233 protein-coding genes, 1 tRNA gene and 1 pseudogene (2 of these 235 only partly in view) are annotated in these 223,287 nt (G+C 70.1%); 137 read left to right on the top strand and 98 right to left on the bottom strand.

The window, feature by feature from the left end; translation table 11 throughout:
• Positions 1-217 carry the 5' portion of an Rv3235 family protein gene (locus HNR14_RS02795; protein ID WP_179699768.1) on the bottom strand. Its footprint begins 422 nt before the window's first position, so the window shows 217 of its 639 coding nt (coding positions 1-217); its start codon is at positions 215-217; its stop codon lies beyond the left edge, outside the window.
• A 275-nt stretch (positions 218-492) separates the two neighbouring features.
• Here HNR14_RS02795 and HNR14_RS02790 point away from each other — a divergent pair, with 275 nt between their 5' ends.
• A complete protein-coding gene (locus HNR14_RS02790; protein ID WP_039923344.1) occupies positions 493-1,986 on the top strand; it encodes a sensor histidine kinase in 1,494 nt (497 codons plus the stop codon).
• A gap of 149 nt (positions 1,987-2,135) precedes the next feature.
• On the opposite strand, the gene HNR14_RS02785 is transcribed toward HNR14_RS02790, so the two are convergent.
• Entirely contained in the window at positions 2,136-2,384 is a 249-nt protein-coding gene (locus HNR14_RS02785) for a WhiB family transcriptional regulator (RefSeq protein WP_018190103.1), read from the bottom strand.
• Between the two features lie 225 nt (positions 2,385-2,609).
• On the opposite strand from HNR14_RS02785, the gene HNR14_RS02780 reads away from it, so the two are divergent.
• From HNR14_RS02780 to HNR14_RS02750, 7 genes are all read left to right on the top strand, one after another.
• Positions 2,610-3,017 carry a hypothetical protein gene (locus HNR14_RS02780; protein WP_343064398.1) on the top strand — a complete coding sequence of 136 codons (408 nt, stop codon included), beginning with the start codon at positions 2,610-2,612 and terminating at the stop codon, positions 3,015-3,017.
• Between the two features lie 36 nt (positions 3,018-3,053).
• Entirely contained in the window at positions 3,054-3,827 is a 774-nt protein-coding gene (locus tag HNR14_RS02775) for a DUF1684 domain-containing protein (protein WP_179699766.1), read from the top strand.
• A 55-nt stretch (positions 3,828-3,882) separates the two neighbouring features.
• On the top strand, positions 3,883-5,385 hold the full coding sequence (locus HNR14_RS02770) for an ABC transporter substrate-binding protein (protein WP_246311511.1): 1,503 nt from the start codon (positions 3,883-3,885) through the stop codon (positions 5,383-5,385).
• A gap of 75 nt (positions 5,386-5,460) precedes the next feature.
• Positions 5,461-6,423, top strand: coding sequence for an ABC transporter permease (locus tag HNR14_RS02765; RefSeq protein ID WP_179699764.1), 963 nt, complete (start codon positions 5,461-5,463; stop codon positions 6,421-6,423).
• Positions 6,420-7,298 carry an ABC transporter permease gene (locus tag HNR14_RS02760; protein ID WP_179699763.1) on the top strand — a complete coding sequence of 293 codons (879 nt, stop codon included), beginning with the start codon at positions 6,420-6,422 and terminating at the stop codon, positions 7,296-7,298. The genes HNR14_RS02765 and HNR14_RS02760 overlap by 4 nt, the downstream gene beginning before the upstream one ends.
• Entirely contained in the window at positions 7,295-8,083 is a 789-nt protein-coding gene (locus HNR14_RS02755) for an ATP-binding cassette domain-containing protein (RefSeq protein ID WP_179699761.1), read from the top strand. Before HNR14_RS02760 ends, HNR14_RS02755 begins: the two co-directional genes overlap by 4 nt.
• The gene (locus HNR14_RS02750; RefSeq protein WP_179699759.1) at positions 8,080-8,844 is read left to right on the top strand and encodes an ATP-binding cassette domain-containing protein; all 765 of its coding nucleotides are present in this window, start codon (positions 8,080-8,082) and stop codon (positions 8,842-8,844) included. Before HNR14_RS02755 ends, HNR14_RS02750 begins: the two co-directional genes overlap by 4 nt.
• Before the next feature lie 30 nt (positions 8,845-8,874).
• Here HNR14_RS02750 and bcp read toward each other — a convergent pair whose 3' ends face one another.
• From bcp to aroA, 3 genes are read right to left on the bottom strand one after another with little or no spacing between them, the layout of a single operon-like run.
• On the bottom strand, positions 8,875-9,348 hold the full coding sequence (bcp, locus tag HNR14_RS02745; protein WP_021759695.1) for a thioredoxin-dependent thiol peroxidase: 474 nt from the start codon (positions 9,346-9,348) through the stop codon (positions 8,875-8,877).
• 42 nt (positions 9,349-9,390) lie between these two features.
• Positions 9,391-10,449 carry a ribosome small subunit-dependent GTPase A gene (gene rsgA / locus HNR14_RS02740; RefSeq protein ID WP_179699757.1) on the bottom strand — a complete coding sequence of 353 codons (1,059 nt, stop codon included), beginning with the start codon at positions 10,447-10,449 and terminating at the stop codon, positions 9,391-9,393.
• A complete protein-coding gene (gene aroA / locus HNR14_RS02735) occupies positions 10,446-11,813 on the bottom strand; it encodes a 3-phosphoshikimate 1-carboxyvinyltransferase (protein ID WP_179699756.1) in 1,368 nt (455 codons plus the stop codon). Before aroA ends, rsgA begins: the two co-directional genes overlap by 4 nt.
• Before the next feature lie 180 nt (positions 11,814-11,993).
• Here aroA and HNR14_RS02730 point away from each other — a divergent pair, with 180 nt between their 5' ends.
• Both HNR14_RS02730 and HNR14_RS02725 read left to right on the top strand, forming a co-directional pair.
• Positions 11,994-12,602 (top strand): sigma-70 family RNA polymerase sigma factor, encoded by a 609-nt coding sequence (locus HNR14_RS02730; RefSeq protein WP_021759688.1) that lies wholly within the window; start codon positions 11,994-11,996, stop codon positions 12,600-12,602.
• On the top strand, positions 12,599-12,844 hold the full coding sequence (locus tag HNR14_RS02725; protein WP_021759686.1) for a zf-HC2 domain-containing protein: 246 nt from the start codon (positions 12,599-12,601) through the stop codon (positions 12,842-12,844). The genes HNR14_RS02730 and HNR14_RS02725 overlap by 4 nt, the downstream gene beginning before the upstream one ends.
• A 12-nt stretch (positions 12,845-12,856) precedes the next feature.
• Here the strand turns inward: HNR14_RS02725 and HNR14_RS02720 are convergent, their stop codons facing one another.
• Entirely contained in the window at positions 12,857-13,789 is a 933-nt protein-coding gene (locus tag HNR14_RS02720; RefSeq protein ID WP_179699754.1) for an aldo/keto reductase, read from the bottom strand.
• A gap of 78 nt (positions 13,790-13,867) precedes the next feature.
• On the opposite strand from HNR14_RS02720, the gene HNR14_RS02715 reads away from it, so the two are divergent.
• Positions 13,868-14,455, top strand: a complete 588-nt coding sequence (locus HNR14_RS02715; protein WP_179699752.1) for a TetR/AcrR family transcriptional regulator — start codon at positions 13,868-13,870, stop codon at positions 14,453-14,455.
• A gap of 25 nt (positions 14,456-14,480) precedes the next feature.
• On the opposite strand, the gene HNR14_RS02710 is transcribed toward HNR14_RS02715, so the two are convergent.
• Positions 14,481-15,257: a VOC family protein gene (locus tag HNR14_RS02710; RefSeq protein WP_021759680.1), complete on the bottom strand. Its 777-nt coding sequence runs from the start codon at positions 15,255-15,257 to the stop codon at positions 14,481-14,483.
• Between the two features lie 108 nt (positions 15,258-15,365).
• On the bottom strand, positions 15,366-19,199 hold the full coding sequence (locus HNR14_RS02705) for a multifunctional oxoglutarate decarboxylase/oxoglutarate dehydrogenase thiamine pyrophosphate-binding subunit/dihydrolipoyllysine-residue succinyltransferase subunit (protein ID WP_179699751.1): 3,834 nt from the start codon (positions 19,197-19,199) through the stop codon (positions 15,366-15,368).
• A 135-nt stretch (positions 19,200-19,334) separates the two neighbouring features.
• On the opposite strand from HNR14_RS02705, the gene guaB1 reads away from it, so the two are divergent.
• The 3 genes from guaB1 (at position 19,335) to HNR14_RS02690 (ending at position 22,231) form a co-directional block, all read left to right on the top strand.
• Positions 19,335-20,774, top strand: coding sequence for a GMP reductase (gene guaB1 / locus HNR14_RS02700; RefSeq protein WP_179699748.1), 1,440 nt, complete (start codon positions 19,335-19,337; stop codon positions 20,772-20,774).
• Positions 20,775-20,908: 134 nt separating this feature from the next.
• Entirely contained in the window at positions 20,909-21,571 is a 663-nt protein-coding gene (locus HNR14_RS21110; RefSeq protein ID WP_179699745.1) for a DUF3105 domain-containing protein, read from the top strand.
• 3 nt (positions 21,572-21,574) lie between these two features.
• Positions 21,575-22,231 carry a DUF305 domain-containing protein gene (locus tag HNR14_RS02690; protein ID WP_179699742.1) on the top strand — a complete coding sequence of 219 codons (657 nt, stop codon included), beginning with the start codon at positions 21,575-21,577 and terminating at the stop codon, positions 22,229-22,231.
• On the opposite strand, the gene HNR14_RS02685 is transcribed toward HNR14_RS02690, so the two are convergent.
• Positions 22,228-22,647, bottom strand: a complete 420-nt coding sequence (locus HNR14_RS02685; RefSeq protein ID WP_179699739.1) for a hypothetical protein — start codon at positions 22,645-22,647, stop codon at positions 22,228-22,230. The two genes, HNR14_RS02690 and HNR14_RS02685, sit on opposite strands and share 4 nt — an antisense overlap.
• Before the next feature lie 206 nt (positions 22,648-22,853).
• Here HNR14_RS02685 and HNR14_RS02680 point away from each other — a divergent pair, with 206 nt between their 5' ends.
• Complete coding sequence (locus HNR14_RS02680; RefSeq protein ID WP_021759667.1) at positions 22,854-24,194, top strand: hemolysin family protein; 1,341 nt, start codon at positions 22,854-22,856, stop codon at positions 24,192-24,194.
• Positions 24,187-25,224 (top strand): hemolysin family protein, encoded by a 1,038-nt coding sequence (locus tag HNR14_RS02675; RefSeq protein ID WP_179699733.1) that lies wholly within the window; start codon positions 24,187-24,189, stop codon positions 25,222-25,224. Before HNR14_RS02680 ends, HNR14_RS02675 begins: the two co-directional genes overlap by 8 nt.
• A gap of 38 nt (positions 25,225-25,262) precedes the next feature.
• Here the strand turns inward: HNR14_RS02675 and HNR14_RS02670 are convergent, their stop codons facing one another.
• Entirely contained in the window at positions 25,263-26,348 is a 1,086-nt protein-coding gene (locus HNR14_RS02670; protein ID WP_179699730.1) for an NADH:flavin oxidoreductase/NADH oxidase, read from the bottom strand.
• Positions 26,349-26,356: 8 nt separating this feature from the next.
• The gene (locus tag HNR14_RS02665; protein WP_021759660.1) at positions 26,357-26,974 is read right to left on the bottom strand and encodes an HAD family hydrolase; all 618 of its coding nucleotides are present in this window, start codon (positions 26,972-26,974) and stop codon (positions 26,357-26,359) included.
• A gap of 69 nt (positions 26,975-27,043) precedes the next feature.
• Here HNR14_RS02665 and HNR14_RS02660 point away from each other — a divergent pair, with 69 nt between their 5' ends.
• From HNR14_RS02660 to HNR14_RS02645, 4 genes are all read left to right on the top strand, one after another.
• Positions 27,044-27,937 carry an ADP-dependent NAD(P)H-hydrate dehydratase gene (locus tag HNR14_RS02660; RefSeq protein WP_179699727.1) on the top strand — a complete coding sequence of 298 codons (894 nt, stop codon included), beginning with the start codon at positions 27,044-27,046 and terminating at the stop codon, positions 27,935-27,937.
• Positions 27,938-27,959: 22 nt separating this feature from the next.
• Positions 27,960-29,303, top strand: coding sequence for a glycosyltransferase 87 family protein (locus HNR14_RS02655; protein WP_179699724.1), 1,344 nt, complete (start codon positions 27,960-27,962; stop codon positions 29,301-29,303).
• Complete coding sequence (locus HNR14_RS02650) at positions 29,300-29,602, top strand: thiamine-binding protein (RefSeq protein ID WP_179699721.1); 303 nt, start codon at positions 29,300-29,302, stop codon at positions 29,600-29,602. Before HNR14_RS02655 ends, HNR14_RS02650 begins: the two co-directional genes overlap by 4 nt.
• Before the next feature lie 100 nt (positions 29,603-29,702).
• Entirely contained in the window at positions 29,703-30,980 is a 1,278-nt protein-coding gene (locus HNR14_RS02645; RefSeq protein WP_179699718.1) for an MFS transporter, read from the top strand.
• 15 nt (positions 30,981-30,995) lie between these two features.
• On the opposite strand, the gene HNR14_RS02640 is transcribed toward HNR14_RS02645, so the two are convergent.
• From HNR14_RS02640 to metX, 4 genes are read right to left on the bottom strand one after another with little or no spacing between them, the layout of a single operon-like run.
• Positions 30,996-31,649, bottom strand: coding sequence for a response regulator (locus HNR14_RS02640; RefSeq protein ID WP_025155480.1), 654 nt, complete (start codon positions 31,647-31,649; stop codon positions 30,996-30,998).
• A 31-nt stretch (positions 31,650-31,680) separates the two neighbouring features.
• Complete coding sequence (locus HNR14_RS02635; protein ID WP_179699715.1) at positions 31,681-32,889, bottom strand: hypothetical protein; 1,209 nt, start codon at positions 32,887-32,889, stop codon at positions 31,681-31,683.
• Positions 32,886-34,052 (bottom strand): sensor histidine kinase, encoded by a 1,167-nt coding sequence (locus tag HNR14_RS02630; RefSeq protein ID WP_021764936.1) that lies wholly within the window; start codon positions 34,050-34,052, stop codon positions 32,886-32,888. Before HNR14_RS02630 ends, HNR14_RS02635 begins: the two co-directional genes overlap by 4 nt.
• A gap of 15 nt (positions 34,053-34,067) precedes the next feature.
• Positions 34,068-35,273, bottom strand: a complete 1,206-nt coding sequence (gene metX, locus HNR14_RS02625; protein WP_179699713.1) for a homoserine O-acetyltransferase MetX — start codon at positions 35,271-35,273, stop codon at positions 34,068-34,070.
• A 127-nt stretch (positions 35,274-35,400) separates the two neighbouring features.
• On the opposite strand from metX, the gene HNR14_RS02620 reads away from it, so the two are divergent.
• Positions 35,401-35,901, top strand: a complete 501-nt coding sequence (locus tag HNR14_RS02620) for an NfeD family protein (protein WP_021764934.1) — start codon at positions 35,401-35,403, stop codon at positions 35,899-35,901.
• 3 nt (positions 35,902-35,904) lie between these two features.
• Positions 35,905-37,440, top strand: a complete 1,536-nt coding sequence (locus HNR14_RS02615; RefSeq protein WP_179699710.1) for a flotillin family protein — start codon at positions 35,905-35,907, stop codon at positions 37,438-37,440.
• Between the two features lie 28 nt (positions 37,441-37,468).
• Here HNR14_RS02615 and HNR14_RS02610 read toward each other — a convergent pair whose 3' ends face one another.
• Entirely contained in the window at positions 37,469-38,185 is a 717-nt protein-coding gene (locus HNR14_RS02610; protein ID WP_179699707.1) for an ion channel, read from the bottom strand.
• Between the two features lie 4 nt (positions 38,186-38,189).
• Entirely contained in the window at positions 38,190-38,963 is a 774-nt protein-coding gene (locus HNR14_RS02605; RefSeq protein WP_179699705.1) for an SDR family oxidoreductase, read from the bottom strand.
• 124 nt (positions 38,964-39,087) lie between these two features.
• Between HNR14_RS02605 and HNR14_RS02600 the strand changes: the two genes are divergently transcribed.
• The gene (locus HNR14_RS02600; protein ID WP_021764362.1) at positions 39,088-40,410 is read left to right on the top strand and encodes a bifunctional o-acetylhomoserine/o-acetylserine sulfhydrylase; all 1,323 of its coding nucleotides are present in this window, start codon (positions 39,088-39,090) and stop codon (positions 40,408-40,410) included.
• A 72-nt stretch (positions 40,411-40,482) separates the two neighbouring features.
• Here HNR14_RS02600 and HNR14_RS02595 read toward each other — a convergent pair whose 3' ends face one another.
• Entirely contained in the window at positions 40,483-41,943 is a 1,461-nt protein-coding gene (locus HNR14_RS02595; protein ID WP_179699702.1) for an MFS transporter, read from the bottom strand.
• A gap of 41 nt (positions 41,944-41,984) precedes the next feature.
• On the opposite strand from HNR14_RS02595, the gene HNR14_RS02590 reads away from it, so the two are divergent.
• The 5 genes from HNR14_RS02590 (at position 41,985) to HNR14_RS02570 (ending at position 44,657) form a co-directional block, all read left to right on the top strand.
• Positions 41,985-42,503: a phosphoribosyltransferase gene (locus HNR14_RS02590; RefSeq protein WP_039921572.1), complete on the top strand. Its 519-nt coding sequence runs from the start codon at positions 41,985-41,987 to the stop codon at positions 42,501-42,503.
• Between the two features lie 8 nt (positions 42,504-42,511).
• Positions 42,512-43,204 carry a uracil-DNA glycosylase gene (locus HNR14_RS02585; protein WP_179699700.1) on the top strand — a complete coding sequence of 231 codons (693 nt, stop codon included), beginning with the start codon at positions 42,512-42,514 and terminating at the stop codon, positions 43,202-43,204.
• 35 nt (positions 43,205-43,239) lie between these two features.
• The gene (locus HNR14_RS02580; protein ID WP_179699698.1) at positions 43,240-43,818 is read left to right on the top strand and encodes a GNAT family N-acetyltransferase; all 579 of its coding nucleotides are present in this window, start codon (positions 43,240-43,242) and stop codon (positions 43,816-43,818) included.
• A 61-nt stretch (positions 43,819-43,879) separates the two neighbouring features.
• Positions 43,880-44,428, top strand: a complete 549-nt coding sequence (locus tag HNR14_RS02575) for a DUF2781 domain-containing protein (protein WP_290473580.1) — start codon at positions 43,880-43,882, stop codon at positions 44,426-44,428.
• Between the two features lies 1 nt (position 44,429).
• A complete protein-coding gene (locus HNR14_RS02570; protein ID WP_021760827.1) occupies positions 44,430-44,657 on the top strand; it encodes a hypothetical protein in 228 nt (75 codons plus the stop codon).
• A 4-nt stretch (positions 44,658-44,661) separates the two neighbouring features.
• Here HNR14_RS02570 and HNR14_RS02565 read toward each other — a convergent pair whose 3' ends face one another.
• Positions 44,662-44,997 (bottom strand): DMT family transporter, encoded by a 336-nt coding sequence (locus HNR14_RS02565; RefSeq protein WP_081703912.1) that lies wholly within the window; start codon positions 44,995-44,997, stop codon positions 44,662-44,664.
• Between the two features lie 33 nt (positions 44,998-45,030).
• Here HNR14_RS02565 and HNR14_RS02560 point away from each other — a divergent pair, with 33 nt between their 5' ends.
• A complete protein-coding gene (locus HNR14_RS02560; RefSeq protein ID WP_179699696.1) occupies positions 45,031-45,474 on the top strand; it encodes a VOC family protein in 444 nt (147 codons plus the stop codon).
• Between the two features lie 162 nt (positions 45,475-45,636).
• Here HNR14_RS02560 and HNR14_RS02555 read toward each other — a convergent pair whose 3' ends face one another.
• The 3 genes from HNR14_RS02555 to HNR14_RS02545 are packed head-to-tail and all read right to left on the bottom strand — an operon-like array spanning position 45,637 to position 47,671.
• Positions 45,637-46,413 (bottom strand): hypothetical protein, encoded by a 777-nt coding sequence (locus tag HNR14_RS02555; protein ID WP_179699694.1) that lies wholly within the window; start codon positions 46,411-46,413, stop codon positions 45,637-45,639.
• Positions 46,410-47,312 (bottom strand): ABC transporter ATP-binding protein, encoded by a 903-nt coding sequence (locus tag HNR14_RS02550; RefSeq protein ID WP_179699691.1) that lies wholly within the window; start codon positions 47,310-47,312, stop codon positions 46,410-46,412. Before HNR14_RS02550 ends, HNR14_RS02555 begins: the two co-directional genes overlap by 4 nt.
• Positions 47,309-47,671, bottom strand: a complete 363-nt coding sequence (locus HNR14_RS02545) for a GntR family transcriptional regulator (protein WP_179699688.1) — start codon at positions 47,669-47,671, stop codon at positions 47,309-47,311. Before HNR14_RS02545 ends, HNR14_RS02550 begins: the two co-directional genes overlap by 4 nt.
• A gap of 81 nt (positions 47,672-47,752) precedes the next feature.
• On the opposite strand from HNR14_RS02545, the gene HNR14_RS02540 reads away from it, so the two are divergent.
• Both HNR14_RS02540 and HNR14_RS02535 read left to right on the top strand, forming a co-directional pair.
• Positions 47,753-49,180, top strand: a complete 1,428-nt coding sequence (locus HNR14_RS02540; RefSeq protein ID WP_179699686.1) for an amidase — start codon at positions 47,753-47,755, stop codon at positions 49,178-49,180.
• A 56-nt stretch (positions 49,181-49,236) separates the two neighbouring features.
• Complete coding sequence (locus tag HNR14_RS02535) at positions 49,237-49,779, top strand: hypothetical protein (RefSeq protein ID WP_179699684.1); 543 nt, start codon at positions 49,237-49,239, stop codon at positions 49,777-49,779.
• A 14-nt stretch (positions 49,780-49,793) separates the two neighbouring features.
• Here HNR14_RS02535 and HNR14_RS02530 read toward each other — a convergent pair whose 3' ends face one another.
• Together HNR14_RS02530 and HNR14_RS02525 are read right to left on the bottom strand one after the other, a co-directional pair.
• Complete coding sequence (locus tag HNR14_RS02530; protein WP_179699682.1) at positions 49,794-50,126, bottom strand: MmcQ/YjbR family DNA-binding protein; 333 nt, start codon at positions 50,124-50,126, stop codon at positions 49,794-49,796.
• A gap of 4 nt (positions 50,127-50,130) precedes the next feature.
• On the bottom strand, positions 50,131-50,517 hold the full coding sequence (locus HNR14_RS02525; protein ID WP_021765186.1) for a DUF1844 domain-containing protein: 387 nt from the start codon (positions 50,515-50,517) through the stop codon (positions 50,131-50,133).
• A gap of 267 nt (positions 50,518-50,784) precedes the next feature.
• Here HNR14_RS02525 and infC point away from each other — a divergent pair, with 267 nt between their 5' ends.
• Genes infC through rplT form a run of 3 tightly spaced genes read left to right on the top strand, consistent with a single transcriptional unit; the run spans position 50,785 to position 52,054 of the window.
• Positions 50,785-51,441 (top strand): translation initiation factor IF-3, encoded by a 657-nt coding sequence (gene infC, locus HNR14_RS02520; protein ID WP_081704095.1) that lies wholly within the window; start codon positions 50,785-50,787, stop codon positions 51,439-51,441.
• On the top strand, positions 51,441-51,635 hold the full coding sequence (gene rpmI / locus HNR14_RS02515; RefSeq protein WP_021765188.1) for a 50S ribosomal protein L35: 195 nt from the start codon (positions 51,441-51,443) through the stop codon (positions 51,633-51,635). The genes infC and rpmI overlap by 1 nt, the downstream gene beginning before the upstream one ends.
• A 32-nt stretch (positions 51,636-51,667) precedes the next feature.
• The gene (rplT, locus tag HNR14_RS02510) at positions 51,668-52,054 is read left to right on the top strand and encodes a 50S ribosomal protein L20 (protein WP_021765189.1); all 387 of its coding nucleotides are present in this window, start codon (positions 51,668-51,670) and stop codon (positions 52,052-52,054) included.
• A 170-nt stretch (positions 52,055-52,224) separates the two neighbouring features.
• On the opposite strand, the gene HNR14_RS02505 is transcribed toward rplT, so the two are convergent.
• Complete coding sequence (locus HNR14_RS02505; RefSeq protein WP_179699679.1) at positions 52,225-52,584, bottom strand: hypothetical protein; 360 nt, start codon at positions 52,582-52,584, stop codon at positions 52,225-52,227.
• A 102-nt stretch (positions 52,585-52,686) separates the two neighbouring features.
• Between HNR14_RS02505 and HNR14_RS02500 the strand changes: the two genes are divergently transcribed.
• From HNR14_RS02500 to HNR14_RS02445, 13 genes are all read left to right on the top strand, one after another.
• Entirely contained in the window at positions 52,687-53,487 is an 801-nt protein-coding gene (locus HNR14_RS02500) for a TrmH family RNA methyltransferase (RefSeq protein ID WP_179699676.1), read from the top strand.
• Between the two features lie 51 nt (positions 53,488-53,538).
• Positions 53,539-53,901: a metalloregulator ArsR/SmtB family transcription factor gene (locus tag HNR14_RS02495; RefSeq protein ID WP_179699674.1), complete on the top strand. Its 363-nt coding sequence runs from the start codon at positions 53,539-53,541 to the stop codon at positions 53,899-53,901.
• On the top strand, positions 53,898-54,941 hold the full coding sequence (locus HNR14_RS02490; RefSeq protein WP_179699673.1) for an SRPBCC domain-containing protein: 1,044 nt from the start codon (positions 53,898-53,900) through the stop codon (positions 54,939-54,941). Before HNR14_RS02495 ends, HNR14_RS02490 begins: the two co-directional genes overlap by 4 nt.
• Positions 54,942-54,952: 11 nt before the next feature.
• On the top strand, positions 54,953-55,993 hold the full coding sequence (pheS, locus tag HNR14_RS02485) for a phenylalanine--tRNA ligase subunit alpha (protein WP_179699671.1): 1,041 nt from the start codon (positions 54,953-54,955) through the stop codon (positions 55,991-55,993).
• Entirely contained in the window at positions 55,993-58,536 is a 2,544-nt protein-coding gene (pheT, locus tag HNR14_RS02480; protein WP_179699668.1) for a phenylalanine--tRNA ligase subunit beta, read from the top strand. Before pheS ends, pheT begins: the two co-directional genes overlap by 1 nt.
• A gap of 225 nt (positions 58,537-58,761) precedes the next feature.
• Complete coding sequence (gene argC, locus HNR14_RS02475) at positions 58,762-59,805, top strand: N-acetyl-gamma-glutamyl-phosphate reductase (protein ID WP_179699666.1); 1,044 nt, start codon at positions 58,762-58,764, stop codon at positions 59,803-59,805.
• A complete protein-coding gene (gene argJ / locus HNR14_RS02470) occupies positions 59,802-60,956 on the top strand; it encodes a bifunctional glutamate N-acetyltransferase/amino-acid acetyltransferase ArgJ (protein ID WP_179699665.1) in 1,155 nt (384 codons plus the stop codon). The genes argC and argJ overlap by 4 nt, the downstream gene beginning before the upstream one ends.
• A 1-nt stretch (position 60,957) precedes the next feature.
• The gene (gene argB / locus HNR14_RS02465; protein ID WP_246311509.1) at positions 60,958-61,914 is read left to right on the top strand and encodes an acetylglutamate kinase; all 957 of its coding nucleotides are present in this window, start codon (positions 60,958-60,960) and stop codon (positions 61,912-61,914) included.
• Between the two features lie 47 nt (positions 61,915-61,961).
• Positions 61,962-63,107, top strand: a complete 1,146-nt coding sequence (locus HNR14_RS02460; protein WP_246311649.1) for an acetylornithine transaminase — start codon at positions 61,962-61,964, stop codon at positions 63,105-63,107.
• Between the two features lie 22 nt (positions 63,108-63,129).
• Positions 63,130-64,068 (top strand): ornithine carbamoyltransferase, encoded by a 939-nt coding sequence (gene argF / locus HNR14_RS02455; protein WP_179699663.1) that lies wholly within the window; start codon positions 63,130-63,132, stop codon positions 64,066-64,068.
• Entirely contained in the window at positions 64,065-65,534 is a 1,470-nt protein-coding gene (argH, locus tag HNR14_RS02450; RefSeq protein WP_246311508.1) for an argininosuccinate lyase, read from the top strand. Before argF ends, argH begins: the two co-directional genes overlap by 4 nt.
• Complete coding sequence (locus tag HNR14_RS21105; RefSeq protein WP_021765105.1) at positions 65,534-65,659, top strand: hypothetical protein; 126 nt, start codon at positions 65,534-65,536, stop codon at positions 65,657-65,659. The genes argH and HNR14_RS21105 overlap by 1 nt, the downstream gene beginning before the upstream one ends.
• Before the next feature lie 17 nt (positions 65,660-65,676).
• Entirely contained in the window at positions 65,677-66,306 is a 630-nt protein-coding gene (locus tag HNR14_RS02445; protein WP_179699662.1) for a DNA-3-methyladenine glycosylase, read from the top strand.
• A 16-nt stretch (positions 66,307-66,322) separates the two neighbouring features.
• Here HNR14_RS02445 and HNR14_RS02440 read toward each other — a convergent pair whose 3' ends face one another.
• Positions 66,323-66,928 carry a hypothetical protein gene (locus tag HNR14_RS02440; protein ID WP_179699661.1) on the bottom strand — a complete coding sequence of 202 codons (606 nt, stop codon included), beginning with the start codon at positions 66,926-66,928 and terminating at the stop codon, positions 66,323-66,325.
• Positions 66,925-67,566, bottom strand: a complete 642-nt coding sequence (locus HNR14_RS02435) for a DNA-binding protein (RefSeq protein ID WP_179699658.1) — start codon at positions 67,564-67,566, stop codon at positions 66,925-66,927. Before HNR14_RS02435 ends, HNR14_RS02440 begins: the two co-directional genes overlap by 4 nt.
• A gap of 138 nt (positions 67,567-67,704) precedes the next feature.
• Here HNR14_RS02435 and tyrS point away from each other — a divergent pair, with 138 nt between their 5' ends.
• The 8 genes from tyrS (at position 67,705) to xerD (ending at position 76,070) form a co-directional block, all read left to right on the top strand.
• Positions 67,705-69,006, top strand: coding sequence for a tyrosine--tRNA ligase (tyrS, locus tag HNR14_RS02430; RefSeq protein ID WP_179699657.1), 1,302 nt, complete (start codon positions 67,705-67,707; stop codon positions 69,004-69,006).
• 21 nt (positions 69,007-69,027) lie between these two features.
• On the top strand, positions 69,028-69,186 hold the full coding sequence (locus HNR14_RS02425) for a hypothetical protein (RefSeq protein WP_021758125.1): 159 nt from the start codon (positions 69,028-69,030) through the stop codon (positions 69,184-69,186).
• Positions 69,179-69,970 (top strand): TlyA family RNA methyltransferase, encoded by a 792-nt coding sequence (locus tag HNR14_RS02420; RefSeq protein ID WP_179699655.1) that lies wholly within the window; start codon positions 69,179-69,181, stop codon positions 69,968-69,970. The genes HNR14_RS02425 and HNR14_RS02420 overlap by 8 nt, the downstream gene beginning before the upstream one ends.
• A gap of 163 nt (positions 69,971-70,133) precedes the next feature.
• The gene (locus HNR14_RS02415) at positions 70,134-71,051 is read left to right on the top strand and encodes an NAD kinase (protein ID WP_179699653.1); all 918 of its coding nucleotides are present in this window, start codon (positions 70,134-70,136) and stop codon (positions 71,049-71,051) included.
• 1 nt (position 71,052) lies between these two features.
• Positions 71,053-72,777 (top strand): DNA repair protein RecN, encoded by a 1,725-nt coding sequence (gene recN / locus HNR14_RS02410; RefSeq protein ID WP_179702509.1) that lies wholly within the window; start codon positions 71,053-71,055, stop codon positions 72,775-72,777.
• A gap of 31 nt (positions 72,778-72,808) precedes the next feature.
• The gene (pyrG, locus tag HNR14_RS02405; protein ID WP_218874959.1) at positions 72,809-74,536 is read left to right on the top strand and encodes a CTP synthase; all 1,728 of its coding nucleotides are present in this window, start codon (positions 72,809-72,811) and stop codon (positions 74,534-74,536) included.
• On the top strand, positions 74,536-75,168 hold the full coding sequence (locus tag HNR14_RS02400) for an NUDIX domain-containing protein (protein WP_179699652.1): 633 nt from the start codon (positions 74,536-74,538) through the stop codon (positions 75,166-75,168). The genes pyrG and HNR14_RS02400 overlap by 1 nt, the downstream gene beginning before the upstream one ends.
• Positions 75,165-76,070, top strand: coding sequence for a site-specific tyrosine recombinase XerD (gene xerD, locus HNR14_RS02395; protein WP_179699650.1), 906 nt, complete (start codon positions 75,165-75,167; stop codon positions 76,068-76,070). Before HNR14_RS02400 ends, xerD begins: the two co-directional genes overlap by 4 nt.
• Position 76,071: 1 nt before the next feature.
• On the opposite strand, the gene HNR14_RS02390 is transcribed toward xerD, so the two are convergent.
• Genes HNR14_RS02390 through HNR14_RS02380 form a run of 3 tightly spaced genes read right to left on the bottom strand, consistent with a single transcriptional unit; the run spans position 76,072 to position 79,192 of the window.
• Positions 76,072-76,911, bottom strand: coding sequence for an ABC transporter permease subunit (locus HNR14_RS02390; RefSeq protein ID WP_179699649.1), 840 nt, complete (start codon positions 76,909-76,911; stop codon positions 76,072-76,074).
• 2 nt (positions 76,912-76,913) lie between these two features.
• Positions 76,914-77,876 carry a carbohydrate ABC transporter permease gene (locus HNR14_RS02385; protein WP_179699647.1) on the bottom strand — a complete coding sequence of 321 codons (963 nt, stop codon included), beginning with the start codon at positions 77,874-77,876 and terminating at the stop codon, positions 76,914-76,916.
• A gap of 2 nt (positions 77,877-77,878) precedes the next feature.
• A complete protein-coding gene (locus tag HNR14_RS02380; RefSeq protein ID WP_179699645.1) occupies positions 77,879-79,192 on the bottom strand; it encodes an extracellular solute-binding protein in 1,314 nt (437 codons plus the stop codon).
• Between the two features lie 161 nt (positions 79,193-79,353).
• On the opposite strand from HNR14_RS02380, the gene HNR14_RS02375 reads away from it, so the two are divergent.
• From HNR14_RS02375 to HNR14_RS02325, 11 genes are all read left to right on the top strand, one after another.
• Positions 79,354-80,118 carry a FadR/GntR family transcriptional regulator gene (locus HNR14_RS02375; RefSeq protein WP_179699642.1) on the top strand — a complete coding sequence of 255 codons (765 nt, stop codon included), beginning with the start codon at positions 79,354-79,356 and terminating at the stop codon, positions 80,116-80,118.
• Positions 80,119-80,236: 118 nt separating this feature from the next.
• Entirely contained in the window at positions 80,237-81,136 is a 900-nt protein-coding gene (locus HNR14_RS02370) for a ParA family protein (protein ID WP_179699641.1), read from the top strand.
• A complete protein-coding gene (locus tag HNR14_RS02365; protein WP_425485018.1) occupies positions 81,120-82,004 on the top strand; it encodes a segregation and condensation protein A in 885 nt (294 codons plus the stop codon). Before HNR14_RS02370 ends, HNR14_RS02365 begins: the two co-directional genes overlap by 17 nt.
• Entirely contained in the window at positions 81,994-82,623 is a 630-nt protein-coding gene (scpB, locus tag HNR14_RS02360; RefSeq protein ID WP_021764460.1) for an SMC-Scp complex subunit ScpB, read from the top strand. The genes HNR14_RS02365 and scpB overlap by 11 nt, the downstream gene beginning before the upstream one ends.
• A complete protein-coding gene (locus HNR14_RS02355) occupies positions 82,613-83,395 on the top strand; it encodes a pseudouridine synthase (RefSeq protein WP_179699640.1) in 783 nt (260 codons plus the stop codon). Before scpB ends, HNR14_RS02355 begins: the two co-directional genes overlap by 11 nt.
• A 119-nt stretch (positions 83,396-83,514) precedes the next feature.
• A complete protein-coding gene (locus HNR14_RS02350; RefSeq protein WP_179699639.1) occupies positions 83,515-84,603 on the top strand; it encodes a prephenate dehydrogenase in 1,089 nt (362 codons plus the stop codon).
• The gene (cmk, locus tag HNR14_RS02345) at positions 84,600-85,298 is read left to right on the top strand and encodes a (d)CMP kinase (protein ID WP_179699638.1); all 699 of its coding nucleotides are present in this window, start codon (positions 84,600-84,602) and stop codon (positions 85,296-85,298) included. The genes HNR14_RS02350 and cmk overlap by 4 nt, the downstream gene beginning before the upstream one ends.
• On the top strand, positions 85,291-86,796 hold the full coding sequence (der, locus tag HNR14_RS02340) for a ribosome biogenesis GTPase Der (RefSeq protein ID WP_021763004.1): 1,506 nt from the start codon (positions 85,291-85,293) through the stop codon (positions 86,794-86,796). Before cmk ends, der begins: the two co-directional genes overlap by 8 nt.
• 264 nt (positions 86,797-87,060) lie before the next feature.
• Entirely contained in the window at positions 87,061-89,403 is a 2,343-nt protein-coding gene (locus HNR14_RS02335) for a glycosyltransferase family 2 protein (protein WP_179699637.1), read from the top strand.
• Positions 89,403-91,013 carry a chitinase gene (locus tag HNR14_RS02330; protein WP_179699636.1) on the top strand — a complete coding sequence of 537 codons (1,611 nt, stop codon included), beginning with the start codon at positions 89,403-89,405 and terminating at the stop codon, positions 91,011-91,013. The genes HNR14_RS02335 and HNR14_RS02330 overlap by 1 nt, the downstream gene beginning before the upstream one ends.
• A 248-nt stretch (positions 91,014-91,261) precedes the next feature.
• A tRNA-Pro gene (locus HNR14_RS02325) sits at positions 91,262-91,335 on the top strand.
• A gap of 59 nt (positions 91,336-91,394) precedes the next feature.
• Here HNR14_RS02325 and HNR14_RS02320 read toward each other — a convergent pair.
• From HNR14_RS02320 to HNR14_RS02305, 4 genes are all read right to left on the bottom strand, one after another.
• Positions 91,395-92,660, bottom strand: coding sequence for a tyrosine-type recombinase/integrase (locus tag HNR14_RS02320; protein WP_179699635.1), 1,266 nt, complete (start codon positions 92,658-92,660; stop codon positions 91,395-91,397).
• Positions 92,653-92,991, bottom strand: coding sequence for a helix-turn-helix domain-containing protein (locus HNR14_RS02315; RefSeq protein WP_179699634.1), 339 nt, complete (start codon positions 92,989-92,991; stop codon positions 92,653-92,655). Before HNR14_RS02315 ends, HNR14_RS02320 begins: the two co-directional genes overlap by 8 nt.
• A complete protein-coding gene (locus HNR14_RS02310) occupies positions 92,991-93,392 on the bottom strand; it encodes a hypothetical protein (protein WP_179699633.1) in 402 nt (133 codons plus the stop codon). The genes HNR14_RS02315 and HNR14_RS02310 overlap by 1 nt, the downstream gene beginning before the upstream one ends.
• Positions 93,393-93,462: 70 nt before the next feature.
• Positions 93,463-94,047, bottom strand: a complete 585-nt coding sequence (locus HNR14_RS02305) for a hypothetical protein (RefSeq protein WP_179699632.1) — start codon at positions 94,045-94,047, stop codon at positions 93,463-93,465.
• A 126-nt stretch (positions 94,048-94,173) separates the two neighbouring features.
• Between HNR14_RS02305 and HNR14_RS02300 the strand changes: the two genes are divergently transcribed.
• From HNR14_RS02300 to HNR14_RS02275, 6 genes are all read left to right on the top strand, one after another.
• On the top strand, positions 94,174-94,425 hold the full coding sequence (locus HNR14_RS02300; protein WP_179699631.1) for a helix-turn-helix domain-containing protein: 252 nt from the start codon (positions 94,174-94,176) through the stop codon (positions 94,423-94,425).
• The gene (locus HNR14_RS02295) at positions 94,422-94,637 is read left to right on the top strand and encodes a hypothetical protein (protein WP_179699630.1); all 216 of its coding nucleotides are present in this window, start codon (positions 94,422-94,424) and stop codon (positions 94,635-94,637) included. The genes HNR14_RS02300 and HNR14_RS02295 overlap by 4 nt, the downstream gene beginning before the upstream one ends.
• A gap of 96 nt (positions 94,638-94,733) precedes the next feature.
• Entirely contained in the window at positions 94,734-95,159 is a 426-nt protein-coding gene (locus HNR14_RS02290) for a hypothetical protein (protein WP_179699629.1), read from the top strand.
• Positions 95,156-95,605 (top strand): hypothetical protein, encoded by a 450-nt coding sequence (locus HNR14_RS02285; protein ID WP_179699628.1) that lies wholly within the window; start codon positions 95,156-95,158, stop codon positions 95,603-95,605. Before HNR14_RS02290 ends, HNR14_RS02285 begins: the two co-directional genes overlap by 4 nt.
• Entirely contained in the window at positions 95,598-96,566 is a 969-nt protein-coding gene (locus HNR14_RS02280; protein WP_179699627.1) for an AAA family ATPase, read from the top strand. The genes HNR14_RS02285 and HNR14_RS02280 overlap by 8 nt, the downstream gene beginning before the upstream one ends.
• Positions 96,567-97,331: 765 nt before the next feature.
• Entirely contained in the window at positions 97,332-97,760 is a 429-nt protein-coding gene (locus HNR14_RS02275; RefSeq protein ID WP_179699626.1) for a hypothetical protein, read from the top strand.
• 4 nt (positions 97,761-97,764) lie between these two features.
• Here HNR14_RS02275 and HNR14_RS02270 read toward each other — a convergent pair whose 3' ends face one another.
• Positions 97,765-98,292, bottom strand: coding sequence for a hypothetical protein (locus tag HNR14_RS02270; RefSeq protein ID WP_179699625.1), 528 nt, complete (start codon positions 98,290-98,292; stop codon positions 97,765-97,767).
• A gap of 23 nt (positions 98,293-98,315) precedes the next feature.
• Here HNR14_RS02270 and HNR14_RS02265 point away from each other — a divergent pair, with 23 nt between their 5' ends.
• The 8 genes from HNR14_RS02265 (at position 98,316) to HNR14_RS02230 (ending at position 104,734) form a co-directional block, all read left to right on the top strand.
• Positions 98,316-98,717, top strand: coding sequence for a helix-turn-helix domain-containing protein (locus tag HNR14_RS02265; protein WP_179699624.1), 402 nt, complete (start codon positions 98,316-98,318; stop codon positions 98,715-98,717).
• Between the two features lie 10 nt (positions 98,718-98,727).
• A complete protein-coding gene (locus HNR14_RS02260) occupies positions 98,728-99,354 on the top strand; it encodes a hypothetical protein (protein ID WP_179699623.1) in 627 nt (208 codons plus the stop codon).
• Between the two features lie 78 nt (positions 99,355-99,432).
• A complete protein-coding gene (locus HNR14_RS02255) occupies positions 99,433-99,891 on the top strand; it encodes a hypothetical protein (RefSeq protein WP_179699622.1) in 459 nt (152 codons plus the stop codon).
• Positions 99,892-100,087: 196 nt separating this feature from the next.
• The gene (locus HNR14_RS02250) at positions 100,088-100,429 is read left to right on the top strand and encodes a hypothetical protein (RefSeq protein ID WP_179699621.1); all 342 of its coding nucleotides are present in this window, start codon (positions 100,088-100,090) and stop codon (positions 100,427-100,429) included.
• 67 nt (positions 100,430-100,496) lie between these two features.
• Positions 100,497-100,943, top strand: coding sequence for a DUF7426 family protein (locus HNR14_RS02245; protein ID WP_179699620.1), 447 nt, complete (start codon positions 100,497-100,499; stop codon positions 100,941-100,943).
• 241 nt (positions 100,944-101,184) lie between these two features.
• The gene (locus tag HNR14_RS02240) at positions 101,185-103,578 is read left to right on the top strand and encodes a hypothetical protein (RefSeq protein ID WP_179699619.1); all 2,394 of its coding nucleotides are present in this window, start codon (positions 101,185-101,187) and stop codon (positions 103,576-103,578) included.
• A gap of 3 nt (positions 103,579-103,581) precedes the next feature.
• Positions 103,582-104,403: a tail fiber domain-containing protein gene (locus HNR14_RS02235; RefSeq protein ID WP_179699618.1), complete on the top strand. Its 822-nt coding sequence runs from the start codon at positions 103,582-103,584 to the stop codon at positions 104,401-104,403.
• 142 nt (positions 104,404-104,545) lie between these two features.
• Complete coding sequence (locus tag HNR14_RS02230) at positions 104,546-104,734, top strand: hypothetical protein (protein WP_179699617.1); 189 nt, start codon at positions 104,546-104,548, stop codon at positions 104,732-104,734.
• 516 nt (positions 104,735-105,250) lie between these two features.
• Here the strand turns inward: HNR14_RS02230 and HNR14_RS02225 are convergent.
• The gene (locus tag HNR14_RS02225; RefSeq protein WP_179699616.1) at positions 105,251-105,847 is read right to left on the bottom strand and encodes a hypothetical protein; all 597 of its coding nucleotides are present in this window, start codon (positions 105,845-105,847) and stop codon (positions 105,251-105,253) included.
• An 81-nt stretch (positions 105,848-105,928) separates the two neighbouring features.
• Between HNR14_RS02225 and HNR14_RS02220 the strand changes: the two genes are divergently transcribed.
• Positions 105,929-106,414: a hypothetical protein gene (locus HNR14_RS02220; RefSeq protein ID WP_179699615.1), complete on the top strand. Its 486-nt coding sequence runs from the start codon at positions 105,929-105,931 to the stop codon at positions 106,412-106,414.
• Positions 106,415-107,110: 696 nt separating this feature from the next.
• Positions 107,111-107,755 (top strand): hypothetical protein, encoded by a 645-nt coding sequence (locus HNR14_RS02215; RefSeq protein WP_179699614.1) that lies wholly within the window; start codon positions 107,111-107,113, stop codon positions 107,753-107,755.
• A 470-nt stretch (positions 107,756-108,225) separates the two neighbouring features.
• On the opposite strand, the gene HNR14_RS02210 is transcribed toward HNR14_RS02215, so the two are convergent.
• The gene (locus tag HNR14_RS02210; protein WP_179699613.1) at positions 108,226-108,753 is read right to left on the bottom strand and encodes a hypothetical protein; all 528 of its coding nucleotides are present in this window, start codon (positions 108,751-108,753) and stop codon (positions 108,226-108,228) included.
• Positions 108,754-109,006: 253 nt separating this feature from the next.
• Here HNR14_RS02210 and HNR14_RS20630 point away from each other — a divergent pair, with 253 nt between their 5' ends.
• Together HNR14_RS20630 and HNR14_RS02205 are read left to right on the top strand one after the other, a co-directional pair.
• Entirely contained in the window at positions 109,007-109,783 is a 777-nt protein-coding gene (locus HNR14_RS20630; protein WP_218874958.1) for a hypothetical protein, read from the top strand.
• A gap of 3 nt (positions 109,784-109,786) precedes the next feature.
• Entirely contained in the window at positions 109,787-110,632 is an 846-nt protein-coding gene (locus HNR14_RS02205) for a DUF3037 domain-containing protein (protein WP_179699612.1), read from the top strand.
• A 174-nt stretch (positions 110,633-110,806) separates the two neighbouring features.
• Here the strand turns inward: HNR14_RS02205 and HNR14_RS02200 are convergent, their stop codons facing one another.
• From HNR14_RS02200 to HNR14_RS02190, 4 genes are all read right to left on the bottom strand, one after another.
• Positions 110,807-111,973, bottom strand: coding sequence for an RNA polymerase sigma factor (locus tag HNR14_RS02200; RefSeq protein ID WP_343064396.1), 1,167 nt, complete (start codon positions 111,971-111,973; stop codon positions 110,807-110,809).
• Positions 111,970-112,350: a YciI family protein gene (locus HNR14_RS20625; protein WP_218874957.1), complete on the bottom strand. Its 381-nt coding sequence runs from the start codon at positions 112,348-112,350 to the stop codon at positions 111,970-111,972. Before HNR14_RS20625 ends, HNR14_RS02200 begins: the two co-directional genes overlap by 4 nt.
• 116 nt (positions 112,351-112,466) lie before the next feature.
• The gene (locus HNR14_RS02195) at positions 112,467-112,922 is read right to left on the bottom strand and encodes a hypothetical protein (protein WP_179699610.1); all 456 of its coding nucleotides are present in this window, start codon (positions 112,920-112,922) and stop codon (positions 112,467-112,469) included.
• 55 nt (positions 112,923-112,977) lie between these two features.
• On the bottom strand, positions 112,978-113,580 hold the full coding sequence (locus HNR14_RS02190) for a TetR/AcrR family transcriptional regulator (protein WP_179699609.1): 603 nt from the start codon (positions 113,578-113,580) through the stop codon (positions 112,978-112,980).
• Between the two features lie 94 nt (positions 113,581-113,674).
• Between HNR14_RS02190 and HNR14_RS02185 the strand changes: the two genes are divergently transcribed.
• Both HNR14_RS02185 and HNR14_RS02180 read left to right on the top strand, forming a co-directional pair.
• Positions 113,675-115,363, top strand: a complete 1,689-nt coding sequence (locus tag HNR14_RS02185) for an amidohydrolase family protein (protein ID WP_179699608.1) — start codon at positions 113,675-113,677, stop codon at positions 115,361-115,363.
• 87 nt (positions 115,364-115,450) lie between these two features.
• A complete protein-coding gene (locus tag HNR14_RS02180) occupies positions 115,451-116,839 on the top strand; it encodes an APC family permease (protein WP_179699607.1) in 1,389 nt (462 codons plus the stop codon).
• A gap of 30 nt (positions 116,840-116,869) precedes the next feature.
• Here HNR14_RS02180 and HNR14_RS02175 read toward each other — a convergent pair whose 3' ends face one another.
• The 8 genes from HNR14_RS02175 to HNR14_RS02145 form a co-directional block, all read right to left on the bottom strand.
• Positions 116,870-117,634: a PspA/IM30 family protein gene (locus tag HNR14_RS02175; RefSeq protein WP_179699606.1), complete on the bottom strand. Its 765-nt coding sequence runs from the start codon at positions 117,632-117,634 to the stop codon at positions 116,870-116,872.
• Positions 117,631-118,242, bottom strand: coding sequence for a hypothetical protein (locus HNR14_RS02170; RefSeq protein ID WP_179699605.1), 612 nt, complete (start codon positions 118,240-118,242; stop codon positions 117,631-117,633). The genes HNR14_RS02175 and HNR14_RS02170 overlap by 4 nt, the downstream gene beginning before the upstream one ends.
• Before the next feature lie 196 nt (positions 118,243-118,438).
• On the bottom strand, positions 118,439-118,771 hold the full coding sequence (locus tag HNR14_RS02165; protein WP_179699604.1) for an NIPSNAP family protein: 333 nt from the start codon (positions 118,769-118,771) through the stop codon (positions 118,439-118,441).
• A complete protein-coding gene (locus HNR14_RS02160; protein WP_179699603.1) occupies positions 118,768-119,112 on the bottom strand; it encodes a hypothetical protein in 345 nt (114 codons plus the stop codon). The genes HNR14_RS02165 and HNR14_RS02160 overlap by 4 nt, the downstream gene beginning before the upstream one ends.
• A 98-nt stretch (positions 119,113-119,210) precedes the next feature.
• Positions 119,211-119,333 carry a hypothetical protein gene (locus tag HNR14_RS21100; protein WP_281371265.1) on the bottom strand — a complete coding sequence of 41 codons (123 nt, stop codon included), beginning with the start codon at positions 119,331-119,333 and terminating at the stop codon, positions 119,211-119,213.
• Between the two features lie 71 nt (positions 119,334-119,404).
• Complete coding sequence (locus HNR14_RS02155; protein WP_343064395.1) at positions 119,405-119,944, bottom strand: gluconokinase; 540 nt, start codon at positions 119,942-119,944, stop codon at positions 119,405-119,407.
• Positions 119,941-120,252 carry a putative quinol monooxygenase gene (locus HNR14_RS02150; protein ID WP_179699602.1) on the bottom strand — a complete coding sequence of 104 codons (312 nt, stop codon included), beginning with the start codon at positions 120,250-120,252 and terminating at the stop codon, positions 119,941-119,943. The genes HNR14_RS02155 and HNR14_RS02150 overlap by 4 nt, the downstream gene beginning before the upstream one ends.
• A 24-nt stretch (positions 120,253-120,276) precedes the next feature.
• Complete coding sequence (locus tag HNR14_RS02145; protein WP_179699601.1) at positions 120,277-121,314, bottom strand: substrate-binding domain-containing protein; 1,038 nt, start codon at positions 121,312-121,314, stop codon at positions 120,277-120,279.
• A gap of 180 nt (positions 121,315-121,494) precedes the next feature.
• Between HNR14_RS02145 and HNR14_RS02140 the strand changes: the two genes are divergently transcribed.
• The 7 genes from HNR14_RS02140 to HNR14_RS02110 all read left to right on the top strand — a co-directional run bounded on the left by HNR14_RS02140 (position 121,495) and on the right by HNR14_RS02110 (position 129,363).
• Complete coding sequence (locus HNR14_RS02140; protein ID WP_179699600.1) at positions 121,495-122,838, top strand: Gfo/Idh/MocA family oxidoreductase; 1,344 nt, start codon at positions 121,495-121,497, stop codon at positions 122,836-122,838.
• Positions 122,839-122,948: 110 nt separating this feature from the next.
• Positions 122,949-124,010: a sugar ABC transporter substrate-binding protein gene (locus HNR14_RS02135; RefSeq protein WP_179699599.1), complete on the top strand. Its 1,062-nt coding sequence runs from the start codon at positions 122,949-122,951 to the stop codon at positions 124,008-124,010.
• Between the two features lie 32 nt (positions 124,011-124,042).
• A complete protein-coding gene (locus HNR14_RS02130; RefSeq protein WP_179699598.1) occupies positions 124,043-125,545 on the top strand; it encodes a sugar ABC transporter ATP-binding protein in 1,503 nt (500 codons plus the stop codon).
• Positions 125,542-126,615 (top strand): ABC transporter permease, encoded by a 1,074-nt coding sequence (locus HNR14_RS02125; protein ID WP_021759191.1) that lies wholly within the window; start codon positions 125,542-125,544, stop codon positions 126,613-126,615. Before HNR14_RS02130 ends, HNR14_RS02125 begins: the two co-directional genes overlap by 4 nt.
• The gene (locus HNR14_RS02120; RefSeq protein WP_179699597.1) at positions 126,612-127,568 is read left to right on the top strand and encodes an NAD-dependent epimerase/dehydratase family protein; all 957 of its coding nucleotides are present in this window, start codon (positions 126,612-126,614) and stop codon (positions 127,566-127,568) included. Before HNR14_RS02125 ends, HNR14_RS02120 begins: the two co-directional genes overlap by 4 nt.
• Positions 127,565-128,461 carry an NAD(P)-dependent oxidoreductase gene (locus tag HNR14_RS02115; RefSeq protein WP_179699596.1) on the top strand — a complete coding sequence of 299 codons (897 nt, stop codon included), beginning with the start codon at positions 127,565-127,567 and terminating at the stop codon, positions 128,459-128,461. Before HNR14_RS02120 ends, HNR14_RS02115 begins: the two co-directional genes overlap by 4 nt.
• Before the next feature lie 2 nt (positions 128,462-128,463).
• On the top strand, positions 128,464-129,363 hold the full coding sequence (locus tag HNR14_RS02110; RefSeq protein ID WP_179699595.1) for an amidohydrolase family protein: 900 nt from the start codon (positions 128,464-128,466) through the stop codon (positions 129,361-129,363).
• Here HNR14_RS02110 and HNR14_RS02105 read toward each other — a convergent pair.
• Positions 129,351-129,866, bottom strand: a complete 516-nt coding sequence (locus HNR14_RS02105) for a MarR family winged helix-turn-helix transcriptional regulator (RefSeq protein ID WP_179699594.1) — start codon at positions 129,864-129,866, stop codon at positions 129,351-129,353. The two genes, HNR14_RS02110 and HNR14_RS02105, sit on opposite strands and share 13 nt — an antisense overlap.
• 104 nt (positions 129,867-129,970) lie before the next feature.
• Between HNR14_RS02105 and HNR14_RS02100 the strand changes: the two genes are divergently transcribed.
• Positions 129,971-131,614: an MFS transporter gene (locus HNR14_RS02100; protein WP_179699593.1), complete on the top strand. Its 1,644-nt coding sequence runs from the start codon at positions 129,971-129,973 to the stop codon at positions 131,612-131,614.
• A 107-nt stretch (positions 131,615-131,721) separates the two neighbouring features.
• Here HNR14_RS02100 and HNR14_RS21270 read toward each other — a convergent pair whose 3' ends face one another.
• The 4 genes from HNR14_RS21270 to HNR14_RS02080 form a co-directional block, all read right to left on the bottom strand.
• Positions 131,722-134,028, bottom strand: a complete 2,307-nt coding sequence (locus tag HNR14_RS21270; RefSeq protein WP_179699592.1) for a glycerophosphodiester phosphodiesterase family protein — start codon at positions 134,026-134,028, stop codon at positions 131,722-131,724.
• Positions 134,029-134,124: 96 nt separating this feature from the next.
• Complete coding sequence (locus HNR14_RS02090) at positions 134,125-135,003, bottom strand: LysM peptidoglycan-binding domain-containing protein (protein ID WP_179699591.1); 879 nt, start codon at positions 135,001-135,003, stop codon at positions 134,125-134,127.
• Positions 135,004-135,062: 59 nt separating this feature from the next.
• Positions 135,063-135,968, bottom strand: a complete 906-nt coding sequence (locus HNR14_RS02085; protein WP_179699590.1) for a serine hydrolase — start codon at positions 135,966-135,968, stop codon at positions 135,063-135,065.
• The gene (locus tag HNR14_RS02080) at positions 135,961-136,881 is read right to left on the bottom strand and encodes a LysR family transcriptional regulator (RefSeq protein ID WP_179699589.1); all 921 of its coding nucleotides are present in this window, start codon (positions 136,879-136,881) and stop codon (positions 135,961-135,963) included. Before HNR14_RS02080 ends, HNR14_RS02085 begins: the two co-directional genes overlap by 8 nt.
• A gap of 87 nt (positions 136,882-136,968) precedes the next feature.
• Between HNR14_RS02080 and bla the strand changes: the two genes are divergently transcribed.
• Positions 136,969-137,907, top strand: a complete 939-nt coding sequence (gene bla, locus HNR14_RS02075) for a class A beta-lactamase (RefSeq protein ID WP_179699588.1) — start codon at positions 136,969-136,971, stop codon at positions 137,905-137,907.
• A gap of 25 nt (positions 137,908-137,932) precedes the next feature.
• Here bla and msrA read toward each other — a convergent pair whose 3' ends face one another.
• The 3 genes from msrA to HNR14_RS02060 form a co-directional block, all read right to left on the bottom strand.
• Positions 137,933-138,445, bottom strand: coding sequence for a peptide-methionine (S)-S-oxide reductase MsrA (msrA, locus tag HNR14_RS02070; RefSeq protein ID WP_021758316.1), 513 nt, complete (start codon positions 138,443-138,445; stop codon positions 137,933-137,935).
• Positions 138,445-138,900 carry a peptide-methionine (R)-S-oxide reductase MsrB gene (msrB, locus tag HNR14_RS02065; RefSeq protein WP_179699587.1) on the bottom strand — a complete coding sequence of 152 codons (456 nt, stop codon included), beginning with the start codon at positions 138,898-138,900 and terminating at the stop codon, positions 138,445-138,447. The genes msrA and msrB overlap by 1 nt, the downstream gene beginning before the upstream one ends.
• Positions 138,901-139,061: 161 nt before the next feature.
• Positions 139,062-139,415: a hypothetical protein gene (locus HNR14_RS02060; protein WP_179699586.1), complete on the bottom strand. Its 354-nt coding sequence runs from the start codon at positions 139,413-139,415 to the stop codon at positions 139,062-139,064.
• Positions 139,416-139,520: 105 nt separating this feature from the next.
• Here HNR14_RS02060 and HNR14_RS02055 point away from each other — a divergent pair, with 105 nt between their 5' ends.
• The 3 genes from HNR14_RS02055 (at position 139,521) to HNR14_RS02045 (ending at position 142,439) form a co-directional block, all read left to right on the top strand.
• Positions 139,521-140,081: a PadR family transcriptional regulator gene (locus tag HNR14_RS02055; protein ID WP_179699585.1), complete on the top strand. Its 561-nt coding sequence runs from the start codon at positions 139,521-139,523 to the stop codon at positions 140,079-140,081.
• Positions 140,082-140,085: 4 nt separating this feature from the next.
• Entirely contained in the window at positions 140,086-141,807 is a 1,722-nt protein-coding gene (locus tag HNR14_RS02050; RefSeq protein ID WP_179699584.1) for an AarF/UbiB family protein, read from the top strand.
• Between the two features lie 107 nt (positions 141,808-141,914).
• Entirely contained in the window at positions 141,915-142,439 is a 525-nt protein-coding gene (locus tag HNR14_RS02045) for a hypothetical protein (protein WP_179699583.1), read from the top strand.
• 1 nt (position 142,440) lies between these two features.
• Here HNR14_RS02045 and HNR14_RS02040 read toward each other — a convergent pair whose 3' ends face one another.
• On the bottom strand, positions 142,441-143,109 hold the full coding sequence (locus HNR14_RS02040) for an alpha/beta fold hydrolase (protein WP_179699582.1): 669 nt from the start codon (positions 143,107-143,109) through the stop codon (positions 142,441-142,443).
• A 68-nt stretch (positions 143,110-143,177) separates the two neighbouring features.
• Between HNR14_RS02040 and HNR14_RS02035 the strand changes: the two genes are divergently transcribed.
• Both HNR14_RS02035 and HNR14_RS02030 read left to right on the top strand, forming a co-directional pair.
• Positions 143,178-143,669: a hypothetical protein gene (locus HNR14_RS02035; protein WP_218874956.1), complete on the top strand. Its 492-nt coding sequence runs from the start codon at positions 143,178-143,180 to the stop codon at positions 143,667-143,669.
• Positions 143,618-144,532, top strand: a complete 915-nt coding sequence (locus HNR14_RS02030) for a phosphotransferase family protein (RefSeq protein WP_179699581.1) — start codon at positions 143,618-143,620, stop codon at positions 144,530-144,532. Before HNR14_RS02035 ends, HNR14_RS02030 begins: the two co-directional genes overlap by 52 nt.
• A 30-nt stretch (positions 144,533-144,562) precedes the next feature.
• On the opposite strand, the gene HNR14_RS02025 is transcribed toward HNR14_RS02030, so the two are convergent.
• Positions 144,563-145,732, bottom strand: coding sequence for a hypothetical protein (locus HNR14_RS02025; RefSeq protein ID WP_179699580.1), 1,170 nt, complete (start codon positions 145,730-145,732; stop codon positions 144,563-144,565).
• Between the two features lie 240 nt (positions 145,733-145,972).
• Here HNR14_RS02025 and HNR14_RS02020 point away from each other — a divergent pair, with 240 nt between their 5' ends.
• Entirely contained in the window at positions 145,973-146,266 is a 294-nt protein-coding gene (locus HNR14_RS02020) for a hypothetical protein (protein ID WP_179699579.1), read from the top strand.
• Here HNR14_RS02020 and HNR14_RS02015 read toward each other — a convergent pair.
• The 5 genes from HNR14_RS02015 to HNR14_RS01995 all read right to left on the bottom strand — a co-directional run bounded on the left by HNR14_RS02015 (position 146,247) and on the right by HNR14_RS01995 (position 152,804).
• Positions 146,247-148,037 (bottom strand): 2-isopropylmalate synthase, encoded by a 1,791-nt coding sequence (locus tag HNR14_RS02015; RefSeq protein WP_179699578.1) that lies wholly within the window; start codon positions 148,035-148,037, stop codon positions 146,247-146,249. The two genes, HNR14_RS02020 and HNR14_RS02015, sit on opposite strands and share 20 nt — an antisense overlap.
• A 180-nt stretch (positions 148,038-148,217) precedes the next feature.
• Positions 148,218-148,583 carry a DoxX family protein gene (locus HNR14_RS02010; protein ID WP_179699577.1) on the bottom strand — a complete coding sequence of 122 codons (366 nt, stop codon included), beginning with the start codon at positions 148,581-148,583 and terminating at the stop codon, positions 148,218-148,220.
• 90 nt (positions 148,584-148,673) lie between these two features.
• Positions 148,674-150,437, bottom strand: a complete 1,764-nt coding sequence (locus tag HNR14_RS02005; protein WP_179699576.1) for a DUF4434 domain-containing protein — start codon at positions 150,435-150,437, stop codon at positions 148,674-148,676.
• Between the two features lie 128 nt (positions 150,438-150,565).
• Positions 150,566-152,077 (bottom strand): DUF4127 family protein, encoded by a 1,512-nt coding sequence (locus tag HNR14_RS02000; RefSeq protein ID WP_179699575.1) that lies wholly within the window; start codon positions 152,075-152,077, stop codon positions 150,566-150,568.
• Between the two features lie 13 nt (positions 152,078-152,090).
• Entirely contained in the window at positions 152,091-152,804 is a 714-nt protein-coding gene (locus HNR14_RS01995; RefSeq protein WP_179699574.1) for a GntR family transcriptional regulator, read from the bottom strand.
• A 186-nt stretch (positions 152,805-152,990) separates the two neighbouring features.
• Between HNR14_RS01995 and HNR14_RS01990 the strand changes: the two genes are divergently transcribed.
• Genes HNR14_RS01990 through HNR14_RS01970 form a run of 5 tightly spaced genes read left to right on the top strand, consistent with a single transcriptional unit; the run spans position 152,991 to position 157,718 of the window.
• A complete protein-coding gene (locus tag HNR14_RS01990; protein ID WP_179699573.1) occupies positions 152,991-154,277 on the top strand; it encodes an ABC transporter substrate-binding protein in 1,287 nt (428 codons plus the stop codon).
• The gene (locus tag HNR14_RS01985) at positions 154,277-155,200 is read left to right on the top strand and encodes a carbohydrate ABC transporter permease (protein ID WP_179699572.1); all 924 of its coding nucleotides are present in this window, start codon (positions 154,277-154,279) and stop codon (positions 155,198-155,200) included. The genes HNR14_RS01990 and HNR14_RS01985 overlap by 1 nt, the downstream gene beginning before the upstream one ends.
• Positions 155,181-156,083, top strand: coding sequence for a carbohydrate ABC transporter permease (locus HNR14_RS01980; protein ID WP_179699571.1), 903 nt, complete (start codon positions 155,181-155,183; stop codon positions 156,081-156,083). Before HNR14_RS01985 ends, HNR14_RS01980 begins: the two co-directional genes overlap by 20 nt.
• Positions 156,064-156,792, top strand: a complete 729-nt coding sequence (locus HNR14_RS01975) for a putative N-acetylmannosamine-6-phosphate 2-epimerase (protein ID WP_218874955.1) — start codon at positions 156,064-156,066, stop codon at positions 156,790-156,792. The genes HNR14_RS01980 and HNR14_RS01975 overlap by 20 nt, the downstream gene beginning before the upstream one ends.
• Positions 156,789-157,718 (top strand): ROK family protein, encoded by a 930-nt coding sequence (locus HNR14_RS01970; RefSeq protein ID WP_179699570.1) that lies wholly within the window; start codon positions 156,789-156,791, stop codon positions 157,716-157,718. Before HNR14_RS01975 ends, HNR14_RS01970 begins: the two co-directional genes overlap by 4 nt.
• Positions 157,719-157,879: 161 nt before the next feature.
• Here HNR14_RS01970 and HNR14_RS01965 read toward each other — a convergent pair whose 3' ends face one another.
• Both HNR14_RS01965 and HNR14_RS01960 read right to left on the bottom strand, forming a co-directional pair.
• Positions 157,880-158,593 (bottom strand): GAF and ANTAR domain-containing protein, encoded by a 714-nt coding sequence (locus tag HNR14_RS01965; RefSeq protein ID WP_179699569.1) that lies wholly within the window; start codon positions 158,591-158,593, stop codon positions 157,880-157,882.
• Positions 158,590-159,312, bottom strand: coding sequence for a GAF and ANTAR domain-containing protein (locus tag HNR14_RS01960; protein WP_343064394.1), 723 nt, complete (start codon positions 159,310-159,312; stop codon positions 158,590-158,592). Before HNR14_RS01960 ends, HNR14_RS01965 begins: the two co-directional genes overlap by 4 nt.
• Positions 159,313-159,388: 76 nt before the next feature.
• On the opposite strand from HNR14_RS01960, the gene HNR14_RS01955 reads away from it, so the two are divergent.
• From HNR14_RS01955 to HNR14_RS01905, 11 genes are all read left to right on the top strand, one after another.
• Positions 159,389-160,144, top strand: a complete 756-nt coding sequence (locus HNR14_RS01955) for a class I SAM-dependent methyltransferase (RefSeq protein ID WP_179699568.1) — start codon at positions 159,389-159,391, stop codon at positions 160,142-160,144.
• Between the two features lie 20 nt (positions 160,145-160,164).
• Complete coding sequence (locus HNR14_RS01950) at positions 160,165-160,749, top strand: YdeI/OmpD-associated family protein (protein WP_425485017.1); 585 nt, start codon at positions 160,165-160,167, stop codon at positions 160,747-160,749.
• Between the two features lie 175 nt (positions 160,750-160,924).
• Positions 160,925-161,866 carry an AraC-like ligand-binding domain-containing protein gene (locus tag HNR14_RS01945; RefSeq protein WP_179702502.1) on the top strand — a complete coding sequence of 314 codons (942 nt, stop codon included), beginning with the start codon at positions 160,925-160,927 and terminating at the stop codon, positions 161,864-161,866.
• 171 nt (positions 161,867-162,037) lie between these two features.
• Positions 162,038-163,198 carry a zinc-dependent alcohol dehydrogenase gene (locus HNR14_RS01940; protein ID WP_179699566.1) on the top strand — a complete coding sequence of 387 codons (1,161 nt, stop codon included), beginning with the start codon at positions 162,038-162,040 and terminating at the stop codon, positions 163,196-163,198.
• Positions 163,195-163,935 (top strand): SDR family oxidoreductase, encoded by a 741-nt coding sequence (locus HNR14_RS01935; RefSeq protein WP_179699565.1) that lies wholly within the window; start codon positions 163,195-163,197, stop codon positions 163,933-163,935. Before HNR14_RS01940 ends, HNR14_RS01935 begins: the two co-directional genes overlap by 4 nt.
• A gap of 32 nt (positions 163,936-163,967) precedes the next feature.
• Positions 163,968-164,786 (top strand): MoaF C-terminal domain-containing protein, encoded by an 819-nt coding sequence (locus HNR14_RS01930; RefSeq protein WP_179699564.1) that lies wholly within the window; start codon positions 163,968-163,970, stop codon positions 164,784-164,786.
• 33 nt (positions 164,787-164,819) lie between these two features.
• Positions 164,820-165,209 (top strand): nuclear transport factor 2 family protein, encoded by a 390-nt coding sequence (locus tag HNR14_RS01925; RefSeq protein ID WP_179699563.1) that lies wholly within the window; start codon positions 164,820-164,822, stop codon positions 165,207-165,209.
• 165 nt (positions 165,210-165,374) lie between these two features.
• Positions 165,375-166,562 carry an ABC transporter substrate-binding protein gene (locus HNR14_RS01920; RefSeq protein ID WP_021764765.1) on the top strand — a complete coding sequence of 396 codons (1,188 nt, stop codon included), beginning with the start codon at positions 165,375-165,377 and terminating at the stop codon, positions 166,560-166,562.
• A gap of 81 nt (positions 166,563-166,643) precedes the next feature.
• Positions 166,644-167,504, top strand: coding sequence for a branched-chain amino acid ABC transporter permease (locus tag HNR14_RS01915; RefSeq protein ID WP_179699562.1), 861 nt, complete (start codon positions 166,644-166,646; stop codon positions 167,502-167,504).
• On the top strand, positions 167,491-169,245 hold the full coding sequence (locus HNR14_RS01910; protein ID WP_179699561.1) for a branched-chain amino acid ABC transporter ATP-binding protein/permease: 1,755 nt from the start codon (positions 167,491-167,493) through the stop codon (positions 169,243-169,245). Before HNR14_RS01915 ends, HNR14_RS01910 begins: the two co-directional genes overlap by 14 nt.
• Positions 169,242-169,934 (top strand): ATP-binding cassette domain-containing protein, encoded by a 693-nt coding sequence (locus HNR14_RS01905; protein WP_179699560.1) that lies wholly within the window; start codon positions 169,242-169,244, stop codon positions 169,932-169,934. Before HNR14_RS01910 ends, HNR14_RS01905 begins: the two co-directional genes overlap by 4 nt.
• A 53-nt stretch (positions 169,935-169,987) precedes the next feature.
• On the opposite strand, the gene HNR14_RS01900 is transcribed toward HNR14_RS01905, so the two are convergent.
• The 5 genes from HNR14_RS01900 to HNR14_RS01880 form a co-directional block, all read right to left on the bottom strand.
• Entirely contained in the window at positions 169,988-170,791 is an 804-nt protein-coding gene (locus tag HNR14_RS01900; protein ID WP_179699559.1) for an SDR family oxidoreductase, read from the bottom strand.
• 51 nt (positions 170,792-170,842) lie between these two features.
• Positions 170,843-171,610: an SDR family NAD(P)-dependent oxidoreductase gene (locus HNR14_RS01895; protein ID WP_179699558.1), complete on the bottom strand. Its 768-nt coding sequence runs from the start codon at positions 171,608-171,610 to the stop codon at positions 170,843-170,845.
• 25 nt (positions 171,611-171,635) lie between these two features.
• Positions 171,636-173,165, bottom strand: a complete 1,530-nt coding sequence (locus tag HNR14_RS01890; RefSeq protein WP_179699557.1) for a GMC family oxidoreductase — start codon at positions 173,163-173,165, stop codon at positions 171,636-171,638.
• 135 nt (positions 173,166-173,300) lie between these two features.
• Complete coding sequence (locus HNR14_RS01885; protein ID WP_179699556.1) at positions 173,301-174,398, bottom strand: SDR family NAD(P)-dependent oxidoreductase; 1,098 nt, start codon at positions 174,396-174,398, stop codon at positions 173,301-173,303.
• Entirely contained in the window at positions 174,395-176,089 is a 1,695-nt protein-coding gene (locus HNR14_RS01880) for an FAD-dependent oxidoreductase (RefSeq protein ID WP_179699555.1), read from the bottom strand. The genes HNR14_RS01885 and HNR14_RS01880 overlap by 4 nt, the downstream gene beginning before the upstream one ends.
• A gap of 45 nt (positions 176,090-176,134) precedes the next feature.
• Between HNR14_RS01880 and HNR14_RS01875 the strand changes: the two genes are divergently transcribed.
• Entirely contained in the window at positions 176,135-176,686 is a 552-nt protein-coding gene (locus HNR14_RS01875) for a TetR family transcriptional regulator (protein WP_179699554.1), read from the top strand.
• A 68-nt stretch (positions 176,687-176,754) separates the two neighbouring features.
• Positions 176,755-177,078 carry a hypothetical protein gene (locus HNR14_RS01870; protein ID WP_179699553.1) on the top strand — a complete coding sequence of 108 codons (324 nt, stop codon included), beginning with the start codon at positions 176,755-176,757 and terminating at the stop codon, positions 177,076-177,078.
• 18 nt (positions 177,079-177,096) lie between these two features.
• Here the strand turns inward: HNR14_RS01870 and HNR14_RS01865 are convergent, their stop codons facing one another.
• Positions 177,097-177,540, bottom strand: coding sequence for a MarR family winged helix-turn-helix transcriptional regulator (locus HNR14_RS01865; RefSeq protein ID WP_179699552.1), 444 nt, complete (start codon positions 177,538-177,540; stop codon positions 177,097-177,099).
• A 72-nt stretch (positions 177,541-177,612) separates the two neighbouring features.
• Here HNR14_RS01865 and HNR14_RS01860 point away from each other — a divergent pair, with 72 nt between their 5' ends.
• From HNR14_RS01860 to nhaA, 3 genes are all read left to right on the top strand, one after another.
• Entirely contained in the window at positions 177,613-178,686 is a 1,074-nt protein-coding gene (locus tag HNR14_RS01860) for a hypothetical protein (protein ID WP_021765207.1), read from the top strand.
• A 132-nt stretch (positions 178,687-178,818) separates the two neighbouring features.
• The gene (locus tag HNR14_RS01855; protein ID WP_179699551.1) at positions 178,819-180,162 is read left to right on the top strand and encodes an MFS transporter; all 1,344 of its coding nucleotides are present in this window, start codon (positions 178,819-178,821) and stop codon (positions 180,160-180,162) included.
• Positions 180,163-180,188: 26 nt separating this feature from the next.
• Positions 180,189-182,063, top strand: a complete 1,875-nt coding sequence (nhaA, locus tag HNR14_RS01850; RefSeq protein ID WP_179699550.1) for a Na+/H+ antiporter NhaA — start codon at positions 180,189-180,191, stop codon at positions 182,061-182,063.
• Between the two features lie 7 nt (positions 182,064-182,070).
• Here the strand turns inward: nhaA and HNR14_RS01845 are convergent, their stop codons facing one another.
• The 7 genes and pseudogenes from HNR14_RS01845 to HNR14_RS01815 all read right to left on the bottom strand — a co-directional run bounded on the left by HNR14_RS01845 (position 182,071) and on the right by HNR14_RS01815 (position 189,660).
• Entirely contained in the window at positions 182,071-182,982 is a 912-nt protein-coding gene (locus tag HNR14_RS01845) for a VOC family protein (protein WP_179699549.1), read from the bottom strand.
• A 70-nt stretch (positions 182,983-183,052) separates the two neighbouring features.
• Entirely contained in the window at positions 183,053-185,710 is a 2,658-nt protein-coding gene (locus tag HNR14_RS01840) for a DUF4062 domain-containing protein (RefSeq protein WP_179699548.1), read from the bottom strand.
• Between the two features lie 135 nt (positions 185,711-185,845).
• Positions 185,846-186,502: pseudogene (locus HNR14_RS01835) on the bottom strand (NADPH-dependent F420 reductase); the annotation flags it as partial.
• A gap of 69 nt (positions 186,503-186,571) precedes the next feature.
• The gene (locus HNR14_RS21265) at positions 186,572-187,762 is read right to left on the bottom strand and encodes an OmpA family protein (protein WP_343064392.1); all 1,191 of its coding nucleotides are present in this window, start codon (positions 187,760-187,762) and stop codon (positions 186,572-186,574) included.
• 15 nt (positions 187,763-187,777) lie between these two features.
• Entirely contained in the window at positions 187,778-188,677 is a 900-nt protein-coding gene (locus tag HNR14_RS01825; protein WP_246311507.1) for a hypothetical protein, read from the bottom strand.
• A 16-nt stretch (positions 188,678-188,693) separates the two neighbouring features.
• Positions 188,694-189,047 carry a hypothetical protein gene (locus HNR14_RS01820; protein ID WP_021758112.1) on the bottom strand — a complete coding sequence of 118 codons (354 nt, stop codon included), beginning with the start codon at positions 189,045-189,047 and terminating at the stop codon, positions 188,694-188,696.
• Entirely contained in the window at positions 189,034-189,660 is a 627-nt protein-coding gene (locus HNR14_RS01815) for a hypothetical protein (RefSeq protein ID WP_179699546.1), read from the bottom strand. Before HNR14_RS01815 ends, HNR14_RS01820 begins: the two co-directional genes overlap by 14 nt.
• Before the next feature lie 142 nt (positions 189,661-189,802).
• Between HNR14_RS01815 and HNR14_RS01810 the strand changes: the two genes are divergently transcribed.
• Both HNR14_RS01810 and HNR14_RS01805 read left to right on the top strand, forming a co-directional pair.
• Positions 189,803-190,468 carry a FadR/GntR family transcriptional regulator gene (locus HNR14_RS01810; RefSeq protein WP_179699545.1) on the top strand — a complete coding sequence of 222 codons (666 nt, stop codon included), beginning with the start codon at positions 189,803-189,805 and terminating at the stop codon, positions 190,466-190,468.
• Complete coding sequence (locus HNR14_RS01805) at positions 190,465-191,280, top strand: ATP-binding cassette domain-containing protein (RefSeq protein ID WP_179699544.1); 816 nt, start codon at positions 190,465-190,467, stop codon at positions 191,278-191,280. Before HNR14_RS01810 ends, HNR14_RS01805 begins: the two co-directional genes overlap by 4 nt.
• Positions 191,281-191,282: 2 nt before the next feature.
• Here HNR14_RS01805 and HNR14_RS01800 read toward each other — a convergent pair whose 3' ends face one another.
• A complete protein-coding gene (locus HNR14_RS01800) occupies positions 191,283-192,227 on the bottom strand; it encodes an NAD(P)/FAD-dependent oxidoreductase (protein ID WP_179699543.1) in 945 nt (314 codons plus the stop codon).
• Positions 192,228-192,292: 65 nt separating this feature from the next.
• On the opposite strand from HNR14_RS01800, the gene HNR14_RS01795 reads away from it, so the two are divergent.
• Positions 192,293-192,886, top strand: a complete 594-nt coding sequence (locus tag HNR14_RS01795) for a helix-turn-helix domain-containing protein (protein WP_179699542.1) — start codon at positions 192,293-192,295, stop codon at positions 192,884-192,886.
• 11 nt (positions 192,887-192,897) lie between these two features.
• On the top strand, positions 192,898-193,698 hold the full coding sequence (locus tag HNR14_RS01790; protein ID WP_179699541.1) for an alpha/beta fold hydrolase: 801 nt from the start codon (positions 192,898-192,900) through the stop codon (positions 193,696-193,698).
• Here the strand turns inward: HNR14_RS01790 and HNR14_RS01785 are convergent.
• Positions 193,682-195,073 (bottom strand): DUF2252 domain-containing protein, encoded by a 1,392-nt coding sequence (locus tag HNR14_RS01785; RefSeq protein WP_179699540.1) that lies wholly within the window; start codon positions 195,071-195,073, stop codon positions 193,682-193,684. The genes HNR14_RS01790 and HNR14_RS01785 overlap by 17 nt on opposite strands.
• Positions 195,074-195,173: 100 nt before the next feature.
• Between HNR14_RS01785 and HNR14_RS01780 the strand changes: the two genes are divergently transcribed.
• Complete coding sequence (locus HNR14_RS01780) at positions 195,174-195,518, top strand: hypothetical protein (protein WP_179699539.1); 345 nt, start codon at positions 195,174-195,176, stop codon at positions 195,516-195,518.
• On the opposite strand, the gene HNR14_RS01775 is transcribed toward HNR14_RS01780, so the two are convergent.
• A complete protein-coding gene (locus HNR14_RS01775; RefSeq protein ID WP_179699538.1) occupies positions 195,467-195,904 on the bottom strand; it encodes a Fic family protein in 438 nt (145 codons plus the stop codon). The two genes, HNR14_RS01780 and HNR14_RS01775, sit on opposite strands and share 52 nt — an antisense overlap.
• Positions 195,901-196,128, bottom strand: a complete 228-nt coding sequence (locus tag HNR14_RS01770) for a hypothetical protein (protein ID WP_179699537.1) — start codon at positions 196,126-196,128, stop codon at positions 195,901-195,903. The genes HNR14_RS01775 and HNR14_RS01770 overlap by 4 nt, the downstream gene beginning before the upstream one ends.
• Before the next feature lie 125 nt (positions 196,129-196,253).
• Between HNR14_RS01770 and HNR14_RS01765 the strand changes: the two genes are divergently transcribed.
• On the top strand, positions 196,254-197,345 hold the full coding sequence (locus tag HNR14_RS01765) for an ATP-binding protein (RefSeq protein ID WP_179699536.1): 1,092 nt from the start codon (positions 196,254-196,256) through the stop codon (positions 197,343-197,345).
• Positions 197,342-197,899, top strand: a complete 558-nt coding sequence (locus HNR14_RS01760) for a hypothetical protein (RefSeq protein WP_179699535.1) — start codon at positions 197,342-197,344, stop codon at positions 197,897-197,899. The genes HNR14_RS01765 and HNR14_RS01760 overlap by 4 nt, the downstream gene beginning before the upstream one ends.
• Before the next feature lie 24 nt (positions 197,900-197,923).
• Here the strand turns inward: HNR14_RS01760 and HNR14_RS01755 are convergent, their stop codons facing one another.
• The 5 genes from HNR14_RS01755 to HNR14_RS01735 form a co-directional block, all read right to left on the bottom strand.
• Entirely contained in the window at positions 197,924-198,595 is a 672-nt protein-coding gene (locus HNR14_RS01755) for a GAP family protein (RefSeq protein WP_179699534.1), read from the bottom strand.
• Positions 198,596-198,597: 2 nt separating this feature from the next.
• Positions 198,598-199,806 carry an AI-2E family transporter gene (locus HNR14_RS01750; RefSeq protein WP_179699533.1) on the bottom strand — a complete coding sequence of 403 codons (1,209 nt, stop codon included), beginning with the start codon at positions 199,804-199,806 and terminating at the stop codon, positions 198,598-198,600.
• Positions 199,793-201,502, bottom strand: a complete 1,710-nt coding sequence (locus HNR14_RS01745) for a SulP family inorganic anion transporter (RefSeq protein WP_343064391.1) — start codon at positions 201,500-201,502, stop codon at positions 199,793-199,795. Before HNR14_RS01745 ends, HNR14_RS01750 begins: the two co-directional genes overlap by 14 nt.
• Positions 201,503-201,541: 39 nt before the next feature.
• Positions 201,542-202,012 (bottom strand): SHOCT domain-containing protein, encoded by a 471-nt coding sequence (locus HNR14_RS01740; protein ID WP_179699532.1) that lies wholly within the window; start codon positions 202,010-202,012, stop codon positions 201,542-201,544.
• Between the two features lie 75 nt (positions 202,013-202,087).
• Positions 202,088-202,546 carry a DUF6194 family protein gene (locus HNR14_RS01735; RefSeq protein ID WP_246311506.1) on the bottom strand — a complete coding sequence of 153 codons (459 nt, stop codon included), beginning with the start codon at positions 202,544-202,546 and terminating at the stop codon, positions 202,088-202,090.
• A gap of 37 nt (positions 202,547-202,583) precedes the next feature.
• Here HNR14_RS01735 and HNR14_RS21260 point away from each other — a divergent pair, with 37 nt between their 5' ends.
• The gene (locus HNR14_RS21260; protein ID WP_179699531.1) at positions 202,584-203,282 is read left to right on the top strand and encodes a MerR family transcriptional regulator; all 699 of its coding nucleotides are present in this window, start codon (positions 202,584-202,586) and stop codon (positions 203,280-203,282) included.
• Between the two features lie 71 nt (positions 203,283-203,353).
• The gene (locus tag HNR14_RS01725) at positions 203,354-204,955 is read left to right on the top strand and encodes a SulP family inorganic anion transporter (RefSeq protein ID WP_343064390.1); all 1,602 of its coding nucleotides are present in this window, start codon (positions 203,354-203,356) and stop codon (positions 204,953-204,955) included.
• Here HNR14_RS01725 and HNR14_RS01720 read toward each other — a convergent pair.
• On the bottom strand, positions 204,952-205,860 hold the full coding sequence (locus HNR14_RS01720; RefSeq protein ID WP_179699530.1) for a hypothetical protein: 909 nt from the start codon (positions 205,858-205,860) through the stop codon (positions 204,952-204,954). The two genes, HNR14_RS01725 and HNR14_RS01720, sit on opposite strands and share 4 nt — an antisense overlap.
• Before the next feature lie 10 nt (positions 205,861-205,870).
• Positions 205,871-206,710 carry a helix-turn-helix transcriptional regulator gene (locus tag HNR14_RS01715; RefSeq protein ID WP_179699529.1) on the bottom strand — a complete coding sequence of 280 codons (840 nt, stop codon included), beginning with the start codon at positions 206,708-206,710 and terminating at the stop codon, positions 205,871-205,873.
• A 101-nt stretch (positions 206,711-206,811) separates the two neighbouring features.
• Here HNR14_RS01715 and HNR14_RS01710 point away from each other — a divergent pair, with 101 nt between their 5' ends.
• A complete protein-coding gene (locus HNR14_RS01710; RefSeq protein ID WP_179699528.1) occupies positions 206,812-207,591 on the top strand; it encodes an SDR family oxidoreductase in 780 nt (259 codons plus the stop codon).
• Positions 207,592-207,751: 160 nt separating this feature from the next.
• On the opposite strand, the gene HNR14_RS01705 is transcribed toward HNR14_RS01710, so the two are convergent.
• Genes HNR14_RS01705 through HNR14_RS01695 form a run of 3 tightly spaced genes read right to left on the bottom strand, consistent with a single transcriptional unit; the run spans position 207,752 to position 210,626 of the window.
• Positions 207,752-208,840, bottom strand: a complete 1,089-nt coding sequence (locus HNR14_RS01705; RefSeq protein WP_179699527.1) for a DNA glycosylase AlkZ-like family protein — start codon at positions 208,838-208,840, stop codon at positions 207,752-207,754.
• Positions 208,837-209,916, bottom strand: coding sequence for an FAD-dependent oxidoreductase (locus HNR14_RS01700; RefSeq protein WP_218874953.1), 1,080 nt, complete (start codon positions 209,914-209,916; stop codon positions 208,837-208,839). The genes HNR14_RS01705 and HNR14_RS01700 overlap by 4 nt, the downstream gene beginning before the upstream one ends.
• Positions 209,913-210,626 (bottom strand): alpha/beta fold hydrolase, encoded by a 714-nt coding sequence (locus HNR14_RS01695; RefSeq protein ID WP_179699526.1) that lies wholly within the window; start codon positions 210,624-210,626, stop codon positions 209,913-209,915. Before HNR14_RS01695 ends, HNR14_RS01700 begins: the two co-directional genes overlap by 4 nt.
• Positions 210,627-210,731: 105 nt before the next feature.
• On the opposite strand from HNR14_RS01695, the gene HNR14_RS01690 reads away from it, so the two are divergent.
• The gene (locus HNR14_RS01690) at positions 210,732-211,619 is read left to right on the top strand and encodes an aldo/keto reductase (protein WP_179699525.1); all 888 of its coding nucleotides are present in this window, start codon (positions 210,732-210,734) and stop codon (positions 211,617-211,619) included.
• 143 nt (positions 211,620-211,762) lie between these two features.
• Here HNR14_RS01690 and HNR14_RS01685 read toward each other — a convergent pair whose 3' ends face one another.
• Positions 211,763-212,563 (bottom strand): SDR family NAD(P)-dependent oxidoreductase, encoded by an 801-nt coding sequence (locus tag HNR14_RS01685; protein ID WP_179699524.1) that lies wholly within the window; start codon positions 212,561-212,563, stop codon positions 211,763-211,765.
• 75 nt (positions 212,564-212,638) lie between these two features.
• Here HNR14_RS01685 and HNR14_RS01680 point away from each other — a divergent pair, with 75 nt between their 5' ends.
• Positions 212,639-213,238, top strand: a complete 600-nt coding sequence (locus HNR14_RS01680) for a TetR family transcriptional regulator (RefSeq protein WP_218874952.1) — start codon at positions 212,639-212,641, stop codon at positions 213,236-213,238.
• 99 nt (positions 213,239-213,337) lie between these two features.
• On the opposite strand, the gene HNR14_RS01675 is transcribed toward HNR14_RS01680, so the two are convergent.
• Positions 213,338-213,739, bottom strand: a complete 402-nt coding sequence (locus HNR14_RS01675) for a DoxX family protein (RefSeq protein WP_179699522.1) — start codon at positions 213,737-213,739, stop codon at positions 213,338-213,340.
• Between the two features lie 192 nt (positions 213,740-213,931).
• Between HNR14_RS01675 and HNR14_RS01670 the strand changes: the two genes are divergently transcribed.
• Entirely contained in the window at positions 213,932-216,475 is a 2,544-nt protein-coding gene (locus tag HNR14_RS01670) for an AAA family ATPase (protein WP_179699521.1), read from the top strand.
• Positions 216,476-216,570: 95 nt separating this feature from the next.
• Here the strand turns inward: HNR14_RS01670 and HNR14_RS01665 are convergent, their stop codons facing one another.
• A complete protein-coding gene (locus tag HNR14_RS01665; RefSeq protein WP_218874951.1) occupies positions 216,571-217,485 on the bottom strand; it encodes a substrate-binding domain-containing protein in 915 nt (304 codons plus the stop codon).
• 70 nt (positions 217,486-217,555) lie between these two features.
• Here HNR14_RS01665 and HNR14_RS01660 point away from each other — a divergent pair, with 70 nt between their 5' ends.
• Positions 217,556-218,572: a zinc-binding dehydrogenase gene (locus HNR14_RS01660; RefSeq protein WP_179699520.1), complete on the top strand. Its 1,017-nt coding sequence runs from the start codon at positions 217,556-217,558 to the stop codon at positions 218,570-218,572.
• Positions 218,573-218,635: 63 nt separating this feature from the next.
• Here HNR14_RS01660 and HNR14_RS01655 read toward each other — a convergent pair whose 3' ends face one another.
• A complete protein-coding gene (locus HNR14_RS01655) occupies positions 218,636-219,724 on the bottom strand; it encodes a type I restriction endonuclease (protein WP_179699519.1) in 1,089 nt (362 codons plus the stop codon).
• A gap of 192 nt (positions 219,725-219,916) precedes the next feature.
• Between HNR14_RS01655 and HNR14_RS01650 the strand changes: the two genes are divergently transcribed.
• Positions 219,917-222,439, top strand: a complete 2,523-nt coding sequence (locus tag HNR14_RS01650) for a penicillin-binding protein (RefSeq protein ID WP_343064389.1) — start codon at positions 219,917-219,919, stop codon at positions 222,437-222,439.
• A gap of 25 nt (positions 222,440-222,464) precedes the next feature.
• On the opposite strand, the gene thrC is transcribed toward HNR14_RS01650, so the two are convergent.
• On the bottom strand, positions 222,465-223,287 hold the 3' portion of the coding sequence (thrC, locus tag HNR14_RS01645) for a threonine synthase (RefSeq protein WP_179699518.1). Its footprint extends 602 nt past the window's final position; the window shows 823 of its 1,425 coding nt (coding positions 603-1,425); its start codon lies off the right edge, out of view — the gene reads right to left on this strand; the stop codon is at positions 222,465-222,467.

Here is a 223,287-nt window from a genome sequence, read left to right as displayed (position 1 = left end):
CGGGCGTTCGCGTCGTGGCGGCGTCGGTGTCCGCGCCGTTCGTCCGCGCGCGAGGACTGTGATTGACGGGATGCGCCGCGAACGACCGGCGCGCCGCTTCCGGGAGGGCATCGTGCAGATCGCCCCTCCTGCCCTGCCACGCGGGGGTGGTCGTGTCCGTCGCGGTCGTCCGTCCGCGTGGGGCGAGTCGTTCGATCGTCGTCGCTCTCGTCGACATGGGTCTCCTTGTGCTGTGCTGGGTGTGGTGCGGCGTCTGCCATCGTCGGCGGGGCGGGGCCTGGCGGAGACCTGCCGTGCCCGGAGCGTGGCGCCGTACCGTCGCCGATGCGCGCTGGAATGCTCGTGCTCACGATTCCCCCTGATCTCTGACACGGCCCCCCGGCCGCGGTTCGCACGACCTCACTCAAGCAGTGGCGGGCGGGGGAGTCCAGGGTGCCAACGCGCGTGTGGATAACCGGCGTCCGGCTTCGGAGGTCCGCCTAAACTAGGGGGGTGTCGACGCTCAGTGATCTCATCCATGCCCAAGGCCGTTCGTCCGAGGCCGATGTGGAATGGCTCCACGGGCTCGTCGGCGACTGGCAGCTGCTCGCGGATCTGGCTTTCGCGGACATCGTCCTCTGGGTGCCGACGACCGACGACGACTTCGTCGCGGTCGCCCACGCGCGGCCCTCGAGCGCCGCGACGCTCTTCTACCGCGACTTCGTCGGGCAGCGCATCAAGCCCGAGTGGAAGCAGCAGGTGACCGATGCCTTCCGCACGAAGGAGATCATCGACACCTCCGCGCCCGACTGGTACGAGGAGACCCCCACGCGCGTGCGCGCCGTCCCCGTCATCCGCCGGCTCACGGTCCACTCGCCCAACACGGCCGACGAGCCGATCGCCGTCGTCACCCGGCACACGAACCTCAGCGAGGCACGCACTCCCAGCCGTCAGGAGCTGACGTTCAACGAGTGCGCCAACGACCTGTTCAGCATGATCGCCACCGGGGACTTCCCGGACCTCGGGGCTCCCGCAGCACCACGGCGTGGAGCGCCGCGCGCGGCGGACGGCCTCATCCGGCTCGACGTCGACGGTACGACGACGTTCGCGAGCCCCAACGCGCTGAGCGCCTTCAACCGCATGGGCTTCACGGGCGAGCTGGAGGGCCAGTCGCTGGCCACGGTCACCACCGGCCTCGTCGCGGGTACCCTCACCGTCGACGAATCGCTGCCGCTCGTCGTCACCGGCCGCGCGCCGTGGCGAACCGACATCGAGGCCCGCGGCGTCACCGTTTCGCTCCGCGCCATTCCGATCCGCAACCGTGGGGAGCGCGTCGGCGCCATCGTGCTCTGCCGCGACGTCTCCGAGCAGCGCCATCAGGAGCGCGAGCTGATCACCAAGGACGCGACCATCCGCGAGATCCACCACCGGGTGAAGAACAACCTGCAGACCGTCGCGTCTCTGCTGCGCATCCAGGCCCGCCGGACCCACTCGGAAGAGGCCCGTGAGGCCCTCAGCCAGGCGATGCGTCGTGTCGCGGCGATCGCCGTCGTCCACGACACGCTCTCGACCGGACTCGCTCAGATCGTGGACTTCGACGACGTGTTCGACCGAGTCCTGCTGCTCGTGGCGGAGGTCGCCGCCAGCCACACGACGACGGTCCACCCGAAGAAGACGGGTTCGTTCGGCACCCTTCCGAGCGAGTACGCGACGCCGCTCGCGCTCGCGCTGACCGAGCTGGTCACGAATGCCGTCGAGCACGGGCTCGCCGGCCGCGAGGGGCAGGTCGAGATCATCGCGAACCGTTCGGCGGAGTCGCTGACGGTCAAGGTGGTCGACAACGGCTCGGGGCTGCCGGAGGGCAAGGTCGGGTCGGGGCTAGGGACGCAGATCGTCCGCACGCTCATCCAGGGCGAGCTGGGCGGCGCGATCGACTGGCACACCCTGATGGGTCAGGGGACCGAGGTCACCATCGAGGTCCCGCTGCGCTACCTCACCACGATCTGACCCGGGGGGTCGCCTCTGACGAGAAAAGCCGAGGGGCGCTCCGCGGAGTCGTTGCTGTTCGGGGTGCTAGGTGTCCGTCCAGCTGGATGCGGAGCGCCGCCTCGGCAGTGCCGTGGTGCGAGGTGGTGACGTTTCGGTGGAGCGTGCCGCTAGGAGGCGCGGCGGGCCCGGGCGGCACGGCGCTTGAGTGCGCGGCGCTCGTCCTCGGAGAGACCACCCCAGACGCCCGAGTCCTGGCCGGTCTCGAGTGCGTACTGCAGGCAGATCTCGGTGACGGTGCAGCGCGCGCAGACCGCCTTCGCCTTGTCGATCTGGTCGACGGCGGGACCCGTGTTTCCGACGGGGAAGAAAAGCTCGGGGTCCGCGGTCAGGCAGGCGGCTTTGTCGCGCCAATCCATGAAGATATGCTCCTTGTTTGCTGAATGTTTCCTGGCCTCAGTGGCCTAAGATGCAGATAAACAGTCGGGTTACAGGGTTCTTCAGATCCGTTGGGAAAAAGACCTGCCCACCACCCTGTGAGCACTAACTCGACCTCCAATATGCTCCCATAGCGCTTAACTCGAATCAATAGTTTTGTATGGGATAACGCTGAGAACACAAGACGGAAATGGTGGGGTGGTATAGTGCCCGGTTCGACCACGCGTCCGCCAGCGCTCCTGGCGCTCGCGGTGATCCTGTTCCTGGAGGCCGCCCTGGTCACCGGACTCGCCGTCTGGCTCCTGATCGATCTGCTCACGCTGACGCCGGAGTACCTGACGACGGCGATCGCGATCTTCGTCCTGACGGCGCTGGCAGCGATCTGGGTCATCGTGACGGCGGTGGGCATCCTGCGCAAGCGGGCGTGGGCGCGGGCCTCGACGGTGACCATCCAGATCCTGCAGATCGCCGTCGCCGTCGGCTGCTTCCAGGGTCTCGTCGCGCGCCCCGACCTCGGCTGGGCACTGCTCATCCCCGCGATCGTCGCGGGCGTTCTCGCGCTGACGCCATCGGTCGTCCGCGCCACGGTGCGCAACACGGAGCAACACGAATGAGCATTCGGCGGGAACAAGACGCAGACTGAGTGCGTTATGCCCGACATCGTGACTGATCTCTCCGCCCCGCAGCAGACCCCCGCACCCTCCACCGCCTCGCCGGCCTCCGTCGACGCCGCCCGCGCCGGCTACGACGCCTGGCGCCAGGCGCGGCTCTCCTCGGTCGTCGGCCCGACCGGTAACCTCGCGCTCGTCGAGACGCGTTGGCTGGCCGCTGGCGACACCACCACCGCGGAGGAGGCGCTCGCCGGGCAGCCAGAGACCGTCACGGCGACCGAGCTCAGCCGCCGCAGTCTGGAGACGGGTGAGCCGGAGCGCGGCATCCGCCTGTGGGACGCGGCATCGCCCGCGATCCGCGCCTTCGAGACCATCGCGGCCTTCCCGTTCGACCCGTCGTGGGTCGTGGAGGCGGAGTTCCACCCGGTCGCGGCCGATCGCACCGTGCCGTTCGAGCACCTGCGCGACAACGGCCTGACCCGCGAGCTCGTCGTCCCGGGCGACATCACCTTCAGCCGCGACGGCGTGGACTACACCTTGAGCGCGTTCGATGACGACGGCACCCTCCTGCTGGTGTTCGCCGACGCGACCAACGGTGCCGAGGGGGAGAGCGGGACGTACGCGTCCGGCCGGTTCCTCTTCGTGCAGCGCGACGGAGACCGCGTCGTCTTGGACTTCAACCGCGCATTCGTGCCTCCCTGCGGCTTCTCGGACCAGTACAACTGTCCGCTGCCGCCGCGGAACAACCGCTTCTCCGTGCCCGTCCCCGCGGGTGAGAAGCGCGTCGTGCTCCGCTCGGGCGGCGCGCACTGAGCGCATCCGGCACCATCCACCCCCATCACCCTCCCCACAGCACAGGAGAACTCCGTTGAGAAAGACCCCCCTGCTCGCGACGCTCGCGATCGGCCTCGCCACGGCGCTGGCCCTCGCCGGGTGCTCGGGCGCCTCGTCCTCCTCGTCGGCGTCCGGTACGGACGCGACGATCGCCGTCGGCTCGCAGAACGAGCCGGTGCACCTCGACAACACGGCCGGCAGCGGCAGCGGTGTGACCGAGGCGTTCAACGGCAACGTCTACGAGGGGCTGTTCAAGCTCACCGACGACGGCAAGGTCGAGCCCCTCCTCGCCACCAAGTACACGACCAGTGAAGACGGCCTCACCTACACCTTCACCCTCCGTGAGGGCGTGAAGTTCCACGGCGGCTCCGAGTTCACCAGCGCGGACGTCAAGCGCAGCATCGAGCGCGTGACCGCCGACGACTCCCAGTCGGCGCGCAAGTCACAGCTCGCGGTGATCTCGGGCATCGAGACCCCGGACGCGCACACGGTCGTCATCACCCTGAAGAGCCGGTCGATCTCGCTGCCGTACAACCTCAGCTACGTCTGGATCTACGGTCCGGGCGTCAAGGACTACAAGACGGCGGAGGACGGCACCGGACCGTACACGCTCGGCACGTGGAAGCGCGGCAGCTCGCTCAGCATCGAGCGCTGGAGCGGCTACTGGGGTGCGAAGGCGAAGAACAAGGAGGTCGTCTTCGACTACTTCACCGACGCGTCCGCGCTCTCGAACGCGCTCCTGACCAACCAGGTCGACATCGTCACCAACATCCAGAGCCCGGACTCCCTGGCGCAGATCAAGGACAACAAGGACTTTCGCGTCAACGACGGCAAGTCGACGGTCAAGGAGCTCCTGGCGTTCAACGACCGCGTCGCGCCGTTCGACAAGGCCGAGGTCCGCAAGGCGGTCTACTCCGCGATCGACACCAAGAAGCTGCTGAACTCCATCTGGGGCGACTACGGCACGCTCATCGGCTCGATGGTCCCGCCGAGCGACCCCTGGTACGAGGACCTCACCAAGGTGAACCCGTACGACGTCTCGCTCGCCAAGAAGGAGCTGGCCGAGGCCGGCTACCCGGACGGCTTCACCTTCACGCTCGACACCCCGAGCTACGACCCGCACCCCGCGGTCGCCGAGTTCGTGAAGAGCGAGCTCGCCAAGGTCGGCATCACGGTGAACATCAACACCATCTCCGCCGACGAGTGGTACTCGAAGGTGTTCAAGGAGAAGAACTTCGAGGCGACCCTCCAGGAGCACGTCAACGACCGCGACGTGGTCTGGTACGGCAACCCGGACTTCTACTGGGGCTACAACAACCCGCAGGTCACCCAGTGGGTGAGCGAGGCCGAGCAGTCGTCCACGACCGCGGAGCAGACGGCGAAGCTGAAGCTGGTCAACGAGCAGATCGCGAAGGATGCGGCGAGCGTGTGGCTCTACCTCACGCCGCAGATCGTCGTCGCGTCGAGCGACCTCGCCGGCTACACCGTCAACGGGCTGAACTCGACGTTCTACACGTACGACATCGTCAAGAAGTAGCGCCCCGCGCGAGTTATCCACCGATCGCCCGGGGAGTCCGTGACGGACTCCCCGGGCATCTACGCTGAAAAGACCATGGCTCCTTATCTGTTGCGTCGCACCGCGTTCCTCGTGGTGTCGCTGCTGCTCGCCATGGTCGTGCTGTTCTTCCTGCTGCGCGTGCTGCCGGGCGACCCGGCCAATGCGCTGCTCTCCGTCAACGCCACCCCGCAGCAGATCGCGGCGGCGCAGGAGCAGGTGGGCAGCAACCGGCCGCTGATCGAGCAGTTCTTCTCCTGGTTCGGCAGCCTCCTCACCCTCGATCTGGGCGAGTCGTTCATCACGTCGCTCCCCGTCGGGCCCGAGATCGTCTCCCGCCTCGCCGTGACGGTCCCGCTCACTCTGATCTCCTTCGTGGTCGCGCTCGTGCTGGCGCTCCCGATCGGCTTCGTCGCCGCGTGGAAGGCCGACCGGTGGTACGGGATCGCGCTGTCCGCGTTCTCGCAGCTCGGCATCGCCGTGCCGGTCTTCTGGGTCGGCATCCTGCTGGTCAGCGTCTTCTCGATCAACCTGCGCTGGTTCCCGTCCGGCGGGTTCCCGCGCGACGACTGGGCCGATCCGGCAGCCGCGCTGCAATCGCTCGCCCTGCCGATCATCACCATCGCCATCGTGATGAGCGCCTCCATCGCGCGCTACGTGCGGAGCGCGACGCTCGACGTCATCGGGAGCGACTATCTACGCAATGCCCGCGCGCTCGGCTCGGGCTTCGGCACGGCCATGTGGCGGCACGGCCTGCGCAACGGCGCCGTGCCCGTCATCTCCATCCTCGGCATCGAGCTGGCGACGACTTTCCTCGGCGCCGTGGTCGTCGAGAGCGTCTTCACCCTCCCCGGGCTCGGGAGCATGCTGCTGCGGGCGATCGAGCAGCACGACTTCCAGACCATCCAGGGCATCCTCTTCGTCTCGACCTTCGCCGTGCTGATCATCGGCTTCGCCGCCGACGTCGTGCAGCGTCTCGTCGACCCGCGGCTGCGGCAGAGCATCTCGGGGAACCGATGAGCGCGGTCGTCGATCAGGCCGCGGCGCAGGGCGCCGCTCCGCAGCCGGGCGTGCGTCGCCGCGGCCGCCGTTCCGTGACGCTCGGGATCGGGCTGACGCTCGTCGGCCTGGTCGTGGTCGTCGCGCTCGTGTCGTTCTTCTGGCTCCCGTACGCCCCCAGCGACACGGCCGGCAGCCGCCTCGAACCACCGGGCCCGGCGCACTGGCTCGGCACCGACAAGCTCGGCCGCGACCTCCTGTCGCAGCTGATGGTGGGCGCGCGGATCGCTCTGGCGGTCGGCCTCGGCGCCGTGCTCATCGGGGCCGTCGTCGGCATCACGATCGGCCTGCTCGCCGCGTTCGCGTCGACCTGGCTCGACGACACGATCTCGGCGATCCTCGACATCCTCATCGCCTTCCCGACCCTCCTCCTGGCGATGCTCATCGTCGCGGCCCAGGGCGCTTCGCTCGGCACGGCGATCCTCGCGATCGGTCTGGCGATGTCGGCCGTCATCGCGCGGTTGACCCGGGTGCTGTCGAAACGCGTGCTCTCCCAGCAGTACGTCACGGCCGCTCGCACGTCGGGGACCACGTGGCCAGGCGTCGTCGCGCGCCACATCCTGCCCAACATCTGGCCGACCCTGCTGGTCAATCTGGCGCTGCAGTTCGGCATCGCCGTGCTCGCCGAGGCAAGCCTGTCGTACCTCGGACTCGGCGCACCGCCGCCGAACGCATCCTGGGGTCGCCTCCTGCAGGAGGCGCAGGGGACCGTGGCGGTCGCCCCGGTCGGAGCCATCGCGCCCGGCATCGTCCTCGTGATCCTCGTGATCGGCGTGAACCTCGTGGCCGACGGACTGCGCGACGTCGCCGACCCGACCAGGAGGCGATCGCGATGATCCTCGACGTGCGCAACCTCTCCGTCTCGGCGCGCGACGGCTCTCCGCTCGTCCGCGACGTCTCGTTCTCGATCGGCGCGGGGGAGCGGGTGAGCCTGATCGGCGAGTCCGGCTCGGGCAAGTCCCTGACCTCCTTCGCCGTCGCGGGACTGCTCCCCGACGGGCTGACCGCGACCGGCAGCGTCGAGCTCGACGGCGTGCAGGTCGTCGGGGCGAGGGAGCGCGACCTGGTCCCGCTGCGCGGCCGGACCGTGTCGTTCGTGTTCCAGGAGCCGTTGACCGCGCTCGACCCGCTCATGCGGCTCGGCCAGCAGGTCGCTGAACCGCTGAAGCGCCATCTCGGGCTGCGCGGGGCCGCGCTGCGCACCGCCGTCCGGGAAGCGCTCGACGAGGTCCGCCTGCCGGATCCGGAGCGGATCGCGCGGGCGTACCCGCACGAGATCTCGGGCGGCCAGCGCCAGCGTGTCGCCATCGCCGCCGCGCTCGCCTGCCGCCCGCAGCTGCTGATCGCCGACGAGCCGACGACCGCCCTGGACGTGACCGTGCAGGCCGAGGTGCTTTCCCTGCTCGACACGCTCATCGCCGACCGGGGGATGTCGCTGCTGTTCGTCAGCCACGACCTCGCCGTGGTGTCGCGCATGACCGACCGCGCGCTCGTGCTCCGCGGCGGACGCGTGGTGGAGGAGGGCGCCCTCCTGCGCCTCCTCGACGCTCCCACGGACCCGTACACCGTCGAACTCGTGCGCAGCGCCCGTGAGCTCGACGCAGCACTGGAGGTGTCGTGACCGCCATCCTGGAGCTCCGTGACGCCGGTTTCCGCTACCGGCGCGCGACCGGCGCCGCCCTCGAGGGCGTCTCGCTGACCGTCGAGGCCGGCCGCAGCGTCGGGCTGGTCGGCGAGTCCGGCGCGGGCAAGACCACCATCCTCTCGCTGCTGCTGGGTCTCTCCGGGCCCACGACCGGCGAGGTGCTGTTCGACGGCGCCCCGCTCGACCGGCGCGACCGATCGCTGATGCGCGAGTTCCGGCGCAGCGTGCAGACGGTCTTCCAGGACCCGTACTCGTCCCTCGACCCGCGCCAGAGCGTCGGGCGGATCGTGGGCGAGCCGCTCGCCTCCCTGCGGCTCGCTTCCGGAGCCGAGGCCCGCGACCGCGTCGCGGCCGCTCTCGAGGCCGTCGCGCTCCCCGCGGATGCCGCCGGCCGCTACCCGCACGAGTTCTCCGGCGGCCAGCGTCAGCGCATCGCGATCGCCCGCGCCATCGTCTCCCGGCCGCGGGTGCTGCTCGCGGACGAGCCCGTGAGCGCGCTCGACGTGACGACGCGCATCCAGATCGTGGAGCTGCTGGGCCGACTGGCGGCGGACGAGGGGATGACCGTCGTGATGGTCTCGCACGACCTCAGCGTCGTCGCGTCCCTGTGCGCCGAGACGGTCGTGCTGCAGGGCGGCCGGATCGTGGAGCAGGGGCCGACCCGGGACGTGCTGCGCTCCCCGGCCGACCCCTACACGCAGCGGCTGCTCGCGTCGGTGCCGCGCCTCCCGGCCTAGCCGGGCGCGGGAGCGGGCACCGGGCCCGGGTCAGTCGAGGCCGAGCTTCTTGCGGAGCGAGGCGACGTGGCCCGTGGCCTTGACGTTGTAGAGCGGCAGTCGCACGGAGCCGTCCGGGTCGACCACGAAGGTCGAGCGGATGACGCCCTGCACCACCTTGCCGTAGAGCTTCTTCTCGCCGTAGGCGCCGTATGCGTTGTGCACCGCGAGGTCCTCGTCGGACAGCAGCGGGAAGTTGAGCCCCTCCTGCTCCTGGAACTTCTTGTTCTGCGCCGGGGCGTCCTTCGAGATGCCGATCACCCGATAGCCGCTGGACTTCAGCGAGTTGAGGTTGTCGCGGAAGTCGCAGGCCTCCTTGGTGCAGCCCGGCGTCATCGCGGCCGGGTAGAAGTACACGATCACGTTCTCCCCGGCGTAGTCGCCGAGCGACACGGGCGAGCCGTCCTGGTCGGTGAGGGTGAACGCGGGGGCAGTATCGCCGGCTTCGAGTCGCACGTCAGTCATGCCTCCATTCTGACGTACGCGCCGCGGGCGCTGTGAGGAGGATCAGCGGGCGAAGGTCGTGAGCAGGCGCTGCAGCGAGTCGAGCCGCGCCTTTCCGGCCTCGCCCAGGGCGCCGGACTCGACGGCCTCCATGATGGCGCAGTCCGGAGCGTCGGGCAGGTGCGTGCATCCGCGCGGGCAGTCCTCCGCGAGCAGCGCGAGATCGGTGAACGACTTCAGGATGCTGTCGGTGTTCACGTGTCCGAGGCCGAACGAGCGCACCCCGGGGGTGTCGATCACCCAGCCGTGCCCCTCGCCGTTCTCGACACGGAGGGACACCGTCGACGACGACGTGTGCCGCCCGCGTCCCGTCACGACGTTGACGTGCCCGGTGGCCCGGCGGGCTCCGGGGACGATCTCGTTGACGAGCGTGGACTTGCCGACGCCCGAGTGCCCGACGACGACGGTGTCGTGACCGACGAGGGCGGCCTTGATCTCATCCACCGGGATGCGGTCCTCACGGCTGGTGAAGACCGGCAGGTCGAGCCCGGCGAAGTTCTCGAGGAAGGGCCCGGGGTCGGCCAGGTCGATCTTCGTGACGCAGAGCATCGGCGCGATCCCGGCATCGTAGGCGGCGACCAGGTAGCGGTCGACCAGTCGGGTGCGGGGCTCCGGGTTCGCGGCGGCGACGACGATCAGCATCTGGTCCGCGTTCGCGACGACGATGCGCTCGACCTCGTCGGTGTCGTCCGCGCTGCGGCGCAGCAGGGTGGTGCGCTCCTCGATGCGGACGATCCGCGCCAGCGTCCCCTCCTCGCCGGTGGTGTCGCCGACGACGGCGACGCGATCGCCGGTCACGATCGGCTGCCGGCGCAGCTCGCTCGCGCGTGCGGCGGTCAGCTGGTGCTCGTCGCCGGAGTCCTCGTCGAGCAGGACCGTGTAACGGCCGCGGTCGACGCCGAGCACCCGCGCGATGCGGGCGTCGGCATGCTCCGGGCGGGTCTTGGTGCGCGGCCGGTTGCCCTTCGGGTTCGGCCGCGACCGGATGTTCGACTCGTCGTAGACGTCGTACTCGTCGTCCTCGTCGTCATCCGCCCACCAGGCGCCCGTGTTCTCGGTCACTGCGGCGTCGTGCCTTCCGCGAGCATCCTGGTCCACAGCTGGGTGAACTGCGGCAGCGTCTTCGCCGTCGTCGCGACGTTCTCGATCTCGACGCCCGGGACGACGAGGCCGACGATCGCGCCGGCGGTTGCCATCCGGTGGTCCTCGTAGCTGCGCCACACCCCGCCGTGCAGCGGACGCGGCTCGATGCGGAGGCCGTCCTCGAGCTCGGTGACCGCGCCACCGAGGCCGTTGATCTCGGCGGCCAGCGCGGCGAGCCGGTCCGTCTCGTGGTGACGGATGTGGCCGATGCCGGTGATCTCGCTCGGACCGTCGGCCAGCGCCGCGATCGCGACGAGTGCCGGCGCGAGCTCGCCGCCGGTGGTGAGGTCGAGGTCGACGGCGCGGACCCGTTCGGGCCCGGTGACCGTCAGACGGTCGCCCTCCCGGGTCACGGTCGCACCGAACAGAGGGAGCAGGTCAGCCAGATCGGCGCCCACCTGCGTGGTCTCGTCGGGCCAGCCGGTGATCGTGACCGAGCCGCCGGTCACGACCGCCGCCGCCAGGAACGGCGCGGCGTTCGACAAGTCGGGCTCGATGTCGACGTCGAGCGCCGCGATGGCGCCCGGACGCACGATCCAGCGGCCGACCTCGGGGGACTCCACCTCGACGCCGCGCGCGGCCAGCGCGGCGATCGTCATCTCGATGTGCGGGAGGCTCGGGAGGCGCTCGCCGGAGTGGGTCAGATCGAGCCCCTCGTCGAAGCGGCTGGCCGAGAGGAGCAGGGCGCTGACGAACTGGCTGGAGCTGGAGGCGTCCACGCTGATCGCGCCGCCGGTGACCGATCCGGTTCCGTGCACGGTGAAGGGGAGGGAGCCGCGACCGTCGTCGTTCACGTCGACTCCGAGGGCGCGCAGGGCCGCGACGATGGCGCCCATCGGGCGTCCGCGGGCCGAGTCGTCCGCGTCGAACGACGTCGGGCCGAGGGCGAGCCCAGCGACCGGCGGCACGAACCGCATGACGGTGCCGGCCTGGCCGCATTCGATGGTCGTGCTGCCCAGCAGCTCCTCGGCGGGGGTCACGAGGAGGTCGGCGCCGAACTCGCTGTCGCCGCCCCTCTCCTCGATGCGCACCCCGAGGGACCGCAGCGCTTCGATCATGTTGGCGCTATCGCGCGAGTGCAGCGGTGCACGGAGCAGCGACGGTCCATCGGCGAGGGCGGCGAGGACGAGCTCGCGGGCGGTCAGCGACTTCGATCCCGGCAGGGACACGGACGCCGAGACCGGGCCGGAGGCGACGGGAGCGGGCCAGAGCGTGTTCGGCTCCTCCGTGCGGGCGTCGCCGTACGGATCGAAGTCAGGAGCGGAATATTTCGAGATCAGCATTGTTGTCAAGGGTATCCGTGTTCCCGTCTGAAGGAAGGACATCCCGTGGCATCCAGGACCGCCGTTCTCGACGCTCCACGCGTGGCGACGACCCGTCGCGCAGCCCTCGGGACCCGCTCCGGCGGCGCGATGCGCATCCGTCGGGACGCTTCGGCGGCGGCACAACTAGACTTGCCCCTGATGAGCACCGAAACCGAGGACAGCGGTCGCCTCTTCGAGGAGCAGGCCCTGCCGTTCATGGACCAGCTGTACGCAGCGGCCCTCCGCATGACCAGGAACCCGGCAGACGCACAGGACCTGGTCCAGGAGACGTACGTCAAGGCGTACGCCGCGTTCGCGCAGTTCCAGCAGGGCACGAACCTCAAGGCGTGGCTGTACCGCATCCTCACCAACACGTTCATCAACACGTACCGCAAGAAGCAGCGCGAGCCGTATCAGGGGACGATCGACGAACTCGAGGACTGGCAGCTCGGAGGGGCGGAGTCCATCTCCGCGTCGTCCAGCCGATCCGCCGAGGCCGAGGCGATCGACCACCTGCCCGACAGTGCCGTCAAGGACGCGCTGCAGGCCATCCCGGAGGACTTCCGGCTGGCCGTCTACCTCGCCGATGTGGAGGGATTCTCCTACCAGGAGATCGCCGACATCATGAAGACCCCTATCGGCACGGTGATGAGCCGGCTGCACCGCGGTCGCAAGATGCTGCGGGAACTCCTCACCGACTACGCGCACGAGCGCGGGCTCTCTGCTGTCCAGCCCGCCGCCGTGCAGACCACCAGGAGCACGAAATGACGGACTGCGGCTGTGACAAGGCCAAGAAGGACCTCGAAGAATACCTGCGCAACGAGCTCTGCCGCGAGGATGCGGCGGACATTCGTGAGCACCTCGCGAACTGCGACGGGTGCACGAACGAGGCGCACCTCAACGTGGTGCTGACCGAGGTGGTGCAGCGGGCGTGCAAGGAGACGGCTCCCGAGACGCTGCGCACCGAGGTGCTGCTGCGCATCCGGTCGTTCCAGGCGACCGCCCACTGACCGCTTCGTCGGTCAGTCGGTCCACTGCGGGGCGGGCTCGCCCGCTGCGGCGAATCGCGCCTCCCACATCCCGTCCAGCTCGGCCGTCGTCGACGCGTCCAGCGTGATCCGGCCGACGGCGACGTTCTCGGCCAAGTGCTCGACGCTCGATGTCCCGGGGATCACGAGCGCGTTCGGCGCGTGACCGAGGAGCCACGCCAGTCCGACCTGTGCCGGCGTCGCCCCGATCCGCTCGGCCGCGGCGATGACCTCGGGCTGCTCCGTCGCCTTCGGGATGCCGGGGAAGCCGGAGCCGAGCGGGAAGAACGGCGCCCAGGCGATGCCCTCGGCGACGCAGAGTTCGAGCAGGGGCTCGAAGCGGCGCGCGACGACGCCGTACGCGTTCTGCACGCACACGATGCCCGCCGGCAGCGCGCGGCGCAGCGTGTCGATGTCGACGGCGCTCAGACCGATGGCGCCGATGACGCCGGAATCCCGCAGTGCGACGAGCTCCGCAATCTGATCGTCGAGGTCGACGAGCTGGTCGCCCTCCGCCTCGATGCCGGGGCCGACGTCGAGACGGCGGAGGTTGACCACGTCGAGGCGGTCGCGCCCGAGTGAGCGGAGGTTGTCCTCCACCGCGTGCCGCAGCTCCTCCGGCTTCTGGCCCGGCCGCAGCGGGATGGGGCCGCCGGGGTTCTTGAGGGCGCCCACCTTGGTGACGACGAGCACGTCGTCCTCGGGCCGGATGGCGCGCCGGATGAGGTCGTTGGCCACGCTGTCGCCGTAGAAGTCGGCCGTGTCGATGTGATCGATACCGAGCTCGACGGCTCGGCGGAGCAGGCGCTCGCCGGACGCCGCATCGGTGGCGAACCGCTCCAGCGCCATCGCGCCATAACCGATACGCGCGACCGAGTGCCCGGCGAAATCGTAGGTGCCGCCGGGGCGGAGGGAGGTGTCGCTCATGGAGTGGCTCTTCTCTATACTCGTCAGAGAGCGGAGGGACCTCCGCTTACTCATCCACTATACGGAGGAGCCTCCGTTTTGTCATCCCCAGAGACCGCGACGGCCCGTTCGCGCGCACCACGCGCCGATGCCGCGCGCAACCGCGCGCTTCTCGTCGACGCCGCACGTGCCGCGTTCGCGGCGGGTGGCGAGCAGGTGTCCCTCGAGGCCATCGCCCGGGATGCCGGCGTCGGGATCGGCACGCTCTACCGAAACTTCCCGACCCGTGAGGACCTCGTCGCGGCTGTCTACGCCAGTGAGCTCGACGCAGTCATCGCGGTGGCGGACGACCTGCATGACGCACGGCCGGCCGACGTGGCCCTCCGGACGTGGCTGGACCGCTACGCCGCCTTCGTGATGACGAAGCGCGGGATGGCGGAGTCACTGCGTGCCGGGGCGCTCGCCGACGCGGCGAACACGGCGCACACCCGCGAGCGCGTGAACGGCGCCATCGGAGCCTTCCTCCAGGCCGGGGCGGAGACCGGCGTCCTGCGCGGCGACCTCGCGACCGACGACGTCACGACCGCCCTCGTCGGGCTCTTCCTGGCGACACGCGACGTCGCCGACGAGGCGCAGATCGCGCGTCTGCTCGACCTGCTCGTCGACGGCCTCCGCACGCGTCCCTGACGATCGAGTGAGGGCGCGGCTCGCCTCAGCTGCCGGTCCCCACCTGGTGCAGGAAGAAGAGACTGCCGAGGGGATCCGTCGCCTGCGCGAACCTCCCGAACTCGCTGTCCCACGGGTCGCGCACGATCGTTCCGCCGAGCTCGACGACGCGCTGCGATGCGGCCTCGGCGTCCGCGACCCCGAAGTACACCACCCAGTGCGACGGGACGCCGGGAGGGAGCATGCCGTCGGCGTCGTAGATGCCGCCGCTCGGCGCGTCCGGGTCGCCGAACGTGGCGTACCGGAAGTCCGCGGTGTCGCCGAGGACCTGCGTCTGCCAGCCGAACACCTTCGTGTAGAAGTCAATCTGCGCCGGGTAGGCACGCGCGTAGAGCTCGTGCCACGCGATCCCGCCGACCTCGGCGACCAGTTCGAAGCCGCGGTGCTCCCGCGGCTCCCACAGCCCGACGACGGCACCCCCGGGGTCGGCGACGATGGCGAGGCGCCCCTGATCGCCGACGTCCATCGCCGGCGCGAGTGACTGCGCGCCGTTGTCGCCGGCGGCCTTCTCCGCCTCGTCCGCGTCCTCCACGAGCAGATGGGTGAGCCACGCGTCCGCCTGCGCTCCCGGCATCGCGGGGCCGAGCCCTGCCACCGTGCGGCCGTCCTTGCGGAACGTGGTGTAACCGCCGTACTCGGCACCCGCCTCGTCGGCGGTCCAGCCGAACAGGGCCGTATAGAAGTCGCGGGCGCGCGGGGCATCGGACGAGGCGAGATCGACCCAGCAGGGCTCGCCGAGGCGGTGGTTCGTCAGGACGGTCATGCCCTCAACGTACGCCGGGTCCGGCGGCTCGCGGAAGGGCCGAGAGAGAGCGAGAAGGGCTGCCGGACCAAGGTCCGGCAGCCCTTCGGCGCAGCGCGTGCGGCGCGGCTAGAGCGTGAGCGCCCGCTGGATCAGGACCGACTGCTCCTGTGCGTGACGCTTCGCCGAACCGGCGGCCGGGGAGGCCGACGGCGGGCGGGAGACGACGCCGAGCGGGCGCGGGCCCAGCTTGGAGGTCTCCAGGATCATGTACGGCCAGGCGCCCTGGTTCTCCGGCTCGTCCTGCACCCACACCAGCTCGGCGTTGGGGTACGAGTCGACGACGGCCTTGAGCTCGGCGCCGGGGAGCGGGTAGTACTGCTCCACGCGGACCAGCGCGATCTCGGGGTTCGGGTTCTTGTCCAGCTCGTTGAGCAGGTCGTAGTAGAGCTTGCCGGCCAGGAGCAGGACGCGCTTGACGGCGGTCTTGTCCGTGATGCGCGCATCGTCGATGACCGGCTCGAACTTGCCCGACGTGAAGTCGGCCACGTCGCTGGTCGCGCCGCGCAGTCGCAGCATCGCCTTCGGCGTGAAGACGACGAGCGGGCGGCGCGGGCGGGCGTACGCCTGACGGCGCAGCAGGTGGAAGTACGACGCCGGCGTCGACGGACGCGCCACGGTCATGTTGTTCTCGGCGCACATCTGCAGGTAGCGCTCGATGCGGGCGCTCGAGTGGTCCGGTCCCTGGCCCTCGTAGCCGTGGGGGAGGAGCAGGACGAGCGACGAGCGCTGGCCCCACTTCTGCTCGGCCGAGGAGATGAACTCGTCGATGACGATCTGGGCGCCGTTGGCGAAGTCGCCGAACTGGGCCTCCCAGAGCACGAGGGCGTCGGGGCGCTCGACCGAGTAGCCATACTCGAAGCCCATCGCGGCGTACTCGCTCAGGAGCGAATCGTAGATCCAGAGACGTGCCTGGTTGTCGCTGAGGTTCGCGAGCGGCAACCACTCCTGACCGTTCACCCGGTCGTGGAGCACGGCGTGACGCTGCACGAACGTGCCACGGCGGGCGTCTTGACCGGCGAGACGCACCGGGGTGCCCTCGATGAGGACCGAGCCGAGGGCGAGCAGCTCGCCGAAGCCCCAGTCCACGCCGCCGTTGCGGCTCATGTCGCTGCGCTTGTTGAGCAGCTGCTGCAGCTTGGGGTGCACGCTGAAGCCCGCGGGCGGGTTGTTGAACGCATCGCCGATGAGCTGGATGACCTGCTCCGAGACGGCTGTGGTCTCCGGCTCTCCCACGTTGTCGTCGGCCTGCTGCGCGGCGGGCTGCTCGAGCCCGGCCGCGACGCCGTCGGCGGTCACGATCGGGGTCGAGTTGGTCTGGGCCGCGTGCGTCTCCATGAACGCGCGCTCCAGGCGCTCCTGGAAGTCGCGGTGCGCCTGCTCGTACTCCTCCTCGGTGATGTCGCCGCGGCCGACGAGAGCCTCGGTGTACAGGCGGCGCACGGAGCGCTTCGCCTCGATGAGGTTGTACATGAGCGGCTGCGTCATCGACGGGTCGTCGCCCTCGTTGTGACCGCGGCGGCGGTAGCAGATGAGGTCGATGACGACGTCGCGCTTGAACTCCTGGCGGTACTCGAACGCCACCTGTGCGACGCGCACGACGGCCTCCGGGTCGTCGCCGTTCACGTGGAAGATCGGCGCCTGGATGGTCTTCGCGACGTCGGTCGAGTAGACCGACGTGCGGCCCTCGCCGGGAGGCGTCGTGAAGCCGACCTGGTTGTTGATGTTGACGTGGATCGTGCCGCCGGTGCGGTACGCCCGCAGCTGCGACATCTGCATCTGCTCGACGACGATGCCCTGGCCGGCCATCGCGGCGTCGCCGTGGATGAGGATCGGGAGGGTGAGGAACGTGCCGGCGGGGCGGCGGTCCTGCTTGGCGCGGACGATGCCCTCGAGCACGCCGTCGACGGCCTCCAGGTGGGACGGGTTGGCCGCGAGGTAGACGGGGATCTCCTCGCCTCCGGCGCCCTTGAAGGTGCCCTCGGTGCCGAGGTGGTACTTGACGTCGCCCGAGCCCTGGACCGTGCGCGGGTCCTGCGTGCCCTCGAACTCGCGGAAGATCTGGCCGTAGGTCTTGCCCGCGATGTTGGTGAGGACGTTGAGGCGGCCGCGGTGGGCCATGCCGATCGCGGCCTCGTCGAGCTCGGCCTCGGCCGCGCCCTGGAGGATGGTGTCGAGCAGGGCGATGGTGGACTCGCCGCCCTCGAGGCTGAACCGCTTCTGGCCGACGTACTTGGTCTGCAGGAAGGTCTCGAACGCTTCCGCCTCGTTGAGCTTGCCGAGGATGCGCAGCTGCTCGTCGTGGGTCGGCTTCTCGTAGGCGCGCTCCAGCTTGTCCTGGAACCACTTGCGCTGGGCCGGGTCCTGGATGTGCATGTACTCGATGCCGACCGTGCGGCAGTACGAGTCGCGCAGCACACCGAGGATGTCGCGCAGCTTCATGGTGCGCTTGTCGCCGAACTGGCCGGTCACGAACTCGCGGTCGAGGTCCCAGAAGGTGAGGCCGTGGGTCTCGATCTCGAGGTCGGGGTGCGAGCGCTGCTTGTACTCGAGCGGGTCGATGTCGGCCATCAGGTGGCCGCGCACGCGGAACGAGTTGATGAGCTCCTGGACGCGGGCCGTCTTGTCGACGGCACTGGCCAGGTCGACGCTGATGTCCGGGTTCCAGCGGATGGGGGCGTACGGGATGCGCAGCTCGGCGAAGATGTCCTCGTAGAAGGTGCGCTTGCCGATCAGGAGCTCGTGCACGATCTTGAGGAACTCGCCGGAGCCGGCGCCCTGGATGACGCGGTGGTCGTAGGTGCTGGTGAGCGTGATCGTCTTGCCGATCGCGAGGCCGGCGAGGGTCTTCTCGCTCGAGCCCTGGAACTCCGCCGGGTACTCGAGGGCGCCGGCGCCGATGATCGCGCCCTGCCCCTTCATCAGGCGGGGGACCGAGTGCACGGTGCCGATGCCGCCCGGGTTGGTGAGCGAGATCGTGGTGCCCGCGAAGTCGCCGGCGGTCAGCTTGTTGGCGCGAGCCTTCTGCACGAGCTCCTCGTAGGCGGCGAGGTAGTCGCCGAAGCGCATCGTGTCGGCGCGCTTGATGCTCGGGACGAGGAGGGCACGGGTGCCGTCCGGCTTCGGGATGTCGATCGCGATGCCGAGGTTGATGTGGGCGGGGGCGACGACCGACGGCTTGCCGTCGACCTCGTCGTAGAAGACGTTCTGGCTCGGGAACTCCTTGAGCGCCTTGATCAGCGCCCAGCCGATGAGGTGGGTGAAGGAGACCTTGCCGCCGCGGGCGCGCTTGAGGTGGTTGTTGATGACGATGCGGTTGTCGATCATCAGCTTCGCCGGGATGGTGCGCACGCTGGTCGCGGTGGGGACCGTGAGCGAGGCGTCCATGTTGGTCGCGAGCGACTTGGCCATGCCGCGCAGCGGGGTGACCTTGTCCTCCGCCTCCTCGCCGTCGCCGACGACGGAGTTGGGGGAGGTGACGGGCGCGTCGGCCGGGACCGGCGCGGGCTTCGGCGCCACCGAGGTGGTGCGCGCGACGGGCTGACTGCCGATCACGGGGATCGGGGTGGTGACGGGGTGGGCGTCCGACGGGGTGCTCGGCGGCTCCGTGGGGGCGGGGACCGTCGGCTCGGCCGGCGACGGGGCCGTCGGCTCGCTGGGCGTCGGGACGACCGGCTCGGCCGGGGTGGGTGCGGGGGTCTCGTCGGGCGAGGGGAGGGAGGCGTCCGCGTCGCCGTCCTTGACCGTGGGGCGGTAGCTCTCGAGGGTCGGCCACCAGGACTTGTCGACCGAGTTCCTGTCCTTGACGAACTGCTCGTACAGCTCGTCCACGAGCCATTCGTTGGCCCCGAACTCGCCCGACGATCCGTCGTCGGTTCCCACTCCGGTCAATTGGCTCGACACAGCCGCTCGCCCACTCTCTCCATTGATTTCGTCCGATCGGGCGGCTTGTGGCCGCCCGCTTCCATCCGAACATCAAGCCTAATCCCATCGGCGCATCCGTGCAGGCGCCCAGTCGGGGGCGATACCGTTATTCCCATGCAGTTCTATGGAACGACGCCGCGCCACGATCTCACCTACTCGGACGTCTTCCTCGTCCCGTCCCGCTCGGACGTGACGAGTCGACTGGACGTCTCCCTCGCTCCGGGGGACGGCACGGGGGCGACGATCCCCATCGTGTCCGCGAACATGAACTCGGTGACGGGCAAGCGCCTCGCCGCGACCCTCGCCCGGCGCGGCGGCCTGGGCGTCCTCCCGCAGGACATGCACCTCCAGGACCTCGACGAGGCGATCCGCTGGGTCAAGGCTCAGCCCGTCGCCTTCGACACCCCGTACCCCGCCACCCCGGAGGAGACCGTCGCCGACGTGCTCCGCCGCATCCCGGCCGTCGAAGGCCACGGAATCGTCGTGCACGACCAGTCGGGCGCGTTCCTCGGCTGCCTCGCCGCGGTGCAGCTCGGCTCCGCCCTGCCCGACGCCCGCATCGGCGACCTCCTCCACGGCACACTGACCTCCCTCGATGCCGAGGACCTCACCGACGGCCGCGCCGCGTTCGAGGTGATGGATGCGGCCGGGCTCGAGTTCGCGCCGGTGCTCGACCACGGTCGACTCGTCGGCACGCTGAGCAAGAAGAGCGCGCTGCGCTCCACGATCTACACCCCGGCGGTCGACGCCTCCGGCCGCCTCCGCGTCGCCGCGGCGGTCGGCATCAACGGCGATGTCGCGGGCAAGGCCACGGCGCTCGCCGCGGCAGGCGTCGACGTGCTCGTGATCGACACGGCCCACGGCGACCAGGACGGCATGCGCCGCGCCATCCGCACCGTGAAGGAGTTGGGTCTCGGTCTGCCGATCGTCGCCGGCAACGTCGTCACCGAGCAGGCCGTGCGCGACCTCGTCGCCGCCGGCGCGGACATCCTGAAGGTCGGCGTCGGTCCCGGCGCGATGTGCACCACCCGCATGATGACCGCGGTCGGCCGTCCGCAGTTCTCGGCGGTGCTCGAGACCAGCGAGACGGCCCGCGAGCTCGGCGCCCACGTGTGGGCCGACGGCGGGGTGCGCTACCCGCGCGACGTCGCCCTCGCTCTCGCGGCCGGCGGCGCCTCCGTGATGATCGGCTCCTGGTTCGCCGGAACGATCGAGGCGCCGGGCACGCTCGACCGTGACGAGCGCGGCGCCCTCTACAAGGAGAGCTGGGGCATGGCGAGCACGAAGGCGGTCAACGGCCGGTTCGAGCGCCTCGACGCCTACGACCTCGCGCGCAAGACGCTCTTCGCCGAGGGCATCTCCAGTTCGCGCATCTACCTCGACCCGCTGCGCCCGTCGGTCGAGGACCTGCTCGACATGATCACCACGGGCGTCCGCAGCTCCTTCACGTACGCCGGGGCGCGCAGCGTCGCCGAGTTCCATGAGCGCGCGCTCGTCGGCATCCAGTCGGCCGCGGGCTACGAGGAGGGCAAGGCGCTGCCGGTCAGCTGGTAGCGCGGAGGCCCTTCGGGGCTGAGAAGGATCTGTGAGCGCCGGCCCGGCGGAAATGCGAGACTCTCGCGAACGGGTTGTCCCCGACGACCCCACCCCCGTCGGAGCGCACGCTCCACGTCGAAATGAGGCCCGTCGTGACCCCATCCCCGTCCGCCCCGAATCGCAAGCAGCGTCAGGCCGAGGCCCGAGCGGCGAAGCTCGAGCAGTTCAAGAAGGAGCAGGCGCGCCGCACGCGCAACCGCTGGATCGGGATCGGGTCGGCCATCGCCGGCGTGGTCGCGGTGGTGGCGCTGGTGGCGACGATCATCGTGACCGCTCCGAAGGCCGCGACGTACGAGGCCGGCGGGAAGAACGTCGCCATCGAGGGCGTGAAGACGTTCGACAACACGGCCGGGCATGTGACGGGCGCCGTGGACTACAAGCAGACGCCACCCGCCGGCGGCGAGCACAACCCCATGTGGCTCAATTGCGGCGTGTATGACCAGCCGGTGCCGAACGAGAACGCCGTCCACTCTCTGGAGCACGGGGCGATCTGGGTCACGTACTCGCCGGATCTCCCCGCGAGCCAGCTCGACATGCTGAAGACGAAGATCCCGCGAACGTACGCGGTCCTGTCGCCGTACGACGACCTCCCGGCCCCGATCGTGCTGAGCGGCTGGAACGTGCAGCTGCAGGTGCAGAGGGCCGACGACCCCCGCATCGCGAAGTTCTTCGAGGCGTACTGGCAGAGCTCGTCGGTGCCCGAGCCGGGTGCCTCGTGCACGGGCGCGTTCGACGCCCCCGGCAAGGTCTCCTAGCCGATGGGTCGCGCGCCGGGACGGGCGTGGCCGCTCGTGCTCGCGGGCCTGGTGATCGTCGCGGTCACCGGGGTGCTCGCCTTCTCGGCGGGCCGGCTGAGCGTGGGCGCACCGCAGACGCCGGGGACGACGAGCGCCGAGGCCGGCTTCGCCCGCGACATGCAGGAGCACCATCAGCAGGGCGTCGAGCTCGCGATGATCGTGCGCGACCGCACCGACGACGCGGAGACGCGCCTCCTCGCCTACGACATCGCCACGACGCAGAGCCAGCAGGCCGGTCAGCTGTACGGCTGGCTGACCGGCTGGGGGCTGCCGCAGGCGGCCGCCGAGCCCTCCATGACGTGGATGACGCGCCCGGCCACCGTCGGCGGCACAGCAGGTGCCCACGACCACGGCGGCGGTGCCCATGCGCCGGGGGAGCCGATGCCGGGGCTGGCGACGCCCGCGCAGATCGCGCAGCTGCGCGCCGCCTCGGGCGTGGAGGCCGAACGTGTGTTCCTCACGCTGATGATCGCCCACCACCGCGGCGCGGTCGAGATGGCCGATGCGGTCCTCGCGCGCAGCGAGGACCGCACCGTGCGCACGTTCGCCTCCGGGGTGGTCTCGAGTCAGAACGCCGAGATCGCGCTGATGGAGACGATGCTCGCAGCCAGGGCCTAGGAGCCGTCGCCCTGGGTCGTGCCGCCGGTGGCGCCGCCGCCCTGCTGGGTCGAGCCGCCGCCGGTGCCGCCGCCGAATTGGCGCGGATCGAAGTTCTGGTTCGTGCCGAAGCCTCCCCGCTGCGGGCCGTCGGTCGCGTGCCCGGTGAAGAAGCCGGCGAAGAACACGATCGCGAGCACGGCGACGGCGCCGACGATGATCGCGGTGTTCTGCGCCCAGACCGGCCAGCGGTGCAGGATGCTGCCGTTCGCGGCGGGCTTCGCGGCGACAGGCTGCTGCCACGTCTGGTGCGGCGCCGGCTGCGGGGGCGCGTAGTGCGGAGCGGGCTGCTGCGGCGGGACGGACGGCTGCGGAGGGACGGACTGCTGCGGCCATCCCGGGTTCGGGACGGCGGCGTTCGGGTCGGCGGTGCTCATGACGGTTCCTCTCGGGTGGGTGCTGAGGTCACTGTCGGAGGCGGCCCTGCGCGGCGACTATGGCGGTTCGATGGAGACGCTGGGAATCCACCCCGGATCCACTGCGATGCCTCGCAGACCGCGCCGCTATACTGGCCGGGAAATGGACGACCCTCCTTCTTGTAGCCCATTCCAGCTCCCGAGTCCGCCGTGCCGGCGCGAGCGGGGTGACCACCGTGCTCTCTGAGTGGCTCCTCCTCGGCGTCGGATTGCTGTTGACGATCGGCACCGGCCTCTTCGTCGCGAGCGAGTTCGCGCTCGTGAACCTCGACCGCGGCGACCTCGAGGCCCGGCGCGCCCGTGGCGAGTCCCGCCTGTCGATGACCATCGCGGCGCTGAAGATCACCTCGACCCATCTCTCCAGCGCGCAGCTCGGCATCACGCTCACCACGCTGCTCACCGGTTACACGATGGAGCCCGCGATCAGCTCGCTCCTGCGCGGTCCGCTGCTCGCGATCGGCCTGCCGGATGCGGCGGTGACGCCGATCGCGACGATCGTGGCCATCCTGGTCGCGACCCTCCTGTCGATGATCCTCGGCGAACTGGTCCCGAAGAACTTCGCGCTCGCCCTGCCGATCGCGACGGCGAAGCTCGTCATCCCGTTCCAGACCGTGTTCACCACGGTGTTCCGGCCGTTCATCGCGCTGCTGAACGGCACCGCCAACGGGTTCCTGCGCCTGCTCGGCATCGAGCCGAAGGAGGAGCTCTCGGGCGCCCGCACCGCCGAGGAGCTCTCGTCGCTCGTCCGGCGCTCCGCGAGTGCGGGAGTGCTGGAGGCCGATACGGCCACGCTGCTGAGCCGCACTCTCGCCTTCTCCACCCGCAACGCCTCCGATGTGATGACCCCGCGCCCCCGCATCGAGACCGTCCGCCGCACCGATCCGGCGCAGGCCGTGATCGGGCTGGCCCGGAGCTCCGGCTTCTCCCGCTTCCCCGTCGTCGACGAGGACGTGGACGACGTCGTCGGGTTCGTGCACGTCAAGCAAGCGGTCGCCGTGCCGCGCGAGCGCCGCGCCAAGGTGCCCGTCTCGGCCCTGCAGACCGACGCGCTGCGCGTGCCCGAGACGATGAACCTGGAGACGCTGCTCGGCGAGCTGCGCGGCCGCGGCTACCAGATGGCCGTCGTCGTCGACGAGTACGGCGGGACCTCCGGCATCGCGACCCTCGAGGACCTCGTCGAGGAGATCGTCGGCGAGGTCGCCGACGAGCACGACCGCACCCGCGCCGGAGTCGTGCGCGGCCGCGACTCCATCACCTTCCCCGGCATCCTGCGCCCCGACGAGCTCGAGGAGCGCGCCGGGGTCACCGTGCCCGAGGAGGGACCGTACGAGACCGTCGCCGGCTTCGTCATGAACGAGCTCGGCCGCCTGCCGAAGGTGGGCGACGAGGTCCCGATCGAGGGCGGCACGCTGCGCGTCGAGCGCCTGGAGGGGCGGCGCGTCGACCGCATCCGGTACACGCCCGACCCGGTGACGGACCCGACCGCGGAGGGGGTGCGCCATGAGTGACTGGATCGGGATCGTCTGGCTGGTCGTCCTGCTGCTGGTTAACGCCTTCTTCGTCGGCGCCGAGTTCGCCGTCATCTCCGCGCGTCGCTCGCAGATCGAGCCCCTCGCCGAGCGCGGTAAGCGCAGCGCCAAGACCGCGCTCTACGCGATGGAGCACGCCACGCTGATGCTGGCGACCACGCAGCTCGGCATCACCGTCTGCTCGCTGCTCATCCTTAACGTCTCCGAGCCGGCCATCCACCACCTGCTGGAGGTCCCCCTCCACGCGACGGGATGGTCGGAGGAGGTCATCGGCACAGTCGCGTTCATCGTGACTCTGGTGCTCGTGTCGTTCCTGCACGTGGTCTTCGGCGAGATGGTGCCGAAGAACATCTCCTTCTCGATGCCCGACCGGGCCGCCCTGCTGCTCGCGCCGCCCCTGGTGGCGATCGGCCGGGCCGTCCGCCCGATCATCGTCGCGCTCAACGCGACGGCGAACAGCGTCCTGCGCCTGTTCCGGGTGGAGCCGAAGGACGAGGCGGCCAGCACGTTCACGCTCGACGAGGTCGCGACCATCGTGAACCAGTCGACGCGCGAGGGCGTGCTGATGGACCGCACCGGCGCGCTCACCGCGGCGTTCGAGTTCACGGAGAAGAAGGTGCGCGACGTCATGGTGCTCCCGGGCACCCTCGTCTCGCTGCCGCCGGCGCCCACCCCCGCCGATGTCGAGCGCGCGGTCGCGAAGCACGGCTTCTCCCGCTACGTCGTGCCCGACTCGGAGGGCGAGCCCACCGGCTACCTGCACCTCAAGGACGTGCTCGACCTCGAGGAGACCGGCTTCGAGCTCCCCGTCCCCGCCAAGCGCGTGCGCCGGCTGGTGACGGTGTTCGTCGACAGCGACCTGGAGGACGCCCTCGCGACGATGCGTCGCTCGGGCAGCCACCTGGCGCGCGTCGTGGACGCCGAAGGCGAGACTGCCGGCGTGCTGTTCCTCGAGGACATCATCGAGGAGCTCGTCGGCGAAGTGCAGGACGCGACCCGGCGCTCCTGAGCGCCGGGCCGCGTCGCGGTGTCAGCGGTTCGGGAGCCTCAGCGCCACTGCGCGCGCAGGTACTGCGGCGGCCAGTAGTCGATGGTCGCGCCGAGCTCGTGAGCGGCCCGGAGCGGGAAGTGCGGGTCGCGCAGGATCTCGCGCGCCAGCATCACCGCGTCGGCGGCGCCGCTCTCGACGATGTCCGCCGCCTGCTGCGGGGTCGTGATGAGGCCGACCGCGCTGACCGGGACCTCGGCCGACGACCGCACGTGCTCGGCGAACGGGACCTGGTAGCCGGGCCCGATCGGGATGCGGATGCCGGCCGCGATGCCGCCGCTCGAGACGTCGAAGAAGTCGGCCCCGGCCTCCTGCGCCCAGCCGGCGACGGTCGCGGTCTGCTGCTCGTCCCAGCCTCCCGGAGCCCAGTCGCTGCCGGAGAAGCGGACGAAGAGGGGCACGTCCTCGCCGACCTCCTCGCGCACCGCGGTCACGATGCGCAGCAGCAGGCGGGCGCGGTTCTCGAGGGACCCGCCGTACTCGTCCCCGCGGTGGTTGGCGAGCGGGGAGAGGAACTGGTGCAGCAGGTAGCCGTGGGCGGCGTGCAGCTCCAGGATGCGGAAGCCGACGTCGACCGCGCGGCGCGCGCCCGCGCGGAAGTCCTCGACCACCGTGTCGATCCCGGCCAGGTCGAGAGCGACCGGGACGGCCATGTCGCCGAACGCCTCCGCCGAGGGTGCGACGGTGGTCCAGCCTCCCTCGTCCAGCGGCACCGAGCCGCCGGTGCGGTCCTCGAAGCCCCAGGCCGCCCAGCTCGACGCCTTGCGGCCGGCGTGGGCGAGCTGGATGCCGGGCACGGCGCCCTGGCCGGCGATGAAGTCGGCGATCGGGCGCCAGGCCTCCGCCTGCTCGTCCGTCCAGATGCCGGTGTCCTCCGGCGAGATGCGCCCCTCGGGGCTGACCGAGGTGGCCTCGGTGAAGACGATGCCGCTGCCGCCGGCGGCGATCGAGCCGAGGTGCACGAGGTGCCACGGCTGCGGGACACCCGAGCGGTCGAGCACGGAGTACTGGCACATCGGAGAGGTCCAGAGGCGGTTGCGGGCCGTCACTCCCCGCACGGTGTATGGATCGAAGAGAGTAGTCATCGACAGGTCTAAGCCGCCAGGCCCTCGAGATATGCCCGCAGGTCCGCGGAGGTCGTGAACACGTGCCCCGCGATGCCGACCGCTTCGGCGCCGCGGACGTTCTCCTCCTTGTTGTCGATGAAGACCGTCTGCTCGGGCGTGACGCCGAGCGCCTCCAGCACGTGCTCGAAGATCGCGGCGTCGGGCTTGATGGTCCCGAGCTCGCCGCTCACGAACACCTGCTCGAACAGATCTCCGAGCGTGCCGTGACGGAAGTACGAGCCGAAATCGCGACCCGCGTTCGACAGCAGGGCCAGTCGGGTGCCGCCCTCCTGCAGGTCGATGAGCACGTCGAGGGTGCCGGGGTCGATGGTGAGCCAGCTGCGGAAGTCGGCCAGCCACAGCCGGTGGATGGTCGCGTCGTCCCACTTCTCGCCGAGCTCGCGCTCGATCCCGCGCCAGTACTGCTGGATGCCGAGCGTGCCCTGATCGAGGTCGTGGCGGTGCCGCCAATAGGCGGGCCAGAACACATCGCGATCGCCGCCCGCCAGCTCCACCAGCGCGGTGCGATCCGCCTCGGTGGGGGTGACGGAGATGACCTCGCCGTAGTCGAAGACGACCACTCTGCCGGGGATGCTGATGCCCATGCCCCCAACTTATCGCGGGCGGACGGGCCCATTGCGGCCGGAGAACCTATCGTGGGGGGAGGAGGTGCGATGAACGACGCGCAGAAGGACCGGGTCCGCGAATGGGGAGAGGCCGACGCCGCCGAGTGGATCGCGGTGCCCGGCGAGGCCAGTGACAAGTACTCCCGCGGAGTGCTCGGCGTCGTGACCGGGTCGGACCGCTACCCGGGCGCCGCCGTGCTCGGGGTGGAGGCAGCGGCTCGCACCGGCGTCGGGATGATCCGGTATCTCGGCGCGCCGCGACCCGCCGAAGAGGTCCTGCGCCGTCGTCCCGAGGCCGTCTCGGCCGGCGGGCGCGTGCAGGGGTGGCTGATCGGTTCCGGGATGGACGCGAGCGCACGCCCCTCTGACGACCTGCTCCGCCTCAAGGCGGCCCTCGCCGACGGCACGCCGCTGGTGGTGGATGCGGGAGCGCTCGATCTCGTCCGCTCGGCCGTCGCGCCGGTCGTGGTGACCCCGCACTACCGCGAGCTGGCCGGCATGCTGGCCGCGCAGGCGGATGACGACTCCGACGCGGTGACCGCGGCCGAGATCGCGGCGGATCCGGCGGCCTGGGCCGCCCGCGCCGCCCGCAGCCTCGGCGTCACCGTGCTCCTGAAGGGGCACACCACGAACATCGCCGTCCCGTCCGGCGGCCGTTTCACCGTCACCGCCGGTCCCGCGTGGCTCGCGACCGCGGGCAGCGGAGACGTGCTCGGCGGCATCCTGGGCGCACTGGTCGCCACGCACGCCGACGAGATCGCAGCGCGCGGCCACGAGGCGCTCGCCGCGCTCGCCGCGACGGCGGCCTGGGTGCACGGACGTGCGGGGGAGCGCGCCTCCGACGGCGCACCGATCGTCGCTCTCGACATCGCGGAGGCGGTGCCGCACGTGGTCCGCGATCTTCTCAGAGAGCGCGGTCGTGCTCCCAGGGGAGCGGTCTGAGGCGTCCCCTAGGATGAGGCGCATGGGGATGGACGCAGCGCCGATATCGGCGTCGGCCGCTCCGGCGTCGGCCCCGGGGGCGCTGCGCCGGGCGCTCGCGCATCCCCTCGCGCTCTGGATTGGCTTCCTGCTCGTGCACCTGATCATCGGCGGCCTCGCCCTGGAGGGCGGCAAGGGTCTCGGCGACGTGTACTTCGTCTACAAGCCGTGGGCGCAGCTCGCCGCGCAGGGCACGCAGATCGTCGGGGTCGACTCCGACTGGGTGTACCCCTTCGGGGCGCTGGTGCCCGTGATGCTCCCGCTGCTCTTCGGCGTCGACAACTACGTGGGCGGCTGGCTCACCATGGTGCTGCTGCTGGATGCGGCGGCGTTCGCGACGCTCATCGTCGGCCGGGATCCGCGCCGCATCGTCGCCGCCTGGTGGTGGCTCGGGTTCCTGCTGCTGCTCGGACCGATCGCCGTCGGCCGGCTCGACTCCGTCGCGGCAGCGCTCGCGATCGTGGGGCTGCTGTGGCTCGCCGTCCACGAGCGGGCGGCCGTCGTGGTTCTCACGGTCGCCACCTGGATCAAGGTGTGGCCGGCCGCCGTGCTCGTCGCCGCCGTCGTCGCGCTCCGGACCCGCTGGCACATCGTGGTGGTCGCGGTCGTCACGTCGGCCGTCATCGTGGCGGTTCCGCTCATCTTCGGCGCCGGGATGCACCTCCTCAGCTTCATCACCATGCAGACCGGCCGCGGCATCCAGATCGAGGCGCCCGTGAGCACGTTCTGGATGTGGCAGGCCGCCTTCCACGTCCCCGGCGCGGCCGTCTACTACGACTCCCAGCTGATCACCTTCCAGGTGAGCGGCGCGGGCACCGAGCTGGCGGGGTCGCTGATGAACCCGCTGCTCGCCATCACGTGCGTGGTCGTCGCACTCCTCGGCATCCGGGCGCTGCACCGCCGGACCCCGTACACGCGCATCCTGCCGGAGCTCTCCCTCGCGATCGTGACGGCCCTCATCGCGTTCAACAAGGTCGGATCGCCGCAGTACATCACCTGGCTCGCCGCGCCGGTCGTCATCGGGCTCGTCTACCAGGGGAGGGGCTTCCGCACCCCGGCGCTCCTCGTCCTCGCCACCGCGGGACTCACCCAGGTGCTGTACCCGTTCCTGTACGACTACCTGCTGATCCCCGACCCGGGGATGGTCGCCGTGCTCACCGTCCGCAACGTCATGTACTTCGTCATCCTCGGCTGGGCGATCGGCGCGCTGTGGCGTCATCGGCACGCCGACGATGCCGTCTACGACACCGTGCCCACCCGGGTCTGGCCGTTCCGCGCACCTGTCGCCGCGGCGGCGGGCGCCCCGCTCCGAGAGGAAACACCATGATCGTCGCCTTCTCCGTCGCCCCGAGCGGCGGCCCCGACGGCTCCGACTCCGTGCACGACGCGGTCGCCGCCGCCGTCCGCATCGTCCGCGAGTCGGGCCTCCCGAACCGCACCTCCTCGATGTTCACCGAGATCGAGGGCGAGTGGGACGAGGTCTTCGACGTCGTCCGCCGCGCCACCGAGTCCGTCGGTGCGTTCGGTACCCGGGTCTCGCTGGTCCTCAAGGCCGACATCCGCCCCGGTCACACCGGCGAGCTCGACGGCAAGCTGGAGCGCCTGGAGGCCGCGCTCGACGCCTGAGCGCCGCCGAATTCACGTGATCGTGCGGATTTCACGTGATCGTTACGTGACGAGTGCTCTCCGGGCATCCGATCGAAACGATTCGATATAGGCTGTCCGAGTGAATCCCGGAATCGACGGGCCGACGCAGTTGTCGTCGGCCCGTACTCGTCTTGCGCTGCTGGCCCTCGCCCTCGGAGGGTTCGGCATCGGCTCCACCGAGTTCGTCGCGATGGGGCTGCTGCCCAACATCGCGCACGACCTCCTGCCGCAGGTCTACGCGGCGTCGTCGACGGACGCGATCGCGCAGGCGGGATGGATCATCTCCGCCTACGCGCTCGGCGTGGTCGTCGGCGCCCCCACGATCGCCGCGGTCGCCGCGCGACTGCCGCGTAAGAAGCTGCTGCTGTGGCTGCTCGTCGCCTTCACCGTCGGCACGATCGCATCGGCGCTCGCGCCCACCTTCGGGCTGGTGCTGGTCGCCCGGTTCATCTCCGCACTGCCGCACGGCGCGTACTTCGGCATCGCGTCCCTGGTCGCGGCCTCGCTCATGGGCCCGGGCAAGCGCGGACAGGGCGTGGCCTTCGTGCTCTCGGGGCTCACCATCGCGAACGTCATCGGCGTGCCGTTCATCACCTGGGTGGGGCAGACGACCGACTGGCGCATCGCCTACCTGGTCGTCGCGGCGATCTTCGCGCTCACCTTCGCCGCCGTCGCCTTCCTCGTTCCGTGGCAGGCCGGGGACCCGAAGGCGACCCTCCGCAACGAGCTCCGCGCGTTCGGCCGGCTGCAGGTCTGGCTGGCGCTGCTCATCGGCGCCATCGGCTTCGGCGGGTTCTTCGCGGTCTACACGTACATCTCGCCGATGGCGACCACGGTCACCGGCCTGCCGGAGTCGGCCGTGCCGCTCGTGCTCGTCCTGATCGGCATCGGCATGACCGTCGGCAACATCCTGGGCGGGCGCATGGCCGACCGCAGCGTGGAGCGCAGCATGATGCTGTTCTTCGTCGTGCTGCTGGTGGGTCTTGCTGTGCTGTTCTTCACGGCGGCGACGCTGGCCGGGCTGCTGATCTCGGTGTTCGTGATCGCGGGAGCGGCCTCGGCCCTCTCGCCCACCATCCAGACCCGGCTGATGGATGTGGCGCACGACAGCCAGTCCATCGCCGCGGCCCTCAACCACTCGGCGCTCAACATCGCGAACGCGATGGGCGCCTTTCTCGGCGGCCTCACGATCGCGGCCGGGTTCGGCTACGTCTCGCCGGTCGCCGTCGGCGCCGTGCTCGCCGTGGCGGGCATCGCGCTGGCGCTGGTGTCGTTCGGAATCGACCGCTCGCGCATCCACCGCGGTGTGGACACGGGGGTCGTGCACGCCCAGCGCCCGACGGTGCCGATCGACTGACGGACGCGCGCGGCGTCAGTCGTTCTGCAGCAGGATGCCGTCCTGGATGGCGCGCTTGCGCAGGGCGACCTTGGTGCCCACGTCGTAGCCGGCGACCCGGTACTTCTCGCGGATGCGCTTGAGGTAGCTCTTGGCGGTCTCGTCGGAGATGCCGAGCTGGAAGGCAACGGCCTTCACCGGCTCCCCGGCGCCGTAGAGCGCCATCACGCGGCGCTCCTGCGCGCTCAGCTTCGGAGCCCCGCCGACCTCGCCGGCGTTGAGCGCCAGGTCGAGCTCGGCCGAGATGAACGACTCGCCCTTGCTCGCCGCGCGGATGGCCTCCACGATCATCTCGGCGTCCTCGCTCTTCACCAGGTAGCCGAGCGCGCCGGCCGCCAGGGCCTCGCGTACGACGGCCGGCTCCGAGTAGGTGCTCATCAGCACCGTGCGGACGCCGGTCGTCTTCAGCGTCGAGAGCTTCAGCGACACGGGGATGTTGTCCTTGAGGTCGAGGTCGAGCAGCACCACATCGACGGGGAACTCCGGGTGCGTGAGCAGCTCGGGCCAGCTGGCCACGGCCGCGACCATGTTGATGTCGTCCGCGGCATTGCGGATCCACTCGGTCAGCGCACCGAGCAGCATCTTGTGATCGTCGACGATGGCGATACGGATGGGGGGAGCCTCGCTCACGAGCAGCCTCTCTTCGGTTCTGGTGCGGCCGTCAGGTCGGGTCGGCCGTGGTGTCGCTCACAGTGGTGATGTCGATGCGGAGCGTCGAGCCCGAGAACGACTCGACGAATCGACCCACTTTACGGATAGCTTGCCATGCCGCGGGGTCTACCCCGTTTCGCGGCACACCGGTACTCGCGATCGTGATGGCCATCGCGGTTCCGGCTGTCGGAGAGCCCGGAAGCGGGGCGACGGGGCGGGAGATGTCGAGCGAGAGGCTCCGCGGCTGGCCGGCACCGGTACGGACCGGATCGCTGATCAGCAGCCAGACCGCGGTCAGCAATCCGTCGCGCTGGTCGCGCTTCAGGCCGGCGGCCAGCCCCTCGGGATCGGTCAACGCGACGGTGGGCCCGAGCAGGGCGGACTCGGTCACTGCGTGGTACAGCCAGGTCTCCTTGCGACCTTGGATGAGGTGGAGGCGCAGCTCGGTCGCGATGCTCGCCGCGGCGTCCGCGGTCGCCTCGTCGAGCGGGAGCGGGGTGCGACCGGTCGCGACGCCGTCGAGCAGGCGCTCGGCGGCGAGGTCGAGGCGGGCGAGCTCCTCCGACGCCATCATGCCGACCGCGTAACCCGGTGACGACACCGTGCTCTGCACCTGGACGAGGTCCAGCTCCAGCTGCACGAGGGTGCGGAGCGACCGGATGATCTGCATGCTGATCAGGGGCGGCGCGATCGCGATCGCGATGGTCACGACGCCCGGGCCGAGCATGCGGATGTCGCCTCCCGAGCGCAGCACGAGCACGACCGCGAGCACCACGCCCAGGACCGCCGTGACGATCACGATGTCGCGGGGAGGCCGCACCGGGACGCAGAGCAGGAGGGCGGGGCCCACCGCGGCGGCGGCGGTCAGCGGCAGCCAGTCGGGCGACGACGTCCCCACGACGTCGAGCGCGACCGCGGCGGCCCAGATGATGAGCGCGGCGGCGAAGAGCCAGCCGGGCAGCTCCTCGGGCAGACGGAACCGGAGCACGAGCGCCGCCACGAGGGTGACGGCGATCAGGGCCCACGCGGCGATGCCGAGGGGGAGCGCGGGATACACGCCGACGTTGAGCACGAAGAGGACGAGCAGGAACGCGATCAGTGCGAGCGCCGCCACGTTGAAGCCGAGATCGAGGCGGGCGCGTCCGAGGGCGTCGCGCTCCTCGTCGGCCGGGCGGGCGAGCGCGGGGCGACGGATGGTCGCTTCGTCCGCACGTCTCATTTCGGCACCTCCAGCACCACGGTCGTCCCGCTGCCGGGGGAGGAGAAGAGGCGTGCGTTCCCGCCGACGTCGCGCAGCCGGGCGACGATCGACTCGGTGTAGCCGAGCCGGCCCTCCTCGATGCTGCCGACGTCGAAGCCCTTGCCCGCATCGGTGACCATCGCGCGCACCGTGGTCTCGTCGTCGGTGATGGTGACGTGGGCCTCGTTCACGCCGGAGTGGCGGCGGACGTTCTCGAGGCACTCGCCGAGCGCGAGGAGGAACGAGTCGAGCACGTCGCTCGGCAGCAGCACCTGGCCGGACCCGTGCCAGTTGACCTCGAGGCCCATGCGGCGGAAGCGCTGCTTGACCGATTCGAGGGTGTTGCCGAGGGTCGACTCCTCGACGGGCTTGAGCCGGTAGTCGCCGGAGCGGGTGGGGTCGGGCGTGAAGCCGAGGCGCAGCTGCCGCAGCAGCGCGGCGTCCTCGGCGGCCTGCTCGCGGAGCGCCCCGACCCCGACCCCGACACCGGAGTGGGCGAGGAGGGTGAGCGTCGCGAGCACGGTGTCGTGCAGCAGGCGCGCGCCCTGGCGGCGACGCGCCTCCGTCTCGCTCGCCTGACGCTCCACCCGGTAGGCGCGGCTCATCGTCGAGATGCGCTTCAGCGTGCGCGGCACGGTGCGCGCCAGCCACACCCCGGTCGCGGTCAGTGCGACCCATCCCGCGACGATGAGCAGCACCGGCTCGGCGAGTCGCGAGTGTGTCGCGATGAGCGTCGTGAACGTGGCGGCCAGAGTGACCACCGCGGCCGCGATCAGCACGAGCAGCCGGGCGCGGGAGGTGACCGAGAGCACCGACAGGCAGGCGATTCCCACCGCGCCGACGACACCGACCACGCTCAGCGCGGACGGGCCGAGCGGCTCCATCGGCAGGAGGTTGACGAGCACGATCGCGGAGCCCGCGACCACGATCACGCACATCCACAGCGTGGAGCGCAGCAGCGTCCCCAGCTGGAACTGGGCATAGGCGAGGCACGCGAGCAACACGAGGGAAGCGAGGTAGAGCGGCAGCGGGAGCGTTCCCGGGATGCTCAGGCAGACGAGGGCGGTCGCGCTCGCGGTGAGCCCGACGGTGCGGGCGGTCGCTGCGAGGAGCCGATCACGCTCCTTCTGGATGCGCGACATCCTCCTCCGTTCCGCTCAGGCCGCGAACAGGCGCCGCAGGTGCTCGCTGACGGCGTCGTCTTCGATGAGGAACCCGTCGTGGCCGAAGTCCGAGCGGATCACCACAGGAACTCTACCGTCGATCGTGTCGGGCAGGTGGGAGGCGATGACCTCCTGTCCCTCGACCGGGAACAGGCGGTCGCTGTCGATCCCGAGCACGAGGGTGCGGGCGGTCACGCGGGAGAGCGCTGCGGCGACGCCCCCGCGGTCACGGCCGACGTCGTGCGAGTTCATCGCCTGGACGAGCGTGATGTAGCTGTTGGCGTCGAAGCGGCGCGTGAACTTGTTGCCGTGGAAGTCGAGGTACGACTCGACGGCGAACCGCCCGCCGCCGCCGAGCGGGCTGATCCCGCTCTGCCACGTGCGCTCGAACCGGGCGTTGAGCTCCGACGGGCTGCGGTAGTTGAGCAGCGCCATCCGCCGCGCGAGCGCGAGGCCCTGGTGCGGCCCGTCGCCGTCGCCGGCGTCGTAGTAGACGCCGCCGCGGTGGAGGGGGTCGGTGCGGACGGCCTCGATCTGCACCGAGTTGAGCGCGATCTGGTCGGCCGTGGAGAAGGGAGGCGCGGCGAGCACCGCGAGGCGCTCGACCCGCTCGGGGAACGACACCGCCCACTCGAGCGCCTGCATCCCGCCCATCGAACCGCCGACGACGGCCGCCCAGCGGTCGATGCCCAGCACGTCGGTGAAGGCCGCCTGCGCGTTCACCTGATCGCGGATGGTCGTGAACGGGAAGCGCGGTCCCCATTCGGCGCCGTCGGGCGCGATGGAGGCGGGACCGGTCGTCCCCTGGCAGCCGCCGAGCATGTTGGGCACGACGACGAACCAGCGGTCGGTGTCGATCGCCTTGCCGGGGCCGATGATCCCGGACCACCAGCCGGCGGTCGGCTGTCCCGGACCGGAGGGGCCGACCGCGTGCGCGTCGCCGGTGAGCGCGTGGAGGACGAGCACGGCGTTGTCACCCGCGGGGGAGAGCTCGCCCCAGGTCTCGTAGGCGATGCGGACGTAGGGGAGGGACTCGCCGCTCTCGAACGAGAACGGCCCGATGCCCGCGAACCGGCGGCCGGCGGGCGGGTCGGTCTCCTTCCACGCGCCGCTCGCCGGGGGCTTGCCGAGCAGCGAGCGTGCCTGGGCCTCCGTGATGAAACTCGACGGCGCCGTATCGGCGGATGTCTGCCACTCCATGGCCCCATTCTCCCGGAGCGGGACGAGCGTCGGCGCTCTGTTACGTCGCCACCGGTGCAGTAGGCTTCCTGGGACTTGGCTTTCAAAGTGATGAGAGCTTCAACACGTGTTGCGGGGTGGGCGGATCGTGATCGTCTTCTTGATCATCGGCGGGGTGGGGCTGGCGCTCCTCCTGATCTCGATGCTCTTCGGTGAGCTCCTGGACCTGCTGGACGGGGCACTCTCCGGCACCGGCCTGGGCGCCGGTCTCACGATCTTCGGCGCGTCCGGGCTGCTCGTGCTCGCCAACGACTGGCCCGTCGGCTTCGCGTACGTGATCGCCGCCGCGGCCGGGCTCGTGACGCTCGTCGGGGTGCAGCTGCTCGTACGGCGCTTCCAGAGCAGCGAGGACGGCGCTCCGTCGAACCCCGCGGACCTCACCGGCGTCGCCCGCACGCGCGTCAGCCCGAACGGCGGCGAGGTCAGCCTCGACGGGCCGCACGAGCTGGAGTCGCGGCTCGCCTATTCCGACGACGAGATCCCCGCCGGGACCGTCATCCGCGTGGTCGAGACGCATGGCTCACGTGTGAAGGTCGTCCGCCTCGCATCCGCTTCCATCCCCGCATCCACCGACCCTGAGAAGGACTGAGACATGACCACTCCCTCCTCCATCGCCGGCATCATCGCGGTCGTCGGCATCATCGTCGCCGTCCTCGCGGTGTTCCTCTTCATCGCCAGCCGCATCCGGCGCGTGGCGCCCAACGAGGCGCTCGTCATCGTCGGCCGCGGCGCCGGCCGGCCGTCGGCTGCGGCAACCGCCTCGGGGGAGCACGAGGGCGGGCAGCGCGTCGTCATCGGCGGCCGCGTCTTCATCTGGCCGATCCTGCAGCAGGGATTCGCGATCTCGCTGGAGCAGCGACAGATCGGCATCGTGGTGGAGGGCGTCGACAGCAACTTCATCAAGCTCGCGATCCAGGCGAGCGTGAACTTCAAGGTCTCGGGCACCCCCGAGGGTGTTCGCCGCGCTGCCCAGCGCTTCCTGTCGCAGCAGAACTCGCTCACCGAGATCATCCAGCAGTCGCTGGAGGGCTCCCTCCGCTCGATCATCGGCAACATGCCGGTGAAGGACATCATCTCCAACCGCAACGCCCTTTCGGAGGCCGTGGTCGAGGCCACGAAGGTCGACCTGGCCGAACAGGGCCTCCAGGTCGACCTCCTGAACATCTCGGACATCTCCACCCCCGGGACGAACTACTTGGCGGACCTCGGTCGCGCGGAGGCCGCGCTGGCCAAGCAGAACGCCGAGATCCGTGAGGTCGAGACGGCCAGGGCGAGCGAGTTCGCGCGCATCGACGCGGCAGAGCAGATCGCCGAGCGCCAGAAGGCGCTGAGCCTCAAGCAGGCCAGCATCAAGGCCGAGACCGACCGCGCCAACGCCGAGGCCGAGGCCGCGGGTCAGCTCGCGCAGGCCGAGCAGGAGAAGCTCGTCGCCACCCAGGAGCGCGACGCGCTGGCCGAGAAGGCCAAGGTGGAGCAGGAGCGCCTGGACATCGAGGTGCGCAAGCCGGCCGAGGCCGACGCCTACGCGACCGTCCAGCGTGCCCAGGCCGAGCGCGACGCCACCAACGCCGCCACCGAGGCCGACGCCTACAAGCGCCGCACGATCGCCGAGGCCAACAAGGTCGCCGCCGTGCAGGACGCGCAGGCCGCCGCCGAGTCCGTGCGCCTGGCGGGAGACGCGGAACGCGACCGGCAGATCGCGCTCGCCGCCGGTGTCCGCGCCGACGGCGAGGCGCGTGCCGCCGCGATCGAGGCCGAGGGTCTCGCCGAGGCCCGGGCCACGGATGCGAAGGCGGAGGCGCTGCGCAAGTTCGGCGAGGCCGGCCTCGCGTCGGAGATCATCGACCGCCTGCCCGAGATCACCCGCGCCGTCGCGGAGCCGCTCGCCAACATCGACAACCTCACCGTGATCAGCACCGACGGCGCATCCGCCGTCACGAAGACGGTCGGTCAGGTCGTCAGCGAGGTGCCCAAGGTCGTGAAAGACCTGACCGGGCTCGACCTGGGCTCGATCCTCGGCTCTCTCGCGGGCGGTGCGCTCGGTGCCAACGCGCTGAGCGCCGCAGCACCGGGAACCGCGACGCGGGTCGACCGCGGCGTCACCAAAGCGGCGACCGCGGGCGAGTAGCGGTTCTACCGAGCGAAGGGCGTCGGGGTCACTCGTCGCCCTTCGGCGTCTCGCGGGCGTCGTCCTCCCGGGGAAGGTCGAGGCGACGCCCCTCGTCGGACGGCGGTTGGTGCCGGAGGTGCTGCGTGTGCTCGTTGAGGTACGACACGATCGTCGCGCTCGCCGTGCCCACGATCGCGATGCCGCCGACCATCAGGACGACGGCCAGGATGCGGCCGGGCACCGTGACCGGGTAGTAGTCGCCGTACCCCACCGTCGCCATCGTCACGCACGCCCACCACACGGCGTCGCCGAACGAGTGGATGTTGGAGCCGGGAGCGTAGCGCTCGATCTGGTACTCGGTGAGAGCGATGACGTAGATGAACATCACGACGAACGTCGCCGCGATGATGAGGATGCGTCGCCGCAGGTGCGCCGCCGAGTTGCCGCGCAGCACCGGGATCCGCTGGAGCGAGCCGAGCAGCCGGAACGGCCGCGCGATCGGGAACAGCACGGAGAGCAGGTCGACGACGTTGGCACGGACGAACCGCCACTTGTGGGCGGCCAGCGTGATCCGCACGACGTAGTCGACGAGGAAGAACGCCCAGACCACGATCAGCACCGTCACGACGATCGCGTGCACGGCGCTCGGCGGATCGGTCGCCAGGATGTTCACGGAGTAGGCGACGATGAAGACCACGCTCGCGCCGATCCCGGGCCACGCGGTGACCCGCTCCCAGCGCTCGCGCTTCGCGTCGTCGCCCACGGTCTCAGTCCTTGACCCGGAGCTGACCCTTATGGAAGCGGTAGGGCGCCGCCTGCGCGACCGGCTTGACGACGATCAGGTCGAGGTCGACGTGCCGGGGGAGTTCCAGCGCGTGCACGATCGTCTCGGCGATGTCCTCCGCCGTCAGCGGCTCGGGCACGTCTTCGTAGACGGCGTCGCGCTTCTCCTGGTCGCCGCCGAAGCGGACCAGGGAGAACTCCTCGGTCGCGACCATGCCGGGGGCGACCTCCACCACCCGGATGGGCTCGCCGTTCAGCTCCAGGCGCAGCACCTCGGTCAGCGCGTGCTGGGCGAACTTCGCGGCGTTGTACCCGCCGCCGCCCACGTAGGCCTGGTGGCCGGCGATGGAGGTGAGGTTCAGGATGTCGGCGTGCCCGGTCTGCGCCGCGCCCTCCCGGAGCAGAGGGAGCAGGGCGCTGATGACGCGCTTGGTGCCGAGGACGTTGATCTCGAACATCCACACCCAGTCGTCGACGCTCGACTCCTCGACGGAGGCGAGCCCGTGGGCGCCGCCGGCGTTGTTGACGAGGGCGTGGACGCCTCCCGTTGCCGCCAGGTGGTCGCGCAGCGCGTCGACGTCCTCCTGGCGGGTGAGGTCCGCGACGAAGACCTCGGCGCCGGTCTCGTCCGCGAGATCGCGCAGCCGGTCCTCGCGGCGGGCGACCCCGACCACGTCCCAGCCGCGCTCGCGGAAGAGGCGCACCGTCGCCGCCCCGATGCCCGAACTCGCTCCCGTCACGACAACACGTCTGCTCATGGACCCTATTCTCACGGGTTACGGCGTGTTTCGGGTGCGTTGCCCGTGCGTGAGGCGCGCCTCTACCCTGGTCTGGAGGCGGTGGCAGGGCCGCTCGTCGATTTCCACCCGAAGGAGCTACGCCATGACCGACGCCGCCGACTGGCAGTTCGAGACCAAGCAGATCCACACCGGTGCTGCGCCCGACCCCGTGACGAATGCGCGCGCCACGCCGATCTACCAGACCACCTCCTACGTCTTCAACAACGCGGAGCACGCCAAGAACCTCTTCGCCCTGGCGGAGTTCGGCAACATCTACACCCGCATCCAGAACCCGACCCAGGCCGTCGTCGAGGAGCGCGTCGCTGCGCTCGAAGGGGGCACCGGTGCTCTCCTCGTCGCCTCCGGCCAGGCGGCCGAGACCTTCGCCGTGCTCAACATCGCGCAGGCGGGCGACCACATCGTCTCGTCGAGCTCGATCTACGGCGGCACGTACAACCTCTTCAAGTACACCCTCGCGAAGCTCGGCATCGAGACCACGTTCGTCGAGAACCAGGACGACGCCGACGAGTGGCGCCGCGCCGTCCGCCCGAACACCAAGCTCTTCTTCGCCGAGACCATCGGCAACCCGAAGATCAACATCCTCGACATCGCGCTCGTCGCCGACGTCGCGCACGAGGCCGGCGTGCCGCTGATCGTCGACAACACGATCGCGACCCCGTACCTCATCCGCCCGTTCGAGCACGGCGCCGACATCGTCGTCCACTCGGCCACCAAGTTCCTCGGCGGCCACGGCACCGTCATCGGCGGCATCGTCGTCGACGGCGGCAGCTTCGAGTGGTCGAAGAACGTCGACAAGTTCCCGGGCCTCACCGAGCCGGACCCGTCGTACCACGGCGCCAGCTACACCGCCGCGGTGGGCGACGGCCTCGCCTACATCATCAAGGCGCGCGTGCAGCTGCTCCGCGATCTCGGCTCGGCGATCGCCCCGGCCAGCGCCTGGCAGCTCATCCAGGGCATCGAGACCCTCTCGCTGCGCGTCGAGCGCCACGTGCAGAACGCGCAGGAGATCGCGGAATTCCTCGAGAACCACCCCGACGTCGCCACGGTCAACTACTCCGGCCTGCCGACCAGCCCGTGGTACGCCGCCGCCAACAAGTACGCCCCGAAGGGCGTCGGCGCGGTGCTCTCGTTCGAGCTCAAGGGCGGCGTGGACGCGGGCCGTGCGCTCGTCGACAACCTGGCGCTGTTCAGCCACCTGGCCAACATCGGCGACGTGCGCAGCCTCGTCATCCACCCGGCGTCGACCACGCACTCCCAGCTGACCCCGGAGCAGCAGCTCACCGCGGGCGTCACCCCGGGCCTGGTGCGCCTCTCGGTCGGCCTCGAGAACATCGACGACCTGAAGGCGGACCTGTCGGCCGGCCTCGCCGCCGCCCGCTCGGTCGCCGAGGCCGCGCGCGCGTAGCCTCCCGCACCATCGCGCGACGAGCCGTCGCGGGATCCGGAACCTCCGGAACCCGCGGCGGCTCGTCCGCGTTCAGGCGGTGGGCTCCTCCGCGTCGGCGAACGCCAGCTTGGGCACGAAGAACAGGAGGACGGCGGCGACCAGGGCGCCGAGTCCGCAGATGGTCCAGACGAGCATGTAGCCGAAGAGGCTCGCGGCCGTCGCCGTGACCGTGGCCGCGCCGGCGAGGAGCACGACGCCGAACACGGCGGAGGCGAACGAGCCTCCGATGGTCTTGGTGGTGTTCGTCATGGCCGTGGCGACGCCGGTCTGGCCCCGTGGAGCCGCCGCGGCTGCTGCTGCGGGCAGCGCTCCGACCAGCGCGCCGGAGCCGATGCCCGCGATCGCCATGTTGGTGAACACCTGCCAGGTCTCCAGGTGGAACGGGAGGAAGAGCAGATAGCCGATCGCCACCAGGAACGAGGCCGCGATGAGCGTCACGCGCGGGGTCAGCCAGGACGACACCAGGGGGAAGAGCACGGCGCCGACGATCATCGAGATCAGATAGGCGCCGATCAGGAGGCTGCGCTGCCCCGCCGAGAGCCCGAGTCCGTAGCCGTTCACCGGGTCGGTGCCGGCGTAGGTGCTGAGCGGCGCCTGGGCCCCCAGGAGGCTGATTCCGACGAGGCCCGCCGTGAGCTGGATGGGCCACATGTTCGGGCGCCGCAGCACGCGGAGGTCGATGGCAGGGTCGGACTGCTTCAACTCCCATTTGCCGAACGGGATGAAGGCCAGGATGCCGGCGGCGATGAGCACCCACACCCACCAGGTGCCGACGCCGTTGATCCGCAGGAAGGTGAGCCCCGAGGTGATCAGCAGCAGTCCGAGGGTGAGCAGCAGGAAGCCGACGCCGTCGAGTTTGCGGTCGGGTGTCGGCTCGGACTCCGGGACACCGAACAGGATGGCGAAGAAGACGAGGGTCACGGCGATCGCCGGGATCATCAGCGTGATCGTGAGGTTCTGGCCGACAGCTTCGAAGAGCAGCCCGGCGCCGATCGCGCCGAGGATCGCGCCGAGCTCCAGCGCGACGACGAGCAGGCCGGCGGCGCGACGGGTCTGCGACGCGCCTGTGCCGGTGCGGCGGCCGCGGTCGAAGATCAGCGCGACCTCCAGCGGTAGCCAGACCACGTAGAAGCCCTGCAGAGCGAACGCGATGAGGAACATCGTGAAGTTGCCCGAGAACGCCAGGGCCCACGTCGCCAGGGCGGTGATGACCGTCGCGATGAGGAGGATGCGCTTGTGCCCGAACATGTCGCCGAGCTTCGCCAGGGGCGGCACGACCAGCGCGGAGAGCAGCAGCTGGGCGGCCTCGAACCAGTTGTAATCGGCGTCGTGGATACCCAGATGCTTGACCGTGTCCGAGATCAGGGGCACGTAGTAGCCCTGCAGGATTCCGCTCGTGAGCTCGACGACGGCGAGCCATCCGATCAGGCCGGCGGTGACGCCGATCACGACAGCGGCCCGGCGGGGAGCGACGGTCTTCTCTGAGGTCATGCTGGATGCTAGCACCGGTCGGAGGCGGGTAACGTAGGGGGGTGGCCAGCGAACTCGACGACTCAGGTACAGGTGTTCTCGCAGAGACGGAACGGGAAGTGCTGGGCTGGTTGGAGTTCGGCGACGCCGCTCGCCATCTCGCGGGCGAGGTCCTCGAGTCCGGCTTCGAGCCCGACATGGTCATCGCGATCGCGCGCGGCGGCCTCCTGCTCGCCGGAGCCATCTCGTACGCCCTCGGCATCAAGGCCTGCGGCGCACTGAACGTCGAGTTCTACACGGGCGTCGACGAGCGCCTGCCCGAGCCGGTCGTGCTGCCGCCCATGCTGGACTCGTCCGCGCTGAACGCGAAGCGCGTGCTCCTCGTCGACGACGTGTCCGACTCCGGCCGCACGCTGGCCATGGTCGTCGACCTGATCGCCGCCTCGGGCGCCGACGTGCGCACCGTCTGCCTCTACTCCAAGCCGCGCACCGTGCTCGAACCGGACTTCGTCTGGCGCCGCACGGACCGCTGGATCACCTTCCCCTGGTCGGCCCTGCCGCCGGTCACCGCGGCGCACTGACCGCAGCCGTGGCGAAGTCGCTCGCCGAGCTGGCCGCGGACGGCTCGATGGACCCGGGATGGGCGGATGCCCTCGAGCCCGTCGCCGACCGCATCGCCGCGATGGGGGAGTTCCTGCGCACCGAGGTGGCGGCCGGCCGCCCCTACCTCCCGGCCGGGCCGGACGTCCTCCGCGCCTTCCGTGCGCCGCTCGCCGACGTGCGCGTGCTCATCGTCGGACAGGACCCGTACCCCACTCCCGGACATCCCATCGGCTTGTCGTTCGCCGTCGAGCGCCACGTGCGTCCGGTGCCGCGCAGCCTCCAGAACATCTACCGCGAGCTCCGCGACGACCTCGGCGTGACTCCGCCCGCCCACGGCGATCTGAGCGCGTGGGCGGACAACGGCGTGATGCTGCTCAACCGGGTGCTCACCGTGCGTCCGGGCGCTCCCGCCTCGCACCGCGGCGCCGGCTGGGAGGCGGTCACCGAGCACGCGATCCGCAGCCTCGTCGCGCGCGATCAGCCCTTCGTCTCCATCCTGTGGGGGAGGGACGCCTCCACGCTGAAGCCGCTGCTCGGCGACAACCCGGCGATAGAGTCGCCGCACCCGAGCCCGCTCTCGGCCTCGCGCGGTTTCTTCGGCTCCCGGCCGTTCTCGCGGGCGAACGCCCTGCTCGAGGAGCGCGGCCTCGCGCCCGTCGACTGGTCGCTCGAACCGTAACGCGCCCGCAACGTGGGGGACGTAGGCTTGTCCCCGTGCTGGAAGAGGAATACGAGACGCGCCGTCAGCTGCCGCGTCATCTGCGCAAGCCGGCGGAGGCCGAGCCGGCTTTCGAGTACGCCCTGCGCGAGGCGCGGCCGGAGGATCTGCCGCACATCCGCGAGATCTACAACCACTACGTCGCGAACAGCACGGTGACCTTCGACGAGGACGCCATGACCCTCCGCGAGTGGCGCAGCAAGTACGCGTACCTCCACAAGCTCGGGATGCCGTTCATCGTGGCGGAGTCGCCCAGCGGCCAGATCCTCGGCTATGCCCTCGTCTCCCCCTGGAAGCAGAAGCGCGCCTACCGGTTCACCGTCGAGAACTCCATCTACCTGGGGGCCGCGTCCACCGGCAAGGGCCTGGGCCCGGTGCTGATGCAGGAGCTCATCGACCGGTCGAAGGCCGCGGGGCTCAAGGAGATGATCGCCGTCATCGCCGACAAGGGTGCCGAGGCGTCGATCAAGATGCACGAGAACTTCGGCTTCGAGGAGATCGGCCGGATGGGCCGCGTCGGCTACAAGTTCGACCGCTGGCTCGGCACGGTGCTGCTGCAGAAGTCGCTCAAGTGACAGCGGGTTCCGGGCGCGTCGCCTCCGCATGATGCGGCGCGCGCAGGTCTAGGCTCGCGCTGTGAGCACAGTGACTTCCGGCACCGGCCAGGTCGCACCCGCCGCCCCAGCGACGCCCGCGAACCTCCCGCTGCGCAAGCGGCCGATCGACATCTTCTTCCTGGTGATCTTCTCGTTGTTCGTGGTCACCTGCATCATCAGCGACGCCATCCCGACGCTCGGCATCCCGCAGACCGCCACGACGACGAACATCCTGGCCCAGTGGAACTACACGTACTCGTCGCAGTACGACCCGCTCTACCAGGCGGAGCCGCTGTGGCTGCGGTTCATCACCGGCACGAGCGCGTTCGTCTACCTGCCGTTCTACGTGCTGCTGATCGTCTGCCTCGTGAAGGGGTTCAACTGGATCCAGCTCTTCGCGGTGATCTACGCCACCATGATCATCAGCCTCACGGCGATCCCGATCTTCGGCGTCGAGTTCTTCGGCCCGGTGGGGGAGCGCACGCCGCACCCGATCATCTTCCTGCTGTACAACGGGCCGTACGTGCTCGTCCCGCTCCTGCTGCTCATCCGGATGCGGAAGCCGCTGCCCTTCACGAGGAGGTTCTGAGATGCCCCTGCTGGAAGACCTGACCGTCTACGAGGACGGCGACGAGTACACGGTCTACGACCACACCCAGCTGGAGGACGACGAACTCGGCCGCGGCCGCCTCCTCGGCACGATCACGGTCGCGGCGGACGGCACCTACGAACCGTCCGGTATCGGGGCGGTCTTCGAGTACATCCCGCCGGCGAGCACCATCGACGAGGCGCTGGAGGCGTTCGTCGGCTCGGCCTGACGCGTCAGGCGGAGTGCTTGCCGCCCAGTTCGAGCAGACCGACGCCGCCGATGACGAGGACCAGCCCGGCGACCTGCACCCAGGTCAGCGGCTCCTTGAAGAACACCCACGAGATCAGGGCGATCGCGGCGACGCCGACGGCCGACCAGATGGCGTAGGCGATGGCCAGCGGCACCCCGCGCGAGAGCGACTGGGAGAGGGCGACGAACGACGCGACGTAGCCGACGACGACGATCACGAACGCCCACCACTTCGGGTTCTCGCCCGAGGTGAACTTCAGGAACGTCGTGGCGACGATCTCGGTGGCGATCGCGATCCCGAGGAAGATGTATCCCAGCACGAGCACACGTTACCGATCGAGGAGGAGTCAGGGATGGACGACACGGCACGGGTACGGCAGCTGCGGATCGTGGTCGAGGCGGAGGACTACGACGCGGCGCTGACGTTCTTCCGCGATGCGCTCGGCCTCCCGGAACAGGAGGCGTATGCGGGGGACGGCGGAGCGCAGGTGACGATCCTCGACGCCGGGCGGGCGACGCTGGAACTGGCCAACCCCGCGCAGAAGGCGATGATCGACCAGGTGGAGGTCGGGCGACCGGTCGCGCCGCACATCCGGCTCGCCTTCGAGGTCGGGGACGGGCGTGCGGTGACCGCGCGTCTCGTGCAGGCCGGCGCCGAGCTGATCGCGCCGCCCACGGTCACGCCCTGGAACTCGCTCAACTCGCGTCTGGAGGCTCCGGCCGGTCTCCAGCTGACCGTCTTCCAGGAGCTGGGGGAGGAGTCCGCCGCCGAAGTCTCGGAGCGGGCTATGAACTGACTACGCAAGCGATGGGCACTCCGTCGCGGAGGCCGTTCCGTTCGTAGGGTGGAGGCACGACATCGTCGGACGGCACCAGCCGGCCGAGTGAGGCCGATGAACAATCGTGGCCCGGGCATCCCGCTGTGCGAGGAGGGATGCCCGGGCCACGTCCATGTCGGATCAGCTCTTCGGTGTCGCCCTGCTGAGCACCACGTGACCAGCCAGCGCGGCGAGCACGGTGGGGACGAGCAGCCACGCGGCGAGGCCCAGCGGACCGGCCGACGCGAACCACTCGCCGACGGCCGGCCAGCTGTCCGTGAGCGTCACCAGGGCGACCGCGCCGACGAGGAGCAGCACGAGCACCGCACCGGCCGCGAGGATGCCGTTCATCCGCCAGCGCATGAAGAGCGTGGCCGAGAAGGCGCCGACGGCGAAGAAGAACAGCATCCCGCAGAGCACGATGAAGAAGCGTCCGAGGAAGCTCTGGTCGGCGAAGTACACCGAGGTGTAGAGGTGGCCGCCGAGCCCCCACCCGTTGGTCCACTCCTCGATCGCCGACAGCGTCGCGAATCCCAGGGCGTAGCCGATGGACAGGATCAGGAAGGTGAGCCCGGAGCCGAGCGAGAAGTCCCGGCGGGTGGTGCCGTACCCGAGGGCGAACGGAAAGGTCGCCGAGATCACCTGGATGCCGATGACCAGCATGTAGACGAAGACGTAGAACGCTCCGCCGCTCCACTGGGTGCCTTCCAGCGCCTTCGCGCGGTCGGGGCCGGCGCTCGCCGCCCAGATGATCCACCAGATGAGCCAGTTCACGAGCCAGATGAAGCCCATGATCACGATGGGCAGCCAGATGACGGTCCATTTGTTGACGAGGTTCAGCCGGACGATGCGCCAGACGCGGTGCTGGCGTGCTTCGGAGGTCGGGAGCGCCAGGGCTCCCGGATCGATCGCGGTCATGCGCTCTGCTCGAATTCTGTCTCTCGGACGTTGGTCTTGCGGACGATGAGCTGCTGGAGGGAGACCGGGGCGAGTTCCAGCCCGGCGGAACCGGCGGCGGCGCGATCGGCGCTGCTCAGGCCGGAGACGGTGACGGAGGCGAGGCCGCCGATCCCGTCGCGATGCAGCACCTCGTGCGGCGCGACGAACGCGTCGACGGCGCTGCGGGGGCCGACCACCGTGGTGGCGGAGCTGCGGAGCTCCTCGGCATCCTGATCCATCAGGATGCGGCCCTGGTCGATGACGATCACGTGCTCGAGGAGGTTCGCCACCTCGTCGATCAGGTGCGTGGAGAGGACGACGGTGCGGGGATGCTCGGCGAAGTCTTCGAGCAGGCGGTCGTAGAAGATCTGTCGCGCCACCGCGTCGAGCCCGAGGTACGGCTCGTCGAAGAAGGTCAGCGGCGCCCGGGAGGCGAGGCCGACGATCACGCCGACGGCCGAGAGCTGGCCACGGGACAGCTTCTTGATGCGGCGGTTCACGGGGAGGCGGAAGTCCTCGATGAGGCGCTCGGCGAACTCGGCGTCCCAGTGCTCGAAGAACCACGGTGCGCTGCGGAAGACGTGCTTGGGCTGGAAGTCCTCGGGATAGCGCTGGCTCTCCTTGATGAAGCAGAGGTGGGAGAGCACGCGCGCGTTCTCGGCGGGGTTCTCGCCGAAGACGCGGATGTCGCCGGAGCTCGGGAAGTCCTGGCCGGTGATCAGCTGCATGAGCGTGGTCTTGCCGGCGCCGTTGCGTCCGAGGAGGCCGTGGATGCGGCCGGGCTGGATGGTGACGGAGACGTCGTCGATCGCGGTGAACGACCCGAATCTCTTGGTCAGTCCCGACACCTGGACGGCGGGGACGGGGGTGGCGCTCATGCGCTCACTCCTTCCGTTTGGATCATCTGGGCGAGCTGGGAGGGGTCGATGCCGAGCTTGGCGGCCTCGGCGAGGAGGGGGCGGAGGTATTCGTCGCGGAACGCTTCGCGCCGCTTGGCGACGAGCTGCTCCCGAGCCCCCGTGGAGACGAACATTCCGATGCCTCGTTTCTTGTAGAGGATCCCCTCGTCGACGAGGAGGTTGACGCCTTTGCCGGCCGTGGCCGGGTTGATGCGATAGAAGGCGGCGAACTCGTTCGTGGACGGCACCTGCGTCTCGGCGGGGTAGACCCCGTCGATGATGTCGTCCTCGATCTGCTCGGCGATCTGAACGAAGATCGGCTTGCCCTCTTCGATCATCCGAACCTCTTTGGTTCATTACTCATGTAACTAACCAACCAGGCCTGTCCGGCTTTGTCAAGAGCGGGATAGCCTGGCGCCATGGCGGAACTCCACGAGCTCACCGCGCTCGCGCTCTGGCAGGAGCTGCAGAGCGGACGCGTCTCACCCCGCGAGCTGACCTCGCACTACCTCGATCGCATCGAGCGGCTGAATCCGGAACTCGGCGCGTTCGTCACGGTCACCCGCGACGCCGCACTGGCGCGAGCGGAGGAGGTGGCGGAGCGGGTGCCGAAGACGGCGCCGCTCTGGGGGCTGCCTTCCGGAGACAAGGACCTCTGGCGGCGAGCCGGCGTGCCCGCCGGATTCGGCTCCCGCGCCTTCGCCGGCTACGTGCCCGATACCAGCGACGAGATCGTCGAGACACTCGACGCCGCGGGAGCCGTCAGTCTCGGCAAGACCAACGCGCCCGAGTTCGGGCTCCCGGCGTACACGGAGTCGCTCGCCGCCCCTCCCGCGCGCAACCCGTGGGACCCCTCGCTCGGTGCCGGCGGGTCGAGCGGCGGGGCGGCCGTCGCGGTGGCGAGCAGGATGCTGCCGTTCGCGCCGGGTTCGGACGGCGGCGGATCGATCCGTATTCCCGCAGCGGCATGCGGTCTCGTCGGGCTCAAGCCCACGCGTGGTCTCGTCCCCGCCGGCAGTGGGATCGCCTCCCTCGGCGGCCTGGTCGTCGACGGTCCGCTGGCGCGCACCACCGCCGATGCCGCACTCCTCCTCGACGGGATGATCGCCAAGGTCGGCGACCGCATCGACCACCACTACACGCTCCGGGCGCCGTACGACGACGACGGCCCCTTCCTCGGCACAGCCATCCGCGGCGAGGGCCGCTTCCAGCTCGGCGTGATGACGACCTCCGCCTGGGACGACGCCTACGAGATCACCATCGCCCCCGAAGCCCGCGCCGCCCTCGACGCCGCGGTGGCGGCCTTCACGTCCATCGGGCACGGGATGGAGGAGACCGCGCTGCGGCCCGACCCGACCTACGCGCCCGCGTTCCGCACGATCTGGCAGGCGGGAGCGGCGGGCGTCCCACTCGAGGGCGAGGCCCTCGACCTCCTGGAGCCGCTCACCTCCTGGCTCGTCCGCCGCGGCCGCGAGCTCGGCGCGCGCGAGCTCAGCGAGGCCCTGTCGGCGCTGACAGCCTACGAGCGCTCGTTCATCGCACAGCTGTCGTCGTTCGACGCCGTGCTCACCCCGGCACTGGCGATGACCCCGCGACCCGTCGGCTGGTACGACGCCGAGGACGGCGAGCACAACTTCGCCCAGCAGGTGCAGTACACGCCGTTCACCTCGATGGTGAACGTCACGGGCCTCCCCGCGATCGTCCTGCCCATCGCACAGACCGAGAGCGGCCTCCCGATGGGTGTGCAGCTCATCGGACGCCCGGGAGGCGAGCGCACGCTGCTCTCCCTCGCCGCACAGCTGGAGCGGACGGTGCGCTGGACGGACCGCCGGCCTCCGCGCTGGTGACGAGCGACACGGTGGCGATCCCTTGGGGCTCGGACAAGCGAAGAGTGTCCGGCTATGTGCTCGACAGCCAGCGCATCGCACTGAGAGTGTTTTTGCCCGGAACCGACGGTGCCGGGCGCCTCCGTCGATGGCAGTCCCTCGCCAGCGAAGAGGTCGTCGGAACAACGTGGTGGAGAGACCTCGTCGAATCGCGCGACGACGTTCCCGCATCCGAAGCGATCGACCCCGCAACCGGCACAATCGACGGTGCGACGGCGACAGCGTTGTCGAACAGCCTCAGAGACCTCGTCGGCGATGTGGACGTGCGCGTCGCCCGCTGGCGGGGGTACGTGGGTGACGCGACTCCCGCGTCGGGACCGCCGGACGGGGAGCACGCTGTGACGACCGAGCCCCTCGCGGCGGTGTTCACTCCCGCGCGTCCGCTGCCATCGTTCGTGTGGATCCCGGAGGCATGGCTGTCGGTCGGAGCGCCGCTCTACGCCGATTCGGTGTTCGTCTCCGGGCCCGAGGAGAGCCTGGCCGCGATCGCCCGGAATCCGGAGCTGGAGAGCGCTGCGCTGCTCGCCGATCAGCCGCTTCCCCTGCCGGGCCTGGAGTAGCCCGGCCCGCTTCGTCAGTCGAGCGTCCGGCGCAGCGCGGCGGGAGCCCGGTTGCGCCAGGCGTCGGTGACGAGCTCGCGCAGGAGCGCCGGTTCGATGGTCGCGAACGCGACCCGCGCCGAGGAGAGACGCCCGGCGAACCAGCGCTCCGAGCAGTTCTCGGGCCACGCCGCCGCTGCTTCGCGGATGCCGGCCTCGCCGAGCATCAGGTTGATCGTCGACGACTCCGCGTCGAGCATGGTCGCGAACCGCGTGCCGCGCACGCGGAACGCCGGGAGGCCGCCATGCTCGTACTCCTCCGCCTCCGGGAGGCCGAGGGCGAGTGCGCGCACGGCGGCGGCGTCCATGGGATCAGTTGACCGGGCCGGTGTACTTCTCGCCCGGACCCTTGCCGATCTCGTCGGGGATGGGGGAGGCCTCGCGGAAGGCCAGCTGGAGCGACCGGAGTCCGTCGCGCAGGCTGCGCGCGTGCTGGTCGCCCAGGTGCGCCGCGCTCGCGGTGACGAGGCCGGCGAGGGCGTCGATCAGCTTGCGCGCCTCGTCCAGATCGGTCTGCGCATCCGGATCGTCCGCGAGCCCGCACTTGACCGCGGCGGCGCTCATCAGGTGCACCGCCGTGGTGGTGATGACCTCGACGGCGGGCACGTCGGCGATGTCGCGCGTGGCCTCCGAGAGGGCCTCGTCGTGGTGCTGGGGGTCGGCCTCCTGGTAGGAGAAGGAGGGGGATGTGTCGCTCACTGCATTCCTCTGTTAGAATCGTTCGGGCTCCGGGACTTCTGTCCCGGTACGAAAGTGGAGATTCCTCCCACCCGCGCTTGACCGCTTACAGGTTACCGGGTTGTTGCACTCCGCCGATGCGCTCCGGCGCGGAGGTAGACAGGGTGCTGTACCAAGCACTGCGATTTCGATCGCAGGGCTGTGCTGGTGCGTGGAACCTCCTCTTTCGCCGGATCGTCGCCCGATGATCCGCGGCTGTGAAGCATCGCTCGATCAGAGGAGACAAACATCAGCGATCCCCGTACGAATGACCGTATCCGCGTCCCCGAAGTTCGACTCGTCGGCCCCAGCGGAGAGCAGGTCGGTGTCGTCAAGATCGAGGTCGCCATCCGGCTCGCTCAGGAGGCAGACCTCGACCTCGTCGAGGTTGCGCCGAACTCGAAGCCGCCGGTCGCGAAGATCATGGACTACGGCAAGTTCAAGTACGAGGCTGCGCAGAAGGCCAAGGAGGCCCGGCGCAACCAGGCGAACACCATCCTCAAAGAGGTGCGTTTCCGCCTCAAGATCGACAAGCACGACTACGAGACCAAGCGCAAGCGCGCCGAAGGCTTCCTGAAGGCCGGCGACAAGGTCAAGGCCATGATCCTCTTCCGCGGTCGCGAGCAGTCGCGCCCGGAGCAGGGTGTCCGCCTCCTGCAGCGCTTCGCCGAGGACGTCGCCGAGCTGGGCCAGGTCGAGTCGAACCCGACCATCGACGGCCGCAACATGGTGATGATCATCAGCCCCCTGAAGAACAAGTCCGAGGCCAAGGCCGAGGCCAACGCACAACGTGCCGCATCGAAGGCTCGCGCCCAGGGGCGCGACACCGATGAGGTTGCTGACGCAGACGACGCTGCGCAGTCCGACGAGAGTTCGCCCGCCCAGGCGACCAACGAGGAGAAGTAATGCCCAAGCAGAAGACCCACTCCGGCGCCAAGAAGCGCTTCAAGATCACCGGCACCGGCAAGGTCATGAAGCAGCAGGCCGGCATGCGCCACAACCTTGAGGTCAAGTCCAGCGACCGCAAGCGTCGCCTGAACGCCGACCAGGTCGTGCCCGAGGTGGACGCGAAGGTCGTCCGCCGGATGCTCGGCAAGTAACCCCACCCGTACGTTTTAAGGAAGTTTGACTAATGGCAAGAGTGAAGAGGGCTGTCAACGCCCACAAGAAGCGTCGGGTCATCCTCGAGCGCGCCGAGGGCTACCGCGGGCAGCGGTCGCGCCTCTACCGCAAGGCCAAGGAGCAGGTCACCCACTCGCTCGTCTACTCGTACCGTGACCGCCGCCAGCGCAAGGGCGACTTCCGTCGTCTCTGGATCCAGCGCATCAACGCCGCGAGCCGTGCCAACGGCCTCACCTACAACCGTCTGATCCAGGGCCTCGGCCTGGCGGGCGTCGAGGTGGACCGTCGCATCCTCGCCGAGCTGGCCGTCACCGAGCCCGCGACCTTCGCGGCCCTCGTCGAGACCGCCAAGAAGGCCCTCCCGGCCGACACCTCGGCTCCGAAGGCCGCCGCGTAAGCAGCTGCACCACCACGAACGGCCCGGTCGACTCACGTCGACCGGGCCGTTCTGCGTGTGCGGGTGTCGAGCAACTCCGGACGATCGGGAGGACACGCCGCTCAGAGGGCCGGAACTCCGGCGTTCTCGTGCGGTAGCCGGCAGATCTCCGGAATTGCGGGGCGCCGGGATCAGTCGTCGCCGCCGTGACCACCGTGACCGGGCTCGGCGCCGTGGTCGCCGTGGTCGTCGCCCACGTCGTGCGTGGCGGGGTCGTCTGCGCCGTGGTCGTCTCCGACATCGTGTGTCGCAGGGTCGTCGGCGCCGTGGTCGTCGACCGCCGGGCCGGGCGCGGGCACCGTGGCGGGTGTGGGGCGGGGCGCCGACGGGGAGGGCGTCGCGGCGGGCACGCGGACGTTGTCCTCGATCACGCTGGGCGGATCGTCGGCACCGCCGCGTCCGGTCGTTGCGGCCAGCGCTCCCGCCGTCCCCGCGCTCAGCGCGAGTGCGACGGCACCCGCGATCACCACTGCTCTGGTTCCGGTCCTCATGGCTCCTGCCTCCTTCGGCTCTTCCCCTAGACACGAGACGCGGCGCGAAAGGGTTCGATCCGCCTCCCGGGCCCGGCGTGGAGCTGCCCCTAAGCTGGTCGCATGCTTGACAACCCGCGCTCTCCGCGCGTCCGATCCGTTGCGAAGCTGGCGAAGCGGAACGCCCGGTCAGAGACCGGCCTCTTCCTGCTCGAAGGGCCGCAGGCCGTCGCCGAGGCGCTCGCCTTTCGACCCGAACTCGTGGTCGAGCTCTACGCGACCCCCACGGCGCTCGAGCGCTACACGGACATCGCGCAGACCGCCGTCGAGGCGGGCGTCGACGTCGAGTTCGTGACCGAGCAGGTGCTCGAGACGATGGCCGACACGGTGACGCCGCAGGGCTTCGTCGCGGTCTGCCGGCAGTTCCCGACCTCGGTGAAGGACATCTTCGCCGACGGCCCGAAGCTCATCGCCGTGCTCGAGGAGGTCCGGGACCCGGGCAACGCCGGCACGATCATCCGGGCCGCGGACTCGGCCGGTGCCGACGCGGTTGTGCTCACCGGCCGCACGGTCGACCTCTATAACCCGAAGGTGGTCCGCTCGACCACCGGCTCGCTCTTCCACGTGCCCGTCGCCGTCGGCGCGGACCTCGCCGACGTGATCGGTCGCGCACGCTCGGCCGGGCTCACCGTGCTCGCGGCGGACATCAAGGGGGAGGACCTCCTCGCCGCCCGCACGGACGGCCTCCTGTCCCGTCCCACCGCCTGGGTCTTCGGCAACGAGGCCCACGGTCTCGACGACGACCAGCTGGAGCTCGTGGACCGCACCGTCACGGTCCCGATCTACGGCAAGGCCGAGTCGATGAACCTCGCCACGGCGGCCTCCGTCTGCCTCTACGAATCTGCGTTCGCGCAGCGATCCTGACCCGTTTATTAACCATTGCGTTATATAACGCAATGATGATAGCTTGCATTCATGGACGCATTGGAAGCCGTCGGGGATCCCGTCCGCCGACGATTCGTGGAGCTGCTGGCAGCGGGTGATCGCACAGCAGGGGAGCTCGCCGCCCTGGCGGCGGAAGAGTTCGGCATCAGTCAGCCCGCCGCGTCACGACACCTCCGCGTGCTGCGGGAGGTCGGCGTCGCCGATTCCCGTGTGAGCGGTCAGCAGCGGGTCTACACCCTCGACGGAGCCGGGCTCGCCGACGCGGCCGCCTGGTTCGACGGTCTGGGCGCGTTCTGGGAGCAGCGCCTCGACGCGCTCGGCACCGAGCTCGCCCGCGGCCGGAGGCAGACGCGCGGGGATCGGCACGTCCCCGCGCGGAAGGCCGGATCGTGACGCTCTGGGGAGACATCGCCCTCGACGGCGCGCGCCGCTCCGTCACCGTCGAACGGGAGTATCCCGCGACGCCCGCCGAGCTCTGGAGCGCGCTCACGGATCCGGCGCGCCTCGCCCGCTGGATCGGCGTATTCAGCGGCACGCCCGACGCGTTCCAGCTCGACATGGGCGGGCCCGATCGGGACGCCCGGGTGACGGGACGCGTGCTCGCCTGCGAGCCCGAGTCGCGCCTCCTCGTCAGCTGGCGGTTCACCGGCGCAGGGGAGACCGAAGCCGAGACCGAACTCGAGGCGACGATCGAGCCCGCCGGAACGTCGTCCGCCATCCTGCGCCTGAACCACCGCCGCGTGCAGGCCGTGACCGCCTCGGTCTACGGCGCGGGCTGGCAGGACGTTCTCACCCACCTGGCGCGGGAGCTCGGGGCCTCCGCATCGGCGGAGGAGCACGACGGCTACCTCGGCGAGGCGGCCGATCCCGCGGCATTCGACGAGGCCCTCGCCGACTACCGGATGGCAGAGGCCGCACTCGTCGCGGGGGAGACCGAGCGCGTCGGCGGACTCTCGGGCGTGCGACTGCGCCGGGTGCTCGACGCCCCGCGAGCGGACGTGTGGGACGCCCTCACCCTCCCGGACCGCGTCGGCCGCTGGCTCTGGCCGGTGCTGGGCTGGCCGGACGACCCCGCGCGCGAGCGCCGGCTGCGCCTCGGCGACGTCATGCGACTCGGCGACGCGAACGTGGAGGGCGGCGTGCAGGAGCTGGAGGTGCTCGATCTCGTCGAGGGGCACCTCCTCCGCCTGAGCTGGGGGAGCGCCTCGGTCGCCTTCCGCCTCGACGACGGCGACACCGGCACGACCGTCCTCACCCTGGTGCAGGACCCCATCGAGGAGATCTTCGGCGCCGGGCGGCTACGCTCGGCGCCGGACTTCGCGGCGGGCTGGCACTCGCTGATCGACCAGCTGACGCTCGAGCTCGCCGGCCTGACGGTCCCTGGTCCGCAGGGGCTCTGGGAGGCCGCCTATCCGGTGTACGCCGACGACTAGACTGAGGAACCGTGTCTGAAACCACCGAAATCACCGAAGGCTCGGTCGAAGCGGCGGTCGAGGCGGCGCTCGCCGCGATCGACGCCGCGGGCGACTCGGCCGCGCTCAAGGCCGTGCGGCACGAGCACACCGCGGAGGGCTCGCCGCTCGCGCGCCTGAACGCGAGCATCCGCTCCTTGCCCGGCGACCAGAAGGCTGCGGCGGGCAAGCTCGTCGGCGGCGCCCGCGCCCGTGTTGGCCAGGCGTTCGCCGCCAAGGAGCAGGCGATCGCCGCCCAGGAGGAGGCCGCAGCGCTGGCCGCCGAGACGGTCGACGTCACCGCGCTCGCCTCCCGCTGGACCCCCGGCGCCCGGCACCCGCTGTCGCTCCTGCAGGAGCGCATCGCCGACAGCTTCGTCGGCATGGGCTGGGAGGTCGCGGAGGGGCCCGAGCTCGAGAGCGAGTGGTACAACTTCGACGCGCTGAACTTCGACGCCGACCACCCGGCGCGCGCGATGCAGGACACCTTCTTCGCCGAGCCCACCGACTCGCACCTGGTACTGCGCACCCACACCTCGCCGGTGCAGCTGCGCGCGCTCCTCGGCAACGAGCTGCCCGTCTACCGCATCGCGCCCGGGCGGGTGTTCCGCACCGACGAGTTCGACGCGACGCACCTGCCGGTCTTCACCCAGACCGAGGGCATCGCCGTCGACAAGGGTCTGACGATGGCGCACCTGCGCGGCACCCTCGACCACTTCGTCAAGACGCTGTTCGGCGAGGAGGCGAAGGTGCGCCTGCGCCCGAACTACTTCCCCTTCACCGAGCCGAGCGCCGAGCTCGACCTGTGGCACCCGACCTTCAAGGGCGGCGCACGCTGGATCGAGTGGGGCGGCTGCGGCATGGTCAACCCGAACGTGCTCCGCTCCGCGGGCATCGACCCCGACGTCTACTCGGGCTTCGCGTTCGGCGTGGGCGTCGAGCGGGCGCTGATGTTCCGCAACGACGTGAAAGACATGCGCGACATGGCCGAGGGCGATGTCCGCTTCTCCCAGCAGTTCGGAATGGTGGTCTGATGCGCGTCCCCCTGAGTTGGCTCGGCGAGTACGTCGACCTCGAGCCCGGAACGACCGCGGAGGAGGTGCACGCCGCCCTCGTCGCCGTCGGGCTCGAGGAGGAGGACATCCACACCTTCGAGATCTCCGGACCGGTCGTCGTCGGCGAGATGCTCGACTTCGTCGAGGAGCCGCAGAGCAACGGCAAGACCATCCGCTGGTGCCAGGTGCGCGTCGCCCCGGAGGGGCAGACTGCGGCCGACGGCGGCGAGGACGTGCGCGGCATCGTCTGCGGCGCGAGTAACTTCCTGCGCGGAGACAAGGTCGTCGTGACGCTGCCCGGCTCGGTGCTGCCCGGCCCGTTCCCGATCGCGGCCCGCAAGACCTACGGCCATGTGTCGGACGGCATGATCGCCTCGACCCGCGAGCTCGGCCTCGGCGACGACCACGCCGGCATCCTGCGCCTCGTCACGATGGGCCTCGACCCGGAGGTCGGAACCGACGCGATCTCGCTGCTCGGCCTGGACGACACGGCCGTGGAGGTCAACGTCACGCCCGACCGCGGCTACGCGTTCTCGATCCGCGGCATCGCCCGCGAGTACTCGCACGCGACGGGAGCGGCCTTCCGCGACCCCGCCGACGCCGTCGCGGTCGCCCCGGCGGCCGAGCACGCGCGCGGCTTCTCGGTCGCGATCGACGATCGCGCGCCCATCCGCGGGCGCATCGGCTCCAGCGTGTTCGTCACCCGCGTCGTGCGCGACGTGGACGGCAGCCGCCCGACGCCGCCGTGGATGGTGTCGCGGCTCAAGCTCGCCGGCATCCGGTCGATCTCGCTCATCGTCGACATCACGAACTACGTGATGCTGGAGCTCGGCCAGCCGATCCACGGCTACGATCTCGACAAGGTGACCGGCGGTCTCGTCGTGCGCCGGGCGCACCCGGGGGAGACCCTGGTCACGCTCGACGAGCAGGCGCGTGCGCTGCACGTCGAGGACCTCCTGATCACCGACGACTCCGGTGCGATCGGCCTCGCGGGCGTCATGGGCGGCGCCTCCACCGAGATCGGTGAGGGCACCACCAACGTCCTGATCGAGGCCGCGAACTTCGACCCCGTGTCGATCGCCCGCACCGCCCGCCGGCACAAGCTGCCGAGCGAGGCGTCCAAGCGCTTCGAGCGCGGGGTCGACCCGCGCGTCGCCGTGGCGGCTGCGGCGCGCGTCGTCCAGCTGCTCGAGCAGCTCGCGGGCGGCCACGCCGACGAGCTCGGCTCGCTGCACGATGCCGCGACCGACGCCGAGGCGATCCGCCTCCCCGACGGCTACATCGCCGGCCTCATCGGCGTGGAGTTCACCGCCGACGAGGTGCGCGGCGCGCTCGCCGAGATCGGCGGATCGGTCTCCGAGACCGCCGGCGCGCTCCTCGTCGTTCCGCCGAGCTGGCGGCCCGACCTGCTCGACAAGTCCGACCTCGCCGAGGAGGTCGCCCGCATCGTCGGGTACGACCGCATCCCCTCGGTGCTGCCGGTCGCGCCTCCCGGGCGCGGGCTCAGCCGCGAGCAGAAGCTCCGCCGCGGCGTCGCGCAGATCCTCGCGGACAACGGCGCCACCGAGGTGCTCGCCTTCCCGTTCGTGAGCGAGAAGCAGAACGACCTCTTCGGCTCGCCCGAGGCGGGCGGCGTGCCCGCCGTCAAGCTGGCCAACGCGCTCGACGCGACCGCACCGTACCTGCGCACCTCGCTCCTCCCCGGGCTCGTCGACGTCGCCAAGCGCAACATCGCGCGCGGCCTGGTCGACCTGTCGATCTACGAGCTCGGGACGGTGTTCCTCCCGAGCGCCGACCGCCTAGGCAGCGAGACGCTCCCGCCCGGCGCCGCCCTCCCGGCGGACGAGACCCTCGACGCGCTGAACGCCGGCATCCCGGCCCAGCCGCGGCATCTCGCCGGGCTCGTCGTCGGCCACACGGTCGAGAAGCAGCCGGGACTGGAGGCGGTCGCCGCCGGCATCGCCGACGCCCTCGCCATGGTCGCGCAGGCCGCTGCGGCGGTCGGCGTGCAGGTCCGCCCGGAGCAGAGCAGCCACCAGGCTCTGCACCCGGGACGCACCGCGCGCCTCATCGCCCGCGGTCGCGACGGCGTCGACACGGCCATCGGCTACGCGGGCGAGCTGCTCCCGGCCCTGGCCGCCGAGCTCGACCTGCCCCGCGTGGTCGCCGTGTTCGAGCTCGACCTGGACGCGCTCATCGCGGTCTCGTCCGACGACATCGTCGCCCGTGTGATCGCCGGCTTCCCGGCCGCGACGCAGGACCTCTCCCTGGTCGTGCCGGTCGAGGTGCCCGCGGGCGAGGTGCTCGACGCGGTGCAGGAGGGTGCGGGCGCGCTGCTCGAGGACATCCGCCTCGTCGACGACTACCGCGGCACCGGGCTGCCGGAGGGACGCAAGAGCCTGACGTTCGCTCTGCGCTTCCGCGCGGAGGACCGCACGCTCACCGCTGCCGAGGCGAGCGAGGCGAAGCTCTCCGGAGCGGCGCTCGCCGCCGAGCGGTTCGGGGCGGCCATCCGCGAATGACGCCGTGGCGCCCGCCGAGTGGCGGCGGGCGCCGCGGGGCCGCTAGGGTGGACGCATGCTTTCCGTCCGGTGCACCGTGAGTTCGCGTGCGGCCCTCGCCGCCCGCGCCCTGCGCCGACGCCTGCGCGACCGCCGAATCTAGGCGGCGTTCGGGCGACCCTTCGTGGGTCGACGTGGGCGTCGCCGTCGCCGAGGCCCCTGTCGTCCACTCACTAAGGAAGTAGCATGACCTTCTCGGTCGCCGTCGCCGGCGCATCCGGATACGCGGGTGGGGAGCTCCTCCGCATCCTCGCCGATCACCCGGACTTCGAGATCCGCACCGTGACCGCGCATCAGAACGCCGGTCACCCCCTCATCGTGCACCAGCCGCACCTGCGCTCGCTGGCGCACCTCACGCTCGTGGAGTCCACGGCCGAGAACCTCTCGGGCCACGACATCGTCTTCCTCGCGCTGCCGCACGGCAAGTCGGGCGAGATCGCCGCGCAGCTGCCGGCCGAGACGCTCGTCGTCGACTGCGGCGCCGACCACCGCCTGGAGGACCCGGCCGACTGGGCCGCGTTCTACGGCGGCGAGCACTTCGGCGCCTGGGCCTACGGCGTCCCCGAGCTGCAGGTCGGTGGCGGCCGTCAGCGCGAGAACATCGCCGGCGCCACGCGGATCGCCGCACCGGGCTGCAACGCCAGCGCCGTCTCGCTCGCACTCGCCCCGGGCATCCACGCCGGGCTGGTCGAGGAGCAGGACATCGTCGCGGTGCTCGCGGTCGGTCCCTCGGGCGCGGGCAAGAGCCTCAAGACGATGTACCTCGCGAGCGAGATCCTCGGCTCCGCCAACCCGTACGCCGTCGGGGGCACGCACCGCCACATCCCGGAGATCCAGCAGAACCTCCGCAAGGCCGGCGCCACCGCCCCGACCGTCTCGTTCACCCCGGTGCTCGTGCCGATGTCGCGGGGCATCCTGGCGACCACGACGGCGCGGGTGAAGCCCGGCGTCACGGCCGAGCAGGTGCAGGCGACGTGGGAGGCCGCGTACGCGGACGAGCCGTTCGTGCACGTGCTGCCCGCCGGGTCCGTGCCGCGGACCGCCGACGTGCTCGGCTCGAACACGGTACTGATCGGGGTCGCCCTGGACGGGGCCGCGGGCCGCGTCGTGACGGTGCTCGCGATCGACAACCTCTACAAGGGGACGGCCGGCGCCGCCATCCAGTCCGCCAACATCGCCCTCGGCCTCGACGAGACGACGGGCCTCGCAGTGAATGGAGTCGCCCCGTGAGTGTGACCGCAGCATCCGGATTCGCCGCAGCAGGCGTCGTCGCCGGTCTCAAGTCGAGCGGCAAGCGCGACCTCGCGCTCGTGCGCAACCTCGGCCCTCTCACCGCGGCGGCCGCCGTCTTCACCACCAACCGCTGCAAGGCGAACCCGGTGCTGTGGAGCGAGCAGGTCATGACCGACGGTGTCGTGTCGGCGATCGTCCTCAACTCCGGCGGCGCCAACTGCTACACCGGCGCGCAGGGCTTCCAGACCACGCACGCGACGGCCGAGGCCGTGGCCGAGCGGCTCGGCATCTCCGCCGGTGACGTGCTCGTCTGCTCGACCGGTCTGATCGGCGACCAGCTCGACCTCGGCAAGCTCGTCGCGGGCGTCGAGGCCGCCTCCACCGCCCTGGCGACCGACGCGGGTCTGGGCGCCGCCGAGGCCATCATGACCACGGACACCCGGCCCAAGGAGGCGGAGCACCGCGCACCCGAGGGGTGGACGGTCGGCGGCATGGCGAAGGGCGCCGGGATGCTGGCGCCGGGCCTCGCCACGATGCTCGTCGTGCTCACCACCGACGCCGTGCTCGACTCCGAGCAGCTGGACCGCGCACTGCGCACCGCCACCCGGGTCACGTTCGACCGCCTCGACTCCGACGGCTGCATGTCCACCAACGACACCGTCGCCCTGCTCGGCTCCGGCGCGAGCGGCGTGGTGCCCGACGAGGCGGCCTTCGCGCTCGCCCTGACCGAGGTGTGCCGCAGCCTGGCCGAGCAGCTCCAGGCCGACGCCGAGGGCGCCTCCCACGACATCGCCATCGAGGTCGTGAACGCGCACTCGGAGGACGAGGCGGTGGAGGTCGGACGCGCGGTCTCGCGCAGCAATCTCTTCAAGGCCGCGATCTTCGGCAACGACCCCAACTGGGGCCGGGTGCTCGCCGCCGTCGGCACGACCGGCGCCGCGTTCGACCCGTACGGGATCGACGTCGCGATCAACGGCGTCCAGGTCTGCACCGCGGGGGAGCCGGACCAGCCGCGCGACCTCGTCGACCTCGCGCCCCGCGCCGTGCACGTGCTGATCGACCTGCACGCGGGAGCCGAGACGGCGACCATCCTGACCAACGACCTCACGCACGACTACGTGCACGAGAACAGTGCGTACGCCAGCTGATATGACGACTCCTTCTGACATCGACCCCGCCGGCATCGACCCGGCAGCCATCGACACCGAGGCCATCGACGAGGCGGAGGACCGCTCTGCGGCAGCCGCCAAGGCAGCGACCCTGATCGAGTCGCTGCCCTGGCTCAAGCGGTTCCACGACCAGATCATCGTCATCAAGTTCGGCGGCAACGCCATGGTGAACGAGGACCTGCAGCGCACCTTCGCCGAGGACATGGTCTACCTCCGCTACGCGGGCATCCGCCCGGTCGTGGTGCACGGCGGCGGACCGCAGATCTCGGCGATGCTCGACCGGCTCGGCATCCACTCCGAGTTCCGCGGCGGCTACCGCGTGACCACCCCGGAGGCGATGGATGTGGTGCGCATGGTGCTCACCGGGCAGATCAGCCGCGACATCGTCAGCAACATCAACAAGCACGGCCCGCTCGCGGCCGGCCTCTCGGGGGAGGACGCGGGCCTGTTCCAGGGCCGGCGCCGCGGAGCGGTCGTGGACGGCGAGGAGGTCGACCTCGGTCTCGTCGGCGACGTGGTCGGAGTGAACCCGGAGGCCGTGCACGCGCAGATCGCGGCCGGCCGCATCCCGGTCGTCTCCTCCATCGCGCCGGACATCGACGACCCGGGGCAGGCGCTCAACGTGAACGCCGACGCCGCGGCGGCCGCGCTCGCCGTCGCCCTCGGAGCCGCGAAGCTGGTCATCCTGACCGACGTCGCCGGCCTCTACAGCGACTGGCCCGACCGTGACTCGCTGCTGTCGAAGATCGACTCCGACGACCTGCGCGAGCTGCTGCCCTCCCTCGAGTCGGGCATGATCCCGAAGATGGCGGCCTGTCTCGACGCGGTCGACGGCGGCGTCGAGAAGGCGGCCATCATCGACGGGCGCGTGCCGCACTCGATCCTGCTCGAGGTCTTCACGCAGTCCGGAATCGGAACGGAGGTGGTGCCCGCGTGAGCGAGCTGACACAGGGACAGTGGAAGGGTCGCTTCGGCGACGCCATCATGCGCACGCTGGCGACGCCGAAGCTGATGCTGGCGCGCGGCGAGGGCTGCCGGGTCTGGGACACGAACGGGGTCGAGTACCTCGACTTCCTCGCCGGGATCGCGGTCAACTCGCTCGGGCACGCGCACCCGGCACTGGTGGAGGCGGTGAGCCGCCAGGTGGGCACGCTCGCCCACGTCTCCAACTACTTCTCGACCGCACCGCAGCTGGAGCTCGCGGAGCGCCTCCGCACCATCACGGGCGCGGGCGACCAGGGCCGCGTGCTCTTCGGCAACTCGGGCGCCGAGGCCAACGAGGCCGCCTTCAAGCTCGCGCGCCTGAACCGCGGACCGCACGGCCACCGCACCCGCGTGCTCGCGCTGAACAACGCGTTCCACGGCCGCACCATGGGCTCCCTCGCCCTCACCGGCAAGCCGCCGATGCGCGAGGCGTTCGAGCCGCTCCCGGGCGGCGTCGAGCACATCGACTCCACGATCGCGGCGCTGGAGGCGGCGATCGACGACCGCGTCGCCGCGCTCTTCATCGAGCCGATCAAGGGGGAGGCGGGCGTGCTCGACCTGCCCGCCGGCTTCCTGGCCCGCGCCCGCGAGCTCACCGAGCAGCACGGCGCGCTGCTCATCCTGGACGAGATCCAGACGGGCGTCGGCCGCACCGGCCGCTGGTTCGCCTACCAGCACGAGGGCATCCTCCCGGACGCGGTGACCGTCGCGAAGGGGATCGCCGGCGGTGTGCCGATCGGTGCGCTCGTCACGTTCGGCTGGGCCTCCGACCTCTTCACCCAGGGCCAGCACGGCTCCACCTTCGGCGGCAACCCGCTCGCGACCGCGGCCGGCAACGCCGTGCTCGGCGAGATCGAGCGCGCCGGCCTGGTCGAGAACGCCGCTCGCCGCGGGGAGGAGCTGCGGGCCATCATCCGGTCCTACGACTCGCCGCTCATCGGCGACGTGCGCGGCGCCGGTCTACTGATCGGCATCGGGCTCACCGAGGGGGAGGCGCACCGCCTGTCCGACGCCGCCCTCGCCGAGGGCCTCATCATCAACGCCCCGAACGAGTCCAGCATCCGGCTCGCGCCGCCGCTGATCGTGGGCGACGCCGAACTGGCGGAGTTCCGGGAGCGCTTCGGCCGCGCCCTCGCCGCCCTCTGACCTCCCGAGACGAAAGAATCCGATGACCAGGCACTTCCTCCGCGACGACGACATCTCCCCGGCCGAGCAGGCCGAGATCCTGGCCCTGGCGGCCGAGCTCAAGCGCGATCCGTACGCGCGCAAGCCGCTGGAGGGTCCGCAGACCGTCGCCGTGTTCTTCGACAAGACGTCGACCCGCACGCGCGTCTCGTTCGCCGTCGGCATCGCCGACCTGGGCGGCAGCCCGCTCGTCGTCTCGAGCGCGGACAGCCAGCTCGGCGGCAAGGAGTCGGTCGCCGACACCGCGCGGGTGCTCGAGCGCATGGTGTCCGCCATCGTCTGGCGCACCTTCGCCCAGGCGGGCCTGGAGGAGATGGCGGCGGGCACCAGGGTGCCGGTCGTCAACGCGCTCTCGGACGAGTTCCACCCGTGCCAGATCCTGGCGGACCTGCAGACCATCCAGGAGCATAAGGGCTCGCTCGCCGGGCTGACGATGAGCTACTTCGGCGACGGGGCGAACAACATGTCGCACTCGTACCTGCTCGGCGGCGCGACCGCCGGGATGCACGTGCGCGTCGCCGCCCCCGCGGAGTACGCGCCCGACCCGGCGATCCTCGCCGACGCGCGCCGCATCGCCGAGAGCACGGGTGGCTCTGTGGAGGTCTTCACCGAGGCGGCGGCCGCGGCGGCCGGCGCAGACGTCGTCGTCACCGACACCTGGGTGTCGATGGGTCAGGAGGCCGAGAAGGCCCAGCGCCTCGCCACCTTCGGCGACTACCAGGTCGACGCCGCGATCATGGCGCAGGCCGCACCCGACGCGATCTTCCTGCACTGCCTCCCCGCCTACCGCGGCTACGAGGTGGCGGCGGACGTCATAGACGGCCCCCAGTCCGTGATCTGGGACGAAGCCGAGAACCGGCTGCACGCGCAGAAGGCCCTGCTGGCCTGGCTGCTCGAGAAGAACCAGGAGGAGGCCGCATGAGCGCGGAGATGGACGGCACGGACGGCACCGGAGTCGGCAAGACCGGCGAGGGGTCCCTCTGGGGCGCCCGGTTCGCGGGCGGGCCCTCGCCCGAGCTGGCCGCGCTGAGCAAGTCCACCCACTTCGACTGGGCGCTCGCCGCTTACGACATCGCGGGCTCCCGTGCGCACGCCACGGCGCTCGCCGCAGCGGGCTACCTGGACGACGCCGAGCTGGCAGGCATGCTCGCCGCGCTCGACCAGCTGGACGCCGACGTCGTCTCGGGCGCGTTCGTCGCGGCCGAGTCCGACGAGGACGTGCACGGCGCGCTGGAGCGCGGTCTGATCGAGCGCGCGGGCGCCGAGCTCGGCGGCAAGCTGCGTGCCGGCCGCAGCCGCAACGACCAGATCGCCACGCTGGTGCGCCTCTACCTGCGCGACCACGCCGGGGTCATCGCCGAACGGCTGATCGGCCTCATCGACGCGATCGCCTCGCAGGCCGACGCGCACCCGACGGCGATCCTCCCGGGTCGCACGCACCTCCAGCACGCCCAGCCGGTGCTGCTGGCCCACCACCTGCTGGCGCACACCTGGCCGCTCGTGCGCGACTTGGAGCGCCTTGCCGACTGGGACAAGCGCGCCGACGTCTCGCCCTACGGCTCGGGCGCCCTGGCGGGCTCGACGCTCGGTCTCGACCCGCTCCTGGTCGCGCGCGAGCTCGGCTTCGCCGCCAGCTCGGAGAACTCGATCGACGGCACCGCCGCGCGCGACGTGGTGGCGGAGTTCGCCTTCATCGCCGCGCAGATCGGCGTGGACCTCTCCCGCTTCGCCGAGGAGATCATCCTCTGGAACACCCGCGAGTTCGGCTTCGTCACCCTCGACGACGCCTACTCGACCGGCTCGTCGATCATGCCGCAGAAGAAGAACCCCGACATCGCCGAGCTCGCCCGCGGCAAGGCCGGCCGCCTCATCGGCAACCTGACCGGACTGCTCACGACGCTCAAGGGCCTCCCGCTCGCGTACAACCGCGACCTGCAGGAGGACAAGGAGCCGGTGTTCGACTCGGTGCAGACGCTGGAGGTCGTGCTCCCCGCCTTCGCGGGCATGGTCGCCACCCTCCGCTTCCACACCGACCGGATGGCGGAGCTCGCGCCGCAGGGCTTCTCGCTCGCGACCGACGTCGCGGAGTGGCTGGTCAAGCAGCACGTCCCGTTCCGGAACGCGCACGAGATCACCGGCAGCCTGGTGAAGTTCGCCGAGGAGAACGGCCTGGAGCTGCACGAGGTGGACGATGCCCAGCTCGCCGCCGTCTCGCCGCTGCTGACCCCGGAGGTGCGCTCCGTGCTCACCGTCGAAGGCTCGGTCGCCAGCCGCGCCGGCGTCGGAGGGACGGCACCGGAACGGGTGGCCGAGCAGCTCGCGGCCCTCACCGAGCGCGTGCGCGCCTTCACCGGCTCGTTCGCCGCGACGCGACGGGACCTCGTCTGATGGCCCGCCCCGAGCAGACGCCGCCGAAGCGTCCGTGGATCATCCCGACGATCGTCGTGGTCGCGATCGCGGTCATCGTCGTCGGGCTGATCGTCGCGGTCGCCGCGGGCGGCCGCATCTTCTGACGCGGACCCGTCCCGCGATGCCGCTGCACCATCCCCGACGCGAGGTCTTCGAGGCGTCGTCGCTGGAGGTCGCGCCGCGCCTCCTCGGCGCCGTGCTCCGCCACACCACCGCGCAGGGGACGGTCGGGCTCCGCATCACGGAGGTGGAGGCGTACATCGGCGACGGGCTGGACCCCGGTTCGCACGCCTTCCGCGGCCGCACCAAGCGCAATGCGGTGATGTACGGTCCGCCCGGGCACCTGTACGCGTACTTCACGTACGGGATGCACGTGTGCGCCAACGTCGTCTGCTCGCCGGAGGGCGAGGCCACGGCGGTGCTCCTGCGGGCGGCCGAGGTGGTCGAGGGGGAGCCCCTCGCGGAGGTGCGCCGGGTCGGGGCGAGCGGCCGCACCATCCCGCACCGCGACCTCGCGCGCGGACCGGCGCGGCTGGTCGTCGCGGCCGGGATCGCGCTGGCCGACGACGGCGCAGACCTGTTCGGCGGTCGCTTCGAGCTGCTGCTGCCGGACGAGCAGGCGGAGTACGCGACCGGCCCGCGCACCGGTGTCTCGGGCGCCGGAGGAGGGGCGGCATTCCCGTGGCGCTACTGGCTGCCGGGAGACCCGACGGTGTCGCCCTACAAGCGGCACCCGAAGTCGGACGACTGAGCGTCGACGACGGAACTCAGGCCGCGACGAAGCGGAACAGTCCCGCGCAGACGCACGCCCAGGTGATGCTGACGAGCGTGCCGATGATGAACCGCTCGCGCGCTTCGGCGGTGTCGAGCTCGGTGAAGCGGCCGACGCCCTTGATGGCGATGAGCACGCCGAGCGCCTCCGGGAAGCCCGCCATGATCGCGCCCGTGGTGGCGAAGCGCTCCAGGAAGCCGATGGTGGTGCCGCCGCGCAGCACTTCGCGGGTGGCGTCGGCCGACGAGCCGGTGGAGCGGTCGTGCACGACGATGCCGCCGTGGTCGCCCGCGACCGTCGTGCTGCGCGTGGCGAGGGCGAGGACCAGCTGGGAGGCGGGACCGCCTCCCGCGACACTGAGCGCGAGCGCCGCGATGCCGATGAAGAGGCGGAACTCCAGGGGAGCCTGCTCCTGCGGCAGCACCGCGAGGACGAACGCGACCGCGAGGAGGCCGCTCGCCGTGTAGACGAGAGGGCGCCGGGGCGTGCGCAGGGTGGCGACCATGCAGCAGAGGGCGGCGATCGTCAGCAGCAGGACGAGCACCCACACCGCGTGCGGGAAGAGGAAGGCGAGGAAGGCCGCCGGGGGCAGTGTCGTCATTCGTCCTCCGAGTCGTGCGCGGTCGAGCGGGGAGCGACGTGCTGGGCGGCATCGGCGCTCGCCAACAGCCTAGTCAGGGCGGGGACGGCCGCCAGCTCGACGCGGAGGTTCGCGGCGCGGGCGCGATCACTCACCGACTGCGGCGTGATCCCGAGGCGTGCGCCGGCCTCGGCCTGGGTCAGGCCCGCGGAGATGAGGTCGTAGAGCTCCCAGCCGGCGGGGGAGCGCCCGTCCCGGAGGGTGAGGAGGAGGTCGGCGAGGGCTTCGACGTCGTGAGCGGCCTCGGGGTCGGCGACCGCCTCCACAGCGAACCGCGTCGGGGACTTCTTCGCGCGGCCGACCGCAGTGCGCGCCGCGACGAAGGCGTCTCCACTCGCGGCACGGGTCTGGGCGGGGAGGGGGAGGCGGACCGAGCCGAGTCCGACCCCGACGCTCCAGAGGCCGTCGCGGGTCAGCTCGAGCACCAGGGCGAGGGCGGTCGCGGGGTCGCGCGACAACGCCTGGAGCTCGTCTCCGGCGTTGCGGTCGACGGGGAGGGCGAGGGTCTCGCCGTGGCGCTCCTGCAGGGCGCGCATCGTCTCGGTGGCGAGGTCGGGGCCGGTGCGGCTGCCGACCTGGTCCGCGGTGATCACGAACATCGGTCCTCCTGAACGGTCAGGGCTGGTGGCCTGATCGGAACTCTATCAGGCGTAGGGACCTGATTGCTAGTCGATCAGGCCCCTGGCCCTGATTCGGGGCGGCGGGGGAGGCGGCCCTCCCGCTGATAATCTGGGCAGATGTCCGAATCCGCCACCCTCGAAACGCAGGCCATCGACCCGTCCTTCGACGACATCTGGGACGAGCTCGTCTGGCGCGGTCTCGTCCACGTCTCCACCGACGAGGCCGCACTCAAAGAACTCCTCGCGGGCGGACCGGTCACGTATTACTGCGGCTTCGACCCGACGGCGGCGAGCCTCCACCTCGGCCACCTCGTGCAGCTGCTCACCATGCGCCGCCTCCAGCTGGCCGGCCACAAGCCCCTCGGGCTCGTCGGCGGCTCGACCGGCCTCATCGGCGACCCGCGGCCGACCGCCGAGCGCACGCTGAACACGCGCGAGACCGTCGCCGAGTGGGTGCGCTCGCTGCAGGGCCAGGTGTCGAAGTACCTGAGCTTCGAGGGCGACAACGCTGCGCGCCTCGTCAACAACCTCGACTGGACGGCGCCGCTCTCGGCGATCGACTTCCTGCGCGAGATCGGCAAGCACTTCCGCGTCGGCACCATGCTCAAGAAGGACGCCGTCTCGGCGCGCCTGAACTCCGACGAGGGCATCTCGTACACCGAGTTCAGCTACCAGATCCTGCAGGGCCTCGACTTCCTCGAGCTGTACCGCCAGTACGGCTGCGTGCTGCAGACCGGCGGCAGCGACCAGTGGGGCAACCTCACCAGCGGCACCGAGCTCATCCGCAAGGTGGAGGGCGCCCACGTGCACGCAATCGGCACGCCGCTCATCACCAACAGCGACGGCACCAAGTTCGGCAAGAGCGAGGGCAACGCGATCTGGATCGATGCGGAGCTGACCAGCCCGTACGCGTTCTACCAGTTCTGGGTCAACACCGACGACGCGGACGTGATCAGCCGCCTCAAGGTGTTCACGTTCCTCACCCGCGACGAGATCGCCGAGTACGAGCACAAGGTCGCCGACGAGCCGTTCCGCCGCGAGGCGCAGCTCCGCCTCGCCCGCGACGTGACGACCCTCGTCCATGGAGTCGAGCAGACCGAGGCGGCCATCGCGGCGGCCGAGGCGCTGTTCGGCCAGGGCGACCTCGCCTCCCTCGACCGAGCCACCCTGGAGTCGGCCCTGCGCGAGCTGCCGAACACGACCACCGCGCCGGGCACGACGATCGCGCAGGCGCTCGCCGACACCGGGCTCACCAAGAGCCTCGGCGAGGCGCGCCGGGCGGTCGCCCAGGGCGGCGTGTACACGAACAACGCGAAGGCGGAGGACGCGGACGCGCCCATCGGCGACGCGGCGCTCCCGGGCGGGATGGTCGTGCTGCGGCGCGGCAAGAAGACACTCGCCGGCGTGTTCGTCGAATAGGCCGACGAGTAGTCTGAACGCATGTCCGACCAGGATCGCGACGACAGCGACGACGCGCTGGTGGCCCGCCTCGAGGTGATCGAGGAGCAGCCGCTCGCCGCGCGCGCCGACGCGTACGCCCAGCTGCACGCCGAGCTCTCCGAACGGCTCGAGGGAGCCGACGCGCAGCGGCATGGCTGAACGGCTCGACGTCGCTCTCGCCACGCGCGGACTGGCCCGGTCGCGCACGCACGCCGCGACACTGATCGCCCAGGGGCTGGTGACCGTGGACGGCGCCCCCGTCGTGCGCGCGTCGGCCAAGGTGGGGGAGGAGCAGAGCGTCGAGGTCGCGGGCGCGGACCACTACGTCAGCCGCGGCGCGCACAAGCTGATCGCCGCGCTCGACGCCTTCGACGTGCCGGTGACGGGGCGCCTCGCGCTCGACGCGGGCGCCTCCACCGGCGGCTTCAGCCAGGTGCTGCTCGAGCGCGGCGCGGCGCGGGTGATCGCGGTCGACGTCGGCCACGGCCAGCTCGCCCCGCAGCTGATGCAGGAGGAGCGGCTCGCGTCGTTCGAGGGCGTCAACGTGCGCTCCCTCACCGCCGAGCAGCTGGCGGGATTGACGGGAGACGACGCACGGCCCGATCTCGTCGTCGCCGACCTCTCGTTCATCTCCCTCGGCCAGGTGCTGCCCGCGTTGCGCGAAACGGCCGTGCCGGAGGCGGACTTCGTGCTGCTGGTGAAGCCGCAGTTCGAGGTGGGCCGCACCGGCGTGCGCGAAGGCATCGTGCACGACCCCGTCCTGCGGGCGGACGCGCTGACCGGTGTGCTCTGGGCCGGGTTCGACCTCGGGCTCGGCACCGCGGGCGTCATCGCCTCGCCGATCGCGGGCTCGCACGGCAACCGCGAGTTCCTCATCCACCTCACGCCGCGCGGTGCGAACCCGACGGAGTGGCTCGACCGGGCGCAGGAGCTCGCCGGCTGAGCGCAGGGGGCACCGGGGTCGGGAGGCACCGGGGCCGGGAGGCAGCGGGCGCAGGCCCGGCGGAACAACCCGTGAATTCTCCACAGGTGCGGGCGATCGACCCAGACCGGGCCGATTCTCCGACAGAATGGGATGACGAGCACGACCGGAGGGAGAGTCGGGTATGGGAGCAGCGACGCGATACATCCTCGTCGTCGCGCACACCGGCCGTCAGGACTCCCTCGACGCGGGCGTGCGCGTGTGCACGCAACTGCTCGAGGCCGGCGTCATCCCGGTGCTCAGCGCGGACGAGCGGCGCGACCTCCTCGCGGCGGAACCGGGCCTCGACCGCATCGCCCTCCTCGGCGACGAGGTCGCGGCCGACGAGCTGGAGCTCGTGATCGTGCTCGGCGGCGACGGCACCATCCTGCGCGCGGCCGAGCTGGTGCGCGGCTGCTCCGCGCCGCTGCTGGGCGTCAACCTGGGCCACGTCGGCTTCCTCGCCGAGAGCGAGCGCGACGACCTCGAGATCGCGGTCGCACGCGGTCTCGCGAAGGACTACACGGTGGAGGAGCGCATGACGCTCTCCGCGCGCGTGAAGGTCGGCGACGAGGTCGTCTACGAGAGCTGGGCGCTCAACGAGGCCACGGTCGAGAAGGCCAGCCGCGAGCGCATGCTCGAGGTCGTGATCGAGGTCGACGGCCGGCCGATGTCGAGCTTCGGCTGCGACGGCGTCGTGATGTCGACCCCGACGGGATCGACCGCCTACTCGTTCTCCGCCGGCGGTCCGGTCGTCTGGCCGGGTGTCGCCGCCCTGCTGCTGGTGCCGCTCAGCGCGCACGCGCTGTTCTCGCGGCCGCTGGTGGTCGACGCGGAGTCGTCGCTCGCCGTCGAGCTGCTCGACCGCACGGGCGGCGAGGGCATCCTCTGGTGCGACGGCCGGCGCGCCTTCGACCTGCCGCGGGGTGCCCGCGTGGTCGTGCGCCGATCGCCGGTGCCCGTGCGCCTGGCGCGCCTGCACCCGGGGCCGTTCACCGACCGGCTGGTGCAGAAGTTCGATCTTCCCGTCACGGGATGGAGGGGGCCGGCGGGCCGTGACTGACGTGACTGACGTGCGTGGAGCGATCGAGGAGATCTCGATCAAAGACCTGGGTGTGATCGCCGACGCCTCCCTGCCCCTGGGCGCGGGATTCACCGCGATCACTGGCGAGACCGGCGCGGGCAAGACCATGGTGGTCTCCGCCCTCGGCCTGCTGCTCGGGTCGCGCGCCGACACCGGCGCGGTGCGACTCGGGAGCGGCCAGGCCTGGGTCGAAGGGCGTTGGCGCGTCATCGACTCCGGTGACGTCGTCGAGCGCGTCCGCGACGCCGGTGGCGACGTCGACGCCCTGGGCGGGGGAGCGGCCGAGCTGGTGCTGAGCCGCTCCGTCTCCGCCGAGGGACGCTCGCGCGCCGTCGTCGGCGGACGCAGCGCCCCGGTGAGCGTGCTCACCGAGCTCGGCGAGCAGCTCGTCGTCGTGCACGGCCAGTCCGACCAGATCCGGCTGCGGTCGGCGGTCGCCCAGCGCGAGGCGCTCGACCGCTTCGCCGGGCCCGACTTCGGCACGGCCGTCGACGCGTACGCGCAGGTCTTCCACCGCTGGCGCGACAACAAGGCCGAGCTCGACGAACTCGTCGCCGACCGCGACCGCCGCTCGCGCGAGGCGGAGGACCTCCGGCTCGCGATGTCCGAGATCGAGACGCTCGCGCCGCAGCCCGGCGAGGACGACGAGCTGGCGGAGCGCGCCGAGCGCCTCACCAACCTCGAGGAGCTGCGGCTCGCCGCGGCCGGCGCCCGCGAGCTGCTGTCGGCGGAAGAGTCGGAGGGTGCGGATGCGCTGGGCCTGCTCGACAACGCGCGCCGCCAGCTCGACCGCATGGCGCCCCACGACGCTGCGCTGGGGCCGCTCGCTGAAGCCGTGGCCAACGCCAACTACCTCATCTCCGACATCGCCGCGCAGCTGTCGACGTACCTCGACGGACTCGACACCGACGGCGCCCACGAGCTCGGGCTGGTGCAGGAGCGGCGCTCCGAACTGGCCACCCTCGTCCGCAAATACGGTCCGACCCTCGACGACGTGATCCGCACGCTCGAGACCGGCAGCCTGCGTCTGCTGGAGCTCGACGGCGACGCCGACCGCATCGAGGAGCTGGCGCGGGAGGTCGAGGCCGACGAGGCGCTGGCCGCCGAGCTGGCCACCGACCTGAGCGCCCGCCGCCGGGAGGCCGCCGAGCGGCTCTCCGCCGCCGTCTCCGACGAGCTCTCCGCACTCGCGATGCCCGACGCCCGGGTCGTCGTCGAGGTCACCGAACGCGACGAGTACTCGTCGACCGGTCGCGACCAGGTCTCGATCCTGCTCCAGCCGCATCCCGGCGCCGAGCCCCGTCCGCTCGGCAAGGGGGCGTCCGGCGGCGAGCTCTCGCGCGTCATGCTGGCGATCGAGGTCGTCATCGCGGGCGCCGACCCGGTGCCGACCTTCATCTTCGACGAGATCGACGCGGGTGTGGGCGGTGCCTCGGCGATCGAGATCGGCCGCAGGCTGGCGCGGCTCGCCGAGAGCGCGCAGGTCATCGTCGTCACCCACCTGGCCCAGGTCGCCGCGTTCGCGACCAACCACCTCACGGTCGTGAAAGGCAACGACGGGTCGGTCACGGCCTCCAGCGTGCGCCGCCTCGACGGCGATGAGCGCATCGCCGAGATGGCGCGCCTGCTCTCCGGCCTCCCCGACTCCGAGAGCGGGTTGGCGCACGCGCGCGAGCTCGTCGAGATGGCGGCCGCCGCACGCTGAACCTCCGCGGCGCGCGAACCACTCGCAGCCGATGGTGATAAGCTGCAAGCCCGTGGTGGATAAATCTGAAGCGGGCATCTCGAACGGCATTACCAAGCACATTTTCGTGACCGGTGGTGTCGTTTCTTCGTTGGGCAAGGGCCTCACTGCGGCCTCCCTGGGCAACCTTCTGACCGCGCGCGGACTCCGCGTCGTGATGCAGAAGCTCGACCCCTATCTGAATGTGGACCCGGGGACGATGAACCCGTTCCAGCACGGCGAGGTCTTCGTGACCGACGACGGCGCCGAGACGGACCTCGACATCGGTCACTACGAGCGGTTCCTCGACATCAACCTCGGTCAGTCGGCCAACGTGACCACGGGCCAGATCTACTCGAACGTGATCGCCAAGGAGCGGCGCGGCGAGTACCTCGGCGACACCGTCCAGGTCATCCCGCACATCACCGACGAGATCAAGCGCCGGATGCGCCTCCAGGCCCAGGCCGGCCCTGACGGCGAGCCCGCGCCCGACGTCATCATCACCGAGATCGGCGGAACGGTCGGCGACATCGAGTCGCAGCCGTTCATCGAGTCGGCGCGCCAGGTGCGTCACGAGCTCGGCCGCAAGAACTGCTTCTTCGTGCACGTCTCGCTGGTGCCCTTCATGAACGCCTCCGGCGAGCAGAAGACCAAGCCGACGCAGCACTCCGTCGCCGCGCTCCGCTCGATCGGCATCCAGCCGGACGCGCTCGTGCTCCGCAGCGACCGCCCGGTCTCCGAGAGCAACAAGCGCAAGATCGCGCTCATGTGCGACGTGGACGAGGCGGCCGTGGTCAACGCGGTCGACGTGCCGAGCATCTACGACATCCCGACCATGCTGCACGACCAGGGCCTCGACGCCTACATCATCGACCAGCTCGGCCTCGACAAGGCGGCGGACGTCGACTGGAACGGCTGGGCGCGCCTGCTGGAGGCCGTGCACGACCCGAAGCACGAGGTCACCATCGGCCTGGTCGGCAAGTACATCGACCTCCCGGACGCGTACCTCTCGGTGACCGAAGCGCTGCGCGCGGGCGGCTTCGCGCACCAGACCAAGGTGAAGCTCAAGTGGATCCCGTCTGACGAGTGCCAGACCGCCGAGGGCGCCGCCCACCAGCTGAGCGAGGTCGACGCGATCTGCGTGCCCGGCGGCTTCGGTGTGCGCGGCATCGAGGGCAAGGTCGGCGCGCTGCGGTTCGCCCGCGAGAACGGCATCCCCGCGCTCGGCCTGTGCCTCGGCCTGCAGTGCATGGTCATCGAGTACGCCCGCCACGAGGCGGGCCTCGCGGGCGCGTCCTCGTCGGAGTTCGACCCCGAGACCGAGTTCCCCGTGATCGCGACGATGGCGGAGCAGGTCGAGATCATCGCCGGCGGCGACCTGGGCGGCACCATGCGCCTCGGCCTCTACCCGGCCGTGCTCGCCGAGGGCTCCCTCGCCGCTGACCTGTACGGCTCGAACGAGGCCAGCGAGCGTCACCGCCACCGCTACGAGGTCAACAACAACTACCGCGAGCAGATCGCCGACGCCGGCCTGTGGTTCTCGGGCACCTCGCCCGACGGTCACCTCGTCGAGTACGTCGAGCTGCCGCGTGACGTGCACCCGTTCTACATCGGCACCCAGGCCCACCCGGAGCTGCGGTCGCGCCCGAACAACGCGCACCCGCTGTTCGCCGGCCTGGTCGGCGCGGCGCTCGAGCGCCAGAAGGCGAGCCTGCTCTTCGAAGTCGCCGCGGAGGGCTGATGAGCGACCGTCTGCTGCAGGACGAGCCGTTCCGCCCCGAGATCGTCTCGTCCGAGGCGGTCTTCGACGGCCGGATCTGGGATGTGCGCCGGGACGTGTTCCGCTACAACGGCGAGGACATCACCCGCGAGTACGTCGACCACACCGGCGCCGTCGCGGTCCTCGCGCTGGACGACCAGGAGCGGGTGCTGCTGATCAAGCAGTACCGGCATCCGGTGCGGCACCGCGACTGGGAGATCCCGGCCGGGCTCCTCGACATCCGCGGCGAGGATCCGCTCACCGCGGTGAAGCGCGAGCTCGCCGAGGAGGCGGACCTGGTCGCCGACGAGTGGAACGTGCTGACCGACATCTTCACCAGCCCCGGTGGCAGCGACGAGGCCATCCGCATCTACCTGGCGCGCGGTGTGCGTCCGGCGGCGGAGGTCTTCGCGCGCGAGGAGGAGGAGGCCGACATCGAGACGGCGTGGCTGCCTCTCGACGACGCGGTGGACGCGGTGCTCGCCCGGACGGTGCACAACGCGCCGCTCATCATCGCGGTGCTCGCGGCACGGACGGCCCGCGAGAAGGGGTGGGCCACGCTCGGTGCGGCGGACGAGCCGTGGCCGACCCACCCGAAGCTCGCCGGGGAATGACCGCAGCGGCGGAGGTGGACGCCTTCCTGAGGCACGTGACGATCGAGCGCGGCCTCTCGGCGAACACCGTCGCCGCCTACCGGCGCGACCTCGCCGTCTACACGGCGTGGCTCGACGAGCGCGGGGTGGCCGACCTCCGCGAGGTCACCAGCCCGATGGTCTCGGAGTTCGTGGCGCACCTCGGCACGCGGCCCGAGTCGCCCCTCACTGCATCCTCCCTCGCGCGGGTGCTGTCGACGGTCCGCGGCTTCCACCGGTTCCTCCTGGAGGAGGGGCGGGTGGAGCAGGATGTCGCCCACGAGGTGCGCCCTCCGAAGCTGCCCAGCCGCCTCCCGAAGGCCATCACGATCGACCAGGTGGCCGCCCTGCTGGCGGCGACCGACGGCGAGGAGGTCGCCAACCTGCGCGACAAGGCGCTGCTGGAGCTCATGTACGCCACCGGCGCGCGCGTCAGCGAGGCCGTCGGGCTGAATGTGGACGACGTCATCGACGCCGACATCGTGCGGCTGACGGGCAAGGGCAGCAAGCAGCGCATCGTCCCGCTCGGCAGCTACGCCCGCACCGCGGTCGACGCCTACCTCGTGCGCGCGCGGCCCCTGCTCTCCACCAAGGGCCGCGCGACGCCCGCCCTGTTCCTCGGGATGCGCGGGGCGCGGCTCTCGCGCCAGAACGCCTGGCTGATCATCCGGGCCGCCGCCGAGCGGGCGAACCTGCCCGTCGAGATCTCGCCGCATACCCTGCGCCACTCGTTCGCGACCCACCTGCTCGCCGGGGGAGCGGACGTGCGCGTCGTGCAGGAGCTGCTGGGGCACTCGTCGGTCGCGACGACCCAGATCTACACGCTGGTCACGGCCGACACCCTGCGCGACGTCTACACCTCGGCGCACCCGCGGGCGCGCTGAGTCACCGTCCGACGCCGACGGCCATGCCCTTCATCACGTATTTCGAGGTGAAGGCGAGCAGCAGGGTCGGCGGCAATGCGGTCACGAGCAGTCCCGCCGCCATCAGCGGCTGGTCGGAGACGAAGCGTGTGCCGATCTGGGTGAGAGCCGGCGTGAGCAGCATCTTGGTGTCGTCGGGCAGCAGCACGTAGGCGAAGATCAGCTCGTTCCACATCGCCAGGAACTGCAGCACGGCGAGCGTCGCGATGCCGGCGCCGCCGATCGGGACGACGATCGACCACATCGTGCGCAGGAATCCCGCGCCGTCGAGCCGGGCCGCCTCGAGCACCTGATCCGGGATGGCCTTGAAGCTCAGCGTGAGGAAGAACACCGCGAAGGGCAGGCCCGTCGCGACGTAGACCAGGATGATCCCGCCGAACTCTCCGACGAGGTGGAGCTTCGACAGCATCAGGTAGATCGGGATGATCAGCACCTGGCTCGGGATCAGCATCACCGACACGAACGACGCGTTGATGTACTTCGCGCCCGGCACGGGCAGCTTCGCCAGGGCGTACGCGGCCAGGGTCGCGAGCACCAGCACGAGGGCGACACCCGTCGTGACCACGAACAGGCTGTTCATCGCGGCCCGGCCGATGCCGTAGTTGTTGATGAGGTTGACGAAGTTGTCGAAGGTGATGGCGCCCGGCAACCCGAACGGGTTCTTCAGGTAGTCGGCCTTGGTGCGCAGCGACGACAGCGCCATCAGGACGACCGGGTAGGCGATGGTCAGGGCCAGCACGAGCAGCAGCACGAAGACCGGTGTGCGGGCCCGCTTGTTGAGGGTGGCGCTCGTCTCGGACACGGTCAGTCCTCCTCGGAGATCTTGAAGAACTTGGCCTGGACGACCGTCACGACGCCGATGAGCAGGAACAGCAGCACCGCGAGTGCGGCACCGCTCCCCATGTCGGAGTTGGACGAGAACGCCTTGAGGAACACCAGGTAGTCCAGGGTGGTCGTGCTGTAGCCGGGGCCGCCGGCGGTGATCACGAAGATGAAGCCGAACAGCGACGTGAACGTGTAGAGCACGTTGATGATGAAGACGAAGCCGAGGATGCGGCGGATGTTCGGCAGGGTGACGAACCAGAGCCGCGCCCACCAGCCGGCGCCGTCGAGGGCGGCGGCCTCGAACACCTCCGGGTTGATGGCGGTCAGCCCGCTGAGCAGCAGCATCCCGGAATAGCCGAAGCCGGCCCAGACGAGCGCGACCACGATGACGAAGATCGCGCTGTTCGTCTCCGTGAAGAACTGGACGGGCTGGCCGCCGAGAGCGGTGATCACCGAGTTCACCGGGCCGTAATAGCCGAACGCCGAGCGGAACATGATGCCGATGACGACGGTCGAGAGGACCGACGGGAAGAAGCAGATCACCCGGAAGAACTTCCAGCCGCGCACGCGCTCGAACAGGAGCACGGACACGATGATGGCGACGAAGATCACCAGTGGGACCGAGATGAGGAACTTCAGGTTGGTCAGGGCCACCTGCTGCACCACCGGGTCGGTGAAGAGGTCCAGGTAGTTCTGCAGACCGACCCAGGTGAAGTCGGCGCCGTCGGACGTGTTGAGCGAGATGTAGAGGGCGAAGACCACCGGGTAGATCATGAAGCCCACCACGACGAGCAGGGCAGGCGCGACGGCCGCGAGCGCGATCGTGCGGTCGCGCCGGCGTCGCCGGACCCGGGATGCGGGGACGGGCGACGCGGGGGAGGGCCCCGGCGAGGGTGCCGGAACGCCCTCGCCGGTCCGCGGAGCTGTGTCGGAGAGCGCCATGGCTACTTCGTGCTCGCCGTGGCGAAGGCCGACTGCAGCTGGGAGAGCGCGTCCTGCGGCGTGGTCGTGCCGAGGAACGTCGTCGCGTTGACCTTGTAGAACAGGTCGATCACCGACTGCGGCATCACGTTGTCGAACGGGAAGACCCGGGTCTTCACCGTCGCCAGGTGCTCGGCCTCCGCCTTCAGCAGCGGGTTGGTGATCATCGAGAGGTCGGCGCTCTTGCTGTTGGAGGCCTCGCTCTGGTTCATCTTGACGTACAGATCGATCGTGCTCGGCTGGGCGAGGTAGTCGAGGAACTTCTTCGCCGCCGCGGGCTGCTTCGCGTAGGTGGTGAGCGAGATGTCCTCGTTCGTGCCGCCCGCGACGGCGTCGGGGTACTTCGCATCCTCGAACATCGGGATGGCGAACTGGCCGACGTCGTCTCCCATCGCGTCGGCGAAGGTCTGGTTCATCCATCCGCCTGCGATGTAGAAGAGGCCCTTGCCCTGCACGAATCCCGTGGAGGAGTCGCCGTTGGCGAGGCTCCCGGCGTCCGGATTCGTCAGGCCCTTCGAGTTGAGCGCGGCGAATGCCTTGTACGCCTTCAGCATCGCGGGACTGTCGATCTTCGTCGTGCCGCTGTACATGTCGGTGAAGGCGCTCGACCCGAGCTCGCCGCCCGCGAGCGCGGCGATGGTCCAGGCGCCGACGTAGCCCTCCAGATCGCCCATCCAGAACGGCGTCTCGCCCTTCGCCTTGGCGGTCTCGGCCGCCGCCAGCAGCGACTCCCAGTTCTGGGCCGCCTTCGCGATGTCGATCCCGGCGTCCGTCGCCAGCTTCTTGTTGTAGAACACGTAGAAGTACGAGCCGGCGCCGTACGGGAGGGCGAGCAGCTTGCCGTCGGCCTTGTAGCCCTGGCGGACCGTGTCGAAGCCGGTGAGGTCGGCCTTGACTTTCGCGCTCAGCACGTCATCCAGGTCGACGAAGTACTTGGCGAACGAGTCCGTGCCGCCGCCGGTGTAGCCGACCTTGAGGTCGGGGCCGTTGCCGGCGAGGGAGGCCGCCTGGAACTGGGCGGTCGTCGCGGTGATGTCGGTCGGGGTCTCGACCACCTTGATGGTGACGTCGGGGTTGGCCTTCTCGTAGGCGGCCGCGGCGGCGTCGAGGAAGGACGCCTTCTTGTCGGGCTTCCCGTCGGCGCTCATCTTGTTGAGCAGCCCCGGATCCCAGATCACGACCTCCGTCTTGCCGGAGTCGCTGCCGGCCGAGCAGCCGCTGAGGGCCGCCAGCGTCGTCGCTGCCAGTATCAGTCCGACGAGTCTTCTGCTCTTCACGGGGGTTCCTTTCGTTCGGGCGAAGGTTCGTATTAGTACTACTTTTAGAAATTGTCTGAACCATATCCGATTGTGACGCCGAGTCAAAGAGTTTTCTGATCACAACTTCTTGTGACTTAAGTACGACTTAAATCGGGATTCCGCGCGCTAGACTCCTGAGCATGGTCACGGATCAGCCCGAGCAGCCCGCCCGCACGACCGGCGGCGCCCAGCGACGCGTCGTCGAGACCCTCGGGCGCGCGATCGTGAGCGGCGAGTACCCGCCCGGCACCCTCCTGCCCAAGGAGGAGCACTTCATGGCCGAGTACGGCGTGAGCCGCACGCCGTTCCGGGAGGCGGCCAAGGTCCTCGCCGCGAAGGGGCTCATCGAGACGCGTCAGCGCGTCGGCACGCGGGTGCGGGCGGAGACCCTGTGGAGTGCCTTCGACAGCGACATCCTGCGCTGGTACGCCGAGGTGGGGCGCAGTGAGGAGATCATCCGCGACCTCCTCGAGCTGCGGGAGATCATCGAGCCGTCGGCGGCCCGGCTGGCGGCCCTGCGGGGCACGCCGGCCGACATCCGGAGCATCGCCGAGGCGCAGCGGCGGATGGACGAGACGGTCGACGATCCGAAGGCGTACGCGGCGAATGACGTCGCCTTCCACCTCGCCGTGTTCGCGGGTACGCACAACGTGCTCATGCAGCGCTTCGGCAACTTCGTCGCCGACTTCCTGCGGCTGAGCTTCGACCTGCAGCAGGCGGCCCTGCTGGAGCGCGAGCACGTCCGCGATCTGACGGGCGACCTGGCGGCGCACCGCTTCGTGCTGGAGTCGCTGGAGCGCTCCGCGCCGGACGCGGCGGCCGAGGCCATGCTCGGCGCGATCTCCTCCGGCAACCGCGAGCTGCTGCGCTCGGCGGAGCACGCCGTCCTGCCCGCGGAGGCCTGACCGGGCTCCCTCCCCGCCGTCCCGGCGAACCGCCGTCGGGCGGCCCGGTGAGGCGCCCTGCCGCGGATAGACTGTCCCCTTGAACAGACCGCCAACGACAGGGACGAGGAACACCCCGGTGACGCGCAACGACCAGGTCAGGACCGAGCTTCCCGGTATGGACGAGGCTTCCCTCACCACGAAGCTCGGACCCACCGGGCGACCCCTGCGCGCGTTCCCCCAGCCCGCCCCGCTGAACCAGCACGGCCCTGCCCGCATCGTGGCGCTCTGCAACCAGAAGGGCGGGGTCGGCAAGACCACGACCTCCATCAACCTCGGCGCCACGCTCGCGGACTACGGCCGTCGCGTGCTGGCCGTCGACTTCGACCCCCAGGGTGCGCTCTCGGCCGGCCTCGGAGCGCAGACGCACGACGTGACGACGATCTACGACCTGCTGCTGAACCGCAACGCGGACGTGCAGGGCGCCATCCAGACCACGAGCGTCCCCGGCCTCGACATCATCCCGGCGAACATCGACCTGTCGGCGGCGGAGGTGCACCTCGTCAACGAGGTCGCCCGCGAGCAGATCCTCGCCTCGGTGCTGCGCAAGGTCAGCGCCGACTACGACGTCATCCTGATCGACTGCCAGCCCTCGCTCGGCATCCTGACCGTGAACGCCCTGACGGCGAGCCACGGGGTGCTCATCCCGCTCGAGTGCGAGTACTTCGCGCTGCGCGGCGTCGCCCTGCTGATCGAGACCATCGACAAGGTGCGCGAGCGGCTCAACCCGGCGATCGAGCTCGACGGCATCCTCGCGACCATGTACGACTCGCGCACGCTGCACTCGCGCGAGGTGCTGGAGCGCGTCGTGGACGCGTTCGGCGACCGCGTGCTGGAGACGGTGATCTCGCGCACGGTGAAGTTCCCGGACGCCTCGGTCGCGGGCACCCCGATCACGCAGTTCGCCCCCGAGCACGCCGCCGCCGAGGCCTATCGCCAGCTCGCGCGGGAACTGATCTTCCGTGGCGCCGTCGCCTGACGACGCCCCGCAGGGCACCCTGGCGACCCCGTCCGCCGCGGATGCGGGAGCCGAGGCGGCCGCGACCGACGACGCGGTACCCGCGGACGCCGGATTCCGCGTCGCGGTCGGCGCCTTCGAAGGGCCGTTCGACCTCCTGCTCTCGCTCATCACGAAGCACGAGCTCGACATCACCGAGATCTCGCTGAGCCGCGTCACCGACGAGTTCATCGCCTACCTGCGGGCGCTCGACACCGAGGACAGCCTCGACGAGGCGAGCGAGTTCCTGCTCGTCGCCGCGACCCTGCTCGACCTCAAGGTCGCCGGGCTGCTGCCGCAGGGCGAGCTCGTGGATGCCGAGGATGTCGCGCTGCTGGAGGCGCGCGACCTCCTCTTCGCCCGGCTGCTGCAGTACCGCGCCTTCAAGGAGGCGTCGGCGTGGTTCGCGGGGACGCTGGAGGCCGAGAGCGGCCGGCACACCCGCACGGTCCGGCTGGAGGACAAGTTCCGCCAGCGCGACCCGGAGCTGGTGTGGACGCTGGGCCTCGACGACTTCGCCGCGCTCGCCACCCTCGCGATGACGCCGCGCGAGATCCCGGTTGTGGGGCTCGACCACCTGCACGCACCGCTGGTCAGCATCCGGGAGCAAGCGGCGGTCGTCGTCGGGATGCTGCGCGGCGGCGACCAGTTGTCGTTCCGGCAGCTGGTCGCGGGCGCGGAGCAGAAGGGCGTTGTCATCGCGCGCTTCCTCGCCGTGCTCGAGCTGTACCGGCACGCGGCCATCGCGTTCGAGCAGCTGGAGCCGCTGGGCGAGCTGACGCTGCGCTGGACGGCGGAGCACTGGTCCGAGGAGAACCTGTCCAACCTGGGAGCGGATTATGACGGTTGAGAACGTGTCCGAGCTCGTGGACGCGACCGACTCGACGGAGGTGCCGGCGCCCGTCGCCGACACCGACATCGAGCGCGCGCTGGAGGCGATCCTCATGGTCGCCGACGAGCCGATGAGCATCGTCACCTTGGCGACCGCGGTCGGCGCCCCGGTCAAGCGCGTGCGGCAGGCGATCGACGTGCTGGTGGAGGACTTCGACGGCAACGCCCCGGGCGGGAGCGTGCGCCGCGGCTTCGAGCTGCGCGAGGTCGGGGGAGGCTGGCGCGTCTACGTGCGCGCCGAGTACGACCAGGTCGTCGCCGGCTACGTGCTGCAGCAGAACCCCACCAAGCTCTCGCAGGCCGCGCTCGAGACCCTCGCCGTGATCGCCTACAAGCAGCCGATCAGCCGCGGCGCGATCGCGTCCATCCGCGCGGTCAACGTGGACTCCGTCGTCCGCACCCTGCTGGGCCGCGGGCTCATCACCGAACTCTTCACCGACAGCGAGACGGGTGCCATCAACTACGGCACGACCGACCTGCTGCTCACCCAGCTCGGCATCAACTCGGTGGACGAGCTGCCCAAGATCTCCCCGCTGCTGGCGGACGGAGCGGAAGGATTCGATGCCGATGTCCGTTGAGGACGCACCCCAGGGCGAACGCCTGCAGAAGGTCATGGCCGCCGCCGGAGTCGCCTCCCGCCGCGTCTCGGAGCAGCTGATCGTCGAGGGCCGCGTGACGGTCAACGGCCAGGTCGTCACCGAGCTGGGCCGCCGCATCGACCCGGAGAACGACAAGGTCGCCGTCGACGGCACCGCCGTGCAGCTGGACACCAGCCGCCGCTACGTCATGCTCAACAAGCCCGTCGGCGTGGTCAGCTCGATGCGCGACGAGCAGGGGCGCCCCGACCTGTCGCGGTTCACCTCCGAGTTCGCGGAGCGGCTGTTCAACGTCGGGCGGCTGGATGCGGAGACCTCCGGGCTGCTCATCCTCACGAACGACGGCGAGCTCGCCCACGTACTCGCGCATCCCAGCTTCGGCGTCACCAAGACCTACATCGCGCGCGTGCGCGGCCAGGTGACGCCGCAGACGATCGCGCGCCTGACCCGCGGCGTCGAGCTGGAGGACGGGCCGATCTCCGCCGACCGCGCGCGCCTGCTCCAGGGGGGCGGAGGGGCGAACGACAGCCTCGTCGAGCTGACCCTCCACTCCGGTCGCAACCGCATCGTGCGCCGCATGATGGCGGAGGTCGGGCATCCCGTGATCGAGCTCGTCCGGCGCCAGTTCGGCCCGCTGCACCTCGGCACGCTGAAGGTCGGCGCGATGCGCGACCTGACGAAGGAGGAGCTGGGCAAGCTGCTCACGATCTCCCGCGAGGGCTCCGCCGACTCCGCGGACTCCGCCGAGCGCTGACCCCCTCCCGCGATTCGTGCCGAATGTCGACTTCGGCGCGGCCAAAGTCGACATTCGTCACAAATGTGCGGGGGAGGGGGGCGGCGGTGAGGCGTGCCGCCGCTGACTAAGGTGGATGCGTGAACGAACCCGCCTCCCGGCTCACCGGTCCCGTCCGCGTCGTCGGCGCCGGGCTGCTCGGCGCCTCCGTCGGACTCGGGCTGCGCGCCCGGGGAGTCGACGTGCTGCTCGCCGACGCCTCGCCCGCCCACCTGCGGCTGGCCGCGGACTATGGGGCCGGGCGCGCGGACGACGGGGGAGCGGAGCCGTCGCTGATCGTCGTCGCGGTGCCGCCGGACCTGGTCTCGCGCGTCGTCGCTGAGGAGCTCGCCGCGCATCCCGCAGCGGTCGTCACCGACGTCGCCAGCGTGAAGGTCGCGCCGCTCTCGGAGCTGCAGGAGTCGGGCGCCGACCTGTCCCGCTACGTCGGCTCGCACCCGCTGGCCGGGCGCGAGCGCGGCGGCCCCAGCGCCGCCCGCGCCGACCTCTTCATCGGCCGCCCCTGGGTGGTCGCCGCCCGGCCGGAGAACCCGCGCGAGGCCGTGAGCCTGGTGGAGGCGCTCATCCTGGACCTCGGTGCGACGCCCGTCGAGATGGGCGCGACCGACCACGACGCGGCCGTCGCCCTGGTGTCCCATACGCCTCAGATCGTGGCGAGCCTGATGGCCAAGCGCCTCGCCGGCTCCACCGACGCCGCTCTCGGCCTCGCCGGTCAGGGCGTGCGCGACGTGACCCGCATCGCGGCGAGCGAGCCCGAGCTGTGGGTGCAGATCCTCGGTGCGAACGCACCCGCGATCGTCGAGATCCTGCACGCCTACCGCGACGACCTCGACCGTGTGCTCGTGGCCCTCGGCGACGTGGATGCGGCCGGCTCGCGCCGCGCGATCGCGGAGGAGATCGCGGGCGGCAACGTCGGCGTCTCGCGCCTGCCGGGCAAGCACGGCCAGGACAAGCGCTACAGCTCCGTGGTCGTGATGGTGGAGGACCGCCCGGGCGAGCTCGCGCGCCTCCTGAACGAACTGGGCGACCTCGACGTGAACCTGGAGGACCTGCGGCTCGAGCACTCGCCGGGCGCCGCCTTCGGCCTCGCCGAGATCGCCGTGCTGCCCGAGGTGCTGACCCGCACCGTGAACGACCTGACCGACCGCGGCTGGAGGATCGCCGGATGACAGAGCTCGCACAGACCCCGATCGTGGTGGCGGTCGACGGACCCGCCGGCAGCGGCAAGTCGTCCGTCTCGAAGGCCACCGCCCGCCGGCTCGGCTGGGCGTACCTCGACACCGGCGCCGCGTACCGCGCGCTCAGCTGGTACGTCGTGCAGCGCCGGCTCGACCCGGCCGATTCCGCGGCCGTGATCGACGCGCTGCCCGACTTCGACTACCGGATCGGCACCGATCCCTCCGGCGAGGACCCGGCGAACACCGGCGTCTTCGTCGGCGACCACGACGTGACCGACGCGATCCGCGAGCCCGACGTCACCGCCGTCGTGAGCGCGATCGCGCGGGTGCCGGAGGTGCGCGCCTTCCTCACGCAGCTCTTCCGCGACATCGTGCGGCGCTCCGGCAAACCGGGCGTCGTGGTCGAGGGCCGGGACATCACGACCGTGGTGTTTCCGGATGCTCCCGTGCGCATCCTGCTCACCGCCGACGAATCCGTTAGAATTGCCAGACGTTCTGCTGAGCTGATCGGCCATTCCGCCGCCCACGTCGGCGAGGCGCTGCTCCGGAGGGACGCGGCCGACTCCCGGGTCGTCGACTTCATGAACGCCGCGGACGGTGTGACCACCGTCGACTCCACCGACCTCGACTTCGACCAGACCGTGGATGCGGTCATCCAGGTCGTACAGAAAGAGACCCATGTCTGACATCGACAACGAGCCCGTCGGGGCCGACGACCTCGCCGAGCGGCTGGCGGAGATGGACGACGTCCTCGCCGTCCAGCGCGCCGCCGCCCTGCGCAGCGGCCTGAACGACTACGAGCTCGACGAGAGCGACCTCGACATCCTCGAGACCGTCAGCGAGGACCCGAACGCCATCACGTTCCTCCCCGCCCTGCCGGTGCTCGCCATCGTCGGCCGCCCCAACGTGGGCAAGTCGGCGCTCGTCAACCGCATCCTGGGCCGCCGCGAGGCCGTCGTGGAGGACACCCCCGGTGTGACCCGCGACCGCGTGTCGTACCAGGCGGAGTGGAACGGCCGCCGCTTCACCCTCGTCGACACCGGCGGCTGGGAGCCCGACGCCCGCGGCATCGACGCGTCCGTGGCCGCGCAGGCCGAGGTCGCGATCGACCTCGCCGACGCGGTGCTGTTCGTCGTCGACGCGACGGTCGGAGCGACCGCGACCGACGAGCACGTCGTGCGCATGCTGCGCAAGACCGACAAGCCGGTCTTCCTCGCCGCCAACAAGGTGGACGACGCCCGCCAGGAGCCCTTCGCGACCGAGCTGTGGTCGCTGGGCCTCGGCGAGCCGCGCCCCGTCTCGGCCCTGCACGGCCGCGGCGTCGCCGACCTGCTCGACGACATCCTGAAGGCGCTGCCCGAGGTCTCGGCCGTCGCCAAGCAGGAGGTCGGCGGCCCCCGTCGCGTCGCGATCGTCGGCCGGCCGAACGTCGGCAAGTCCTCCCTCCTGAACAAGGCGGCGGGCGAGGAGCGCGTGGTCGTCAACGAGCTCGCCGGCACCACCCGCGACCCCGTCGACGAGCAGGTCGAACTGGGTGGCAAGGTGTGGCGCTTCGTCGACACCGCCGGCATCCGCCGCCGCGTGCACCTGCAGCAGGGCGCCGACTTCTACGCGTCGCTGCGCACCTCCACCGCGCTGGAGAAGGCGGAGGTCGCCGTCGTCGTGCTCGACGTCAGCCAGCCCATCAGCGAGCAGGACGTGCGCATCATCGACCTCGTCCTCGAGTCGGGTCGCGCCCTCGTGCTGGCCTTCAACAAGTGGGACCTGCTGGACGACGAGCGCCGCCGCTACCTGGAGCGCGAGATCGAGCAGGATCTCGCCCACGTCTCCTGGGCGCCGCGCGTCAACATCTCGGCCCGCACCGGCCGCCACCTCGAGAAGCTCGTCCCGGCGCTGGAGCTCGCGCTCGAGTCGTGGGACACCCGCATCCCGACCGGCAAGTTCAACGCCTTCCTGGCCGAGCTCACGGCGGCGCACCCGCACCCGGTGCGCGGTGGCAAGCAGCCGCGCATCCTGTTCGGCACGCAGGCGACCAGCCGGCCGCCGACATTCGTCGTCTTCACGACCGGGTTCCTGGACCCGGGCTACCGGCGCTACATCATCCGCCGGCTGCGCGAGGTCTACGGCTTCGACGGCACGCCCATCGTGCTCAACATGCGCGTGCGCGAGAAGCGCCAGCGCTAGCCGCGTCGAACGCACTGCGAAGCGCCGGATCCCGTCGGGGTCCGGCGCTTTCGCGCATCCCAGGGCATGCAGGGCCGGTCGCGTCAAGCGGACACGCGCGGGCGGATTCTGAGAAAGTCGATGACGAGTCACCCCCAGATCGGGGGCGACCAGGTTGGGGGTATTTGTCCCCCACCGTGTCCTCACTAATGTGGACATCCGAGAGCTACCCGACCGTGCCACCCGAAGGCGCGGACTCTCATTATCAAGGACGCATACCCGATCATGAGTTCTACAAGTTCATACACCCCTGCCCGAAAGCGCCAACTCGGTTCCGAGAAGCGCACAACCCCGCTGCCGACGGTCCACCCGAAGCCGTCGGACCGCAAGGTCACCTGGAGCCGCGTCGCCATCGTGCTGACGATCGTCTTCTGGGCGATCTACGTGGTGACGACGATCATCCGCCAGTTCCTGGTGCTCGGCACGCAGGACTTCCGATTCACGATGGAGGCGATCGGCTACACGGTCGTCGTCACCTTCCTCACCTTCTCGGCGCTGATGTACCTGGTCGCCCGCCAGGGTGCGCTGCAGCGGTTCCAGAAGCACGTGCGCGTTCCCCGCGCCGAGCTCGACCGCCACTTCTCCGAGAACCAGCCGACCATCACCGTCCTCGTGCCCTCCTACGCGGAGGAGCCGGAGGTCGTGCGCATGACGCTGCTCTCGGCCGCGCTGCAGGAGTTCCCCTCCAAGCGCGTCGTGCTGCTGCTCGACGACAACCCCAACCCGACCGACCCCGCCGTGATCGAGCGCCTCCAGGCCACCCGCGACCTGGCCGCCAGCATCAGCGACCAGCTGTCGGAGCCGCGTTTCCGCTTCACCGACGCGCTGCTGCGCTTCGAGCTCGGGGACGGGCGTGCGTTCGCCTCCGCCGACGACGCCCGCGAGCTCGCCGCCCACTACACCTGGGCCGCCGAGTGGCTGTACGCCCAGGCCGACGCCCACGCCATCGACGATCACGTCGACGTGTTCTTCGCCGACCAGGTGCTCCGCGCCCTCGGCGACGACCTCGCCCTGACGGGGGAGGCCGTGCGCGCCGCGATCGAGGACGGCGCCACCCTCTCCACCGAGCGCGTCGCCCAGCTGTACCGCCGCCTCACCTGGACCTTCGACGCCGAGCTCGCCGTCTTCGAGCGCAAGCAGTGGGCCTCCCTCTCGCACGAGGCCAACAAGGCGATGAACCTGAACGCGTACATCGGCCTCATGGGCGGTGTGTACCGCGTCGAGGAGACGCCGGACGGCCCCATCCTGACCCCGGTCCCGGCCGGCCAGCGCCGCCCGGGCGATATCGAGATCCCGGACAGCGACTTCCTGCTCACCCTGGACGCCGACTCCATCCTGCTGCGCGAGTACTGCCTGCGACTGACCTACTTCCTGCAGCAGCCCGACAACGCTCGCGTCGCCGTCACGCAGACCCCGTACTCGTCGTTCCGCGGCGCCGGCACCCGCATCGAGCGTCTCGCCGGTGCGACCACCGACATCCAGCACATCCTGCACCAGGGCAAGTCGTACTACGGCGCCACGTTCTGGGTCGGCGCGAACGCGGTCATCCGCAAGCGCGCGCTGGAGGACATCGTCGAGACCGAGTTCGTCGGCGGCTTCGAGGTGCGCCGGTACATCCAGGACCGCACCGTGATCGAGGACACCGAGTCGAGCATCGACCTCGGCACCCACGGCTGGACCCTGGCGAACTACCCGGAGCGCCTGAGCTACTCCGCCACCCCGCCGGACTTCGGCTCGCTGATCGTGCAGCGTCGCCGCTGGGCGAACGGCGGTCTGCTCATCCTCCCGAAGCTGTGGCGTCAGGTGAAGGAGCGCCGCCGTCGCGGGGAGAACGTCTCCCGCATCGAGCTGCTGCTGCGCGTCAACTACATGGCCTCCATCTGCTGGGCGAGCTTCGGCCTCGTCTTCCTGCTGGCCTATCCGTACGACGGCCGCCTGCTGAGCCCGATGGTGCTGCTGGCCGCCCTGCCGTACTTCATCAGCCAGGCCTCCGACCTGCGCTACTCCGGCTACAAGGCCACCGACATCTTCCGGATCTACGGCTTCAACCTGATCCTGCTGCCGGTGAACCTGGCCGGTGTGCTCAAGTCGATCCAGCAGTCGCTGACCGGCAAGAAGATCCCGTTCGCCCGTACGCCGAAGGTCAAGAACCGCACCGCGTCGCCGCTGCTCTACGTGGTCGCGCCGCTGGCGATGGTCGCCTTCTCGCTGTTCACCCTGTGGCGCGACTGGAACGCGCAGAACTGGGGCAACGCCGCGTTCGCCGCCTTCAACGCGACTCTCGCCATCTGGGCGATCGTCTCCTACATCGGCATCGGCGCCACCATCGTCGACATCTGGCTCGGTCTGACCAAGCCGTTGTACGTCGAGAAGGGCAAGAAGCGCGCCGCCGAGGCTCCCGCCCCGGCGACCGAGTCGATCGACTGGCGTTCCGTGCTCTACCACGGCCACTCCGGCGGGGAGGTGCCCCACCTGGAGCGCGCCGCCGCCGCGGGTGCCACGGGTGCTGCCGGTGCGGCCGTGTCCGCTGACTCCGTTGTGGACGACGCTGAGAAGCAGGCCGCCTGATGGCTCGCGACACGAAGGCCGCGGACGCGGCCCAGATCGAGCGCGCCCAGGCGCCGGAGTCGACCTCCGGCCGCCGGCTCGGGTTCTGGCGGGTCGTCGGTGCGACGCTCGTCCTCGCCCTCCTCGTCACCGGTGGTGTCGTCGGCTTCCAGTGGTGGAGCGCCCGCGCCGCCGTGGACTCCAAGCCGTGGTTCGCCTCCTACGTCGACGTGACCGCCACCCCGCGGTTCGCGTTCGAGAACATGGGCGCCACCTCCTCCAAGGACGCCGTGCTCTCGTTCGTCGTCTCGTCGAAGGAGCAGGCGTGCACCCCCTCGTGGGGCGCCGCCTACACCCTCGACCAGGCCCGTTCCTCCCTCGATCTGGACCGCCGCATCGCGCGCCTGCAGCAGCAGGGCGGGACCGTGGCCGTCTCGTTCGGTGGTCTGAACAACGACGAGCTCGCCGTGAACTGCACCGATGAAACCGAGCTGAAGGATGCGTACGCCTCCGTCGTCGACCGGTACAAGATCGGCACCATCGATCTCGACCTCGAGGGCAACGGCCTCACCGACACCGCGGCCGCCGAGCGTCGTGCCACCGCCATCGCCGATTTGCAGAAGGAGCGTCGCGCTGGAGGCAAGAGCCTCGCCGTGTGGCTGACCCTCCCCGTCGCGCCCAGCGGCATGACCTCCGATGGCACCAACGCCATCGCCGCCATGCTCAAGGCCAAGGTCGACATCGCCGGCGTCAACGTCATGACCATGGACTTCGGTCAGTCGAAGGATGCCAAGAAGTCCATGGCGCAGAACGCGCAGGCCGCCGTCACCGCCGCTCAGCGTCAGCTCGGCGTGCTCTACGACCGGGCCGGCCTGCACCAGAGCGACCCCAGCCTGTGGGCGAAGATCGGCGCCACCCCCATGATCGGCCAGAACGACGTGGAGGATGAGGTCTTCAGCCTCAAGGACGCCACCGCCTTCAACAAGTGGGCCGTCTCGGAGGGCATCGGCCGCATGTCCATGTGGTCCGCCAACCGTGACAAGACCTGCGGGTCGAACTACGTCGACACCTCTGTCGTCTCGGATGCCTGCTCCGGTGTCAGTCAGGGCAAGCAGACCTTCGCCGGCATCCTCTCGAAGGGGTTCGACGGTCACATCTCGCTCGGCGAGTCGTCCGTCACCACCGCGGAGCCCACCAGCACCGCCGTCGCCGACGATCCCGCCACCTCCCCGTACGCCATCTGGACCCAGACCAACTCGTACCTCAAGGGCACGAAGGTCGTGTGGCACCGCAACGTGTACGTCGCCAAGTGGTGGACCAAGGGCGACGTGCCCGACAACCCCGTCCTCAACGCGTGGGAGACTCCGTGGGAGCTCGTCGGGCCCGTGCTCCCCGGTGAGACGCCCATCCCGCAGCCCACCCTGCCCGCCGGCACCTACCCCGAATGGACCGGTACCGCCCAGTTCGACAAGGGCCAGCGTGTGCTCTTCGACGGCGTGCCCTTCGAGGCCAAGTGGTGGACGCAGGGCGACAGCCCCGAGGCTGCCAGCTCGGACCCCGACTCGTCTCCCTGGACCCCGCTCACCCAGGACGAGATCGATCAGATCCTCGGCGGTTCCACCGCCGGATGAGACTCGGCGGCGGGATGCAGACCCCCTGCTCGCATCCCGTCGCCGACCCAACTGGACACATCCGCTGCGGGGCGGAGGTTCCAGGCGGCGATACGCGCCGGCTTCGTCGGGAAGCCCCTGAGCGCGCGTTCGTCGCCGTGTCGGCGGGGACGTCACCGCACCTTCGGGTTGGTGCACGACGCCCCCGCCGACACGCTAAGATAGTGGAGTTGCCTCGCTTGGTGCCCAGCGCCTGGGTGGGGCAGCAACGGGCTGTGGCGCAGCTTGGTAGCGCACTTGACTGGGGGTCAAGGGGTCGCAGGTTCAAATCCTGTCAGCCCGACAGAAAAAGCCCTGGTGAATCGAGAAATCTATTCACCAGGGCTTTCGTCGTTTAACTGATCAGACGGCCTCCGTGTGCATCCTGTGTGCACTGGCCTGTCGGGGGATCGATGCAGACGCTCGTTCGGAAGCGTCCCGGTCTGCTCGTCCGATCAGGTGCGAGTACAAATCACTGGTGATGCTTACCGACGTGTGACCAAGCATCTTGGACACGAGCGCGATGTCGGCGCCATTCGCAAGCAGCAGTGAGGCGCTTTCGTGGCGCTGCCCGTGGAAAGTGATTTTTGGGAGGCCAGACCTTACACGGAGCTTTTCAAACAGGCGTGTGGCGTACTGGGGCTTGAGCGGCTCGCCCGTCTCATAGGTGAAGACGTAGCCCGTGTCGGTCCATGTGTCACCGAGTGTGTCGGCCTCCTGACGCTGTCGAAGCTGCCACTCGAGGAGCACCCCTCCAACCGTGTCGTCGTAGTTGATCGTTCGTCGACTGGCGTCCGTCTTCGGGTCACCTTCCACGATCGTGGTGCCGGCGTTGGTGCGGTTGTTTCGGATCGTGATCGTGGCCCGGCTCATGTCGATGTCCGACCAGCGCAGACCAATGACCTCACCGCGACGCATGCCCGTGAGCATCGCGACCTCGAACATGCCACCGAGACGATGGGCTGCGGCGAGGTCTAGGAACGATCCCACCTGTTCGGGCTGCCAGGGCTCGAACTTCTTCTTGGTCACGACGGGGAGTCGGATGCCGGCGCCGGGGTTGTGGTCGATCAGTTCGTCTTGCCACGCCGCTTTGAGTGCACCTTGGACGACTGCTGCGATGCGTCGAACGGTAGTCGCTCCGCGCCCCGCTTCGGTCAGCTCGTCCACGAAGGCGTTGATGTGGAACCGGCGAATGTCGGTCAGTTTCATGCGCCCCAGGGCGGACGGCTGGATGTCCTGGACGATGTACCGGCCGTAGTTGTCGGCAGTCGTCGGGCGCAGGCCGTCACCGGTCGTCTGACGGCGTTTGAACCACACATCCAGGTAGTCGGCGAACGTCTGCCGGGTGGGCGCCACGTAGATCCCGTCATCGGCCTTCTTGCCCTCTGCCCGGTATGCGGATGCGGCTTCGGCGCGGGTACGGAAGCGCGCCTGTCGGATCTGACGGCGCTTGCCCGTTTTGGGGTCGCGACCGGCCGAGAGGTAGAAACCCCATTTGCCGTGTGCGGGGTCGGACATCTTGGGGCAGCAGCGCGCGAGGTCGTCTGCTGTGGGCTTGTCAGGCAGCACCGGGTACTGCTTCCCGGGGTCGCGTTCGCAGCCGCAGCGGCGGTAGAGGTAGTCAGCCATGGTTGGCCTCCTTGTCGTAGACCCACCTCAATGACGGGTCGCTGTCGTGATCGGTGAAGAACGTTTCGATGGGTAGATCAAATGCGTTGGCGATGATGGCCAACTCGTCCACCCGAAGGTTCCGGGTGCCGCGGAAGATGGCGGAGGCGATTGGAGCGCTCACCCCGAGCATTTCGGCAAGGGTCTTGCGGTTGATCCCGTACCAGATGCAGGCGAGCACAACGCTGCGGCACACGATAGAACGCACCGACTGTGCAGGTGTTGCATTTGCAACACCTGCACCCGGTGTGACCGTCTCGTGCCGCAACAGCGTGGGGACGGTCGACAACATCAGTGGGCCTCGACCTCGCGTGTGATCTGCTCCAGCCGCTCAGCCTGCTCCCGCATCAGCGCGGGAAGGGTGGCGTACAGGTCTGCGAGCTGGCGTAGTCCATCGGGGGTCAGATCGTCGTACGTACCCTCCAACCAGACCTGAGCGACCGGAGTAGCGGCGCCGGTACGCATGATGTCGATGCTCACCTCACCGTTGTCGAACCGGGTGACGCCGGCGCTGTGCTGCCATTCGGTGGGGTCGACTCCGGGCTCGTGGTAGCGGCCGTCGCATCCAGGGAACTCGCATGGAGTGGACTTCGCTTCCGCGTAGGCCTGGCGCATCGTTGCGATCTCCGCGTCAAGCTCCGAGTTGTCACGGATGTCGCTGGTCGTGGACTGGGTAACCTTGTTCTTGTTCATGATGCTTCTCCTTAGGTTGCATCGTGGGCTGCCCCTGTGACTGTTTGCGCAGTCGCGGGGGCCGTTTTTCTTACTCGGCCCACTCTCCAGACTTGCCGCGCTTGGCAGGTCCGAGAAGAGGGGGGTCCATCTTGCGTGCGTCGGAGAGCAGGCGGCTGATGTAGCCGCGCTGATAACCGAGTTGGTCGGCAACCGCCTGAGTCGCTCTGTCGCGCGTGAGAGGGTTTGCCAGTGCTGCGCGATATGCCTCTACGACACGCGGTAGAAGATCTTCGCGCGGTTTCCGTCCTTGACGCTCAGTCGCCAGGGTGTCGACCGCTCGCTGTGCTGGAACAGGCACGCGCTTGTCACCTTCGAGGGTAAACGGGTCGAACATTTCGAGACTCTTCCGAATCATCGCGGCCACCGGGATGTCCCGTAGCGACGAGGCGGTGACGGGCGTCCCGTCGCGGGACTCGACCTCTAACCGCTCGCAGATGGGCTGCCGGTTGACGATCTTGACGTGGATCGTGACCTTGAGGGGACCGAGAGTGGTGAACCCTTCGTAGCGAGTGAATGGGAGATACATGCCATCTGCGATCTCAGCCGGAACTTGATCTTTCCAGTCTCCGATCATGTAGACCAGTTCGGCTTGCGGGGAGTGTCGGGGTGTCATGGGCTCATCGTAAACACAAGGTGTCACGTTTGTCAACGTTACAAGTGCGCAGGTGACACCTTCCTGCAAATAACTGGCGCTAGTCGTAAGTAGCACTTTCGCAAACGTAGCGCTTACAATAAGAATATGAAGAAATCTCGCCCCTCTGAGTTGCGGCGCATCGCGGAGGCGCGGCAGCTCTACCGGGACGGTACGGCGGCTGAAATCCGCGAACAGGCACGAGTGAGCCAGGCGGAATTCGCCCGGGGTGTCGGTGCTTCTCGTGCAGCCGTCTGCTTATGGGAGGCGGGCCTACGACAGCCATCCGCAGGACTCGCGGTTCGCGCACTTGCGCTGCTCAAGGCTCTCGGGCTGCCCGACGAAAGGAGGAAGCAATGATCGCCCAGGATCTTGAAGACGAACGGCTCTTCATCGAGAGCTTCCGCGTCCACTCGACGGCGACCGTGGCGCACACGGCTCGATACACCCAAGCCAGCGTTGACGTCATCTACGACGCCATCGCAAGGGGCGACATCGCCACCATTCGACTGGGGCGGAAGATCCTCGTCCTCGTTCGTCCGCTCCTGGCATCGCTGGGGGAGATCGACTAGCTACTCACCAACGTGAGTGACCACCTCGTGCAACGAACCGGCAGGAGCCGGAACCCAGGCTTAGCCCCACAACTTCAAAAACGAAGGGTTGAACCCTTGCTTTCCCTGCCCGAACTTTCGAACGATTTTCTCGAGGCCCACAGCCTCCCGGCTGACCTTACGTCGAACCGCGTCCCCGTTGAGGCGGTCGCCCGCCACCTGCGCAAGCAGGTGTGGCAGGAGCAGCACGTGATGGAGCGTGAGTCCTACAGCGACCCGACTTTTCGGGACATGCTCGCGACGACGCAGCACACCCCGGATGACGCGCCGTACCGGCGCTCGATTCCTAAGCCGGTGCTCCCGAGGATCAAGACCGTCCCGGTCGAAGACCTGGTTTACGAGCTGGCCTGTGACGACGGTCGAATCTCCTTCGGCCGTCGTGCGCTCATGACCATCTGCACGGCTCAGCGGGTCGGTCGCATCGATGTGCGACGCTGCACGATCGCAGACATCCGCGCGCTCATCGAAGGGGGCAACCGGTGACGAGCCTTCACCACTCGAAGAATCGCTGGCATGACCAGCTCGTCCGACGCGGCTACGGCACCGACGCCTACGGCCCCGAGTTCGACCCGACTCACCTGCCGAAGACCGAACGGCGCGACCTCGCCCTCCAACTCGCTGCACAAGCATTCGACATCGAATACCTCGAGCACCGCTACAGCGTGAAGCTGAAGGCTCGTGACATCGCCACTATCCCCATGGGTGATCGGTTGCGGCTCGCCGCCCGTCTCGCTGTCCAGGGTTACGACCTCTCGGTCCTCGAGAATCGTTACGGCGTCACACTGGCCCCCGAAGACGTCGACCCTTCCATGTTCACCGATGCCGAGCGGCGGCTGCTCTGCAAGATCTTCTGGCATCGCGGCCACCCGGCCGACCTGCTCGAAGCGCGCTTCGGTATCGCTGCGCGTCGTCAGGATGAGAATGGCTGAGGCGCGGAATGCACGTGTTCTCGTAGACGAGATCCGCACGCTCCGTGAACTCCTAGAGGCGCCGGCACCACTCGAAGTCGTCGCCGACACCTTCGATGAGGGCACCGTCTGCCTGCTCGCCGGATACTGGGGAACCGCCAAATCCTTCGTCGGAGTCTCCCTTGGTGCATCCCTCGCAACCGGAGCCCCCTGGTTCACCCGTCAGGTACAACAGCGGCGAGTCCTCTACATCGCAGCAGAAGGCACCTACGGCATCGCGGCACGATTCGACGCGTGGCAGAAACACCACCAGATCACCATCCCCGAACGAGAACTCGAAGTCCTCACCATCCCCGTACAGCTCAACGACGCCGAAAAGGTCGAAGAACTCTGCGCCGCCATCCGTGCCCACGGATACCGATTCATCGTCATCGACACCCTCTCCAAATCCATCGTCGGCATGGACGAGAACAGCGCCAAAGACATGTCCGGGGCAGTCAGCGCCCTATACGACATCCTCGACGCAACCAACGGCGGCAACGTCCTCGTCATCCACCACACCGGCAAAGACAAAACCACCGTCCGCGGATCATCCGCCCTCGAGGCTGGCGTCGACATCGCCTACCAGATCGATCGTGATGGCGACCTGTTCCGACTCCACCGCACCAAACGCAAAGACGGACCCATGGAAGACGAACGATCCTTCGAACTCATCCCCGTCGAGAACACCAACTCCGTCGTCCTATCCGTCCGCTGGTCCCCGGACATGACAGGCAACGCCAAAACAGTACTGTCCGCACTTGTCCAAAACTTCGGCGCCAACGGAGCCACCAAAGCAGAGTTGCGATCCGTCGTCGAACTCGCATCCTCGAGCTTCTTCCGCGCCGTCAAATCCCTTCTAGACCAAGGGCATATCCGCAACACCGGAACAGACGCGCGCCCCTTCTACAAGCCCACCTCCCTCGACATGGAGAACATCTAATGTCCACACTGTCCACCACTGTCCAAACAACCCGGACATGTCCGTCCACCCCCGCTTCTATAGCGGGGACAACGGACAGAACAGACAGACACCACACGGAAACGAGTCGTGATCGGTCTGTCCGCGTGGCTCGTGCTGTTCGCCTGAACTCCCCGCGCACGCACGCGCGAGGGCTGGTCGATGGGGGAGTGGCTGCACACATGCGTGCACACAGGTCGGCTACTTCCCTTGTCCCTGCTGGCATCGGGGACTGCTCTCTTGTCGCAGTGTCAAGTGTGCAGGGCACGCGGCAGCGACGTGGTGGTGCGTGCTGGTCGACCTCGAATGCTGACGTAGACCCCCGGGTGGGCCCCCCTTTTGCGACGAAGGGCACCCCCGCCGTACCCCGAAAAACATGCGGGGTATTTCTGAATCTCGGTTTTGGGGGTGCGTTGTGAGTGGCCGTATGCAGGGTGCTTGGCGGTCGGCGCGGGTGGCGTTGGAGCGGGTGCGTGTGGTGGATGAGCCGGCTGCGTTGGCGTTGGAGGAGTACGTGTTTTTGTTGCGGCAGGAGGCGGGGCGTCGGCGGATTGAGGCGCGGGAGTTGCGGGTGGCGTTGGAGGAGGGGAGGGCGGCGTGAGTGAGGGTTTTGTGAATCCGGATGGGTCGGAGTGGGTGCCGGCGTTTCCTGGTCAGCGTCCTCCGTTTCGGCCGGGGAACACGCTGTCGGTGGGGAATCGTGGGCGGCGTACGCATGGGGCGAGTTCTCCGACTGTGTATCTGCCGTTGGCGAAGCAGATTCGGGCTGACCTGTTGAGGGTGCCTGAGTTGGATTATTTGGCGGATTCGTCGTTCACGGATCTGTTGTTCGCGTTCTCGGTGGCGGAGGCGCGGGAGCGGGTGTTTGTGGAGTGGATGGATGGTCTGTCGATTGAGGAGGCGGCTTCGGATGCGCGCGGGACACCCCATCTGGAGACGGCTCGTGAGCTGATGGTGCGTTCGTCGCGGCTGGCGGCGCGTCTGGGTTTGGCGCCGGACGTTCCGGAGGATGTGCGGGAGCAGATTCGGGATGCTCGCACGCGGGTTGCGTTGAAGCGTGAGCGGAAGGCGCAGAAGAAGGCTGAGGCTGACGCCCTGGTGGATGCGTTTCGACGCGCGCGCGTCGTGCATAGGCCTACGGATCAGCCGGATAGTGCGGCAGGCGGCTGGTTATGACGCGTCACGGGATGGTTTCGACGTATTCCTGGCCGTTTCTGGAAGCGTCCCGCCAAGCGACGACGAGGTTGACGGACGGTGGCGAGTTCAAAAACCCGCCGAAGTTGAAGAACAGCGATTCGTTCTTGGCTACGTCGCGGGCGATGGTGTTGAAGCCGACTCGTTCGATTGCGTCTGGTTTCGCGTTGAGGGTGAAGAAGTCGACGTTCTCGCCGGTTGCGTTTGTGATCTTCCATCGCGTGTCGTCAACGCGTTCGATGCGCCACGGTGGTGCGGCGGATCTGCGGATCATGTCGAGTTGCTCCTCCGCCGCAGTTGCAAGGCGGCGCTGTGCTGCTGCGCTATCCACGGCACTGTCGGCTGACCGTTTTGCAGCGTCCAACGCTTCCTGCTCGTGCTTCGCGGCATCGTCGCGTGCGACTCGTGCCTCGTCGCGTGCCCGGCGCGCTTCTACGACTTGGAAGATTGCCACAAGGGCTGCGATAGCAGCGACTACCAAGATGCTGAGGTTGATCCAGTTCGACGCATCCATGGCTGAATCGTACTGGAGGCGTTGTGCTTGAGCGAGACGCGCAGGCGCACGCCAAACAGCGCAACATCTCGGAGCTGCTGCACGGTGAAGTCGCTCACGGTGTATGGCGATCGCTGATGCGCGACTGGACTGTTCGGATGAAGCAGAACGGCGTTCCGATGCCGTGGTACGCCCAGCAGGTTTTGGAGGCGCTGGCCCAAGAAGCGAACGTGCCACTTCCGTCCGCTATCGGACGCCCTGTTGTCACAGTGGAGGTAACGAATTGGGTATCCGTTCGTGAGGCAGCCGAAACGGTTAAGCGTTCTGAACGTCAAATCACGCGGCTTGCCAATGAGGGGAAGGTCCGTGCCCGGCGTGTGAATGAGCGGTCGTGGCTGATCGATTTGGACAGTTTGAGGAGCGTAATGGAGCGGCGTAATGGTTAAGGCTGATGAGATGGATCAGGCGCCCGACCTGGATGCGGAGGCCGCAAAGATCGTGGCTGACGCGGAGGCGGCAGCGAGGGAGGCCGAGGGACTTCTCGATGAGCTTGAGCGGCGTGTGGAGAGTGGCGACGCGGGCGTTACGCGCGACGAGGTAGAAGCCGCCGAGAAGAACCGCAATTGGCTTCAGAAGCTCATTGTTGGTGCGAAGACACGTGCTGAGGATCTGCGGGAGCAGAACCGCCTCGCCAAGCTCACGAATTTGAGGGACCGAGTTCTGGCGGAGGCCCCTGCGGACGGTGCTGGCCTTCTGGCGCAACTGCAAGCTCTGCGGGCCGCGTCATTGGAGGTCGTGAAGCTGGCCGATAAGGCATCGGCGGACACCCGCGGTTGGGTTTCGGAGGCGCTTGCGCTGGATGTTCCCGACAAGGGTGTAATCTCTCCCGCTCACGCAGGTTTGGGCGTTTCGGCGGCGGGGGACGTCCTGGTCGATGACGTGGTTGTGCGGCCGGTTGACGCCAAGAGCCTGTTTCGGCTGTTGTTCTTCGAGGTGCAGAACGGGTTCCTCCCGACTCCTGACGAGTCCAGCGTGCTCGCCGCGTTTGATATCGCTCGGGATATGGGGAAGGCGACCAAATGATGTCTGACGAACAGATTGATGAGATTCTCACCCGGCTGGAGGGCGCGCTAGATGACTAGTCAGCGGGACGCATCCTGGGTGGCTACGGCCACCCCGGATCAGATCTCAGAGGCGCTCGCCCGCGGCGAGCTGGTGACCTACATGGGCGGCAAGACGGACGCCGAGACTGCGCAGGAATCCCGAGTGAAGGACACCCCGGATCGTCTCTACGCGGAAGCGTACGGGTTCAGTTCCTACACGCAGATGGAGAATGCCGGCAACGCGTACGGTTCCACGGTCTTCGAGAAGATCAGGCGGCAGATGTCGCCGGAACAGTTGACGAAGCTGGACTGGCTAGATACGGCGACGCCTCAGGAAGCCTATGCGGCTGAGCAGGCGGGCGAGCTTGATCAACTTCTTGGGCGCGGCCGACACCAGGGCGCAAATCGGGCGGACGGAATCAATCGTGACGTGCGGGGGCCTTCGCTGTCAGATGGGCCAGACTCTCACGTTGTCATCGCTGACTCGGCGCGAAACCGGATGGGGGCCGACGTATGAGGGAACACACTGTGGGCGAAGCGCTTGACCTGTTGGCACCGGTGATCGCTGCCGCTGAGTCACTGGACCTGGCCGCGATCCGGCTTCGACGGGTCGAGCAGACTGCCGCTCAGGTCGCGGGCCAATCGGTCACGGATCTTATGGCTAAGCTCCCGCCAGCTCGACCGCTGCGAGCGACCTTACGCAAGGTCTGAGCGTGTCGATTGAGTACGAATACGACCTGCATTTCGATGAGCTGGCAGCAAAGCTTCAGGCCACGATCGTGCCGGCCGCGATGAAAGCAATGGAGACGGTGGTGCGCCCCGAGGTGGCACGGCAGACACCCGTTGAGACGGGAAACCTTGTCGGGTCGGAGGAAGTGCGCCCCACCGAAAGTGGGGCGGAGATGTTCATCCCCGGACCGTATTCGCGTCGCCAACACTACGAGCTGACCTACCACCACAACACGGGCAACGCTCTGTTCCTTGAGTTGCCGATGATGCAGCAGGCCGATGCTGCACTCGCGGTGGTCGCCCAGGAGATCGACGCCGCCTTCTAATTGCCCCCTTACTGACAGATCAAACTTCACCGCCTTCGGGCGGTTTCTTGTTTAAAGGAGAAACCCAATGGCTTTTGCCGACTACGCCGAATTTCTGGAACCGCTCGTACTTCCGATCCGTGGGAAGAAGTACACGATCCCGCCGATCTCCCTCGAGGCGGGGTTGACGATGAGCACGATCGCGGAGGGCGGGAAGTCGAACCTCACCGACGACGAGTTCAACCGTCTGGTGCTCGGGGCGACGTACGAAGAAATGCGCGCAGATGCGGTCAGTGAAGACGCCATCCTCCGGGCTGTGCTGACTGCCTGGGCAGAGTACAAAAGCGGGCGAGTCGCCGCGGAGCTGATCTGGAAGACCGGTGGCGACCCAAAAGCGCTTCAGGCACAAGTGGAGTTGCTGACGAACCGGGCCACAAAGCGGAAGGCATCGAAGCCGTCGCCCAGTACGGGCGCGGCGAATACGACGAAGCGACCGGCCTCTACGAGTGGTACGAGGAAGTCCCCCAAGAAGTAATCCGGCCAGCCGGTGAACCGGTCGCGCTCGACCGCATCTTGGAGCAGTGGCGGTACGTCGAATCAGATTTCCACTCCGAGTACGGCGTCGACCTCGCTGCCCCTGAGATCCGTGCAGGGCGCACGTGGCGCTGGTTCCTCATCCGGGTGAGCGGACTTCTGTCCGCAGACACCCGGCTTGCGCGTGCCCTGCTTCCCCCACCCGATACGACAACCCAGCCTGAACCCGAAAGCGAACACCCGTGAGCGAAGGACCCACCACAGCCGGCAGCATCGTCGGCAAGCTCAAGCTCGATTCGTCCGACTGGATGGAGAAGCTTGCCGCTGCGGAGGCTGCGGCCCGCAAGCTCGGTTCGGCCGATCCGAACGTCAAGGTTGATGTTGATTCGGCAACCGCGATGGCGAAGCTTGCCGCTGTTGAGGAGCAGGTGAAGCGGCTTGCAGAGCAGAACGACAAGCTGCGGGCCTCGCAGACGGCAGTCAACAACACGAACGGCAACGGTGTGCAGCGGTGGCAGCTGATCGCCGCTGCTATTGCCGCCCTGATCCCTTTGTTGGCTCCTCTGGCCGCATATGTGGTCGGTGTTGGTGGGGCTTTGGCCGGTATGGGGGCGGCTGGCGCTCTTGCGATCTACGGCATCGTTCGCGCGATCAAGGACGGCACGGTTGTGGGTGCGCAGTACCAGCGCGGCCTTGACCAGCTCAAGGGGACGCTGGATCGGCTGGGCAGTACAGCCGCCGTGCGGATGCTGGGTGCGTTCCACGAGGCTGTGTCGACCATCAACATGGCGCTGCCCCAGTTGAACAACCAGATTGGGGTGTTCTCCGGATACGCCGGCCGCATCGGCAACACGGTCCTACAGGGCGTGATCAACGCGTTGCAGGTGCTGAATCCGCTGTTCGTGCAGGGCGCCGGATATGTGGCGCAACTCGCTTCCGGGTTCGAGGCGTGGACGGCTAACGGTGGGCTTGAGAAGTTCACCGCGTACGCCATGCAGGTGTTCCCTCAGGTGGCCGACACGCTCGGTTCTCTGGCCTCTCTGGGCATGCATGTTGCGGAGGCGTTCTCCACATGGGGTGGGCCCATGCTGGGCGCCCTGAAGGGTGTTGCAGACGCCCTGAACGCGATCCCCGCAGGTATTCTCCCGGCGCTCACTGTTGGGGCTGTGGGCGTTGTGCTGGCGTTCAAGGGGTGGAGTGCGATCAGGGGCTCCATCGATGGCGTCACCGGTTCGTTGAACATGACGCAGGGTGCAGGCAAAGCTGCGTTCGCAACCCTGTTGCAGGGCATCGCTGCGGTGGATGCGTCCATCCTGTCGATGACTGCGAGCATCACGAGCGGGATCAAGCAGTGGCAGGGCCTCACCCAGTCGCAGGACAAGTGGTCGGCGTCGGTGCGGGCGGGGAAGATCAACACTGCCGATCTGGGGAAGACGTTGCAGGCGACCGGTGGGTTCTGGAACGACTTCATGAACAACATTGACATCGCCGGGACGGCGGTGCGCCCGTTCTACGACAACGTGAAGGCCCTCGATCAGGCGATTGCGTCGGCTACTCCTGCGGATGCGGCGGTGGCGTACAAGCAGTTGCAGCAGCAGATGAAGGCGGCAGGCAAAACGTCTGAGGACATGGCCACCATGTTCCCAGCCGCAACAGCGGCGATTCACGCGCAGCAGGAAGCTTCGAAAGAGGCAGCCAATGCGGCGAAGGACAACGCGTCTGGTCTGGATGCGTCGGCTGATTCTGCGAAGAAGACGCAGGACGCCATGACGAAGCTCAACGAAACGTTGAAGGGCTTGGGTTCAGCGCAACTGGACGCGTCTTCTTCGAACATCGCGTTTCAGCAGTCGATCGCGGACGCTACAGCGGCGGTGAAGCAGAACGGCGCCACCCTCGACCTGAACTCGCAGCAGGGCCGCGACAATCAGAAGGCTTTGGACGGCATTGCGTCGTCGGCTATCCAGATGGTGGCCGCAGCCCAACAGGCAGGCGTTGGTACGGGGGATCTGACACAGAAGATGGGTGCTGCCCGTCAGTCGTTCATTGATGCGGCCGTACAGATGGGTGTGAACGCTGAGCAGGCGGGGAAGATGGCTGACCAGTACGGCCTGGTCCCGAGCAACGTCAGCACGGCGTTCACGACGTCAGGGGCTGCTGCTGCGGCGGCCACGGCCGCATCTTTGCAGGCGGCCTACAACGCGTTGCAGGGCGTCTACACGATCCGGGTGAACACGATCGTTCAGCGCTCCCAGCTTCCGGACCTGAATGGTGCTGACTCGGGCACCGGCCGCATGGGGACGTACCGGGATGGTGGCACGATTCACGCTGCCACCGGTCTGACTGTTCCTGGAGGTGGGTCACCTCACGTTGACTCGGTGCGGGCGCTCCTGGCTCCGACTGAGGAAGTCATTTCCAACCGGATGGGGCAGGCGTCGAACAACCGCGGCCTGTTGAAGCTCGTCAATTCGGGCGCGAACGCGAACCAGATTGCTGACTACGCGGGCGCGCGAGCCGGTCGCGGGGTGGCCCCGAGCGTCACGAACGTCACTCACAACCACACGTGGAACGTCACCGCCAACGATCCAACCGAACTCACACAGAAGGTCGCGCTGCGACTCGTCTCGAGAAAGGCTTAGAACATGCCGAACGGTCCAGGGAATCTCTCTTGGTCGATGCCGCCGCGGGAGGATGATCTCGTGCGCGCTCAGACAGACCTTGAGCGCGCACAGCGTGAGGCGAACGCCGCGCAGACGCTAACTGCGGCCCAGTTCGGCAAGGGCGGCATCCTCGTCAACGGCGGCGGCTCGATCACGATTCAAGATGGCGGCTCGCTGAGCGTTCTGGGCTCCGGATCCATCAACGTCCCGTCTGGTGGCTTGAACTCGGCGGGATCGATCTCCGCGGCCACGACCATCACGGCCGGAGGAAACCTGACGTCGACCGGAGGGGGTGTCAATGTTGCCGGTCAGGTGTCGGGTTCGTCGCTGTCCATTGGTGGCAGCGGCACCTTGTCGGGTGGATTGAGTGCTGGCGGTAACGTCTCCGCCAACGGTCAGGTCATTTCGGCGGGTGTCATCAACAGCCCCGGCACGCGAGCAAATACCGTGACCGTTGGGTATCAGTCTTTGTGGGCGGACTCGGCCGGCAACTTCGGTGCCAACACGTCCTCACGACGCTACAAGCAGGACATCACCCCTGTGGAGACGGACGCGGCCGGGTTCCTGGGGCTAACCACCTACAAGTTTCGGTACAAGGCCAACGTGGAAGCGCTCGGCGACGAGGCGCCGTGGGATTACGGCCTGATCGCTGAGGAGGTCGTCCAGGTTGCCCCATGGGCGTGCTTCTACGAGGACGACGGGGTGACCGTCAAGGGCATCAACTATGACCGCCTCGTGGTCGCGTTGCTCAACGTCGCACAGAGCCACGAAAGCCGGATTGCTGCGCTCGAGGCCAAGGCTTGAACGGTGTCACGGCAAAGACCTATCGCGATCTCGGACATCTATCGATGTCGACGCTTGCATCGCTTCGAGGGGTCGTCACGTGATTCCTAGTCTTCTCCAACGCGCATGGGATATGGTGTTGGCCAAGAGGGGAGCAGGTGTTATGGCGATCATCAATAGCCCGCGACGTAAGTCGATGCCGCACGACCAGCGCCGCGTGCGCGGCATAATTCGGCTGCGCGATATTTCGACATACGAACAGTATTCGCGCGTGATCGACCGCACGCTCGCCAACGATGATCTCTTCAGGCGAATTAAAGAGCAGACTGCCACTCCGCGTTCTAACGCATAGTGAGCGCATGGCTGGACGCCGAGCGTAACCACAGGCGAATTCTGGCAGCGTTCGAGTGTGTTCCGAAAGCTGCAAAGAAGCGACTTGGCATGGGAAGCGTTTTAGTCCCGGACGACCCTCAACCGTGGGGAACAAAGGTTCAGAAACTTGTCCGAGGCATGCGCACGCCGCTCCGAGATGGATCAATAGTTAGGCTGCGAGTCTCTGCGGACGGCGAGCGAGTAGACGCCGTTATGGTGATGAAAGCCCACGTTCGTAGCAGGGATGCGCGTTTTGATCTGGCAATCGCTGCGCGCCACGTGGGTGCCTGGGGCCTAGGAATGGGCGGCAGCATCCTTGACTGCTTTGACGCTGAGTGTCGAGGGGTTTTGCGTAAAGCCGGGTTAGCCGAGGGAGGGGCCGTGACGGTCGTGCACCGGCTGAACACCCCTATGCAAGTCCTGCTTCGTTCAAGAGGATGGTCCTATCTTGGTCCGGTCGAGAACGATCTCGAGTACGCGTATTGGGCAATCACGATCACGGCTTGAACGGCGTCTCGCATTCGGTATGGTTCGGGTCGGGCAGCGTGATGTGGAAGCAGATTTCGGGTAGGCATGACGTGTCGTTTCCGCCGTCACCACTGTTGGCCTGACTTCCGGCGGGGCACTTGATCGGCCCACTCGGCACCGGGTCATCTGCGGTTGACTGCTGCGACGCGGTCTGCCTTTGCGTTGCCTGCTGGGCGGCTTCCTGTGCGGCCTGTTGGGCTGCGGCTTCTGCTGCCGCCTGAGCGGCTGCTTGCGCTGCGGCTTCTTCCGCCGCCCTGGCTGCGGCTTGCTCCGCCGCAACCCGGGCGGCCTCTGCTGCCGCAGCAACCGCAACAACATGCTTCACCTGGCCCGCCTGAACGGTGGCGTCATTCAGTGCAGCATCGTCGGAGGCGGCAGCGGTCAGCACAGCACCATCCGTTTTTACCTGTGTCATGAGCTGCTGGTGGGCTGCTGTTGCAGCCTGCGCGTTCGCGACGACCGCGAACGCACCTGCACCGAGTCCCACGATGAGGACTGCGGCGATGCTCCCACCGAGGATGCGTGCTCGGACGCTGGTGGGGCGTTCCTCCTGAGTGTTGCTCATGACCGGTAGATTAATTGCTGGCTGTGAGCATTAAAAGCTCAGGGGCGTTATTAATACTGTGGATGTGGGCAGGGGGATGGAATGGACCGCGACGATCAGGGCAGCAGGGACTACTGGGGCAGATTGGAGAAGCGGCTGCCAACCGCCGAAGAGGCGGTTGTTCGTGAAGCAGAGGAACTTCTGACGCCCGACATGGAATCGCCCGTCACTGTGGCTCGCCTCTTCATGCTCGGGCTAGAGGATGTCGACGAGAACGCAGTGGCTCTGGGGCAATTGGTAGCGCCGCAGACTCGGTCCGCCTGGGGAGATTTCACGGACGCGAAAGCTTACCTCGACGCGATACCAGATCCTGGAATCAGCACGACGCCGATTCTCCCCGCTGGCTATCCGGATGTCGCCTACGTGAAGATCTTCAACAACGTCGGGTCAGGGTTCATAGTCGAGCAGGAGCAGATGGTGATTATCCCGGCTGTGGTCACGCTCTGCCGCAGCAACGACGGCACCGGATGGTACGTGTATCGAATGGGCGACCAGCCCGCTCCGGATACAGTGGAGCCAATGTCCTAGCCGGCGGGGTGCGGGTTGGGTGGGCCGTTCCAGTACCCCTTCGGTGTCCCGCTCTCGTACAGCACCAGCTTGTCGGCCCGCTCGAGAGAATCGCACACCGCCATCAGGCGCCGCTCCGCCGGGTCCAAATCCCACCGGATTAGCAGGTATTGGTCTTTGCCGCCCTTGTCCGTATACCGCCGTATGACGGCCTTCGGGACTACTTTGTCGTCACGCATCACCAACCAGGTATCCCGGTCGTATCGGATTGGGCGAGGACGCGTCACGAGAACATTAGAACATACGTTCGAATTGCACGCTCGCTTAGCTGCCTGCTTCCAGAAGGGTCTCGAGTTCATGCCGAGATCCGGAGAGGCGCAAGCCATCATCGGCCTGAATCTCGGCATGAGTATCGTCGGTAGGTACTAGGACTTCGCTCGTGACGTTAGCCCAGCCGAAGTCGTTGCTATCGTCATCCAGTCGCCAAGTACCGACGTCGCGCGACAACAGGAGTGATTCGTTAGGGAACTTCCCTCTTTCTACAAAGTCATTCATGGGCGTGAGGCTAACTGCTCCCGCTCGGGTTGGCCAACGTCTCACGCGGAGCCGGCTTCGGGAGCGGGACGGCGTACTCCTTGCCGTCCAGGCGTCGAGCTGCATCATGGTTTGTGCCAGGTGTTCAGAACTGAACAAGCGTTGCGGGATACGCTCTCGACTATGGCCAGCGTCAATCAACGCCTCAGTCCCAACGGCACCGAAACATGGCGCGTCCAAGCAAGAGACCTGACAGGACGAATGCGCGGCACAACATTCCCCACACGCGACGAAGCCGCCCAGTATGCGGCATCCGTCGAAGAGGACGGTTGGGATGCCGCATACGCCTCATTGGCGGGTGCGCCTTCAGTAAGCTCACGCTTCGGCACAATGACACTCAAGCAGCTCGAACAGGCCATCATCACCGCAGACCCTCACGGATGGCATCGAGTCGACCCCCGCGAAAACCGGGCCATCCTCGAAACGAACATCGCAATCGCACTCGAATGGACATCCGACCCTAACGCCATCCGAAACCCCGACGACGACGCCTACGCCTGCTATAACGGCCTGACACGCCACCTGGATAGCGTCCACGTCCTCTATAACGGTTCGCCCGTGATCAAAGAAGCGTTGCTCACAGTCGAGTTCAAAACACGCACCAAACGAGGCGGAACACTCTTCGTCCCACTAGCCCACGAGAACCGACGTCGATGGTTCACAGACCCTGTCGCATACGCACTCGCACACACCGTCAACATCCTGCTCTGGCGACAAGGCTACGAAACCTACATGGACACATCCGGGGTACAAGCACTCGATGACTAGGCCTCGCCTGTGCACGTTCCTGTGTGCACAATCTCGACTAAGCCGGCCAAAACTAGCCGACTCGCGGCTCGGCGAAACCGGTCTAGTCGGCGTGAATCCCGCGGTTTAACTTGAACCAGCCGACTGGGGCCGAGTGCCGCCGACTTGGGTGTCTTTCCTGGGGGTCAAGGGGTCGCAGGTTCAAATCCTGTCAGCCCGACGTCACGACAAAAACGGAGAGGGCCGGTTCGCACTGCGAACCGGCCCTCTCCGTTTTTGTCGTGACTCGCTGGTGACTTCCCGGGTCCCCGCCGCGAGGGGCCCCAGGCGCCGGAGAACGCGAAGCGTGAGCCGGCGTTTGGGGTAGCGGTGGGGTGCAGCCCGTGGCGACATACGTTGTAGCCGGAGCGCGAAGCTGTTCGGCGAGTCGACCACGAATGCTCTTCAAGCAGTAGACGCGACGCTAACGCATCGACGTTGTGCGAGCGCGACTAGCTGCAACCAACCGACGTGTCCGCAGAAAGCCCGAGATTGACTCGTATGCGTTGAGCCGCGGCGCCGGCATTGTCCGCCGGGAAGACGACTGCGTTGACAGCATCAAGAGATTGGGCGCGAGACACCTGGTCGAAGAGTGAGATGGATTGGTAGTCAGAGTCCACCAGTGTCTTTATGTCTGCAGCCACCGTGTCGGGCCAGATCTTCATGGGATCCGTGAATTGTTTGACCTGTGTCTGGAACGCATCTCGCGCGGCAGCTGCGGTGGCTTGAATCGACGCAAGGTCTTGTGCGACATATGCGTTGGCGTTCGCCTGCGAGGCCGCGTTTGCCGGACAAACGATGGACAGGTAATACGTTCCCGCCTCCTCCACCGGCATCTGCGTAGGGGTAGGGGTAGGCGTGGGACTCTGGGTTTTCGCGGCGCTCGGCGTTGCCGGGCCGGCAGAATTTGTGGTAGCCGAGCATCCCGCAAGCACTAGCACCGCAGCCGCCATCAAAACCAACTGGTGAGGTTTCTTCATTCCGGGAGCGTACCGAAGAGTATGCGTCGACGGTCCCCCCAGTGCGGGGCTCAGTGATAAATCGCCCGCCTGTGCGGGCAAGCCGCGACAATCACTCGCACGTGACCGATCGCGCATGATTCACAGACGTCACGCTGCTGGATCGAGACTCGAACGCACCAATGGAGGCTGGTTTCGCGACAGTGGAAGAGAGGATGCCTCGGACAAAGACTGCGCGACGCGGGCGCCTAACGCTGTGCAATATGCTCGAACCATGCAGAGCCTGGGGGACCGATTCGCACTTCCCACGCTCGGGGTGCTGAGCGTTCTTCCGCACTCGACCACGGGTGGTGGCTCGGGCGCCTTCCTTGCGCTGCTTTCGGACAGTCAGCCGTACTTCGTGAAGCCGCGGAACAACCCACAGGGTGACCACACGCTTGTTGCGGAAGTTGTGGCATTCGGTTTGGGGCAATCAATCGGCGCACCGGTTTGCGAAGGCGTCCTGGTTGAGATCCCTAGCTCGATGAACTTTGAGTACGTGCCTGGACGTCGCCCGAGCCCTGGAATCGGATGGGGTTCGCGAGTGATCGAAAGTGCCCTTGTTTCAGATACGTGGAGCGAGTTCAGGTCCAAAGACAGTAACCGTAAGCGCCAGGCGTCCCTAGTTGCACTCTGGGATCTATGCATGGGTGGAGATCCGCAGTGGTTACACGCGGTCTCAAGTGAATATTCGATCTGGTCGTTCGACCACGGGCTCTGGTTGGCGAATGAGGGTTCCTGGAACTTGGCACAATTGCGAGCCTCTGTAAATCGTGGTTGGGATGACCTCGACCCGCGCGGACTTGATGCGCAGGAGCTGCGTTCCGTCGCTAGTCGGCTAGACGCGCTGCCGAGGGAACAGTTCCAGGCTGTTTGTCATGCGGTGCCCCTAGAGTGGGGCGTTACGGCAGACGAATTGTCCGAGTTGGCCAACATTCTCTATCTCCGATCGCAGGGCGTAGTCGCGAGGCTGATGACCGCTGCAACTCAAGCGGATAACACCGGGAGGTGACTGATGGACTACTTGTATTGGGTGGTGCGTTACGTGCCGAACTTGGTGCGCGGCGAGTTTGTCAACATCGGAGTGGTTTGCGGCCGGGACTCCGGCGACTGGGCCGTCCAGTTTGACACGCAGTTCGTGCGTGTGACCGGTGATTTGGGTCCTGACCTGCGAGAACTTCGGTCGTGGACGCGCTGGTTTGAAAGGCGAATCCAACCCGTTTCTCCGCGCCTTATCGAGAGCGAACGACCTGTGGACTCTGCGTGGATTGAGAGCCTGCGTGGTCGCCAGGCCTCATCAATTCAATTTTCGGTGCCTTCCGCTGTTGATGCTGCGACAGCAGCCGAGGCCATTCAGCTGCTTTTTCCCCATCTCGTTGAGCGCGAACCTATCCGTCGCCGGAGCGGCGTTACCCGACGCACCATGAGAGCAGACGTAAGAGACACGCTCCGGCATGAGTTCGGCATGGTCGTCGATCGAGATCTGTTTATGTCTCCCCGCGTTTCGATAGGCCGTCAACGGGGCCTATTTGACCTCGCTTCGACCCGGCAAGCCACATCGCTCACAAATGTTTGGGCCTTTAACGTTGCCACTCTCGACACATTGCAGCGCGACATCCAATCCTGGAACTTCATTGTTTCGAGGCTGCGCGATGAAGGTGCTCGGCTATCCCTTGGCCGGCGCGGTGAGTTCGAGGTGGGAAGAGACGTCTCGGTCCAGGCAATTATTGACCCGCCCGAGACTCCAATAGGACTTCGTGGCGATATCTACGGGGCGGCTCTTGAGGAGTGGGGTCGTTCCGGAATTGCCGTCGAAACGCTGCAAGATTTTCACACCACACCCGAGCTGGTGCTCTCTTAGCGGATGAAGGGCGAGTTGCCATTTCAGATGGCCGCTTTCCGCTCTGTCCTGGTCGGAACAAGAGCTTGACCCGCATTACATCCGTGTCACCACAAGTGTGCGCTTGCGGTGATGCGATCGCTGCGCCGTCGGTATTCCGACGGTCGCAGGAGTGCTCCCTGCCGGTCGAGGCTCTTAACTGGGTGGCGGGGTACCGTTCCCGGGCGAGTCCGATTCGGTCGCCGACGCATCCTCCTCCAGCACCACCCGAAGCCGCCGCGCCGGATCGAACGTCTCCGGAATCCCCTCCAGCGCAGCAAGCCCCGCCGCCGCCCCGTCCAGCCGCGCCGTCACCGCCGCGAGCGACACGCGCGCGCCGAGCGTGGGCGACACCTCCACCAGCGCCGCCGTCAGCGCCCGGATCGCCACCCAGTCGGTCTCCGCCCCGAAGAAGCGCGCGACGTGGGCCGACTGAATCGCGGCTTCGAGCTGGAAGCGGCGGCCCGCCGACGGTGACGCGGAAGCCAGCTCGTGCGCCCGCGTCAGATACGCCTCACCCTCCGCGATGAGGCCTGCATCCCACAGCGCCGGATCCTGCGCGTCGAGCGGTACGAACGCCCCGTCGACCTCGCGAGCGGACGCACGCGACGACGACAGCGCGATAAGCGCTGCGAGCCCGAACGCCTCGGGTTCGTCGCCGAGCAGCGCCGCCAGCGTCACCGCCAGGTACAGCGCCTCACCCGCGAGCGACCTCTCGCTCGTGCTGTCCCAGTCGATCGCGAAGGCGCCGTAGATCGCCTCGAGCACGGCGGGCAGCCGGTCGGCCATCTGGTCGCGTGACGGGACGGTGAACGGAATCCCCGCATCCCGGATGCGGCGCTTGGCGCGCACGAGCCGCTGGGCCATTGCGGACGCGGGGACGGCGAAGGCGCGGGCGATCTGTGCCGCCTCCAGTCCGAGCACGGTCTGCAGCATGAGCGGGGTGCGGATGCTCACGTCGATCGCCGGATGCGCGCACACGAACAACAGCTCGAGGCGCTTGTCCGGGAGGGCGTCGAGGTCGGGGAACGCTGCGTCGATGTCGATCACGCCATCCCCTTCTTCCAGTGGTGCGGACGTGCGGTGGGCAGCCGACTTGAACACGTCGCGTTGGCGGTTGCGGGCGACGGTGAGGAGCCAGCCTTCGGGATTGTCGGGGATGCCCCGGCTGGGCCACGTGGTGAGCGCCTGCTCGAAGGCGTCGGCCAGGGCGTCCTCGGCGAGCGCGAGGTCGCGGGTCGGGGCCGCGAGGATCGCGACCAGCCGGCCATAGGATGCGCGGGCGGTGCGTTCCGCGACCGCCCGCGCATCCGCAGCGGTCACGGGGCGGAGACCCACGTGCCGTCGACGACGTACGTCGCGGTCGGGCGCACCTCCACGGGACCCCACGCGGCGGACGGGGCCTGCTTCGCCCACTCGAGCGCCGCATCCAGGTCGGGAACGTCGATGACGACCGTGCCGCCGAGCTGCTCCTTGGTGTCGGCGAACGGGCCGTCCTGGATCTGCGGGCCTGTCTCGGTCATGCGCAGCGTCGTCGTCGCGGACGACGGCTGCAGCACCTCGGCCGAACGGAGCACACCCGCGGCGTGCAGGTCTTTCGCGTACTTCGCGAACGCGGCCATGCCCTCCGCGAGGGCGGCCTCGTCGAGCTCGCCGCTCGCGGCCATTTCGGGGTAGTGCATCAGGATCGTGTAACGCATGGTGGTCGTGTCCTTCCGGATCGTTCGATGATGACACTGGGATGACGATCGGGCCAGACATGAATCGACACTCCGCCACGGACCAGCGTCGGACGCACCCGCCGGATGCTGCCGCGTCAGCCCCGCACCCGGGTCGAGCGCGCGATGATCAGGGAGGCGGGGATGTGGCCGGCGGCGAGCACGAGCGCTGCGGCGGCGATCCAGAGGTTGCTCAACCAGCCCGCGGTCGCAAGGAAGACGATGACCGGGAGGACCGCCATCGGGACCGGGATCACCCACCAGCGCCGGTAGAGCGTCGCTTGGTCGCGTCCGGTGAACACGTAGCGCGCCCAGAGCGCGTAGTAGCCGAGGAGTGCGATCACCGCCGGGGCTGACCACCAGCCGACTAGGGGTCCGGGTGCAGTGATCGCCGGGACGACCAGGCACAGTGCCTGGCCGGCGCGTTCGAGCCAGCTCAGCATCGTGGGGATGTGCGGCGCGGGAGACGTCGTCCGGGGCGGCAGCCACAGCAGCAGGAGGTTCGGTGCGAGCACCGCGAGCCCGACGACGAGCCCGATCGGTGAGAACCCCATGCGGTCCAACCTATCGGTCGCGCCGGATCTCCTCAGGATGCCCGACGGCGACCGCTCACTCCCGCGTCGGCGCCCCCAGCCCGTCCGCTGCCGCCACCATCGCGGCCTGCGCCGACTCCACCGTGATCAGGCTGTTTCCGGCGACGATGTGCAGCCCGTACGCATCCTCCAGTGCCACCAGGTTCATCGCCAGCGTCGCGACCTCCAGCCGCGGCACGAACACTCCCGCCGCCACTCCGCGCTCCAGAATCCCGGTGTACGTCGCCAGCTGGCGGAGGTACATCCGCTCGACCAGTTCGTCGTGCAGTTGTGACGTCCCGGCCAGCACGTCGAACTCGTAGAGCAGACGCATCAGCGCATCATCCGGGCCGCTCGGCAGCCCCTCCCGGATGGCCGCGGCCAGCTGCAGCTGCGGCGAAGCGATTGCCGCGACGACCGCATCCCGGTGATCGCAGAATCGCTCCAGGCCGGCGCGGTGCGCCTCCACGAGCAGGGCGTCGAGGTCTTCGTAGTAGTACAGGATCGCGCCGCGCGTGAGCCCGGCCTTTTCGGCCACATCCGCCAGCGAGAGCGAGCGGAGGCCGTGCTCGCCGACGGCGGTGAGCGCCGCCTCCACGAGGTCGGCGCGGCGTTCATCCTGCTTGCGGGGGCGGGCCATCAGTTGACACTAGCCGATCGGCGTGACACGCTTACGGAATTCTTTGACACTAGCGTCAAAGAATTGATCCAGTTCATCGCCGAGAGGGATTTCCGTGACCGACCTGCTCCTCACCAACGCGTCCGTCCGCACGTTCGACGACGCCCAGCCCTGGGCGCAGGCCGTCGGCATCACGGATGGACGCATCACCTACGTCGGCACGATGAGCGACGCCCCCGCCGCGCGCGAGACCCGCGACCTGGCCGGCGCCTCCCTCACGCCCGGCATCATCGACAGCCACAACCACCTGCTCCTCGGCTTCGACCAGGACGCCGTCAGCCTGGAGGGCGCCGACACCCTCGACGAGGTGCGCCGCCGCATCCGCGAGCTCGCCGATCGCCGCCCCGACCTCGACTGGATCTGCGCCGAGAACGCCGTCTACTCCATCGTCACCGGCCGCCGTCCGAACGCCGACGACCTCGCCGGACTCACCGACCGGCCCATCTTCGTCACCACCTACGACCAGCACTCGGTCTGGCTCGACGAGAAAGCCATGCGCGTGCTCGGGATCGCCGACGGCGGCGACATCCCGTGGGGGAGGCCCGAGCGTCGCGCCGACGGCAGCGCCACCGGCTGGGTCACCGACTTCTACACCAGCGCCATGACCACCGCGGGCCTCGCCGGGCTGCAGCGCGACATCCCGATGTACTCGCCCGAGCGCCGCTACCGCAAGCTCATCGGCAGCCTCGAGCTCGCGACCGCCAGCGGCATCACCACCGTGGTCGAGCCGCAGGTTCCGCTCGCCGAGATCGACCTGCTGTACCGCGCCCGGGCGGAGGGGCGGCTCAGCTCGCGCGTCATCACCGCCCTGTTCCACCCGATCGACGCCGACGCCGCCTTCCGCCGCGACCTGCGCGACGCCGTCGACTCCGCCCCGCTGGACGACCGCCTCCGGTTCGGCCCAGTCAAGCTCTACGCCGACGACGTCATCGAGCCGCACACCGCGTGGATGCTCGACGACTACGCCGACCAGCCCGGCCACCGCGGCCACCCGAGCGCCCCGGTGGGCGAGCTCACCCGCATCGTCACCGAGCTCGACCGGCTCGGCTTCCAGACCCACACGCACGCGACCGGCGACGGCGGCATCCGACTGGCGCTGGATGCGATCGAGCACGCCGCCCGCACCAACGGCACCGTCGACCGGCGTCACGGCATCGTCCACGTCGAGTGCCTGCACCCCGACGACCTCCTGCGCTTCGCCGCCCTCGGCATCACCGCCGCCATGCAGCCGCGGCACTGCTCGCCCGATCTCGTCGCCGGCACGTGGATGGAGAACGTCGGCGAGCAGCGCTGGGACCGCGCCTGGCGCATCCGCTCGCTCATGGCCTCCGGCGCCCACGTCGCGCTGTCGAGCGACTGGCAGGTGGGAGAGATGGACCCGCTCGTCGGCTTCTACTCCGCCCTCACCCGCGCCGGCCTCGACGGCCGCGACGCATGGACGCCCGGCGAGCGCACCACGCTCGACGACGCCCTCCGCGGATACACCCGCGAGGGAGCCTGGGCCTGGCATGACGAGGACCAGCTCGGCATCCTCCGCGTCGGGGCGAAGGCCGACCTCGTCGCCTGGTCGGACGACCTCTACACCCACGAGGCCGACCCGGCCGGCCTGCTCGACCAGCGGGCCGAACTGACCATCGTCGGCGGGGAGATCGTGCACGACGCCTCCACCGCCTCCGCCACCCCGTCCGTCTACGGCGGGCTCGCGCATTGCTCGGCCCACGCCGAGACCGCGCCGACGCACTGAGCGCGCCGACGCACTGAGCGCGCCGACGCGCCCACCCCACCCCGTTCCTCCCACCCCGTTCCTCTCACTGTCGCGAAGGAAACCCCCATGTCCCAGCTCGACCCGGCCATCGCGCCGTCCCGGACCGCGGAAGCACCGCACACTCCCGGCGCCCCCGGCCTCCGGCGCACCCTGAAGCTCCGGCACATCGTCTTCCTCGGCCTCGCCTACATGGCGCCGCTCGCGGTCTTCGACACGTTCGGCATCGTCGCCGACGTCACCCACGGCCACGTGCCGCTCGCCTACCTGGTGGTGCTCGTCGCCGTGCTGATCACCGCGCTCAGCTACTCGCGGATGGTGAAGGTCTTCCCGATGGCGGGCTCGGCCTACACGTACACGAGGGAGGCGATCAACCCGCACCTCGGGTTCCTCGTCGGCTGGGCGGCGACGCTCGACTACCTGCTGCTGCCGATGATCAACGCCCTGCTGTCGGCGATCTACATGTCGGCCGCGTTCCCCGCGGTGCCGTCGTGGGTGTGGATCCTGTCGACCATCGTCATCTGCACGGTGCTGAACCTGATCGGCGTGCAGATCGCGGCGAAGGTGAACGTCATCCTCGTCATCATCCAGGTCGTCGTCGCGGTCGCGTTCGTCGGGCTCACGATCAAGAACATCGTCGACGGCGCCAACGGGGCCTCGTTCTCGATGACCCCGTTCTTCGCGCCGGGCCTGGATGTGCCGGCCATCGGGGCCGGGGCCGCCATCCTCGCGCTGTCGTTCCTCGGGTTCGACGCCGTCAGCACGCTGGCCGAGGAGGCGGAGAAGCCGCGCCGCGACATCCCGCGCGCCATCCTGATCATCGTCGCCGTCGCCGGGGTGTTCTTCGTCGGCGTCACCTATGTGATGCAGGTGCTCTTCCCCGACGTGGCGACGGTCGGCAACATCGTCGGTGCGTCGCCCGAGATCGCGAAGTACATCGGGGGAGCGGCGTTCCAGGCCGTGTTCATCGGCGGCTACATGGTCGCCGTGCTCGGCTGCGGGATCACGCAGCAGATGAGCGCCGCCCGCCTGCTCTACGCGATGGGGAGAGACGGCGCGCTGCCCAAGCGCTTCTTCGGATCGCTCAACCGGGCGGGCGTGCCCGCGGCGAACGTGCTGCTCATCGCGGCGCTCGCCTGCTCGGCCGTCTTCCTCGACCTCGGACGGGCCGCCTCCCTCATCAACTTCGGGGCCTTCGTCGCGTTCATCTTCGTGAACCTGGCGGTCATCTTCACGTACATCCGGTTCGTGAAGGAGCGCGGCTGGCGCGTCGCCATCGGCTACCTCGTGCTGCCGGGGCTCGGTGTCGTGATCAACGTGGCTCTCTGGTTCAGCCTGGAGCCGAGCGCGATGATCGTCGGCGGCGTCTGGGTCGCGATCGGGCTGGCGTACCTGCTGTGGCGCACGCGATTCTTCCGCGTCAGCCCACCGCCGCTGCACGGGCCGACGGACCTGTAGGTCGCGGCGCCGGCTCGTCGCGCCACGCGCTCACCGACCGATGCTGAGCCAGCTGTCGGGGTCGGTCGCGGTGCCGCTCGTCGTGTGCGAGCCGGCCGCTGCCGCGTCCTTCATCGACTGCAGCTGACGTTCGATGTCCGCCCTGGTCAGGCCGGCCGCGAGTTGGCGCTCGAGGTCGGAGTCGGGGCGGCCCGTCTGGTCGTGCAGTGCGCCGGTGGCGATCAACTCCTCGGTCGCGGCCGCCCGGGCCTGCATCTGGGCGATCTTGTCCTTCGCGCGGTTGAGGGAGGCCCCGGCATCGTTCATCTGCGTGCTGATGCCGGCCGCCACCTCGTTGGCGCGCGCCTGCGCCTGCGAGGCCGTGTAGGTGGCCTTCATCGTCTCCTTCTCGACCCGGAAGGCCTCGACGCGTTCGGCGAGACGACGCTCGTTGTCCTGGAGCTGGGCCTGCTGCTTCTGCAGTGCCGCGTGCTGATCCCGGAGGGTCGCCACCTGGTTCTCCAGCAGAGACCGGCGTTCGAGCGCGGTGCGGGCGAGGTCCTCCCGGCCCTGGTTCAGGGCCTCCTGGGCCTGCTGGGCGAGCTTCTGATAGCGCGCGCCCATCTCCTGACCCTGCAGCTCGATGCGCTTGCGCGCCGTCGCGACCTCGGCGAGTCCCTGCCGCACCTGCTGGAGCATCCGCACCTGCTGGTCGTAACTGTCGTCGAGGGCCTCGCGCGGGTCCTCCATCTTGTCGAGTGCGCGTGAGGTCTTGATGCGGAAGATGTTGCGCATCCGCGCGGTGTTGTCGCTCATGATTCGTTCCCCCCGTAGAGACGGTTCGTGGTCTGGCGGCGCGGCTCCGGTCGGCCGTCGAAGGAGTTGAGGGTGTGGAGCTCCTGGATGCCGGCGTGGATGGCCGCGACCTCACGGTCGACGTCGGCGCGCAACGCGTCGAGGGCGTCGTCGCTGGGCGCGCCCAGGCCGGACGAGACGGCCGACCGCAGGCGGCGCACCAACCCTTCGACCTGTTCGACGCGACCGCGCACCACGGGGAGTTCCGCCGTCAGCACGGCCGAGTCGGTCTCGCTCTGGAGCAGCCGGAGTTGAGACTCCAGCGTCGCGCCTTCGGCCTGGATGCGTTTGAACAACCGGACGAGTTCGCCACGCAGTCCGTCGCTGCGCAGCGTGAGCTCGACGGCCGCCCGTCCGCTCTCGAGGCTATCGTTGAGGCGCATCCGGAGTCGCAGCACCTGCTGCTGCGGCCCCCAGGTGAACGCGGTGCGCGTGCGGAGCACGGCTCCGTTGATCGTGCGGTTGCGCCTGATGCTCCGGTACACGGCGCGGACGATCAGCACGCCGATGAGGATGCCCAGGAGGGCGATCACCAGGAGGCTGAGGAGGACACCGGCGATGACGCTCATGAGCGCCGCCCACCCTTCATCGGTCCGAAGCGGGCCTGGATGCGGGTGCCCATCCCTGAGTTCATGTCCATCGGTCCACCTTCGTCGACCTGTCGGTTGCAAACGCGATGTATCGCGTTTCCGTCAAGGTACGCCTATCGGGACGGAAATGCATGCGGCAGACGTCCAGGTTGGGCGCGTCTCGACGGGCTCCGGCTCAGTCGGCCTCGAGCGTCTGCAGGTCGCGGGGGAGCAGCGGCCGCATGAAGGTGCGGTCGTAGCGGATCACGCATCCCGATTCATCCCGGATGCGGTCTGCCGCGATGAACTCGGGGTCGACGCCGAACAGCTGCCGGTACCGCTCGTATGCGGCGAGCGAGGGGAAGGTGAAGAGCGCCAGCGCCTGGTCGCTGGCGCCTTCACCGGGGAGGAAGTAGCCGTGGTGCTCCCCGCCGTGGCGGTTCACCAGCCGGATCCAGGCGGCCGCGAACTCCTCGAACGCCCCGATCTTCGCCGGGTCGATCGTGTAGTGCACCACGCAGGTGATCACGGGGTGCTGACCTCGCCGTCGTCGTCGCGCCGGATCCCCTCCAGCACGGCATCGCTCGGCTGGCCGCTGGGCCCGTAGCGCAGGGCGCGCGGCAGATCGCAGGCGTGGGCGAACTCCCGGATGTCGAAGTTCGGATCGGCGTGCAGGAGCACCTGCCCGACGACCCACGCGACGTTGGTCTTCACACGCCCCGTCTCCTCATCGGACAGCACCTGGTCGGACCGCTGCTCCTCGTCGTCGTCCAGGCGGCTGTGGCCGGCCTGGTCCGTCCGATAGGGCGCGTCCGACCAGTCGTGATTCTTGATCTCCGCCGCGAACTCGGCGGCGAGACGGCTCAGCACTCGGTCAGCCGCCCGGGTTCTCGACGGGCTTGTCGTCCGCGTCGGTGCCGGAGTCGGGGTCGACCTCGCTGGGGCGGGGGAGGTCGTCGGGGTGCGGCTTATCGGTCATCGGCTCCACCACCCGACGCGGTGTCCTCGCCGTCGTTCGGCGTCCCCGTGCCGTTCCCCGAACCGTCGGGCAGATCGTCCGGGTCGGGTCGTGCGTCCTTCTCGTGGTCCATGCGGATACCCCTTCTGTCGGTTGCGATGCGACAGTACGCCGGGAGGGGAGGCGGCGTCAGGGGGTTGCGGATCAGCCGACGGAGGGTGCGTCGGTCGTCCGCGCCGAGAGATCCCGCAGCGCGGAGCCGGCCTCCGCGACCATCGCGTCGATGCTCCGCCCCGGTGCGATCGCGAGGACGACGCCGCGTTCGTCGCGTTCGAGGGGTTCGAGGAGGTCGAGTTGGCTCGTCAGCAGCGATGCCGGCATGAACTCGTGCGATCGGCCGGCCAATCGGCGCTCCAACTCGGAGACGGCGACGTCGAGCTGCACGAACACGGCCGCGGGGAGCCGAAGGCGCAGACGGTCGCGGTAGGCGCGACGCAACGCGGAGCACGCGATGACGACGTCGCCCGCCGCGGATCCGGTCTCGGCGACGGTGTCGAGCCACGGCCAGCGGTCGGCATCCTCGAGCGGCACGCCCGCGGCCATCCTGGCCTTGTTGGCGGGGGGATGGAGGTCGTCGGCGTCGAGGAATCCGCGGCCCAGGGATGCCGCCAGTGCCGCCCCGAAGACCGACTTGCCGGAGCCGGAGACGCCCATCACGACGACGACGGCCGGGGCATCGCTCACAGGAGCCCCTGCTCCTCGCCGCCGACCGGGATCGGCGTCATGGTGGTCACGGTGGTCGGGGCGGCGAGCAGGTCGCCGACGGCCGCGTTCAGGGCGACGACGGCCGCTCCCTCCGCGTGGGCCTGCAGGAGCTCGGGGGCCGTCCACTTCTCGATCATCGTGATCGTGCCGTCGGACGCGTCGTGGATGGCGTAGAGCAGGCAGCCCTCCTCGGCGTGGACGGCAGGGATCGTGGCACGCAGCGCATCGACGAGCTCGTCGCGGCGGCCTTCGAGCGGGTGGAACACGGCGGTGACGATGACGGTCATGGGGTCTCCAAAGGGATCGGGATGTCAGAGCCCGCGGACGGCGGGACTCAGGGCGGCAGTGCTGGACCGCAGGATGAACTCGGCGTCCACGTGGATGCGCCGGGGCGCCTCCGGGAGGTTGCCCTTCGCACGACCGACGGCGAGCTCGACCGAATGGAGGGCGAGCATGTCGATCGGCTGCCGGATGGCCGAGAGGGGTGGCGACACGAGCTCGGTCCACGGATTGTCGTCGAACACGATGACGCTCAGGTCGTCGGGGACGAGTGCGTCCGCCTGCTTGAGCGCGTGCAGGGCGGAGGGGACCTGCGCCGTGTTTCCGATGATCAGCGCGGTCGGCGGAATCGGGAGGGCCAGCAGGGAGGCGACGGCATCCCGGCCCGCATCGCCACGGAACGGGATGGCACGGACGAGGTCGTCGCGCACCTCCAGGCCGGCCGCCGTCATCGTGCGGCGGAAACCCGCCACCCGGTCGCGCCCGGTGGAGGTCGTCAGCGGCCCGGAGATGAACGCGATGGCCTCGTGCCCGAGGTCGATGAGGTGCTGGGTCGTCACCTCCGACGAGGCGTCGTTGCTGATCGAGACGACGTCGATCTGGGGGAGCTCCTCGATCTCGCGGTCGACGAAGACCACGCTGATGCCGAGCTCGAGAAGCCGCGACCACTTGTCGATGTTGCCGCCGGTCGGGGTGGCGATGACCGACGACACCGAGCGGCCGATGAGGTTGTCGATGGATTCCGCCTCCAGGTGCGGATCCTCCTGGGTCGTCAGCAGCACGACGTGCACGCCACGGGCGCGGGCCTCCCACACGACGCGGTCGGCGAGACGGGCGAAGAACGGGTTGGCGAGGTCGGCGAGCACCAGGCCGATCGTGGGCGCGCCACGGTGCTGCAGCTCGCGGGCCGCCGCCCGGGGCTGGTAGCCGAGTCGCTCGATGACCTCGACAACCTTCGCCCGGGTGAGGGGTGCGACGGGGCCCGTGCCGTCGTTGAGGACGCGGGAGACCACGGCGACCGACACGTCGGCCTCGCGTGCGACATCGCGGATCGTCGCTGGTTTCTTCACCGGTACCTCCTGTGGGTCGTGCTCAGCCTAATGATGTCCGCCCCCGTGTTTGACGCGGAGAACGGGTAGTGGTACAAAAGTGTAACCGTTACCACTCACCAACGCGAACGACGATGGAGTCGGGCCGACCTTTGGCCGAACACACGATCTCCCAGCCGTCGCACGACAGGAAAGGCGATCGTGAACCTTCACTCCCTCCTCCAGCAGCGCGAGACCGAAGGCCGCCCGATCCGCGTCGGCCTCATCGGCGCCGGCCGGTTCGGCACGATGTACCTCGCTCAGGCCAGGAACATCCCCGGTGTCCACGTCGTGGCCATCGCCGACATCAACGTGGCGCGCGCTCAGGGCGCCTTCGAACTCGTCGGATGGCCGGCGGAGCAGATGGCGTCCACGATCGACGAGGCCATCGCCCACCGAACGACGACGATCGTCCCGGACTCGACCCAGCTGTTCGATGCCGACATCGATGTGATCGTCGAGGCCACCGGCAACCCGATCGTCGGGATCGACCACGCCCTCAAGGCGATCGCCACGGACAAGCACATCATCATGGTCACGGTCGAGGCGGATGCGCTCGCCGGACCGGCGCTCGCGCGTCGCGCCGAGGAGGCGGGGGTCGTCTACTCGATGGCCTTCGGCGACCAGCCCGCGCTCATCATGGAGCTCGTCGACTGGGCGCGCAGCTCCGGCTTCGACGTGGTCTGCGCTGGCAAGGGCGCGAAGTACCTCCCGCACTATCACGAGATGAACCCCGACAACGTCTGGGACAACTGGGAGTTCTCGAAGGAGCTCACCGAGTCGGGGCAGCTCAACCCCTACATGCACACCTCCTTCCGCGACGGCACGAAAGCCGCCATCGAGATGGCGGCCGTGGCGAACGCGGCCGGCCTGACCCCGTCGGACGAAGGGCTCACTTTCACGCCGGGCAACATCGAGGAGATCGCGACGATCTGCCGGCCCTCGGACGTCGGCGGCGTGCTCGCCAACGGCGGATCGGTCGACGTCATGTCGAGCGTCACCCGCGACGGAGAGTGGATCCCGTTCAACACCCAGGAAGGCGTGTTCGTGGTCGTGAAGGCGACCAACGACTACGTCTCGGGATGCTTCACCGAGTACCCGTGGCACCCGGACCCCACCGGCCAGTACGCCGCTCTCTACCGGCCGTACCACTACGTCGGCCTGGAGCTGAACATCTCCATCGCCAACGCCGCCCTGCTCGGTGTCGCCACCGGGTCGCCCATCGGGTTCCACGGCGACGTCGTCGCGACCGCCAAGAAGGACCTCGCCGCCGGCGAGTTCCTCGACGGCGAGGGCGGGTACACCGTGTGGGGCAAGCTCGTCTCCGCCGAGACCTCGGTGCGCGAGCGCCTCCTCCCCGTCGCCCTCGCCCACCACGTCGAGCTGACGCACGACGTCCCGAAGGGCCGCAGCGTCAGCTGGGACGACGTGATCATCGACGAGTCCCTCGCCACCGCCCTCGAACTGCGCCGGGAGACCGAGGCGCTCATCAGCGTCTCCGCCTGATCCCGGCCCATTCGCCGTGGCCCGCGGCGGAGAATGGTCCGACAGCAGCGCGGGCATCACCCACCCACCACCGATGAGAAGTCCCCCTTCCAATGACGAAAGGAATCACCATGAAGCGACGAGTCGGCAGCATCGCTGCCCTCGCGACCGCATCCGCGGCCCTGCTCGTGCTCAGCGCGTGCTCAGCGACCCCCGACGGCTCGGCAGGAGGCGGAACCGCAGGCTCCGCCGACCTCGTCTCACTCGTGCAGACGGGTAAGAAGACCGATGTCACCGAGGTCGAAAAGGCGCTCGGAACCCCGAAGGCGAAGGCGGACGTCAAGCTCTGCTACGTCACTCGCACTTTGGCCAACGAGTTCTGGGGCTATGAGCGCGACGGCTTCGAGAGTGAGGCCAAGAAACTGGGCGTCAAGTACCAGACCTTCGCGGTCAATGACGAGTCGTCGATCACCGAGCAGCTCGACAAGGCGCAGAGCGCGCTGAACCAAGGCTGCTCGGCCATCCTGGCCTCGCCGATCTCGGCGACCGCCCTCGACACCGTGTTCAAGGCGGCCCTCGCCAAGGGCGTGCCCGCGATCGTGCTGAACGACGCGCAGGGCACCGTGCCGGGAGTCGTGTACGTCGGACCGGACGCCGAGACGATCGGCGAGACGGCGGCCGATTACATCGCCAAGCAGCTGCCCGACGGCGGCAAGGTGGCGCAGATCGAAGGCGACCCCGGATCGTCCAACGCCCTCAACCGTGGCAAGGGGTTCAAAGCCGGGATCGAGAAGAACCCGAACCTCGACCTCGTCGCCTCGCAGACGGCCAAATGGGACACCAACCAGGCTCAGACCATCGCGAACGCGATGCTGACCGCCAACCCCGACATCAAGGCGTTCTACTCCCAGAACGACGGCATGGGGCTCGGCGTCCAGGCGGCAATCGACGCGAAGGGGCTCACCGGCAAGGTGATGCTCGTCGGCACCGACGGCATCCCGCAGGCCAAGAAGCTGATCAACGACGGCACCTACACCGCGACAGTGAGCGAGCGGCCGACGACCGAGGGCGAGACCGGCGTCAAGGTGGCGCTCTGGCTGCTGGACGGCAAGACGGTCCCCGCCTGGGTCGACGTCCCCGCCTTCATCGTCGACAAGCAGAACGTGGCCCAGTACCAGACGGGCATGCCCTAAGGGGTCGGCCTGATCCCAGGACAGGAGACATCATGACTGACACCCTTCTCGAGATCCGGAACGTCGCGAAGTCCTTCCCCGGAGTCCGAGCTCTCAACGACGTCAGCTTCGTGCTGCGCCGCGGCGAGGTCCTCACCCTCGCCGGAGAGAACGGAGCGGGCAAGAGCACGCTCCTCGGCATCCTCGGCGGCTCGATGGCGCCCGATCGCGGTTCGGTGACGGTCGACGGCGTCCGGCGCGGTGAATACTCACCGCGCCGGGCGCTGGCCGAAGGAGTCGTCATCGCCCACCAGGAGCCGGCCGTCGTCCCGCAGCTCACCGTCGAGCAGAACCTTCTCCTCGGCAAGTCGGGCACGGAGCGGCGCGCCGCCGGACCGGCCGTCGACGCGGCACTGGCCGACGTCGCGGCCATGGGCTTCCCGCTGACGAGGAAGACGCGGCTCTCCCGGCTGAGCCCCGCGCAACGGCACGCGCTCACCATCGCGAAGTCGTTCGCCTTCGGCGCCAAGATCGTCGCCCTCGACGAGCCGACGACGTCGATGGTCGAGCAGAACGTGGAGGCGGTGCTGACCCGCGTACGGCAGATCGCCGCCGATCGCGGCGTCGGAGTGATCTTCGTCTCCCACAAGATGCCCGAGGTCATGACCGTCTCCGACCGGGTCGTCGTACTCCGCGACGGCTCCGTCGGCTTCGATTCGCTGATCGGCGACACGGACGTCGACGAGATCGTCCGCAAGATGGTCGGCCGCGAGCTCCTCGGCTTCAAACGACTTCATCCCGCCCGGGCGGATGCGCCCGTGGTGTTCCGCGCCACCGGCGTCTCCCGCCCGGACACCGATGCCGTCAACGACATCGCCGTGCGCCGCGGAGAGGTCGTCGGCATCGCGGGACTCGTCGGCTCCGGCCGCACCGAGTTCCTCCGAGCGATCGTGCGCGCCGACCCGGGATGCGGGGGAGTGCTCGAGATCGAAGGCAAGCGGCTCCGCGTGCACACGCCGAACGACAGCAGGAACGCCGGGATCGCCTTCATCCCGGAGGACCGCAAGCAGCAGGGCCTCGCTCTGCAGATGCCGGCCTACGCGAACGTCGCCCTCACCGCCGCCCGCGACATGGTGGGGCGCGGGCCGTTCATCAGCCCGCGCCACCAGATCGCGGTCGCCACCGAGATCACCGAGTCCCTCGCTCTGCGGCCGGAGAACGTGCGGCTGCTCGCACGTCAGTTCTCCGGCGGCAACCAGCAGAAGCTCGTGATCGCCAAATGGCTGCGAAGAGGATCGAAGGTGTTCCTCTTCGACGAGCCGACCAAGGGCGTCGACGTCGGCGGCAAGGCCGAGATCTACGGCCTGATCGACCAGCTGGCGGCGGCAGGCAACGCCGTCATCGTGGTGTCGTCCGACCTGCCCGAGATCATCTCACTCAGCGACCGCGCGCTCGTCATGCGCGCAGGCCGCTTCATCTCCGAGCACACCGGAGACGACATCAACGAACAGAGCCTCGTGGCGAGCGCCATGGGGATCGCGAAGGGAACATCATGAGCAACGCGTCAGCGACGCCGCGCAAAGCGCGGAGAGCTCCCGTCAACCTGCAGGCGCTCGGCATCTTCGGGGCCGCAGCGGTCATCTTCATCATCTTCGGGATCCTCAGCCCGAACTTCCTCACCCTCGACAACCTCCGCGACGTGGCCGTCTCGGCGTGCGTCAACGCCCTCATCGGCATCGGCCTCACCTTCGTCATCATCACCGGCGGCATCGACCTCTCGGTGGGCTCCATCGCCAGCTTCGTCGGCATCGTCTCGGCGAACATGATGGTCAGCGGAGGGGTCGGCGCGTTCCCGGCGCTCGCCGTCGGTCTCGTCCTCGGCTTCCTCGCGGGCGCCGTCAACGGCATCCTGATCACGGCGCTCAAGCTGCCCCCGTTCATCGCCACCCTCGGCACGATGAGCATCTACCAGGGGCTCGCGTATGTCGTCACCAACGGGACACCGGTCTACAACGTGCCGACCGACTTCGTGCTGCTGCTCAACAGCTACATCGGCGGGGTGCCGATCGTGGTGGTCGTCGTCATCGTCGTCGCCATCCTCGCCTGGCTGCTCCTGCGCCGCACGGTCTTCGGCCAGAACGTGATCGCGACCGGAGGCAGCGAGGAGACCGCGTGGCTGTCCGGGGTGCGCGTCACCCGCGTCAAGATCCTCGTCTACGGGATCTCGGGTGCCCTCGCGGCGCTCGCCGGACTCGTGATCGTCGCCCGCATCTCTGCGGCGCAGTCCGAGGCGGGAAGTCCGTATCTGCTGACGGCCATCGCGGCCGCAGTCATCGGCGGTGCGAACCTGATGGGCGGCGAGGGCCGGATCGCCGGAACTCTCGTCGGCGCCCTCATCCTCGGCGCCCTGACCAACGGTCTGGTGCTCCTGAACGTGCCGAGCTTCTACGAGCAGATCGTCACGGGTGCGGTCGTGCTGATCGCCGTGGCGATCGACCAGGGCAGCAAGGGCTGGCCGATGATGCGCCGGGGCGGGCGCGACAAGGTGGAGCCCGCTCCGGTGACGTCGTCGGTGTCCGCCCCGGCGCAGGATCAGGGCCAGGATCAGGGCCAGGTCGTCCGGTGACGCAGGAGGTGTCCGCGGTGGCCGGCGACCAGCTCGCCGGCCACCGCATCCTCGTCACCGGCGGCGCCGGCCTCATCGGGCGCACGGTCGTGGACGACCTGGTCGAGCGTGGCGCCGAGGTCTCGGTGCTCGAGGTCGGCGAGCCTCGGGGGGCTGCGAAGGATGCGGTCGAGGGCCGCTGGCTGGTCGGTTCCGTCAGCGACGCGCGTTTCGTCCGCGATGCCGTCGAGGGGATGGACACGGTCGTGCACCTCGCGGGCCGGGCCGGTCTCGACCAGGGGGAGCCGGCAGAGATCTACGAGGCGAACGCGCTGGGCACCTTCCTGATCCTGGACGCCGCGGCCCAGGCCGGAGCGCGCAAGGTCGTGTACGCCTCCAGCATCAACGCGTCCGGGCTCCCACTGAACTCGCGGCCCGTCCTTCCCACGCGCTACCCGTGGGACGAGACCGAGCCCGCGGACATCGACGACGCCTACTCCCTCTCCAAACAGGCCAACGAGGCCGCCGGAGCGGCCGTCGCCGCGCGTTACGGGCTCGCGGTCACCGGCATCCGGTTCCCCCTCGTGCGCGACATCACCGTCGACGACGGCACGGTGTTCGCCCAGCACATCCGTCGGGCCATGCGGGAGGACCCGCGCCGGCAGGCGTGCGAGGGATGGACGTACCTGGACGTCCGCGACGCCGCCCGAGCAGTGTTCGCGGCGCTGACCCATTCGACTCCCGCAGCCCCGGGCATCCTCGTCGCGAACCCGCTGACCTATCTGCGACAGGACACGGAGACCGCACTGCGACGTTTCGCGCCGGAGGTGCCGCGCGCGAGCATTCCCGGTCGGCGCGTCCCGGTCGTGCTCGCGCGATCCGAGGACCTGCTCGGCTTCCGGGCGTCGATCACGCTCGACGATCTCGGCGCACAGCTGCTCGTGGACCTCGACGACGCGGAGGGTCTGGCATGACGGGGTCGACGACGGTCTCCCTCCTCGGTCTGGGGCGGATGGGCGAGCCGATCGCGCGCCGCCTCCTGCGCGATCTCGGGGCGCTGACCGTGTGGAACCGCACCCAGCGGAAGGCGGACGGCCTCGCGGCGAGCGGCGCCGTCGTGGCCGCCACCCCCGCGGATGCGGCGGCCGACGTGACCTTGACCGTCCTCACCGACCTCGTCGACGTCGAGGACCTGCTCGACGGCGACCACGGCCTGCTCGCCGGATGGGCGGCGAAGGGGATCGCGTCGCCGGTGCTCGTCGTCCACGGAACCGTGTCGCCCGTGGCGGTCGCGGCGTTGGCGTCGAGCCTCGCCGCTCGCGGGGTCTCGGTGGTCGACGCTCCGCTGAGCGGAGGCGTCCTCGGCGCGGAGACGGGGGCGTTGAGTGTGATGGTGGGCGGGTCCGACGCAGCCGTCGAGAAGGCGCTCCCGGTGCTGCGCCTCGTCGGCTCGACCGTCGTCGTCTTCGGGCCGCCCGGGTCCGGCGAGATCGCGAAGGCGTGCAATCAGGTGGTCGTCGCCGCGACCGTGACCGCCATCTCGGAAGCCCTGGTGCTGGCGGACGCGACCGGGATCGACCGCGGACGCCTGCTCGACGTGCTCGGTGCGGGGCTCGCCGGCTCCGAGGTGCTGCGGCAGAAGCGCGGGCGCTGGCTTGAGCGCGACTTCGAGGGCGGAGGCAGCGCGGCGAATCAATTGAAGGATCTGCGGTTCGTCGCCCAATCGGCGCATGCGTCCGGCATCATCCTCCCGGTGGCGGCGGCGGTGGCGGGACTGTTCGACCGTATGGTGGTGGACGATCGCGGAGAGCTCGACCACACGGCGATCGAGCTCACCATCGCCGAGCTCGGCGCGGGGAAGGACTGACCATGCTCGACATCGTCGACGCCCACCACCACCTGTGCACTCTCAGCACAGCGTCCTACCCGTGGCTCGAGGGTCCCGCCGTGCGCCGATATCACGGAGACGATCGTCCCCTCCGCCGCGACTACCTCGTCGCCGACTACCTGCGGGATGCGGCCGAGCTGGAGGCGCTCGACGCCCGCCTCGTCGGATCCGTGCACATCGAGAACGGCGCGGCGGACCCGATCGGCGAGAGCCGATGGGTCGACGAGGTGATCGCCGCGCATCCCGTGCCGAACGTCCAGGTCGCCAAGGTCGACCTGTCCGCACCGGATGCAGCCGAGCAGGTGGCGGCGCACGCGGCGTTGCGGTCGGTCCGTGGCGTCCGCGACATCCTGAACTGGCATCCCGATCCGTACTACTCGCACCGGGAGCGCGGCGACCTGATGTCCGACCCCTCCTGGCGGAGCGGGTTCGGCGCTCTGGCTCCTGCGGGTCTGTCGTTCGACCTCCAGGTGTTCCCGTCCCAACTCGACGACGCGGCGGCGCTGGCCGCGGACTTCGGCGGCACGGCGATCGTCCTCGACCACGCGGGCATGCCGATCGAGCGCGAGGGGGACGCGCTCGACGCGTGGCGCAGGGGGATGGAGCGCGTCGCCGCGGAACCGAACACGATGGTGAAGGTCTCGGCGCTCGGCACGAACGATCACGGCTGGACCGTCGACAGCATCCGCCGCATCGTGCTCGAGACCATCGACGCCTTCGGGCCCCGGCGCTGCATGTTCGGCAGCAACTTCCCGGTCGACGGCCTCTACTCCCGCTACGGCGAGGTCTTCGCCGCCTTCGACGCGATCATCGACGGGTTCTCCCGCGACGACCGGGCGACGCTGTTCGCCGGGACCGCCCGGCGCTTCTACCGCTTCTGACCCTCGTCGTTCTCGCGCCGCCTCGTCGTGTCCGCGATGTACGCCTCCATCGTCCCGCGCAGCTCGCCGAGCAGCGTCTCGAACTGCTCCAGCAGCTCCGGCGGGTGCTTCGCCATGACGGCGGCGATGCGGTCGCCGAGCGGGTGGAAGAAGTCGTCCGCGATGGTCTGGACGTTCGGGGTGGAGTGGAGGGTGACCATGCGGCGGTCGGCGTGGCCGCGACTGCGCACCACGTGACCCGCGGCCTCCAGCCGGTTCAGCAGGGTGGAGGTGGCGCCGGCGGTGAGGCCGATGCGGTCGCTGAGCCGTGCGGGCGTGAGCGGCGCGCCGCGTTCCTCGGCGGCCAGGATCTCGATGAGGGCGACGGCGTCGGTCGAGTGGAGGCCCTCGCTCGCGGCGAACTCGCGCGCCAGCTCGGAGTAGCTCGCGCCGTACGCGCGCAGCGCCTCGTTGAGGCGCTCGCGCTGGTCGTCGAGCGCGTCGTGCGTCTCCGCGTCGGTCATCGCGAGGCCCTCCCGTCACCGGCTGCTGCCGGTGAACAGGTTATCAAAACATCAAGTTGTTTCATGATAAAGTAACTCGCTGGTGAAACAACAAGGAGGACAAGATGGCGGTATCCGCAGGCGCGCGGCGCTGGATCGGGCTGATCGCAGTCGCGCTCGGCGTGGCCCTGATCGTGGTGGACACGACGATCGTGAACGTGATCACGCCGTCGGTGATCGATGACCTGAAGATCGACTCGAGTCAGGCGCAATGGATCCAGGAGTCGTACGCGATCGTGTTCGCCGCGCTCCTCCTGGTCTCGGGGCGCATCGCCGACCTGCGCGGCGCGCGGACCGTGTTCATCTGGGGTGTCATCGTCTTCGGGTTGACCAGCCTGCTCGCGGGGCTGGCGCCGAACGGTGAGATCCTCATCCTGGCCCGCTTCCTGCAGGGGATCGGGGCGGCGGCCATCCTGCCGACGTCACTGGCGCTGCTGAACCACATGTTCACGGGACCGGCGCGCGGGCAGGCGTTCGCGGTCTGGGGCTCCACGATCGGCGCGGCCACCGCGCTCGGCCCGGTGCTCGGCGGCTGGCTCTCCGAGCACGCGTCGTGGCGGTGGGCCTTTGGGATCAACATCCCGCTCACGATCGTCATCCTCGTCATCGCGGCCGTCTTCCTGACCCAACCGCCGCGATCGCGCGGAGGGATCGACGCGCTCAGCGCCCTCCTCTCCGTCCTGGGCCTCGGTCTGCTGGCGTTCGGCCTCGTCGAGGGGCGTGTCTACGGCTGGGTGACGAGTGAGAAGGCGTTCACGCTGTTCGGCGCGACCTGGGACGGCGGACTCTCGCCGGCGTTCGTCGCGCTCGTGCTCTCCATCGTGCTGCTCGCGGTCTTCGTGTGGCGGCAGATCCTGCTGAGCCGGGCCTCCAGCGCCCGCCCGCCGCTGATGGATGTGAAGCTCTTCTCGATCGCGTCGTTCCGCAACGGCAACATCGCGACCATGATCATCGGACTCGGGGAGTTCGGGATCATCGCCGTGCTGCCGCTCTGGCTGCAGTTCACCCTCGACTACTCGCCGCTGGAGGCGGGTGCGACGCTCGTGCCCATCGCGATCGGCAGCTTCGTCGCGAGCGGGATCAGCTTCCCGCTCTCGGAGCGCGTGTCACCGCTGGCCCTCGTGCGCATCGGCCTCGTCCTGGAGGTCGTCGGCCTGGTCGGGCTCGGTGTGGTCGCGGCGGTCACCGACGCGAACTGGTGGTTCATCGCACTCGTGCTGTTCTTCTACGGCATCGGCGTCGGCTTCGCCACGTCGCAGGTCACCAACGTGGTGCTCGCCGATGTGCCCGAGGGGGAGGGCGGGCAGAGCTCCGGCATCCAGAGCACTTTCCGCCAGCTGGGTTCTGCGCTCGGCATCGCGGCGCTGACTACGGTGTTCTTCTCGTCGCTGGGCGGCATCCTGCACGGCAAGCTGACGGATGCCGGGCTCACCGGTGCGGAGGCGACGAAGCTCAGCAACGCCGTCACGGACAGCGCGGGGGCCGTGATCGAACCGCTCGCGTCGAACCCGCAGACGGTGTTCGCAGCCGATGCGGCACGGGAGGCCATGACGCAGGCGATCGCGATCGGCTCGTACCTCGCGGCCGGGTTCCTCATCGTCGGCGTGATCGCGACGCTGCTCATCCCGGGCACGCCGCGGGCTGCGAAGCCGGTGGATGCCGCGGTGACCGCCGCCGCTGCCTCCGCGTCCGCTTCCGCTTCCGAGTAGCGCCCGAGAGGCGACTGCGCCCCCGTGGTACGACTGCACCCTCGCGACGAGGCGCACTCGTACCGCGGGGGCGCAGTCGTCTGCGCACTCAGCGGCCGACGGACGACCTAGGGGCGGCAGGCCTTCAGGCCGATGGAGGCGTTGTACGACGCGTACCAGCCGACGAGAGCGCTCGTGTTGTCCGTGATGATCCCGTCGACGCCGGCCGCGGTGGCCGTCGCCCACTCCGCTGCGCTGTTCTTCGTCCACACGAAGACCTTCACCCCGGCATCGTGCGCGGCTTGCACCGTCGCTGCGCTCGGGGTCGTCGACGGGTTGATGCCGGCGAGGTTGCGGCTCTGCGCGGTCCGGATCTGGTCGAGAGTGACGCCGCCGCTCACCAGGAGCATGAGGGGCATCTCGGGATCGACCGTGTGCACCGCGTCCAGGACCGGCTGAGAGAACGCCTGGGTCACGGTGCGCGACTCCACGCCATGAGCGTGCAGGACGTCGGTGACGATCCGCGCGCCGTCGACGGTCCAGGACGCCTTGTACTCCAGCAGCATCGTCGCGTCGGAGTCCTGCATCCAGCTCGCGACCTCCTCGAGGGTGGGCAGATCGGGGTAGCGGGCGCGGAACTGGGCGAGCGAGATGTCGCCGATCGCATCATGACGGACGACGGGCACGCCGTCGTTCGTCAAGAAGATGTCGATCTCGAAGGCATCCGCTCCGTGCGCGACGGCATTGGCGATGCCGGCGAGCGTGTTGTCGCCGAACCCGTCGTCACCGTCGTTGCCGCGGTGCGCGACGACGGCCCCCGTGTCCCCGGCGGCGGGAACGCGGTCGGAGGGGAAGCAGGCCAGCGCGGTCACGGTGTAGATGAACATCGCCGACGCGGTGGCTCCCTCGGCATCGGTCGCGACGATCGTCACCGTCGACCTCCCCGCCGTCGTGGGCGTCCCGGTGACCGATCCTGTCGTCGTGTTCATCGCCAGGCCGTCCGGCAGTCCGGTCGCGGACCAGGTGTAGGCGGGCGCCCCGCCGAGGGCGCTGGGCTTCCACGCGGTGATCGGCGCGTCGGTGACCGCGGTGCGGTCAGGGGCTCCGGCGATCGTCAGCGCGATGGGGGTGGATTCGGGGAGTTGGGTGAGGGTGATGTTGTCGTAGTGGGTGGTGGTGCCGTCGAGGAGGAGGCCGATGGTTCCGGTGGGGGTGCGTTGGAGGGTGTCGGTGGTGGCGATTCTGGTGGGGGTGTCGGTGGTGGTGGGGCTGTAGTGGATTTCGCCGTGGGTGCCGTCGACGCGGATGGTGAGGTGGATGGTCTGGTTGAGGGGGATGGGGGTTTGGGTGGTGCCGAGGGTGTCGGTTCCCCAGCCGGTGTTGGTGGGGGTGCGGGTGCCGAAGGCGACGGTTCCGTTGGTGCGCATCATGGCGTGTTGCCAGGGTCCGCCGGTGGTGGTGGGGTCGATGTCGAGGATGGCGCCTGCCCAGCGGGTGGCGGAGGCGGTGGTGGTGAAGCGCATGGTGAGGTCGAGGCAGTACCGGTCGAGGTGGGGTGCGTCGGTGATGATGCGGGTGGGGTTGGCGGCGGTGGAGGGGCCGGTTCCGGTGAGGGCGCCGTCGGTGATGGACCAGGTGCCGGCTCGGGTCGTCCATCCGTCGGGGATCGCGCCGTCGGTGAAGTCCTCGGACATCACCGGAGTCCCCGCGGAGCAGGCCGCCGGTTCGGGGAGTTGGGTGAGGGTGATGTTGTCGTAGTGGGTGGTGGTGCCGTCGAGGAGGAGGCCGATGGTTCCGGTGGGGGTGCGTTGGAGGGTGTCGGTGGTGGCGATTCTGGTGGGGGTGTCGGTGGTGGTGGGGCTGTAGTGGATTTCGCCGTGGGTGCCGTCGACGCGGATGGTGAGGTGGATGGTCTGGTTGAGGGGGATGGGGGTTTGGGTGGTGCCGAGGGTGTCGGTTCCCCAGCCGGTGTTGGTGGGGGTGCGGGTGCCGAAGGCGACGGTTCCGTTGGTGCGCATCATGGCGTGTTGCCAGGGTCCGCCGGTGGTGGTGGGGTCGATGTCGAGGATGGCGCCTGCCCAGCGGGTGGCGGAGGCGGTGGTGGTGAAGCGCATGGTGAGGTCGAGGCAGTACCGGTCGAGGTGGGGTGCGTCGGTGATGATGCGGGTGGGGTTGGCGGCGGTGGAGGGGCCGGTTCCGGTGAGGGCGCCGTCGGTGATGGACCAGGTGCCGGCTCGGGTCGTCCATCCGTCGGGGATCGCGCCGTCGGTGAAGTCCTCGGACATCACCGGAGTCCCAGCAGAGCACGCCGCCGGGACGCTCGTGGGAGGGGCGGTCTCAGCTGAAGCCGGCGACGCTGTCACCAGTGGTGCTGCGAGAGCGGTCGTCAGGGCGAGCAGTCCGGCCAGCCAGTGGGCGCGCGTCGAGAGGGGCACGACGATCCTTCCATCAGGGAAGGAAGCGCCGTCGATTCCTTATGCAACATGTGTACTCGATTTCACACATGTTACATGGAATAAAGGGATCTGGTATTACAGGCTGTCGGGGTCCAGGTTCAACTCGGTCCCCTCGAAGACGACCTGCTGCGATCCTGACGACGGCAAGTCGGGGTTGAGCCAGTAGAGGTCCGCGACCTGGATCCCGAAGCGCTGGGCGATGCCCGCCGGGGCGTCTCCCGCGGCGACCACGTACGTCTTCGGGGCGCCCGACGCCGTGGTCGCCGTCACGGTCCCGCTCGCGCCGGGGTTCGCTCCGTTGTCGACGGGATGCACGTTCGACTGCCGAACCGGAACGGACCAGCGGACGGTGTTCACGGCCAGGACCTTGTCGGGGCCGAGTTCCTGCGGCACGCCGTCGAACGACGGGGCCGAGGAGTATGTCACGAGGGCGACCAGGTAGGACGGTTGGCCGACGCTGCCCAGCGTGCTGGACGAGGCCGCCGCCGGCGACGTGGTCGGGCCGCCGAGCTGGAAGTCGCCGACGCCGTGGTAGGTGATCCCGTCGCCGACCTGGGGCGGAGTGTCCAGGAAGGTGACGGACACCGGCACGGGGACTGTCGACGTGAAGCCCGAGAACTGGGCCGAGTAGGTGTTGTCGCCGTTCGACACGACCCGATAGTGGTAGTGGATGCTGCCCTTGGGGGAGGCGACGTCGCCCTCAGCGACGACGGTGCCCGGCGGGACCGGGGTCAGCGTGGGCGGGATGACGGGCGTCGGGGCCGGCGACGACCCGATCCCGGAGCGGGTGGCGTCACCGGTCGGCGTCGGAGTGGGCGTCGGAGTCGCGGTGCGGGTGTGCGTCGTCGTCGGGTGCGGCTTCGCCCCGAAGAGCGCGCATCCGGAGAGTGCGATGAGCGTCGCCGTGACGACGCCGATGGCCGCGATCGATCGTCGCGTGCTTCCCCTGAACATCGTCCCCCTGTCCATCGCCGCCACCCCGCGGCCTCCTCGTCTCCGTGAATCCTAGACGATCACTCCGCGCCGTTCCGCACCCTCTCGTGCATCCGGCGCGCGGCTGCTCCGAGCGCCGCCTCGGCAGCGGGCTGGGCGGAGGCGGGCACGCTCGACGTGCTCATGGCGACGATGACGAAGCGCGATCCGTCCGCATGCTCGGCAACGCCGGCCTCGTGCCGGAGGTTGAGCAGCGTCCCCGTCTTCGACGCCCACGCCGTGTCGTCGGCCACGATGTCAGGGGCGAGCCGGTGACGGAGGAGGTTGGCGCGGAGGTGCTCGCGGAGCGCGGCGGCGGCGTCGGGATGCACGCCCCGATCGCTCCAGATCGCCTCGAGCAGGTCGGCGAAGGCGCGAGCCGTCCCGGTGTTGGTGCGAGCGACATCCAGCTGCCGGATCGGATGCCCGTGCGCGGGCGTGCTGCCCCGGATGGCGAGGGTGTGGGCGAGGTGCGCCTCGTCCGGCGCGAACCGCTCCAGCGGGGTGTCGGAGAGATCGGCGAAGGGATGCCGCACCGCGATGCCGCGGACGCCCAGCGCCTCCAGATCGGCCATGACCTCGGCGGGCGGGACGAGGCCGAGGAGCGCGTCCGCGGCGCCGTTGTCGCTGATGGTCACGGCGAGCGAGACGAGATCGTCGACCGCGATGACCGAGGGGTGGCTGAAGCGCGTCGTCCCCGGCAGCGCGCCCGCGGGGTCGCCGGCGGGCACGGCGACCGGAGCGGATCCGTCGAGCCGGGCGTCCGCCACGCGCGTGAGCACGGAGAGGGCGATCGGGACCTTGGCGAGCGAGGCGGCGGGCGTCACGACGTCGCCGTCGAGGTCGAGCTCGCGGCCGGTGCCGAGGTCGCGGACGACGATCGAGGCCCGCAGCCCGGCCGCCGCCAGGTCGGTGCGGACCGCGTCGAGGAAGCGCGCGTCATGCATCGGGGCCGGCCTCCGTCCCCTCTCCGGCAACGCGGACCCGCGCACCGAGAGCGGCGGCGAGCTCGTCGCCGACGGCGTTCGCGATCGTCGCGACATCGTTCTCGCTGTCGCCGACGAGGGCGAAGCCGCGCGCGACGCCGAACCCGGTGAACCGCCGCCAGTGCAGGCCGAGCTCGCGCGCCTCCGCCTCGGTGCAGAGGAGGAGGTCTCCGTCGGCGAGCACCGAGGCGAGGGAGGCCGTCGTCGAGCCATCGACCGGCAGCTGGCTCGGCAGCAGACCGACGGCGAAGGCGGCGCGCACGAGGGCATCCCGGATGTGCGGGACGTCGTCCTCGGGGCCGATGCGCAGCCGCGACCCGGCGTCGTCGTCGCGGGAACGCGCTGTGCGGCCCGGCCGCAGCTCGTCGAGGCGCAGAGCGTCACCCGCGGCTCGGCGGCCGGCGGCGCCGAGGTCGGCGGTCCAGGTCGCGGCATCGGGTGCGACGCTCGCGACGGCCAGACGCACACTCCGGGTCGCGGCGAGCTCGGCGCGGTGCGCGGGGTCGTCGGCCCGGAACTCGAGGCGGAGCCCGGCGACGCGGCCGGCGGCATCGACCACGGCGAGCTCCCGTGTGGAGCAGCCGACCGGCACCGCCACCGTCACCGGCCGTAGGCGGGCACGGGCCGCGTCGAGCTCCAGCTCGTCGGCCAGCAGGATGAGGCGGCGCGCAGAGGGGAGCAGGTCGCGGGCGAAGGGCGTGAGCACGGCGTTGCGGGCGGTCCGTTCCAGCAGCGGGCGGCCGAGGTGGCCCTCCAGCGCCAGGATGCGACGGCTCGCGACGGACTGCGCCACCTCGAGCGCGGCCGCCGCGCGGGTCACGCTCCCGCGGTCGCCGATCTCGACCAGCACCCGGCACGCAGCGATCAGATCCACGGCTCCACCCTAAATGCATGCCGATCCGGCATCGATGGGAGCGTTTCGGTCTTCGACAGGATCGCCGCTGCGAGCGAGGCTGCCCGCATGGACATTCGCAAACGATTCCTCACGGTCACCGGCGGCGTCGCCGTCGCCCTCGCGGTCGCGATCTCGGGATGCGCGGCATCCTCGCTCGCGCCGGCCCAGGCCGCTCCGGCCTCGCAGAGCGCAGCGGCGTCATCTGCCTCGGCGAGCAGCACGAGCAGTACACAGCGCGCGTTCGCGGAGCTGGAGCGCACCCACGGGGCGACCCTCGGCGTCACGGCGATCGACACCGGCAACGGACGCACCGTCGCCTACCGCGGCGGGGAGCGGTTCCCGTTCGCCTCGTCGAACAAGACCTTCATCGCGGCCGCGCTGCTCGGGCGCTCGTCGGACGCCGACCTCGACCAGGTCGTCCACTACACGAGCGCCGACCTGCTGGACTACGCGCCCATCACCAGCAGATTCGTGGACACCGGAATGACTGTGCGCGAGCTGATCGACGCGATGCTGCGGTTCAGCGACAACACGGCGGCCAACCTCCTCGTCGCGCGACTCGGCGGACCGGACGCCGTCGAGCAGTGGCTGCGCGGCATCGGCGACCGCACGACGAACGTCGACCGCATCGAGCCGGACCTCAACGAGGCGCTGCCCGGCGACGCGCGCGACACCACCACGCCGGCCCATTTCGCGAGCGACCTGCGCGCCGTGCTGCTCGGCTCCGCGCTGGAGGCGAAGGACCGCACCCTCCTGCGCAACACCATGCTGGACAACACCACGGGCGACGACACGATCCGTGCCGGGGTCGACCCGGCGTGGCCGGTCGCCGACAAGACGGGCACGGGGGAGTACGGGGTGCGCGACGACATCGCCGTGGTCTACCCGGCCGGTCGTGCGCCGATCGTCGTCGTCACGCTGTCGCGCAAGGCGACACCGGACGCGACGCCGGACAACGCGCTGCTGGCCGCCGCCACGAAGACGGCGGTCGCAGCGCTCCGGTGAGTGGATCCCGTGATCGCTCCGGCGGCTAGCCTGCCGCGCTCACCTCGTCGTCCAAGACCCAGTCCGGGCGCACGTAGTGGCAGGTGTAGCCGCCGGGGTGCTTGCGCAGGTAGTCCTGGTGCTCCTCCTCGGCATCCCAGAACGTGCCGGCGGGCTCGACCTCGGTGACGACCTTGCCCGGCCAGCGCCCGGAGGCGTCGACCTCGGCGATCGTCTCGCGCGCCACGCGCTCCTGCTCGGGCGTGAGGTACAGGATGACCGACCGGTAGCTGGTGCCGACGTCGTTGCCCTGGCGGTTCTTCGTCGTCGGGTCGTGCACCTGGAAGAAGAACTCCAGGAGGTCGCGGTACGAGATCACGGACGGGTCGAAGTCGATCTCGACCGCCTCCGCGTGGTCGCCGTGATTGCGGTAGGTCGCGTTGTCGGTGTGGCCGCCCGCGTAGCCGACGCGGGTGCCGAGCACTCCGGGCATGTCGCGGATGAGCTCCTGGAGACCCCAGAAGCAGCCGCCGGCGAGGATGGCGCGTTCGGTGGCCATCAGGCGGTCGCCGTCTTCTCGAAGAGGGGTGCGAACTGGCCGTACCCTTCATTCTCGAGGTCGGCCAGCGGCACGAACCGCAGCGCCGCGGAGTTGATGCAGTAGCGCAGGCCGCCCTCATCGGCGGGGCCGTCGTCGAAGACGTGGCCGAGGTGGCTGTCGCCGTGCGACGACCGGACCTCGGTGCGCACCATCCCGAGCGACGTGTCGGAGTTCTCGACGATGTTCTCGGCCGAGAGCGGCTTCGTGAAGCTGGGCCAGCCGCATCCGCTGTCGTACTTCGTCGTGGAGGCGAAGAGTGGCTCGCCCGACACGATGTCGACGTAGAGCCCCGCATCCTCCTTGTCCCAGAACTCGTTGTCGAACGGCCGCTCGGTGGCGGCCTCCTGGGTCACCGCGAACTGCTCCGGGGTCAGCCGGGCGATCGCGTCCGGATCGCGTGTGTACTGAGCCATCTCGTACGTCCTCTCTGCGTCTTTCACTCGCACCCGCAACGCTACTGCGCCCCGCTGTGCGAGGCCAGGGGACGGGTGTCGCAGCGTCATGGCGCGACATTCGTGCCGAATGTCGACTTTGAGCCCCGCATTCCCCACATTCGGCACGAATGTCGGCCGAGCTAGGCGCGTACGACCCTGATCAGGATGCCGAGCGCGCCGACGAGCGTCGCGGCGGCGCCGATCATGAGCGGCTGCCACGCGCCCGACCGGGGACGGTACGACAACCAGACCAGCAGCGCGACGGCCACCACCCAGGCGAGGAACATCCCGTAGACGCCGTTGAGGGTGGCCGGACCGCGCATCATCGCAGCCGGGAGGGTGAGGACGCCGGCGAGGGCCAGGATCTCGCCGACCCAGGCGGCATAGACGAGGCCTCCTGCGCGAGCTGTTCCGCGAGAGAAGCGTCTCCACAGCCGGCCGGACCGCGCGAGCATCGTGATGCACGCGCACGCAGTCAGGGCGAGCAGCACCACGAACCGATTCTCCCGTCATCCGCACGGAACCGTCGAATCGCTCTATCGCTCGCGCCAATAACGATATATCGTTAAGTATCGTTGACGACTCCTGAGGAGGACATCATGAGCGGTTCGAATTCGTTCCCGACCGGAGGCTTCGGCCCCGGCATGACGGCGGACGGCATGTGGCAGGCGTTCGAGCAGTTGCGCTCGACGTTCGAGAAGCGGGTCGGCACCCGGATGGGTCGCGGCGACGTGCGTGCCGCCGTGCTGTCGTTGCTCGCCGAGAAGCCGATGCACGGCTACCAGATCATCCGGGAGATCGAGGAGCGCAGCGGCGGCAGCTGGAAGCCGAGCGCGGGCTCCGTGTACCCGACCCTCCAGCTGCTGGCGGACGAGGGTCTGCTCACGGCCGAGGAGTCGAACGGTCGCAAGACCTACGCCCTCACCGAGGCCGGGCGCGCCGAGGCCGCGGAGGCCGGACCCGCTCCGTGGGAGTCCGGTGCTTCGAGCGGCGGCAGCAGCCCCAGCGACCCGTTCGGCCCGCTCCCCAAGGCGGGCGTCGAGCTGGCGCAGGCGGCGGCCCAGGTGCGCCGCACCGGCACGCCCGAGCAGGTGGCGCAGGCCGTGACCGTGCTCGAGGAGGCGCGGCGCCGCCTGTACTCGATCCTCGCGCAGGACTGACGGGGTGACGTCCGTTCGCCCGGGGGCCGGCGAGCAGGCGGGGGCGGAGGCCGCGGCGGGGGACACCCGCCGCCGCTACCGGCGCATCCTCCGGTTCGCGGGCTGGAACCTCGCGGTCACCTGGTGGTACGAGCTCTTCCTGCCGCGCATCGGGCTGGCGCGCGTGGCCGAGCGCACGCGGTCGAGGCGGATGCAACGCTTCGCGCAGCGCTTCCACGTGCTCGCCGTCGACCTCGGCGGCCTGATGATCAAGGTCGGGCAGTTCATGTCATCGCGCCTCGACGTGCTGCCGCCCGAGATCACAGCCGAGCTGGAGGGCCTGCAGGACGAGGTGCCGCCGGTCGCATTCGGGGCGATCCGTGCGCTGGCCGAGGCCGAGCTGGGTGTGCCCCTCGACAGCGCCTTCGCGTGGGTGGACGAGAAGCCCGTGGCCGCGGCCTCCCTCGGCCAGGCGCATCGCGCGCGGCTGTCGGCCCAGGATGCCGAGGAGACCGGGCTCGAGGCCGTCGTCATCAAGGTGCAGCGGCCGGGCATCGGCGCGATCGTCGACGTCGACCTGTCGGCCCTGCGCCGCGTCGGGCGCTGGCTGAGCCACGTGCGGCTCGTCTCCGACCGCGTGGATGCGCCCGAGCTGGTCGAGGAGTTCGCCCGGACGAGCCTGGAGGAGATCGACTACCTGCACGAGGCCGCGAGTTCGGAGCGGTTCGCGGAGGACTTCGCCTCCGACGACCGCGTGGCCGTGCCGGCCGTCGTCTGGGAGCGCACCACCCGCCGCGTGCTCACGCTCGAGGACGTGACGGCGATCAAGATCACCGACGCCGCGGCGCTTCGCGCGGCGGGCATCGACCCCGCCGAGGTCGCACCGGTGTTCGCGGCCGTGATGTTCGACCAGCTGTTCTCGAACGGGTTCTTCCACGCCGACCCGCACCCCGGCAACATCTTCGTCTCGCCCCTCCCGGACGCTCTCGAGGGTGAGCGGCCGTGGCGGCTGACCTTCATCGACTTCGGGATGATGGGGGAGGTGCCGACTACGCTGCGCACGGGCCTGCGCAAGCTCCTGATCGCCGCCGCCTCCCGTGACGGAAAGGGGCTGGTCGACGCGATGCGGGATGTCGGGGTGCTGCTGCCCTCCGCCGACACCTCCCAGCTGGAGCAGGCCATGACGCAGCTCTTCGCGCGGTTCGGCGGCATGGGCTTCGCCGAGCTGCGGGAGGTCGACCCGCGCGAGTTCCGCGACTTCGCCAACCAGTTCGGTGACGTGGTGCGGTCGCTGCCGTTCCAGCTGCCGGAGAACTTCCTCCTCATCGTGCGCGCGATGTCCCTGACGTCGGGCGTGTGCAGTGCGCTCGACCCGGGGTTCAATCTCTGGGACTCGATCGAGCCGTACGCGTCGCAGCTGCTGCGCGACGAGCGCGGCAACGTCGTGCAGGACTTCGCGAAGGAGGCCCTCTCCATCGCGAGCGTCGCGTGGAGGCTGCCGAAACGCGTCGACGCCCTCCTCGACCGCGTCGAGGACGGCAGCATCGCCGTCTCCACGCCGCACCTCGAACGCCGCGTCGACCGCCTCGAACGCACCGCACGGCGGCTCGTCGCGGCCGTGGTCTTCGCCGGCGTGGTGGTCGCCGGAGCCTTGGTGCGGCCGAGCGACACCGTGCTCGGGACCGTCCTGATGGTGGCGTCCGTCGTCCCGCTGGCGGTCGCCGTGTTCGCCGGTCGCCGGAGGTAGTACTTCCACGCACCGGAATGCCGTGCGCACCCCATCCCCATCCCTCTGCCCGAGTGCTTGACTGTGGCCGCCATCAGACGGAACACACTCACTAGGGGAGGCAGACGATGGACACGACAGCGCACACAGCGATCGGGACGACCGACGGGATGCGGGCGGCGAGAGCCGAGACGCGCCGGATCATCGAGGAGAGCAAAGGCGACTTCGTCGCGGAGCAGAAGGAGGTGCTCCTGCGCCTGCACGAAGCGGGACTGATCACGGCCGAGGAGGTCGAGACCCTCGTGCAGCTCTACCGGCACGTCATCGAGGCGAGCCACGACAAAGGGGATGTCACGCGCTCCTACTTCGACGCGCGAACCGTCCACGACCGATTGGCGGCGAACGTCGCCACCTCACCGGTCGCGCTGGTCGTCGCGGGAGCGACCCTCGGCGCGTTCGAGGTCGAACCAGACCCGGATGGCGGAGCCCCGACCGTCGTCGTCTACCGGGTGAGCTACGGCGGAGCCCTGGCCGGGATCGGCGCCGGACTCGGTGCGCTCCTCGGCGGCCCCGCGGGCGGCGTGCTCGGCGGTCAGATCGGCGGCTTCATCGGCGGGATCATCGACGACAAGAAGGGCGACAAGAAGAAGTAGCTCACTCGCGCAGGATCTCGTCCGCCGTCTCCACTGGATGCGAGAGCGGAGCGAGGTGTCCGCCCGGGATCACCGCCAGCTCCACGTCGAGCCGTTCCCGGGCGACGGTCCGCTGGAACGCGACGGGGAGGAAGCGGTCGTCGCGGCCGGCCACGACCCGCACCGGCACCGGCGGCCAGGCGTCGAACGGGCACGGCTCGTCGAAGACGCGCTCGTCCTCGTCGCGCTCCGCGGCATCCAGAGCACGGCGTTGCTCCGGGGTCAGGTCGAGGAGGAAGGCCGCGACCGGGTCGAACGGGGCGTCCGGGTCGCGTCCGGCGGCGCGCTCGGCGGCGCGCACGGCCGCGGTGTGGCCGGTCGCGTCACCCCAGTCCGCCGCGCGCTCGCGCGGGAGGGGGATCATGGCGTTCACGAAGACCAGCCGGGAGACCTGAAGGTGCGTCGCCGTCGGCGCGGCGGTGAAGCCGCCCAGCGAGAGCGCGCCGAGAACTACGTCGGACGCGTCGCCCGCGGCCTCCACGACGGCATCGATGTACTCGGCGAGACCGTTGCCCGCGCCGACCGGCAGATCCGGTGCGACCGCATCGACTCCGCGTCGGCGCAACTCATCGACCGTGGCGGACCAGGCGTAGCCCGCGCCACCGCCTCCCGGGACGAGCACGACGCGCACGCCGACAGGGTCGCACGGATCCGACCGGGGGTACAGTCCCGAACCGCCCCGCCGCTATCGTGTGAGGCATGCAGCCGGACCAGACGTCATCGCCCGGAACCCCGCCTCGCGGACTGCGCATCGCCCTCGCGGTCGTGGCCTGGTTCAACCTGGTCTCCGCCCTCATCGGGATGGTCGGTCTCACCATCGGGGGCGGGATGGGTATCCCGTTGGAGTGGGTGGAGGGCACGTTCGACTCGTATGTCTGGCCCGGCGTCATCCTGGGCGTCGTGGTCGGCGGGTCCCAGGCGCTCGCTTTGATCGCCTACTACGCGCGGTTCCGGTTGGCGTGGGGGCTGCAGGCCGCAGCCGGGATCGTGATGCTGATCTGGATCTTCATCGAGATCGCGATCATGCTCGTCTGGTCCCCGCTGCACGGCGTCTTCTTCGCGACCGGGCTCGTGCAGACGGTGCTCGCCGTGCTGGCGCTGGGGGCGTGGCCGCGGCCCTTCCTGGGTAGGGTGGCCGCATGGAAGCCACGAGCGACCGCATCCGCTGGGCAGACGCGCCCGGAGAACTGACCGACGAGATCGGCCGCCTGCTGGGCGGACCGGTCGTCGACGCCGCCGACCAGACGGGCGGATACTCGGCCGGGCTGGCCGTGCGCGTCGGGACGTCCGGTGGAAGCCGCGCGTTCGTGAAGGCGGCGCCGGCGGAGCTCGGCGGGACGGTCGACCTCTACCGTCGCGAGGCCGAGGTGCTGCGCCGGCTGCCGGACAGTGTTCCCGCACCGGCCCTGCTCGCCACCATCGAGGTGGGGGACTGGTTCGGCCTGGTGACCGAGGAGGTCGACGGACGGCATCCCTCCACCCTGCCCGCTCACGATGAGCTGCGTGCGATCCTCGACACGATCGGCGAGTTCCCGGACGCCCGCGGTCTGGGCCTGCCCCGGCTTGTGGACGAGCTGCCCTTCGCGGCGTGGCCGACGCTGGTCGCCGACCACGTGGACCGTCTCACCGACCTCGAACGGCGCAATGGGGAGCGCCTGACCGCGCTCGCCGCAGCGGCCGGCGCCCAGCTCGCCGGCGACCGGCTCGTGCACCTCGACGGCCGCGCGGACAACATCCTGCTCGACGCCGGCGACCGGGTCTGGTTCGTCGACTGGGCGTGGGCGTGCGTCGGTGCGCCGTGGATCGATGGGCTGGCGGTGCTGCTGGATGCGCGCCTCAGCGGCTCGCCCGGCACGAGTGCCCTGCTCGCACATCCCCTGTTCGCAGAGGTGCCCGACGAGGCGATCGACGGTGCGCTCGCCGGACTGGCGGGGGAGTTCCGGCTGAGCTCGCTGCAGCCCGCACCGCCGCGGATGCCGGCGCTGCGCGCCTTCCAGGCGGCCGAGGCCCGCGCGGCCCGGGACTGGCTGGTCGAGCGCGGCGCGATCGGGTGAGCCCCGTGGTGGTGGCGGTGCCGGCCGCGGTCAGAGCGCCTTGCCGCGGAGGTGCGCCGAACCATGGATGCCCACCGACCCGTGCAACCCACTCGGCGTGTATCGCAGCTCGATGATCTCGTCCGCGGTGGAGCGGTAGAAGACGTTCTGCGTCCCGGCGACGGGATCGGCGAAGGCGGTCGGCGCGGACGCGGCGGGGAAGGACCCCTCGCCGCCGGTCAGCGGGTTCACGTGCCAGCCGGACGAGTCGTTCCAGAACTCGTAGATGACGCCGTCGGCCCCGACGTGGATGACGTGGCGGGTGCCGACGGGCACGGCCGGGTTCGACTCGAACGCGTAGCCGACGGGCGCGAGCCCGGGCATCGGCGACGTGCCGCCCACCTCGGTCGTCAGGTTCGTCGGCGACCAGGCGCCGTTCGTGAAGGACTGCTCGTGGATGTCGCGATCCTCGCCCAGCCACGGGACGTGGCGCGTGCCGTCGCCCGCGAATCCGTAACCGGTGGGATGCGGCAGCGCGTCGCGCGAGGCCCCGACGTTGGGACCGAGATTGCGGGGCGGACCCCACGTTCCGTTCGTCATCACGTACTCGTACAGCAGCTGATCGTCGCCCACCATCATGAGGTGTTGCGTCTGCGCGGCGTCGAAGGCGTAGCCGCCGGGCGCGACGGCCGCGTGCGGGCCGGTCGCCGTGGTGAGGGGATGCTGTGTCCAGGAGGCATCGTCGCCCGTCCCGCGGCTGAGCAGGTAGACCCTGCGATACTCGTCGCGGAACACCACGTGCTGCGTGCCGTAGTGCGCGGACGCCCAGCCGAACGGCGGATCGACCGCCCGCACCACCGACGCGGAGGAGTCCGTCAGGTCGCCGTGGTGCCAGCCGTCCGACTGGTAGAGCTCGTGGATGTGCCCGTCGTCATCGCTCAGGAAGACGACGTGCTGCGTCCCCTCGCTCTCGAACGCGTAGGCGGACGGGTCGGAGGTCGCCTGCGGCGCGCCTCCCTCGTCCGTGATGTCCTTCGCGTGCCAGACGTCGTCCGTGCCGCAGTACAGCTCGATGAGGTGCCCGGCGGATGCCGAGTCGCCGCTCTGCTGCCGGTAGATGACGTGGCGCGTCCGCTCCGCGGCGAACAGGTAGCCGACGAGCCCGGAGAGCGCCGGGGGCGCACCGAACTTGTGGGTGAGGTTCTGGGTGGTCCAGCCCATGTCCTGCTCCCTTCGGAGGATGCAGCACCGGTGGCCGCCGGCCGGCCACCCCCTGTGGCCGGCCGGCATCGACGCCGGTCCCGCCGATCGACGAGGCGGAGAAGGCCGGTGTCGGTCATACGTATCCTGACGGCTGCATGATGCACCCATCGGGGCAGGTGCGGCAACGGGCAATCTCGCTAGTTGGCGTGTATTAACTGCCACTCGACGCACACCCGTCCCAGGGCGCATGATCCTGGCATGAGCGATCTCGACATCACGGCTCCGACGACTCTCGGCCCCGGGCATGTGCCCGGCGGCATCCCGCTCAAGATCCACCTCGGCGAGGCCGAGTACGCCGCCCTGATCCGCATCGCCCAGCACCGGCGCACGAGCGCGTCGCAGCTGGTCGAGCAGCTGGTGCTGCACGCGCTGAGCCACACGCCCGTGCCGCCGCCGGCGGACTCGCAGCCCAAGCGCAAGCACACCAGCTACGAGGAGGCGACGAGCGGCTACCGCGCCGACCCCGTCCCGATCATCCGGCCGGTGCCGTAGCCACCCGCGCCACGCGGGAGGCCGCGCCCGCGAGCGCCGCGAGGCTGGCGGTCAGCACGGAGCGGTCCTGCCCGGCGGCCCAGCGGGTGGCGGCGCCGTCGCGGTACTCGATCAGCGTGAGGGCCTGGCTGTCGGCGCCCTCGCCGATGCTCGTCTGGTGCAGGCCGAGCACCTCGACCGGGAGGCCGTGGGCTGTGAGCGCCTCGGCCAGCGCCTCCACCGGGCCGACGCCGTCGTGCGTGGTCGTGCGCTCGTCGCCGTGGACGCGGACGGTGATCGTCGTGCGGGTGCGCCCGTCGGTGTCGGAGGTCGTGTAGTCCACGAGGCCGACCGCCGCGTCGGGCGCCGCGACGTACGTGTCGCGGAACAGCGCCCAGAGCTGCTCGGGAGTCGCCTCGTCGCCGGTCGCGTCGGTGTGCCGCTGGACGTGCCGGGCGAAGTCGATCTGGAGGCGCCGCGGGAGCTCGATCCCGTAGCCCGACTCCAGCAGGTAGGCGATGCCGCCCTTGCCGGACTGGGAGTTGACGCGGATGACGGCGTCGTAGCCGCGGCCGAGGTCGGCAGGATCGACGGGCAGGTACGGCACGCGCCACTCCAGCTCGGACTCGGGCCGGCCCTCCTCAGCCGCCCGCGCGCGGTGCTCGGCGAAGCCCTTGCGGATCGCATCCTGGTGGGTGCCGCTGAACGCCGTGTGCACGAGGTCGCCGACGTACGGGTGGCGCGGGTGCACCTCGATCCGGTTGGCGTGCTCCACCGTCCGGCGGATCTCGTCGATGTCGGAGAAGTCGATCATCGGGTCGACGCCCTGCGCGTGCAGGTTGAGGGCGAGCGTGGCGAGATCGACGTTGCCGGTGCGCTCGCCGTTGCCGAACAGGCAGCCCTCGACGCGCTGGGCGCCGGCGAGCACGGCCAGCTCGGCGCAGGCGACTCCGGTGCCGCGGTCGTTGTGGGGATGCACCGACAGGATGACGCCGTCGCGGCGGGCGAGGTGCTTGTGCATGTACTCGATCTGGTCGGCGTACACGTTCGGGGTGGCGATCTCCACGGTGGCGGGCAGGTTCAGGATGACCGGTCGCTCCGGGGTCGCCTCCCACAGCTCCGTCATTGCGTCGCAGACCTCCAGCGCGTAGTCGGGCTCGGTGAGGTTGAAGACCTCGGGGGAGAACTCGAAGCGCACGTCGGGCAGGTCGCCCGCGAACTCGAGCACGTCGCGCCCGCCGGCGAGGATGAGCTCGGTCAGGGCGTCGCGGCCGTGGCCGAGCACGACCTCCCGCCAGATCGGCGCCGTCGCGGTGTAGAGGTGGATGACGACGGGGTTGCGCATGCCCCGGACGGACGCGACGGTGCGCTCGATGAGGTCGCGGCGGGCGGCCGTGAACACGACGATGGTCACATCCTCCGGGGCCAGCCCGGTCTCGGCGAGCAGCCGCACGAAGTCGTAGTCGGTCTGCGACGCGGACGGGTAGCCGACCTCGATCTCCTTGTAGCCCATCGCCAGCATCAGCTCGAAGAAGCGCCGCTTGCGGTCCGGGTCCATCGGTTCGGCGAGGGCCTGGTTGCCGTCGCGCAGGTCGACCGGCACCCACAGGGGCGCCTGCGTCAGCCTCCGGGACGGCCAGTCGCGGTCGGTGAGCGGCACCTCCACGCGGGAGAAGACGTCGCGGTAGCGGTGCGAGTGCATCTGCGACCCGCGCTGCCGGTTCCAGGCGGGGGCGTCCGCCGGGACCGGGCCGGCGGGGGTGGAGAGGCGGGAGTACGGGGTGCTGGTCATGGTGCGAGTCCTTCGGGATGCGCGGGATCGGGATGACCGGCGCAGCTCAGCAGCCACGACGGGGAGCCGGTCGGCTAGACCCCGCCGTGGCGGCGAAGAACGAGGGACTCGAGGCGGAGCATGTGCCGACTGTAGCACAACTCCTCAGACAAGTAGACGAGTGTGGGGAGGGGAGGGGCGTCAGAGCCAGACGGTCGACAGCCAGACGGCGACGCCCGCCAGCACCAGCAGGCCGACGTTGAGGCCGATGACCTTGGTCTCGCCGCGGCGCAGGTGGACGATGATCCCCCCGATCTGTACGAGCACAAGGCCGACGGCGGCGACGAGCGCGAGCCAGGTCGCGATGCCGGTGAGGGGTGGGAGGATCAGGCCCAGCGCGCCCAGCACCTCCAGCACGCCGATGACGCGCACGAACGCGAACGGCATGTCGTCGACCCAGCCCATCATCGGGCGCAGGGCATCGCGCGAACGCACCACCTTCGCCCCTCCGGAGTAGAGGTAGAACACGGCGAGGATTCCGGAGACGATCCAATAGGCGACGATCATCCCCTCATTCTGGCGTGCGCTGACGCGCGAGGTTCACGTCGTTGCGGTCGCGGACCCCCGGATGACCGCAACGACGCGAACCTCGGGGACTCAGAAGCCGCGTACCGCGGCCTCGTCCACGAATGACCAGGCGCTGCTGGCCGGCGTGACGGTGAACCGCACGTACCGGCCCGAGCCGGAGAGACCGTATGCGGCGTAGGTGTACCGCTGGTCGGCGTCGCTGACGTTCGGGGCGGGCATCGTCACGAGCGGTGTGAAACTCGACCCCGTGGCCGACACGGACACCTGGATGCTCGACGGCAGGAAGATGTACAGCGACTTCGTCTGCAGCCACGACGTCCCCACCTGGGTGATGGTCTTCGTCGCGCCGAGGTCGATCGTGAACGAGTACGGGCTGCCCGTGTTGCGGCCCTGCCAGGCGGCGTCGGCGTAGCTGGTCGACGCGACCGCGCCGTTGGTCAGCTCGGCGCCTCCGGTGTCGGGGTAGCCCGCGTCCGCCGCGAGGGAGGCCGTGTACGCCTTGCCCGAGGAGACGAGCGGGTTGGCAGCGGGCGCGGCGGACGTGGTCGCGCTCGCCGCGGTGCTCTGCGCCGACGCGTTGCCGGCCGCGTCGAAGGCGGCGAGCTTATAGGTGTAGGCCGTCGACGGGCTGAGCCCGGCATCGGTGAACGTCGTCCCCGCTCCCTGGATCACCCTGACGAGCGCGCCGTCGCGGTAGAGCCGGTAGCCGGCGATCCCGATGTTGTCGGTGGCGGCCGTCCAGCTCAGGGTGACTTTCGTCACGCCGCCCGAGGTGGCGGCGAGGCCGGCGGGAACGCTCGGAGCGGACGTCTCGACCGCGCCCGACGACAGGTAGTTGCGGTACGTCGTGTCGTACACCGCGGGCACGACGAGCGGGCTCTGGTAGTGGTCGTACGAGAACGACAGGGTCTTGCTCACGTACGGCGCGACCGCGTTCAGGTCGGCGACCAGCTGGCTGATCGACATCGGCGTGAAGTCCGAATTGAAGGTCTCGCTGTCGGCCCAGAGCTTCGTGGCGGGACGTGCGCTGGTGATGGCGCTCTTCGTGGCCGCGAACCAGGTCGCCAGCTGCGCCGTCGTCGCGTGACCGGCGCCGACGCCGTCCTGCAACGCGATCACATCGATCGGCGCCGAGCCCAGGATGCTGGACCACATGGTTGTCCACTGGCTGCTGGTCTGGCCGCCGGCGGTGTTGAAGAACGGGCTGATGATGACGGGTTTGCCCGGCGTGAGCGCGTGGAGGTGGTTGGCGATCGTCGTATAGAAGCTCGCCATGGCGGACCATGACGCGGTCGTCGTGAAGTTCCAGTTGTCCACCTCGAACGGCAGGTACCAGCCCGCGAACGAGGTGTGGGTGCCGTACTTCGCGTAGAGGTCGTCGGCGAGCGCGTTCGCCTTCGTCGCCTGCCCGTTCAGCCAGGTGGCGTCGTTGGCGTAGGTGCTCCACCAGTCGTCGTTCGTCTGGAGGCCGAGGTACTCCGAGACCCCGGCGGTATCGGCCGCGGTGAGCACGCGGGAGACGACGTCGGTCGACGTGTTCTGCGTGTACCCGGTCAGTCCGCTCGGATAGATGGTCGTGGACGCCTTGGTGTCGGCGGTCCACTGGATGACCTGGCTGGTGATGCAGGCGTTGGTCAGGGTGGCGAACTCCGAGGCGAGCTGGCTGGAGGTCCAGCCGTCGACGAGCGCCGGCTGGATGAAGCTGCCGTCGATGCGCGGGGTGGTGGTGCAGGTCGGTGCGGCGACCGCGGCGGTCGCGGGGACGGCCAGTGCGGCCGCGAGGGCCGCTCCGGCGATCAGGGCCGCGATGCGGCGCCCGGTGCGATGACTCATGCCTACTCCTTCGATGGTGTGCGAGACCGGCGACAGTGCCGATTTCGTTAATGGTGTACACCACTTGTGAAGTCTTAAGCAACGAATTCCCTTAAAAGATAGGGATCATTCGCGAATGGATCAGACCATTACTGCTCACTGAGCTCCAGGCCGATCTCGAAGCTGCGCCGCCACGGCAGCGTCACCCGGTCGATCCGCCAGGTCTCGCCGTCCGGGAGGATGCGGTCGAGGTAGGCGCCCAGCTCGAGGGTGATGCGGGCGACCGCGGCCTCCTCAGCCGCCTCGTCGACCGGCCCGATGCTGTCGCCGAACTCGGCCGCGTGCATCGCCAGGCGCGTGCCGCTCTGGTATGCCCGGTCGTCGAGGACGCGCGTGAGCAGCGCTTCGCGCAATGCGGCCTCGTCCGCGGTGCCGAGCGTGCGGCCGACCCACAGAGCCGTCGCCTGTGCGACGGCGCCGCCGATCGAGTTGCCCGCGGTGTTCCAGCCTCCGTACGAGGCCAGTCGGAGCAGGAGGTCCTCCTCGGCCAGACGGTCCACCAGCTCCGGGTCGCCCCCGTTGCTGAACCGGACGTCGGCCAGCGCGACGATCGCTCCGCTCTCGAGGGCGGCGCGCACCGCGGCGACTGCACCCTCCGTGGCGGCGGGGTCCGAGTCGGGGCGGCCGCCGAAGAAATCGCCGCGGGCCGGGTCGGGCGCGTGGGCGACGACGACGAGGTCGGCGCGTTCGCCGGGCTCGGCGAGACGACCACCGGAGGCGACGATCTGCCGGGTGAGGCTGTCGCTCAGCGGCGCGTTCTCGAAGTTGGGCACGCGGTCGAGGCCGCCGGGCTCGCCGCACTCGATACGCCACACCGGCACGCCGATGGTGGAGGCGAGGGCGCGCGCGACGAGCACCGCCCCCACCTCGTCGGCGCCCGGATACATCAGCACCTCACGGCCGCGGGGGAGCGCGCGCGCCCAGTGCCGCAGCCAGACCTGCTCCGCCGAACCAGCGGAGTAGGGCGCTGTGTCGTCCGCCGTCAGGGTCAGCGTCTCGACGGTCCCCTCCTCGTGCAGGGCCAGCGCCGCCAGATTGATGGTGTGGTTGCGCAGCCGGCGCCGCTCGAAGTCACTGCGGACGGCGTCGGGGATCGGCGCCGCCGGTGTCTGCGCCGCCGCCTCTCCTCCGGAGACGTCCGCCGCCAGCGCGTGATGGAGGGCGCCGCCGAGCGCGTGCAGCTCGCGACCGTAGTCGCTCCAGTAGCCCGGCTCCTCGACGGCCGAATACGAGTTGCTCGCCCGCATGATGAGGGAGGCCGCCGTGATCCGCAGGGCGGGGGAGGCCGCCTTCAGCCGGCGCAGGAGATCGAGCCGCTGCAGCGCCGTCGTGGTCGTGTCCGCGGTGATCCGGGCCGGGATGATCCCGCCGTGCACAAGGGTGTCGATGCAGACGACGAGCCGGTCGGCGCGTTCATCGCCCTCTCTGCCCACGAGTTCGAGGAGCCAGTCGTGCAGGGCGGCGACATCGGCCGGGGTGCGGAAGTCGGGCATCGCCTCCGCGGGCGGGAGCAGGAGTTCCGCCCCCGCGATCGCCGCCACCTGGCGGGGGAGGTCGACGTTGACCGGTCGTTCGTCGAGGGGGACGAGGGCGATGCGCATGGGGCTCCTCTGCTCAGCGCGTGCGATGGATCTGGAGTTCGTAGTGGTACCGGTCGCCGCGATACGTCGACTCGGCGTACTCGACCGCGCGGTCCTGCGCGTCGAAGCTGGTGCGCGTCACGTAGAAGGCGGGGGAGAACGGCGGAGCGCCGAGCAGGCCGGCCTCGTCGGGCTCGAGCACGCTGGCATGGATGCTCTGCTCCGCCCACTCGATGCGCATCCCGTACTCGGTCTCCAGGATGCGGTAGAGCGACTCGCTCCCGACGTTGTCGATCAGGCCGGGGAACAGCTTGGGGTTCAGGTAGGAGTCCTCGAGGGCCATCGGCTCGCCGTCGGCGGTGCGTGCACGGCGGATGTGGAACACGTCGTCGGACGGGCTGACCCGGAGCTTCGCGCCCAGCCGCGCACCGGCCGGGATGGTCTCGGTGACGAGGACGGAGGACCCGGGTTCGAGGCCGCGGGCGCGCATGTCCTCGCTGAACGACGTGAGTTCGACGGACTTGGTGATGCGCGGGGCGGCCACGAAGGTCCCGGCCCCCTGCACCCGGTAGACCAGCCCCTCGTGCTCCAGGCGGTCGAGCGCCCGCCGCACGGTCAGGCGACTGACGTCGAACTCCGTGGCGAGGTCGCGCTCGGTCGGCAGCTTCGAGTGCGGCTCGAGGCCCTGGTCGATGACCTCGACGAGATGCTGCCGCAGACGCTCGGACTTGGTGTGCTGCTCCGCCATGGTTCTCCTCTGCGGATCGGTCGGACACGTTGACACTGATTGGTGACAACCATTTTAGGGAGTTGTGCACCACTCAGTGCAAGTATCCGCCTATTCCAATGATTTTGTTGACATGCTTCGAATAAATGGAGTACACCAATTGATAAGCAATCCCATTCCGCACACCTCACACCCGTAAGGAACCCCATGGAATCCAGGATCATCAGACGACGAGGCGCGCTGCGCGCCATCGCGCTGACCAGCGTCGCCGCCGCCGCTGTCGCGCTCACCGGATGCTCCGGAGCAGCCCCCTCCGGCCCCACCACGATCACCTTCTCGTACCTCTGGGGAGGGGAAGAGGCGAAAGCGCTCGAGAAGGTCATCGCCGACTTCAACAAGAGCCAGTCCGACATCAAGGTCGTCGGCGTCTCCAGTCCGGACGCGCAGAAGCAGCTCACCTCGATGTCGTCGAGCAACGGCAGCTTCGACATCTCCGACAACTTCGGCAACACGGTCGGCTCGTGGGCGTCGAAGGGCATCCTCGCCCCGCTCGACGACTACCTGAAGACCGAGAAGGTCGACCTCGGCGAGTTCGCCCCGGCCTCCCTCGACCAGATGAAGTACGACGGCAAGACGTACGCGCTGCCGATCGCCGTGCACACCCAGCAGCTGATGTACAACAAGGATCTCCTCGACGCGGCCGGCGTCCAGCCTCCGACGACGATGGACGAGCTGGCCGCGGCCGTCAAGAAGCTCACCGTCACCGATGCGAGCGGCGCGATCACCCAGATCGGCCTCGGGAACCCCTCGGCGTCGACGCTGTTCACCACCCTCGGCTACGCGTTCGGCGGCACCTGGGACGGCAAGGACGACAAGACGCCGTCGCCCACCGACCCGAAGAACGTCGAGGCGCTCGACTGGTACACGAAGACGCTGACCGACACCTACGGTGCCGACAAGATCGCGTCGTTCACCTCGGGCCTCGGCCAGTACATGTCGGCGCAGGACCCGTTCTACACGGGCAAGGAGGCGATGGTCGTCGACGGCGAATGGCAGGCCGTCAACATCCCCAAGGTCGCACCGAACCTCAACTGGGGCGTCGTCGACATCCCCGCCGCGAGCGATGACCTCACCGGCACCACCCAGGTGACGACGAGCACGCTCTTCATCCCCAGCAACTCGAAGCACAAGGCGGAGGCGGCGAAGTTCCTCGCCTACATGGTGAGCGACAAACCGATGACCGACTTCACGCTCGCCCTCGGCAACCTCCCGTCGAAGACAGCCCTGCTGACCGACGCCGCGTACAGCGACATCCCGCACTTCGACTCCTGGCTCAACGCCCTCACCAGCCCGAACGCGAAGTCGCTGGCCAGCCAGCCGTACAGCGCGCAGTACTCGACCGACCTGGCGACCGCCTTCGACGACGTGGTGCGCGGAGTCGCGACACCCGAGAAGGCGCTGCAGTCGGTGGCGGACAAGGCGAAGTCCTACTGATGACGGCCACGACCGCCAAGCGCGGTGCGCGACGCCAGACCCTGCTGGGTCTGGCGTTCGCGTCGCCGTTCATCGTGGGCGCGGCGGTGTTCATCGTGTGGCCGGTGCTCGCTTCCGCGGGCTACAGCTTCACGGACTTCAACCTGTTCCAGGCGCCCTCCTGGGTCGGGCTGGACAACTACGCGCACATGCTCCAGGACTCCACGTTCTGGAAGGCGCTCTGGAACACGCTCTTCCTCACCGTGACCGGGGTGCCGCTGACGATCATCATCTCGATCGTCGGTGCGCACTTCCTCAACCTGCCCGTGCGCGGCCAGCCGCTGTATCGGGCGCTGGTCTACCTGCCGACCATCGTGCCGGTCGTCGTCGGCGGCTACCTCTGGCGGTGGCTGCTCAACACCCAGTACGGCTTCGTGAACTACTTCCTCGGGGTGCTGCACCTTCCGCAGCCCGAGTGGCTGGAGCAGCCCGATTGGGGCAAGCCGGCCATCCTGCTCATGTGCCTCTGGACCATCGGCGGCACGATGATCATCTACCTCGCGGCGATCAAGGACGTGCCGGGCGAGCTGTACGAGGCCGCCGAGCTCGACGGCGCCGGGTGGTGGGGGCGGTTCCGCTTCATCACCTGGCCGACGATCTCGCCGGTGACGCTGTTCCAGGTGATCGTCACGGTGATCGCCTATCTGCAGATCTTCACTCAGCCGTACCTCCTCACGCAGACGCGCCTCAACGAAGCGAGCGGAGGACCGGGGCAGTCGATGATCAGCTACGCGATGTACCTGTACCAGAACGCGTTCGTCTTCCTGAAGATGGGCTACGCCTCGGCGATGGCGTGGGTGCTGTTCCTGATCACCCTCGTCATCACCCTGCTGCTGCTCTGGTCGTCGAAGAAATGGGTTCACTATGGTTCTGAACGCGACTGAGATCCGGCCGGCGCCCGCGGAGTCGCCGCGGCCGAGCGGACCGCGGGCCGGCCGCCTGCGCCGCCGGCGCCCGGGTCGTACGACCGGACGCTACATCCTCGTCTGGGGGATGACGCTGCTGTTCGTCTTCCCGTTCCTCGCGATGCTCAGCACGGCGTTCAAGCTGCCGACGGACATCTTCAGCGCGCCGCCGACGCTGTGGCCGAAGGAGTGGACGCTCGACAACTTCGCCGCGGTATTCGAGGAGATCCCGTTCTGGCAGTATCTGTGGAACACGATCGTCATCGCGGCCCTGTCTGTGCTCGGGATGCTGATCGCGTCGCCGCTCGTGGCGTACTCGCTCTCGAAGATCGGCTGGCGCGGTCAGCGTCCGCTGCTGATCATCGTGATGGCGACGATGATGCTCCCGCCGCAGGTGACGATGATCCCCCTGTTCCTGATGTGGAACGGCCTGCAGGCGACGAATTCGATCATCCCGCTCGTCGCGCCGGCGTTCTTCGGGACGCCGTTCCTGATCTTCATGCTGCGGCAGTTCCTGATGTCGGTGCCCAATGAGCTGATCCAGGCGGCGCGGATCGACGGCGCCTCCGAGTTCCGCATCTATTGGTCGATCGTGCTCCCGCAAGCGCGGCCGGCGCTCATCACGGCGGTGATCTTCCAGTTCGTGTGGGCGTGGACCGACTTCCTCAACCCGCTCATCTACCTCAACGACTCGTCGAAGTACACGCTCTCGATCGGGCTGTACTCGTTCTTCGGCGAGCACAACGTCGAGTGGGGGCCGCTGATGGCCGCATCCGTCCTGTTCACCGTTCCCGCGCTCGCACTCTTCGTCGTGTTCCAGCGCTATTTCATCGGAGGTATCAGTGCTGGCGCACTCAAGTAGCGACGAGGGCGCCCTCGAGCGCACCGACAGCAGGGTGGAGGCCATCCTCGCGACGATCGCCGGCGGCCTCGTCGTTTCGTGCCAGGCCTCGTCGGGCTCGCCCATGCGGGACACCCCGACCATCGCTCGCCTCGCCGTGAGCGCGCTGCAGGGCGGCGCCGTCGCGCTCCGCATCAACGGCGCGGACGACGTCGCCGCCGTGCGCGGTCTCACCGAGGTCCCGATCATCGGCCTCGATAAGCGAATGGGTCCCCGGCGGAACATCATCACCCCCGCCGACGAGCAGGTCGTGGGCCTGATCGGCGCCGGTGCCGACATCGTGGCCGTCGATGCGACGGAGGAGGTCGCCGGGGATGTCGCCGCGCGGGTGCGCTCGGCCGTGGCGACGGCCGGTCTCCGGCCGATCATGGCGGATATCTCCACGTTCGACGAGGGAGTGCGGTCGTGGGAGGCGGGAGCCGCGTTCGTCGGCACCACCCTCTCCGGGTACACGCCCTACTCGCGCGCCGACCCGTCGCCCGACATCGAGCTCGTCGAGCGGCTGGCCTCCCGCGGTGTCCGGGTGCTCGCGGAGGGACGCTTCCAGACGCCTGCCGACGTGGCGCGAGCCTTCGACGCAGGCGCGTTCGCCGTCGTGGTGGGCGGGGCGATCACCGACCCGGTCGCGATCACCCGCCGGTTCGCGGCGGCGACGCCGCGCACGCGATGAACGCCGTCGTCGGCATCGACATCGGCGGTACGAAGATCGCGGCGGCCGTCGTGCTCGCGGACGGTGCGGTGCGCCATCGCGTCGAGCAGCCGACACCGGCGCGGGAGGGTGCGGAGGCGATCCTCGATGCCGCCGCAGCCACCGGAGCGGCGTCCGCGGCCCAGGCGGGCGTCGTTCCCGTCGCGTACGGAGTGGGTAGCGCGGGCGCCTTCGACGAGCAGGGCGTCGTGGTCAGTTCCACCGATCACCTGGCCGGCTGGTGCGGCACCGACGTGGCAGCGGGCCTCACCCGCCGCCTCGGCGCGCCCGCTATCGTCGTCAACGACGTGCACGCGGCGGCGCTCGGCGAGCGCGTCGCGGGCGCGGTTCCCGACCGGTTCCTGTTCGTCGCGGTCGGCACGGGGATCGGGGGTGCCGTGGTCTCGGACGGGCGCGTGCTGCGCGGCGCCTCCGGGATGGCCGGCTCGGTCGGGCACGTGCGCATCCCGTCGTCTCGCCGGCGGATCTGCTCCTGCGGCGGCGTCGACCACGTCGAGGCCTTCGCCAGCGGGCCCGGCATCGAGCTCACCTACGCCGAGTTCACCGGCCGCGCGTCCGGGCTGCGAGAGATCGGGCGGCTGGCCGCCGGCGGGGACGTGGTCGCCGCACAGGTCATCCGGGTCGCCGCAGAGGATCTCGGGGAGTCGCTCGCGTCGTCGGTGGTCGCTGTGGACCCCGGGGTCGTCGTGATCGGCGGAGGCGTGTCCGGGCTGGGCGAGCTGTTCACCGCGCCCCTGGCCGAGCGGCTCCGCGGCGCACTGCAGCGACCGTTCAGCGACGTGGAGGTCGTGCTCGCACGAGCGGGCACCGACGCCGCCCTCCTCGGCGCGGGTTCACTGGCGGCGGGGCGCGCGGAGGCCAGGGACGGGAACCCCGCGCAACGCTAGGAGAATCACCCGCCTGGGCGTATCGTGGGCGCAGTCGGGCCCGGCCCCCGCTCGGCGGCTCAGCCGTCGTGACCCGACACTCGGCGCGGGGCCGCCGAGCGGTACGTGACCGACCTCTCGGCCTGATCACGGCTCGCCTCGACGGCGCGGCGGGCTCGGCCTCAGAGCTCCACGGTCCGATCGACAACGGCCTGGGCGACCGTGGAGATCCCCTGCTGGTGCGAGCGCGCGTAGGAGCGCAGCACGGTGAACGCGTCGTCGATCGGGATGCCGTGGGTGTGCGCGATGACGCCTTTCGCCTGCTCGATCACGATCCGGCTGTTCAGTGCGTTCTGCAGCTGCTGCCGGATCTGCTCGCTCTCGGCGAGGCTGCGCTCGTGCAGGATCCCGATCGTCGCCACGTCGGCGAAGGCCTGGGCGGCGACCCGATCGTTCTCACTGAGCGGGCCGGGCTCGGCGCGCAGCAGGTTGAGGGTTCCGATCGTGGTCTCGCGCAGGCGCATCGGGATGGCGTCGACCGCGGCGAAGCCCTGCTCGATGGCCTTCTCTCGGAACAGCCTCCACGCGTCGGGGGTGTGCGAGATGTCGGGGACCGAGACGACGGTGCCCGTGGAGAAGCTCTCGATGCACGGTCCGGCGTCGGCGGAGAGCTGCATGACCTCGACCAGCCGGCTCGCCTCGCTCGTGGAGGCGATCAGGTCGAGCTCGCCCGAGGCGTCGGCGAGGAGGACGCCGGCGGCCGTCGCGTCGAGCAGGTCCCGGCAGGAGTCCACCAGGTTCTGCAGCATGTCGACCACGTCGTAGTCGGCCACCAGCGTGTCCGCCAGATGGGCGAACGCCTGCAGCAGGTCCTGCTCGCGGCCGGGTGCGGTCATCGGGAGTCCTCGATCCGTCCGTCTCGTCGCGAGAAGTCCAGCCGTCCGTCGAGGAGATCCTGCGAGACCGCCATCATGGTGCGCCCGGTGGCGAAGGCGTGCGACTGGATCACGAGGCGCGCGTCCTCGGCGGTGAGGCCGAGCTGGGCCAGCACCATCCCCGTCGCCTGGTGGATGATGCGGCGGGAGAACGGGTTGATCTCCGCCTCCTCGGTCTCGTTCGCCACGGAGGACATCGCCTGATGGAGCAGGATGCGGGCGACCTGGTCGGCGAGGGCGGTCGCCTGGCGCACGTGCACGCGGGTGAGGATGCCTGGTTCCGTCGTATACATGTCGACGGCCCCGATCTTCAGCGGGCCGATCAGCATCGGGAATGCGAACAGGGCGCCGACGTCGTCCTTGATCGCCTCGGAGAACGACGGCCATTCGTTGCGCGGGCGGCGTGCGTCGGGCTCCAGCACCGGCCGCTCCAGCCGGAACGCATCCCAGCAGGGGCCCTCGCCGAGGTCGAACTGCAGCTCGTCGAGCCGTGCGGCCTGCGCGTCGCTGGCGGCGACGGTCTCGGTGCCGAGGAGGTCGCCCAGCGTCGAGACGGAGGTCCCGGTGACGGGGAGCACGTCCACGAACGGCCGCGCCAGCTCCAGCCGGGGCAGCTCGTCGTCGCGCAGCTGCGCCAGCACCACACCGAACCGGTCCTCCGATTCGTGCGCACCCGTCACAGCCGTACCGCCTTGCCCATGCCTCCACGGTACTCTGCTCCGGCGTGCGTGCGCGGAGCTCTGCGAGGATGGCGGGATGACGAAGTCGTTCGAGGAGCTGATCGCCGAGGGCGAGGAGGCCGACGTCACCGGGTGGGACTTCGGGTGGCTGGAGGGTCGCGCCACGGAGGAGCGCCCGCCGTGGGGGTACGCGGGGCTGCTCGGCGAGCGGCTGGGACGGGCATCGGCCTCCCTCGACATCCAGACCGGCGGTGGCGAGGTGCTGGCCGAGTCGCCCGGGTTCCCGTCCGTCGCCGTAGCGACCGAGTCGTGGCCGCCGAACGTCGCCCGGGCGACGGCCCTCCTGCATCCTCGCGGGGTGGCGGTCGTCGCCGACCCCGATGAGCCGCCGCTGCCGTTCGGGGACGGCGCGTTCGACCTAGTGACGAGCCGTCATCCCGCCACCATCTGGTGGGAGGAGATCGCGCGCGTGCTCCGGCCGGGCGGCACGTATTTCGCGCAGCACGTGGGCCCGGCGAGCGCCTTCGAGCTGATCGAGTTCTTCCTCGGGCCGCAGCCGGCGGCGCGGCGCGGACGCCACCCCGACGACGAGACCGCCGCAGCGCGGGCCGCGGGACTGGAGATCGTGGACCTGCGCACGGCGCGGCTCCGGATCGAGATCTTCGATGTCTCGGCGGTGGTCTATCTGCTGCGCAAGGTGATCTGGTGGGTGCCAGGCTTCGAGGTGGAGGCGTATCGGGACGCGCTGCGGGAGCTGCACGAGCGCATCGCGGTCGAGGGCCCGTTCATCGCGCACTCCACCCGGCACCTCATCGAGGCCCGGCGTCGGTGACCGCCCTTACGATGGCTGCCATGGCACAGACCGCACCCGAACCGTTCGTCGTCGCCGATGCCGCCGCCTGGCGCGCGTGGCTCGACCGCCACGAAGACGACGCCGACGGGGTCTGGCTCGTGCTGGCGAAGAAGGGCACGACCGAGCCGACCACGCTGACGTACGCCGAGGCGCTGGACGAGGCCCTGTGCAGCGGGTGGATCGACGGGCAGAAGCGCAGCTTCGACGCCGCCACGTTCCTGCAGCGGTTCACTCCGCGGCGCAAGGCCTCCCTCTGGTCGGAGCGCAACATCGGACTCGTCGCAGCGCTGACCGCCGACGGCCGGATGCGCCCGCGCGGGCAGGCCGAGATCGACCGCGCGAAGGCGGACGGCCGGTGGGAGCGCGCGTACGCGGGCGCCTCCACCGCGCAGGTGCCGGACGACCTCGCCGCCGCGCTGTCCGTCTCGCCGGCAGCGGCGGCGCTGTTCGCGACCCTGAACGGCACCAACCGCTACGCCGTGCTGCACCGCCTCATGACGGCCTCCAACGCCACCACCCGCGCCAACCGGCTCGAGAAGCTGGTCACGATGCTGGAGCGCGGCGAGACCCCGTACCCGCAGTAGGCCACGAGCGGAACCCGAGCTCGAATCGGATCGTCCACGCGTGTAGGAACGGTGCTAGCATCCCGTATCACGGATCGTATACAGCGCTGTCCCGAATCCGAGTGAGGTGCTCCTCGTGCTCAGTCCCGTACCCGCAACGCCCGCCACGCCCGGCCCCGCCCGTGAGCCCAACCGCGTGACGACCTCCATCGCGCGCACGTTCAGCGACTTCCGGCAGGCGGTCTCCGACTCGTTCGTGCCGCTGGAGGTGACCAGCTCGCGGCCCGATCCGTTCTGGGGGAGGATCCGGCGGGCCGGCGCCGACGAGGTGCACGTCTACGAGGTCAGCGCGGGCGAGCACGTCGTCGAGCGCACGCCCGAGCTGATCGCCGGCTCCGACCGTCACTACTACAAGCTGAGCCTGATGCTCTCGGGCACGGGACTGCTGATCCAGGACGACCGGGAGGCCACCCTCCAGCCGGGCGACCTCGCCGTCTACGACACGAACCGGCCGTACTCCCTCGTGTTCGACGACGACTTCCGCACGATGGTGGTGATGTTCCCGAAGCATCTCATCGCCCTGCCGCCGGACGTCGTCGCCCAGCTGACGGCCGTGCAGATGAGCGGGCGGAGCGGGGTCGGCGGGATCATCGCTCCTCTCCTCGCGCAGCTGGCCGGGAACCTGGAGCAGCTCTCCGGGCCGACGGGCGCGCGGCTCGCGCACACCGCCCTCGACCTCGTCACCACGATGTTCGCCAACGAGCTGGACATGACCGGCGCGCTCGATCCGCACCAGGCGCTGATGCAGCGCATCCGCACCTACATCGACGCCAACCTCGCCTCCACCGACCTCGGGCCCGCGCAGATCGCGGCCGTGCACTTCATCTCGACCCGGCACCTGCACGGCCTGTTCCGGGAGCAGGGCACGACGGTGTCGTCCTGGATCCGCTCCCGGCGGCTCGACCGCTGCCGGCGCGACCTCGTGAACCCGATCTACGGGGACCGGCCGGTCGCGGCGATCGCGGCGCGCTGGGGCTTCGTCGACGCAGCGCACTTCAGCCGCGTGTTCAAGGCGGCGTACGCGGAGTCGCCGAGCGACCTCCGCGCCGCCGCCGCGGCCGCAGCGAACCTGGGCTGAACCCGGGGAGCGGCCTCTTTGCGTCGTCGCGGCGGCCGCTCGCGTTGTCGCGGAGGGAAGGGCGCTTGACGCGCAGAGCATGATCCCGCCCGCGGCATTGAGGCGGCGGTCCGGGCGCACGCACCATGGGGTCGACCCGCGCGGTGCGGCGCGGGCGGAGACGGAGACCTGATGCCCGGCAGTGCCCTTCCCCCGACGGATCACCCGACGGACCTCCCTGCGGTCAGCAGACAGGTCATCTTCTCGGCCCGCGGTGTGATCGAGACGGCAGAGCAGGCCGTACCGGTGCTCAGCCCAGGCGATCTACTCCTGCGCGTCGCCCTCGTCGGGGTCTGCGCGACCGACCTGCACCTCCTCGCCGGGCACATCGGCGACCCGTTCCCCCTCGTGCCCGGGCACGAGTTCGTGGGCGAGGTCGCGGCGATCGGCGCGAGCGCGGCGGCGGAACGCGGCCTCGCCGTCGGCGACCACGTCGCGGTCGAGATGCTGCTGCCGTGCCGCTCCTGCGCGCGCTGCCGGGAGGGCCGCTACAACCTCTGCGAGGCCGACGATCCCGCGAACGGGTTTCCGCACGGTCGCCAGTTGGGCGTCAACATCCCGCGCACCGTCGCCCCGGGGATGTGGGGCGGGTACGCCGAGCACCTGTTCGTCCCGGCCGAGGCCGTCGTGCACCGCCTGCCCGAGACGATGCCGTGGCAGCGCGCCGTGCTGGTCGAGCCCCTCGCGGTCGCCTGCCGCGCCATCGCCCGCGGCCGGGTCGCGCCGGGGGAGAGCGTCGTGGTGATCGGCCCGGGACCCGTCGGCATCCTCGCCGCCGCGGCTGCGCGCTCCGCGGGGGCCGGGCGGGTGGTGGTGGTCGGGACGCGCGCGAACCGCCTCGAGCTCGCCCGCGCGTTCGGAGCCGACGCCGTCGTGAACTCACGCGAGACCGACGCGGTCGCGGCGGTCCGGGAAGCGCTCGGGGGCACCCTGGCCGACGTCGTGATCGAGATCGCCGGGGCGACGGCGGCGCAGGAGCAGGCCGTGCGGCTCGTGCGCCGCGGCGGCCGGGTGGTGCTCGCCGGCGCCTGCGGAGCGGACGCGCCCGTGACGTTCCGCGCCGACGAGGACCTGCTGACCCGGGAGATCGACGTGCTGCCCTCGTTCCTCTCGGCGGGCGGCTTCGAGCCCGCCATCCGCCTCCTCGAGCGCGGCGACTACGACTACGCGTCCCTGGTGACGCACCGGTTCGGGCTGGACGAGGTGCGCACGGCCTACGACGTGATCGAGAGCAGGGACGGCGGCGTGCTGAAGGCCGTCATCGACCCCGCCGTCGGGTTGGCGGCGCGATGACCGGCGCGACGAACGCTCGGGCGCGCTTCGCCGGGCGGGTGGCCGCCGTCACCGGCACGACCAGCGGGATCGGCCGGGGGATCGCGTCCGCGCTCGCCGCGGAGGGAGCCCTCGTGTTCGGGCTCGACGTGGAGCCGGGCGGGATCGGCGAGCACATCCCGTGCGACGTCTCCGACGCGGGCAGCATCGCCCAGGCCGCCGCCGACCTCCTGGCGCTCAGCGGCGGACGGATCGACCACGTCGTCGCCAACGCGGGCATCCGCGGCTCGGACACGGCCGCCGAGGACCTCCCGATCGGCGAGTTCGACGCCGTGCTCGCCGTGAACCTGCGGGGTGTCTTTCTCACCCTGCACGCCTTCGCGCCGACGATGCTCGCGGCGGGGAGCGGCAGCATGGTGGCCGTCGCGTCGATGTCGGGCAACCGCGTCGTCAACGTGCCGCAGCGCACGGTCGCCTACAACACAGCGAAGGCCGGGGTGACGGCGATGGCGCGGACGCTCGCCGTCGAGTGGGGGCCGCGCGGGGTGCGGGTCAACACCGTGTCGCCCGGCTATGTCGCCACGCCGCTGCTCGCCGCCGACTCCGCTCTGCACGACCAGTGGCTCCCGAACACCGTCCCCGGCCGCTTCGCGACGGTGGACGAGATCGCCGCGGGCACCCTCTATCTGCTCTCCGACGACGCCGGCTACTGCCACGGCACCGATCTCCTGATCGACGGCGGCTACTCGCTGCGCTGATTCGCCCACGCCCCCTCCACGAAAGGAACACCATGACCGACACCACGACGAACGACCTCCACGACCCCGCCACCGACGAGTGGCGCACCTACGACGAGTTCGCCGCCGGCATCGACACCTACCGGCTGCCGAACACCGACCTGACCGGGACCTCCCTCGCCCTCACCCTCGACGGCGGCTCGACGCTGGCGCTGACGTTCGAGGACGACGCGGTCGTCTGGTCGGCGAGCGCCGGGATCGGCGTGGGCGCGGCCGAGGGGCGCGACCCCTACGACGCGGTGGCTGCCCGCGACGACGTCGTCTTCGTGAACCTCCCGCTGACCAGCGTCGAGCGCGAGGCGATCACGGTCGTGTACTCGACGTCCACGCACCGCGCGCTCGTCGCACACTCGGTGATCGGCGAGGAGGAGGTGGAGGGCACCCCGCGCGTGCGCCAGACCTTCCACGCCGCGGTCACCGACGGCGGCGAGCCGACCGGGGAGGCGCCCGCGCCCTCCCGGGACCTGATCGGCAAGCGCAACGTCTACCGCTACAGCCCGCACCACCTCTATGAGCACGTCTACGTCTCGTCGCAGAGGTACGCCTGGCAGTGCTTGGAGGGCGTGCAGCGCGGCCACGGCGACATGGACCTCTCGACGGTGTGGAAGTTCGCCGACGGCCTCTATCTGTTCTGCTTCCGCGAGTTCCGCATCGCGGTCGCCAGCGTCTGGCTGCACGACCTCGGCTACGACCTGCGCACGACCGGGATCTTCCTCGGCCTGAACGGGGCGGGGGAGTCGGAGCACTCCCGCGCCGGCGGCCACATCTACCCGCTCGGCTCGGTGTCGTACCCCGACGCCCAGCCGGTCTGACCTCCACCGCCCGCCCCGAACCGGAAGACGACCATGACCTCCAACCGCGACATCATCGCCGCCCACTACGCCGCCAGCGACCGCGGGGACATCGAGGGGATGCTGGCGCCCCTCGCGCCCGACGCCCGCTGGACCGAGATGGCCGGGTTCCCCTACGCGGGCACCTACATCGGCCCCGAGGAGGTCGCCGCCGGCGTCTTCGCGCGCATCGCGGCCGAGTGGGAGGGCTACACGGCCGCGATCACCGAGCTCGTCGACGGCGGCGACACCGTCGTCGGCCTCGGCACGTACAGCGGCACCCACCGGCAGAGCGGGCGGTACTTCGAGGCGCGGGTGGCGCACGTCTGGCGTCTCGCCGACGGCCGCGTCGTCGCGTTCGAGCAGTTCACCGACACCGCGAAGGTGCGCGACGCCCTCTCCTGAGCGCCGGTTCGGCCGGGGCGAGGATCCGGGCGAGCACCCGGGCGAGCACTGACGGGCAAGAAGGATGCGGCGACAGGCAACCGGCCGGGTACCGCCCGGCCATAGGTTCACACCGAGATGCCACGACGAAGTGGTCGTGGCGCAACCCGAGAGGCAGGGAAGCGCATGAGGAAACACGTGTTCTACGCAGCAGCGGCGCTCGCGGCATCCGCAGCACTGGTACTGAGCGGCTGCAGCGGCGGCGGGAGCGGCGACGGCTCGTCCCCGATCGTGGTCGGCTCCGTCAACACCAAGAGCGGCGCGGCGACGTTCCCGGAGGCGGCGCAGGCCGCCGCGGCCGTCTTCGCCGCCCAGAACGCCAAGGGCGGCATCAACGGCCACAAGATCGACTACAAGTCGCTCGACGACAAGGGCGACCCGGCCACGGCCTCCGCCAACGCCCGCGAGATCGTCGGCAGCGACGAGGCGGTCGCGATGGTCGGCTCGGCGAGCCTGATCGAGTGCGAGATCAACGCCAAGTACTACGAGCAGCAGAAGATCCTCTCCATCCCGGGCGTCGGGGTGGACACCGGCTGCTTCGACAGCCCCAACATCTCGCCGGCCAACGTCGGGCCGTTCAACGACATGACCCTCACCCTGTACTGGGGTTCGGAGGTCGCCAAGCTCGACAACATCTGCGTCCTCCTCGAGATCGCCGGCAGCACGCGTCCCGCCTACCAGAAGGCGATCGACAAGTGGACGGAGATCACCGGCAAGAAGCCGCTCTACATCGACGACACCGTCCCGTACGGCGCCAGCGACTACACGCCGTACATCGTCAAGGCGAAGGACGCGGGCTGCAAGGCCCTCGCGATCAACCCGGTCGAGCCGGACGCCATCGCGCAGGTGAAGGCGGCGAACGCGCAGGGCTGGAACGACGTCAGCTGGCTGTACCTGACCAGCGTCTACAGCGACAACTTCGCCAAGGCGGTCAGCGACGCCGGCGCCGGCATCTACGTGCCGGCCGAGTTCTACCCGTTCACCGACGCGTCCAGCGACATCAACAAAGACTGGCGCGACCTGATGACGAAGAACGACATCCCGCTGACGTCGTTCTCGCAGGGCGGCTATCTGGCGGCGAAGTACTTCATCCAGGTCGCCGAGGGCATCAAGGGCGACATCACCCGCGAGTCGGTGACCAAGGCGCTGCACGACATGAGCGCGATCACCAACCCGATGGTCGGCACGCCGTACACGTTCGGCACGGCCAAGGCGCACGACGGCAACACCGCCGGCTGGCCGATCAAGCTCGTCACGGGGAAGAACGCCTGGGAGCTGAACGGCGACGACTGGATCACCATCCCCAAGAAGTGACCCCGGTGGGGCCCGCCGAGCGGGCGGGCCCCACCCCGGCTACGCCGTCACCTCCTCGCCCCCGACCCGAAAGGAGCCCCGATGCTGCAGGGCGCCCTCGCCGGCCTCGCCGCCGGCGGACTGTACGCCGTGCTCGCGGTGTGCCTCACCCTCATGGCGCGCCTCGTGCGCGTCGTGAACTTCTCGCAGGCCGCGACCGGCATGTTCGGCGGGTTCGTCGCCGTGTGGCTGGTCAGCCACGCCGGCTGGCCGATCTGGCTCGGCTCGCTGGTCGGCGTCCTGATCGGCGGAGCGCTGAGCGCCCTGATCGGCCTCATCATCGCCACCTGGCTGCCGGAGGCCGACATCACGACGCGCTCGGCCGTCACGGTCGGGCCGCTGCTGATGCTGATCTCGCTGTCGTTCATCCTGTTCGGCAACAAGCCGCAGCCGTTCAGCCCGATCCTCTCCGGACCGGCCTTCTCGATCGGCGGGGTGGTGGTGAGCCAGGTCACGGTCGTGACCGTGGCGCTCGCGATCGTCGTCGCGGTCGCCTGCCGGATCGTGCTGGTGCGCACCTCCATCGGCACCAAGCTGCGGGCGCTCAGTGAGCGGCCGACGACGGCCGAGCTGATCGGCATCCCGTCCCGGCCCCTGAGCGTCGCCGTGTGGGCGGTCACCGGGCTGATCTCGGCCCTGGTCATCATCATCGTGGCGCCGTCGCAGTCGAACGACGCGACGAGCCTGTCGATGCTCATCGTCCCCGCCTCCGCGGCCGCGCTGCTCGGCGGGTTCCGTCGGCTGGACCTCGCGGTCGTCGGCGGCCTCGTGCTCGGGCTGCTGAGCGGCCTGGTCGCGCAGATCGACGCGGTGTCGTTCATCCGTAACTTCCTGCCGTTCCTGTTCATCGTCGGATTCCTGCTGTGGATGCAGCGCAAGGAGGTGTGGGATGCGGCGCGTTAGCGGCATTCCGGCAGCGCGGATCGCCCTGCCGTTCATCGTCGGAGCCGTCGGCCTCGCCGTCGGCTACCTGCTGAGCGTCGGGCTCTCCGGCTACTTCGTCTTCCTCGCGGTGAGCGCCGTGGTCGCGGCCATCGCGATCCTCGGTCTCGGCATCGTGACCGGCAGCGCCGGGATGATCGCCCTCTGCCAGCTGACGTTCGCCGCCGTCGGCGCGTGGATCGTCTCGCTGCTGAACACGCTGGAGGCGCCGGGCGGGTTCATCGTCTGGCTGATCCTCGGCGGTCTCGCCGCGGGCGTCGTCGGCGTGCTGGTCGGGCTCCCCGCCCTCCGCCTCCGCGGCGTCAACCTGGCGGTGGTGACGCTGGGCTTCGCGGCCGCCGCCGACGTGACCCTGGTGCAGATCCAGTTCCCCGGGTCGACCGACGGCATCTCGGTGCTGCGCCCGGACGCGTTCAGCGACGACCGCTCCTACTTCTTCTTCAGCGTGGTCGTCCTCGTGATCTGCGGGATCGCCGTCTACTTCCTGCAGAACGGGCGGTGGGGCTCCAGCTGGAAGTCGGTCGCCTTCTCGGAGCGCGGCACCGCATCGGTCGGCGCGAGCGTGCGCGGCGCCAAGCTCACGGCCTTCGCCGTCAGCGCCACGCTCGGCGGCGTCAGCGGCGGCCTCATCGCCGGCCAGGTGGGGCTGCCGTTCGCGAGCAGCTTCACGCCCATCCAGTCGCTCGCCCTGTACGTGCTCGCGATCATGTCTGGCGCGTACCTGATCGACATGGCGATCTTCGGCGGCATCGTCTGGATCGCGGTGCCCGAGCTGCTCAAGCGCTGGGGCATCCCGCAGGACTGGGGCTTCGTGATCTTCGGCGTGCTCGGGGTGCAGGCCCTGACGAGCGGCTCGAACCTCGGCCAGGGGATCCGCAACGCGTGGTGGAAGCGGCAGGCCGCCAGACGGCCGGTCGTCGCGGCAGCCGCCGCCGTCGAGCCCGCCCCGGAGACGGCCGTCGCTCCGCCCATCGCCGCGCCCCCGTCGTCAGGAGCGCCGGTGCTGGTGGTCGAGGACCTCGGCGTCGCCTTCGGACAGGTCAAGGCCCTGAACGCTGTGAGCCTGGAGGTGCGCGAGAACACCATCATGGGGCTCATCGGCCCGAACGGCGCGGGCAAATCGACCTTCGTCGACGCGGTCACCGGCTTCCTCCCGCAGCACACCGGCACGGTCAGCCTCGACGGGCGCGACCTCGGCGGCCTGTCGGCGAGCAAGCGCGCCCGGCTGGGTCTGCGGCGCACCTTCCAGCAGGACCGCGTGCCGCCGACGCTGACGGTCGAGGCCTACGTGCGGTTCGTCGCGCGCCGCCGACTCAGCGCGGCCGAGATCGAGGAGACCCTCGCCTTCTTCGGCTGCCCCGCCTCCCGCACCCGGCTGCAGAGCGTCGACGTCGGCACCCGGCGGCTCGTGGAGGTGGCGGCCAACGTGCTCGCGCAGCCCCGCATCCTGGTGCTCGACGAGCCGGCCGCCGGCCTCTCGCACGAGGAGCACGTCGAGCTCGGCGAGCGCCTGCTGCAGGCGCCCGCCCGGTTCGCGATGTCGATCGTGCTGATCGAGCACGACCTCGACCTGGTGCGGTCGGTGTGCTCCAGTCTCACCGTGCTCGACTTCGGCGAGGTGCTCGCCAGCGGACCGCAGGCGGAGGTGCTCGCCGACCCCGCCGTCATGAAGGCGTACATGGGTGAAACGGAGATGCTGTGAACGCGCTCGTCCTGGATTCCGTCGCCGTCAGCCGTGGAGCGGGCCCCGTCATCAGCGGCGTCAGCCTGCGCGTCGAGCCGGGCCGCATCACGGCGCTCGTCGGCCCGAACGGCGCGGGCAAGACCAGTCTGCTCGAGTCGATCTCCGGCGTGGTCGCGACCAGCGCCGGCACGATCAGCGTCGACGGCGAGTCGATCGCGAAGCTCTCCCGCGTGCAGCGCGCCCGTCGCGGCATCGTGCACATCGAGCAGGGGCGGGCGATCTTCCCGTCGTTGACCGTGCAGGAGAACATCCGGCTCACCGCGGGGTCGCAGGAGGGGGTGGATGAGGCGCTCGCGCAGTTCCCGGAGCTCGAGAAGCGGCGCACCAGCGCCTCCGGCCTGCTGTCGGGCGGCGAGCAGCAGATGGTCGTGCTCGCGCGCGCCTTCGCCTCCAAGCCGCGCTTCCTGCTGATCGACGAGATGTCGCTCGGGCTCGCGCCAGTGGTGTTCATGCGCCTGCTGCCGATGATCCGGCAGTTCAGCGAGTCGGGGGTCGGGGTGCTGCTCGTCGAGCAGTTCACCCACCTGGCGCTCGGCGTCGCGACGGACGCGCTGGTCGTCGCCGGCGGACGCGTGACCTTCGAGGGGGAGGCGTCGGCGCTCCAGGCGTCGCCCGAGGTGCTGCACCGCGCGTACCTCGGGGGATGAGCGGGCCGACGAGCTGAGCGGGTCGCGTCTCCCCGGGCGCGGCCCGCTCTGAATCAGGCGTCGAGCGCGATGGTCGGCACGTCGACGATGTGGGCGCCGCCGTCGGCGACGATCGTCGCGCCGGTGATGTACGACGACTCGGCCGAGCCGAGGAAGCGGATGACGGAGGCGATCTCCTCCGGCAGCGCGGGCCGGCCGAGCGGCACGGCGGCGGTGACGATCCGGTACCCCTCCTCGCGGCTGGACAGCCCGGCGGCGCGGGCGAAGTCGTCCATCTCCTCGTCGGCCATCGGCGTCTGCACCCAGCCCGGGCAGACCGCGTTCACGCGCACGCCGAAGCGGCCGTAGTCGCGGGCGAGGGAGCGGGTGAGCCCGATCAGCGCGTGCTTGCCCACCGTGTAGCCGGCGACGCCCGGTCCGGCGAAGAGCCCCGCGAGGGAGGAGACGACGACGATCTGCCCGTGCGACTCGACCAGCGGTGTCAGCGCGGCGCGAGCGAGGACGAACGCCGTCGTCACGTTGGTGCGGAACGACAGCTCCCACGCGGCGTCGTCGGTCTCGTCGACCGTGCCGAGGCCGTGCCCGCCCGCGTTCGCGACGACGACGTCGATGCGGCCCAGCTCGGTCACGATGTGGCGCACGGCGGCTTCCGCCTCCTCCCGCACGCTCGCGTCCGCGACCACGGCGAGGCCTCCGGTCTCGGCGGCGACCGCCTCCAGGGGGCCGGGCCGGCGGCCGACGAGCACGACGCGCGCGCCCTCGGCGGCGTAGCGGCGGGCGGTGGCGGCGCCGATGCCGGTGCCGCCACCGGTGATGACGACGACCTTGCCGTCGACGGATGCTCCGCGTGCGGTCACGGCGGCCTGCTTTCTCTCGGAGATGGTGGAGTGGATGAGGCGATCAGGCGATCAGGCCGGAAAGGACGACCGGGCCAGGTAGCCGAAGTCGGAGACGAGGGCGTGGCCGTTCACGGGCCGCGAGGCCGTCGACGCGAGGTAGAGCACGTGCCGCGCCACCTCCTCGGCGGTCTGCACGGGGAAGTCCGCCCCGGCGAAGCCGCCCGGCTCGACTCCGAGGTCTGCTCGGGCCATCGGGGTGTCCACGATGGAGGGGCACACGGCGTTCACGCGCACGCCGTCGGCGGCGAGGTCGACGGAGAGCGCCCGCATGAGCTGCAGCACGGCGCCCTTCGAGGCGTTGTACGGCACCATCCCGGGCGCCGCCACGAAGCTGGAGTCGGAGGCGAGCAGCACGATCGCCGGTGCCTCCGAGCGGCGCAGATGGGGGAGGGCGTGCTTGACGAGCAGGAACGGCCCGGTCACGTTCACGGCGAGCACCGCGTTCCACGCCTCCAGCGCGATCTCGTCGACAGGGGAGCCGAACGGGCCGGAGACCCCCGCGCAGGCGACGACGACATCCACGCCGTCCAGTGCGGCGGCCGCCTCGCCCACGGCGGAACGGACGGACGACTCGTCGGTCACGTCGACGGGGAGGGTCACTGCGCTGTCGATGCCGGAGGCGCGCAGTTCGGCCTGCAGTGTGCGGAGTCCCGCCTCGTCGCGGTCGAGCAGGGCGACGCGCGCTCCCTCCCGCGCGAACGCCAGGGCGGTCGCCCGGCCGATGCCGCTGGCCGCGCCGGTCACGATCACCGACAGGCCGGCGAGTCCCAGCTCCATCGTCGTCCCCCGTCCCGCGTCGCGGTCACTCGCCGGCGAGGATGAAGGCGGCGGCCTTCTCGCCGATGAGCACGCTCGGGGCGTTCGTGTTGCCGGTCGTCACGCGCGGCATGATCGACGCGTCGGCGACGCGGACCCCGTCGACACCGTGCACCCGCAGCCGCGGCGTCACGACCGCCTGCTCGTCGACGCCCATCGCGCAGGTGCCGACCTGGTGGTGATAGGTGACGACGGTCGAGCGCACGTAGTCCTCGAGCTCGTCGTCGCCGACCTCCGGGCCGGGGTAGAGCTCGATCGCTCCCCAAGCGGTGAGAGCGGGGCGGGTGCCGATGCGGCGGCACTGGCGCACGGAGGCGACGAGCGACGCGACGTCGTCCGCGTGGCCGAGCGCATCGAGGTCGATGAGCAGCGGGTCGTGCGTGCCGGGCCCGGACAGCGTGACGCTGCCGCGCGCCTTCGGCGACACGATGCCCGCCATCAGCGAGAATCCGTCCGCCGGGCCGGTCATGCCCTCCTGGTACATCGGGACGGAGAAGTGGATGGGCTGGGTGTCGGGCACCTCCTTGTCGGGGGTGCTCTTCCAGAACAGGTGGGACTGCGTCACCGAGACGCCTGCGCGTGGGGCCCCGACCTCCTGCTCGGTGCTGAAGATCACCGGCGAGAGGAGGTGGTCGTGCAGATTCTTGCCGACGCCGGGGAGGTCGGCGACGGGCGCGATGCCGAGCGCCTCCAGCTCGGCTGCCGGGCCGATGCCCGAGCGCAGGAGGATGCGCGGTGAATCGAGGGCGCCGGCGCACAGGATCACCTCGTCGGCGCGCAGCTGCTGCACCTCGCCGCCCCGCTCGAACTCGACGCCGACGACTCGCGGCGTGCCATCGTCGCCGGACTCGATCAGGAGGCGGTGCACCCAGCATCCGGTGCGCACGTCGACGCGGTCGCGCACGGGCTTGAGGTACGCCAGGTAGGTGTTCAGCCGCCGGCCGTCGCGCACGGTGATCTGCTGCTGGGAGACGCCGTCGAGGTGGTCGCCGTTGTAGTCGAGGTTGTGCTCGAGGCCCTCCTCGACCGCCGCCGCGATGATCGACTCCTGGATGGGGTCGAGCGGATAGTCGTCGGTCACGTCGAGCAGGCCCTCGGCGCCGTGCAGCGCGGAGGCGCCGCCAGAGAACCGCTCGATGGCGCGGTACACGGGCAGTACGTCGTCCCACGCCCAGCCGTCATTGCCGAGCGCCGCCCAGTGGTCGAAGTCGGCCGGCGCGCAGCGCACCCAGATCATGGCGTTCAGCGAGTGGGAGCCGCCGAGCACCTTGCCGCGCGGCAGGTGCAGTTCTCGGCCGGCCGCGTGCTCCTGCGGGACGGTGAAGTAGTCCCAGTCGTCCGGGCTGTGCCAGAGCTCGCCCATGCGGCTGGGGTCGTGGATGGCGGGGTTCGTGTCCTCGCCGCCGGCCTCCAGCACGGTCACCGCCACTCCGGCGTCGGCCAGCCTCCGGGCGACGACGGAACCCGCCGACCCCGCGCCGATCACGATCGCGCTGCGTACACCGTTGGTCTGCATCCCGGACGCCTCTCCCTCGAGTCGTTCCGAGACTCCCATGCGCCGCCGGGCCGCGGAACGCCCGCCAGCCGGACCTTCGCGGACGGTCAACGGGCGTGCCGCGGCGGTCAAGCGCGGCGCGGTGACGCCGTCCGGTCAGGCGGCCGACCAGCCTCCGTCGCTCGCCAGGACGACGCCGTTGATGTTGACGCCGTCGTCGCTCAGCAGGAAGGTGATGGAGGCGGCGAGCGCGTCGGCGCCGGCCGGATCGGGCATGACGGCCATGGCGGTCTGCACGCGGTCGGCGCCCAGCGGGGAGCCGAAGCTCGCCTCGATGTTCGTGATGGTCGGGCCGGGCGCGACCGCGTTGACGCGGATCCCGCTCGGACCGTACATGAACGCGCTGCTCTTCGTGAGGCCGACCACGGCGTGCTTGGACGCGGTGTAGGCCACGCCGGCCGCCGATCCGCGCAGGGCGGCCTCGGAGGCGGTGTTGACGATCGAGCCGGCCGCGGCGGCGAGCATAGCGGGCACCACGGCGCGCATGAGCTTCATCGTGCCGTCGACGTTCACCGCGAAGACGCGGCGCCACACCGCGTCCGTGAGCTCGTGCACCGGCGTCATGTCGTCCATGATCCCGGCGATGTTGGCGAGGCCGTCGATGCGGTCGCCGGCGGCGCGGACGATCTCGGCCACTCCGGCATCGTCCGTGATGTCGGCGGTGAGGGCCACGATGTCGGCCCCCGGGTGATCGGCGACGAACTGGTCGAGCCGCTCCCGCGAGACGTCGACGGCGACGACGCGGCCGCCCTCGCGGGCGATGCGGGAGGCGGTGGCGCGGCCGATGCCGGAACCCGCGCCGGTCACGATCACGGTCTTGCCGTCGAAGCGGCCCGGGGTGATGCGCTCCGCCCACTCGGCGGGCTCCGGCCCGGAGGGGGCGGCCGGTTCGGACGGTGCTGCGGCCTCGGGCGAGGCAGCCTCCGCCGCTGCGGACGCGGCCGCCGAGTCGAGGGCGGCATCCATGGCGCCGTCGGCCGCGTTGGCGCGGCGCACGAGGTCGTCGACCATCGCCTGCGAGAACTGCCCCTTGCTCAGCTTGATGAGGCGCTTGAGCGCGAGCCGGCTGACCGGACGCAGCACCTCCGGGCTCTGACCCGCCTCGGCGAGCAGCTCGCGGATGATCGGACCGCCGGTCGGGTGGTCCAGCCAGGTCTTGATGGAGTCGTCGGCGGAGAGCGGCTTGGGGGTCATGCGCTGGCTTCCTTGTCGGTCGTGCGGGCGGTGGAGGGGGAGGAGGCGGAGTCGACGCGGGCCGCGTGCCGCGCGGCGAGATAGCCGAAGACGGCGGCGGGCCCAATGGTGGAGCCGGGGCCGGGATAGGTGTGCCCCATCACGGACGCGGTCGTGTTGCCGGCGGCGTAGAGCCCGGGGATGGGCTCGCCCGCCTCGGTGAGCACCCGGGCGTGCTCGTCGGTGACGAGGCCGCCCTTCGTGCCCAGGTCGCCGGGCACGAGCTTCACCGCGGTGAACGGCCCCTTCTCGATCGGCCCGAGGTTGGGGTTCGGCTTCACCCGCGGGTCGCTGTAGTAGCGGTCGTACGCCGTGCGGCCGCGGCCGAAGTCCTCATCGACGCCGGTGCGGGCGAACCCGTTGAAGCGCTCGACCGTGGCCAGGAACGTCTCCCGGTCGACACCCATCGCCTCGGCCAGCCCGTCGAGCGTGTCCGCCTTGACGGCGATCCCGTCGGCGAACAGCTTCTTGCCGCCGACGAGCAGCGCGGAGAACATGTAGCGGCGGCGGTGCCGCGCATCCAGCACCAGCCACGACGGGTTCGCCGGGACGATCCCGTCGCGCGCGAGCAGATCGTGGCCGAAGTCGATGTAGCTCTCGGACTCGTTGAGGTAGCGCTGACCGGTCTGGTCGACCACGATGCTGAACGGATCGCTGCGCTCGTTGAGCACGAAGAGCGGCTGCTTGCCCGGCAGCGGCACCGAGGCGCCCCACCAGGCGTCGTCGAGATAGTCGAGCGCGCCCCCGGCATCGCGGCCGAGCTCGATCGCGGTGCCGAGATCGCCCTCCGCCGCCGAGCTGTAACCCGGGATGCCCTGGTACTCCTGACGCCAGGCGGTGTTGTTCGCGAAGCCGCCCGCGCCGAGCACGACGCCGCGGCGGGCGTGGACGCGCACCGGCCCGTCCGGCGTGGCGAGCACGGCCCCGACCACCCGGCCGTCGTCGTCCTTCACCAGCTCCGTGACGGGGGAGGAGAGGCGCAGCTCGACGCCCTGCCGGCGCGCGATGTCGCCGAGGCTCAGCATGAGCGCGCCTCCCATCCCGACGAGCTTGCGGCCGGTCACCAGGCCGCCGAGAGTGCGGAAGACGAACGCGGCTCCCGCGACGAAGCCGGACGGCGTCGACCACGCGCGCGAGAGCAGGTACACGTCGCCGTTGCGCAGGGGCACCGGGATGGCGTCCCCGATCCGGGAGGTCGCGAGCCAGTCGCCGAGGCGGCGCGCGTTGAACGGCTTCACCTCGAGGGACCGGCCGATCTTCCCGCCCGGGCGGTCGGGGTAGTAGTCCGGATACTTCACGGCGGGGATCCACTGCACTCCGAGCCGCGAGAGCAGCTCGACCAGCGGCGTGACCGCGTCGACGAAGGCCTCGCGACGGACCGTCGACGAGGGGATGTCCGGATCGCCGATCGCCGCCTGCAGGTAGGTGAGCGCCTCGGCGCGGGAGTCCCGGATGCCGGCGCGCTTCATCACCGGATTGTCGGGGAGCCAGAGGCCCCCGCCCGAGCGCATCGTCGTCCCGCCCCAGCGCTCGGTGCTCTCGGCGACCAGCACGCTCAGGCCCAGATCGGCGGCCGTCACGGCCGCCGTCATGCCTGCCGCGCCGGACCCGGCGACGAGCACATCCACTTCACGATCCCATTGCACGGCCATGACGCCTCCAACCGGACTCCTGTGTCCGGTTGTACGCTAGCACCCGTGTCAGGTGAGGGGAAGAGCAACCGGGGGCCGAGCGCCGGGCCCGAGAATCGCCGCGCGCTCATCGCCGCCGCGCGGGAGATCTTCGCCACCGCCGGGTACAACGCGCCGCTGAACGCGGTGGCCAAGCGGGCCGGCGTCGGGCAGGGGAGTCTGTACCGGCACTTCCCGACGCGGACGGCGCTCGCCGTGGCCGTGTTCGACGAGAACATGACGGCGCTGGAGGCGATCGCCGCGCATCCCGACGCCACGCTCGACGTGCTGCTCGACCGTGTGGTCGAGCAGGCGCTCGTCTCCACCGCGTTCATCGACATGCTCAATGCCGACCAGTTCGGCGAGGGCACCGCCCAGCTGGGCGCGCGGCTCGAGGCCATCGTCTCTGCGCTGCTCGCCCGCGATCGCGAGGCCGGCCGCGTCGGCGAGCAGGTCGAACCGGCCGACGCGCTGCTCGCGATCGAGATGCTCGCCGATCTGCTCGCGCGCACCCCGGTCGAGCGGCGCGCGGCAACCGCCTCCCGTGCCCGCGCGCTCTTCGACGCCGCGTTCGCCTGACCACCGACCGCCGCTCGGTTGCACGGGTTCGCCTCCGCACGGCACGATGGGGCGCGGAGGTGATGACGATGTCTCGCCGTAGACCCCCGATGGCCGCGCGTCTCATCGCCGTCCCCTCCGCCGCCGAGCTGCTGACAGGCGCCGCGCCCGCGCCCGGGAGTCAGCCGTGGCTCCTCGTCGGGCTCATCTTCTTCGGCGTGGCGGCCGTCGGGATGCTGGCCGCCGTCGGGATCAAGATGCGGCGCACCCCGAAGCCGCCGCAGCAGCGGCCGTCGGCACCCTCCGCGCCGGCTGCGGATCGCCGGCCGGACGCCGAGCCGGGACCGGGGGATCCGGACGAGGGCGAGGCCGACCCGGACGGCGCACCCGACCCCGAGGATCCGGCCGGCTAGTCAGCCGTCGATCGCGCGTCAGCCGTCGATCGCGTTGTAGCGGGAGAGCATCCCGGCGAACAGCACCAGCTCGTCCGCCGACCACCCGGTCAGCCGCTCGTCGAGGGCCGCGCGCACGCTGCCGGCCGCGCGGTCGAGCAGTTCGCGGCCGCGGTCGGTGACCGCGAGCGCGTGACCGCGACCGGAGTCCGCGTCGGCGCCGGCGATCAGGCCGAACTCCGCGAGCGCGCCGAGCTGGCGCGAGACGGTCGAGCGGTTGAGCTGGAAGTGCCCTGCGATGTCGACGGCACGGCAGCCAGGGTTGGCGCGGATGAAGGAGAGCAGCGACTGATCGACGAACGACAGGGTCTCATCCTCGCGTCGCACGCGTGCGGTCCCGCGGCGGGCGATCGTCGTCAGCTCCGACTGGATGCGCTCGACGGCGGCGCTCCTGTCAGCACTCTCAGGGTCTCGGGCGGCCATACCCCTCAGCATAGTCGTTGCATTGTGCAACAATTGGTGTTGCTCAATGCAACTCCGATCCGTAAAGGTGTCATGTCCAACCACCGCGTCGTCCCGATGACCGTCCCGCCCCGTCCGTCGTTCTGGCCGGCCGCCTCCTTCTGGAAGGCGCTCGGCACGCACCTGCTCATCCCGCTCTTCCTCGCGACGGGGATGGCGCTGGCCTACCTGGGCGCGTTCCACCAGCCGGAGCCGCACGACCTCCCGATCGCGATCGTCGGCGACACCCCCGCGGCCGAGGTCTTCGCGCAGAAGCTGAACGACGCCGCTCCGCAGAAGCTCGACGTCACGACGGTCACGGACGAGGCCGCCGCGCGCACCGCCGTCGCGCACCGGGACATCGCCGCCGCCTACGCGAGCGACGCGACGCACGCCACGATCATCGTCGCCTCCGCCGCCTCGGAGACGACGGCCTCCGCCGCCGAGAAGCTCCTCCTCCCGATCTCCTACCAGCAGCACCTGCCGGTGACCGTGGACGACGTGCGCCCCGTCGGCGCGCAGGACGGCACCGGGCAGGGCCTGTTCTTCCTCCTCGTCGCGCTGAGCGTCGGATCGTATGCGAGCGCCATCGCGGTCGCGGCCGTGACGGCCCGCATCGCGCTCGGCTGGCGGTTCGCGGTCGCAGCGGCCACATCCCTCGTCGTCGCGGGGATCGGCGTCGTCGTGGCCGGCCCGATCTACGGCGTGCTCTCCGGCAACGAGTGGAGCATCTGGCTCCTCGGCGCGCTGTACGTCTTCGGGATCGTGACCGTCGGGATCGGGTTGCATCCCATCCTCGGCAAGTGGACGACGCCCGCGCTCACGATGCTGTTCGTGATGCTCAACTTCACCAGTTCGGGCGGCATCTTCCAGGCCGTGCTCTCGCCGCCACTCTTCGCGGGCCTCCACACCTTCTGGAACGGCGCCGCCTGGCTGGACGCCGCCCAGGCGCTCACCTACTTCCCGGGCGAGTCGTTCGGCTTCGCGGGCCTGCGCCTCGCGCTCTGGGCGACCGCCGGCATCCTCCTCATCGTGGTCACCCACGTCGTGAGCGCGCGGCGCCGCCAGCTCGCCGACGAGTCCCGCGTCGTGACCCCCGCCGAGGAGGAGGCGGTCGTCGCCGCGTAGCGCGCAGCGCCGCGCAGCGGCCCGCGAGACGGCGGACTGTTCGCCGTCTCGCGGGTTTTCGCGCGCATTCGTGCCACCTCGGTCGCCCCCGGCGGGCTGACACCGGCGGCACGGGTGCCGTACCCTCTGTGCATGACGGAGACGTCCGTTCCGGGAGTACGCACCTTCGCCCAGGTGCTGGTGAACACGGCCGTGGCCAACGTCACGACGTCGTTCCTCTGGTTCGCGCTGACCTTCTGGGTCTACCTGGAGACGCGGTCGGTGCTCGCGACCGGCATCGTCGGCGGCGCCTACATGCTGCTCGTGGCCGTGTTCTCGATCCTGTTCGGGACGATCGTCGACCGGCACCGCAAGTACCAGGTGATGCTCTTCGCGGGCACGATCACGCTCGTCTCGTTCGCGGTGGCGGGCGCGCTCTATCTCGTCTTCCCCGAGTCGGCGCTCCTCGACCTGGGCGGCCCGATGTTCTGGATCTTCGCCGGCGTCATCCTGTTCGGGTCGGTGGTGGAGAACATGCGCAACATCGCCCTCTCGACCACGGTCACGCTGCTCGTGCCGGAGGAGCGGCACGCGAACGCGAACGGGCTGGTCGGAACGGTGCAGGGCGTGGCGTTCATCGTCACGAGCGTCTTCAGCGGGCTCGCGATCGGACTGCTCGGGATGGGGTGGACGCTGGTCATCGCCATCCTGCTGACCGCGGCGGCGCTCGCGCACCTGCTGTTCCTGCGGATCCCGGAGGAGCAGCCGCAGACCGAGTCGGGCGCCGCGCCGTCGATGGACCTGCGGGGGAGCATCGCGGCCATCCGGAGCGCGCCCGGACTCTTCGCGCTCATCATCTTCTCCACCTTCAACAACCTCATCGGCGGCGTCTACATGGCGCTCATGGACCCGTACGGGCTCGAGCTGTTCGTCGTCGAGTGGTGGGGCGTCGTGCTCGGGATCTCGTCCACCGGGTTCATCATCGGCGGCCTGCTGGTGGCGAGGTTCGGGCTGGGTCGCAACCCGATCCGGACGATGCTGCTGCTCGTCGCCCTGATGGGGGTGCTGGGCGCGCTCTTCACCATCCGGGAGTGGTGGCTGCTCTACGTGGCGGGCATCTGGCTGTACATGACCCTCATCCCGGCGGTGGAGGCGTCGGAGCAGACGGTGATCCAGAAGATCGTGCCGTTCGGCCGCCAGGGCCGCGTGTTCGGGTTCGCGCAGGCGTTCGAGTCCGCGGCCGCGCCGATCACGGCCTTCCTGATCGCCCCGCTCGCGCAGTTCCTGATCATCCCGTACATGGAGACGGGGGCGGGCGAGAGCACCTGGGGGTGGCTGCTGGGGGAGGGGAGCGCCCGCGGCATCGCGCTGGTGTTCCTGTTCTCGGGCCTCGCGATGGTGGTGCTCGCGCTGCTCGCCTTCACCACGAAGTCCTACCGCCTGCTGTCGGCCGAGTACCAGGGCGAGCGCGAGCCCGCCCCCGTCGGGCCGGCCTGACCGGCGGATCGGCCAGAGGAGACCCCATGACCACCAACCTCACGATCATCCAGCGCTCGCCCGATCCCGACGGCGGGGGCACGTCGCGGGACCGGCGCCCCACCGTCGCCGAGCGGTTCCGCGCCGCCGGCCGCAGCCGGATCGGCGCGGTCCTGCTCCTGGCCGCGACCGTCATCGCCATCGTCTGGGCGAACATCTCGTTCAGCGGCTACGAGGCGTTCTGGGAGACGCACCTCACGCTCGGCCTCGGCGACCTCCACCTCGACTTCACGCTGCACGCGCTCGTGAACGACGCGCTGATGGCGATCTTCTTCTTCACGGTCGGGCTGGAGGTGCGCCGCGAGTTCGCGATCGGCGAGCTCACGAGCTGGTCGCGCGCCGTCGTGCCGGTCGTGGCGGCGCTGTTCGGGTTGGCCGTCCCCGCGCTGATCTTCGTGCTGTTCACGGCGTCGACCGGGCAGGCGCACGCGTGGGGGATCGTGATCTCGTCCGACACGGCCTTCCTGGTCGGTGCGCTGGCGCTGATCGGGCCGCACGCCACGGGGAGGCTGCGCGTCTTCCTGCTCGCCCTGGCGGTGGTCGACGACATCGGTGCGCTGAGCATCATCGCGCTCGTCTACACGAAGGACTTCACGCCGCTGCCGCTCATCGTCGCCGCGGTCGGGCTGGTGGGCGTCTACCTCACGCGGTATCTGCCCGCCGGGCGCGGCCCGGTGTACGCGACGCTCGCGATCGTGGTGTGGCTGTCGTTCCTCGCCTCGGGGGTCCATCCGACGCTCGCGGGCGTCGCGATCGCCCTGCTCATCCCGGTGTACCGGCCCGACCGGCGCGACGTGGAGCACGCCCTCGACCTCGCGCGGACCTTCCGCCAATCGCCGAACACCGAGTACGCGCGGGCGGCGGCGAACAGCCTCCGTGAGTCCATCTCGATCAACGAGCGGCTGCAGTCGGCGTGGTCTCCCTATGTGGCGTACGTCGTGCTGCCGCTGTTCGCCCTCGCCAATGCCGGGGTGCGGCTGGACGGCGGCATCCTCGCCGGCGCACTGGTCTCGCCGCTCGCGTGGGGCGTGGTCGCCGGTCTGGTGGTGGGCAAGTTCGTCGGTGTGTTCGGGTCGACGTTCGCGATGCGGCGGCTGCGGATCGGCGAGTTCGGTCCCGGGCTCACGGTCGACCGGCTCGCGGGAGGCGCGGCGCTGTGCGGCATCGGCTTCACGATCTCCCTCTTCATCGTCGACCTCGCCATCCCGGACGAGACCGCTCAGAACGCCGCGCGCGTCGGGGTGCTCGCCGCGACGGTCATCTCGTTCGTGGTCGCGACCGTGATCTTCCGTATCTCCGACGCGCGGCGCCCGAAGGAGGAGGCGGGGCTGACGCTCGGACGTCCCGTCGACCCGGCGCGCGACCACATCTACGGCAACCCGGACGCTCCGCTCACGCTCCTCGAGTACGGCGACTTCCAGTGCGGGTTCTGCCTGAAGGCGACCGGATCGGTGGTGGAGGTGCGGGCCGAGCTCGGCGACAGCGTGCGGTACGTCTGGCGGCACGCCCCGCTCACGCGGTTCCACCCGAACGCCCTCGCGGCGGCGGAGGCGTCGGAGGCCGCCTCGCGCCAGGGCCAATTCTTCGAATTCGAGCGCAGCCTGTTCGCCGACCAGGAGCATCAGCTGCCGTCCGACATCCTGCGGCGGGCCGAGGAGCTCGGCCTCGACCTGGACCGCTTCGAAGCCGACCTGGCCTCGCCCGAGGTGACGGCCCGCGTCCGCGACGACATGCTCGACGCGGAGGCGATGGACATCACCGCCGTGCCGACCTTCTTCATCAACGGCCGCCGCCACATCGGCCCCTACGACGCTCAGACCCTGATCAGGGCGCTGCAGGAGACGGCGCCGGCATCGTCGTAGGCCGCGCTCAGCGGGTCAGGAGCTCGTCGGTGGTCAGGTCGGGCAGGACCACGCTCACCAGGGTGCCCCACGGGTCGGCGGCGACGATCGAGCGGCCGTCGTCGGCGAAGGGGATGCGGTGGTCGCGCAGCCGGGCGGCCAGGGCATCCAGCTCGGTGCGGGCCGGGACGGTGATCGCCACCTCCCCGAGCCCCAGGCTCGCGGCGCGCGGGCCGGAGCCGGCGCTGTTCCACGTGTTCATCGCGATGTGGTGGTGATAGCCGCCCGCGGAAGCGAAGAGGGCGCCGCGGAACTCGCTCAGCGTTGACTCGAAGCCGAGGGCGTCGACGTAGAACGCGCGCGCCGTGGCGATGTCGCCGACCTGGAGGTGCACGTGCCCGACGGTCCCGTTCAGCGCGGAGCCGGCATCCAGGACCTCCTGTGCCAGGTTCGCCTGCAGGTACGCGTTGGGGTCGAGCCAGGTGGTGTCCATCTGGATCTGCCCGCGCTCGCGCTTCCAGGTCTCCCGGGGCCGGTCGGTGTAGAGCTCGACGCCGTTGCCCTCGGGGTCGGTGAAGTAGAACGCCTCCGAGACGAGGTGGTCGCTGGAGCCGACGAAACGGCTGCGCGGGTCCTGCGCGGCGCGGTACACGGTCGCCGCGAGGTTCGCGGCGTCGGAGAAGAGGAACGCGTTGTGGAACAGCCCGGCCTGGCGCGGGTCGACCGCGGGGAGGTCGGGCGTGTGGATGAGCGACACCATCGGCACGCCGTTGCGGCCGAGCACGCGGTGCACCTCGCGGCCGCGCGGGTCGGCCTTCTCGTCGAGCGCCTCGAAGGCGAAGGCGGCGGAGTAGTACGACGACATCAGCTCCAGATCGCCGACGCGGAGAGTGGGAGCCGCCATGTGCGTGGAGGCGTCGAGCAGCTGGTCGGTGGTCATGGTGAGTCCTCGGTCGAAACGGAATGGTGTCGCGTCAACCGATCATAGGTCCAGATGGTTGACGCTTCAACTAAACCGGAGACTCGACTGCTTCATTCCCCGCCAGGGCCTCGGCGACCGCCTGCTCGACGCTGAGCTCGCGGCCCTCCACCATCGCAGCCTCCACCTCCGGCGCCGACGGCCCGGCGAGCAAGCGGTCGAGGTAGCGGCGGTGGAAGGTGAAGGTCGGCCCGTTGTGCGTGCCGCTGCGCTCCCGGAGTGCCTGCGCGGCCCCGGCCAGCAGACCGGCCCGGGAGGCGTCGCCCGCCAGGGCGGCGACGGCGACCATCCCCTCCAGGCCGAACGCGATGCCCTCGCTGTGCCCGATGCCGGCGGAGACCGTGACGCTACGGGCGAAGTCGTGACGGGCCGCCTCCACATCGCCGCGGATGAGGTGCGTCCAGCCCAGATGATACGAGGCGATCCGCTCGCCTACCGCGTCGCCGTCGCGCCGGGTGAGGGCGAGACTGCGCTCGAAATGGTCCTGCGCGGCGGTGATCTCCTGCTGGGCGAGAGCGATCCGCCCGAGCAGCACGTGCGCCATGGACTCGCCCCAGACGCTGCCCGTCGAACGGAACAGGGCGAGACTCGCCTCCATCACCTCCTGGGCGCGGGGGATGTCGGGGCGCTCGCCCGCCAGGAGCGCGAGCGCGAGGGAGATGCGCGCGAGACCCTCGCCGTCGGCGTCGCCCGCGCGGTGGAAGAGGTCGGCACTCTCGGCGAGGGAGGCGGCGACGCGTCCGTCGGGATCCTTCCAGAACTCGATGGTCCCGGTGAAGTAGAGGGCGATGGCGCGGGTGCGATCGCTCAGCGGTTCGCCCGCGTCGAGGGCCTCCGCCATCCAGGTGCGCACCTCGCCGAGCAGGCCCGTCACCCACCAGTAGAGGTAGAGGCTGAGCGCCAGGTGCGCGGCCCGATCCCAGTCGTGACGGTCGAGGAGGAAGCGCTCGGCGGTCCGCAGGTTGTCGCGTTCGTCGCCGAGACGCTCCATCCACTCGTGCTGGCCGGCCCCCTTCAGCGGCTCCTGGGCGGCATCGCCGAGCGCGAGCAGGTACCGCGCGTGGGCGTCGCGCGCGGCGGTCAGCGCGCCGTCCCGCTCCAGCTGCTCCCGCGCGTACTCGCGCACGATCGCCTGCATCGAGAACCGCGGCCGCTCGTCGCCGTCGTGGCGGCCGACGAGGCTGCTGTCGACGAGGGCGGCGAGGTCGGAGAGCACGTCGGCGTCCTCCGCCCCGTCGCCGTGGCCGAGCGCCTCGACGGCGTCGAGCGTGAACCCGCCCTCGAAGACGCCGAGGCGCGAGAGCAGGCTGCGTTGCCCGGGCTCGAGCAGCTGCGTGCTCCACTCGATGGTGCGACGGATGGTCTGCTGGCGCTCCGGGAGGTCGCGCGAGCCTCCCACGAGCACGCTCAGGCGGCGGTCGAGCCGGTCGAGCAGCTCGGCCGGCGAGAGCACGCGCACGCGGGCCGCGGCGAGCTCGATCGCCAGCGGCACGCCGTCGACGGCCTCGCACACTCCGACGACCGCCTCCGCGTTGTCCGGCGTCACCGCGAAGTCGCCCGCCACGGCGCGGGCGCGCTCGACGAACAGGCTCACCGCCGACTCGTCCTCCAGGGGCCCGACGTCGTAGCTGCGCTCCGCGCTCACCCGCAACAGCGCGCGGCTGGTGACCAGAAGCGCCAGGCCCGGCGCTTCGGCGAGCAGCCGCATGAGGAGCGGGCCCGCGTCGAGCACCTGCTCGAAGTTGTCGAGGACGAGCAGGATGCGGCGGTCGTGGAGCGCGGTGATCAGCTGCTCCGCGATCGGCGCATCTCCCGTGTCGTGCACGCCGAGCGCCTGTGCGATGCGATTCGGGACGCGTTCCGGATCGTGCACAGCGGAGAGGTCGACGAAGACGGCGCCGTCGTCGAAGCCGGGCGCAGCGGCCCGCGCGACCGCGATCGCGAGCCGGCTCTTGCCGATCCCGCCCGCGCCGACGAGGGTGAGCAGCCGCGTGCCGGAGGCGAGCATCCCGCGCAGCGCCGCCACGTCGGCGTCGCGCCCGACGAGGGCGGTGAGGGGAGCCGGGAGGCGCACGGGCGTGAGCAGGCGCTCGGCGTCGAGGCGGGCGCTCCGCGCGGGGGCGGATGCGGCCATCCCGAGTTCGGAGCCGGCGTCCGGCCGGGAACCGGACTCGCCGCCGGCTCCGTTCGCGACGGCGAGGACGAGGCGGCTCTGGTCGAAGCGCTCGGCGAGGAGGGTGGCGAGGTCGGCCTCGACCAGGCGCGCGAGCTCCTTCGGCGTCTCGAAGTACTTGTACGCGGCACGGTCGTCGTCGCGGATGCGGTCGAGCAGCGCGCGAAGCCGGGACTCCCGCTCCGGCGCCGGGCTCTTGATGTACAGCAGGCGCGGCAGGTCGGGCGGGCACAGGTCGTATTCGTCCTCGAGGCCCGAGACCTGCTCCTCCGGCGCGACCCAGCCGTACCGCTCCCAGTACAGGCCGAGGAAGACGTCGCTCTGGTCGAGATAGGCGCGGTAGAGCTCGCGCGGAGGATGCGGGCGGGCGCCCAGCTCGAACATCACGGGGGCGAGGTGCAGGCGCTCGATGGCGTGCCGCGCCGCCCGTCGCTCGTCGGCCAGCTCCTGGAGGGTGGAGGAGACGAAGATGCGTAATCGTTGATCGGGTGTCCGGATTACATGAGACGTGCTCATGTCACGTCATTGTGCGGGGTCGCGGCGCGGTTGTACAGGGGCGCGCAGCGGACGCCCGACGCACATTCGGCACGAATGTCGCGAAACGGCGGGCGTTTCACGACATTCGTGCCGAATGTGCGGGGGTGCGGGAGGCTACATGTCGCGGTAGCGCTTGGCCGCGGCGAGGGCCTCGCGCAGCCCGTCCGCGTCGAAGCGCGTGACGTAGCCGGGGGTGTCGCGCTGGATGCGCCATCCCTCCGCGAGCGGGCCGATGTCGACGGCGTCGAAGCCGAACTGGTCGATGAGTGCGGCGACGCGGTCGCGTGCCTCGGCATCGTCGCCGGCGACGACCAGGGCGCGGCGGCCGGGGGTCCCCGCGGCCTGGCCCTCGGTGGTGAGGGCGGCGGCGCCGATGTGGTTGAAGGCCTTCACGACCTTCGAGGTCGGCAGCACGGCCTGCAGGCGCTCGGCGACCGTGGTCGACTCGTCGTCGAGCTCCGGGATGTTGCCGTCGCGCTGCGGGTAGTAGTTGTCGGTGTCGATGACGATCTTGCCGGCGAGCTCGGCGACGGGGAGGGCCGCCTCGGCCGCGAGCGGCACGGTGACGACGACGAGGTCACCGGCCGCAGCCGCCTCGGCGGGCGTCGCGGCGCGCGCCTGCGGTCCGAGCTCGGCGACGAGGTCGGAGAGCGTCTCGGGGCCGCGCGAGTTGCTCAGCACGACGCTGTAGCCGTGGGCGACCGCGAGGCGGGCGAGCTGGGAGCCGATGTGGCCGGAACCGATGAGTCCGATGGTTGTCATACTCGGGCGAACCGGTGCGGGCCGCGAGTCATTCCCGGATCCAGCGACCTCCCGAGCAGCTCCTCCCGAGCAGCGACGTCACGCGCAGAGGCCCACACCCGCCGAAGTCAGGACGACGGTGCGGTTCTGCGCCGCGACGGCGTCGGAGTACGCGCCGCTCGCATCCGTCTCGGCCCGCCAGCCGCACCAGTCGTGGCCGACGCCGGCGGTGGTGAGCTCGGCTGCGGGCACGCCGAGACCGACGAGGGCGGTCTTCACGGCCTCAGCCCGGCGCTGCGACAGGGCGAGGTCGGCGGTGTTGCTCGTCGCCTGGTCCTTGGAGGCCGTGCCGGTGATGGTGACGACCTGACCGTTCTGCTCGATGGCCGGGACCAGCGACGCGAGCGTCTGCTGCGCCGCGGGCGGGTCGGCGAACGTGGCCGTGTCCTTGGTGAAGCGCAGCTCGCTGTCGCGGATCACGACGGGATGCGACCAGTCCGTCTTGGTGGCGACGGCCTCGACGGGCACCGGCGTCACCGCGGGCAGGCCGGTCGTCGCGCCACCCGAGGCCGGCTCGGGAAGCAGGGAGAGCGTGCCGCCCGCGGCCTTCACGACGGCGGTCCAGATGGCCTCCAGGTTGCTGCGGGCCGGGATGGTGAGCGGCTGCTGATCGCCCGCGGTGTCGCCCATCCCCGACCAGTAGACGGTGACGCCCTTCAGGTCGGTCGGCAGCAGGGTGCGGGAGGTCAGATCGGCGACGACCTGCGCCGGGTCGGCCGAGAGCAGGCCGCTGCCGGCGAAGTCGAGCGGGTCCGTGGTCTGGAGGCCGCTGCCGACGACGAGCACGCCCATCGGGTTCTTCCCGAGGTTGCGGGCGGCCTGGTCGATCGCACCGAGGAAGTCGACCTGCGCGTTCGCGGCCTTCAGCCCGTCGATGTACTGCGTGATCTGGGTGAGTTTGGTGCGCTGCTCGTTCTGGCACACGATCGCGTCCTGCGCGGTGGAGCCGATCAGCGTCGTCCCCATCACCTGCGGGGTGCCGGAGGGGATGACGACGGTGACGCTGCCGTTGCTCGCGCCGACGGCCTTCAGCTGACTGGTGGCCGAGGCGGGCAGCGCCGTCGTCGGCGCGTTGGCGGTGCTCCCGGCGACGACGCCCAAGTTGCGCGGGGCGGACTGGTCGCACGCCTCGCCGGACGCGGTCGCCGACGAGCAGGCGGTGAGGCCGGCCGCGAGGGCGAGCACGCCGGCGACGGCGAGAGCGGTGCGGATGCGGGGGAGAGTGGGCACGAGTGCTCCTCGAGGTCAGGGCTGGGCGGGCCAGGCGGGGTGATCGGCCGACGGGGTGGACGCGGCGTGCGCGCCCGGTCCGGCCTCGACCGCGGCGGTGCTGCGCCGGGCTTTGAGCTCGCGGATGATCTGGCTCGTGCTCTCGGGGTCGCGCTCGCGCTGGGCGAGGCGGACGCCGAGTTGCGCGCGCACCACGTCGACCCGGGAGTGGAAGGTGACGCGGGCGCCCGAGTAGCGGACGGCGTCGTGCGCGTCGAGCTGGTAGGCGAGGCGGGTCGCCTCGGCGGCGGCCACGGCCTCCCCGCGCAGCTTGTCGCGGTGCACGCGCAGCCGCTCGGCCTGCGCGTGGGCCTTCTCGGCCGCGGTGAGCAGCGGCTTGGTGGTCATCCAGGCGATCACGAAGCTGACGGCGCCGGAGGTGGCGAGCACGCCGAGCATGAGGAACGCCATGATCGTGTCGGGCGCCGTCCACGAGAACGTGGGCGCCGCGGGTGCGGTGTCCCCGCCGACGAGGCCGGTGAGGCCGCCGGACGCGGACGCGTCCATGCCCGCCTTGATCCGGGCGACGGTGATCGCGGCCAGGAGCGCCGCCCACACGAGGGAGAGCGCGACGGCGGCGGGGATCCATCCCCTTGCCATGACCCGCGCCTGCACCCGGCGCAGGATGATCGCCACGGCGTGCGGGAGGGTCACAACGGCGAGCGAGATGCCCAGGGTGATGACGTACATCTGCAGGCCGATCGAGCCGTACTGGCTGTCGTTGCGGAGCAGCAGGGTGAGGGCCTGCGAGAGCAGGATGTAGTCCACCGCGAGCATCGCGACGAGCAGCACGTACACGAAGACGTGCGCGACGGGGGAGAGGTGCCCGACGGTCGGGCGGTGGCGGGGCGGGCGGGTGACGATGTCCCTGGCCATGGTCGTCCTTCCTGTCTCAGGCGTAGTTGTGGAGCTGGGGATCGCTCCCGAGCAAGCGGGCGTCGAGACGCTGGGCGGCCTCGTCGGCGCGGAGGATCTCGGCCTCCGTGCGCTCGAGGGCGCTGCGGATGAGCTCCTCGCGCGCCTGCGCCTCGGCGACCCGGGCGGAGCACACCGCGATGTTGCGCGTGCGCTGGCGCTCGAGCTCGGCCGCGCCGGCGCGCTCGAAGGCGGCGAGCTCGTGCTCGAACACCTCCAGCGTCTCGACGTCGACCGCGTCGCGCAGCCTCCGCAGTCGCCAGAGCACGCGGCGCTTGAGCCGCGAGACGTTCGGGACGCGGTATTCGGTGAGCCGGTCACGCTTGGCCATCGGCGGTTCCCCCTTGCCAGTGTTCGAGTGCGTCGGTGCGCGTGGTCAGCCAGTCGGAGCGCCGCAGCTCGGGCGTCCCCTCCCGGGCGGGGTCGCGGTCGACGGCGTCGCGGGGCAGTGCGGCACGGTAGGCGCCCCAGTAGACCGCGATCTTCTCGTCGGACCGGTCGAAGTGCCGGGCGGCGCGCAGCCGGGCGGCGGTGAAGCGGGCGTGGATGAGCGCGGCGAGCTCCTCGGCGCGGCGGTGCCGCCGGGCGATGCGCCGTTCGAGGCGCCGCAGCTCGGCGTAGGCCGGGCCGTCGCCGACGGCGATGCGGGCGTGGTCGCGCTCCGCGGGCGGGAGCGCGTCGAGCCGATCGTCGAAGGCGTCGAGATCGGTGCGCACGGCGGCCGTGAGGAGGCGGTGCTCCGTCAGCTCGCGGCGCACATGCCGGTGGAAGCGCTGCTCCTCGCGGCGGGCGTAAGCGTTGGCGCGGGCCTGGAGTGCCGCGACGGTGGGCGGCGCGCCGGCTTCGGGTGCGGGCGCGCCGCGCAGCGCCTCGGCATCCTGCCGTGCGCGTTCTTCCAGGCGGCGCCGGGTCAGCGGACCGACCCTGAGCGGCTGCGTCGTCATAAGGGGGGAGCGTAAGGAGCGGCTCTGGGGGAACCCCATGCGAAGGTCGAACGTTTCCTGAAAGTGACCGAACCGTGACCTCTGTGCCTCTACTCCTCAGACAAGCAGACAAGGCGACGCCACCATCCCGTAGACTCGGCGCATGCCCGTGCTCCGCGCCCCGCTCGCAGACCAGGCCGCCGACGCGCTCCTGGAGCGCATCCGTGCGGGTGAATGGGCCCTCGGCCAGAAGCTCCCGGGCGAGACGACGCTCGCGCCGCAGCTCGGGGTGGGCCGCTCCACCGTGCGGGAGGCGATCCGTCAGCTGGCCGGTCGCGGCGTGCTCCAGTCCCGGCAGGGGGCGGGCGTCTTCGTCACCGCGCTGGACGCCCCGGAGGACTGGGATGCGGTCCTGCGCCGCGCCTCCATCGTGTCGGTCATCGAGGCGCGCATCGCGATCGAGTCGGAGGCCGCCGCCCTGGCGGCCGAGCGCCGCACCCCGCAGGAGCTGCGCGCCCTGCGCCGCGCCCTCGACGCCCGCAGCCGGCTCGACCGCGAGCTTGAAGCGCACGTGGACGCCGACACCGCGTTCCACCGGGCGATCGTGGCCGCCGCCCACAACGACATCCTCGCCGAGCTGTTCGACGGTTTCGTCCCGCGCCTGCGCCAGTCGATGGTCGAGATGCTGCGCCTGCGTCCGCTCGCGGACGAAGGTGCGGACCACGACGCCCACCGCGCCCTGCTCGACGCGATCGCCGACCGCGACGCCCTCGTCGCCTCCCGCCTCAGCCGCGACCACCTCACCTCGATGAAGGAGCGCCTCTCGTGACCACGCCCGCCGCCCCCGCCGTGCTCGAGCTGCGGGAGGTGACGTTCCGCCGCGACGGGACGCACATCCTCGACGGCATCGACCTGACCGTGCGCGCTGGCGAGCACTGGGCGCTGCTGGGACCGAATGGTGCGGGCAAGAGCACGGTGCTCGGCTTCTGCGGCGCGCTCACCTTCCCGACCTCCGGCACCGTCGACGTGCTCGGCCGCCGGCTGGGGCGGGTGGAGCTGCAGGAGCTGCGCCGGCACATCGGGCACGTGAACCCGCGGCATCCGGTCCGCTCGCCGCTGACGGTCACCGAGGTGGTGCTCACGGGTCTCACCGGCTCCCTGGAGCCCCCGATGCGGTGGGAGGCCACGGTCGAGCAGATCGCGCGGGCGCACGAGCTCCTCCACTCCGTCGGGCTGGACTCGCGCCGCGACGCCCGCTGGCCCACGCTCTCGCAGGGGGAGCGCGGCCGAACGCTGATCGCCCGCGCCCTGATCGCCGATCCGCAGCTCCTACTCCTCGACGAGCCGACGACGGGGCTCGACGTCGCGGCGCGCGAACAGCTGCTCGAGACGATCGACGGCCTCGCGCACACGGCTCCGGACCTCGCGTCGGTGCTCGTGACCCACCACCTGGAGGAGCTGCCCGAGACCACCACGCACGCGCTGCTGATCTCCCACGGACGCATCGTCGCGACCGGCCCGATCGAGCAGGCCGTCACGACCGAGACGGTCACCCGGGCGTTCGAGCACGCCATCCGCGTCGAGCGCGCGGACGGCCGCTGGAGCGCTCGGGCGGTGCGGGAGCGCGCGGCGGCCGTCTGACCTCAGCCCGCGCGGCGCTCGGCGACGGCGCGCTCGACGTCCTCCTGCACCAGTTCCATGTTGAGCTGTGCGGCGGCGAAGGCCGCACTGGCCGCCGCCGCACCCACCTGCGCGAACGGGTCGGTGACGTTGCCCGCGGCCCACACGCCGGGCACGGCGGTGCGGCCGGTCGGGTCGACGGGCAGGTGCTCGCCCATGCCGGAGGGGTGCTTTGCGGTCGTGAGACCGAGGCCGGCGGCGAAGGGGAGGCGGACCAACGAGGCCGGGCCGATCGCGATCGTCGCGCGCGGCACGACACTCCCGTAGGCCAGACGCACACCGGTGACCCGCCCGTCGGCGGACTCGACGGCGGTGACGGCCCCCTCCACCACGCGGATGTCGCGTGCCGCGAGCTGCTCGCTCTCGTCCGCGCCGGGTGCGGGGAAGCCGTTCGTGAACAGCACGACGTCGTCGCTCCACTGCCGGAACAGCTGGGCCTGGTGCACGGCGCGCGGCCCGAGCGCGAGCACGCCGATGGCGGTGTCGCGCACCTCCCAGCCGTGGCAGTAGGGGCAGTGCACGACGTCGTGGCCCCAGTTCTCGCGCACACCCGGGATGTCGGGGAGGTCGTCCACCAGTCCGGTCGCGATGAGCAGCCGGCGTGCGCGCAACTCGTCGCCGCCCGCGGTCACGACGATGTCGTCGCCGTCGCGGCGGGCGTCGGTGACGGACGCCGTGCGGACCTCGCCGCCGTACCGCCGCACCTCCTCGCGCCCCACGGCCGTGAGCTCCGCCGGCGGAACGCCGTCGCGGGCGAAGAGGCCGTGCACCGCGGCGGCGGGGGCGTTGCGCGGCGCCCCGGCGTCGAGCACCAGCACCGAGCGGCGGGCGCGCGCCAGCATGAGCCCGGCACTCAGGCCGGCGGCGCCGCCGCCGACCACGATCACGTCGAATCCATCGTTCTGCATGCTCCGATCGTCGGCCCCGGCATCACCGCTGGCAAATGTCCTTGCCGAAATGGCAAACTGGAGGAATGAGCGACGACCTGGACCACGCCCTCGACGGCGTCGGCACGCGGCTCCGCGCCCTGCGGACCAAGCGCGACCTGACGCTGACCGACCTCTCCGAGACCACGGGTATCTCGATCAGCACGCTCTCCCGGCTGGAATCGGGGACCCGGCGGCCGACGCTCGAGCTCCTGCTCCCGCTCGCCCGGGCGCACGGGGTGACGCTCGACGACCTCGTCGATGCGCCGCCGACCGGCGATCCGCGCGTGCATCTGCGTCCGCAGCGGCTGCACGGCCGCACGGTGGTGCCGCTCACGCGCCGACCCGGCGGCATCCAGGCGTACAAGATGGTCATCCCGGCCGGAGCGGGCATCCCGCAGCCGGACCCCCGCACGCACGAGGGGTACGAGTGGCTCTTCGTGCTCAATGGCCGGCTGCGCCTCGTGCTCGCCGAGCACGACATCGTGCTCGAGCCTGGGCAGGCCGCCGAGTTCGACACCCGCGTTCCGCACTGGTTCGACCGCGCGGACGCCGAGAGCGTCGAGTTCCTCAGCCTGTTCGGCAAGCAGGGGGAGCGGATGCACGTGCGCGCGCGGCCCGCGTCCGACGCCGCGGACTAGGCTGTTCGTTCGTGCCCGACTACGCCATCGCCGACGACGGGGCGCGCATCGCCTTCGCCGAGCGGGGGACCGGCGTCCCCGTCCTCCTCATCGCCGGACAGGCGACCGGCATGCACGGCTGGGGCCCGTTCGCCGACGCACTGGCCGAGGACTTCCGCGTCATCGTCTTCGACCACCGGGGCATCGGCGCGAGCGACCTCGGCGAGGCGGGGCACTACACGACCCGCGCGTTCGCCCAGGACGCCGTCGCCGTGCTCGACGCGGCCGGTGTCTCCGCCGCCCACGTGGTCGGTCATTCGATGGGCGGCCGCGTCGCCCAGTGGCTCGCCGCCGACGACCCGGAACGGGTGCGCCGGCTGGTGCTCATCGCGACGACGGCCAGCGACCGCTCGGGCGAGAAGCGCGACCCCGCCGTGATCGCCGATCTGCTGAGCGGCGACCGCGCCCGGATGACGCCCCTCTTCTTCGACGCGGACTGGGTGGTCGCGCATCCCGAGACCGTCGACGCGTTCTTCTCCCGCACGGCCACCCGGGAGGCGCTGCGCGGCCACTTCGCCGCGAGCCGCGACCACGACGCGCGGGAGGCGCTGGCCGGCATCCGCGCCGAGACGCTCGTGCTCCACGGCGATCACGACGCGTTGACCCCACTCGCACAGGCACGGCCTCTCGCCGAGGCGATCCCGCACGCGACCCTGCGCGCCTTCGACGCGGGCCACGGCCTGCACCTCGACACCCCGGAGGTGCTGGAGGCGGTGCGGTCGTTCCTGCTGCCGGTGTCGCCGCCCCGGGCGACCGTCAGGCCGCGACCGTGAACCGGCCGTCGCGGGCGGCCGCCACGAACGCGGCGTAGTCCTCCTCGGCCTGATCGGCGTACGCCGAGGACCAGCGGGCTACCGCCCGCGGGAAGCTGTCACCGGCGCCGAGGTACCCGGAGACGAAGGCCGCCTTCGGTGACCGTGCGTGCGCGCGGGCGAGCACGACGGCGCAGATGCGCGCGTAGTCCCGGAACTGCACCGAGTTCATCGCCGGGATCTCGAACGACGCGTTGCGGTTGCGGAACAGCCGCAGGTAGAAGGTGAAGCCGCTCTCCTTCAGGAACCCGAGGAACGGGTCGGAGACGGCCTGCAGGATGCGCTGGCACGCGACCACACGGTAGCCCTGCTGCTCGGGGAACAGCGCGGGGTCGAGGTAGCCGGGCAGCGGCGTGACGCCCCCGAACTGCTCCACGACGGACGAGCCGGCCTCCTTCAGCTGCAGGATGAGCGTCTCCTCCGCCGGGCCGCGCAGCGCCAGGATGAAGCACCGCGTGCCGACGCTGCCGACACCGACGACGCGACGCGCCACATCCAGCAGCCGGTACTGCGAGAGGAGGAGGGCGACGTTCGGCGGGACGGTCTCGCGGTAGCGGTGGAAGGCCGCGTCGGCGAGCGCCCGGATCTCGGGCTCGGCGCGCTGCAGCACCGGCGGCCGGTCGACGAAGCGCAGACCGCCTTCGCCGTCGTCCTCCAGCGCCCGCCGGGCGACGCGCTGGCTGGTGCGCTTGCCGGAGGCGAGTGCGACCTCCTGGATCATCCGCACCGTGTCCGGGTGCAGCCGGCGGCGGCGTTCGTTGACGGACGTGGGCCGGAAGTAGCGCTCGCGCAGCGTGCGCTTCAGGGTGCGGGCGAGCCAGTCGCGGTAGCTCGCCGCCGCCTCCTCGGCGATGCCGACGAGCTCCTGCTCCGGTGCACCGAGCGAGCGCCCGGCGACGATCACGCTGCAGAGCAGGCGCTTGACGTCCCACTCCCACGGGCCGACCGTCGCCTCGTCGAAGTCGTTGATGTCGAACACCATCGCGTTCTCAGGGGAGCGGAACATGCCGAAGTTCGACAGGTGCGCGTCGCCGCAGACGACCACCTCCGCGCCGGTGGTCGGACAGGCGGCCAGATCGGCCGACTGGATGGCCGCCGTGCCGCGGTAGAACGAGAACGCGTCCGTGCCCATCCGCTCCACGCGCAGGTCGACGAGCTGCTGCAGACGCGCCTCGTGCTGGGTGGCGAGGATGCCGAGCGGGTCGCGGCCCGGTGATGGCGAGTACTCGGCGTGCGCGGAGCGCGGGACCGCCTCGCGCATCGCGCGTCCGGCGGCCGCGAGCTCCGCCTCGTCGAGCGGCGTCTCGGCCCGCAGGCCCACGGTGTCGATGTCCATGCTGCACCCTCCTCGCGTCGTGGCGAGACGCCTGCAGGCGTCGGGATGCGCTCGCGGGCGCGCTCAGCCTAGTGCCGGGACGGCCGATAGGTTAGACCCCGTGGAGGACTGGATCGAGCATCGCCGGGCGGACGGCGAACGCGTGGGATGGATGCGGCCCGAGGGCGAGGGCTTCGTGCCGGTCGACCTCCTGGGTCGCGAGGTCTCGGGCGCCGTCGACTGGCTCACCGCCGAGGAGACGCTCGACGGCATCGGGATCGGCTACCTCGCCGACCTCTACGAACTGCGCCTGGACGACGGCAGCTGGCTGCGCGTGCGCCTGGCCGAGGTCTCGCCGACCCGCATCGTCGCCAAGCAGGACGACTTCGGCGCGGTCGGCGCCCCGCAGCTGTACTACACGCTGCCGTTCCCGCTCCCGGACACGCTGAGACCGCTGTCGCGCTGAGGTGCCGTGAACCAGACCGCGAGCCGTCGGGCGATCGCACCGATCTCCTCGATCTCCCCGGCCGCGACGGCCAGGATGAGGTCGAACTGCGCATCCTTGTCGTACCGCTGCTCGTAGCCGTTGAGCTGGAAGAAGAGCACGCAGACGACCCATCCGGTGCGCATGTTGCCGTCCAGCAGGGCGTGGTTGCGCAGGAGCGAGTGCAGCAGCGCCGCCCCTTTCGAGTGGACGTCCGGGTAGGCGTCGCGGCCGAACAGGGTGGCGGCCGGCCGGGCGAGGGCGAACTGCAGGAGCACCGTGTCGCGGATGTACGTCAGTGGATCGCCGCCGTGGACCGCTCTGATGACCTGGAGCGCCTCCTCGACGGTGACGTAGCGCGTGCTCACGCGTCGCGGAGCCTCGTGAGCAGACCGGCGTTCTCGGTGACGATCCGGTCGATCATCTGCTGGGTCGAGTGGTCGTGGGTGGCGATGTAGGCGTCAACCGCCTCGAGCACCGTGGCGGTGAAGTTCGTGTGGGTGTCCGCGGCGATCGCCGCGAGGGCCGCGACCTGGTCGTCGCGGAAGGCGATGAGCTTCTTGCTGCGCGCGGGGGGAGCCGTCTGCGTCATTCGCACCTCCTATATATTCGGATGCCCCGCGTATATATGTCCCCTGTGTCGGGTCTGGTGCGGTGCGCGCGGCGCTCGTTAGCATCGCGGGAGACGGGGAGGATCCCGGGAATGGACGCGACACGATGATCCCGTTGACGATCGGCACCCTGGTGGAGGCTCCGGACCGCCCCGCCGTGATCGACGCCTCCCGGTTCAACCGGCACACGTTCTGGTGCGGGCAGAGCGGCTCGGGCAAGACCTACGCGCTCGGCGTCGTGCTGGAGCAGCTGCTGCTCGAGACCGAGCTCTCGATGGGCGTCCTCGACCCGAACGCCGATTTCGTGCATCTGGCCGAGACCCGCGACGACGCCGACCCGGCCGAGGCGGCGCGCTACGCCCGGTCCGACATCCGGGTCTTCCACAGCAGCACGACGACCGAGCCGCAGCTGCGCGCCCGCTACGTCGATCTCAGCGTGCGCTCGCAGGCGGCGGTCGCCCGGCTCGACCCCATCGCCGACGAGGACGAGTACAACGTCCTGCTGCACCTCGACAAGAACGCCGACCACTACGACCAGAACCGGTTCCTGGAGGCCCTGCTCGGCTCCGACGAACCCGCCCGGCGTCGCCTCGGCCTCCGGATCGAGAACCTCGAGATCCTGGACTGGCCGCTCTGGTCGCTGGGTCGCGCATCCGTCGTCGACGTGCTCGACGAGCGGCCGCGGGCCACGGTGCTCGACGTGGGCGGGTTCTCGCACAGCGCCGAGCCGCAGGCGGCCGCTCTGTGCGTGCTGGAGCATCTCTGGCAGCACCGGATGGACCGCCGCCCCCTGCTCATCGTGATCGACGAGGCGCACAACTTCTGCCCGCCCACCGCCCGCAACGACATCGAGCGCCAGCTGACCGAGCAGATCATCCAGATCGCCGCCGAAGGGCGCAAGTTCGGCCTGTGGCTGTTCCTCTCCACGCAGCGTCCCAGCAAGATCCATCCCAATGTGCTCTCCCAGTGCGACAACCTCGGGCTCATGCGGATGAACGCCCCGCGCGACCTCGCCGAGATCGCCGACGTGTTCGGCTTCGTCCCGTCGTACCTGCTCGAGCAGTCGCCGACCTTCCGCAAGGGCGAGGCACTGTTCGCCGGGGGGTTCTCCGACGAGCCGCAGCTGGTGCGGGTGGGGCGGCGGCTCACGCTGGAGGGCGGCGGCGATCTGAACGTGCAGGCGAGGACGGCGGGATGACCGGCGAGCCCGACCCGTCGCTCGACCTCAACCAGTCCGGCGACCAGACCGTCCGCGTGCAGCGCGCCCTCTGGCGCCACTGGGGCACACCGGCGGCGATCTACGGCACCATCGTGTACGCGAGCGTCGTGGCGGCCTCGTCGCTCGAGGACGACCATCCCGACTCGGCCGTGCGGATCCTGGCCTTCAGCCTCATCAGCATCGTCGTGTTCTGGCTCGCCCACGTGTACTCGACGGCGCTCGGATTCCACGGCGACGCCGCACACGTGCGTGACCGCCTGCGCGACTCGCTGCGGCATGCGATGGCGGAATCGACCGGGATGCTGGAGGCGGCGGTCATCCCGAGCGTCCCGCTGCTGCTGGCGACGCTCGGCGTACTGGACGCCGAGACGGCCGTAACGATCGCGCTCTGGCTGGCGGTGCTCATGCTGGCGCTCCTCGGCTACCTGGTCTTCCTCGTCCGAGGCCGCCCGGTCGGGATCTGCCTCCTCGGCGCCGTGATCACCGGGCTGTTCGGCGTGGTCGTGATCCTGCTGAAGATCGCCCTGCACTGACGCCGGGCCTGTCGCGTCCCGCCCTCAGAACGCCGCGATGCCCTTGCCGATCAGCACGACGCCGATGACGAGCAGGAGCACGGCCATCACCGTCGCGTTGTTGCCGACGAGCCAGCCGCGGAGGGAGTCCAGTGGACCGCGCATCCGCTCGGCGGCGACCAGGTAGCCGATGACGGGGATCGCGACCGAGCTGGCGGCGACGACCACGAAGATCACGATCACGACGACGTCGGCGCCCACGGACAGCCCCGCCGTGCCGATCGCGACGCCGGCGCCCGCGGCGAGCAGGAGGTTCTTGGGGTTCACAGCGGCGAGGATGAACGCCAGCCCGAACCCGCGGCCGGCGGTCATCTGGTCGATCGCGGCCATCCACTTCGGGAGCGAGGCCGTCTCGCCGGGCTTCGGCCGCGAGCGCCACTGCCGCAGCGCGAGGAGGAGCAGGAGCGCTCCCAGGACGATTTTGATCGTCCCGCCGATCGGCTGCGACGCGTCGGGATCGGCGGCCGGGATGAGCCCGGACAGCAAGGTGAAGACGACCACGGCCACGATGATCCCGAGCAGCCACCCGAGCAGGAACCCGACACTGGTGCCGCGCGCCTTCGGCGACAGCAGCATCAGGATCGCCGCGATGATCGGGATCGGGCTGATCGCGATCCCCAATGCCAACGGAAGCGTGTCTCCGATCGCTCCACCCATGGTCAGTCCTTCCGTCGGTCGTCGTGGTGAACCTTGTGCTCCGCGCGCTCGGACTTCCGGGCGGCGGACTCCACTTTCATGAGCTGCCTGGTCTCGCTCAGATCGCCGATCGCCGCGCGCCAGACACGTGCGCGTGGGTCGGAGTCGACCAGCACCGCGCGCACCAGGAGCGTGAGCGGGACCGCGAGGATGGCGCCGAGCGGTCCGAGCACGACGGCCCAGAACAGCACAGAGAAGAAGGTGAGGGTCTGGCTGAGCGCGACCGCGTTGCCGACCACCTTCGGCTGGACGATCGACTGCACGACGGCGTTGATGATGCCGTAGACGACGACGATGGCGATCACCGTTCCCCAGCCGCCCGTCAGATAGCCGAAGACCAGGGGAGGGACGATCGCGATGAAGTAGCCGACGTTCGGGATGTAGCTGCACAGGAAGGCGAGGATCGCCCAGAGAAGGGCGGCCGGAACGCCGAGCAGCCAGAGGGCGAAGCCGTTGATCACGCCCTGCACCAGCCCCAGCACAGTGGTGACGACCATGTAGCGGCGCACGCTGTGCGCGAAGCCGCTCATCGCGTAGACGAGGTTCGGGCGGGTGGGCTCCAGCTGCCGCAGCAGCGTCGGTGTGTACGCCGCGTCGGCGGGCATCAGGATGAGCATCGTCAGGACGACGACTCCGAACGAGACGAGGCCGAAGGCGCCCCCGAGCAACCCGGTGAAGAAGTCCAGGAACTTGGCCGGGTCGAAGCCCGACGTGATCGTCTTGACCTCCTGCGATCCCACGCCGATGCTCTGCAGCCAGGCCCCGATGTTCGCGCCGATCTGCTCGATCTGGCTCTTGTACTGGGGCAGCATCCCCACGAACTGGGCCAGTGCGACGATCAGCACCGCGGTGAAGCCCGCCAACAGGGCGAAGACGGTCAGCGCGACGGCACCGGTCGCGATGCCCTCGGGGGTGCCGTGGCGGGTGAGCCACACGCGCACGGGCTGCGCGCAGATCGTGAGCACGAGGGCCAGCAGGGTCGGTGCCAGGATGCTGCCGATGGCGGCCATCCCGAACGCCACGACCACCGCGGAGGCGAGGGCGAGGAGGATGCGCACACCGCGCCCGCCACCCGAACCCGTGCCGTCACCGCCCGAGTCGGCCGCCGAGGGCGGTGCGGGTTCCGGAGGCTTCGGGCGGCGGTGGAACGGCCACCATTCAGGAGCGGGCATGATCGTCCGAATCGGTACGGAGGGCGGAGAGCGCCTCCCGGTTGGTCTCGAAGTAGCGCACGCCGTCACCCAGGCCGAGGTGCTCGATCCGCTCCCGGATACCGGGGCGGACGCGCGAGAGCGACAGGTCCGCGTTCTGTCGGTGCAGGTACTCCTGCAGCCCTTCCCACGACTCGGCCCCGGTGACGTCGATGTCGGTGACGGCCTCCATGTCGAGCACGAGGTGGGTGGCGCCTGACGAGCCGACCGCCCCCTCGACCGCCTGCTGGAACACGGTGCTGTTCGCGAAGAACAGCGGGGCGGCGAGGCGGACCACGATGACGCCGGGAGCGGTCTGCTCGCCGCGGGGCGCCTCCGCCAGCAGCGACGCGTTCGGGTCGCCGTCGGCCTTGAGCGTGTCGATCGGCGGGTTCGCCGCACGGCGGGTGACGTTGATCACGGCCAGGACGAACGCGATGACGATGCCCGCGATGGGACCGATGAGCAGGGCTCCGAGGAAGCACACCGCGCCGATCACGAACTCGAAGCGGTCCAGCCGCCAGAGCAGGGCGAAGTCGCGGATGCCGAGCAGGGGCACGACGGCGACGGCGACGATGGTGCCGATCGCGGGGGAGGGGACGTCCTCCAGCAGCGCCGTCCCGAAGATCAGGAGCAGCAGCGTGCCGAGCGCCGTGATCAGTGTCGGCAGCTGGGTGCGGGAGCCGGCCTGGTCCATCGCCGCGGTGCGGGAGGTGGAGGAGCCGACCGTGAAGGCGCCGGTGACGCCGGCGCCCAGGTTCGCGACGCCGAAGGCGAAGAGGTCGCGGTTGGGCCGGGTCGGGTAGTCGCGCTTCTGGCCGTAGGAACGGGAGACGAGCAGCCCCTCGCCCATGGTGACCATCGTGAGCGCGATCGCCGACGGCACGAGGGCGAGCCAGTCGGTCCAGGCGATGACCGGCCAGGTGAAGGTCGGCGGTCCGGCGTCGACCTTTCCGAGCACGGAGACACCCGCCTTCTGGGCGTCGGTCAGCACGACGACGATGGTGCCGACGATGAGGACGATCAGCGCCCACGGGACGGCCGCGGCGAGCCGGCGGCCGACGAGGAGCACGAGGAGCGCGCCGAGCGAGATGACGAGCGACCAGATGTTGAGCTTCGGGAGACCCGTGATCAGGCCGCCGAGCTTCTCGAGGAACTCGCCGCCGCTGTCGATCTTCACGCCGAGCATCTTCGCCGCCTGCGACACCAGGATGTCGAGCGCGAGGCCGCCGACGAAGCCGATCAGGATGGGCTTCGAGAGGAAGTTCGCCAGGAACCCGAGCTTGAAGAACGAGCAGAGCAGGAAGAGCACGCCGCCGATGAGGGCCTGCGCGAGCGCGAGGACGATGTAGTCCTTGCCGCCGGCCACGGCCATGCCGCCGAGGGAGGACGCGACGAGCGCGGCCGCCGCGGCGTCGGGGGAGGCGACGAGCTGCCGCGACGACACCGTGAGCGCGTACAGCACCGCGGGCACGACGAGCGCGTACAGGCCCGCGGTGGGCGGGAGCCCGGCGATCTGCGCGTAGCCGATGTTGAGCGGGATGGCGATGGCGAGCAGCGTGACGCCGGCCAGCACCTCCTGCAGCCAGGTGCGCCGGTTCAGGCCGGCGAGCGGCCGCATGCGCGGCGGCGCCGGCGACCGCGTGGTCGTCGGCGCCGCCGATGCGGATTCGGGCACGTCAGCTCACCTCTCTTGGTCGGATGACGTACCGGATGCTCACGCCGTCGGCGCCGCCGGCGGAGTGGGGGCTGCCGGTGCCGCGGGAGCAGCCGGGGCGGCGTGCGCGCCGGCCGCGGCCTGGTGCCCGAGCGCCACCGACTTCAGGTGGTCGAACTCCGCCTGGTTGATGGTCCCCGCGTCGAGCAGAGCCTTGGCCTTGGCGATCTCGTCGGCCGGGCTGGCCGCCGCGACCTGACGGATGTACTGGTCGGTCGCCGACTGCACCTGGCGCGCCTCCTTCTGGCTGCGCTCCGCCATCCCGGGACCGCGCGCGATCAGGTAGACCAGCGCGGTGAGGAACGGCACGAAGATCAGGAAGAGGATCCACAGGGCCTTCCACCAGCCGTTGAGCTTGTGGTCGCGGAACAGGTCGCTGATGATCGAGAACAGCGCGAACAGATACGCGATGAACGCGAAGCTCCAGAAGAAGAGCCAGATGATGTTCCAGAAGTTGTCCCAGAAAGACATGTCGTACCCCTCCTTGCCCGGGTCGGTCGTGACCCTGGGTGTGGCCTGAGAGTAACGCCGCGCGGGAGCGTGCGTCTAGAGGTCTCTCGCTGCGCGACGATCGGTCCGGCGGCGGGTGTCGTCGTGCGCGTCGCGCACCAGGTCGAGGACGGTGCCGAGGGTGCGCTCGCCGGGGAGGACGACCGCGACCCAGCCGAGCGATCCGTACACCGGGTGGGGAACGAGCACGTCGACGGCGGCGGGGTCGTGCGGGCCGTCGCCGACCAGTTCGGCGAGCCGTGCACGGCCGACGTGGATGTTGACCCGCCACCGGTCGCCGCCGAGCGCGGAGAGGGTGTCCTCTGGATAGTCCTTCGTCACGATGGTGGCGTAGGGCTGCGTGTTCTGCGGGACCCGGCCGTCCGGGGCGAAATAGAAGAAGGCGTCGCCCCAGGCGAGCTCGGGGGAGCCGTCGCCGGGCTCCGGCCGGAGCACGAGCGCGCCGTCGAGGGCGCGGACGGCGGCGACGATCCGGTCCATACTGTCGGTGTTCATGGTTCAAGTGTCCGATTGAAGTGCTTATGGAGGGTTCGTGACATCCATCGCCGCCGTCGCGACGGCCTCCGGCTACTCCCGCCAGCAGATCCGCGACCTCGAGCGGCTGGGCGTCATCCCGCCGGCGGAGCGCGGTCCGAACGGCTACCGGAGCTTCGATGCGACGCACATCCGCGCGCTGCGGGTCTACCGCGGGGCCGCGGCCGCCGTCGGCCCGGTCGAGGCGCGCCGCGTGCTGCGGGAGGCGTGGACGCTCCCGCTCGCCGACGCGGCTGCGCTGCTCGGCGCGCTGCACGTCGGCCTCGCGCGCGAGCGCGAACAGGCGGAGGCGGCGCTCCGGGCTCTGCGCACGATCCGCTCGGAGGGGCACGGCCGCGCGCAGCCGGACGACGTCGCGCTCACCATCGCCGAGCTGGCCGACGCTCTGGGCGTGCGGGCCTCCACGCTCCGCTTCTGGGAGCAGGAGGGGCTCGTCGCCCCCGACCGCGTCACCTCCCGGGGCGCCCGCAGCTACCCGCCCGCGGCCGCGCGGGAGGCGCGCATCGTCGCGGCACTGCGCGCAGCGGGATACCGGATACCCGCCGTCCGCTCCACGATCGACGCCATCCGCCGCTCGGCGCGCCTCGACGATCCCGAACGGTCGCTCGTGCAGCGGATCGAGGCGCTCGCGCAGCGCACGCTCGCTCTGCTGGAGGCCGGTGCGGACGCGGCCGCCCTGCTCCGCGAGCGCGTCTAGACGATCGCCCGAGAGCGCGGCTAGCCTGCGGAAGAGTTCGATCGCCGCCGGCAGAACGAGGGGAGGGATCCGTGACCACCGCACCCTCCATCGCCCGGCGGCCCTGGCTGCTCCCGACGCTGGCGGGGTACCAGCGCGGGTGGCTCGGCCGGGACATCGTCGCGGGGGTGTCCGCGGGCGCGGTCGTCGTGCCCCAGGCGATGGCGTACGCGACCATCGCGAACCTCCCGGTCGAGGTCGGTCTGTACACGGCGATCGTGCCGATGCTGGTCTACGCGCTGCTCGGCGGCTCGCGCGCGATGAGCGTCTCCGCCACCTCCACCATCGCGACGCTCACCGCGACGACGCTGGTGTCGGTGGGGGTCGTTGCGAACTCGGACCAGATCCCGCGCGACCTCGTCACCCTCACCCTGCTGGTCGGCGCGATCCTGTTCGTGGCGCGGCTGCTGCGCCTCGGCTCGCTCGTCGAGATCATCAACCGGCCGACGCTGCTGGGCATCCAGGTGGGGGTCGGAGCGACGGTCGCGGTCGGTCAGCTCCCGAAGCTGCTGGGAGAGACGACGGCGCCGACGGGCGAGGGATTCATCCGGTCGATCAATGCCGTCATCGCGGCGGTGCCGCAGGCGAATCCGTGGACGGCGCTGCTCTCCGTGTGCTCGATCGCGGCGCTGTTCCTGTTCAAGCGCTTCCTGCCGCGGGTGCCCGGTCCGCTGATCGTCGTGGCCGCGGGCATCCTGCTCGTGGCGTTCGGCGGGGCGCGGGAGGCCGGGGTCGAGCTGATCGCGCCGGTCGGGCAGGCGTTCCCCCTCCCGGTCCTGCCGTCGTTCGCGCACGTGTTCCAGCTCATCCCGGGCGCGCTGGCGATCGCCGTGATGGCGTTCCTGGAGACGGCGGCGGTCGCGCGCGGCATCCGCGACGTGGACGATCCGCGCATCGACAGCAACCGCGAGCTCTTCGCCATCGGCGTTGCCAACCTCGTCGGCGGCTGGTTCCAGGCTCTTCCGGCCGCAGGCGGCTTCTCGCAGAGCGCGGTGAACAAGGCGGCCGGTGCGCGGTCGCAGCTGGCGGCGATCGTCACGGTGGTGCTCGCCCTCCTGATCGGGCTGTTCCTCGGGCCGGTGATCAGCCTCCTGCCGCAGGCGACGCTGGCCGCGCTCGTGTTCGTGGCGGTCTTCGGCCTGATCGACGTCAAGGATCTGGCGCTGCTGTGGCGGATCAGCAAGCGCGACTTCACCATCGCGGCCGTCGTCACCGTCATCGGGTTGACCGCGGGGCTGCTCGCGGCCGTCGCCGTCGGCGTGCTCTTCACCCTCGTCCTGGTGCTGGTCGCGATGAACAAGCCGCGCATCCACGCGGAGGCCGCCGCCGACGGGCACATGGCGGTCACCCTGCTCGGCCCGCTCTACACGGCCAACGTGCTGGCGACCGAGCAGGCGGTGCTCGACGCCGCCGACGCCGCCGCGCAGGTGGCGACGCTGCACGAGCTCACCCTCGACTGCTCCACCCTGCAGGACATCTCGATCACGGTGATCCTGGCGTTCCGCGACCTCGACCGGGAGCTGGCGGGGCGCGGCGTGCGGCTCCGCGTGCGCGGCCTGCCCTCCGCGGCGCGGGAGATCGCCGCACGGACGCCGTGGTTCCAGGGTCTGGAGGCCGACGGGCGCGTGGTCTAGGCGGCTCCCGCCCACTTCAGCACGCGGAGCGCTCGGAGGGTCTGCCACCGGCTGGGCTCGCCGACCTCCTCCATCGTGATGGTGGTGCGGCCCGGGATGGCGGCCTCCAGCGTCCAGCGGCCATCCGCGCCGCGCTTGCTCTCGACGAGCGCGACCGCCTCCGCAACGCGCTCGTCCGCCGGCGCGCCGGCCGCGCGCAGATGGTCGAGCCCGCGGAGCACGTCGTAGCGCCAGTAGGTCGGGAAGCGGAACGTCAGCCAGTCCTCGTCGATCAGGCTGCCGTCGCTCTTGCGGCGCATCAGGCCACGCTCCAGCAGGTACGTGTGACCGCGGGCGATCTGCGCCGACACGTCGGTGGGGCCACCGGCGTCGCGGTAGGCGGCCAGACCCTCCAGCGCGCAGATCGTCGAGTGGAAGGAGCCGGGCTCGGTCCGGTCCTCCGAGTAGCAGTTCCAGCCGCCGTCGTCGTGCTGATCGGCGAGCAGGAGCCCGACGATCCGTTCGCTGGGGGAGCCGAAGGCCGCTCCTGCGATCAGCACGCGCCCGTTGATGCAGGGCTCGACCTCGCCCTCGAAGAACGGGCTGTTGCCCCACTCCTCACCCCAGTCGACGTTCTCGCGCACGCGCTGGAGCGCAGCCGACATCCGCGGGCCGTCCGGCTCGGCGCCGAGGGTGGCGAGGAGGAGCAGGGTGTCGTCGGTCGCATCCCAGTCCTCGGGCTTCCACACCGCGCCGCCCCAGGTGCCCGAGGCGTCCTGCGCGTCGAGCACGGCGGCGCTCCAGCCCTCGGACTCGACGGCGGCGCGGTCGGCCGCCCACTCCGGTGCGGGCTCGTGCAGGAGATCGCGCCGGGTCTGCCAGCGGATCGAGGGGTCGCCGTCGAGGAGCCAGGAGGTCACGTCCACGGCGCACACGCTACTCCGCGAAGGACTGCGTTCCCAGCACGCTCAGCAGGGCCAGCTTCTCCGCCGCCTCGGTGTGCGGGGGCGCGGTCAGCACGAGCAGGCACTGCGACAGGTCTTCGGTGAAGAGGGCCTGGCAGTCCAGCTCCAGCGCGCCGAGCTCGGGATGCAGGAGGGTCTTGTGGTCCTCGAACCGGCGGGCCACCTCGTGCCGCTCCCAGATCGCCGCGAACTCCGGGCTCTCGCGCAGGAGCGCCCGCACCACCTCACCGGCCCGGGACCGCTCGCCCAGGGCGCCGTAGGCATCCCGCAGCGACGCGACCTGCGCCCGGCTCTGCCGGTCCCGGTCGTCCTCCGGGTACATCGAGCGGGCCGACTCGGGATGCGCGAACCAGCGGTACACCTCGCTCCGCTCCAGGCCGGTGAAGCCGGAGCGGTCGCCGAACAAGGCGACGGCCATCCGGTTCTGCACGAGCGTCTCGCCGACGTTGGAGAGGACCATCGCGGGGGTGTCGTCGAGGCGGTCGAGCACGCGCAGCAGCGCCGGCGGCACGTGCGCCCCGCCGAGCCGGTCCGGCGTGTTGTGGCCGGCGATCCGGTGGAGGTAGTCTCGCTCGTCCGCGGTGAGCCGCAGCGCGCGGGAGAGGCTCGCGAGCATCTGCTCGCTCGGCTGCGGTCCGCGCTGCTGCTCCAGGCGCGTGTAGTAGTCGACCGACATCGCGGCGAGCAGGGCGACCTCCTCGCGGCGCAGGCCCGGGGCGCGACGGCGGGCACCGGCGGAGAGCCCGACGTCGGCGGGCTGCAAGGCCTCCCGGTGGCGGCGGAGGAAGTCGGCGAGCGCGGTGCGATCCATGCTTCCATCATGCGCCGCGGGCGTGCCGCGAACCAGGGATCGCCGATCCCCCGATCACCGGGTCTCTCCCGGTCGGCGTCGCCACCGCCGAGGCTGAGGGCATGGACATCACAGGAAACACCATCTTCATCCCGGGAGCGACCAGCGGCATCGGCCTCGCCCTCGCCGTCGCCCTGCACGACCGCGGAAACACGGTCGTCGTGGGCGGTCGGCGCACCGAGCTGCTCGAGCGCATCGCCGTCGAGCACCCCGGCATCGACACGGTCCGCATCGACACCGCCGACGCCGAGAGCATCCGCACCGCGTCCGCCGCCGTGATCGAGCGCCACCCCGACCTGAACGTGCTCGTCGCGATGGCGGGCATCATGCGCGTGGAGGACTGGCGCAGCCCGGCCGGCTTCGTCGACACCGCGGAGGCCATCGTCACCACGAACCTGCTCGGCCCGATCCGGCTGATCGGCGCGTTCATCGAGCACCTGCAGACCCGACCCGACGCGACCATCGTCACCGTCTCGTCCGGACTCGCGTTCGCGCCGCTCGCCGTGACGCCGACCTACAACGCGACCAAGGCCGCCATCCACATGCTCAGCGAGAGCATCCGCCTCCAGCTCGCCGGAACCTCCGTGCGGGTGCTGGAGCTGGAGCCGCCGGCGGTGCGCACCGGGCTGATGCCGGGCCAGGAGGACAGCCCGGTGGCCCAGCCGCTCGACGAGTTCGTCGACGAGGTCATGGGTCTCATCGAGACGCAGCCGGAGGCCACCGAGCTGCAGGTCGAGCGCGTGAAGTTCCTGCGCTACGGCGAGGCCCGCGGCGACTACGCCCAGGTCGTGGCTGCCCTCAACGCCGCCGACCCGCACGGCAAGGCGGACGCGGCGGCCTAGCCCGCGTCCGTCACCGCCACCGCCACCGGAACTCCGGAGAATCCCGGCCCCGCAGCCCGAATCGCCGTCCGAACGGCGAGCTGAGCGGCCCGTCGTGACGAGTCTCCGGAGTTCCGGCGCAGGGGAGTCTGCGGGAGCGCCCTGGACCCGGCTGGCGCAACTATCGGTCGCGACGATCGGTCGCCAGGCCGAGCCAGCCGGCGACTTCGGCGATCGCGGCGTCCACGTCATCCCGCACGGCCGGCGTGAACGGCTCGTCCTCGTGCACCGCGTCGACGCGGAAGACGCCCGCCTTGCGATCCGCGGTCGCGTCGAGCTTGCCGACCAGCCGGTCCTCGTGGAGGATCGGCAGCGCGAAGTAGCCCCAGCGACGTTTCGCGGCGGGCTTGTACATCTCCAGCAGGTACTCGAAGCCGAAGAGATCCTGCGTGCGTACGCGGTCGTGCACCAGGCGGTCGAACGGCGACAGCAGCGCGGTGCGGCCCGTGAACGGCGCCCCCACCGCCTCCGGGTCGACCCGCCAGTCGAGGTCGCTGCCCTCCACCCGCACCGGTTCGCCCGCGTCGCCCACCAGGACGGCTCGGGCGATGCCGAGCGCACGGAGGCGGCGGGCGTCCCGCAGCGGTTTCGCCTGCTCTTCGGGCACGATCTCGATGCCGGCCGGGTAGACGCGTTCGGCGACATCCCACGTCCGCTGCCGCCCGACGCGGCCCGCGACCGCCACCTCGCCGCGGCCCTGCAGCAGCTCCAGCATCCTGGTCACGTTCTGGTTGTGCGTCCACCCGCTCGACTGCCACGGCACCGCCGCGGTGTCCGGGATGTCCTTCGACAGCAGCGGACCCTCGGCGCGCAGCCGGGCGAGGAGGTCCGTGCGGAACGCGTCGTTGGCCGTCAGCCACGCGGCCCAGGCGGGAACGGCGTCGGGCCAGTGCGACATGCGGTCGAGGTGGAGGCCGAGGTCGGAGACGGCCCGCACCATCGCGAAGGGCGGCTGCTTCGGGTCGTCCATCGCCTTCACCTCGTAGAGCAGGCGGTCGGTCTCCAGCGCGGTCTGGACCTCGTCGGGGCGGAAGGCCGGCCCGAGACGGGTGAAGGCGATCAGGTCGGCGCTCGGCGCGACCGCGGCGGTGGGGTCGAGCTGCAGGAACGTCAGGTGCTCGACCAGCGGCACCAGTCCCTCGGGTCTCGCGGCGTCGAGGCGCTGCGCCCGCACGGCGATGCGGCGCGCCTCGTCGCGGGGGAGGATCATGCGATGCCCGCTCCCACGATCTGCTCGGCGAGCAGGTCGCCCACGAGCGGCCCCATCGTGAGGCCCGCGGCGCCGAAGCCCGCGTTGACGTAGACGCCCGGATGCCCCTCCAATTCCCCGACGGAGGGCAGCTCGCCCTCGGGCAGCGGGCGGAGGCCGACCCGCGTCTCGATCACCGTCGCGTCGGCGAGGCCGGGCGCGACCGACAGGGCGTCGGCGAGCACCTGCTGCTGCCCCGCAGCCGTGACCCGGGCGTCGAAGCCCGATCCCGTCTCCCGCGTCGCGCCGACGACCACACGCGAGTCGTCGAACGCCACCAGGTAGTGCGGGGCGACGGGATGCACGGACGGCCAGTCCCGGGTGTCGACGCCGTCGAGGCGGAGGTGCGTGATCTGCCCGCGCTGCGGTTCGACGGGCACGCTCGCCCCGAGCCGGTCGAGCACCCGGTTGGTCCAGGCGCCCGCCGCGACGACCAGCGCGTCCGTGCGCAGCTCGCGCTCCTCGATGCGCGGGACGCCGTCCGCGCCCAGGAAGACCGTGCCGTCGATCCGCTGTGCCCCGTGTGTCTCCGCTCCGGCGAGCAGGCCGGCCCGCAGGGCGCGGCCGTCGACGCGGGCGCCCCCGGCGATGTGGAGGGCGTGGAAGCCGTCCCCGAGCGGCGGGAAGAGCTCGCGCGCCGCGGCCTCGTCGATGCGGCGCACCTCGCCGATCGTGCGCGCCTGCGGTGCGCGCTCGGCGACGCGCGCCTCCGCCGCCTCCACGACGGCCTCATCGTGGTTGACGATCAGCGCGCCGCTGCGGCGGAAGCCGATGTCGTCGACGCCGGCCTCGGCCAGCCGCTCGATCAGCTCGGGGTAGTAGTCGGCGCTCGCGCAGTACAGCTCGGAGAAGTCGCCCCCGGCGACCGAGCTCCACGGTTGGATGATGCCCGCACCCGCGTCCGTCGCGCGCCCGGTCAGCCCCGCGTCGGCGACCGTGACCGCCACGCCGCGCCGGGCGAGCGCGAAGGCGGTCGCGGCTCCGGCGACGCCGCTCCCGATCACCAGCACGCTCGAGGGCGCGACCGCTCCGCTCACCGCGCGGCCGCTTCGGCGATCGCCGCCCCGAGCTCCTCGGGCCGCGTGAACATCGGCCAGTGCCCGGTGGGCAGCTCCACCACGTCGTAGCGGTCGAGGGCGCCCAGTTCGCGGCAGAATCCTTCGCCGGCCGCGACCCAGCGGCGCAGGTCCGACTCCCCGAACTCGCACGCGATCACGGTCGCCGGAACGGCACGGCGGTGCGCATCGTCGCGGAGCTCGATCGAGCCGGTCACCACGCCGCCCGGCTCGGGGACGGCGGCGCGACGGAAAACCTCGCGGAGGGGGTCGTCGAGATCCACCAGGTCCTCGTCGTCGAAGTCGTCCCAGTCCGGCAGCGGCACCTCGCCGTCGACCGGGGTCAGCCCACTCGGGATGACGTCGCCCGGCGCGAGCGGCGCCGAGTCGACGAAGACGATGCGCGCCACCCGGTCGGGCCGCGCGTCGAGGGCCGCGTTCGCGAGCGGTCCGCCTCCCGAGTGCCCGACGAGCACCACGTCGCGCGCCGACGGGTCGCCGACGGCGTCGACCGCCGCCGTGATCGCCGCGACGTGCTCGGCGACGCCGATGCCGGCCCGGGGCGAGGTCACGGCCTCCAGCCCGGGGAGGGTCAGGGGATGCGTGTGGTGCCCGGCCGCCTCGATGGCGGGCGTCACCCTCTCCCACGCGTTCGCGTTCAGCCAGAATCCGGGGACGAGGACGATCTCCATGCCCCGACGGTACTCCGGGCGACGGACATCCGCCCCGGGCCGCGCGCCGAGGGAGGCACTGATGCAGCCTCCCTCGCACCGGTCGAGCGGCCTACCGTGGATGGCATGACCTTCGATCTGACACTCAACAACGGCGTCGTCATGCCCGCCCTCGGGCTGGGCGTCTTCCAGAGCCCGCCGGCGGAGACCAGCGCGGCCGTCGAGACCGCCCTCTCGGTCGGCTACCGCCACATCGACACCGCCGCCGCGTACCTGAACGAGCGCGAAGTGGGGGAGGGGATCCGCCGCTCGGGCCTCGACCGCTCCGACGTCTTCATCGAGACAAAGGTGTGGGTGACCGACTACGGCCGCGACGAGACGCTGCACGCGTTCGAGAAGGCGACCGGCAAGCTCGGCGTCGACCAGCTCGACCTGCTCATCCTGCACCAGCCCGTCCCGAGCCGGTTCGAGACGACCATCGCCGCCTACCAGGCGCTCGAGACGCTGCTCGCCGACGGCCGCGTGCGCGCGATCGGTGTGAGCAACTTCACGCCCGCGCACCTCGACCGTCTGCTCGCCGAGACGGAGGTCGTGCCCGCCGTCAACCAGGTGGAGCTGCACCCCTACTTCTCGCAGCCGGACGTGCGCCAGGCCGACGAGTCGCACGGCATCGTGACCCAGGCGTGGTCGCCGATCGGCGGCATCACCTTCTACCCCGGCTGGGGCGACAAGCGGCGCAGCGTCATGGACGACCCGGAGCTCGCCGCGATCGGCGCCGACCACGGCAAGAGCGCTGCGCAGGTCATGCTGCGGTGGCATCTGCAGGAGGGGCGCTCCGCCATCCCCAAGTCGACGAACCCCGAGCGGATCGCGCAGAACTTCGACGTCTTCGACTTCGAGCTCTCCGGCGACGAGCTGGCCCGCATCGACGCGCTGGACACCGGCATGCGCAGCGGCCCCGACCCGGACGTCCTCCGCGAGGAGCTCTTCCAGCGCGTCATCCCGGAGGCGTGAGGCCCGGGCTGCGGACCGCCGGAACTCCGGCGATCCGGAGCGTGAGCCTCGATTTCGCCGGAGTTCCGGTCAGATGAGCGGCGTGTCGGCGCCGGTGTCCGGAGTTCCGGTGGGTGAGCAGCGCGTCGCGGATGCCCGTCAGCTCAGGACGCGTCGTTCCAGGACCAGATGTCGTCGCCGCGCAAGGTGGCGTCGGCGCCGCCGTCGTCGTAGATCACCTGGCCGGCCATGTGCGTGTTCTCCACGCTGGTGAGCCAGATCAGGAGGGTGGCGATCGACTCCGGAGGCTGGTGGTAGTTGAGCGGCATCGGCACGGACGCGTCCACCATCGCGGCGCCCTCCGGTGTCGCGAGCAGGTCGGCCGTCATCGGGGTGACCACCGTGCCGGGAGCGACCGCGTTGAGCGGGATGCCGGAACCGGCCCATGCCTCGGAAATCGACTCGCGCCGCACCCAGCGGGCGAGCGCGCGCTTCGACGACGGATAGACGATGTAGCCCGTCATCGGGTCGTCGGTCACGTAGCCCCGGGCGATCTCGAGGGCGCGCGGCTCGTCGCCGGCGAGTGCGGCCTCCACCATCTCGGCGGAGTTCGGCTGCAGCGACGCCATCGACGAGACGACCGCGGCGCGCGGGGCGTCGGACTCCCGGAGCGCCGGGAGCAGCGCCTCGAGCAGCTCGGTGACGCCGAAGTAGTTGACCGAGATGGTCTTGGCGATCGGAGCGGAGATGCCGGCGCAGGCGATCACGGCGTCGACGCGACCGCCGGCGAGGGCGATCACGGCTTTCGCGGCCTCGGAGCGGCCGGTGCGGGTGGAGAGGTCGGCCTCGACCTCGGCGCCGCGCAGGTCGACGCCGATGACGTTCTCTCCGCGTTCGCGGAGCAGGGCGGCCGTGGTGGCGCCGATGCCCGACGCGGATCCGGTGACGACGTAGGTGCGTGTCATGTCATGTCCTTTCTACGGGTGAACATTATTGACAGACTACGCCAAAAAAGGATGCGCAGTGCTAGTGTCGCCGCCGTGACCGATTCCGCCGACCGCACGCCCGCCTCCCGTGGCAGGGGCCGCCCGTCCGTGGTCGACCACGACGCCGTCGCCGAGGCCGCCATCCTGCTCTGGACCGAGCGCGGCTACGAGCAGACCACCTGGCGCGACCTCGCCGAGGCGACCGGCGTCAGCGAGCGCACGCTGCTCCGGCACTTCCAGACCCGCGCCGCCATCGCCTGGACCGGCGTGGATGCGGCGCGCGAACGGCTCGCCGCCGCGCTCGCCGCGGCCGCTCCCGAGGAGCCGCTCGCCGACGTGCTGCGCCACGCCGTCGTGAACTCGGTCTCGCTCGACTCGGTGCGCCGCCTCGGCTCCCAGTGGGCGACCCTCGTCTCCACCGAGCCGGAGCTCGCGGCCTTCGGGCAGCGCAGCAACCTCCCGTGGACCGCCGACCTCGCCGACTACATCGCCGGCCGCGTGCCGGATGCGCCCCGCGCCGTCGCCAACGCGGTGGCCGCCGCCTACGAGGCTGCGAGCCGCTCGGCCCTCATCGACTGGGCTGCGGGAGACGCGGGCGACCCCGCCGACGCGGTGGACGCCGCCTTGCGCTGGCTCCGCGTCGACGCGCGCTGAGCATCCTCGCGCGCTGAGCATCGCCGCGCGCCGCGACATTCGTGCCGAATGTCGTGAAAGAAGCGCTCTAAGCCGACATTCGGCACGAATGTCGGCGCGCTACCTGCGGCGGTCGTTCGTCCCGTACAGCGCCAGCGCGATCAGCAGCGGCTGGAACGCGAGCCGGATCAGCCGCTTGCGGTCGGTGTCGAGGCCGAACGCGCTGCGGTGGTGCTGCCACTGCGACACGTTGCCGGGGAACACGGCGGCGAAGAACGCCGCGGCGATCCAGCCGACGGTGCTCCGGCTGGCGAGTCCCTTCCGCTGCGGGGTGACGGCGAGCGCGGTCCCGAGCGCGATCTCGACCACCCCGGAGGCGAGGACGGTCGTGTCCGCGTCGAGCGGGACGAAGTCCGGCACCTGTGCCTGGAAGTCCTTGCGGGCGAAGGTGAGGTGGCTCACCCCGGCGAAGACCAGGCCGGCCCCGAGGAGGATGCGGGCGGTGGTGCGGGCGGCGCTCATGCGGCGGCGTTCCGGACGGTCGAGGCGGTGGAGGCGCGGGAGGCGGGGATGCGTCGAGTCATACCCCCGATGCAACGCCTTCCGTGCGTTCTCTGCAAGCGGACAGGATGACGGGCGTGCTCCCGGAATATCCTCCCGCCGGTTTCGTTGAACTTGAGTGCACACCACTCAACTTTAGAAACAGGAGATCACGTGCCCGAGAACTTCACTCCGGAGAGCGGCGGAAACGGCTCGTTCGACGAGTTCCTGGCCCGCTACCTCGCGGGTGAGCGTGCGCGCGCCGCGCGCTCGATCGACATCAGCCGGTTCTTGAGCCGGCGCACGCAGGAGATCCTCGCCGAGGCGGGCCGCTTCGCTCTGGAGCACGGCCACCGCGAGCTGGACGCCCTGCACATCCTGCGCGTCATGGCGGGCGAGGAGCCGGCCGCCGACGCGATGCGCGGCATCGGGGTCGACCCGGCGCGCGTCGTGCTCGCGGCCGAGCAGCGCCTCCCTGCGTCGGGCGAGATGGTGGATGCGGACGCCGCCTCCATCACGACCTCCGCCCAGCGCGCGCTCTTCCACGCGTACCAGGTCGCCCGTGCCTCCGGATCGACGTACATCGATCCCGAGCACCTCTTCTTCGCGCTCGTGATCGGCCAGGACGCCCCCGCCGGGCAGGTCCTGCAGGCCGCCGGCGTGACCGCGGACGCCCTCACCAACGCCATGCGCCAGACCGCCACGGTCGGCGCCGGTGGGATGGGCGAGCCAGAGGCCGCCGAGGACGAGTCCGACACCCCGATGCTCGACCGCTTCGGCACCGACCTGACCGAGCTCGCCCGCGAGGGCCGGCTCGACCCGGTCGTCGGCCGGCTCGACGAGATCGAGCAGACCATCGAGATCCTCTCCCGCCGCACCAAGAACAACCCGGTGCTGGTCGGCGAGGCCGGCGTCGGCAAGACCGCGATCGTGGAGGGCCTGGCCCGCGCGATCGTCGCCGGCGACGTCCCCGAGCAGCTGCAGGACAAGAAGGTCGTCACGCTCGACCTGGCCGGGATGGTCGCGGGCACCCGCTACCGCGGCGACTTCGAGGAGCGCCTTACCGCGCTCATGGACGAGATCAGCGCGGGGACCGACGAGCTGATCGTCTTCATCGACGAGCTGCACACCGTGGTCGGCGCCGGAGGCTCCGGAGAGTCCGGCGGCATGGACGCGGGCAACATCCTGAAGCCCCGCCTGGCGCGCGGCGACCTGCACCTGGTCGGCGCGACGACGCTCAAGGAGTACCGCCGCATCGAGAAGGACCCGGCGCTCGAGCGCCGCTTCCAGCCGGTGACCGTCGGTGAGCCCAGCGTCGAGGACGCGGTGCTCATCCTTCAGGGCCTGCGCGGCGCCTACGAGGAGCACCACGGCGTGCGCTACACGGACGACGCCCTGCGCGCCGCCGTCGAGCTCTCCGACCGGTACGTCTCCGACCGCTTCCTGCCCGACAAGGCCATCGACCTGATCGACCAGGCCGGCGCGCGACTGCGCCTGTCGCTGGGCAAGCGGGTGGATGCGTCCGAGCTGATGCAGAAGCTCGCGACCCTCGAGTCCGAGAAGAACTCCGCCGTCGCCGGCGAGCACTACGAGGAGGCGTCGCGCCTGCGCGACGAGATCGAGACGGTCCAGCACTCCCTCGACGAGCTCGGTCGCGCCCCGCGGCCCGACGCGGTCGTGGGCGAGCCCGAGATCGCGGGCATCGTCTCCCGCGCCACCGGCATCCCGGTGTCCCGCATCGGCGACGCCGACCGCGAGCGCCTGGCCCGGCTGGAGTCCGAGCTGCACGAGCGCGTCATCGGCCAGGAGGACGCGGTCACTGCGGTCGCCAAGGCCGTGCGCCGCAACCGCACCGGGCTGGGCGACGAGCGTCGCCCCGTCGGCAGCTTCCTCTTCCTCGGGCCCACCGGCGTTGGCAAGACGGAGCTGGCGAAGTCCCTGGCCGGGTCGCTCTTCGGCGACGAGAAGGCAATGCTCCGCTTCGACATGAGCGAGTTCGGCGAGCGCCACACGGTCGCCCGCCTGGTCGGCGCCCCTCCCGGGTACGTCGGCTACGACGAGGCCGGCCAGCTCACCGAGCGCGTGCGCCGCAACCCGTACTCGGTCGTGCTGTTCGACGAGATCGAGAAGGCCCACCCCGACGTCTTCAACCTGCTGCTGCAGGTGCTGGACGACGGACGCCTGACCGACGGTCAGGGCCGCACGGTCGACTTCCGCAACACGGTCGTCATCATGACCTCCAACCTCGGGTCGGAGTTCCTCGCCTCCCGCAGCGGAGCCCTCGGCTTCGTCGCACCGGGCGCGGACGGCTTCTCCTCCGAGAAGGACCTGCGCGACCGCGTCATGGGCAAGCTGCGTGAGGCGATGCGGCCCGAGTTCCTCAACCGCATCGACGAGATCGTGCTGTTCCGCAAGCTGGACGCGGAGCAGCTGCGGTCGATCGTGCGCCTGCTGCTGACCGCCACCGAGCACCGCCTGGCCTCCCGCGGCATCGCGTTCGAGACCACCGAGGCGGCCGTCGAGTGGATCGCCGACGCGGGCTACGAGCCCGAGTACGGCGCACGCCCGCTGCGCCGCGTCATCCAGCGCGAGGTGGACGACCGCGTGGCCGACCTGATGGTCACCGGCGAGGTCGCCGAGGGTGGCACCGTGGTGGTGGATGCCGTGGAGGGCGAGCTGCGCGTGAGCGCGCGGGCCATCTTCGCCGCGGCCGCCTGATCCGGACTCCCGCACCCCGCACCCCGCACCGAACGAATAGTCACAACACGCCGCGTCCGCTTCTGCGGGCGCGGCGTGTTGCGTCTGATGGATGGCTACGCCGACTCCCGCACGACCACGCGGGAACCCGTGGTCGGCTCCGCGACCGGCTCCAGGCCGATCGCGACCCGCGCCGCGTGCGCGCCGAGCCGCTCCGCCTCCACGTGCACCGTGGTCAGCGCGGGCGCCCACAGCGCCCCGTACTCGCTGTCGCCGAAGCCGATCACCGCGAGGTCGCCGGGGGCGGCCAGCCCGAGCTTCGGCAGTGCCGAGAGGATGGCGAGCGCCGTCTCGTCGTCGACGGCCGCGATGGCGGTGACCTCGGGATGCCGCTGCCGCAGCTCCGCGATCGCGCGGGCCGTGGAGTCGCGATCGGTCCCGGTTGTGACGACTCCGGCCGCGGTGAGGCCGAGGCGCTCGGCCGCCTGCACGAGGTGCGGCAGCCGGTCGTGCGGAACGTCGGAGTGCGGCCCCGGCGCCCCGAACGCGACCACCGCGTGCCCGCGGTCGCGCAGGTGCGCGAGCTGGGTGAGCGCGTGCGACGCCAGCCCGTAGACCCAGCCGCCCTCGGGCGCTCCCGGGTTCACGTGCCGGAACGGTCCGGAGATGTCGACGACGGCGCGCGGCGAGACCGCCGCGATCGCCGACTGCAGCGCGTGGTCGTGGGTGCCGTGCTGCACCAGGAGGCTGTGGTCGTGGGCGGCGAGCTCCGTGCTCATCCCGAGGATGAAGCCCTCCAGGATCGGGCCGCCGCGCCGCGCGCCGACGTCGAGCAGCACGACGCGCGACGTCCCCTCGCGCAGTGCGCGTGCGACGCCGTGCGGCACGTAGCCCAGGGCGCGTGCGGCCTCCCGCACCCGCTCCTGCGTCTCGGGTCGGATCACCTGCCCCGGCGTGCGGTTGAGCACGAAGCTGACCGTCGCGGGGGAGACGCCGCTCGCCCGCGCGACCTCCTTGATCGTCACGCTCACGGCCCGATCCTAACGTGCACTAATTCGATTTAGTAACTACGGTGGCGAGAACCGATTGAAGGAGCATGCAGTGAAATCCATCCGAGTCACCGGCGTCGACACCAACGAGTGGGTCGACATCGAGAAGCCGACCGCGGGACCCGCCGACGTCCTGCTCGCGATCAAGGCGTGCGGGATCTGCGGCTCCGACGCCATGTACTCGCATTTCGGCGGCATCCCGCCCCGGCAGGGTGCGACCCCGCTCGGGCACGAGCCGGCCGCAGAGGTCGTCGAGGTCGGAGCCGACGTGCAGGGGATCAGCGTCGGCGACCACGTCGTCATCGACACGATGGCCTTCACCGACGGGCTGCTCGGCTCGGGCGGCGAGCAGGGCGCCCTCTCGGAGTTCGTCGTGGTCCGGGATGCGGTGCTCGGCCGCCAGCTGCGCGTGATCCCGAAGGACATCCCGTGGGACGTCGCCGCGCTCAACGAGCCGATGGCCGTCGCCTACCACGCGGTCAACCGCACCGCCCCGAAGGACGGCGACAGAGTCGTCATCTTCGGCGCCGGCCCCATCGGCCTGGGCGCGTTGCTCGGCTACCGCCGCCGCGGGGCGTCGCACATCGTGGTCGTCGACATCCTCCCCACCCGCCTGGAGAAGGCGCTCGCGATCGGCGCCGACGCCGTGATCAACTCCGCCGAGGAGGACCTCGCCGCGCGCCTCGTCGAACTGCACGGCGACGCCTCCACCGCCATGGTGCGCGGTGCCCGCCCCGGCACCGACATCTACCTCGACGCCGCCGGTGTCGGCTCCATCCCGCAGGCCGTGGCCGGCTTCGCCAAGCACGGTGCGACGCTCGGCATCGTCGCCGTGCACAAGCGCCCCGTCGAGCTGGACTTCGGCGGCATCCTGCCGACCGAGCTCACGATCGTCTGGTCGATGGGCTACCCGACGGAGATCTTCGAGGTCACCGACGACATCATCGAGAATTGGCAGAAGTACGCGCTCATCATCAGCGACCGCCTGCCGTTCGAGAAAGCCCTCGACGCCCTCGCCCTCGCAGCGACGCCCGGCGCGGCCGACAAGGTGACGGTCGTCTTCGACTGAGGCGGGGCGAACATGTCACCTGGGGGTCGCGTCCGCACGTGCGTACGCGGCCCCCAGATGTGCTCACGCGTAACGACGAACGGCCGCGCGGATGTCGTCCGCGAACCGGTAGATCTCGTCTAGCGAGCCCAACTCGTGCTTCGTCTCGTTCTTGTCCTCGTCAAAGAGGCCGATGTGCTTCTTGGTCTTGCTGTTGAAGTGCAGACGCGCGACCGGCTTACGGTTGTTGTCGTCGAGAAGAATTGCGAAGTAGGACTTGGAATCTCGCTGGGCGATCCTCTGCGGCTTGACCTCGCTGCATGCAATCGCCTTGACGATCTGGTAGCCCTCCAACTCCTCCAACGTCGTCTCGATCTCCGTGTCGCGATCCAGATCGCTTTCCGCGGGCGGTTGGCTCGTGAGGGCTTCCGGCTCGGCGGCGCTGGTGGAATACGACGAGCTTCCGAGTGCGGTTTTGAGCCGATCGTTCACTTGATCGTTCAGGAACTGGCTCGTCGCCTTGCGCACTAGTGGAGTGAACTGGTCACGCACCTTTTGGGTAATCGACCCGTCGTACACGCGGCTAGTGAAGAAGCGAACCCACTCCTCATCGGGCTCGCGGAACTCGGTGGCGAGTGCCCGCTTGATCTGGCCGATGTACTTCAACTCGCCTGCGGCGTTGATGATCGAGTCGAGGTCGAACGCGTCCTTGGTCAGCTTCCGCAGCTCCGGAATCAGTGTCTCGTCGATGTCGAGCAGGTCGAGAACGAGGAACGGCTTGTCGTCCATCCGGTTCGGGGCGTCGAGATCGGTGTAGAAGTGGTACACCTCGCCGTTGGTCAGCACCGCGACACGGGCATTCGTCACTGCGAAATAGCGGTAGAGCTGCGACGCATTCTCGATCGTGAGTGACTCGTTGGATTTCTTGCACTCGATCAGCATCTGGACTTCACCGTCCCGCATGATCGCGTAGTCGATCTTCTCGCCCTTCTTGATCCCCACGTCGGCGGTGAATTCCGGTACAACCTCGAGCGGATTGAAGACGTCGTAGCCGAGCACATTCGAGATGAACGGCATGACGAATGCATTCTTCGTCGCCTCCTCGGTGTGGATGGCGTCGCGCTGGTTGGCGACTTTGACTGCGATGGCGGCGAGCACCTCTGCAAAATCCATGGGTCTCCTTTGGGCGGATCGTGATCCAAAGATACTGAGGGGTAGGTATCGAGAGGTGACTCATTTCGGTCAACCCACCCGGAATGGGGGTGAGATCCAAAGCCCTCGTCCGAGGCCGCTTCCTGTACATCTCCAAACCTCCCTTCACCTCGCACCGACCGATTCCACAGGCCGGGTTGGAAGCGTAGACGGGTGTCTACTCCCGATCCGAACCGTCCGCCGCTGATCGACCGCATCCTGGCGCCGGTCCAGCGGCTCGAGCCGCGCATGCCGCGCACCCGGGGCCGCGCGATCTGGCAGTTCCTCGGCTTCACGCTCGTCGCGGCCGTGCTCAGCTCGCTCTTCGTTCTTCCGGGTTTCCTGGGAACGGGCGTCGCGGCGGCCGCGGGCATCTCCGACTTCAACGCGCTGCCCGCGAACCTGCAGATCCAGCAGTTCGCGCAGAACTCGACCGTGTACGCGAAGCAGGGCGGCCAGGACGTGCCGATCGCCACGTTCTACGCGCAGAACCGCCAGGACGTGACCTGGGACGCGGTCTCGCAGAACGTGAAGGACGCGGTGGTCGCGGCCGAGGATCCGCGGTTCTACTCCGAGGGCGCGGTGGATGTGCTGGGCACCGTGCGCGGTGCGCTGGCGACCGTGGTGGGCGGCGACGTGCAGGGCGGGTCCTCGATCACCCAGCAGTACGTCAAGAACGTCGAGGTCGAGAAGTGCGAAGCGCTGACCGACGCGAAGAAGGTGCAGGCCTGCTACGACGACGCGGCCGGGCAGACCCTCCAGCGCAAGGTGCAGGAGATGCGCTACGCGGTGGGGCTGGAGAAGAAGTACAGCAAGAAGGACATCCTGATGGGGTACCTGAACGTCGTCGGGTTCGGCGGTCAGGTGTACGGCATCCAGTCGGCTGCGCACTACTACTTCGGCGTCGACGCGAACAACCTGACGCTGGCGCAGGCCGCGACGCTGGTCGCGATCGTCAACAACCCGTCCAACCTCCGCATCGACGAGCCCGACAGCAAGACCAACGGCGCAGCGAACGGATACAAGCTGACGAAGGCGCGCCGCGACTACGTGCTCGACCGCATGTACGTGAACCACAAGATCACGGCGGCCGACCGCGACGCGGCGAAGGAGACGCCCGTCACGCCGACCGTGACGCCCACGACCTCGGGATGCGCGGCCGCGCAGCAGTACAACGCCGCGTTCTTCTGCGACTACGTGCGCGACACCATCCTGAACGACCCCGCCTACGGCGCGACCAGCGACGATCGCTGGGCGACCCTCAACCGCGGCGGCCTCAAGATCTACACGACGCTGAACCTCGACCTCCAATCGGTCGCGCAGCAGTCGCTGAGCAACTACATCCCCGCATCGAAGGCCGGCATCGACCTGGGCGCGTCCAACGTCTCGGTCGAGCTCGGCACCGGCCGCATCGTCACGATGGTGCAGAACCGCGCCTTCAACAACACGGACCAACCCGTCGACGGCACGACGGCGGTGAACTACAACACCGACGAGGCGTACGGAGGCTCGTCGGGTTTCCAGACGGGCTCGACGTTCAAGGCGTTCGACCTGGCGGCGTGGCTGGAGGCGGGGCACAGCCTGTACGAGAGCGTGAACGCCTCGCAGCACACCTTCCCGATGTCCGACTTCACGAGCACCTGCGGTGACATCTCCGGACCGTCCTGGCAGGTCGCGAACGACGAGGGATCGGCGAGCCGGCTCTCCGTGATGTCGGCGACGGCGGAGTCGGTGAACACGGCCTTCGCGATGATGGCGACGAAGGTCGACCTCTGCTCCATCCTGAACGCGGCGAAAGCGCTCGGCATCCACACCGCGGCCACCGGCGGCACGCTGAACTCGTACCCGTCGATGATCCTCGGCACCAACGAGGTCGCGCCGCTCACCATGGCGACGGCATACGCGGGCATCGCGAACAACGGCACCGTGTGCACGCCCATCGCGATCGACAAGGTCCTCAACGCCGACGGCAGCGCGCACAAGGTGAGCGCCAGCACGTGCACGCAGGGGCTGGACAAGAACGTCGCCGCGGGCGTCACCTACGCCCTGCAGGGCGTGATGACCGACGGCACCGCCACCAGCGCCAACCCGTGGGACGGCACGCCGGTCATGGGCAAGACGGGCACCACCGACGACTCGCTGCAGAACTGGCTGATCACCTCCACCACCAAGGTCGCGCAGGCGACATGGGTGGGCAACGTCTCGGGTCAGACGCCGCTGCGCAGCCTCAGCTTCAACGGCGTCGGCGGAGGCGACGTGAAGTTCTCGATCGTGAAGCCTATCCAGAAGGCCCTGGACCAGGTCTACGGCGGCGACGACTTCACGGACCCGCAGGATTCCTCGCTCTACGGAAATCGGGTCACCGTCCCGGATGTCGCCGGCAAGACCCCGGATCAGGCCCAGAAGCTGCTGGAGGCGCTCGGCCTCGACGTCACGATCGACCAGACGCCGGTCGCGAGCGGCCAGCCGGCCGGAACCGCCGCGGGCACCGACCCCGCAGCCGGGTCGGCGGTCGAGGGAGGCGCGAGCGTCACCATCCAGCTGAGCAGCGGGCAGGCCTCCGCGACGCCGACGCCCGGCACGGGAGGGGGATCGACGAGTCAGCCGACCGCGAGCCCGGGGACGGGGAACGGCAACGGGAGTGGGAACAACGGCACAGGGAACAGCGGCAACGACACCGGGAACGGCGGCGGCTGACACACCCGCCCGGCCGGGCCCGCGGTCAGCGGAGGGCGAGCTCCGAGATGATCGCCCGCAGCGCCTCCTCGTCGTCCGCGATGGTGGTCACACGCTGCGGCGCGGCCAGGAGCTCGCGGGTGGCGGCGTCCGCGTTCGGGACGCTGCCGAGCGCCTCGGCGATCGTCTCGGGGAACTTCTGCGGCTTGGCCGTCTCGAGGACGAGCATCGGCACGCCCGGCTCGATGTGCTCGCGCGCGACCTTCACGCCGTCCGCGGTGTGCGGGTCCAGGGTGACGCCGCAGCGCTCGGAGACGGCGCGGATCGTGGCCAGCCGGTCGGCGTGGGTGCTCGTCCCGCTCACGATCCCGAACTCGGCGCCGAACCGATCGAGCTCGGAGGTCAGGTCGAACTCGTCCCGGGCGTCCAGCTCCTGCCACGCGGCTGCGGTCTGCTCGGCCGAGCGACCGAGCAGGTCGAAGACGAACCGTTCGAGGTTGGAGGCCCGCGAGACGTCCATCGAGGGGCTCGACGTCACGAAGGTGCGGGCGGCGGGCCGCGGGCGGTAGTGGCCGCTGCGGAAGAAGTCGTCGAGCACGTTGTTCTCGTTCGTGGCGAGCACGAGCTTGCGCACGGGCAGCCCCATGCTGCGGGCGTAGTGCCCCGAGAGGATGTTGCCGAAGTTGCCGGACGGCACCGCGAACGACACCTCGAAGCCCGCGCGCTCGGCCTCGGGGAGCGCGTCGGTGATCCGCAGCCACGCCCAGATGTAATAGGCGATCTGCGCAGAGATGCGGCCGAAGTTGATCGAGTTGACGGCGCCGATGCGGTGCTCGCGCTTGAACGCGCCGTCCTCGGCGATGCGCTTC

This window comes from Leifsonia naganoensis (genome assembly GCF_013410615.1).
Classification (GTDB): Bacteria; Actinomycetota; Actinomycetes; order Actinomycetales; family Microbacteriaceae; genus Leifsonia; species Leifsonia aquatica.
This window is presented reverse-complemented; position numbering and strand designations above follow the sequence as displayed.

Coding starts and splice junctions, on each gene's coding strand:
- HNR14_RS02785 (WP_018190103.1), bottom strand. CDS start 2,384: ATGGATTGGCGCGACAAAGCCGCCTGCCTGACCGCGGACCCCGAGCTT.
- HNR14_RS02775 (WP_179699766.1), top strand. CDS start 3,054: ATGCCCGACATCGTGACTGATCTCTCCGCCCCGCAGCAGACCCCCGCA.
- HNR14_RS02765 (WP_179699764.1), top strand. CDS start 5,461: ATGGCTCCTTATCTGTTGCGTCGCACCGCGTTCCTCGTGGTGTCGCTG.
- HNR14_RS02760 (WP_179699763.1), top strand. CDS start 6,420: ATGAGCGCGGTCGTCGATCAGGCCGCGGCGCAGGGCGCCGCTCCGCAG.
- HNR14_RS02755 (WP_179699761.1), top strand. CDS start 7,295: ATGATCCTCGACGTGCGCAACCTCTCCGTCTCGGCGCGCGACGGCTCT.
- bcp (WP_021759695.1), bottom strand. CDS start 9,348: ATGACTGACGTGCGACTCGAAGCCGGCGATACTGCCCCCGCGTTCACC.
- aroA (WP_179699756.1), bottom strand. CDS start 11,813: ATGCTGATCTCGAAATATTCCGCTCCTGACTTCGATCCGTACGGCGAC.
- HNR14_RS02730 (WP_021759688.1), top strand. CDS start 11,994: ATGAGCACCGAAACCGAGGACAGCGGTCGCCTCTTCGAGGAGCAGGCC.
- HNR14_RS02725 (WP_021759686.1), top strand. CDS start 12,599: ATGACGGACTGCGGCTGTGACAAGGCCAAGAAGGACCTCGAAGAATAC.
- HNR14_RS02720 (WP_179699754.1), bottom strand. CDS start 13,789: ATGAGCGACACCTCCCTCCGCCCCGGCGGCACCTACGATTTCGCCGGG.
- HNR14_RS02710 (WP_021759680.1), bottom strand. CDS start 15,257: ATGACCGTCCTGACGAACCACCGCCTCGGCGAGCCCTGCTGGGTCGAT.
- guaB1 (WP_179699748.1), top strand. CDS start 19,335: ATGCAGTTCTATGGAACGACGCCGCGCCACGATCTCACCTACTCGGAC.
- HNR14_RS02690 (WP_179699742.1), top strand. CDS start 21,575: ATGGGTCGCGCGCCGGGACGGGCGTGGCCGCTCGTGCTCGCGGGCCTG.
- HNR14_RS02685 (WP_179699739.1), bottom strand. CDS start 22,647: ATGAGCACCGCCGACCCGAACGCCGCCGTCCCGAACCCGGGATGGCCG.
- HNR14_RS02675 (WP_179699733.1), top strand. CDS start 24,187: ATGAGTGACTGGATCGGGATCGTCTGGCTGGTCGTCCTGCTGCTGGTT.
- HNR14_RS02670 (WP_179699730.1), bottom strand. CDS start 26,348: ATGACTACTCTCTTCGATCCATACACCGTGCGGGGAGTGACGGCCCGC.
- HNR14_RS02665 (WP_021759660.1), bottom strand. CDS start 26,974: ATGGGCATCAGCATCCCCGGCAGAGTGGTCGTCTTCGACTACGGCGAG.
- HNR14_RS02660 (WP_179699727.1), top strand. CDS start 27,044: ATGAACGACGCGCAGAAGGACCGGGTCCGCGAATGGGGAGAGGCCGAC.
- HNR14_RS02655 (WP_179699724.1), top strand. CDS start 27,960: ATGGGGATGGACGCAGCGCCGATATCGGCGTCGGCCGCTCCGGCGTCG.
- HNR14_RS02650 (WP_179699721.1), top strand. CDS start 29,300: ATGATCGTCGCCTTCTCCGTCGCCCCGAGCGGCGGCCCCGACGGCTCC.
- HNR14_RS02635 (WP_179699715.1), bottom strand. CDS start 32,889: ATGAGACGTGCGGACGAAGCGACCATCCGTCGCCCCGCGCTCGCCCGC.
- HNR14_RS02630 (WP_021764936.1), bottom strand. CDS start 34,052: ATGTCGCGCATCCAGAAGGAGCGTGATCGGCTCCTCGCAGCGACCGCC.
- metX (WP_179699713.1), bottom strand. CDS start 35,273: ATGGAGTGGCAGACATCCGCCGATACGGCGCCGTCGAGTTTCATCACG.
- HNR14_RS02615 (WP_179699710.1), top strand. CDS start 35,905: ATGACCACTCCCTCCTCCATCGCCGGCATCATCGCGGTCGTCGGCATC.
- HNR14_RS02605 (WP_179699705.1), bottom strand. CDS start 38,963: ATGAGCAGACGTGTTGTCGTGACGGGAGCGAGTTCGGGCATCGGGGCG.
- HNR14_RS02600 (WP_021764362.1), top strand. CDS start 39,088: ATGACCGACGCCGCCGACTGGCAGTTCGAGACCAAGCAGATCCACACC.
- HNR14_RS02595 (WP_179699702.1), bottom strand. CDS start 41,943: ATGACCTCAGAGAAGACCGTCGCTCCCCGCCGGGCCGCTGTCGTGATC.
- HNR14_RS02570 (WP_021760827.1), top strand. CDS start 44,430: ATGCCCCTGCTGGAAGACCTGACCGTCTACGAGGACGGCGACGAGTAC.
- HNR14_RS02560 (WP_179699696.1), top strand. CDS start 45,031: ATGGACGACACGGCACGGGTACGGCAGCTGCGGATCGTGGTCGAGGCG.
- HNR14_RS02555 (WP_179699694.1), bottom strand. CDS start 46,413: ATGACCGCGATCGATCCGGGAGCCCTGGCGCTCCCGACCTCCGAAGCA.
- HNR14_RS02550 (WP_179699691.1), bottom strand. CDS start 47,312: ATGAGCGCCACCCCCGTCCCCGCCGTCCAGGTGTCGGGACTGACCAAG.
- HNR14_RS02545 (WP_179699688.1), bottom strand. CDS start 47,671: ATGATCGAAGAGGGCAAGCCGATCTTCGTTCAGATCGCCGAGCAGATC.
- HNR14_RS02540 (WP_179699686.1), top strand. CDS start 47,753: ATGGCGGAACTCCACGAGCTCACCGCGCTCGCGCTCTGGCAGGAGCTG.
- HNR14_RS02530 (WP_179699682.1), bottom strand. CDS start 50,126: ATGGACGCCGCCGCCGTGCGCGCACTCGCCCTCGGCCTCCCGGAGGCG.
- rpmI (WP_021765188.1), top strand. CDS start 51,441: ATGCCCAAGCAGAAGACCCACTCCGGCGCCAAGAAGCGCTTCAAGATC.
- rplT (WP_021765189.1), top strand. CDS start 51,668: ATGGCAAGAGTGAAGAGGGCTGTCAACGCCCACAAGAAGCGTCGGGTC.
- HNR14_RS02505 (WP_179699679.1), bottom strand. CDS start 52,584: ATGAGGACCGGAACCAGAGCAGTGGTGATCGCGGGTGCCGTCGCACTC.
- HNR14_RS02500 (WP_179699676.1), top strand. CDS start 52,687: ATGCTTGACAACCCGCGCTCTCCGCGCGTCCGATCCGTTGCGAAGCTG.
- HNR14_RS02495 (WP_179699674.1), top strand. CDS start 53,539: ATGGACGCATTGGAAGCCGTCGGGGATCCCGTCCGCCGACGATTCGTG.
- pheT (WP_179699668.1), top strand. CDS start 55,993: ATGCGCGTCCCCCTGAGTTGGCTCGGCGAGTACGTCGACCTCGAGCCC.
- argC (WP_179699666.1), top strand. CDS start 58,762: ATGACCTTCTCGGTCGCCGTCGCCGGCGCATCCGGATACGCGGGTGGG.
- argB (WP_246311509.1), top strand. CDS start 60,958: ATGACGACTCCTTCTGACATCGACCCCGCCGGCATCGACCCGGCAGCC.
- HNR14_RS02460 (WP_246311649.1), top strand. CDS start 61,962: ATGCGCACGCTGGCGACGCCGAAGCTGATGCTGGCGCGCGGCGAGGGC.
- argF (WP_179699663.1), top strand. CDS start 63,130: ATGACCAGGCACTTCCTCCGCGACGACGACATCTCCCCGGCCGAGCAG.
- argH (WP_246311508.1), top strand. CDS start 64,065: ATGAGCGCGGAGATGGACGGCACGGACGGCACCGGAGTCGGCAAGACC.
- HNR14_RS21105 (WP_021765105.1), top strand. CDS start 65,534: ATGGCCCGCCCCGAGCAGACGCCGCCGAAGCGTCCGTGGATCATCCCG.
- HNR14_RS02445 (WP_179699662.1), top strand. CDS start 65,677: ATGCCGCTGCACCATCCCCGACGCGAGGTCTTCGAGGCGTCGTCGCTG.
- HNR14_RS02440 (WP_179699661.1), bottom strand. CDS start 66,928: ATGACGACACTGCCCCCGGCGGCCTTCCTCGCCTTCCTCTTCCCGCAC.
- HNR14_RS02435 (WP_179699658.1), bottom strand. CDS start 67,566: ATGTTCGTGATCACCGCGGACCAGGTCGGCAGCCGCACCGGCCCCGAC.
- tyrS (WP_179699657.1), top strand. CDS start 67,705: ATGTCCGAATCCGCCACCCTCGAAACGCAGGCCATCGACCCGTCCTTC.
- HNR14_RS02425 (WP_021758125.1), top strand. CDS start 69,028: ATGTCCGACCAGGATCGCGACGACAGCGACGACGCGCTGGTGGCCCGC.
- HNR14_RS02420 (WP_179699655.1), top strand. CDS start 69,179: ATGGCTGAACGGCTCGACGTCGCTCTCGCCACGCGCGGACTGGCCCGG.
- HNR14_RS02415 (WP_179699653.1), top strand. CDS start 70,134: ATGGGAGCAGCGACGCGATACATCCTCGTCGTCGCGCACACCGGCCGT.
- pyrG (WP_218874959.1), top strand. CDS start 72,809: ATGGTGATAAGCTGCAAGCCCGTGGTGGATAAATCTGAAGCGGGCATC.
- HNR14_RS02400 (WP_179699652.1), top strand. CDS start 74,536: ATGAGCGACCGTCTGCTGCAGGACGAGCCGTTCCGCCCCGAGATCGTC.
- xerD (WP_179699650.1), top strand. CDS start 75,165: ATGACCGCAGCGGCGGAGGTGGACGCCTTCCTGAGGCACGTGACGATC.
- HNR14_RS02385 (WP_179699647.1), bottom strand. CDS start 77,876: ATGGCGCTCTCCGACACAGCTCCGCGGACCGGCGAGGGCGTTCCGGCA.
- HNR14_RS02375 (WP_179699642.1), top strand. CDS start 79,354: ATGGTCACGGATCAGCCCGAGCAGCCCGCCCGCACGACCGGCGGCGCC.
- scpB (WP_021764460.1), top strand. CDS start 81,994: ATGACGGTTGAGAACGTGTCCGAGCTCGTGGACGCGACCGACTCGACG.
- HNR14_RS02355 (WP_179699640.1), top strand. CDS start 82,613: ATGTCCGTTGAGGACGCACCCCAGGGCGAACGCCTGCAGAAGGTCATG.
- cmk (WP_179699638.1), top strand. CDS start 84,600: ATGACAGAGCTCGCACAGACCCCGATCGTGGTGGCGGTCGACGGACCC.
- der (WP_021763004.1), top strand. CDS start 85,291: ATGTCTGACATCGACAACGAGCCCGTCGGGGCCGACGACCTCGCCGAG.
- HNR14_RS02335 (WP_179699637.1), top strand. CDS start 87,061: ATGAGTTCTACAAGTTCATACACCCCTGCCCGAAAGCGCCAACTCGGT.
- HNR14_RS02330 (WP_179699636.1), top strand. CDS start 89,403: ATGGCTCGCGACACGAAGGCCGCGGACGCGGCCCAGATCGAGCGCGCC.
- HNR14_RS02320 (WP_179699635.1), bottom strand. CDS start 92,660: ATGGCTGACTACCTCTACCGCCGCTGCGGCTGCGAACGCGACCCCGGG.
- HNR14_RS02315 (WP_179699634.1), bottom strand. CDS start 92,991: ATGTTGTCGACCGTCCCCACGCTGTTGCGGCACGAGACGGTCACACCG.
- HNR14_RS02310 (WP_179699633.1), bottom strand. CDS start 93,392: ATGAACAAGAACAAGGTTACCCAGTCCACGACCAGCGACATCCGTGAC.
- HNR14_RS02305 (WP_179699632.1), bottom strand. CDS start 94,047: ATGACACCCCGACACTCCCCGCAAGCCGAACTGGTCTACATGATCGGA.
- HNR14_RS02300 (WP_179699631.1), top strand. CDS start 94,174: ATGAAGAAATCTCGCCCCTCTGAGTTGCGGCGCATCGCGGAGGCGCGG.
- HNR14_RS02295 (WP_179699630.1), top strand. CDS start 94,422: ATGATCGCCCAGGATCTTGAAGACGAACGGCTCTTCATCGAGAGCTTC.
- HNR14_RS02280 (WP_179699627.1), top strand. CDS start 95,598: ATGGCTGAGGCGCGGAATGCACGTGTTCTCGTAGACGAGATCCGCACG.
- HNR14_RS02270 (WP_179699625.1), bottom strand. CDS start 98,292: ATGGATGCGTCGAACTGGATCAACCTCAGCATCTTGGTAGTCGCTGCT.
- HNR14_RS02260 (WP_179699623.1), top strand. CDS start 98,728: ATGGATCAGGCGCCCGACCTGGATGCGGAGGCCGCAAAGATCGTGGCT.
- HNR14_RS02245 (WP_179699620.1), top strand. CDS start 100,497: ATGGCTTTTGCCGACTACGCCGAATTTCTGGAACCGCTCGTACTTCCG.
- HNR14_RS02235 (WP_179699618.1), top strand. CDS start 103,582: ATGCCGAACGGTCCAGGGAATCTCTCTTGGTCGATGCCGCCGCGGGAG.
- HNR14_RS02230 (WP_179699617.1), top strand. CDS start 104,546: ATGGCGATCATCAATAGCCCGCGACGTAAGTCGATGCCGCACGACCAG.
- HNR14_RS02225 (WP_179699616.1), bottom strand. CDS start 105,847: ATGAGCAACACTCAGGAGGAACGCCCCACCAGCGTCCGAGCACGCATC.
- HNR14_RS02220 (WP_179699615.1), top strand. CDS start 105,929: ATGGACCGCGACGATCAGGGCAGCAGGGACTACTGGGGCAGATTGGAG.
- HNR14_RS02215 (WP_179699614.1), top strand. CDS start 107,111: ATGGCCAGCGTCAATCAACGCCTCAGTCCCAACGGCACCGAAACATGG.
- HNR14_RS02210 (WP_179699613.1), bottom strand. CDS start 108,753: ATGAAGAAACCTCACCAGTTGGTTTTGATGGCGGCTGCGGTGCTAGTG.
- HNR14_RS20630 (WP_218874958.1), top strand. CDS start 109,007: ATGCAGAGCCTGGGGGACCGATTCGCACTTCCCACGCTCGGGGTGCTG.
- HNR14_RS02205 (WP_179699612.1), top strand. CDS start 109,787: ATGGACTACTTGTATTGGGTGGTGCGTTACGTGCCGAACTTGGTGCGC.
- HNR14_RS20625 (WP_218874957.1), bottom strand. CDS start 112,350: ATGCGTTACACGATCCTGATGCACTACCCCGAAATGGCCGCGAGCGGC.
- HNR14_RS02195 (WP_179699610.1), bottom strand. CDS start 112,922: ATGGGGTTCTCACCGATCGGGCTCGTCGTCGGGCTCGCGGTGCTCGCA.
- HNR14_RS02190 (WP_179699609.1), bottom strand. CDS start 113,580: ATGGCCCGCCCCCGCAAGCAGGATGAACGCCGCGCCGACCTCGTGGAG.
- HNR14_RS02180 (WP_179699607.1), top strand. CDS start 115,451: ATGTCCCAGCTCGACCCGGCCATCGCGCCGTCCCGGACCGCGGAAGCA.
- HNR14_RS02175 (WP_179699606.1), bottom strand. CDS start 117,634: ATGAGCGACAACACCGCGCGGATGCGCAACATCTTCCGCATCAAGACC.
- HNR14_RS02170 (WP_179699605.1), bottom strand. CDS start 118,242: ATGAGCGTCATCGCCGGTGTCCTCCTCAGCCTCCTGGTGATCGCCCTC.
- HNR14_RS21100 (WP_281371265.1), bottom strand. CDS start 119,333: ATGGACCACGAGAAGGACGCACGACCCGACCCGGACGATCTGCCCGAC.
- HNR14_RS02150 (WP_179699602.1), bottom strand. CDS start 120,252: ATGACCGTCATCGTCACCGCCGTGTTCCACCCGCTCGAAGGCCGCCGC.
- HNR14_RS02135 (WP_179699599.1), top strand. CDS start 122,949: ATGAAGCGACGAGTCGGCAGCATCGCTGCCCTCGCGACCGCATCCGCG.
- HNR14_RS02130 (WP_179699598.1), top strand. CDS start 124,043: ATGACTGACACCCTTCTCGAGATCCGGAACGTCGCGAAGTCCTTCCCC.
- HNR14_RS02125 (WP_021759191.1), top strand. CDS start 125,542: ATGAGCAACGCGTCAGCGACGCCGCGCAAAGCGCGGAGAGCTCCCGTC.
- HNR14_RS02115 (WP_179699596.1), top strand. CDS start 127,565: ATGACGGGGTCGACGACGGTCTCCCTCCTCGGTCTGGGGCGGATGGGC.
- HNR14_RS02110 (WP_179699595.1), top strand. CDS start 128,464: ATGCTCGACATCGTCGACGCCCACCACCACCTGTGCACTCTCAGCACA.
- HNR14_RS02105 (WP_179699594.1), bottom strand. CDS start 129,866: ATGACCGACGCGGAGACGCACGACGCGCTCGACGACCAGCGCGAGCGC.
- HNR14_RS02100 (WP_179699593.1), top strand. CDS start 129,971: ATGGCGGTATCCGCAGGCGCGCGGCGCTGGATCGGGCTGATCGCAGTC.
- HNR14_RS02090 (WP_179699591.1), bottom strand. CDS start 135,003: ATGTTCAGGGGAAGCACGCGACGATCGATCGCGGCCATCGGCGTCGTC.
- HNR14_RS02085 (WP_179699590.1), bottom strand. CDS start 135,968: ATGCATGACGCGCGCTTCCTCGACGCGGTCCGCACCGACCTGGCGGCG.
- bla (WP_179699588.1), top strand. CDS start 136,969: ATGGACATTCGCAAACGATTCCTCACGGTCACCGGCGGCGTCGCCGTC.
- msrA (WP_021758316.1), bottom strand. CDS start 138,445: ATGGCCACCGAACGCGCCATCCTCGCCGGCGGCTGCTTCTGGGGTCTC.
- msrB (WP_179699587.1), bottom strand. CDS start 138,900: ATGGCTCAGTACACACGCGATCCGGACGCGATCGCCCGGCTGACCCCG.
- HNR14_RS02055 (WP_179699585.1), top strand. CDS start 139,521: ATGAGCGGTTCGAATTCGTTCCCGACCGGAGGCTTCGGCCCCGGCATG.
- HNR14_RS02045 (WP_179699583.1), top strand. CDS start 141,915: ATGGACACGACAGCGCACACAGCGATCGGGACGACCGACGGGATGCGG.
- HNR14_RS02035 (WP_218874956.1), top strand. CDS start 143,178: ATGCAGCCGGACCAGACGTCATCGCCCGGAACCCCGCCTCGCGGACTG.
- HNR14_RS02030 (WP_179699581.1), top strand. CDS start 143,618: ATGGAAGCCACGAGCGACCGCATCCGCTGGGCAGACGCGCCCGGAGAA.
- HNR14_RS02025 (WP_179699580.1), bottom strand. CDS start 145,732: ATGGGCTGGACCACCCAGAACCTCACCCACAAGTTCGGTGCGCCCCCG.
- HNR14_RS02020 (WP_179699579.1), top strand. CDS start 145,973: ATGAGCGATCTCGACATCACGGCTCCGACGACTCTCGGCCCCGGGCAT.
- HNR14_RS02015 (WP_179699578.1), bottom strand. CDS start 148,037: ATGACCAGCACCCCGTACTCCCGCCTCTCCACCCCCGCCGGCCCGGTC.
- HNR14_RS02010 (WP_179699577.1), bottom strand. CDS start 148,583: ATGATCGTCGCCTATTGGATCGTCTCCGGAATCCTCGCCGTGTTCTAC.
- HNR14_RS02005 (WP_179699576.1), bottom strand. CDS start 150,437: ATGAGTCATCGCACCGGGCGCCGCATCGCGGCCCTGATCGCCGGAGCG.
- HNR14_RS02000 (WP_179699575.1), bottom strand. CDS start 152,077: ATGCGCATCGCCCTCGTCCCCCTCGACGAACGACCGGTCAACGTCGAC.
- HNR14_RS01995 (WP_179699574.1), bottom strand. CDS start 152,804: ATGGCGGAGCAGCACACCAAGTCCGAGCGTCTGCGGCAGCATCTCGTC.
- HNR14_RS01990 (WP_179699573.1), top strand. CDS start 152,991: ATGGAATCCAGGATCATCAGACGACGAGGCGCGCTGCGCGCCATCGCG.
- HNR14_RS01985 (WP_179699572.1), top strand. CDS start 154,277: ATGACGGCCACGACCGCCAAGCGCGGTGCGCGACGCCAGACCCTGCTG.
- HNR14_RS01980 (WP_179699571.1), top strand. CDS start 155,181: ATGGTTCTGAACGCGACTGAGATCCGGCCGGCGCCCGCGGAGTCGCCG.
- HNR14_RS01970 (WP_179699570.1), top strand. CDS start 156,789: ATGAACGCCGTCGTCGGCATCGACATCGGCGGTACGAAGATCGCGGCG.
- HNR14_RS01965 (WP_179699569.1), bottom strand. CDS start 158,593: ATGACCGCACCCGGCCGCGAGCAGGACCTGCTGCAGGCGTTCGCCCAT.
- HNR14_RS01955 (WP_179699568.1), top strand. CDS start 159,389: ATGACGAAGTCGTTCGAGGAGCTGATCGCCGAGGGCGAGGAGGCCGAC.
- HNR14_RS01950 (WP_425485017.1), top strand. CDS start 160,165: ATGGCACAGACCGCACCCGAACCGTTCGTCGTCGCCGATGCCGCCGCC.
- HNR14_RS01940 (WP_179699566.1), top strand. CDS start 162,038: ATGCCCGGCAGTGCCCTTCCCCCGACGGATCACCCGACGGACCTCCCT.
- HNR14_RS01935 (WP_179699565.1), top strand. CDS start 163,195: ATGACCGGCGCGACGAACGCTCGGGCGCGCTTCGCCGGGCGGGTGGCC.
- HNR14_RS01930 (WP_179699564.1), top strand. CDS start 163,968: ATGACCGACACCACGACGAACGACCTCCACGACCCCGCCACCGACGAG.
- HNR14_RS01925 (WP_179699563.1), top strand. CDS start 164,820: ATGACCTCCAACCGCGACATCATCGCCGCCCACTACGCCGCCAGCGAC.
- HNR14_RS01920 (WP_021764765.1), top strand. CDS start 165,375: ATGAGGAAACACGTGTTCTACGCAGCAGCGGCGCTCGCGGCATCCGCA.
- HNR14_RS01915 (WP_179699562.1), top strand. CDS start 166,644: ATGCTGCAGGGCGCCCTCGCCGGCCTCGCCGCCGGCGGACTGTACGCC.
- HNR14_RS01910 (WP_179699561.1), top strand. CDS start 167,491: ATGCGGCGCGTTAGCGGCATTCCGGCAGCGCGGATCGCCCTGCCGTTC.
- HNR14_RS01895 (WP_179699558.1), bottom strand. CDS start 171,610: ATGGAGCTGGGACTCGCCGGCCTGTCGGTGATCGTGACCGGCGCGGCC.
- HNR14_RS01890 (WP_179699557.1), bottom strand. CDS start 173,165: ATGCAGACCAACGGTGTACGCAGCGCGATCGTGATCGGCGCGGGGTCG.
- HNR14_RS01885 (WP_179699556.1), bottom strand. CDS start 174,398: ATGACCCCCAAGCCGCTCTCCGCCGACGACTCCATCAAGACCTGGCTG.
- HNR14_RS01880 (WP_179699555.1), bottom strand. CDS start 176,089: ATGGCCGTGCAATGGGATCGTGAAGTGGATGTGCTCGTCGCCGGGTCC.
- HNR14_RS01870 (WP_179699553.1), top strand. CDS start 176,755: ATGTCTCGCCGTAGACCCCCGATGGCCGCGCGTCTCATCGCCGTCCCC.
- HNR14_RS01865 (WP_179699552.1), bottom strand. CDS start 177,540: ATGGCCGCCCGAGACCCTGAGAGTGCTGACAGGAGCGCCGCCGTCGAG.
- HNR14_RS01860 (WP_021765207.1), top strand. CDS start 177,613: ATGTCCAACCACCGCGTCGTCCCGATGACCGTCCCGCCCCGTCCGTCG.
- HNR14_RS01855 (WP_179699551.1), top strand. CDS start 178,819: ATGACGGAGACGTCCGTTCCGGGAGTACGCACCTTCGCCCAGGTGCTG.
- nhaA (WP_179699550.1), top strand. CDS start 180,189: ATGACCACCAACCTCACGATCATCCAGCGCTCGCCCGATCCCGACGGC.
- HNR14_RS01845 (WP_179699549.1), bottom strand. CDS start 182,982: ATGACCACCGACCAGCTGCTCGACGCCTCCACGCACATGGCGGCTCCC.
- HNR14_RS01840 (WP_179699548.1), bottom strand. CDS start 185,710: ATGAGCACGTCTCATGTAATCCGGACACCCGATCAACGATTACGCATC.
- HNR14_RS01825 (WP_246311507.1), bottom strand. CDS start 188,677: ATGGCCAGGGACATCGTCACCCGCCCGCCCCGCCACCGCCCGACCGTC.
- HNR14_RS01820 (WP_021758112.1), bottom strand. CDS start 189,047: ATGGCCAAGCGTGACCGGCTCACCGAATACCGCGTCCCGAACGTCTCG.
- HNR14_RS01815 (WP_179699546.1), bottom strand. CDS start 189,660: ATGACGACGCAGCCGCTCAGGGTCGGTCCGCTGACCCGGCGCCGCCTG.
- HNR14_RS01810 (WP_179699545.1), top strand. CDS start 189,803: ATGCCCGTGCTCCGCGCCCCGCTCGCAGACCAGGCCGCCGACGCGCTC.
- HNR14_RS01800 (WP_179699543.1), bottom strand. CDS start 192,227: ATGCAGAACGATGGATTCGACGTGATCGTGGTCGGCGGCGGCGCCGCC.
- HNR14_RS01795 (WP_179699542.1), top strand. CDS start 192,293: ATGAGCGACGACCTGGACCACGCCCTCGACGGCGTCGGCACGCGGCTC.
- HNR14_RS01785 (WP_179699540.1), bottom strand. CDS start 195,073: ATGGACATCGACACCGTGGGCCTGCGGGCCGAGACGCCGCTCGACGAG.
- HNR14_RS01770 (WP_179699537.1), bottom strand. CDS start 196,128: ATGACGCAGACGGCTCCCCCCGCGCGCAGCAAGAAGCTCATCGCCTTC.
- HNR14_RS01765 (WP_179699536.1), top strand. CDS start 196,254: ATGATCCCGTTGACGATCGGCACCCTGGTGGAGGCTCCGGACCGCCCC.
- HNR14_RS01760 (WP_179699535.1), top strand. CDS start 197,342: ATGACCGGCGAGCCCGACCCGTCGCTCGACCTCAACCAGTCCGGCGAC.
- HNR14_RS01755 (WP_179699534.1), bottom strand. CDS start 198,595: ATGGGTGGAGCGATCGGAGACACGCTTCCGTTGGCATTGGGGATCGCG.
- HNR14_RS01750 (WP_179699533.1), bottom strand. CDS start 199,806: ATGCCCGCTCCTGAATGGTGGCCGTTCCACCGCCGCCCGAAGCCTCCG.
- HNR14_RS01740 (WP_179699532.1), bottom strand. CDS start 202,012: ATGTCTTTCTGGGACAACTTCTGGAACATCATCTGGCTCTTCTTCTGG.
- HNR14_RS01735 (WP_246311506.1), bottom strand. CDS start 202,546: ATGAACACCGACAGTATGGACCGGATCGTCGCCGCCGTCCGCGCCCTC.
- HNR14_RS01715 (WP_179699529.1), bottom strand. CDS start 206,710: ATGGATCGCACCGCGCTCGCCGACTTCCTCCGCCGCCACCGGGAGGCC.
- HNR14_RS01710 (WP_179699528.1), top strand. CDS start 206,812: ATGGACATCACAGGAAACACCATCTTCATCCCGGGAGCGACCAGCGGC.
- HNR14_RS01705 (WP_179699527.1), bottom strand. CDS start 208,840: ATGATCCTCCCCCGCGACGAGGCGCGCCGCATCGCCGTGCGGGCGCAG.
- HNR14_RS01695 (WP_179699526.1), bottom strand. CDS start 210,626: ATGGAGATCGTCCTCGTCCCCGGATTCTGGCTGAACGCGAACGCGTGG.
- HNR14_RS01690 (WP_179699525.1), top strand. CDS start 210,732: ATGACCTTCGATCTGACACTCAACAACGGCGTCGTCATGCCCGCCCTC.
- HNR14_RS01685 (WP_179699524.1), bottom strand. CDS start 212,563: ATGACACGCACCTACGTCGTCACCGGATCCGCGTCGGGCATCGGCGCC.
- HNR14_RS01675 (WP_179699522.1), bottom strand. CDS start 213,739: ATGAGCGCCGCCCGCACCACCGCCCGCATCCTCCTCGGGGCCGGCCTG.
- HNR14_RS01655 (WP_179699519.1), bottom strand. CDS start 219,724: ATGGATTTTGCAGAGGTGCTCGCCGCCATCGCAGTCAAAGTCGCCAAC.